Here is a 230,686-nt window from a genome sequence, read left to right as displayed (position 1 = left end):
TTTGCGCGACCAGGTACATCAAGGCCACGGCCAGGGTGCCGAATGCCGAGGTCAGGCGCACCGGGGTTTGCGCCAGGCGGTAGGAAACCACGTCGGCGAAGGTGTACTTGCCCAGGTTGCGCAGGCGTTCGGCGATCAGGAACAGGATGATCGGCCAGCCGGCCAGCACGCCCAGGGCATACAGCAGGCCGTCGTAGCCGTTCATGAACATCATCGCCGAGATGCCCAGGAAGGACGCGGCGCTGATCATGTCGCCGGCGATCGCCAAGCCGTTCTGCATGCCGGTCAGGCCACCGCCGGCGGTGTAGAAATCGCTGGCCGAGCGGGTGCGCAAGGCGGCCCAGCGGGTCACCAGCAAGGTGAAGCAGACGAACACCATGAACATCGAGATGGCAGTCCAGTTCATTGGGCGAACTCCTGCTTGACCTTGTCGTTGAGCGGGTCGATCACGCTGTTGGCGCGGTGCATGTAGATGCCGGTAAGGGCGAAGGACAACAGCACCATCAGCACCCCGACCAGCATGCCGACACTGGTCACGCCGCCGCTCAGCGACTGACCGAGGAGGCCGGGGGCGAACGCCACCAGCAGGACGAAGCCGTAGTAGGCAGCCAGCATGATCAGGGTCAGCGAGCCGTTGAGGCGGCGTTTGCGCTGGATCAGTTGCTGGAAATCGGGGTGATTGCTGATGCGCTCGATGTGCTCGGGGGTCATGGGAAGCGATCTCTTGGTGTTGTAATTGTTTTTGCTGAGGTCACGCGGTTAGTGCGGTGTTGCTGAGGGCCTCATCGCAGGGCAAGCCCGCTCCCACGCAATGGATTCGATTGCGACGAGGTACGTGGGCGCGGGCTGGCCCCGCTTTGAGGTCTACTGGATCTCACAGCTGGTCGAAATCGAGCACCACCTTGTCGCTGATCGGATAGGTCTGGCACGACAGCACATAGCCCGCCGCCACCTCGTAATCTTCCAGCGCATGGTTGCTGTCCATCTCCACCTCGCCCTCGATCACCCGGCACTTGCAGGTCGAGCAGACGCCGGCCTTGCACGAGTAGGGCAGCTCGGCGCCAATCGCGTTGCCGGCATCGAGGATGTTCTGGGTATTGCGCGGCAGGTCGAACGCCAGCGCGCGGCCATCGCTGATCACGGTGACCTGGCTGATCGCCGAATCGACCTGGCGCGCCGCCTCACGCGCTTCACGCCGCGCCTGGCTGCCGGCCGCGGCGAACAGCTCGAAATGGATACGCTCCTTGGCCATGCCATTGGCCTGCAGGCTGTCACGCACGGTTTCGGTCATCGCTTGCGGACCGCAGATGAATGCCGCATCCAGGCTCGCCACATCCATCCAGCGGGAGAACAGCTGGCCGCACTTGTCGGCGTCGATACGGCCGTTGTACAGGTCAACGTCTTGCTGCTCGCGGCTGAACACGAAGATCAGGTTGAGGCGATCCAGGTATTGGTTTTTCAGGTCTTCAAGCGTGTTGCGAAACAACGCAGCGGAGCTTGAGCGGTTGCCATACAGCAAGGTGAAGCGGCTGTGCGGCTCGCTGGCCAAGGTGCTGGCGATGATCGACAGGATTGGGGTAATGCCACTACCAGCGGCCACGCCCAGGTAATTGCCCTGGCGGCTCGGCTCCAGCGGCACGAAGAAGCTGCCGGCGGGGGGCATCACCTCCAATTGCTGGCCCGGTTTGAGCGCTTCGTTGGCAAACGAGGAAAAGCGCCCACCGGGTACCCGCTTGACTGCCACGCGCAACTCGCCATCGTGCACCGCGCTGCAGATCGAATACGAGCGGCGCACTTCTTCGTCATCCAGCTGGGTGCGCATCACCAGGTACTGGCCCTGGGTGAAGCGAAATGCCGCCTGCAGGTGCGCAGGCACGTCAAAGGCGATCGATACCGCGTCGCGTGTCTCGGTGCGCACGTCTTTGATGGTCAGGCTATGAAACTGGCTCATGGTGTTCTCCACGGCTCAAATGCATTTGAAATAGTCGAAGGGCTCCAGGCACTCGCGACAGCGGTACAGCGCTTTGCAGGCGGTGGAGCCAAATTGGCTGAGCAGCTCGGTATGGCTACTGCCACATTGCGGGCAGCACACCTGCGGCGCCTGGCCGAGCAGGCTGCGCTTGCTCTGGCTGCCCTCGGGCGGGGCGATGCCGTACCGCCGTAGCCGCTCGCGGCCCTGGTCGCTGATCCAGTCGCTGCTCCAGGCCGGGGTCAATCGCCGCTCCAGGTCCGGCTCGGCGAATCCGGCCTGCTCCAGCGCCTGGCGGATATCACCCTCGATCACTTCGGTTGCCGGGCAGCCGGAGTACGTCGGGGTCACCACCAGGTGCAGGTGGCCGGCGCGCCAGTCGAGGTCACGCACGATGCCCAGATCGACCACGCTGACCACCGGCACCTCCGGGTCCATCACCTGTTCCAGCACCGCCCAGGCCCGCGCCAGGTCATCGCCGCGTGCCGCGCGGGCGCCACGGTCGCTGGCGATCAGCTCACCAGGTTGCATCGGGATAGGCCCGTGGCAAGAACTGCATCTCGGCCAGCAGTAGGCCCAGGTGCTCGCTGTGCAGGCCTGTGCGACCACTCAGATAGAAGTGGTTGGCCGCGTTGGGCAGCGGCAGCTCGACCGAGGCGAAGATCGCGCTGACCTGCTTGAGCCAAGCCGCGCCGACCTGCGCAGGATCTGCGCCAATGCCCGCTTCGGCCAGGCGCAGCTCGGCTTCGCTGCCGGCCGCCAGTTCCACGGTGAAGCGCCACAGCAGCGGGATCGCGGCGAGCATGCGCCGGCGGCTTTCTTCGGTGCCGCCGCCCAAGCGCTGCACCCACTCGCCAGAGCGGCGCAGGTGATAGGTGACTTCCTTCAGGGCCTTGGCGGCAATGCCGGCGATGCGCGGGTCTTGCGATTGGCTCAGCTCTTGGAGCACGGCGAAATGCCAGGCGTCATAGAAGAACTGCTTGAGCATGGTCACGGCGAAATCGCCATTGGGTTGTTCGACCAGCAACAGGTTGCGATAGGCCCGCTCATCGCGGCGAAACGCCAGGGCGTCGGCGTCGAGGCCGTCGTCGCTCAGTTCGGCGGCGTATTCCAGCCAGTTGCGTGCCTGGCCGACCAAATCGAGGCCGACGTTCATCAGGGCCAGCTCTTCTTCCAGAGCCGGCGCATGGCCGCACCACTGGCACAGGCGCTGGCCCTGGATCAGGGCGCTGTCACCGAGCAGCAGCAGGTATTGGATGAGTGCTTGATTGTGCATGGCGGGCCTCACATGTGTCCGACTTCATCAGGCAGCTGGTAGAAGCTGGCATGGCGGTAAACCTTGTCGTCGGCAGGGGCGAACAGCGGGTCTTTGTCATCTGGCGAGGAGGCGGTGATCAGTGCCGAGGGCACGACCCACAGGCTCACCCCTTCGCTGCGGCGGGTGTACAGCTCACGGGCGTTCTCGATGGCCATGGCGGCATCGGCGGCATGCACGCTGCCCACATGTTTATGGTTCAGGCCGTGCTTGCTGCGCACGAATACTTCGTAGAGGGTCCAGACAGACATGTTCGATCTCCGCATCAATCGCCGCTTCAGGCGGCGTTCTTGTTCTGTTGCTTGCGTGCGTAGGCCACGGCGGCCTCGCGTACCCAGGCGCCGTCTTCGATGGCCTGGCGGCGGGTGGCGACGCGCTCCTGGTTGCAGGGGCCGTTGCCTTTGATCACTTCGTAGAATTCATCCCACTGGATCTCGCCGAAGTCGTAGTGGCCGCGCGCCTCGTTCCACTTGAGGTCTGGGTCGGGCGCGGTGCAGCCAAGCAGTTCGAGCTGGGGGATGGTCTGGTCGATGAAACGCTGGCGCAGCTCGTCGTTGGTCTGGCGCTTGATCTTCCAGGCCATTGATTGGGCGCTGTTGGGCGAGTGCTCGTCGCTGGGGCCGAACATCATCAGCGCCGGCCACCAGAGGCGATTGATCGCATCCTGGACCATGTCTTTTTGCGCCTGGGTGCCGTGGCGCATCATGGTCAGCAGCAACTCGTAGCCCTGGCGCTGGTGGAAGCTTTCTTCCTTGCAGATGCGGATCATCGCCCGCGAGTAGGGGCCATAGGAGGTGCGCTGCAGCACCACCTGATTGACGATCGCCGCGCCATCGACCAGCCAGCCGACCGCGCCCATGTCGGCCCAGCTCAAGGTCGGGTAGTTGAAGATGCTCGAATACTTGGCCTTGCCGCTGTGCAGCTTGGCGATTTCTTCGTCGCGGTCGGCGCCGAGGGTTTCCATGGCGCTGTACAGGTACAGGCCGTGGCCGGCTTCGTCCTGGATCTTGGCCATCAGTTGCAGCTTGCGCTTGAGGCTGGGGGCACGGGTGACCCAGTTGCCTTCAGGCAGCATGCCGACGATTTCCGAATGGGCGTGTTGCGAGATCTGCCGGATCAAGGTCTGGCGGTAGGCGTCGGGCATCCAGTTCTTGGCTTCGATCTTGATCTCGGCGTCGATTTTTTCCTGGAAGGCACGCTCCTCGGGGGACATCTCCTCGAGCGACTTGATGTGCTTTACACCGGTTTCCACTAGCTGTGCGTACATGTTCTGACTCCTGCCTCAGGGCTGGGTGGGGCATGAGTCATTTATAAGCGATACAAAACACAACATCAAACATATTTTGATGTATCGAATACTAATTGTGTATCGCTTTGAAATACTGGGGCCGCTTTGCGCCCCTTCGCGGCGGTTCGGCGCTCCGACAAGCCCGCTCCCACAGGGATAGCGCCGCTCTCGCGGTCGGCGCCGTACCTGTGGGAGCGGGCTTGTCGGAGCGCCGAACCGCCGCGAAGGGGCGCGAAGCGGCCCCAAAATCTTAAGTGAACAGCATGACGGCCATTGGCCGGGGCTGGGGGACTAGCGAAGACTCAGCTAGCCAGGCGTTTATCGTAAACGTGGCAAGCCTTACCTTCCGAACGCTTCAAGGTGCCGCAAGGCTTGAGCAATACCTGGGTGCTGATGCCAATGTAAGTCTTGATCTGCCGGCCCAATTCGCCAACCACCTGCTGGCGCTGCGCGTCATCCAGCGCCTGGCATTCGCCGCGCAACTCGACATGCACCTCAACGCTGTCGAGATTGCCATTGCGATACAGGTGAATCTCATAAAGCTCAGAAAGCTGTTTTATTTTCAGCACCTGCTCTTCAATCTGCGTGGGGAACACGTTAACCCCCCGAATGATCAGCATGTCGTCACTGCGCCCGGTGATCTTGCCAATCCGCCGCATCGGCCGCGCCGTGCCGGGCAGCAGGCGGGTGAGGTCGCGGGTGCGGTAGCGGATCATCGGCAGCGCCTCCTTGCTCAGCGAGGTGAACACCAACTCACCCAACTGACCATCGGGCAGCACTTGACCGGTTATCGGGTCAATGATTTCGGGGTAGAAGTGGTCCTCCCAGATGGTCGGGCCATCCTTGGTTTCGATGCACTCCATGGCAACCCCTGGGCCCATGATTTCCGACAGGCCATAGATATCCAGGGCATTGATCCCCAAGCGCTGCTCGATGGAGCGACGCAGTTCGTCGGTCCAAGGCTCGGCACCGAAGATCCCCAGGCGCAGCTTGAGCTGATGCGGGTCGATGCCCTGGCGCTCGATCTCGTCAGCCAGGTTGAGCATGTAGGAGGGTGTGACCATGATGATGTCAGGCTGAAAATCGCGGATCAGCTGCACTTGTTTTTCAGTCTGGCCACCGGACATGGGGATGACCGTGCAGCCCAGGCGCTCGGCGCCGTAGTGCGCGCCCAGGCCGCCGGTGAACAGCCCATAGCCATAGGAGACATGCACCTTGTCGCCCTTGCGCCCACCCGCGGCGCGGATCGAGCGGGCGACGACATTGGCCCAGGTGTCGATATCGGCCTGGGTATAGCCGACCACCGTCGGCTTGCCGGTAGTGCCGCTGGAGGCGTGCAGGCGCACCACTTCCTGCTGGGGCACGGCGAACATGCCGTACGGGTAGTTGTCGCGCAGGTCGTTCTTGCCGGTGAAGGGGAACTTGGCCAGGTCTTCCAGTGATTTCAGGTCATCAGGGTGCGCGCCAGACTCAGCAAAACGCTGACGGTACAGCGGCACATTGGCGTAGGCGTGGTTCAGGCTCCAGCGCAGGCGCTCCAGCTGATGCTGGCGCAGTTGATCGACACTGGCGGTTTCCATCGGGTCCAGCAAGGCGCGTTCGGCATCGTGGTACATGTTCATGGCTTCACTCGAATTGTTCTTGTACGTAGGCGCAGAGGCCTTGAGTGTCATGCGGGCAGCATACTGCCCGTAGCAGGTTCAGTCTCAGTCCGTTGGTCTGAGGCGCTCGATGATCAGGGCAATGCCCTGGCCGACGCCGATGCACATGGTGCACAGGGCGTAGCGCCCGTCGGTTTCTTCCAGCTCGTGCAGCGCCGTGGTGACCAGCCGCGCCCCGCTCATGCCCAGCGGGTGGCCGAGGGCAATGGCACCGCCATTGCGGTTGACCCGCGGGTCGTCGTCCGCCAGGCCCAGCTCACGCAGCACTGCCAGGCCTTGGGCGGCGAAGGCTTCGTTGAGCTCGATGACATCCATGTCGGCCAAGGCCAGGCCGGTCAGTTCCAGCACCTTGTGGGTCGCCGGCACCGGGCCAATGCCCATGATTCGCGGCTCGACCCCCGCCGCCGCCATGCCGACGATCCGGCCGCGCGCTTGCAAACCATGGCGGCGGGCGGCTGCGCTGCTGGCCAGCAACAGCGCACAGGCACCGTCGTTGACGCCCGACGCATTGCCAGCGGTAACGCTGCCACCCTCGCGGAACGGCGTGCCGAGCTTGGCCAGTTGCTCCAGGGTGGTGTCGGCACGCGGATGCTCGTCGTGCTCGACCAGCTTCGCCGGGCCTTTGCGCTGGGCAATTTCGACCGGCACGATCTCCTGCGCCAAACGGCCGCGGGCCTGGGCAGCAGCGGCTTTGTGCTGGCTGCGCAAGGCAAATGCATCTTGATCGGCGCGGGAAATAGCGAACTGGGCGGCAACGTTCTCGGCGGTCTCAGGCATCGAGTCGATGCCGTATTGGGCCTGCAACAGCTTATTGACGAAACGCCAGCCGATGGTGGTATCGAACAGCTCGGCGCCACGGCCGAACGCCTGCTCGGATTTGCCCATGACAAACGGCGCGCGCGACATCGATTCGACCCCGCCTGCCAGCATCAGCCCAGCCTCGCCACAGCGCAGGGCGCGGGCTGCGCTGCCGATGGCGTCCAGCCCTGAGCCACACAGGCGATTGAGGGTGGTGCCCGGTACCGCCTGCGGCAACCCGGTGAGCAGGGTGGCCATGCGGGCCACGTTGCGGTTGTCTTCCCCGGCCTGGTTGGCGCAGCCAAGGATCACGTCATCGATAGCGCTCCAGTCCAACTGCGGGTGACGCGCCATCAGCGCCTTGATCGGCACAGCTGCAAGATCATCGGCGCGTACCGTGCTGAGGGCACCGCCATAGCGGCCGATGGGCGTACGCACGGCGTCGATGATCAGCGCATCGTTGCGGGTCTGGTCAGTCATCTTTGCTCTCCTGCGCCAGCACCGTGCCGCGCACTTTGTAGGATTTACCGCGGAACAGGGCAATCAGCTCACCCCGCTGGTTTTCCAGCCTGACGTCATACAGGCCGGTGCGGCCTTTGCGGCTGAGTTCGCTGGCAGTGGCAGTGAGTACATCGTGCTCAACCGCCGGGGCCAGGTAATCGATGCTGCAGCCCTGGGCCACCGTGGCTTCGTCGTAACTGTTGCAGGCGAAGGCGAACGCCGAGTCGGCCAGGGCAAACAGGTAACCGCCATGGCAGGTGCCGTGCCCTTGGATCATGTCTGCCCGGACCTGCATGCTCAGGCGCGCACGGCCTGGGCCGCTGTCGAGCAGGCGAGCGCCCATGGCCTGGGTCGCTCGGTCGCGGGAGAACATCGCGTCGCTACAGGCGCGGGCCAGTTCATCGGGGGTGCGTTGGCTTTCAGTCATGCAGGTGGCCTCCTTGGGCATGCACGCGACGCAGCAGCAGGGAAGGGCGATAGCGGGTTTCGCCATAGCTGTTTTGCAGGTTCTGCAGCACGCGCAGGGTGTAGCCCAGGCCAATGTGCTCAGCCCAGGCCAGCGGGCCGCAGGGGTAGTTGACGCCAGCGCGCATGGCCAGATCGATATCAGCGGCTGATCCGACGCCTTGCAGCACGGCGTCCGCCGCCTCGTTGGCAAGGGTTGCCACGGTACGCAGCACCACCAGGCCTGGTAGGTCGGCAACCTCGCTCACGCTGAAACCTGCTTGGCGCAGCAGGGCAATCGCCTGGTCCTGCGCTTGGTCGGTGGTGTCCGCCGCCTTGCTGATGGCGATGCGCGCTGTGCTTGTGTAGTCCAGAGCAAGATCGACCAGCAGCAGGTTGCTCAGGCCATCTTCGCGTGCGCGCTGGCTGGCCAGGCGACCGTCGGATAGCGCCAAGGTCGCATCGCCCACGCGCAGCAGGCCATTGCCTGGACGTTCAGTGACACTGATGCCACTGGCTTTGAGCCGCTGCAGCAATGGCTGCATCACCCCCAGGCAACCTTCCACTACACAACGATCGACGCGCGCCGTGCTCTGAAGCTCAGCTGCCGGCGGGCGCTCGGCGCCTTCGCGGTAGTCGTAGAAACCCTGGCCGCTCTTGCGCCCCAAGCGGCCGGCATCGACCAGCTCTTTTTGCACCAGCGAAGGTTGGAAGCGGAAGTCGCCATAGAACGCATCGAACACCGAGCAGGTCACGGCATAGTTGACGTCGTGGCCGATCAAATCGGTCAGCTCGAATGGGCCCATGCGAAAACCGCCTGCATCGCGCAGCAGCGCATCGAGGGTGGCGCAGTCCGCCGCGCCTTCCTGGAGCAGACGCAGGCTTTCGGCGTAGAACGGCCGCGCGACCCGGTTGACGATAAAACCAGGGGTGGAACGGGTATGGACCGGCTGCTTGCCCCAGGCCTTGGCCAGTTGATACAGCCGGGCAGCCAATTGCGGATCAGTGGCAAGGCCGCTGACGACCTCGACCAGCGCCATGACCGGCGCGGGGTTGAAGAAGTGCATGCCAATTACCCGCTGCGGCCGGCGCAGCCCCGCCGCAAGGCTGGTGATCGACAGCGATGAGGTGTTGCTGGCGAGGATGCAATCGTCGGCGCACAGTGCTTCGAGTTGGCGCAGCAAGTCCTGCTTGACCTGCAAGTTCTCGACGATGGCCTCGATCACCAGCTGTGCATCGGCCAATGCTTCTATCGATTCGACCGGCTGCAGGCGAGCGCTGATCGCCTCGCGCTCGGCGGCGTCGAGCTTGCCTTTGTCGACCAGCTGCCCGAGCTGCCGATCGATACCTTGCAGCGCCTGGGCCGCCGCGCCGGGGCGGTTGTCGTAGAGCTGCACCGGGTGACCGGCCTGGGCCGCCACCTGAGCGATGCCGGCGCCCATGGCACCGGCGCCGATCACTGCAACCCGGGTATTAGTGTTGAACACACTCATGTCAGCACCCCTTGAATGCTGGCTGGCGTTTGTCCATGAACGCAGCGACGCCTTCGCGGTAGTCCTCGCTGCGCCCGGCCAGGCGTTGCAGGTCCCGCTCCAGCTCCAACTGCTGGTCGAAGCGGTTGTCGAAGCTGGCATTCAGGGCGCGCTTGATCAGGGCCAGGCCGTAGGTCGGCTGGGTTGCCAGGTGCCGTGCCAAGCTCAGGGCCTCGTCGCGCAGCGCAGCATCATCGACCACCCGGTTGATCAGCCCCCAGTGTTCGGCTTGCTCCGCGCTTAATCGCTCACCGAGCAGGGCCAACGCCTTGGCCCGGGCCATGCCGATCAGCCGCGGCAATTGCCAGGTGCCCCCAGAATCGGGCACCAGGCCGATCTTGCGGAAGGCTTGGATGAAGCTTGCCGAGCGCGCTGCCAGGACCAGATCGCAGGCCAGCGGGATATTCGCCCCGGCCCCCGCCGCCACGCCGTTGACTGCGCAGATCACCGGCATCGGTAGCTCGCGCAGGGTGCGGATCATCGGGTTGTAGAACTGCTCGATCGACTCGCCCAGGTCGGGCATCTGCGCGCCTGGTGCGACATTGCGATCCGACAGATCTTGGCCGGCGCAGAAACCGCGGCCTTCACCCGTCAACAGCAGCACTCGCACTTGCGGGGCCTGGCGCACCTGTTTGAGGGCCTCGCGCACTTCCTTGTGCATCTGGGTATTGAAGCTGTTCAGCTGGTCGGGCCGATTCAGCGAGAGGAGGGCGACACCGTCCTCGATGGAAAACAGGATGTGCTCGAAAGTCATTGCAGACTCGCTCCGTCAGTCGATGGGAAGGGGCCGATTACTGGCCCTGGAAATGGGCCGGGCGTTTTTCCTGGAAGGCGCGAATGCCTTCGGCGCGGTCGGCGGTGCCGGCCAGCAGGGTGAACGCGTGGCGCTCCAAGCGCAGGCCGGTGGCAAGGTCGGTGTCTGCGGCCTTGAGCAGCGCTTCCTTGGCCAAACGCACCGCCAGCGGCGCCTTGCGGGCAATCGCCGCGCCAATCTGCATGGCGCGCTCAACGGTCAGCTCGGGTTGGCTGACTTCACTGACCAGCCCGGCCTGCTGGGCGTGGCGGGCGCTGATCGGCTCGCCGGTCAGCACCATCTGCATCGCCAGCGGCTTGCCGACTGCGCGCAACAAACGTTGGGTGCCGCCGGCGCCGGGGATGATGCCCAGGTTGATTTCCGGCTGGCCGAAACGTGCATCTTCGCCAGCGATGACGATGTCGGCGCACATCACTAGCTCACAACCGCCACCCAGGGCGAAGCCGTTGACGGCGGCGATCAACGGCTTGGAGAAGGCAGCGATCCGCTGCCAATGGGCGACCCGCGGGTCATTGAGGATGCCGACCAGGTCGCGCTCGGCCATCTCGCGGATGTCGGCACCGGCGGCGAACGCTTTCCGGTTGCCGGTTATTACCACCACAGCGATCGCCGGGTCGCGGTCGGCGCTGTCCAGCTCGGCGGCGAGTTCCGCGAGCAGTTCGGTATTCAGCGCATTGAGCGCTTCGGGCCGTTGCAGGGTGATCAGACGGACGCCGTCCTCAGGCGCCTGCACAACGAGGTAGCGAGGCATGTTGGGTTCCTCAGGCTGCACGCACGGCCTTGAGGCCGGCATTTATTGGAATTGTCTGCAGGAGCAGGGGGCGCAGCGCGACGCCTGCTCAGGTGCGCCAAGTATATGCCTTATGCGATACATAACTGCAACATCATAATTTGTTTTCTGTGTCCCGTAGTAGGTAAGTGATTTTGACTAGGCTCAGTCTTTATCAGCCTAACGCCCGCAAAATAAGGGTTTTGCTGATCGACCCATCCAGCGCTTGAAAGCGATACAGGAAATTCGAGATTGACGATCAGTTTTATTGTGATACATGATCGGTACACATTTCGAATCATGTGGAGAGGTGTGACATGCCTTGCTATCGACTGGACGGCCTGACACCGGTAATCCATCCCACTGCCTACGTACACCCAAGCGCTGTGCTGATTGGCGACGTGATCATTGGTCCACACTGCTACGTAGGGCCATTGGCCTCACTGCGCGGCGACTTTGGCCGCATCGTGCTGGAGGAGGGCGCCAATCTGCAGGACACCTGCGTGATGCATGGCTTCCCTGGCGGCGATACGGTCATCGAGCGCAACGGGCATGTCGGCCACGGCGCGGTGCTGCACGGTTGCCGGGTAGGTGAGGACGCCCTGGTGGGCATGAACGCCGTGGTGATGGATGGCGCCTACATCGCGCCACGCTGCATCGTCGCCGCCACGGCGTTCGTCAAGGCAGGTTTCCAATGCCCTGAGCAAAGCCTGGTGGTCGGCTCACCGGCCCAGGCCAAACGCACGCTCAGCGACCAGGAAATCGCCTGGAAGCAACGGGGTACCGCCGAATATCAGCTGCTGGCCAAGCGCTGCATGGCCGCGCTGGTCGAGTGCCCGCCGCTGACCGAAGTCCAAGCGCTGCGACCGCGCATGGGTGACTCGGGCTTGCGGCCAAAAGCGGAGCAGGGGGCATGAACCAAGCGTTGCCACGTAATGGCCAGGCAGGGCGGCGTGCAGGTATAGTCGGGGTTCCATCCGCTTCCAGTTCTCCCATGAGCAGCCTTGCCCCCCTTAATACGCTGATCACCCGTTTCCAGGAACAGACGCCAATCCGCGCCAGTTCGCTGATCATCACCCTGTATGGCGACGCCATCGAGCCGCATGGCGGCACGGTGTGGCTGGGCAGCTTGATCAATCTGCTCGAGCCAATCGGCATCAATGAGCGGCTGATCCGTACCTCGATCTTCCGCTTGAGCAAAGAAGGGTGGTTGACCGCCGAAAAAGTCGGCCGACGCAGCTACTACAGCCTCACCGGCACTGGCCGGCGGCGTTTCGAAAAGGCCTTCAAGCGGGTCTACAGCCCAAGCCTGCCGGCCTGGGATGGCGCCTGGACACTGGTCTTGCTGTCGCAGCTGGAAGCCAGCAAGCGCAAGGCCGTTCGCGAAGAGCTGGAGTGGCAAGGTTATGGTGCGATCGCGCCGAACGTGCTGGGCTGCCCACGCGCCGACCGCAGTGATCTTGCCGCAACCTTGCGTGAGCTGGACGCCACCGACGACAGCATCGTCTTTGAAACCCACACCCAGGAAGTGCTGGCCTCTAAAGCCATGCGCGCCCAGGTTCGCGAAAGCTGGCGGATCGAGGAGCTGGGCGAGCATTACAGCGAGTTCATCCGCCTGTTCCGGCCGCTGTGGCAAGCCCTCAAGGAACAGCAAGCGCTTGACGCCCAGGACTGCTTCCTGGCGCGCACACTGCTGATCCATGAATATCGCCGGCTACTGCTGCGTGACCCACAACTGCCAGATGAGTTGCTGCCGGGCGATTGGGAGGGCAGGGCTGCCCGCCAGCTGTGCCGCAACCTGTATCGACTGGTGTGCGCCAAGGCCGAGGAGTGGCTGAACAGCGCCCTGGAGACCGCCGACGGGCCGTTGCCGGATGTCAACGAGAGCTTCTACAAGCGTTTCGGCGGCTTGGCCTGAAGCTCAGCGTACGTAGGTCGGCATCCCCCAAGCGCCGTATCTGAAGCCTCGGCAGCGGTTGTAACCGTTGCGGTACCACAGCTCGAACTGCGCACCGTTCCAAACCCAGAACGACAGCGTGGAGCAGTCATCCAGGGCGCGCTTCTTTTGCCAGGAACTGATCTGGGCCATGCGCCGTTCGAATTGTGTGGCTTCAGTGGTGACCAATTGCGCAGCGTAGGGCGGCTGATCCTGGACCACCCAGTAACCGTTGGCCGTGTTGAAGCTGTTGGCCCGGCATTGCGTGGCGACCAGCACACGCTGCTCATCGAGCCGCTCCACGGTCAGTGGCAGCGCACGGCTGGAGTCTTGTAGATCGGGGCACTGGCGAGGGCCGGTCAAGGTCTGGCGCAGGGCTTGGGGCAAGACCGGGAGTTGCGCTAAGGCCTGGTCTTCAGGGCGATTGTCAACCAAGGGCAGGCGCTCGATAGGCGGCGCTGCGCGCCTTGGCCCTGGTACCAGCTGCTCATCCTCAGCGCCGCGGCTGACCAGCGCGCCTGGCGTGCCGAGCCGTTCCTGAACTTCATCCATTTTCAGCAGCACTGCCGCAGCGCCGGCATCCGAGAGGGTGCGCACAGCCCCACGGGAGTCGACCACCTTGATCTGCGTGCTGCCAGGCAGCGCAGCGAGCAGGGCCAAGACCTGGTCGTGCTCGATATGAAAATCCGAAGCATCATCGCGCAGGGTACCCACGACCACCTCGTCGATCACCAGTTGTACCGGCGGGACAGGGGGCTCGCCACCGAGGTTGGCGAACATCAACGTGCCAGTGACAGCGGTGTTGGGGCCAGCCTCGCGTTGCAGGCCCAGGCTGATGCCATCGATGCCATCGCCCGGGGAGTAACCCATCGCGATGCACTGGCCAGACTTGTTGCAGGCGAGGTCCCAGTCCTTGTGGGAGAAGACCAGACCGTCATCGGGCACTGCGGCGCAGGCTAGCGTACTGAGCGCCCAAAAAGGCCAGCACAGCGATTGAAGCTTCATGGACGTCCTTGTAGAGAGCGTTTCAGTAGGGATGGGGTGCTTTTGAATATTATATAACTCAACTAAATGAATATTTAGTTGAGTTATCACTTAAACTTATAATATAGGGCAGGGCAGTACCTTATGGGAGAACGCCCACGGATTCAACTCTGGCCTGGGGAAATGCCTCGCGCAGGCTGGATTTAAGCCAATTGATGAACCACAGCGCATCCTCGTTTGGTGCCTGGGACGGCGTGAGAACCTGATAACTTTCCAGCGGCGCTGCCTGATCCAGGCAGCGTATCAGCGTACCTTGCTCAAGCTCGCGCTGAACCAGTACCTCGGTTGCCAGCGCGATGCCATGGCCACGTTCTGCGAGGTTGAGCACAATGTCATTGCTCATGTGCGAAGCATCGGACTTGACCCGCACACGCAGGCCATTGGCGGCGAACCAGCTGTTCCACCATGTGCCGTCATCGACGTGAATCAGCTTGTTTGGGGGCAAATCGGCAATCGTCAGCGGCCCTGGCAACTGCGCAAGAAAGCTGGGCGAGCAGACGGCAAACACTGCCGGGCGAATCAAGACCTCACGCACGCCCGATAGCTCGCCAGGCAAGCCATAGGCTATACCCAGGTCAGCTTGCCTGGCATCCACTGCAGTAAACGAGGCATTGGGCTCGATGGCGATCTTCAGGTCAGGTCGCAGCTTGCGCAGACTGTCGATCCGCGGGGTCAACCAGCGTGAAGCGAAGGCCGGTACGCACAGGATGCGCAGCCAACGCTGGTTGTCGTGCCTGGCCAGGCGGGCACTGGCGTCGGCAAGGATCTGCAGTGCCTGCGATACCGCTTGGTAATAGTGCGCACCTAGCAACGTCAGGGTGACGCCGCGCGGGCCGCGCTCAAGCAGACGCACACCCAGCCAGTCTTCCAGATTCTTCACATGGCGACCGATCGCAGGCTGAGTCACATGCAAAGCTTCTGACGCCGCTACATAACTGCCAAGCCGCGCCGCAGCCTCGAAAGCCCGGATTGCATTGAGTGGGGGAAGCCGGTCGATGGCCATGCGCGCCTCGGGGTATTAGTTTTTGTATTAGTGGCAGTCAATTTATTGTTCTTTTCCGCGCCGTTCAAGTTGCTGAGACTCACGGTGGGCGCGGGCTAGCCCCGTGAAGTGTCCCACGCACAGCAAAACTTGAGGAAAACCCCATGCGGGCAACACCAATAACAATCAAGCCGTCCACTGTATTTTCCATCCTTGCGCTAGCCCTGGCAGCCAGCACCGCTCAGGCTGCCGATAGTAAGAGCCCGTGCGGCGTACCCAATCTGCACACATGCCCGCAGCCGTTCGACAAAGTGCTGCCGGCAGCCAAGAACATGCTGACCTGGGATCAAGACACCCGAGTAGTGGGGTTCCGTAATACCTACCGCCTGTACGAAGGGGATGTATTTTCTACCCAGGGCGCCACCCCAAGTCCGTTACCAGCAGCGGATCATCTGCTCAGCAACGTTCAATACAGCCTGGAGGGCAAGCGCCAGGGACTTGCCGACTACCTGGAAAACCAGAGCGTAACCGGGCTGTTGGTGCTCAAAGACGGCAAAATTGCCTACGAATACTACGGCAAAGGCAACACTGCCCAGACCCTGTGGACTTCACGCTCAGTTGCCAAGTCGGTAGTCAGCGTGCTGGTGGGGGTTGCTATAAAAGCCGGCAAGATCAAGTCGGTAGACGACAAGATCACCGCGTATATCCCCGAACTCAAAGGCACCGAGTGGCAGGATGTAACCCTGCATCAGCTGATGCAACATACCTCAGGTGTGGTCTGGGATGAGAATTACGCATCGCCAGACTCTGATTTCTCCCACATGACCCAATGCGAGGCCAAGCCAGACCCTTACGATTGCGTGCTCAACCTGGTCAAATCGGTCAAGCGCAAGCCCGGGGTGAAGCCTGGCGAAGTCTGGTCATACAACACCGGCGGCGCCTGGCTGGTCGGCCGCGTGCTGGAGAACGCCACTGGCCAGACCATCGCCAAGTACCTGGAAAGCCAGATCTGGAGCCGCTATGGCATGCAGCAAGATGGCGTCTGGCACGCACTGGTACCGGGTAAGGTCGACATGGGTGGTCACGGCTTCAATGCCACGCTGCGTGACTGGGGGCGCTTCGGCCAGTTCGTGCTCAGCGGCGGCCAATTGCCGAACGGCGAAAAGTTGCTGCCCAACGATTGGCTTGCACGCTCGACGCACTGGACTACAGCCAAAGGCTCGGTAACCAAAGCCGCACCTAATGGTCAGTACGGCTACCAATGGTGGTACAACGCGCCGGCACCGGATGCAGATGCCGAACCGAAGAAGACCGCTACCAGCGAGCAAACATTCTGGGCGCTGGGCATCTACGGTCAGACGATCGCGATCAATCCGGTTGAGCATCTGGTGATGGTGCAATGGTCGACCTGGAAGAATGCCGAGACACCGAGCTCGTTGTATGACGAACAGGCGTTGTTCGTGAATGCAGTGAGTAAGGCGCTGGATCAGAAGCAGTAGATGGCTGCGGCGTGGCTTTGGATCTGGTGGGAACCAGGGCCGCGCCTTAATGCGAAACTACGCATAATGTATATTATGTTAAATCTAGTAATATCCTCACGCAGCCCACTCGCTGCAGCGCCGTTGCCTGTCTCGACACGTGACCGATTAACTGGACCGGCCACTTCGCGGGCGCTCCCGCGCCCACAGGCGCTCAACATCCTCACGATCTAGCAGTCGTTTTTCCTGAGCAATGCCCTGATATTCAGCATTAGCGCCTCAAGTGAAAAAGGCTTGGTCAGCACCGCAGTGCAAGGTTCAAGCTGGACGCTGTCGAGCACATTTGGCTGCGCATAGCCCGTCATGAACAAAATTGGCAATCCAGGCCTGGCTCTACGCCCCTCATCTGCCATTTGTCTACCGTCGATACCACCCGGCAGGCCTATGTCCGTCACGAGCAAGTCGATTTGAGTGTCTGAACAAAGTAACTGAAGGCCAGCGAGGCTGTCGGCGGCTTCGACAACCCGGTACCCACAGTTATCTAGCATTTCGCTCACAAACATGCGCACTGATGGCTCGTCATCGACGACCAACACTGTCTCACCTGATGCAGATAATGTCGTCTCATCCAGTGGCTCCATACGCTCCGGCGCCGTGATTCGGGCCGTTTGGCTAGGCAACTGAAGATAAACACGGGTGCCGTGATCCTCAACTGACTCGATCCTGACCTGGCCTCCTGATTGTTTGGCAAAGCCATAGATCATCGATAAGCCAAGACCAGTACCGGCCCCGACTGGTTTGGTGGTGAAGAACGGCTCGAATGCGCGGGAAAGCGTCTGGGCGCTCATGCCAATTCCGTCGTCAGCGACACAAATCGTCAAATAATTTCCGGGAGGCAGTTCAGGATCCAATTCTGGCCCTAGTACCAACTCTTGGTTGAACGTGGTAATGGCAATGCAGCCGCTGCTGGCTAATGCGTCGCGGGCGTTGATACACAGGTTCAACAGCGAGTTCTCTACTTGTGCCGGGTCGACCAGGCAAATACTCGATTTCGCGCTCAGTTCCACCTTCAATTTGATCGAGGGCCCTACTGTGCGGCTGATCAGCTCTTGCATATCGCTGATCAGGCTGTTCACGTCGATATGAAGAGGCATCAGCGTTTGGCGACGAGAGAATGCCAGGAGCCGATGCGTCAGCGATGCCGCTCTCTGGGCGGCGCCTTGGGCCACCCCAAGATAACGTTCAACATCGGCAATGCGCCGCTGCTTCAAACGGCGCTTGACCAGATCCAGGCTACCTGTGATCCCCGCCAATAGATTGTTGAAATCGTGAGCGATCCCTCCTGTCAGCTGGCCAACCGCTTCCATCTTTTGAGATTGTCGAAGCGCCGCTTGAACCGCTTCCCGCTCGGCCACAGCCTCCTCGATCCGTGCTTCCAAGGTGCGATTGAGTTCTACAAGCTGCGACTCGGCATTCTTGCGCGCAGTCACGTCAATGGACGAGCCGATCAGCCCAATGACCTCCCCCGCATCGTCGCAAAGTGGCGCTTTCATTGATAACCAGTAGGTCGCTGTACCGTCCGGCATATCGACCCGCTCTTCGATCTGCACCGCTTTGCCACCCTGCATCACGCGCTGATCGGTTTCCATGACCTGACGTGCCTGGGCTTTGTCCTCAAGAAACTCCAGATCGGTTTTGCCCAGGTAAAACTCTGGCGGTTTGCCGATCAGTTGCGTGGCGCCATGGTTCGCTACAAGTAGCCTGCCCTCCAGATCCTTGGCGTAGACAACACCGGGCACGGCGGCAGTGAATGTGCGCAGCAATGCCGACATCCTGTCACGCTCAGCCTCAGCTGAGCGACGGGACTCAATATTCATGAGAACCCCGGGAAACCTGATCGCCCTGCCCTGTTCATCGAGCTCCGCCCGGCCATTGGCTTCGATCCAACGGTAGCTACCGTCGTGCTGTCGAACGCGGTATTCACACCGGTAGGCACCGCCGCGACGCATGGCTTCCTGGATGTCGGTCGAGACGCGATCACGGTCGTTTGGATGAATAGACGAAAACGCCTCCTCGATAGGAATGCCGGCCATGCACTTGTGCGCAGGCAGTCCAAAGGATCTGGAAAAGCGCTCGTCAGCGGTCACACGGTTAGCCGGGATATCCCACACCCAGGTACCGACAATCGCGCCAGCATCGAGTGCCAACTGCAAACGCTCTGATGCATCCGTTGCAAAGGCATGGCCTTGATTGTGTGATGCCGGAACATCCATGCCATGCATAGGGCCAGGGGGTTGGCGCTCCATAACGTCCTCTTGTCGAAGCCTTGGGCCATTAGCCCATGGATAACATTGTCAACCTCGATGCCACCGTCGCCATTCTATCTACGCTGATACACAGCAAAAGCATACTGCCTTCAAAGAATCAGCGACGACTACCCTCGACGCGACTATGGCGTATTGTCTACCATCTGCAGCTTTAACGCTTCAGCGTGTTTCGCTAAGGATTTAGATGTCTGTTCATCAAGTGCCACCTGCCCTGCCCGCCAGAAGCACTGCTGCCAAGATGGAAGCGGCAATGGCTCTGGGGAGTTTTGCAATCGGCACCGGCGAGTTTGCCATCATGGGCCTGATGCCCGAAATTGCCCGGAACTTGCAGCTGAGTGAGCCTCAAGTTGGTCATGCGATCAGTGCCTATGCTCTGGGCGTAATGGTTGGGGCACCTGTGCTCGCGATACTGGGCGCCAAACTTCTGCGCAAACACATGCTGCTCCTGCTAATGGCGCTCTACGCTATCGGCAACCTTGCCACAGCCTTTGCGCCATCCTTCGGTGGGCTGGTCACGTTCCGTTTCATCAGTGGCCTGCCTCATGGCGCGTACTTCGGTATCGCCGCGGTGGTGGCCTCAAGCATAGTGCCGACCAACCAACGCGCTGGCGCCGTCGCCAGGGTAATGATGGGGTTGACCCTCGCCATGCTCCTAGGCAATCCAGTCGCCACGTTCCTTGGTCAATTATTCGGCTGGCGCTCGGCATTCGTGCTGGTTGGGGCCATCGCCGTTTGCACCGTTGCCCTGATCTGGCGCTTGGTACCTCAGCCTCAGGATGAAGTCCGGAGTGATCCGCGCAAGGAGCTTCAGGCGTTTCGTCTTCCGCAAGTCTGGATGGCACTTGCGATAGCGTCCATTGGCTTTGCGGGCATGTTCACCGTTTTCAGCTACTTGGCGCCAACGATGCTCGAGGTGACCAAAGTTTCTCCCGAGTGGATTCCATTCGGCCTGGCAGCATTCGGGATCGGCGGCATCATTGGCAACATCGCAGGCGGCAAGCTATTCGACCGATTCCAGTTTCGCGCGGTGGGATACGTCCTGGTGTGGTCGATCGCCGTGCTGCTGTTCTTTACCGTCGCAGCTAACTCGCTTTGGTCGATCCTTTTCGGGATTGGGCTGGTCGGTACGATGATCGCATTGGCCGCGCCGTTGCAGATTCGCCTGATGGACATTGCACACGAGGCTCCAAGCCTGGCTGCTGCGTCCAACCACGCTGCCTTCAACCTGGCCAATGCACTCGGCCCCTGGCTTGGCGGTATGGCGATCACGGCCGGTTTAGGGTGGACAAGTACTGGCTACATCGGTGCTGTTACCGCGTTGATAGGCCTTGGGATATTTCTGATGGCACGGCGCATGAAAGGTGGCTGAGCAAGCTAACGGTGAACTGCAGCGCTTGGCAAAGACCTGGTTTGCCAGCGCTCTGCCGGCAGGCATCACATCAAGCAATAAAACTCGCTAACCTCTGCAACCACCTCGCCCTTGGCATCGTACAACCGCGCTTCCGGCGTCAGTGCCATCGAGCGCGCCTCAAGAACATAGCGTTGGCCCGCCTGGAAATGCGGGTAGTTGACGGTCAGGTAGCATTGGCGAACCGTGGTGCCACCCATCAGGCTGATGCCTGCGCCACCGTTGACTTCGTAATCGAACCTGACCACCAGTTCATGACGACCCGGGGTCACTTGAAAAAACCGCCCATCGCGCAGGCGCTGTTTATCCAAGCGTTCGGCCATCAGCACTCTGTCGTTGGGAAATGGCGTCGAGAAATCGACCCAGGCCATCTGCGGATTGGCGACGGGCATCGGCGTCTGACAGCCAGCAACCAGCGTTATTGCTAGCCCTAGCAGCAACCTGTTCATGATAGATACCTCGATGGTTCGAGGTTTAAGAATAGCGCCGACAAGCCTGGCAGGCAGCCGTCAATACGATGGCAATGGCAATTGCCTGATCGAACTACCCGATCAAGTTCCCCTAGCTGGATCGACTGTCGCCGCCGCTTTGCAAGCACCGCCCTCAAGAAAAATTCGCAGGATGTTGTGCGCAGAATTCGCTTGAGATGCACGCCAGCCTTGTCCAAGGTGGCCAGCCTGATAGCCATTGCCTAAAGAAAGGCTACAGGGCGTGGACGCAGGCGCACGACGATGCTTGCGTTGGGGGGCGACAGTCTCTGCGGGCGACACCGATTGGGTGCGCTGCGCAACTGTCGCCGACTCCTCCCGAATAATAAGAGAGGACAAGGAAATGCATTCCAACAGTCTGAAGCAAAGCCTCAAACAACGGCATATCACCATGATCGCGCTGGGCGGGGTGATCGGCGCGGGGCTGTTCATGGGCTCGGGCAAACTGATTGCCTCGGCCGGGCCTGCCGCGATTCTGTCGTACTTCATCGGCGGCATAGTGGTCACCTTGGTGATGTTCATGCTGGGCGAGATGGCCTGTCGCAACCCAGATGCCGGCTCGTTCTCCACCTACGCCAACACCTACCTCGGTGAATGGGCAGGCTTTGCTGTCGGCTGGTTGTACTGGTTCAAGTCGATGTTGACCATCACCTTGGAAGCAGTGCTACTAGGCGCAATCCTGAATGATTTCCTGCCTGGGCTACCGATCTGGGCAGGCGCTTTCATCATGCTCGTGACACTGATGGCGAGTAACGCCTACTCGGTCAGATCCTTCGCCGAAGTGGAGTACTGGCTGGCGGCGATGAAGGTGGCCACAATTGTCATCTTCATGGCGCTGGGCATCTCGATCCTGCTTGGTCTGCACAGCGACATCCCCTCCCCTGGCTGGGTCAACCTGACTGCTCACGACGGCTTCATGCCCAATGGCCTGTCGCCAGTCATGGCAGGTGTGGTGGTGGTGATCTTCTCGCTGGGCGGCAGTGAAATCGCCGCCGTGGCGGCCGGTGAATCGGAAAATCCTCGCAAGAACGTCATTCGCGCGATCAAGAGCGTGATCCTGCGGGTGATGCTGTTCTATGTGGGCTCCGTGTCTATCCTGATCCTGTGCCTGCCATGGACCGACACCGCCAACCTGGCCTCACCGTATGTCTCGTTGTTCACCCTGGCTGGCTTCAGCGGTGCCGCGGTGGCGATGAAGATCGTGTTGTTCGTCTCGTTCATGTCGGTGATGAACTCGTTCATGTTCTCCAACTCGCGCATGCTGTTCTCGCTGAGCCAGCGTGGCCATGCGCCGAAGTTGTTCTCGCGCACTACCTCCAAAGGGGTGCCGCTGAACGCGTTGTTGCTCAGCTTGAGTATCTGCTTGTTGATCCTGACCGTTCACTTCGTCAGCGGTGGTGACCTGTTCATGACCCTGGCCAAAAGCAGCGGTACGTTCGTGATGATCGTGTGGATCTTCATCATCATTGCCCACTTGGCCATGCGCTGGAAAACCCGGCATGAGCCGGTGGACCCGAGCGCGTTCCGCGCGTGGTTCTTCCCGTACGCCAACATCGTTGCGCTGTTCGCCCTGTTGGCGGTGATCGTTACCCAGGCATTCGATCCGGGGTCGCGGTTCCAGTTCTGGTTCACCACGGTGACGTCGTTGATTGTGGTGGCGGCGTATTTCGTGATGCGTGGCCGGTTGGCGGGGAAATCGGTCGGCTATGCCGGGAGCTAATTGCTACGGCGTTGGGGGTGGCGGGTCTGGCCTCATCGTGGGGTAAGCCCGCTCCTACACACCCTGAGGCAGCGCCAGCGACGCTCGATCTGCCAAATCAGAGGGAAGGTGTGCCAGCTCCGCTCAAGCGGGCTGCACTCTGGCGGGCAGGACGTTATGGTGAGGCTCTGGAGACCATCGCATCTGCATCGGAGGCAGTCATGACCACCCTCTTTCGCATCACCGTATTGCTGCTGCTGGTCGGTATGCTGCTGGGCGATATCCTGCTAGCCAGTGTGGGGCTGGTCGGGGTGTGCAGTCTCGCGGTGTACACCAGTATCCAGCAGGACAAGCAGGCCGCTTGCCCTGCGGAGTCTGAGTTTCTTGCCTAGTCGCCACGCTTGAGCGCAGCTCAGAGGCGGAACCGCTTCATCATGCCGCTCAAGCCAATCGACAGGCTGGCCAATTCCTGGCTTGCCGCACTGATCTGATCCGCGCCCTCGGAGGTCTGCACCGCCAGATCGCGGATGTTGAGCAGGTTGCGGTCCACCTCGCGGGCAACTTGAGCCTGCTCTTCAGTGGCGCTGGCCACCACCAGGTTGCGCTCATGGATGGTGGTTGCGCCGTTGGTGATTTCATCCAGCGCTTGCCCGGCAAGCTCAGCCACCTGCAGGGTATGACCGACCTGCTGGCTGTTGCTGTGCATCGACTCGACGACCCGCGCCGTGCCCTCGCGAATGGCATTGACCATCTCCTCGATCTCCAACGTCGAGCTCTGGGTCCGTGCCGCCAGCGCCCTGACCTCATCGGCCACTACGGCAAAGCCCCGTCCGGCTTCACCCGCCCGCGCCGCCTCGATTGCCGCATTGAGCGCCAGCAGGTTGGTCTGCCCGGCAATCGCGCCAATCACATCGAGCACCTTGCCTACCTGCTGCGATAACAATGCCAGGGCCTCGATCTGCCGCGATGCCTCATGCACATTGTGGCTCATCTTGCTGATCGAATTGATTGCCTCGCCCACCCGCTCACGCCCGCGCCGTGCAGCGTCCTCCGACTGGCGGGAGATCTCAGAGGTGCTCACCGTGTTGCGCGCCACTTCTTCCACCGCAACGCTCATTTCGGTCACAGCGGTGGCGGCTTGCTGGATCTCGTCGCTCTGTCGATTGAGGTCGCCGGAGGTCTGCTGGGTAATCGCCGACATCTGTTCACTGGCTGCCGCCAGCTGATGCGAGGAATCGCCGATCAGCCACAGGGCATCCTTGAGACTAGCCTGCATCGCCGCCAGGGCATGCATCAGCTGGGTCGCCTCGTCACGGCCAGTGGCCTGTACGGCATGTGAGAGATCACCATCGGCGATATTCTGCGCGACGCGGATGGCTTCGCGCAGTGGGCTGACGATACTGCGGGTCAGCAGCCAGGCCAGGGCAATGGTCAGCACCAGCACCAAGCCAATGACGCTGAAGGTCAGGTACAGCGCCCGCTGGTAATCGGCGCGGGCCTGAGCGGTGTGCTGCTCGGCGGCTTCGCTGCTGAACCTGACCAGGCTGTCGTACAGCTCACCGATGCGGTTGGAGATGTCCTGCATGGCGCCGCTGAGCATGGTCTGCATCGACGCCAACTGGTTGCCATCGGACAAGTCCTTGTACTGGTCGAGCAGCACCCGGTACTGGTCGATCAGTTGCTGCATTTCGGCAAATGCCGGTTTGCCCGCTGCCGGCAACACTGCGCCGTAACCTTGGACGCCTTTGTCGAGCAGCCCCTTGAGCACTTCCAGGCGCGCCACGGTTGGCGCCAGCTGGGCAGGATCGCGGGCGATGGCCATACGCAGGGTGATGACCCGCAGGCCGAGCATGTGGCTGCGCACCTCGCCCAGGTAGCGAGTGCCGACGTTGGTCACCTGCTCGGTGTACACCACCGCTTCGCGCATGCTGGAGATCTTGTCGATGGAAAACAGCCCGAGCACCACCACCAGGGCGGCGATCAGGCTGAAGCTCAAGTAAGAGCGAGTGGCGATGTTGAAGTGGCGTAGTGACATGGCGACGCATCCGAGTGGCAGCAAAATGTACTACCCATTACGTTCGGAATTGATCGCGGAAGGTTTAGCGCTAACAGGCGATGTGTGCTCGATAATCGAACGGCTTCTGCCTCCCGCTAGCGTGGCGCCGCGCAAGCGGCGCCGAATCTACCCTTAGGCAAAACCAATACCCACTATCGACCAAAGCAATTTCAACTAAATACACCCCCTCCTTAACCTTGCGTCATTGACTCGCCACTCACCAATCCCGCGCAAAACAAGGAGCCACCTTCAATGACCATCACAGCCCGCCTGCTCTTCGCTACCTTGATCGCCATTGGCCTTAGTGTGCTAAGCGGCTGTGCCAATCATCCCGAACTGCGCCCCTACAGCGCCGAAGAAACCCGCCAGTTGCAGCTTGAAGCCCTGGCCCGTCAAGGCCTGACGCTGGAACAATATGAGCAGCGCAGAGCGTCGATCCTACGCGCCGGCCGCGCTGAAACGGTTGCCGAGACCGTACAGGCACGTCCCCCAATCAGTGGTTGATCGAATGGCAGTAGCGCGTAGAGTTGTACAAGAATATATTTTTGTACAATTATTCGGCGGGTGATGGCTTAATAGCGCCACCTGCTGCCCTCCCCTTTATGATTACCGACGCGCAGCATCCTCCCTCGGAGCCTCCTAGATGTTCATGCGCACCCGCATCCACCAGCAGCTTTTGCAAAAGTCTCAGGCACAGCAGACCGCGCTGGAAGGTGAGTTGGCCGCCCTGCGGGAATCGCTGGCGAGCCTTGAACGGGAGATCGACGGCTATAAGCTGCGGGCGCACAAGCAATCCAGCTACAGCACTGCAATCGATCGCTCGATGGCGGTGATCGAGTTTGACCTGGATGGCGTGGTGATCAACGCCAACGCAAATTTCCTCAAGGTGATGGGCTATCGCCTGGACCAGGTGCGCGGCAAGTATCATCAGATGTTCTGCTTGCCCAGTGAAACCCACAGTGCCGGCTATCAAGCGTTCTGGTCTGAGCTCAACCGCGGCGTATACAAAACAGGGCTGTTCCAGCGTGTCGACAGCCGCGGCGTCAGCATCTGGTTACAGGCCAGCTACAACCCGCTCTACGACGACCAAGGCAAACTCTATGGGGTGGTCAAGTTCGCCACCAACGTGACCCCCGATGTCGAGCAGCGCCAGGCCGAATCACACGCGGCGCTGCTGGCGTTCGAGACCTCCCGAGCGACCGATGAACATACCCAGCGCGGTGCTGCGGTGGTCCAACAGACCGTGACCGTGGTGCAGAGCATTGCCGACGAGCTTGAGCAGATGGCCAGCGGGGTCAGCGCCCTGAGCGCGCAATCCGAACAGATCGGCAGCATTGTCGATGCGATTGGCAGCATCGCCGAGCAGACCAACCTGCTGGCCCTCAACGCCGCCATCGAAGCCGCCCGTGCGGGCGAGCAAGGGCGGGGTTTTGCCGTGGTCGCTGACGAAGTGCGTAATCTTGCCCAACGTACCAGCAAGGCAACCGTGGCAATCAGTGAGGTGGTCGGGAAAAACCGCCAACTGGCGCAACAGGCGGTTGCCAGCATGCACTCCAGCACCCTGAAAACCGAGCAAGGCGTTGCCTTGGCGAACCAGGCAGGCGCGGTGATTGGCGACATCCATCAAGGCGCCCAGCAAGTGGTGCAGGTGATTGGCCAGTTTGCCCAGCGCCTGGAGCAGCGCAACAACGGCTGAGTGCTTGGCGCAGGTCAAGGCGCTTTGCGCAGCGCCGGCAAGCGTACCAGCGACCAGCCCGCTTGCGACTCAGCCAACGCCAACCGCACGCCATTCTGCGGTACCGTGTTCAACAAGGCCTGAGCCAAATCACCGACCATCCAGTTGGCGGTATTGGAGGCGATCACCCGGCCATCGGCGGAAATCAGCACCGCTTCGTGGTCCAGGCGCATCAGGCTGCGTACCAGCAAGCGCTCAAGGTTGTGCAACGACAAATCCAGCCCGGCAACGCCAATGAAGCGCCCCTCTACCACGATCGGCATGGTGAAGGTCAGCACATACATGTTGGTACCGTACAGATCCACGTACGGACCTTCCACCACGCTTTTGCCGGTATCGCGCGGGCGGCGGTACCAGGGCATTGCGGTGTAGTCGTAGAAGTTCTCCCGGCGACGGTCGAAGTTCGGCCGCAGTGGCAGGGTTTTGCCGCCATCAGCCAAGTACCACCATTCCAGGTGCATCTCGCGGTCGGCCAGGCAATTGGGCTCGACAATCACCCCGCCGCCACAGCCAAAGGCGCCGGTGGCCAGCAATTGCTGGTCGATGGCTGGACGCAAGGTGGCCAGGTCTTTGGCGAGCGGCTGGCGCCCTTCGGCCAGGACCCGTTGCCACAGCGCTCGGGTTTCTTCGACCAACAGGCGCACCTGGCTGAAGATGGTCCCCAGGGTGGTGTCGAGCTGCTCGGCACAGGCCGACAAGGGGTCGTTATCGCTCAGGGCAAACATGGCATTACCTCACGCAGGTTTCGGCTTTCTTGTTATAGGGCGATGGCACAGCGGTAAGGGGCGTCAGTGCTCCTCGGCCTGGGCCAGCAGCTCCAGGCGCAAGCTGATCAAGCGCTTGATACCGCGGCTGACATGGGCCTCGGCCAACGCTCCAGCCAACACCGCGTCACCTGCGACCAACGCCTGCAGAATCGCCTGGTGCTCGTGTTCGACCACGCTCACATCGCCGCCACCAGCGGCTTCCATCCACAGCAACTCCCCGACTTCCGATTGCAAGCGCATCTCGGCGTGGGTCAAACGCAACGACTGCGCAGCAGCCGCCACTTCGATATGAAAGCGCGCGTCGGCGCGGTGGCGGGCCAGGCGCGAGCCCGCCTGCCTGAGGGTTTCGATATGCTGGGCGATGCGCGCTTGCTGCTCGGGTGAACTGCGCTTGGCTGCCAGGCGCGCCGCAGTGCCCGAAATAGCAGTTTGCTCATCGCCCAGGTCGCGCAGATCGGGGCCACTCATCTCGCGCAGGCGCTGCATCAGCAACGCCTCGGGCAACTCGACCGGGGTGCAGACGAAACTGCCGCCATTGCGACCCCGGCGGGTCTCGATCAGGCCGCGCTGACGCAGCACCACCAAAGCCTCGCGCAGGGTCACTGTGGCAACCCCCAGCTGCAGGGCCAGCTCCGACTCGCTGGGCAGTTGCTGACCCTCGGCGAACAGTCCGAGCTCGATGGCTTCGACCAGCCGCCGCGCCACCTCATCGGTACGCCCTTCCTGGCGCAGCCGTATGAACGCGGTATTTCGAGCAGTATTCAGGGCAGTCATTGCCTCTCCCTAACAAGCATTGCAAGGCGTGGCGGGGGCCTCGGCGAAAAGGTTCAGTTTCGCATCTTATAGCGAACGGCCGCCCGTCCGATACCAATGAATTTCTCATTCTACCGGGCAAAAGGAGCTTTTCGAAGATATTGGCAAACTTCAAACATTAAGATATGGTTTCATAGGTTTAGAGATTCAGCGGGCCGCAACAGGGTTCTGCGCGACCTGCGTCAAGCGACTTCCACCAATAAGACCGACCAAGGAATACGCCATGCAAACCAAACTCCTGATCAACGGCCAGTTGGTCGAGGGCCAAGGCGAGCCCTACGCCGTATACAACCCGTCCCTGGGCGAAGTGCTGGTGCACATCCCAGAAGCCTGCACGGCCCAGGTCGATGCCGCCGTGCAAGCTGCCGACCAGGCCTTCGACAGTTGGTCGCAGACCCCGCCCAAGGAACGCGCGCAGCTGCTGCTCAAACTCGCCGATCGCATCGAAGCTGAAGCTGAGCACCTGGCCCGTCTGGAGTCGCAGAATTGCGGCAAGCCCTATCAGGCTGCGCTCAATGACGAGATTCCGGCGATTGCCGACGTATTCCGCTTCTTCGCTGGGGCCAGCCGCTGTCTGTCGGGCTCTGCAGGTGGCGAGTACCTGCCGGGGCACACCTCGATGATCCGCCGCGACCCGCTCGGCGTGGTCGCCTCGATCGCACCGTGGAACTACCCACTGATGATGGTCGCCTGGAAGCTCGCCCCTGCCCTGGCGGCTGGCAATTGCGTGGTCCTCAAACCATCCGAGCAGACCCCGCTGACCGCCCTGGCCCTGGCCGCGATCATGGCCGAGCTGTTCCCCGCTGGCGTCGTCAATGTCCTCTTTGGTCGCGGCGCCAACGTTGGTGAGCCACTGGTCAACCACCCCAAGGTGCGCCTGGTATCGCTGACCGGTTCGGTGGCCACCGGCTCGCGGATCATCTCCAGCACTGCCAGCAGCGTCAAACGCACGCACATGGAACTGGGCGGCAAGGCACCGGTCCTGATCTTCGACGATGCCGACATCGACGCCGCCGTCGAGGGTATTCGCGCCTTTGGCTTCTACAACGCCGGCCAAGACTGCACCGCCGCCTGCCGCCTGTATGTGCAGCAAGGCGTCTACGAGCAGTTCGTCAGCAAGCTTGGCGAGGCGGTTGGCAGCCTGCGCATGGGCCTGCAGGACGATCCTGAGACCGAATTGGGGCCGCTGATCACCCGTGAACACCTGGAACGCGTCGAAGGCTTTGTCGAACGCGCCAAGGCGCAGCCGCACATCCGTGTGATCACCGGCGGCAAGCGCGGCCCTGGGCCGGGTTTCTTCTTCGAGCCGACCGTGCTGGCCGATGCCCGCCAGGACGATGAGATCGTACAGCGCGAGGTGTTCGGGCCAGTGCTGAGCATCACCCCGTTCACTGATGAAGCCCAGGCCCTGGCCTATGCCAATGACTCCGACTACGGCCTGGCCTCCTCGGTCTGGACCCGCGACGTTGGCCGCGCCAACCGCCTCGCTGCGCGCCTGCAATACGGCTGCACCTGGGTCAATACGCACTTCATGCTGGTCAGCGAAATGCCCCATGGCGGCATGAAGCAGTCCGGCTACGGCAAGGACATGTCCATGTACGGCCTGGAAGACTACACCTGCGTGCGCCACGTCATGTTCAAGCACTGACCCCGGTATGCGCGGCGCACCTGATCGGGGCGGCGCGCACTACCGAGCAGCAGCATTACCCAAACAATCCTGATGGAAAACGCTACAAACGCGTCCTCGACATAAAACATATAAAACCATAGGCAATATGGCATGGGTTCTGCTATGCACCCTGCTCGAGCCTGAAACCAGCCGTCTTTGTTACTTCCCGGCACAACCGGGGTAACGGCTTACGAGGTGTGTCACCATGCTTATTACCGGCATCAAGAGCCGTCCGGTCTACGACCGGCTGCAACCCATGACAGGTGGCCTGCGCCATTTGATCGCGGGCCAGGGTAGCGGCGGTGCGGCCATGCTGCGCTTGATCGCAGACATGACCCCCGGCCAACGCCAGCACAGCACCGTGCTCTATTCCAGCGAGTCATTCTCTGGCCACGACCACTTGCAGGCCCTGCAAGCGGCGCAGGTTGCCGACCTGCAAGCGTTCCCCAGCAACCAGGCGCTGCTCGACGCCCTGCGTGCGCAGCTCGGCGTGGCGTGCATGGGCACTAGGCTGTATCTCAGCGGCTCGGAAAGCTTCATCGGCACCGCCATGCAAGCGGCCAACGCCGTCGACCTGAACCGCGACGAAGTGCTACGCGAACACAGCGGCACCTTGGTCCGCCGAGTCTGGTGCGCGCACTGCGACACCTACACCGAAAACGTAACGCAAAGGGTCTTCAGCTGCCCGGGCTGCCAGCTCGACCTGGTGGTGCGTGACCACTATTCCCGTCGCCTGGCCGCCTTCCAGGGCATCAAGGCCGATGGCGAAGTCCCAGGCGAACTTCCCGCAGCCGAGGAGCTCGACACATGAATACCCATAACGGCACGCTCAGCGTGCGGGTTGCCCGCATCGAGCAACTGACCCCTGAGATCAAGCGCTTCACCCTGGTCGACCCGGATGGCAAGCACTTGCCAGCGTTCTCCGGCGGCAGCCATGTGGTGGTGGTAATGGAAGACGGCGACAAGACCCACCGCAATGCCTACTCGCTGATGAGCTCGCCCTACGACTCCAGCGCCTACCAGATCGCCGTACGCCGGGTCAGCGACGGTCGTGGCGGTTCACGCTACCTGCATGAGCACGTCAGCGAAGGCGCGCTGCTGCAGATCCTGCAGCCGGCCAACCTGTTCCCCCTGGCCAAGCACGCTCGTCAGCACCTGTTCATCGCTGGCGGCGTGGGCATCACACCGGTGTATTCGCAACTCGAGGAGCTGCAGCTCAAGCAGTCGACCTTCGAGCTGCATCTGGCCGTGCGCGGCCCGCAGCACACCGCCCTGGGCCATGAACTGCAAGCGCGCTATGGCGATCGAGTGCACTTGTATGTGCAGGGCCAGGACACGCGCATGGACATCCGCACCATCCTCGCCGCTCGCCCGCTGGGCAGTCATGTCTACGTCTGTGGCCCGGACAGCATGATCGACGACACCCTCGACAGCGCCCACGCCCTGGGCTGGACCGACAGCCACATCCACTACGAGCGTTTCGTCGAGCAAGGCTCCAGCGGCCAGCCGTTCAGCGTCACCCTGGCGCGCCAGGGCGTCACCCTCGAAGTGCCGGCCGAGCAGTCGCTGCTCGAAGCCGCCGAGCAGGCCGGCTACAAGGTGCCCTACCTGTGCCGCGGCGGCGCCTGTGGCTACTGCGAGACCGAAGTCCTGCATGTCGATGGCGAGCTCGACCATCGCGACGACTGGCTCAGCGATGAAGACAAGCTGAGCAATCGCAAATTCATGCCTTGCGTATCCCGCGCCAATTGCAGCCGCCTGGTCGTAGACCTCTGAGACAGGAAAACAACAACATGACCGTATTCAAGCCTATCGAAACCTACGCCGACGTTGGCGCCGGCCACACCTACAGCAACAGCCGCGAAGCGATCCTGCGCTTGCCCTTCCCTTATCCGGAAGACCAGTACATGTACTCGATGAACGTCGAGCCGCATGTACCGTTTGGCAACGGCGCCCTGCGCGCGCAGTTCGACATCGACGAGCACTACATCTCCGAATGCCATCACCGCGCGCAGACCCTCGACAGCCAGCCAGGGGTGCACTACGCCGCCCTGCCGCACATGATGGAAGCCCAGTGGGACTTGCTCGAACTGTTGATGGAGTCGTATTCACGGGACTTCCCCGAGCACTTCAGCCTGGAGAAGAACGGCAGCCAGTGGCACTGGGTCAACCGCCCGCTGCAAATCGACGACACCTTCACCTTCGGCGACGCCAGCACCCTGCCGATGGAGCCGATGGAGTACATCACCCGCCAGGCCCAGGGCGAGTTCATCCTCCTCGAAGAACGTGACGACACCTTGGTGATGGGCGCCGGCATGGCCACCCAGCGCGCCGACTACTCGCTGCGCTTCAACCTGGGCATGAGCTTCATGGAGTTCCACGGCCCGGTGCCCAAGTTGCACGAGATGGGCATCTTGCAGCGCGCGCTGAAGTTCCTCCTGCGCCTGCGGCCAGGCCACCCGGTACGCCGGACCAACTGGTCGATCACGGTCAATCCGCGCCTGGAAACCTCCGCCGAAACCCTGCCGGACTGGGCGCCTGATCGCACCATCGTCACCCCAGAAAACGCCGGCGAGCTGGTCAACCTGCGGGTCGAACTGCAGCCGCTGCACCGCCTGCCGCGCAGCAACGCCGTGCTGTTCCCGGTGCGCACCTACCTGGTCAGCCTCGCGCAACTGGCCGAGTTTGCCCCGCAATGGGCCAAGCGCATGCACCGGGTGATCCGCGACCTCGACCAGGAGTTGGTGGATTACAAGGGCTTTACCCGCTACCGCGATGCCATGGTCAGCTGGCTGGCGCAATACGACGACGGCACCCCGGTCGACGAAAGCCAGCAATAAATGCAAACCCGCAGGCGCGCCGATGAGGGCGCGCCATTACCCCACGACGTGCTTCTAACAAGGGTTCACCCATGAAAACAATACGCAACGTCTTGCCCGAAAGCTGGAGCCTGGTGTTCTCTGCCGCCGGTTCCGCCTACGGGGTCGGTTTGCTTGGCCTGTGGGCCTTGCCGTTCCTGATCAGTGCAATCATTCATGACCTGCAGCTCAACGAGGCCCAGGCCGGGCTGCTGATGTCGGCAGAATTTGGCTTCACCATGCTCGCCTCATTGCTGGTCGCGCCGTTCATGGGCCGCGCACCACGGCGCACCCTGGCCTTGCTCGGCACCGTGCTGGCGATCGCCGCCAACCTGGTCAGTGCCAATGTCGACAGCCTCTATGGCCTGGCCGCAGTCCGCTGCGTCGCGGGTATCGGCGCCGGCCTGGCCCTGGCCTGTGGCAATGCGGCGGTGTCCAGCGCCAAGCACCCTGACCGGATCGCCGGGCACATGAACGTGCTTTCGGTGGTCCTGATGATCGTGGTGATGCTCGGCTACGCCAAGGTCATGGCCCTATACGGTCTGTCGGGCTTGTACTACGCCATGGCCGCGACCATGGCGGTGATGCTGTTGGCCATCCCGGCAATGGCCCAACGTGCGCCAGTGGCCGACGCTGCACCCGTGAGCCTTGGCAGCGGCAAGGGCGGCGGCAATATCCTGCTCAGCCTGCCGGCGATCTGCATGATGCTGGCGATGTTCGTGTTCCAGGCCCGCGACACCATGGGCTGGGCCTTCGTCGAACGGATCGGCACGATGGTCGGCTACAGCGGCGATGAGCTGGGCGTACTGTTGTCGTTCCAGTCGTTCGTCGGCCTGATCGGTCCGCTGATCGCGGCCATGGTCGGTAAACGCTTCGGCATGAGCACCCCGGTGATCCTGGCGATCCTGCTGACCGGCGCAACCAGCCTGAGCTACGTGCTTGGCGAGCACTCCAAGACCCTCTACACCGCAGGCGTGATGACCATCTGCGTGACCTATTTCTATGCCCTGAGCTACCTGACTGGCCTGGCCGCAGCGCTGGATCGCGAAGGTCGCGTGGTAGCCGCCGCCAGCAGCTTCCTGAGCCTGGGCCTGGCGGTAGGCCCGGCGATCTCCGGTGGGCTGATCTCCCTGGGCGGCTTCACCCTCGCGGCGTGGGGAATCGGCGTGACCGTGGTGTTGACCTTGCTGCTGGTGAGCGTACCGCTGGCCAGCATTCGCCGTGAGCCTGCGCCCTTGACCGCGGCGGTAGCACTTTAGGCGACACCCTGAGCGTAAGCGACCAACCCGGTCATTGGCTGAGGCAGCCACGCAAGGAGTACATCTGTACTCCTTGCTGGCTTTTGGCAGGGTTTGCATTGCTTACGCAGCGTCGGTAGCCTGACGCCCCCGGCAGATCGCCAGGATGGACAAGGACCGTTTTTCAGTGAATCGCATCAAACCCTGCTTGGCGCTGCTCGCCCTCGCCCCGTTGCTCGGTTGCACACCAAACGAAAAAGAGCTGCAGTTCGACGTCGAGTACGGCCGGTACCAAACCGTCCTGCGTGAGGCAGTCGGCCAGCAAGGCCAACTGAGCTGCAAGGTCAAGATCAAACAGAACCACACAGGCCCCAAATGGGTGCCCTCGGTGATTCTCGCCGCCGCCGAAGACGATGCTGAAGACGACACCTTGTTTCTCTCCAGCGATCCGGTCGCAGGCAGTGACCAGCGCCGCTTCCACCTGCGCACCTTCAACCGCGCCAAGCCAATCATCGACGCCGCGGTGCTGCGCGCCCCCAACAACGATGACGCCTTCGGCCTGCGCCTGAGCTGGCACCGCGATGGCGCGATTAGCTACCAGGTTGATAATGGCGATGGCTGGACTGCGGCGCAGAGGGTCGGTAAACCCGGCTTTTCGGTACGCCACGTCAGCGTGCATGCCAGCGGCCTGACCGGCACCGCCACTTGCCTGCTAACCGACAACGACGCAACGACCGACTGACCTTGGCCGGTTAAGGCCGCACGACCTGGGCCGCCTTGCCGGCAGTGCGGATGTGCGTGCCATACAAGGTCAGCCCGGTGAAGGCCAAGCCACCGACCAGGTTACCCAGCACGGTGGGGATCTCGTTCCACACCAGGTAATCCATGACCGAGAAGCCGCCGCCCATGATCATCGCCGACGGGAACAGGAACATGTTCACCACCGAATGCTCGAAACCCATGTAGAAGAACAGCATGATCGGCATCCACATGGCGATCACCTTGCCGCTCACTGAGGTGGAAATCATCGCCCCGACCACCCCCATCGACACCATCCAGTTGCACAGTACCCCGCGCAGGAAAATCGTCAGCCAGCCGGCAAGTCCGTATTGCTCATAGCCCAAGGTCCTCGCCTCGCCGATGCTGGCGATCTTTTCCCCCACGGCGCCTGGGGAGGCGTTGAAGCCATAGGTGAAGACAAAGGCCATCATCAACGCGACGGTCAAGGCGCCGGCAAAGTTGCCGACGAACACCAGCCCCCAGTTGCGCAGGATGCCCTGCACCGTGACTCCCGGGCGTTTATCCAGCAGCGCCAGGGGCGTGAGCATGAACACCCCGGTAAGCAGGTCGAAGCCCATCAGGTACAGCATCGAAAAGCCGACCGGGAACAGCACTGCGCCAAGCAGGGCCGAACCGGTCTGTACTGCGATGGTGACGGCGAACACCGCAGCCAGCGCCAGAATGGCGCCAGCCATGTAGCTGCGGATCAGGGTGTCGCGGGTCGACATGTGGATCTTCGAGGCGCCGGCATCGAGCATCTTGGTGACGAACTCGGCGGGTAGTAGATAGGACATTGCAGTTTCCCTCGGCACAAAGCGGTCAAGGACGCCCCATCACTGAGGCGCCAGAATGGCAGATCGATTACCAGGAGCGGTACGGCAAAAACTTGCCATTGAGGGTCAGCAGCACGCGGTCGCCCTTGGGGTCCTCGATTTTTTCGACATGCATCGAGAAGTCGATCGCGCTCATGATGCCGTCGCCGAACTTCTCCTGAATCACGTCTTTAAGGGTCGGGCCGTACACCCCGACCACTTCGTACAAGCGATAGATCAAAGGGTCCTGAGGGATGGCCTGGTCCCAGCCCTTGACCGGGTAAGCGGTCATTGCCGTGGCGACTTCGGCGTCCAGTTCGAGCACTTCACACAGATGCGCGGCCACCTCCTGGGGCGCGCTGTTCATGCCGTAGCAGACTGACGCCAACCACACCGGCGCCTTACCCACGGCAGCGCTGAGGTCATCCCAGCTAAAGCCTTTACGCGCTTTGGCGGCCATGATCAGGTGGTGCATTTCAACTTTGTTCATCATGTTTATCTCTCGGGTTAGCGGTTAGGACTAAACGCTCTATAGCGAGAGATGTGCCAATTGTGCTTAATCTATAGATCGTTGAATTTATTGATATTTTCCTCTACGTACCGAGACGCGGATTGACGATAGTTCGTTAATAACGAAATATCGGGACTCTACTGACGAAGTTTCGTTAAATCGAACCCACAGGAAAACGCCCATGCCCGCCCCTCTGGCGCCGCAGATTTGCGCCGATGCGCCCATTGCCATGTTGCTGGTCGATGCTGTCGAGGACCGCATCGTGCAAGCCAACCTCGCCGCGCTAGAGCTGCTGGCCTGCTCGGCGCAGGCGGCAGATGAGCTTGCGTTCAGCCAGTTCTTGCGCGGTGCCATTTCGCTATGGGTGAGCTTCAGCGATGAAGTCCTGACCCAAGGCCAGGCGTGGTCGGACGATTTGACCCTGGTCGACCTGCTGCACCGCCAACAAGCGGTCGAGATCACCGCCCGGGCCATGGATCAGCAGCGCATCCTGATGATGATCCAGCGTCGCGACCTGCTCGAGCAGCGCCGCAACCGCGCCGAGGCGCGCCGGCAACATCGCCTTGGCCATGTCGGCTGGGAACGCATCAGCCAGGTCTTCGAGCGCATCCAGCAACAGAACCGGCTGATCCTTGGCGCCGTCGGGGAAGGCATTTACGGCCTGGATACCCGCGGCCAGACCACCTTCATCAACCCTGCGGCCGAACGTATTCTGGGCTGGAGCGCTGCCGACATGATCGGCCAGGACGCCCACCAACTGTTCCATCACAGCCACAGCGACGGCCGGGTGTTTGCCGTCAACCAGTGCCCCATTCATGCCTCGTTCAGCGATGGCCAGGTGCATCGGGTCGACCACGAGGTGTTCTGGCACAAGAATGGCGAGCCGATCGCCGTCGAATACACCAGCACACCGATTTTCGAGATGGGCAGGCTGGTCGGCGCCGTGGTGCTGTTTCGCGATATTCGCCAGCGCCAGCGTACCGAGGCGCGACTGCGTGAAGCGCTCACTGAGGTCGAGCAATTGCAGCGCCGGCTGGAAATGGAAAACCAGTACCTGCAAGAAGAGATCAACGCCCAGGCCAACCACCACGAAATCGTTGGTAAGAGCCCGGCCGTGCGCCACCTGATCCAGCAGATCGAGCTGGTCGCCGCCACCGATGCCAACGTGCTGGTCAGCGGCGAATCCGGCACCGGCAAGGAGCTGATTGCCCGTGCCATCCATGCCAGCAGTCGCCGCGCTGACCGCCCACTGATCCGGGTCAACTGCGCGGCAATCCCTCGCGAACTGTTCGAAAGCGAGTTTTTCGGTCATCTCAAGGGCGCATTCACCGGCGCCGTGAGCAACCGCGTCGGCCGCTTCGAACTGGCCGACGGCGGTACGTTGTTCCTCGACGAGGTGGGTGAAATCCCCCTTGAGCTGCAGAGTAAGCTGCTACGCGTACTGCAGGATCGCCAGTTCGAGGCGGTTGGCGATAACCGCACCCGGGCGGTGGATGTGCGGGTGATCGCCGCGACCAACCGTGATCTGCGCGAAATGGTCGCCCAGGGCAGTTTCCGCGAAGACCTGTATTTTCGTCTGAATGTGTTTCCGATCCGCTCGGTGCCGCTGCGTGAGCGGCTTGAAGACATCCCCCTGCTCGCCAGCCACTTCCTCAAGCGGGCCAGTCAGGCCTTCAACAAACCCGATGTGCGCATGCCCCTGACGCAGGTCGAGGTGCTCAAGCAGTACCCCTGGCCGGGCAATATCCGCGAACTGCAAAACGTCATCGAACGCCAGACCATCGTCGCCCGCGAGGGGCGGGTCAGCTTCGACGAATTACTGGCAAGCAGCGGTCAAGCTCATCGCAGCCAGCCAACCCCAGCTACGGCCGATGCTGAACCGACTGCCGATCAAGAGTGGCAACGACAGATCCAGCTCAATGTCATCAGCGTCCTCAAACGCACGGCAGGCAAGATATCGGGCGCGCACGGGGCTGCGCAGCTGCTGGGGCTCAAGCCCACCACGCTGGCCTCGCGCCTGAAAAAGTGGGGGATCGATCCGCGCCAGTACAAGGGCCATTGAGCGTTTGTTGTCTGCACGCCCCTTAACGCGCTGCGACTCGTCGCGCGATAAGGCCAGAATGCACAACAACAATCGCCCATTCTACAGCCCCAACTCAGACAACCCCGGATGACCATCCGGCCGCCGCCCCAGCGGCCAGAGGTACTTGCGATCCGAGGGATGAATGGGCAGATCATTGATACACGCAAAGCGCACCGCCATCAGCCCATCGTCGGCAAACTCCCAGTTCTCGTTGCCGTAAGAGCGAAACCAGTTCCCCGAATCATCGTGCCATTCATAGGCATAACGCACGGCAATACGATTGGCGCTGAAGGCCCACAGTTCCTTGATCAGGCGGTAGTCGAGTTCTTTATTCCATTTACGGGTCAGAAACGCCTCGACCTCGTCTCGGCCATGAATGAACTCAGCGCGGTTGCGCCACTGGGTGTCGAGGGTATAGGCCGTGGCCACCTTCTTCGGATCACGGCTGTTCCAGCCATCCTCGGCCATTCGCACTTTTTCGATAGCCGATTCGCGGGTGAACGGCGGCAATGGCGGGCGGGTGCTGGTAGCGGATGTCATGGCGGTTCTCCTGAGTGTTTGAAGCACTCAACCAAATTAGCCCAACTTCACAGTCCCGTGCCGATTGACCGGATCTCGGCAGGATCGTGCAAACCTGCACGTCTGGCCCTGTGCTAGGTTTTCTGCAGGGTGCGCGCAGAGCCAGCTGCGCGGCGCGACCGATAAAAACTAAAGATCGATCAACCAACCGACTGATTACGGGTGAGCCATGCAGCTTCGAATCAACCAAAAGACCTACGAGGTCGATGCAGAAGCGGATACCCCCCTGCTCTGGGTGATCCGCGATGATCTGGGCATGACCGGCACCAAATACGGCTGCGGCCTGGCCCAATGCGGCGCCTGTTCGGTGCTGGTCGACGGTAATGTGGTGCGTGCCTGCGTCACCCCGGTGGCCGGGGTGGTTGGGCGCGAGATCACCACCATCGAGGCCATCGAAGCGGACGAGGTTGGCAAGCGGGTGGTCGCGACCTGGGTAGAAAAGCAAGTTGCCCAATGCGGCTACTGCCAGTCCGGGCAAGTCATGGCGGCCACCGCGCTGCTCAAGCACAACCCCAAGCCCAGCGATGAGCAAATTGCCGCGGCGATGGTCAACCTGTGCCGCTGCGGCACCTACAACGCGATCCACAGCGCCGTGCACGCCTTGGCCGAACAGCCTGCTCAACAGGAGAATGCCTGATGAACACGCCCGTCGATTACCCGGCCGACCTGTTGCAGTTGGATCAGCCGGTCAACCTCTCGCGGCGGCGCTTTCTGGCTGGCAGCGCAATCGGCGCGTTGGTGCTGGGCTTTGGCCTGCCGATTGGCGTCTCGCGGGTTCAGGCCGCGGCCGCTACAGCACCGGCCCAGGGTACCCAGGTACCGGCGTTCCTGGAGATTCGCCCGGACAACAGCATTCGCCTGCTCAGCCCGTTCATGGAGGGTGGCCAAGGCACCTTCACCGCCATGGCGCAGATCGTCGGCGAAGAGCTCGACGCCGATCCTGCGACCTTCCTGGTCGAGGCCGCGCCGCCTGGCGAGGCCTACGTGGTGATGGAGAACGGCATGCGCATCACCGGCGGCAGCATGTCGGTGCGCATGAGCTATCCCACCATGCGCCGCCTCGGCGCCTTGGCGCGGGCCATGCTGCTGCAGGCCGGCGCCGAGCGGCTGGGAGTGCCGGTCAGCGAGCTGAGCACCGAACCGGGCCGGGTGCTGCATGCAGCTTCAGGCCGGTCGCTGAGCTACGGCGAGCTGGCCAGCCAGGCGATGGACCTGCCAGTGCCCGACCCGGCCAGCATCCAACTGCGTGCCCCCAGCCAATTCCGCTGGATCGGCAAGCCGGTCAAGCGCGTCGACGCCTACGACAAATCCACCGGCAAGGCGCTGTACTGCATCGACCTGAAACTCGACGGCATGCTGCATGCCGCCGTGCAACACGCCCCGCGCCTGGGCATGAAGGTGGGCGAGCTGCGCAATGAAGCCCAGGTCAAGGCCATGCCAGGGGTGCATTCGATTCATCAACTCCCCGGCGCGGTGGCCGTGGTCGCCGAGCGCTGGTGGCATGCCAAGCGTGCGGTGGAGGCGATCCAGGTGCAGTGGCAGGAGCCGGCCGCCGACACCCCGGTGCGACCCATGCCGGCAGATTTTTCCACCGAGGGTTTCCGTGAACGACTAAGCAGCGCGACCAGCCCTGCGCGTGACGAAGAAGTACAAGGCGACTTCGCCAAAGCGTTGGACGGCGCCAAGACCAAGGTCGAGGCGACCTACCACAACCAGTTTCTCAACCACGCGCAACTGGAGCCGCCCTCCGCCTTGGCACGCTTCAACGCCGATGGCTCGCTGGAGGTCTGGCTGCCCAACCAGGCGCCAGACATGTTCCGCGCCGACATCGCCAAGCGTACCGGCCTGGATCCGGCGCAGATCACCCTGCACTCACCACTGCTGGGCGGCTTCTTTGGTCGGCACTTCCTCTACGACAGCGCCAACCCCTACCCGCAAGCCATCGCCCTGGCCAAGGCGGTCGGCCGGCCGATCAAGTTGATCTGGAGCCGCGAGGAAGAGTTTTTGCGCGATGTGCTGCGGCCCATGGCCGTGGTCAAGTTCCGCGCCGGGCTCGATGCCGATGGCCTGCCGGTAGCCATTGAGGCAGTCAGCGCCACCGAAGGGCCGACCGAGGCGATCGCTGGCAAGCAAGCCGAGAAGATCGACCCCACTGCCCTGGAAGGTTTGTCTGGTAAAGCCTACGCCATCGCCAACCGGCGCATCGCGCAGGTCTATGTCAAAGGCCCGGCGATGCTCGGTTACTGGCGTTCGGTGGGCAACTCGATGAACGACTTCTTCTACGAAGCCTTCCTCGATGAACTGGCCGATAAAGGCGGCCAGGATCCGTTCGAACTGCGCCGACGCCTGCTGCGCGACAACCAACGCTTGAGCACCCTGCTCGAAGCGGTGGGCGAGCTGTCGGGCGGCTGGAAGCGCGGCCCGTTCACGGCCGAGGATGGCAGCAAGCGCGCCCGCGGCGTGGCCATGGCCTCGCCGTTCGGCTCCGAGGCGGCAGTGATTGCCGAGGTGTCGATTGAAAACGGCCAGGTCCGGGTCCACGACATCTGGCAGGCGATCGACCCCGGCAGCATCGTCAACCCGGCGATTGTCGAGGCGCAGGTCAATGGTGCAGTGGCCCTGGGCCTGTCCCAGGTGCTGCTGGAGGAAGCGGTGTATGTCGACGGCAAGCCGCGCGCGCGCAACTACGACCTCTACCCAATCCTGCCTGCAGCGCGTATGGCGCGGGTGCATGTGCGCATTGTCGAAAGCGGCGAGAAGATGGGCGGGATCGGTGAGCCGCCTTTGCCTGCCGTAGCCCCGGCGGTGGCCAATGCGGTGGCGCGGCTGACGGGCCAGCGCATCCGTAGCATGCCGCTGTCGCGCTATACCTTCAGCTAGCTGGCCAGGACGACCTGCACATGACGCAAAAATCAACTGCAAGAACCCTAGGCTTGCTGGCCGTACCGTGCCTGATCGCGGCGGGCCTGCTGGCCTGGTCTGTCACCCGTGAGCCTGGCTCACCGTTCGATGCGCAAGCCAGCAGCCAGGCCACTGTGGATCAAGCCCTGATCCAACGCGGCGAATACGTGGCCAGGCTCAGCGACTGCGTGGCCTGTCACAGCCTGCCCGAAGGCGCACCCTTTGCCGGCGGGCTGAAGATGGCGACGCCGTTGGGGGCGATCTATGCCACCAACATCACCCCCGACGCCAGCCATGGCATTGGCGCTTACAGCCTGGCGGACTTCGACAGGGCGGTTCGGCACGGGGTCGCGCCTGGAGGGCGCCGGCTGTATCCGGCAATGCCCTACCCCTCCTACGCCAAGCTCAGTGACGATGATGTGCGTGCCCTGTATGCCTTCTTCATGAAAGGCGTGCGGGCAGCCGAGCAGCCCAATAAACCGGGGGAAATCCCCTGGCCACTCAACCTGCGCTGGCCAATTGCCCTGTGGAATGGCGTTTTCACCGATGCTGCCCCGTACGCGGCAAAAACCGAGCAAGACCCGCTGTGGAACCGTGGCGCCTACATCGTCCAAGGCCCCGGCCACTGCGGCAGTTGCCATACACCGCGCGGCCTGGCGTTCAACGAAAAGGCCCTGAGCGAGCATGGCAGCGCGTTCGTCGCCGGGGCCTTGCTCGATGGCTGGTACGCGCCCAGCCTGCGCAATGACCCCAATACCGGCCTGGGGCGCTGGAGCGAGGCGGACATCGTGCGCTTTCTCAAGACCGGTCGTAACCAGCATGCGGTGGTCTATGGCTCGATGACCGAGGCGTTCAACAACTCGACCCAGTTCATGAGCGACGATGATCTGGCGGCCATCGCCCGTTACCTGAAATCCTTGCCCGGCGATCCCCAGCGTGATGGGCAACCCTGGCAGTACCAGGCGGTGTCGGCGGCTACCCGCCTGCAAGCGCCGGGTGCACATACCTATGTCACCGTCTGCGCCTCCTGTCATGGCCTGGAGGGCCGTGGCCAGGCCGAGTGGATGCCGCCGCTTGCCGGTGCCACCTCAGCCCTGGCCAAGGAAACTGCCTCGGCCATCAACATCACCCTCAATGGCTCGCAACGGGTGGTCACTGCCGGGGTACCGGACGCTTACCGCATGCCGGCGTTTCGTGAGCAGTTGAGCGACCGCGAGATCGCCGATGTGCTGAGCTTCGTGCGCAGCACCTGGGGCAATCATGGCGGCGCTGTGCAGGCGCAAGAGGTAGCCAAGCTGCGCGAACACACCGGGCCTGCCAGTGCCAGCCCGATCATTTTGCAGATGCGCTGAACAGGAGGCGACGGGATGGAGAGCATTGACCTGATGGTCCTGCGTAGCGCCCGCGACTGGCTGGCTGCCGGCGAGCGGGTGTTGTTGGCTACGGTGGCGCGCACCTGGGGTTCCTCGCCACGGCCGGTAGGCTCGATGATGGTGCTGCGCGAGGACGGCCGGGTGGTCGGTAGCGTGTCGGGCGGCTGCATCGAAGATGATCTGATCCACCGCTACACCCGAGTTTATGGCGGCGCGGGTATTGCCCCAGGGTTGCCCCAGGTGGTGCGGTACGGGGTCAGCGCGGATGAGGCGCACCGTTTCGGGTTGCCGTGTGGCGGTACCCTGGAGCTGATCCTGGAGTTCAATCCTTGCCAGCAGTTGCTCGAGCAGCTGTTGGCTCGGCTCGATGCCGGCGAGCTGGCGCGGCGCACGCTGGATCTGTCCCGCGGTGAAGTGCGCCTTGAGCCTAGCGCCAGCCCGGATCAGTTCAGCTTTGATGGTCGGTACATGATCAGCACCCTTGGCCCCGGTTATCGCATGCTGTTGATCGGCGCCGGGGCATTGGCCGAGTACGTCGCCACCATGGCCCAGTTCAATGGCTTCAAAGTCAGCGTCTGCGACCCCCGGCCCGAGTACATGGGGGCCTGCAACGTTGCCGGGGTCGAGCAGTTGGTCGGCATGCCGGACGATGTGGTGCGGGCCTTCCGGCCTGATGTGCGCACCTGCATTCTGGCCTTGAGCCACGACCCCAAGCTCGACGACCTGGCCTTGCTCGAAGCACTGCATAGCCCGGCGTTCTACATTGGCGCCATAGGCTCGCGGCGCAACAGTCAGCAACGCCGCGAGCGCTTGATCGAGCACTTTGGTGAGACCCAAGCCTCGCTCAAGCGCCTGCACGGACCTATTGGCATCTACATCGGCAGCAAGACCCCGGCGGAGATTGCCGTGAGCGTCATGGCCGAGATTCTTGCGGTAAAGAACAACGTGGCGTTGCCCGGCGAAGTGTCGGTGACCCATGCCAAGCGAGCCAAGGAGCGGCAATTGCTTGCCGGCTGAAAGCGGCGTCGTACTTTTCGCGGGCAAGCCCGCTCCCACAGGGTCCTGGTTGGACCTGAAAAGTGCTGTCCTGCCAAGGAACCCGAGTACAGCAGCCTGGCACTGGATATCCACCTAACCCGGCAATAACCTGCTCCCAAAGGGCCCGGCTGGACCTGAAAAGTGTTGACCTGCCAAGAGACCTGAGTGCAGCAGCCTGTCCCTGAACACCCACTGACCCCGAGAACAGCCTGCTCCCACAGGGGCCCGGTTGAACCTAATAAAATGCTGACCTGCCAAGGGTCCTCAATACAGCAGCCTGCACCTGGATACCCACTGAACCCGAGAACAGCCGGCCCCCCAAAGGGGTCCGGTTGAACCTAATAAAATACTGACCTGCCAAGAGACCTGAGTGCAGCAGCCTGTACCTGAGCACCCACTGCCCCCGAGAACAACCGGAACCCTGTGGGAGCGGGCTTGCCCGCGAAGAGGCCGGAACTAAGCCCATCCTCTCAGGATCAATCGCCCATCTGAAAATTTCCTTTGCCAGGCCGCTCGCGTAGAGTTTGCCTACGCGAACCAGGCCCCCGCACCTGCAATGGACAAATACACCCCCCGCCAGTGGCTGCCTCACGAAAAACCCACCCTGCCCGGCTCTCCGTCGACGCCCCTGCACGCCCCAGGCACACGCCTGGCCTACGGCGCCGTCGGTTTGCTGGTGGCGATCACCGGCGGCCTGGGCAACGCGCTGGTCACCGCCAACCTGACCTTCCTGCAGGGCGCACTGGGCGCCACCACCGCCGAGATGGCCTGGCTACCGGCGGCATTCGTCATGACCAACGTGTCGATGAACCTGTTGCTGGTGAAGTTCCGCCAGCAGTTCGGCCTGCGCGCCTTCACCGAGGTGTTCCTGGTGCTCTACGCACTGGTGACCTTCGCCCACCTGTTCGTCAACGACCTCAACTCGGCGATTGCCGTGCGCGCCGCGCACGGTATGGTCGGGGCCGCGCTGAGCTCACTGGGCCTGTACTACATGATCCAGGCCTTCCCTGCGCAGTGGCGCTTGAAGGCCATGGTACTAGGCCTGGGCGCCTCGCAGTTGGCCGTACCGCTGGCCCGGGTGTTCTCCGAAGATTTACTGCAAATCGCCGAATGGCGCGGGTTGTACATGTTCGAGTTGGGCTTGGCATTGGCCGCATTGGGCTGCGTGTTGCTGCTCAAATTGCCCCCGGGTGACCGGTTCAAAACCTTCGAGCCGCTGGATTTTCTCACCTTCTCGCTGATGGCCAGCGGCACCGCCCTGCTCTGCGCCGCCCTGTCGTTGGGGCGTATCGACTGGTGGTTGGATGCGCCATGGATCGGCGTCGCCCTGGCAGCGGCGATCGGTTTGATCTGCGCGGGCCTGGCGATCGAGCACAACCGCAGCAACCCGCTGCTGATGACCCGCTGGCTAGGCAGCGCGGCAGTGATCCGCCTGGCCTTGTGCGTGATCCTGATCCGCATGGTCACCTCCGAGCAATCGACCGGCGCGGTGGGCTTTCTGCAAACCCTGAACCTGGGCAACGAACAACTGCGCAGCCTGTACTGGGTGATGTTGCTCGGCGCGGTCGCCGGGCTTGCCACCAGTGCCCTGACCATCAACCCCAAGCACCTGGTGATGCCGCTGTTCGTCTCGCTCGCGCTAATGGCCAGCGGGGCGTTCATGGACAGCAGCTCAAGCAACCTGACCCGACCTGCGCAGATGTACCTGAGCCAATTCATGCTGGCCTTCGGCAGCACGTTTTTTCTCGGCCCCTCGATGGCCTTGGGCATCAGCCATGTGCGCGCCAACCCACGCAACCTGGTCAGTTTTTCGGTGATGTTCGGCATCTGTAACAACCTCGGCGGCTTGATCGGCGCGGCCTTGCTGGGCACCTTCCAGACCGTGCGCGAGAAGTTTCATTCGAGCAACCTCGCCGAGCAGTTGAGCCGCCTTGAACCGCTGGTCAACGCCAGGGTGCAGAGCGGCGGCAGCGGCTATGCCGGGATCGTCGCCGCCCCCGGCCTGCGCAGCGAAGTCGGCACCCGCCTGTTGGCCAATGCCGCCACCCGCGAAGCCAATGTGCTGGCCTACAACGATGTGTTCATGTTGATCGGCACGATTGCCGTGCTGACCATGCTGTGGATCTTGCTACGCAGCCTCTGGGTCTGGTACACGACTCGCACAGCACGCCCTTCCGACACCACCAGCGGCGCTTGAACCTGATGACTCAAGAGACACCGACCACCTCTACCACCGCCATCGCCGAAACCCCGGAAGGCCTCACCCCGCCCAACGAACCGAGCAGCCCCGCACGTTCGCGGCGGGTGCGCGTGCTGTCCTCGATGACCTTTGCCGGCGTGGCCCTGGCCGGCATCCTGCTGGTGCTCTACGCCTGGCGCCTGCCACCCTTCAGCAGCGCCATCGAAAGCACCGAGAACGCGTTGGTGCGCGGCCAGGTGACGATCATCGGCCCGCAACTGGCCGGCTACGTCGTCGAAGTGCCAGTGCATGACTTCCAATTCGTCAAGGCCGGCGACCTGCTGGTGCGCCTGGACGACCGCATCTACAAACAGCGCCTGGCCCAATCGATTGCCCAACTGCAACAACAGCAAGCGGCGTTGGCCAATAACCTGCAACAGCGCAACAGCGCCCAGGCCACCATCGCCCAACGCCAGGCGGCGATCGCCGATGCCGCAGCGCAGGCCGACAAGAGCCAGGCCGACTTGCGCCGTAACCAGGCGCTGGTCAGCGACGGGTCGGTGTCGCGCCGCGAGCTGGACGTCAGCCGCGCCAGTCACGCCGCTGCCCAAGCGAGCCTGGCGCAAGCCAAGGCCGCCCTGGAGATCGCCCGCCAGGACCTGCAAACCGTGATCGTCAACCGCGCAGCGCTAGAGGCTTCGGTAGAGAACGCCAAGGCCGCCGTGGAGCTGGCGCGCATCGATCTGGACAACACCCGGGTAACCGCGCCGCGTGATGGCCAGCTGGGGCAGATCGGCACGCGTCTGGGGGCCTATGTCAATTCCGGGGCGCAGTTGATGGCGCTGGTGCCCGACGCGCGCTGGGTGATCGCCAACATGAAGGAAACGCAGATGGCCAAGGTGCGCATCGGCCAACCGGTGAGCTTTACCGTGGATGCCCTGGACCACCTGAAACTCTACGGCCACGTGCAGCAGATCTCGCCAGCCTCCGGCTCAGAGTTCGCCCTGTTGCAGGCTGACAATGCCACCGGCAACTTCGTCAAGATCGCCCAGCGGATCCCGGTGCGGATCACGGTCGACGCCGATCAGCCCGAGGCGCGGCGGCTGCGCCCGGGGATGTCGGTGGTGGTCAGCATCGATACCCGCGAGCACGCAGAACAGGCGCATCCCGCTCACGATTGAGCATTGCCCGCTGGCGCTACCGGCGTAGCGCCACGCACTGTGCGGCGGTCGATCAGGCGCACGCGCAACCAGCGGGTCAGTGGCAACTCGACCAGCCGATAGACCGCGATTGCCACCACGCAGCACAGGCCAATGCTCACCGGCACCATCACATAAGCCAGCACGCCCGGCGCATCGAATACATGGAACACCTTGTTGAACACCTTCAGTACGTACGGGTGAAACAGGTAGAGCGAGTAACTGGCGTCCCCGATCAGCACCAGCAGCTTGGGCAAGCTGGTTCGCGACAAGCCCAGCACCAGGCTGATGACGATGAGCGCAGCCGGTATCCCGCGCCCCACGCCGCGCCCGATGTCCTCGCCCAGGCTTGCCGACAACGGCATGTAGGCCAGGGCGAGCAAGCCAATCAATACCAGCGCGGCGCGCCCAGTCGAGCCGCCCGGCGCTGCACGCCAGGGCGCGGTGCGTGCATACAACGCATAGCAGCCCATGCCCAGGACGAACTCGAGCAGAATCTGCTGGGTATAGAACCTGGCCAACAGGCTCTCGAAGGTCAGCCATTGACCGAGCATGACCAGCCCCAGCAGCAAGCCCGAACAGATCAACAACCGATAACGATGACTGATCGCCATGGACAGGGCGAATACGGCGTAGAAGAACATCTCGAAGTTCAGCGTCCAGCCCAGGTACAGCAGCGGCTGCACGAACTCGCCCTTCTGGTAGGGAATGAACAGCAACGACTTGACCAGGCCGGTCAAGTCCGCTCGGGTATTGTCCAGCAGGCTGGGCAATACCAACGCCACGCAAAACACCCCGATCGTGCCCAACCAATACAACGGCACCACCCGAATCAGGCGCTTGGTAAAGAAATGGCTGCCTGACTGGGTGGTGACCATGGCCATGATGAAGCCACTGATGACAAAGAAGATATCTACGCCCCAATCGCCATTGCGAAACAGCGGCAGGTGGAAGAACACCACCGCCAGCGCGGCGATGGCGCGCAGCATTTGGATACTGTCCAGCTTGTCAGCCGGAGCCTGGGCAACGGAGGTCATGGCCACATCCTTTCAGTCAGCCTCGGGAGGCGGTAGCGCGACGTAGCCGGTTTACGACTCCAGCACCGGGCTTTTATTCGCGTGTCTGTTGGCAAGTGCGCGGCCAAGGTTCTGGCCGGTCATTTCCACGTAGCGGTAAGTGAACATCGACACCAGCACCACCATCGCCACTACCAGCAACGCCACCAGGTTGTTCAGCAGTGCACTGCCGGTATCCAGGTAACGCGTGCCGTCGATCATCGGCGCGATATCGATGCCGATCAGCTTCTTGATCAGCATGAACGCCGACACCACGCAAAACAGGATCGCCGCGTGGGTGAGGTAAATGGAGTAGGACAACTTGCCGAACAAGGCAAACCAGCGCCCGGTCAACACGCGTGATACTGCGCCACCGTCAAAGGCGTAGATCAGGATGATGCTGCCGAACAGCGGGCTGGCGACCAAGGCCTTGGCTTCAAAGTCGCTGACCACGAACAGCAAGGCGGCCGCCACGGCAATCACCTCCAGCAGCGACATCAGCCAGAAGCCGGGGCGTTCGAAGTGGGCAAGCTTGAGGTACAGGGTGTAGATCAGGCAGCCGGTGAAAAAGTAAGCCAAGCCGCGCAATGCCTCGATAGTGAACAAGCCATTACCCACATGCATCAGCCCCAGTGCTGCCACCACCAATGCCGCCCACACCCATTGGCGCAGGCCAGCGGCAATGCTCAAGAGCGAGGCGAAGATCATGTAGGTGTAGTACTCGATGCTGATGCTCCAGGACGGGTAGTTGAACGACAAGGGGTTGGTCCAATGGGTCCAGGACTGCAGCAACAGTGCATTGGGCAGAATTTCAGCAGGCGCATAGCGCTCGGTAAACGGCGCATTGTTGAACTCCATGCCCTGTTGAAAAGCAATATAACGACCGCCTTCCAAAACAATGAATACCGCCAGCATGAACAGGTGCAGGGGCAACAAGCGGAAGGTGCGCGAAATAAAGAACCGGCGAAAGTTGAACTGCGCGCTATTGCCGTAAGCGTGCGCCAGGACAAATCCACTGAGCACAAAGAAGAATGCCACGAACACTTCGGCATGGCGAAAGAACGCCAGCTCGGTAAAACTGCCACTGACCCGCAGGTGATAGCCGACCACCGACAGGGCAAACAGGCCGCGGAAGCTGTCCAGCGAATGGAAACGCCCTTGCGCGCTCATAGCCAAGCCCTTTCCTTGATTACCCCTTCTGGATCAGGTCTAACGAAGCCTTGAAAAAAACCGGCGCCAGGCTTTTGGCATCGCGGTTGATCACGTAAATTTCGTTAGACGATGTCACGTTAGCATCACGCTAATAAAGAGCAAGGACCGCTCATGCCAAGTTAATTTGACGCTTTAACGCGTCAAAAAAACGCGGCGTAAAAAACTGAAATCAAATCCAACAATTAAATATAAAAGCAGCCCTTCAGCGCTGGCGTAAAGCGCCTACCGTTTATCGCATGCAACACCGGCGTTACACCATTGAAGGTTAACCCGGCTATTGTTGTGCAGCAGATAATGGCCCAAGGCCATTTCACTAATGGGTAACCCATCCAGGCAAGGGCTCGTATGAAACGAACGCTGGCGGTTTTGATCTGCGCATTCAGCACCCTGGCCCAGGCGGCCCCCATGCGTTGGGGCGATATTCGCGATGGCAGCCTGTACCTGCAGCCGGCACGCGACGATAGCGTGCGGGTCAGCTGGGTGCCGGCCTGGCAGACCAACGCCAACGAAGAGCGGCTGTACCTGCTCGATGGCCAGGGGCGCTTGCGTGGCGAACGCTTCATTGCCGCCAGCGAAGGCCGTGGCCAGCAGGTCTGGGCGCTGCCGGCCAGCGCCGCCGCCTACCGCCTGGAGGTACCTGGCTACAGTTTTCGCAGCTATCGCGTCGAACACGATGACAACACCGTAGCGCTGTTCGCCCCGACCAAGGTGCACTTCAGCGCCGAAACGCCCAATGGCGTCGAGCTGTACTTCAAAGTCGCTGCCGGTGAGCGGGCGGTGCTGGCAGGCAAGTACTTCGGCGGGGTCAACAGCCTGCAGGCCGAGCGCCTGGGCGACCGCACCCAGGTCACCCTCAAGCTCAAGCCCTACAAGGACTATCCACGCTACGACCAGACCGCCTTGCCAGTCAGCGCCACCGAACAGGTCTGGCGCTTGCGCCTTCACGGCAGCGGCAAGGCAGCGTTCTGGCTGGACGGCACGGCCAACCTGTTCGCCCAACGTGCGCAACATTTGCAGCCACTGCGCCAAGATCCAGGACGTGCCGAACTGCAGCTGCACAAGGACATGCTTGGCCCCACCCCGCGCTTGGGCCTGGCCCTGCCCTACCTGTTACCACCGCCGGCCAGCCGGGGCGCCCTGGACACGCTCAAGCCACGCGCTGGCGGTTTCTATACCGCAGTGGACATCCTCGCCAACCGCCCGCACTACGAAGATGCCTTCAGACGCTTCTACCTGGAGCAAGCCGGCATCGACCTGAACATCACCCTGATGGTCGCCAGCCAGCGCCGTAACGACCTGCAAGCCAACAGCCAGAGCCTGGCCGGCCTGGACGCCTGGCTGGCGGCCACCGTAGCCTTGGGCGGCAAGGGCACCCACTACCTGTCGTTTGCCGACGAGCCCAACTACAACTACCCCGACTACGCCACCTACAAGCGCTACTTCGACGCCATGGACCGCCACGTACGCGCCTACCCGGGCGCGCGCGAGGCCGGGGTGCGGATCGCCATGCCAGCCAGCTCGCGCTTCGTCAACGGCCCGTTCACCGCACGCGGTGAGCAGCACCGCGGGATCGACTGGGCGCGGCGCATGCTCAAGGAGTCCGAGCCGCAGATCGACGCCCTGGCCTGGCACGAATGGATGGTGCGCGACCTGCTGGCCACCCGCGTCTACCGCGACAGCGTGCGGCGCGCCGCTGAAGTGGTCGGTATCAACGCCGAGGGCCGGCCACGCAAGGCGCTGCTGCTCGACCAGACCAACATTTCCCCAGGCCCCAGTGTCAGCCCCTACGAACAGGAAACCCACTTCGCCTCGTTATGGTGGGCCTCGGTGGCGATCAATTCGGCTCAGGATGGCCTGCTCGACATGCTCAACTGGTTCCAGGCGGCAGATGATCCCGACCACATGAAGGGCATGATTCGCCTGCCCGGCCCAGACCGCTTCGAATTGAAACCCGTCGGCCTTGCCCAGCAGTTCATCCAGGCGCACTGGCTCGATCAGGTGCAACGGATGGACAACAGCGCCTTCGAGGTAGATGTCCTGGCCATGGCCCGCGACCGCCAACGCAGCGTGCTCGGCGTGAACAAGGCTGAGCGTCAGCAACACGTGACCCTGCAAGGTGTCGGTCGCGCCTGTCCTTCACTGAGTCTGTTCGGCCCCGACAGCCGCAGCCGCCCGGCAGCGGTCGATTGCACAGGCGGACAGATTCACTTCCAAGTCCCTGCCCAGACCTTGTTCGCCTTGAGCTGGCGGGCGTCCTGAGCCTGATCCTGAGCAGTGCCTTGGGGCGCTGATTCAAGCGCTGCAGCGCACGGGTGCCGAGTGAACTGCGGGTGTGGGTATGAATGAGGCTAGGGTTAGCCACAAAACTACCCTGCACTGCGCGCAGCAACGCTTTGCCAACTGCGTCCCGATGCCGTCTTGCCACGATTGCGCCCCTCTAGCGCGTGGGTTTTAATCCCGACCCACCGGTCATTCCGGCATCTTTTCGCACTCCGCTATTCAAGGACGCACGACCATGTACAGGACGCTCGTACCGCTGGCGCTATTGGCCACCCTGGCCGGTTGCTCGGACACCAAGGACGCCACCGAAGCCAACTTCCGGCAAGCCGCCCAAGCCTACCTCGACACCCAGTACCCGCATTGTTTCGTGGTCAGCTCGTTCCCGACCAAAACCAAGGACTTCGACGTCAACGGCACCAACAAGGCCCTGCATGCCCTGGCCCAGGTGGGTGTGGTCAGCGAGAAAGAGATCTCTCGCACTGAAGTCCCCGAGCGCCTCTGGCAGCCAGCGCGTACCGACATCTACTACGCCTATGACCTGACTGACGAAGGTCGCAAGTACTACAAGGCCGATGGCCAGAAGCTGATGAATGGCAAGACCGTCGGGGGGCTGTGTTTTGGCAAGGCGCAAGTGACCGGGATCGATCAGTACACTGAACCGGGCGAGATGATGGGGCAGAAAATCTCGCGAGTGACCTACGCCTACACGATCACCGACCTGCCGCCGTGGACGGCCAATGATGGCGTCAAGGCCAACCTCTCTGGGTTGGACAAAGTGGTTGCCAGTGCCCAGGCACCCTTGAAGGAAACCCGCGCGATGGTGCTGACCAACAACGGCTGGGTGCATGAGCGATTGATTGCCAAGTGATGCCCAGGGCCGCTTGCGAACTTATCCGTTTGAGGTGGCGGCGCTACTGGCCCCTTCCGCCTTTACGGCGGCTTACTTTTCTCTTGGGAGAAGTAAGCAAAACCGCTCGCTCCTACATACGGCCCTGCGCTGCGCTACGGGTCCCTTCGCGCCGGCGCGAGGGGATCCCGCCACGGCGGGACTGATGGTGGAGCGAAGCGTTTTTTGAGCACAGGGCAACGCCCTCCCTCAGAGCCACCAGGCCAGCACCACCGGCAACCAGACAAACGACAACACCGTCGAACACATCACCAGGTTCGCCACCTGCTCCGGCGAGCGGTTGGCGCGCACCGCCAGCAGGTAGTTGAACACCGCCACCGGCATCGACGACTGCACCATCAGCACCGCCTTTTCCATGTGCTCAAGCCCCAGCAGCGCACCGACGCCCCAGCCCACTGCCCCACCCAGCACGATGCGCAGGCCGCCGAGCAGCATGCCGCTGCCGACGTGATGCAGGCGAATGCTGGCCAGCGACACCCCCAAGGTCAGCAGCATCAGCGGGATGGTCATGCCCCCCAGCAGATCTGCGGTATTGGCCAGCCAGCGCGGCAGCTCCAGGTTGAAGAAGATGATCGGCATCGCCCCGGCCAGGCTGATCACGATCGGGTTGCGCAGCATCGCCTTGACCGAGCTGGCGTTGCCGGAAAGCACAATACCCAGGGTGAACTGGAAGATCGACAAGGTCAGGAAGAACGCCACCGCCAGCGCCAGGCCGTGCTCGCCAAACGCATACAAGCTGACCGGCAAGCCCATGTTGCCGGTGTTGGGATACATGAACGCCGGTAGCAGCACCCGCCAGTCCCGCCCGCACAGACGGCTGACAATGACACCCGCCAGGGCCATGCCTGCCATGCACAGCACACAGGCCAGGGCCATGCTGGTGAAGGCGCTCTGGTCCAGTTTGGTCCGGCTGAGGGTCGACAATACCAAGGCTGGGGTACCGACGGTCATGACGATGCGGGCGATGAATTCGGTCGGGTAGTCGATACCGCTGCGGGCCCAGGCATAGCCGATGCCTGCGACGATGAACACCGGAGCCAGAACAGCGAACAGCGAAGCCAGCATGCAGCATGCCCTCCGTGGCGATCAGACTGATCGGCCGAAAAGTCAGCATTATGCCGCACCCTCGCCACCGCGGCGCAAGCCCGCCTCTACCCGAATACCTCAAACCCTGTAGGGGCTTGCCCGCGATAGCGATGAATCGGTCAACCCTTCAACCCGGGAACAAAAACGGATTGATACTGCTGCGGGCATACCCTTCGCGCTCAAGCTCAGCATCCAGGAGCAAGGATGCAAGGTCATCGGCGACCGGCTCCAGCCCCTGATCATGCTGGTAATAAAACACCTTCAGGTAACTTTCGCAGTCGCCACAGCTCTCGGCCTTCACCGCGCTGTCCTGGCGATCCAGCGACCAGTAGTCGAGCTTGCCCGTACTTTCACAGTTGCTGCACTTGGCCCGCACCATATGCCAGCGGCTTTCGCACAATCCACACTGCAGGTAACGCAGGCCGGCCCGCTTGCCGGTGAGGATCACGCTGGCCAGCGGCGCACTGCTGCACACCGGGCAATACTGGCGCTGCTCGCCGACAGCCGCCTGGGCGCTGGCCGGCAAGGCGGCGGCAAGCTGGCTGAAGTAGAGCATCAGCGCCGCCCAGAAGAACACCGCCTGGCCACTGCCAACCTGGTCGTAGCGACCGTGCAGCAAATGCTCTGCGCAGGTTTCACGCTGCTCGGCAGTCATGCTGGCAATGCTCCGCAATGCGGCCGCCACGGGCGCGCTGGCATCGGCCGTGAGGTGCTCCAGCAACTGCTTGAGCAGCGCCTGCCAATAGGCCGAACGCGGCAGGCTGCGCACATCCAGTGGCGCGCCCTCGCCTACCCGCCCTGCCAGGGTCTGCAGCTCTTCGTCGGGCACCGGCAGGTTGTCCAACAGCGCCTGCTGGGCCTGGGCAATGCGCGCGGCGAATGCCAGGTACGCAGCCTGATCATGGCCCTCGGCCAACTGGCGCAAACGCGCCGCACGCTGGCCGTAGTGGTTGCGCAGCTGCGGCAGCAACAAGGCGCTGATCTCGCCCACGCCGCCGCTGGCCTGCTCCACGGGGGTTAACTTGATGCTGCTCATTTCTTGTCACTCTTGGAAATCTGCTGGTACCAGCGGTCGTGGTGCGATTTGGCCCAGCTACGCGACACGTAACCGGTAACCATGCCGCGGATCGAACCCTTGACCCAGAACGCCAGGTAGGCGTGGCCAATAATCAGCAAGATCAGCGAGATCCCGGCCACGGCATGGGTGAACAGCGCGATGCGAATCAACGGGATGCTGAAATAGTCGGCAAACCACGGCCGCCAGATCACCACGCCACTGAGCATCAACAGGCTGATCAGGCCCATGATTCCCCAGAACAGAATCTTCTGCCCGGCGTTGTATTTACCGATCTGCAAGGGCTTGCTGTGATCGCCCGCCAGCACCGTCTTGACGTTACGAAACCAGATCGCGTCCTGGCGCTCGGGCAGGTTGTACTTCACAAAGCGCACGAACAGGAACATCAACACCACGAACACTACCACCCCCAGGAACGGGTGGAGGATGCGCGCCAGCTGTGGCGTGCCGAACACGCCGTTGAGCCAGTTCAGCGACGGGAAGAACCACGACAGCCCCGACAGCGCCACCATGAAGAAGCAGATGACCATGAACCAGTGGCTGGCGCGGTCGATGAAGCGGGTCCGCAGGATCAGTTTGTCCTTGTTCATCATGCGCTCTCCTTCTCATCTTCTTCGACTTCGTTAGGGCCAACGCCGATGTAGTGGAACACCGTACCGGCGAGGGTGGCGAAGAACGCTGCCGCAGCCACTGGCTTGAGCCAGCCTTTCCAGCCTTCGATGGCGCCGCTGATGCGCGGATCTGGGTTGAGCTTGTGGTACAGCTGCGGCTTGTCGGCGTGTTGCAACACATAGAACACATGGGTGCCGCCCACCGCTTGCGGGTCATAGATACCCGCGCCGGCAAAGCCGCGGCCGTGCAGCTCGGTAACGCGCTCCTCGGCCTGCACCAGCATGTCGGCCTTGCTGCCGAAGTTGATCGCACCGGTCGGGCAGGTCTTGACGCAGGCGGGCTCCTGGCCGACCGTCACCCGGTCGACGCACAGCGTGCATTTGTAGGCCTTGTTGTCCTTCTTGCTGATGCGCGGCACATCGAACGGGCAACCGGCCACGCAGTAACCGCAGCCAATACAGTGCTCGGACTGGAAATCGACGATGCCATTGGCGTACTGGATGATCGCGCCCGGTTGTGGGCAGGCTTTCAGGCAGCCAGGGTCGGCGCAGTGCATGCAGCCATCCTTGCGGATCAGCCACTCGAGTTTGCCCGCCTCGTTCTCGTGCTCATCAAAGCGCATCAAGGTCCAGGTATCGGCGGTGAGGTCGGCCGGGTTGTCGTAGACACCGACGTTATGGCCGACTTCATCGCGCAGGTCGTTCCATTCATTGCACGCGACCTGGCAGGCCTTGCAGCCGATGCAGATGCTCACATCGATCAGCTTGGCCACTTCGGCCTGGTGATCGCGCGCGCGCGGCGCCGGGGTGAACGCGTGGGTCGCCGAACGGCGGATGATGTCTTGGGATTGCAGGGACATGTCAGTCGCTCCGTCAGGCCTTTTCCACGTTCACCAGGAACGCCTTGTATTCCGGGGTGTTGGTGTTGGAATCACCGATGCCAGGGGTCAGGGTATTGGCCAGGAAGCCCTTGCGGGTCGCGCCTTCATAGCCCCAGTGGCACGGGATGCCGATGGTGTCGACCGGCTGCCCGTCGATTTGCAGGCGGCGGATCCGCTTGGTCACTACCGCCTTGGCCTTGATATAGCCCCGCTTGGTAGTGACCCGCACCAGGTCGCCTTGGACGATGCCCTTTTCCTTGGCCAGCAGTTCACCGATCTCGATGAACTGCTCGGGCTGGATGATCGCGTTGAGCTTGGAGTGCTTGGTCCAGTGACGGAACAGCTCGGTGATCGAGTAGGTGGTCGCCACGTAAGGGAATTCTTTACGGTCGCCCATGCGCGCCCGGTCACTGTCGTACAGCCGCGCCGTGGGGCTCTTGCTGACATTGGGGTGCAGCGGGTTTTGCGCCAGCGGGCTTTCGGTCGGCTCGTAGTGTTCCGGGAACGGCCCATCGTTCATGGCGCCGACCGAGAACAGCCGGCCCACGCCCTCGGGGAGCATGATGAACGGGTTGGTCTGGGTGCCCGGGGCGATGTTGACCGGGAAGTCGGGCACGTCGATGCCGCTCCAGCGACTGCCGTCCCAACCGATGACCTTGCGCTTGGCATCCCACGGCTTGCCCTGCGGGTCGGCCGAGGCACGGTTGTAGAGAATCCGCCGGTTCTGCGGCCAGGCCCACGCCCAGCCCGGGGTGCAGCCCAAACCGCTGTCGGCATTGTCGCGCCGGGCCATCTGGTTGCCAGCCTCGGTCCAGGAGCCGGCAAAGACCCAGTTGAAGCACATGGTGCTGCCGTCGTCGCGCAGCTGGCCGAAGTTGTCCAGTAACTGGCCCTTGCGCAAGATCAGGTTGCCCTTGTCGTCGCGCAGGTCGGCCAGGGCGTAGCCATTGGACTCCTTGGCCACTTCTTCCGGGTCAGGGTCGTAGGGATTCTTGTAGTCCCAGGCCATGTTCAGCACCTGCTCGGGGCACGCGCCGCCTTCAGTGCGGTACAGCTCGCGCAGCTTCATGAACAGGTGGCCGAGGATCTTGCCATCATGCCAGGCCTCGCCGGGTGGCGCGGCGCCTGCCCAGTGCCATTGCAGCCAGCGCCCGGAGTTGACGATCGAGCCATTCTCCTCGGCAAAGCAACTCGATGGCAGGCGGAACACTTCGGTCTGGATCTGCCCAGGATCGACATCGTTGGACTCACCGTGGTTCTGCCAGAAGCTCGAAGTCTCGGTGGCCAGCGGATCGATGATCACCAGGAACTTGAGCTTGGCCAGCGCCTGGGCAGCCTTGTTCTTGTCCGGGAAAGCGGCAATCGGGTTGAAGCCTTGGGCAATGTAGCCGTTGACCTTGCCCTCGTACATGCGGTTGGAGAAGTTCAGCACGTCATAGCTGTCGTCCCACTTGGGCAGCCAGTCAAAGCCCCAGTCGTTGTCGCGGGTAGCTTTGTCGCCGTACAGGCTCTTCATCAGGCTGATGAAGAACTTGGGCGTGTGCTGGTAGTAGTTGACCTGGTCGGGCAGCTGGGCACTGGGCGTGGTCTGCTTGAGGTATGTGGCAAGCGTGGTCTGCTCATCGGACGGCAGGTTCATGTAGCCCGGCAGGCGCTGCGAGAGCAGGCCCAGGTCGGTGTAGCCCTGGATGTTGGAGTGCCCGCGCAGGGCGTTGACGCCGCCGCCGGCCATGCCGATGTTGCCCAGCAGCAACTGGATCATCCCCGAACCGCGGATCATCTGCGCGCCGGTGGTGTGGTGGGTCCAGCCAAGGGCATAGAGGAAGGTCGCGGTCTTGTCCGGCGCGCTGGTGCTGGCCATGATCTCGCAGATTTCCAGGAAGTCGTCCATGGGCGTGCCGCAGATCTGGCTGACCACTTCTGGGGTGTAGCGGCTGACGTGTTGCTTGAGCAGGTTGAACACGCAGCGCGGGTGGCTCAGGCTCAGGTCGCGGCGGGCGTGGCCGTGCTCGTCCAATTCATAGGCCCAGGAGCTGCGGTCGTAGCGTTTGCTCTTGGCGTCGTAGCCGCTGAACAGGCCATCATCGAAGCTGTAGTCGCTGCGCACAATCAACGAGGCGTTGGTGTAGGCGCGCACGTATTCGTGCTGGATGCGGTCGTGGGTCAGCAGGTAGTTGACCATGCCCATCAGGAAGGTGATGTCGGAGCCGGCGCGTACGGGCGAGTAGATGTCCGCCACCGAGGCGCTGCGGTTGAACCGTGGGTCGACGACGATGACCTTGGCGCCGTTGCGAATCTTCGCCTCGATCACCCACTTGAAGCCCACCGGGTGCGCCTCGGCCGGATTGCCACCCATGATCAGCACCACGTTGGCGTTCTTGATGTCGACCCAGTTGTTGGTCATCGCGCCACGGCCGAAGGTCGGCGCCAGGGCGGAAACGGTCGGCGCGTGACACACCCGCGCCTGGCTATCGGTGCCGAGGATGCCCAGGGCACGGGTGAAGCGCTGGTCGAGCGAGCCGGTTTCGCTGCTGGCTGCCGAAGAGCAGAGCATGCCGGTCGACAGCCAACGGTTGACCGTGACGCCCTTGGCGTTCTTCTCGATGAAGTTGGCGTCGCGGTCATCCTTCATCAGCCGGGCGATGCGGTCGATGGCATAGTCCCAGCTGATCCGCTGCCATTTGTCCGAGCCTGGGGCGCGGTACTCGGGGTACAGCAGGCGTTGCTCGCTATGGATGTAGTCGACCAGGCCAGCGCCTTTTGGGCATAGCGAGCCGCGGCTTACGGGATGATCGGGGTCGCCTTCGATGTGGAAGATCCGCGCCTTGGCGTTTTTCGCGCCATCGCCCAGGCTGTACATCAGGATGCCGCAACCGACCGAGCAATAGGTGCAGTTGTTGCGGGTTTCCTTGGCGCGCAGCAGTTTGTACTGGCGAGATTGGCTGGCATTGGCCACTGCCGGGCCGAAGCCGAGCGAAACAGTGGTGGCTGCCGCCGCACCGGCGGTACAAAGTTTGAAGAACTGTCGTCTGCCAAGTGCCATGAATTTCTCCTCATGCAGGCCCGGGTTAATCACAGGCAAGTAGGCGCGGTGGCGTGGGCCACTCTGTTATGAAGTGTGAAAAAGTCCGTGGACGGAGTGTTAGGCCGACGCGGCGTTAGTTGTCGAAATCGGCGGTTTACTTTTCGCGGGCCGGATTGCTCCCACAAAGGTCGCGTAGCGTTCATTGACGCTACAACCCCAGTAGGCCGGGCTTTTCCGCGAAGAGGCCGGCTAATTTTCTACCCGCCCCATGCGTCAAATCAGCACGCGCCCGCCATTGTAATGACCCTACAACAAGTGAGCCAATTGACCCGTTCGATCATTTGATAAGTTTTATCGATCAACGGGCTGATTAGCTAAAATAAGTGCTGACTGTATTGATCTGGATCAAGAAATCGCTCAACCCTGTAACTAAGCGTGCAACTCAATACGACCAAAGTAGGTGGCGGAATAATTCTCACTTTCGCAGTAGATATTTAAAAGCATCGTCTTTAGTTAGACGTTTGGGGTAATGGTCTTGCACGCTCTTGGACTCTTGGGCTGCGAGCTTATCCATTGGATGTGGCGATGCCACTGGCACCTTCCGCCCTTACGGCGGGTTACTTTGTTTCAGGCGAAAAAAAAGTAACCAAAAAATTCTGCGCTCCACCATCCGGCCCTACGCTGCGCTTCGGGTTCCTGAAGGCGCGAAGTTAGTGGCGGCGCCTGGGCTGGCGTTATCTGGCGATAGTGACAAATGGGGTGGATTGTCGGACGTCATCGCGGGGCAAGCCCGCTCCCACGGGTACCGCCAGCCGTAAGTGCGGAGCGGTATCTGTGGCAGGTTTGGTGGATATTCCGGCCTCTTCGCGGGCTTGTCGGGGCGCCGAACCGCCGCGAAGAGGCCGGAACAAACAACACAAAAGAAAAATTCAGACCTTGGCTTTGGCTTTGGCTTTGACTTTGGCTTTGGCTTTGGCTTTGGCGAGAGCGTAGCGATTCACTGCTCTTGATCTTCGTACGCGCAAGTTCAGGCGCCGCAGATTCGCGACTTCAGGAGGCTGAGCAGAGGTGCCTGGAGGGCCAGGTGCGCCAGCACCCTTCGGCGCAGCCGAAGGCGCGAGATGTAGATTTGCGCAGCAAATCGTAGGCCGCGCGGGTCCGGAAGGCGCCGGCGCGAAGGGACCCGAAGCGCAGCGCAGGGCCGTATGTAGGAGCGAGCGGTTTTGCTTACTTTTCCCAAGAGAAAAGTAAGCCGCCGTAAGGGCGGAAAGGTGAATCAGCGTCGACCACAAAAATGGATATGCTCAAAAACCAAAACTACCGCCGCCGCAACGTCTCAGACGGCAACTCCCCAAACCGCTGCCGATAACTCTCCGAAAACCGCCCCAAATGCATAAACCCATAATCCATCGCCAACTCAGTCACACTGCGCACCGAGCAACTCGAATCACTCAAACACTCATGCACCCGCTCCAACTTACGCTGGCGCACATACTGCTTAGGGGTAGTCCCCAAATGCCGATCAAACAACACATAGAACGACCGCAAACTCATGCAAGCCTGCTCCGCCAACGCCTCAGCCGGCAACTCAAGCTTCAGGTTACGCTCGATGTAATCCAAGATCCGCTCCAGGCTAGCCCCCGGCGCCCCAAGGCTCTCACGGCGGATGTTGGTACTCATCAAAGTCAATAATTTGCTCGCCACGATCTGGCTGTAGTGCCCCTGCACCCGCGGTAACGAGTCACTGACCTCAGCCTCATGACACACCATCGCCAGCAAATTGACGAAGCCATCGAGCTCTTCCAACCGATAATGGTTGCGCAAGAACCGTACCCCACCACTGGGCCGATACCAACGCTGCTCATCGCAAATCGAATCGAGCAACCGCGTCGGCACCTTGAGAATGAATTTCTCGCAGTCTTGCGAGTACGTCAGGTCAACGGGATCATCCGGGTTGATCAGCAGCAGCTCGCCCGGCACCAGGTGATGCTCGCGCTGCGGCCCGCGCCACAGGCAGTTGCCGTTGAGCAGCACCTGCAGGTGGTAGATGGTTTCCAGCGCCGGTGAGGTAACCCGCACACTGCCGCCATAGCTGATCCGGCACAGGTCCAGCTCGGCGAATTTGCGATGGCTCAGACTGGCCTGGGGATGGGTGGAGCGCGACAGGCCGATGCAGTGCTGGCCGACATGTCGATTGACATAATCGGATACAGCATAAGGATCAGCATGATGGAACACGCTGCTGCGCTCGCTCAACAGGCGGCTTTCCATAGGCAAGGCACTCGGCTCGTTATTGTTCTGGTCGCCGCTTCCTACAGGCACATGGCCCGTGGTCGCGGTCGTTCACGGTCATTCTATAGGGCCGGTTGCAGGTGACAGCGGGCAAGTGACAACCGGTGGCTTGCTCACACACTAAGCAATATGGCGGGGGTTAGGCAATGCGACCTAGGCGAAGGGCGGGCGGATAGCGGACAGCATAGGGCATGTGATTGTCCGATTATCGAACGCTATTGCGCTGCAGCAGTACCGGCCTTTTCGCGGGGCAAGCCCGCTCCCACGAGTGCGGGCCTGTAGATAGATGTCGCTGTGTGTATATCTGACTTTGCGGGGTGTCCTGGCCTCTTCGCGGCCCGCGGCCCCAAGGGGCTGTGCTGGCACAGCAAAAAACCCACTGCAACATGGATCCCTGTGGGAGCGGGCTTGCCCGCGAAGAGGCCAGCCGAGCATACCCATCTATCAGTGCACAGCGCCCTCTGGCCGACCCGCCCAGCCCTGGCTGCGGGCGCGAAACTGCCTCGGCGCAATGGCGAACAACTCACGGAAGCGCCGGTAAAAATGCGGAAAACTGACAAAGCCGCTGGCCACCGCCACTTCAGTCAGCGACTTGCTCGTATGCTGCAACAGCTGCCGCGCATGGGTCAGGCGCAGCTCCAGATAATACCGGGGCGGCGTTGCCTGCACATGGCGGCGGAACAACCGCTCCAGGTGGCGCCGTGACAGCCCTGCATGCTGCGCAATCTCATCGATGCCGATAGGGTCTTCGATGTTGGCATGCATCAACTCCAGCGCCAATCGCACGCCACGCGGAAGCGTTGGGTCGATATCCGGCGCAGCAGCCGGCATATCACTCAACACCCGCGAACGGTCGCAAGCCAGCATTTGCTCCACCGCCCGGCGCAAGCCTTCGCCGCCACTGTGTTCGAGCAAGCCAAGCATCATGTCCAGCGCACTGCTGGCCCCCGCGCAGCTCATGCGCCGCCGATCCAGCACATGCGCCTGGCGGCTGACCCGCACCTGCGGGAACAGCTCGTTGAGCATCGCCCGACCATCGGGGTGAAACGCGCAGTCGTGGTCGTTGAGCAGGCCAGCCTCGGCCAGAAAGTACGCCCCGTTCCACAAACCGCCCAACAGCGCCCCATGCAGATCGGCCTGGCGCAGTTTGCCGCGCAGCAGGGAGCTGCTTTCCAAGCGAACCCGAAAACCACCACACACCAGCAGTACATCCAGACCCTGCCCTTCGAGATCGGCCAGGGCAGTATTGACTGGCAGGGCAATTCCCAGGTCGCTCATGACCTGGGCGCCCTCGCCCACCACCAGGATCTGGAACAGCGGCGTGGAGCTCATCAGGTTGGCGGTGACCAAGGTGTCCATGGCCGCTGTGAAGGCCATCATGGAAAAGTGCTCACGCAAGACAAACGCCACCCGCCGACATGGCAGGGCCAAGGCCGTGCGGCCAGCCGGATCGAGGTGGGCCAGGTTGCTGTTCTTCAATACGCTTTCGAAATGACTCATGGCTCAACTCCACCGCCAGCCTGTGCCCCGGCATTACCGGGGCGGATGGAAACGACCGTTAATTGCTCGCCTGGCTGGCGGCGCCGCGGGCGGCCGACAGCCATTGGTCGAACTGCTGGCGATGGGCTGCGACCCACTCCTTGGCGTGACGCTCGATGTCGGCGGGTTTCTTCTCGCCCTGCTGCATCTTCAAGTTCTGCGCACTCTCGTCAGCGGTAGTGAGCTGCATCTGCGAGAGGAACTTGGCAGCCGCCGGATTTTCCTCGGCGAAGTCTTTGTTGAGCACCGCTTCAACCTTGTCCACGGCAAAACCGAGGTTCTTGCCTTGGTACATGGTGTCGACCGCGTTGTTGCCATCGGGCAGATCGGTTTTCGGGACTTCCAGCCAGACCACGTCCTTGTCTTCCACCAACACCGTGGAGATCCACTGCGGCACCCAGGTGAAATAGAGGATCGGTTTGCCTTCCTTGTAGCGGGTGATGGTGTCGGCCATCAGGGCGAAGTAGGAGCCCTGGTCGACATGTACGGTTTTGTCCAGGTCATAGGCTTTGATGTGGTGGGAGATCACCAGCTCGCAGCCCCAGCCTGGGTTGCAGCCAGTCAGGTTGGCCTTGCCGTCGCCGTCAGTGTCGAACAGCTTGGCGATTTCGGGCTTGTTCAGGTCGGTGATGTACTTGATGTTGTGCGCTTGGGCGGTTTTCTTGTCGATCAGGTAACCCTGGAGCACGCCGGGCATGATGTCGCCGGCCTTGACCATCACCTGATCGCCACCGGCCTGCTGGTAGAACTTGTCGTGCAGCTTGTCCCACAGGTGCACGGTGAAATCGGCATCGCCGTTGGCCAGGGCGACCATCATCACCCCGTACTCGGTTTCTTTCGGCTCCTGGACCTTGTAGCCCAGCTCGCGCAGGCCTTGCATGGCGACTTCGCCACGGAAGCGCTCTTCGGCGATCGAGGGGAAGATCGGCGTCACCTTGACCCCCTCGCCCGGCCGCTCGGCCGAGGCGTTGGCGCACAGGGCGGTGGCGACCAGAGACAGCGCGCAGGCGCATTGCAGGATGCTGCGGGAGAACTTCGATTCGTACATCGTCGCGTACCTTTTTCTGCTTGTTATGTTCACGTGCGGCAGTTCGAATGTGTTTGTCTCAGGCGGTCTTGCGCCGCTCTGCGTGTCCTGCACCAAACAGGCGCAGGACCAGGCCCACTGGCCCTGTGTGGTACCAGCGCAGGCTCGGGTCGGCACTGCTGCGGGCGCCCATGGCCTGGGTCAGGCGGTCGAGGAAGATCGCCAGCAACACCAGGCCCATGCCCCCGACCGTGGCCAGGCCCATGTCCAGCCGGCCAATGCCGCGCAAGACCATCTGCCCCAAACCGCCGACCGAAATCATCGAGGCGATCACCACCATCGACAGCGACAGCATCAGGGTCTGGTTGAGGCCGGCCATGATGGTCGAGGTGGCCAGCGGCAGTTGTACCCGGGTCAGCATCTGCCGGGGCGTGCAGCCAAAGGCACGGGCGGCTTCGATCTTGTCTTCCGGCACCTGGCGAATCCCCAGGTTGGTCAGGCGTACCAAGGGCGGCAAGGCAAATACGATGGTGACCAACACCCCAGGCACGTTGCCGATGCCAAACAGCATCACCACCGGCACCAGGTAGACGAACGCCGGCAGCGTCTGCATCGCATCGAGCACCGGCCGCACCACCTGCTCCAGGCGATTGCTGCGCGCACAGAAGATGCCCAGCGGAATGCCGATCACGGCGCAGAAGAACACCGAGGTCAACACCAGCGCCAGGGTGGTCATCGACGCCGACCACACGCCGATCAGGCCAAGCAGGGTCAAGGTCACAAAACACAACAGGGCCATGCGCTTGCCCGCCAGCTGCCAACCCAGCAGGGACGAAAGCAGGATGCCGATGCTCGGCGGGATGCTCTGCAAGATCATCTCGATGCCATTGAGCACTTGGTCGATCGGCCAGCGAATGGCGCGGAACACATCGCGAAAGTTGTGCACCAGGAAGTTAAGGGTGGCTTGCACCCAGTCACCCAGCGGTATGGTGGCCGACTGGAACGGGTCGAGCAGACTGAATTCGGACATTAGGGCTTACCTCGGCAAGGGTCGCTGACGCTTAGTGGCGGCTCAGGGTCTGCAGCAGCTGGTTCTTCGACAAGGTGCCCTTGAGCGCTCCCTCGCGGTCGAGGACCGGCACCGGGTACGGCAGCGTGGCGGCGATATCCAGCACCTCGTGCAGCGGCGTGTCGGTGTATACCGGTTGCCGTTCGTGCAGGCTGTAGCGATCCGTGGCCGCGGCGCCGTCGGCAGCGGTATCGACCACACCCAGCAGTTGCCCGCACTCGTCTACCAGGTAGCCGAACGGCACCCCGGCCCTGAAGCGTGGCGCCTTGCCGTTGACCCGGCAGACCAGCTCTGGGTCGAACTCGGCGACATCGCCGGCTTTGAGCACGCGCGAGCTGTCAAAGCCCTTGAAGAAGGTGCGCACGTAGTCGTTGGCGGGCTGGTTGATCAGCTCTTGCGGGGTGCCGATCTGCACGACTTTGCCGCCTTCCATGATCGCGATGCGATGGCCGATGCGGATGGCTTCTTCGATGTCGTGGGAAATGAAGATGATGGTGCGTTGTTGCTCGGCCTGCAGGCGGATCAGCTCGCCTTGCATTTCACTGCGGATCAGCGGGTCGAGGGCGGAGAAGGCCTCGTCCATGAGCAAGATGGTCGGATCGTTGGCCAGTGCCCGGGCCAGGCCAACGCGTTGCTGCATGCCGCCGGACAGCTGGTGCGGGTAACTGTGCTCGTGCCCGGCCAAGCCGACCTGGCTGAGCGCTTCGCGAGCACGGCGAGTGCGCTCCTGCTCGGCGACCCCGGCGATTTCCAGGCCAAAGGCGGTGTTTTGCAGCACGCTCATGTGGGGCATCAAGGCAAAGGATTGGAACACCATGCCCATTTCCTTGCGGCGTACATCGAGCAGTTCCTTGTCGGATAGCCCGGTGATTTCCCGGCCGTTGAGGTGAATGCTGCCAGAGGTAGGCTCGATCAGGCGGTTGAACAGCCGCACCATGGTCGACTTACCGGAGCCGGAGAGGCCCATGATGACGAAGATCTCGCCACGCTTGACGGCAAAGCTTGCATCGAACACGCCGACCACATGGCCGGTCTTGCTGAAGATCTCATGCTTGTCGGCGCCTTTGCGCAACATCTGCATGGCCAGGTCCGGGTTGGGACCAAACACCTTGAAGATGTTGTTCACCGAGAGAATTTCATCGGCCTGCTTCATACGACCCTCTTTTATTATCTTTATAACCAAATTCACACTTCGCACTGGCACGCCGTGCAGGCGTTGAATGTCAGTACGAGGACGCTTGGCAGTCGTTCAAATCGGAACGTGGAGTCAACCCGGCACGCAGAAATTCCTGCTGTAAAATTATCGACATCGATCGCTTCAATGCCGCGCCGTTGAGTTAACGTTAGGCCTCGGCGAATAGCGGGTCCAACGACATTTGTAGGGCGCAAACCATTACCTGGGGTTATCAATATGGCCAGGGTGGTGATCGTGGTTTACCACCTCACTGCTTAATCGCTACAGTGGTCAGCCCGCCCCGCTGACAGCAAGGATCTGATCTGCCCTCATGGTCAAACACACCGAGCCCGATCAGACCCTGATCAAGATGCCGTCGCTACGCGCCGTGAAGGTGTTCGTCGCGGCCGCCAAGTATCAGAACTTCACCCGTGCCGCCGAAGCGTTGTGCGTGACCCAGGCCGCCGTGAGCCGGCAGATTCGCGAGCTGGAAGCGCACCTTGGCGCGCAGCTGTTCACCCGGGTAGGCCGCGCCGTTGAGCTGACCGTGGCCGGTTCGATCTTCTTCGATGCGGTGCAGTTATCGTTCGTCAATATTTCCCAGGCGGCCGAGCGCATTCGCAGCAACACCACCACCAAGCACGTGGTGACCCTGTGCTGCTCGCCGGCGTTCGCCAACCTCTGGCTTGCACCGCGCCTGCCACTGTTCTTCGAACAACATCCAGACATCGACATCAACCTGATCACCACCCAGAACTTCCTGTCGATGGAACCAGGGGTGCGTCCGGATATCTTCATCACCAAGCTGGGCAAGATCCACGACGGCTACCGCTGCCTGGCGCTCAACCATGATGTGGTCTACCCGATCTGCTCACCGCAGTACCTGGAACAACACCCTGAGCTGTGCACGCTGGACAACATCCGCGATGCCGCACTGCTCAACCTCAGCCCCTACGGCCGCTCGCAAGTGGCCGAGCATGTCGACTGGGACGTTTGGCTGGCCTTTCACAATATCGACCTCAAGCGCCGCGCCAGCCAGGCGCCGCACTACTTCAACGCCAACGACTACAACCTGCTGGTGCAGCTTGCGCAGAATCATCAAGGGGTGGCGCTGGGCTGGCATCATCTGGTTGCAACCCTGGTCGAGCGCGGCCTGTTGGTGCGGCCGGTGCCGCATGAGCTGGTGCTCAAGGATACCTTCCACTACCTGGCGTTCAACGAAGAGAAGGAGCATGACTCCAGTTGCCGGCGCTTGCGCGATTGGTTGTTGGGGCAGTACCAGCAGCCTGGGGAGCAACAAGCGGGTTAGTTGCCTCTGAGGCGCTGACTGACACAACCTGAAATCATCCGAATACGCCACTGGGCAATTTCCCCGACAAACCCACTACGGCTTCTGATAAAACGCCCCTCATGCCAACTCCCCTGCTCGATCATCTCAAACGCCGCTGGCTCAGCTGGCTGTGCGTGGCCCTGCTGTTGGTCGGCCTACCGACCGGCTGCGCCGTGCTGCAACACAAAGAGCGCGAACTGGTGTTTCGCATCGAACCCGGTAACGCTAGCTGGTTCCACGGCCTGCCGGCAGGCGTCCAGGAACTCCAATTGCGCCCGCGCAGCTTTGCCGACAATCAAAGCCTGCACGCTTGGTGGTGGCCGGCGCGGCGCGCCGATGCCCCCGCCATCCTCTACCTGCACGGAGTGCGCTGGAACCTCACCGGGCAGCTGTTTCGTATCGAACAACTGCATGCCATGGGCTATTCGGTATTAGCCGTGGATTACCGCGGCTTCGGCCAGAGCCGGGGCGATCTGCCGTCGGAGGCGACCGTCTACGAGGATGCGCGCATCGCTTGGGAGCGCTTCGCGCAACTGCAGCCAGACCGCGACAAGCGGCTGATCTTCGGCCACTCGCTGGGCGGCGCGGTGGCCGTTGAGCTGGCCGCAGAACTGGCGCGCCAGGCGCAGAGCGCCGGTGCTCCCTCCGCCGCTCGTGGTTTGATCCTGGAGTCGACCTTCACCTCCCTGGGCGATGTCGCCGCCGCAGTGGCTGACACCGCGCTGCCGGTGCGTTGGTTGCTGTCGCAGAAGTTCGACTCGATCGACAAGATCAAGGATGTCGGCATGCCGGTGTTGTTGGTGCATGGGCAAGATGACCGATTTGTCCCGCCGCGCTTTAGTGAGCAGTTGTATGAAGCGGCGCAGGAGCCCAAGAGCTTGTTGCTGGTGCCGGGGGCGAGCCATAACAACAGCATGCGTTTGGCTGGGCAGCGCTATCAGCAGGCGATTCGTGGACTGCTTTGATAGCGATTCGAGGGCCTTTGAGCTCTCACTGAACCGGCAAGAAATTCATCAGCAACAAGCTCTGCGCATAATTCAGGCCGATCCGCCGATAGCGCTCGTCGAGCATCTGTGCCAGCAGATCCAGGCGCGCGACGATCTTGCCGAACTCCACGGCAAAACTCAGGTTACTGCCCACCTCGGAAATCTCATTGGAAAACAGCAGCAACACGCCATTGGCATCCTGGCGTTGGCTGAGCATCCAGGTAGCTTTTTCGATGTTGCGGGCGGCGTTGTTGACGAACAGCGGGTCAATCGCATCGGTCATGTAGAACTCGGTGCGCCCGCCGTGGGCAGTGATGATCATGCTGCCAATGGCGTAGATGAAGGCACCCACCCGATCGCCCCGGAACTCGGGGCTCAAGGCATAGCTCAAGGCCGCCAGGTCACGCCGTTCGCCCAACTGCGCCAAGGGCTGGCGCTGCTCGATCGCCACTCGAATCTGCCGCTCGGCGGTAGCGGCATCGAGGTAGCCGGACTGTTTCCACTGGCTGGGATTGCGCAGGTAGAGCTTGTTCATCAGCAGGTACAAACTCTGCAGATTGTCGCGCATCGACAGCGTGGCCATGCGGTCGACGCTGGTCTGGAACAACTCGCTGGGCTTGCCGTCACCGAACTGGCTGACGATGTCGCGCCCCTGTTGCTGGGTGCACGCGCACAGGGCGATCAGGGCGCCTGCCAGCAGCAGGCGCGAGCAATGTCGGGAGACTGGGACAACCATTGGCACCGGGGTCTGAGATCAACGACGGGGCCGGGGATCGGCTCAGCCTGACCAGACATAGAGCGCGGAAAGTTGAAAAAGTGCAGTGAAGGCCACGCATCACATCGCGTGGCGCAACATCTCCAGCACCTGGGCATGCAACACCGGATCACCACAGGCCACCACACACCCGCCGTTCTGCGCCGAGCTACCGTCCCAGGCGGTAATCACCCCACCCGCCCCTTCGATGATCGGCATCAGTGCCTGCACGTCATACGGCTGCAGGCTGGCCTCGACGATCACATCGACAAAACCCGAGGCGAGCATGCAGTAGGCGTAGCAATCACCGCCATAGCGCATCAAGCGCGCCTGGCCAGCCACCGCTTCGAAGGCCGCCTTGCGCGCCGGGGTATCGAACATGTCCGGCGTGGTGCACATCAAGGTCGCCGAGGCCAGGTCGCTACAGGCGCGGGTCTTCAGTGCAGCGTTGCCCAGCCAAGCGCCTTCAGGGGTACCGACGAAGCGCTCGCCGGTAAACGGCTGGTTCATCACCCCCACGCGCGGGCGCTCACCGTCGTTCAAGGCTATCAGCGTGCCCCACAGCGGCAGGCCGGTAATGAACGCGCGGGTGCCGTCGATCGGGTCCAGGACCCAGGTCAAGGGGCTGCTGCCTACTGCCACGCCCTGCTCTTCGCCAAGAATGCCGTGCTCGGGATAGCGCGCCTGGATCAACGCACGCATGGCGTCTTCTGCCGCTTTGTCGGCCACGGTCACGGGGTCGTACAGGCGTCCGCCTTTGTCCTCGACGTCCAGGCTGGCTCGGAAATACGGCTGGATCGCCGCAGCGGCGGCATCGGCCAACTGTTCGGCAAAGGCGCGGAATTCGCCAATCTGTGCAGCGCTCAGGGACATGGGGCAGGCCTCTTGGAGTGATGAGGGGCGCATCATACCCGACGCTATGCGGCTCGGTCAGGTCCGATCACGGCACATCCTTCTCCAGCGAGCGCCACAACTCGATCATGGTCGGGTTGCTGTTGCCGGTTGCCTTGAACGACCAAATCTCCAGATCTGCGCACCACTGTGCGCCGCCCGCGTGCACCAGGCGGCCGGCGGCCAGTTCATCCTGCGCGGCCGATTCCGGCAGCCAGCAGATGCCATAGCCCTCGCGGGCCATCCGCGACAGGTGCATGGCCATGTCCGCTTCATGAAAGCGCTCCAGCGCCAAGGGCTGGGGCGCCGCGCGCAGGATCACGTCGACCACCCGGCCAAGAAACGAGGTCGCGGTGTAGCCCAGGTAAGGAATCGGTTGCGCGCTCGTGCCGGGCAGGGAGAACAGCGGCTGGCCATGCTCGTCGGGCGCTGACACTGGAATGAAGCGGTCGCTGCCCAGGCGCAGGCCGACGAACTTGTCCGGGTCGAGGAAGATCGGCACTTGCGGGTGGCTGTAGCCGATCATCAGGTCGCAGTTGCCTTCCGCCAGGGCAATCACCGCCTCTTGCACGTTGTCGGCCAACACCCGCGCGTTGAAGTATCCGTTACGGCGCTGGAAGGCGGCGAACCACTGTGGCACGAAGGTCATCGACAAGGTGTGCCCGGCGACCACCTGGATCGAACGCCCCGGCATGCGCTCGCCCCGGCGCAGTACCGAGCGCAACTGCATGAAGGTGGCCAACGCTTCGCCGCCCTCCTCGCAGAACGTCTGCCCAGCCTGGGTCAGCTGCACCGGGTAGGTGCCGCGGTCGACCAATTCGACGCCGACCCACTCTTCCAACGAGCGAATTCGCCTCGATAGGGCCGACTGCGTGATGCAACGGATTTCTGCGGCGCGGGAGAAGTTCTTGGTTTGCGCAACAGCGAGCAGATCGTCGATCCATTTGGTTTGCATGGGGCGCCTAAGCAAGGAGAGATTCTGGAATGTTAAGTCGACTGGCCAGCGTCTCGCGATACAGGCGGGTAGCGGTATATGAACGCAAGATGCGAACTAAGCCGAACAACCTCAATGTTAGCGGCCTGATCGGCGTGTATTGGCTCTAATCGAAAACTATGCGCTTTTCGCATCAAACTATGGCGCGATCTCATCAGCTCCCTCTGGTTGCCCTCTTAATCTGTTCGCGTCACCCAGCCGTGGTGACTGCCAACAACAAGAGAGGTCGCGATGAACCCTAAAAAACTTCCCCGTTACATCGCCGTGGCGATCGTCCTGGGCATCCTGGTCGGCTGGTGCTGTCACCATTACGCCGAGAGTGTCGAAGCCAGCCAACGCATCGCCGGTTACTTCAGCCTGGTGACCGACATTTTCCTGCGCATGATCAAGATGATCATCGCCCCGCTGGTATTCGCCACCCTGGTCGGCGGCATCGCCAGCCTGGGCAGCTCCGGCTCGGTCGGGCGCATCGGCCTGCGGGCGATGACCTGGTTCGTCTGCGCCTCGTTCGCCTCGTTGGCGCTGGGCATGTTGCTGGTCAACTGGTTCCAGCCCGGCGCCCACCTGGACTTGAGCGTCAGCCAGGCGGTGGGCAGCCAGGCGGCGGTCAACGCCGGCGACTTCAGCCTCAAGGCGTTCATCGGCCATGTGTTCCCGCGCAGCATCGCCGAAGCGATGGCCAACAACGAGATTTTGCAGATCGTGGTGTTCTCGTTGTTCTTCGGCCTGGCCCTGGCCTATGCCAAACGCCAGGGGCACAGCGCGATCGGCAACCTGGTCGATGAATTGGCCAAGGTCATGTTCCGCATCACCGACTACGTGATGCTGTGCGCACCACTGGGCGTGTTTGCCGCGCTCGCGGCAGCGGTCACCACCCAGGGCATCGGCTTGCTGCTCGACTACGGCAAGCTGATCGGCCAGTTCTACCTGGGCATCCTGCTGCTGTGGGCGCTGCTGTTCGCGGTGGGCTATCTGTTCCTCGGCCGTCCGGTGTTCACCCTGGGCAAGTTGATTCGCGAGCCGGTCCTGCTGGCCTTCTCGACCGCCAGCAGTGAGTCGGCCTACCCCAAGACCATCGATGCGCTGGAAAAATTTGGCGCGCCCAAGCGGGTTTCCAGTTTCGTCTTGCCGCTGGGTTACTCGTTCAACTTGGACGGCTCGATGATGTACCAGGCGTTCGCCATCCTGTTCATCGCCCAGGCCTACAACATCGATTTGAGCTTCACCCAGCAGTTGCTGATTTTGCTGACCCTGATGATCACCAGCAAAGGCATGGCCGGCGTTGCTCGCGCTTCGGTGGTGGTGGTCGCCGCTACCTTGCCGATGTTCAACCTGCCCGAAGCCGGGCTGCTGCTGATCCTGGCGATCGATCAGTTCCTCGACATGGCCCGCACGGCGACCAATGTGGTCGGCAACAGTATCGCCACGGCAGTGATCGCCAACCTGGAGGCGCGTCGTGGCGAGCCACAAGCGCCTGCTGAACAACCTACCCTCGCTGCCCACAACGCCTGAGCCAGATCATGAACCCCACTCCTTCCCATGAAGCTTCGCGCACGCTCGGTATCATCGGTGGCCTCGGCGCCCTGGCCGGTGCCGACCTGTTCTCCAAGCTGCTCAAAAGCCAGCCAGTGCTGGCTGATCAGGGGCGCTACCACTTGTTGTTCGAGCAACACCCCTTCAAGGACCTGGAGCTGCCGCTCGACGCACAGGCGCGCCTGACATCGCGCAAGTTGTATGTCTACCAGGCTTGCCAGCGCTTCACCGAGCGCGGCGCCGATGCCGTGCTGGTGCCGTGTTTCGCTAGCCAGAGTGTCCTGGAAGAATTGCAGGCGGAGCTGCAAACGCCGATTCTCGACCTGTTCGACGCCGTTGCCAGGCAGGTGGCCAGCCGCGTTGCGCCAGGGGCGCGGCTGGGCGTGCTGGCTTCGGACTATGTACGCGCCTGCGGCAGCTTCGAACGGCATTTTGCCGGGCAATACCCGCTGGTTTACCCCAGTGCGAGCAGTCAGGCGCGGTTGATGGAGATCGTCTACGGCCCCCAGGGCATCAAGCGCGGCTACCTGGATGGGAGGGTGCTGGAGCAACTGCAGCAGATCTGCGGTGAACTACAGGCCCAAGGCGCTCAACTGATGCTGCCGGGCATGACTGAACTGTCGCTGCTGGCCAATGACCTGCAGCGCCAAGGCGTGGCGCTGCTCGACGCCAACCAGGTATATGCCGACTTCGCCATCAGCGCTGCGCTCGGGCCACGCCCTGCGCCGTTCAAGCTCGGCATCGTCGGCGGTGTGGGGCCAGCGGCGACGGTGGACTTCATGGCCAAGCTGGTCAGCCAGACCCCCGCCGGGCGCGATCAGGAACATATCAAGCTGGTGGTAGAGCAAAACCCGCAGATTCCTGATCGCACTGCCAATCTCCTGCACGGCCAAAGCGATCCAACCGTGGCCCTGTACGCCACCTGCAAGCGCCTGGAGCGCGAGGGGGCCCAGGCGATCGCCATTCCGTGCAACACCGCCCATGCCTATGTCGAACGGATCCAGGAGCACTTGGCGGTTCCCATCGTCCATATGCTCGAAGAGACCCTGAAGTCGATCCGCGAGGCGTATGGCGACCAACTGCCCATCGGCCTGCTGGCGACTTCGGGTACGGTGCACAGCGGGGTCTATCACCAGGTGGCCGAACGCTTGGGGCTCACCTTGAAAACGCCGGACGAGACGGCTCAGGCCCAGCTGATGCGCGCGATTTACGCTGAGCATGGGGTCAAGGCGGGATTTACCCAGGGGCGTTGTGTCGACGATCTGCGGGCGGCGGCGGTCCAGTTGGTCCGCGAGGGCGCGCGAGTACTGATTCTTGGATGCACGGAGCTGCCGCTGATCCAGCGCGCGGGCGATCAGCTGGTCGAGGGAGTCAAGGTGCACTTCGTCGATCCCACGCAGGTGTTGGCCAAGCGCTGCGTTAGCCTCAGCCTTGCCAGGCAGAGCTGAGGGGCAGCCGTGTCCCCAGGCGGGCTGTTAACATGCACCTGCCGCCAGCACCGATCCAGCGCAGGCGAACCTTGCCCTCGATAAGGACACCGCCCATGGTTTGCAAGCCAATCGCCCTGGTACTCGCCGCCGGCCGCAGCCAACGCTTTGGCGCCGACAAGCGTCAACAGCGCTTGAGCAATGGCCTCACCTTGTTGCAATCGAGCCTGTTACTGCCTTGCGCGGTGTTCGAGGAAGTCTGGCTGGCCCTGCGCGAGGACGATCCGGTGCCGCTCGACCTGCCGAGCAAGGTCCGTATCGTTCAGTGCGCCAGCAGCCGGCTGGGTCTAGGTCATAGCATCGCCGCCAGCGTCCAGCGTATCAGCGCCGTTTCCAAGGGCCAGGCGCTGGCAGTGTTTCTCGCCGACATGCCGTTCATCCACGCCAGTACCCTGGATACCCTGCTCGCCAGCGCTGCTCCTGATCGAATCTGCCGCCCCGCCTACCAAGGCAAGACCGGCCATCCAGTCATATTCGGCCGCGACTTCTGGGCCGAGCTCAGCCAGCTTGCCGGCGACAGCGGCGCGCGTAGCGTGGTCCAGGCCAACAGCCACGCAGTGCACACGCTGACGGTCGATGACCCGGGGGTATTGATCGACATCGATCGCCCCAGCGACGTGCCGCCGGCGCAGAGCGTCTAGACTGAAAGTGGATTGGCGCGCCACTTGGCCCGCAAACCAACAACGGCATGAACGGGGGGCTGCCACACGAGGAGGTGTGCGATGAGCCAGTTCAAGCGCATGTTCGTCATGCTCGGCCCGCAGATGCGTTACTCACCCGCCTTGCAGCGGGCGGCGGCGCTGGCCGAATCCAGCGGTGCCTTGCTGGATGTCAACGTTTTCGTCGACGATGTCGACACCTTTGGCCTGATGAGCGATGGCAGCGAGCGCGAACGTCTGTTGACCCACAATCGTCTGTGGCTGGCGGACGTTGCCGAGCAGCTGCGTAATACCGGTCTGGATGTTTCCACCGAGCTGCTGCTGACCCGCGATCCCCTGGGCAGTGTGCTGGAACAAGTCGAACGCCTGGGCTGCGATCTGCTGGTCAAGGATGTGCAACACGAGCCGGTGCTCAAGCGGCTACTGGTAACCCCCTTGGACTGGCAACTGCTCAAGGACAGCCCGGTCGCCGTGCATCTGGTCAGCGAAATCCGCCTGCCGCTACCCCGGCAAATCGCTGCAGCAGTCGATCTCAATAGCCACGGCGCCGGTGAACACCTGGACGAGCAGGTCATCCACAGCGCGCGTGCGCTGGCCCTGCAATGCAATGCCGAGCTGCATTTGCTGCATGTGTGCGATGCGTCGAAAACCCATATCGCCGACTTTGGCGCAGGCACAGTGACCATGCCTGGCTTCGACGCCAGTGTGCGGGTCGCGCAACGGACCGCGTTCAATCGATTGGGTGATCATCATGAAGTCGCCCTGGAGCGGAGGCATTTCCTCGAGGGGCCGGCGATCAGGGCGATTGCCCAGTACATCAGTCATAGCCGGGTCGATGTGATCGTCATGGGCAGCCATCGGCACGACGCCATGCAGACCTTCCTGGGCGGTACCACCGCGCATGTGCTGGAACATCCACTGTGCAACGTGCTGGCGATCAAGGCAGTGCACTGAAGGCACTGGCGAACGTTCAGGCAGGGCGATTACCGCCCTGCCTGCCAGGTATCAGAAGCCTTTGCTGTAGAACAGCGAGTACGACTCGATGCCGTCGTTAGGCTGCTTGATGCCGGCGTTGGAGTAATGCATCGCGCGGATGCCAACCTTCTGCTCGCCCGGCAGCTTCAGGCCAAAGCCGATGCGGTCTTCGAAGTTGACCGCAGAGCCCAGGCGTTGGTCGCCAACGTCAGTCTTGGAGAACGCTGCCAGGCCAATGCCCGCCTCGATGTAGGGGGTGTAGGTGAAGCCGCTGAACTCGTAGACGAATACCGGGCTGAACGACAGCGAATGGGCGCCGCTGGCCTCACCGCCTTCCCAGTAGGTGTAGGCGGCATCCCAGTAGCCGGTCAGGTGGCCAGTGCTGCTTTGCAGCCATTGTTTGTCCCAATCCCAGGACAGGCCGATACGGTAGGTCATGTCACCTTGGCCGGTGGCGCCAACAGCGCCGGACACTTGTGCGGCGTGGGCCAGATTGGCGCCAGCGAACGCCAGGACGGCGGCCGCCAGCGTGGTGGCGAGACGGGTTTTCATCAATGACTCTCCTGATGGTCTTCACGGACATCGGGGGCTTGAGCCCCTCATTTTTCGCTTGTCTACCTGGGCATCCCGCCAAGTAACAAGGTGCAATACTTCTCGGATTATCGACTAGATGGTCAGGAAGTTGAAAGTGGATTGCCACTATTGGCTAATAGGCTAATCGTATTCCGATTCGGCGTGCTCACCGAGTAACCGCCGTTGCCGGGCAGTGGCTGCGGCGAGCACTTGAGGGTTGAACTGCCAGCTCAGGTACGGGGAAAACTTCTGCGCCACCATGCGCCGGCCATAGTGCACCTGGAGCATGTCGCGCACCTGTCCAGCACTGCTGTTGGCCGCGCCGCGGTGCCAGAGGTCACTGCGAAACACCAAGACAGTACCGGCCCGACACAGCAGCGCCTGGGCGCCCTGCCCTTGCCAGCTGTCCTCGCCCGGCTCTGGCGCTCGCCCCGCGCGATGACTGCCTGGCACTACCCAGGTTGGGCCGATGGCCAGGTCGATATCGCACAAATACAGCTGCGCCGTGATGATCTGCATGGGCAGGCTGAAATCGTGCTGGGCGTAAAGCCACGGCGGCAATTGCATCGGCAGGTGATCCAGATGCAATGGCAGGCCTGGATAGCCAGGATGACTGCGCCAAGCGGTCTGGCCGATGATGTGGCAATCGTCGCCCAAGGCCGCTTCGGCCAGGCCGATAAGCGCCGGTAGGTCGAGAAAACTCAGCCACAGCGGGCTGCGGTTGAAGACGCACTTGTAGTGTTCGAGCAGGCCTTGGTAGTCCCAATGCAGTGGCTGCAGGTCGTCGATCGCGCAGCGTATCAAGGCGATCTGCAGCGCATCGAGCACGTCACGGATGAGCACAAAACCGTCGTCGTGCAGCGCTTGCAGCTGCTCCTGCACACCCATCGGGTTACCCTCCGGCGCCAGGAGCACATCTGTACTCCTGGTTATGAATGGGCATTCAACGCCAGTTCAGATTGACCTTCGCCGGCGCCTTGCCGTCAATACTCACTTGCTGCTGGACGGTCTGCCCTTGAGCCTGGCCGATCACCCGGTAATGCCCCGGTGGCAGTTGCACGTAGATCATCGGGCCAACGTCCTGCAGGTTCAGCAGCGGCTGGCCCTGGCCACTTTGAATATCGACCGCCGCCCCAGTCTGGAACTTGCCTTCGGGGCCGGTCGACAGGGTGATGTGCAGGTTGTAGCCCTGGGTTTGGCGCAAGGCGTTGGCCTCGTCCTGGCCGATGCCACCTTGCAGATAGCGGATGCCGTTCTGCTCCTGCGGCTGCAGTTGCACAGCCTGCGTATCGATTGGCGCGTTGAGGTCTGCGCCAGCGGCCAGCGTCCAGGGTAGAGCCAGGCCCACCAGCAATGCCGCACACAGGCTGTAATGATGGTTGCGCATGGTGCACTCCTCCATCAACGGGATGCTTACCCTATGTTCGACGCTGCGCCGCGCCTGGCGTTGCGCCATGGCGCGACCATCGGTCAGGCAGCGCGGCGCTCTTCCAGCAACTTGATGAACATGCTCAAGCTGCGCGACACCGTCCCGCGGCGCCACACCAGCCAGGTTTTGAGATAGCGAAAGTCCTGCGACAACGGCCACACACTCACCGTGCTCACCCCTGGCATGCTGTCGAGCATGCTACGCGGCATCAGTGCCAGGCCCGCACCGGCGCTGACGCAGGCAAGCATGCCGTGGTAGGACTCCATCTCGTGGATCTTGCCGGGCACCGCCTGATCCTGTACGAACCAGTTCTCGAAGTGATGGCGGTAGGAGCAGTTGGCGCGAAAGGCGTAGATGCTCTCGCCATTGACCTCGCGCGCCCGGCTGATCGGTGCATGGTTGAGCGGCGCGATGACCACCATCTCCTCCTCGAACACCGCCATGCCTTCCAAGGTCGGGTGCAACACCGGGCCGTCGACGAATGCCGCGACCAGTCGGCCAGACAACACCCCCTCAAGCATGGTGCCCGAAGGTCCGGTAGAGAGGTCCAGATCGACCTTGGGATAGCGCTGGTTGTAGGCCGCCAGCAGCACCGGGATGCGAACCGCGGCGGTGCTTTCCAGCGAACCCAGGGCGAATGTGCCTTGCGGGTCTTCACCGGCGACGGTCAGTCGGGCTTCATGCACCAGGTCAAGAATGCGCCGGGTGTATTCAAGAAAATTCCAACCGGCCGGCGACAGGCGCAGCCGGCTTTTTTCGCGGATGAACAGCTCGACGCCCAGGTCCTCCTCAAGCTGCTTGATACGGGTGGTCAGGTTCGACGGCACCCGATGAATCTGCTGGGCGGCCGCGCTGATGCTGCCGTGCTCGGCCACGGCCTTGAAGATTTCCAGTTGCACCAAGTCCACTATCTTTCTCCAAACGTGAATGTTTCGCTCATTATTATTCAGTTTTCAATAATGATGCACACCACTAGTCTGGCGTCACTCACCAACAACAACGAGGCGCTCTGCCATGAGCCAGATCACTAGCCTGACCCACGCCATCTCCGTCGACCCGTACAGCGGCGAGCAGATCGGCCACTACCCATTCGACACCGACGCCGCACTGGACGCGGCGCTGCAACGTGCCAAGGTTGGCTTCAACCTGTGGCGCAAGGTGTCGCTGGGTCAGCGCAGCGAATACCTGATCGCTCTGGCAGATGCCCTGCAAGCCAACCACGAAGCCCTGGCGGTGATGATCAGCCGCGAAATCGGCAAGCCGATCAGCCAGGCCCGTGGCGAAGTGAGCAAGTGCGTTGGCCTGTGCCAGTGGTACGCCGAACACGGCCCAGCCATGCTCGCCCCGGAGCCGACGCAGATCGAAAAAGCGCGTATCGAGTACCGTCCACTGGGCCCGATCCTGGCGGTGATGCCGTGGAACTTCCCCATCTGGCAAGTCCTGCGCGGCGCCGTGCCTGCGCTGCTGGCCGGTAACACCTACGTACTCAAGCACGCACCCAATGTGATGGGCAGCGCCTACCTGCTGCTGCAGATCATCCAGCAGGCCGGCCTGCCAGATGGCAGCTTCGAGGTTATCAACGTCACCCCTGATGGTGTCACTCGCGCCATCAATGACCCGCGCATTGCTGCCGTGACCCTGACCGGCAGCGTGCGCGCCGGCATGGCCATCGGCGCCCAGGCCGGTGCTGCGTTGAAGAAATGCGTGCTGGAGCTGGGCGGTTCAGACCCGTTCATCGTGCTGGCCGACGCCGACCTCGATGCTGCCGTCAAAGCCGCGGTGATCGGCCGTTATCAGAACACCGGCCAGGTCTGCGCCGCGGCCAAGCGCCTGATCGTCGAAGACAGCATCGTTGATGAGTTCACCCGCAAATTCGTCGAGGCGACCCGCCAGCTGAAGGTCGGTAACCCGCTGCAGGACGACACCTACATCGGCCCGATGGCCCGTTATGACCTGCGCGACGAGTTGCACGGCCAGGTACAGGCGACCTTGGCTGAAGGCGCAACCCTGCTGCTCGGCGGCCAGAAAGCCGAGGGCGTCGCCAACCTCTACCCGCCGACCGTGCTCGCTGGCGTGACCTGCGAAATGACCGCGTTCAAGCAAGAGTTGTTTGGCCCAGTGGCGGCGATCATCGCAGCGCGCGATGCCGACCACGCGGTGGAACTGGCCAATGACAGCGAGTTTGGCTTGGCCGCGACCATTTATACCGCCGATGTTGCCTTGGCAGAACGGATGACTGCTGCACTGGATACCGGTGGCGTGTTCATCAACGGCTATTGCGCGTCCGATCCGCGGGTGGCGTTCGGTGGCGTCAAGAAAAGCGGGTTTGGCCGCGAGCTGTCGCACTTTGGCGTGCGTGAGTTCTGCAACGTGCAGACGGTTTGGTTGGATCGCAACTGATTGTTTTGCGTTGGCAGTTGGGGCCGCTTTGCGGCCCCAACCTGTTCAATCGCGCACCTGATCCTTGACCCAATCGAGCATTCCCCCAGGCACAATCAGTTCATGCCTGGCCCGCGAACAGGCGGTATACAATCCGGCCAACATCCGCGCCCGCTCGTTGCGGTTGTTGCCGGCGCCAGGCGCAACCATCAGCTCAGGCGACACCATCACCCGGGCGAACTCCATGTTCTTCACATCCCTTACCCGACCTAGAAACAGCTTGGGCGCCTTGTCCCAGCGGTAGCGGCTCTTGGCCTTGGCAAAGTGTTCCGGGCTATAGCCTTTGCGCAGCATGTTGGCCACCGCAGCGAAGGCCTTGTCGTCACCCTTGTCCTGCTCCAGCGCTTGCCAGCTGGCATAGCGAAACAGCATGTTGTGCCGTGGTCGGGTGCCATGGCGGTAGAGTTCGATACAGTCTTCGACGAACAGCTCGAACTCCTTGCGTGCGCCTTGGAGCAGCACGAACGGCACGCCCTGATGGGTAAGGCGCTGGAACCAGCCAAACAGCCCCCATTCATCGTCAACCAGCAACGCCGTAGGTTGCTCGGGCACCGTCACCGCATCGAAGAAACTCACCCGCGTGTAGTGCTCGGCGCTGCCGGTGAACGCCGCCTGGATAGCCGATGGGTGCGCCAGGATCAGCGGATTGAGCACGCCCTCCATCGCCGGCCCCGCTCGCAACGAGTGATCGATGCAGCGCTGGCGAATGAAGCTGCCGTGGTGCGGGCTCAGGCCATTGAGGTTCTGCAGGTCATCCCCTAGGGTGATGATCGCCTGGGGGCTGCGGTCGAGCACGGCAAGCATCGGCGCGGATAACTCATGGGCTTCGTCGACGATGACATGGCTGAATTGGACATCGATGACTTCGCGCGTCAGCGACAGCAGCTTGACCCGATGGTAGTCGCGCACCGGTAGCTGGATCTCCCGCGCCGAAGGGCGGATCAGTTGTTGCCAGTACAGGCGCGCCTTCTCCAGCAACACCTCCTGATCCAGCGGCGAGAATCCCGGCCCCATCCATGGCAGATGCTGCAAGCCAATAACCTCATCAGCGCTGCGGCAGAAGCTGCGCACGGCCTTGATGCACAAGGCAACCACCTCACGAGCAGCCAGCGGGCCGATATCGGGGATACCCAGCCACTGCACCACCTGCGACTCCTGTGGGCGCCAGGACAGTTTGCTGCGGTAGGCGTCGCGCAGGCGCCAGCCATTGCTGGTCAGGTCGCGATTGAGGATTTCGTCGGCCAACTGGCCGAACGTCAGCGCAGTGAACGCCGAAGCGTCCTTGACCCGCGCCTGCAAGGCGCGCAACTGGCCCTCGGTCATGGCCAGCAACAAGGTGCGCTGGGGGTCGAGCAAGCGCGCGAATTGATGGATCAGGAACGTCTTGCCAGTGCCGGCGAACCCTTGCACGGCTACCGATTCGTCGACACCGGAGAGAAATTCGCGCAGCAGGCGATTCTGCTGGTCGCTCAGACGCAGGTCGCTGGACAGCGACGGCAGGCTGACAGGGTGCAGCGGCGTTACCAACTGGCGGTAGCTATCGGCGAACAGGAAGTTCCAGCCGCCCTCACTGTCGCGCCAGTCGGCAGGATCGACTGGCGTCTCAGGGCTCAGCAGGCCAATGCCGTTTTCTCCGAGCATGCCCAGCCCCATGGCGAACGCCTCGGCGTCGAAACGCATGGCTACTTGCGCCTGGAACTGCTCGGGGGCGGCAGCATGCACTTCATCGGCGATGCGCAGCATTTCGGCAAAGCGCCGTTCTTGGGCCTCCACCGAGGGTTTTCCTTGCTGGCGCGGCAGGTTCTGAATGAACAGCACGCTGGCCGTTTCCGGCAGGCTGGCCTGGGGAAGAAATTCGCCGGCGCAGGCCTCGCTGGCGAGGCGTTCGGCTTGGTCGCTGGTCAGTGGCAGATAGAACATCGGAACCTCAGGGAAACTGCCGGGCACCATACCAATATTTACCGGGGCATGCAGGATTGTCTGCGCTGGCGCAGGCCTCAACCCCTTGCCCGGCGCAGCGTCTCACTCGGCAACTCGCCAAACAACTGGCGATAACTGTCGGAAAACCGCCCCAGATGCCAGAACGACCAACGCATCGCCACTTCAGCCACTGTCAACTCGCCCCCACGCAGCAGGTCTCGCCGTGCTCCGTTTAGCCTGCGCAAACGCAACCAATGAGCCGGTGGCAGGTTGGTGAAGGCTTTGAACGTCTGCTGCAACTGGCGCACCGAGACCCCGGCAACGTTGGCCAGCTCCACCAGGTTAAGCGTCTCGTCCGGGCAATCCGCCGCCCAGTCACTGACCCGCCGCATCACCGCCCGCGCCTCGCCACGCCGCTCCAGGGCATCGCCCTGCAGCCGTTGGCTGGCGTTGTCGAGGATGAACAGGCAGTCCTCCAGCAATTGCTCGGCCAGCGCCCTGCCCTCCAACGGCGAATCGGCTTGGCCCAGGCGCGTCAGGGTGGCGCTGAGCCAGCCGCCGAACAGCGCGTTCTGCACGCTGTCCAAGGGCACCATGAACAAGCCTTCCAAGCGATTGACATCCAGCCCATGGCGTTGCAAGAAGCCTTGATCGAACACCACCGCCACTTCCTGGTAGTTCTCTGGGGTGATCCAGATATTGCGGCTCTCTTCATTGAGCACGTAGAGGCTGTTATCGCTGCGATCAAAGCAAAACGTCAGCGACCCGCTGGGCGCGCGGAAGAACTGCTCGACCCGGGTATTGAGGCGTTCTTCGTAGACTTCCACGCCATCGAGCCCCAAACAGCGCAGCTGACCGTTGAAATGCCCGGGGGACATTTGCCGGTATTGCTGCTGCCAGCCCGGGGTGGCGCGCACCTGTTCTGTTACGTCGCTGGTGTTGAAAGCCTGGACCTGCAAGGCATGGGGCGTTGTCACGCGATGTCCTATATGCACTCTTTTGGTGCATTCATTGCCGAAGGAAGTGGATAGATCAACCCTGTGGGCTGCGACCAAGATAGCCCTCAGCGCATCAGCTGGGAAGATTCCTTGAAACGATGTGCCACCAAAACCCAACCAAGAGGTCTGTATGAACGCCCCTTTCGATCAGCTGTCCACGTGGCTGAAAGAACACCGCATCACTGAAGTCGAATGCGTGATCAGCGACCTGACCGGCATCGCCCGCGGCAAGATCGCGCCGACCGCCAAGTTCCTCCATGAGCGCGGCATGCGCCTGCCAGAGAGCGTGCTGCTGCAGACCGTCACCGGCGACTATGTCGACGACGACATCTACTACGACCTGCTTGACCCTGCCGACATCGACATGGTCTGCCGCCCCGACCCTAGTGCGGTGTACCAGATCCCGTGGGCGATCGAGCCGACCGCGATCGTGATCCACGACACCTTCGACAAACAAGGCAACCCGATCGAACTGTCGCCGCGCAACGTGCTGAAAAAGGTCCTCAAGCTGTACGCCGACAAAGGCTGGCAGCCTATCGTCGCGCCGGAGATGGAGTTCTACCTGACCAAGCGCTGCGAAGACCCGGACTTGCCCCTGCAAGTGCCACTGGGCCGTTCGGGGCGCGCCGAGAGCGGTCGGCAGTCGTTCTCCATCGATGCCGCCAACGAATTCGACCCACTGTTCGAAGACGTCTACGACTGGTGCGAAATCCAGGGGCTGGACCTGGACACGCTGATCCATGAAGACGGCCCGGCGCAGATGGAAATCAACTTCCGTCACGGCGACGCGCTCGACCTCGCCGACCAGATCACCGTGTTCAAGCGCACCATGCGTGAGGCGGCGCTCAAGCACAACGTCGCCGCGACCTTCATGGCCAAGCCGATTACCGACGAGCCGGGCAGCGCCATGCACCTGCACCAAAGCGTGGTCGACATTGCCACTGGCAAGCCAATCTTCGCCAACGACGATGGCAGCATGAGCGAGCTGTTCCTGCATCACATTGGCGGCCTGCAGAAGTACATCCCCAAAGTGCTGCCGATGTTCGCCCCCAACGTCAACTCGTTCCGCCGCTTCCTGCCCGATACCTCGGCGCCGGTGAACGTCGAGTGGGGCGAAGAAAACCGCACCGCCGGCTTGCGCGTGCCGACCTCGAGCCCCGAAGCGATGCGGGTCGAGAACCGCCTGCCGGGCGCCGATGCCAACCCGTACCTGGCCATCGCGGCGAGCCTGCTGTGTGGCTACCTGGGCATGGTCGAGAAGATCGAGCCGAGCGCAGCGGTCCAAGGCCGTGCCTACGAGCGGCGCAACCTGCGTCTGCCGATCACCATCGAAGACGCCCTGCAGCACATGGAAGACTGCGAAATTCTGCAGACCTACCTGGGCCGCCAGTTCGTCCAAGGCTATGTGGCGGTCAAGCGTGCCGAACACGAGAACTTCAAGCGCGTGATCAGCTCCTGGGAGCGTGAGTTCCTGATGCTCAGCGTCTGATCCGCAACACTCGCAACAGACCCAAGAAAAATACCAATGAGGTGTCGACATGCGTCATTTGCACTCTTTGCTTCCCGCAGCATTCGCCTTGCTGTTCGGCGCGGCCGCCCAGGCCCAACCAACGGTCAGCGTATACAACTGGACCGACTATATCGGTGACACCACCCTGGCGGACTTCCAGGCCAGCAGCGGGATCAAGGTGGTTTATGACGTGTTCGACTCCAACGAAACCCTGGAGGGCAAGTTGCTGGCCGGACGCACCGGCTACGACGTGGTAGTGCCCTCCAACCATTTCCTGGCGCGCCAGGCCAAGGCTGGCGCGTTCCTGCCGCTCGATCGCAGCAAGCTGCCGAACTTCAAGTACCTGGACCCTAAACTGCTCAAACAGCTTGAGCAGAACGACCCCGGCAACCAGTACGCGGTGCCCTACCTGTGGGGCACCAACGGCATCGGCTACAACGTCGACAAGGTCAAGGCAGCCCTGGGCATCGACAAGATCGACTCCTGGGCGGTGCTGTTCGAACCTGAGAACCTGAAAAAGCTGCAAAAGTGCGGCGTGGCGTTCATGGACTCGCCGGACGAACTGTTCCCGGCAATGCTCAACTACCTGGGCATGGACCCACGCAGCGAAAAGGAAGACGACTACAAGAAGGCCGAGGCCCAGTTGCTCAAGCTGCGCCCCTACATCACTTACTTCCACTCCTCCAAATATGTCTCGGACCTGGCCAACGGCGATATCTGCGTCGCCTTCGGTTACTCCGGCGATGTGTTCCAGGCCGCCAACCGCGCGGTGGAGGCCAACAACGGCGTGAAAATCGCCTATAGCATTCCCAAGGAAGGCAGCAACCTGTGGTTCGACCTGTTGGCAATTCCCAAGGATGCCAGCAACCCCGACCAGGCCCTGGCCTTCATCAACTACCTGCTCGACCCGCAGGTGATCGCCAAGGTCAGTGCCACGGTCGGCTATGCCAATGCCAACCTTGAGGCCAAGGCCCACATGGACCCCTCGCTGGTCAACAACCCCGAGATCTATCCTCCCCAGGAGGTGCTGGACAAGCTGTATGTCTCCAGCACCCCGAGCCCGAAGATCATGCGCGTCATGACCCGCTCCTGGAGCAAGATCAAATCCAATCGCTGAGCCGAGTACGCGCCATGTCCCTTGATACTCACCACACTGCCTCCTACTACGCTGCCAGCGCGCGGGCGACGACGCCCTACCCTGCACTCGAAGGCGCGCTCATTGCCGATGTCTGCGTGGTCGGGGGTGGTCTTACCGGGGTCAACACCGCCCTGGAGCTGGCCGAGCGCGGGCTTTCGGTGATCCTCCTGGAGGCCCGGCGGATTGGCTGGGGCGCCAGCGGGCGCAACGGCGGCCAGCTGATTCGCGGCATCGGCCATGACGTCAGTGGCTTTGCCCGCTACGTCGGCCAGGACGGCGTGCGCTACCTCAAGCACGCCGGGATCGATTCGGTCGAGTTGGTCCGCCAGCGCATCGCCCAATACGACATCCAGTGCGATTTGCACTGGGGCTTTTGCGAACTGGCCAACACCCCGGCGCAGTTCGCTGCCTTCAGCGATGAACAGCAAGAGCTGGCCAGCCTCGGCTACCGCCACGAAACGCGCCTGGTCAGTGCCGAGCGGATGCATGAAGTGGTCGCCAGCGAGCAGTACGCAGGTGGCCTGATCGACATGGGCTCAGGGCACCTGCACCCACTCGACCTGGTGCAAGGCGAAGCCCGCGCAGCCGCAGGCCTGGGCGTACAGATCTTCGAGCAGAGCCCTGTGCTGCGCATCGAGCACGGCAGCACGGTAACCCTGCACTGCGCCCGTGGCAGCGTGCGGGCCAAGAGTCTGGTACTGGGTTGCAACGCCCACCTGGACGAACTCGAACCACGCCTGAGCGGCAAGGTACTGCCCGCGGGCAGCTACGTTGTAGCCAGCGAACCGCTGCCAGAGCAGTTGGCCAAGACGCTGATCCCTCAGAACATGGCGATGTGCGACCAGAAAGTCGGCCTGGACTACTACCGCCTCACCGCCGACCGCCGCTTGTTGTTCGGCGGTGCCTGCCACTACTCCGGGCGCGATCCCAAGGACATTGGCGCCTACATGCTGCCCAAGGTCCTCAAGGTGTTCCCGCAACTGGCCGGTGTACGCATCGACTATCAGTGGGGCGGCATGATCGGCATCACTGCCAACCGCTTCCCGCAAGTCGGTCGGCTCAGCCAGTATCCCAACGTCTACTACGCCCAGGGCTATTCAGGGCACGGCCTGAATGTCACCCACTGGACCGCCAAGCTGTTGGCCGAAGCCATCGCGCTCGGTCATAGCCAGGGCTTGGATGTATTCAGCGCAGTCCCGCACCTGACCTTCCCGGGAGGCAAGGCCCTGCGCTCGCCGCTGCTGGCGCTGGGGATGATGTGGTACCGGCTGCGCGAGGTGCTGGGCTAGCCTGCGACGGGCAGCGCTTCAAAGAATGGCCTGCAGCCCCTTGTCAGCAATGACATTGAGCAGCTTTAACGCAGGCCCGGCTGGCCGTGTTTCGCCCTGCTCCCACTTGCGTACAGTGGACGCGCTGGTATGCAGATGCAGGGCGAAGACCGGCTGACTGAAATTGAGCGTTTCGCGCAAACGGCGGATATCCAGCGCGCTGAAATCGCGCACCGGCGCGGGGCAAATCGCCTCGAAGTCGCGCAGCGTAACCTTGCCCACCGCCCCTGCTTGATGCAGTGCAGTAAGGTCATCACGCAACGACTCAATAAGTTTGCTGCTCACAGCACACCTCCATCAGTACACCTGCCCTGAGGGCCTTCGCCAAGGCAGCAGCAGATAATTCGAGAAATACCCTGCCGGCAAATGTGAGTCGGCCTTAACCATACCCTTTACGGGTATAGTTTCCAATGATGGGCAGCAGTGATAAGTCGGCGGAATCAGGGCGCATTGTGGGAAATTTCAACGGCGCAGCCGTTGCCCTAACTGGTCCGGCGTTATGGGCAAATCGAACGGGCACAGGTACCCCACATTGCCCGTGACACTGCTCAGTCAGCCAGTGCACGCAAACAGTAGAAGATTGTCTTAGTTCGACCGGTCAGCTTTGCCGGGCGCGTTGGTGCTGACCACCTGCGGCCGAGGATCCTTGAGCAGTGAATACCCCCGTTCCAGCAAGGTCTGGCCGATAAACCGCGAGCCGACCTCGTTCAAATGGCCGTTATCCAGATACAGCAACTTGCCATCGATCAACGGACTGCACAGGCCATTGGGGCAAATCACTTGGTTGGGGTCGATGAAGCGCACCTGCGGATACTTGCCGCGAATCTGCGCCCAATACTGCGGTAGTGGCGTCTCAGCGGCTTCACACGGATGCTCAAGGCCAAACATCAGCCGCCGTATCGGGCAGGTCGCGGCTTTGTCGATCGGCTGGTTTCTGAGGATCACGATCACCTGCCCGCTGCTGGCCACCACCCGCGCCAGACTGGCCTCGATCGCCGGCCCAACCGATTCGTTGTTCGGCCAGTTACCCGCCAGTACCACGTAGGGATAACGCTTGGCCTCGATCAAGGCGTACACCCGTTGGTTTCGTTGAGCGCAATGATCGGCGTAGGCCCCTGGCATGCCGCCGTTGTAGCCCAGCACTGGCGCACAGGAGTCGAGGGTGTAGTCCATCAGGCTGATGCCGTCTGGGCGTGCCAGGATATCGACCATGCCGCTGAAATGGTTGGCCACCGAATCGCCGACCAGGATGCCGTCGATAGCCGCTTTCGCCGCACCAAGGCGGCAGGTGTCATCCGGCTCGGTGCGGTACAGCCCGCTGGGCACGTGACAGCCGCGGCGAATCTCTGCTGGCCGCTCCAGGGTCATCGCCTCCAGGGCCAGCACCTGCGGGCTGAAGCGCTGCGGGAAGCCGCTGAACTGCTGCGTGACCCCTGCCAACAGCGCCAAGCCCAGGGCCGGCACGGCGAAGCGGCGCGCGAACACCTGGGCGAAACCAAGCTTTACGCCACTGCGGCGCATGGGTTTTTCCACATAGCGCCAGGACAGCCAGGCCAACAGCAGCGCGCCGGCGACCACCCCACAGCCAAGGGCAAAGGTCATCGGCACCTCAAGGTAATTGAGGTAGGCAATCAGCGGCCAATGCCATAGATAAAGCGAATACGAGATCAGCCCGACGAACACCATCGGTCGGCAACCGAGAACCGGCGAAGGACCGCCGCTGACCCCGGCATGGATCAGCAATGCTGCCCCCAGGCACGGCCACAAGGCATTCAACCCTGGGAACGGCGCGCCCTCGCTAAGCAGCAATAGCGACGAGCCAATCAACAGGTAGCCAAGCAGCGAACACCCCAGCGATGTCATCCGGCCAACCCGCGGCGTATGTTGCAAGTGCCAAATACCCAACCAGCCGCCGAGCATCAGTTCGAAAAAGCGGGTTGGCAGCAAATAGTAAGACGCCGTAGCGAACACCCCAGTCGCATACTGCGAAACGCCTATCGCCAGCACCAGCCCGCCCCCCAGCACCCACAACAAATGCCGTGGCGCCACGCGATAGACCAACAGCACCAGCAATGGCCAGACCACATAGAACTGCTCTTCGATACCCAGCGACCAGGTATGCAGCAGCGGCGCTTCACCGGCGTCGGCGGCAAAGTAGTTGCCGTACTTGAGCCAGATGAAGATGTTCGACACCCCCAACAGGGCGAACAGGGCATTGGCGTTGAGCCGCATCAGGTCTACCGGTGACAGCAAGAAGGCGCCGAGCACCACGCACACCAACAGCACCGTTGCCAGCGCAGGCACGATGCGGTTGATCCGTCGCTGATAGAAGCTTTTGAGCGAGAAGCTACCTTGACGCACCTCCTGGAACACTTGCGAGGTGATCAGGTAGCCGGAGATGACAAAAAAGATGTCGACGCCGACGAAACCGCCCGGCAACAACGAGGTGTTCAGGTGATGCAGGAACACGGCAATCACCGCCACCGCGCGCAAACCGTCAATATCGGAGCGGTAACTTTCCTGACGCATGAGTGATCATCCTTCGAAAAAGGCGTCGAGGCAAAATGCCACCTTTGATATGTAGTACGACTGTCGCTCGCCGCCAAGGAGAAAAGTCAAAATGCCGACAATCGGCAGCGGCACACGCTGATCAGCGAAACACAGCCGCCATTTTTATGACTGCCCAGGCTAAAGCTGGCCAAGCGCCAAGCACCTGCTAGCGTTGTTCTGGCCGTCCCCTCAATGGATGCCCTACATCATGAAATCACTGCCCCGCGCCACCCTGCTGTGCGCCGCCCTGCTAGCCCTGGCGGCATGCTCGAGCAACCGTGTCGATCCTAGCCAGTACTCAGGGTTTCTCAACGATTACAGTCGCCTCCAGCCTGCCGAAAGCATTTCCGGCCAGCCGGTGATGCGCTGGATTGACCCCAACATCAAAGCCCGCGATTACAACCAGGTTTTCATCGAGCCGAGCCAGTTCTATCCCAAGCCGCAAGCGACATCGGTGATCTCGACGCAAACGCTGCAAGCCATCACCCGCTACTTCAACGACGCCATGCGCCGAGAACTGGGCAGCGTGATGACCTTGGCCAAGGCACCTGGGCCAGGGACTATCGTGGTGCGCCCGGCCATCACCGCGGTATCGACCCATACCGAGGGCCTGAAGCCTTATGAAGTGATCCCGATCGCGCTGGTCGCCGCGGCGGTGAACACGGCCGCTGGTGGGCGTGATCAGGCCGTGGATATCGCCGTGGAGGCGGCCTTCCTGGATGGGGCTAATCAGAAGGTGCTCGCGCAGGTGGTGCGCAAGGGCAGTGGCAAGGAGTTGGAGAACGACACCCAGCAATTGACCCTGGAAGACGTCAAGCCGGTGCTCGATGGCTGGGCGAGCGACATGCGCAAGAGCTTCGTTGCGCTCAAGCAGAAGGCCCGTTGAACAGCTGAGCGCCATTGCTCAGGGCGGTTATTGCAGGCCTTGGGGCTGCTATGCAGCCCCAAGGCCTGTGATCAGGCGATAAAGCTATAGAAGATCGCCGACAGGGTAATCAGCCCCACCAAGGTCACGAACACGTTCGACAACGTGCCCGAGTATTTGCGCAGCGACGGCACCCGGCGCACGGCATACATCGGCATGAGGAACAGCAAGCAGGCAATCACAGGCCCGCCCATGCTCTCGATCAGCCCCAGGATGCTCGGATTGAGCGTCGCCACGATCCAGCAAGCCAGCACCATGAACACGGCCGTGATCCGCTCCAGACGCTTGGCCGGCCAGGCCTTGCCCTGCCCGCGCAGGCTCTTGACGATCATCCCCTGGAAGCCCTCGCTGGCACCGATGTAGTGGCCCAGGAACGACTTGGTGATCGCCACCAGGGCAATTAGCGGCGCCACGAAGGCAATCACCGGCGTCTGGAAGTGGTTGGCCAGGTACGACAGCACGGAAATGTTCTGCTCCTTGGCCGCAGCCAGGTCGGCCGGGCTCAACGCCAGCACGCAACTGAAGCAGAAGAACATCACCGTCAGTACCATCATCAGGTGTGCAGTGGCCAGGGTACGGCCACTCTTGCGATCGGCAGCTGCGCCGTAACGGTGTTTCTGATCGACAGCGAACGCCGAGATGATCGGCGAGTGGTTGAACGAGAACACCATCACCGGAATCGCCAGCCACAGGGTCAAGAGCAGCTTCGATGCGCTGATACCCTCGTTGGCTTGGGCCAGAAAGGCACCGTTCCAGTTCGGGATCAAGCTCAGGGCGAGCAGCAACAGCGACGTCACGAACGGATACACCAGCACGCTCATGGCCTTGACGATGATCTGCTGACCGCAGCGCACCACGATCATCAACCCGCAGATCAACAACAGCGACAGCACTGCCCGCGGTGGCGCAGGGACGTGCAGCTGATGCTCAAGGAAGCTGGTCAAGGTGTTGGTCAGGGCGACGCTGTAGACCAGCAGGATCGGGAAGATGGCCAAAAAATACAACGCGGTGATCAGCTTGCCAGCACCGGTGCCGAAGTGCTCCTCGACCACTTCGGTGATGTCTTCGTTGCCGCCTTTGCGCCCTGACAGGACGAAGCGCGTCAGCGCCCGATGCGCATAGAAGGTCATCGGAAACGCCAGCAGCGCCAGGATCAGCAGCGGCCAGAAACCGCCCACTCCGGCGTTGATCGGCAGGAACAAGGTGCCCGCGCCGATCGCCGTGCCATACAGGCCCAAGGCCCAGGTGGTGTCGTGGCGGTTCCAGGTGGTCGAGCCGACGGCAGAAGCCGGGGCAGCCGAATCCGCACGAACAGTCGTGGTGCTTTGTACATCGGTCATCAGATATCGCCTTTGTAGTTGTTTTTGTTGCTGGTACAGCAGGTGTTGCAATAGAGGCGTTGCGCCGCGCTTGCTGTGCAAGCGGGCCTGGGCTGCGAGCCGTCAGAACAGGCAGCAAGGTTGACCCTTGAGCCTCAATCGCAGCGCAAGCACGCTTACACAGCAAACGCTGCGCAGATCAGCACTCGACGAAGGCGACGGCCAGGCCGCCGCGGGAGGTTTCCTTGTAGTTGGCGTGCATGTCGGCGCCGGTGTCACGCATGGTACGAATCACCCGGTCGAGGGAAATGAAGTGTTCGCCATCACCGCGCAAGGCCATCTGCACGGCATTGATCGCCTTGACTGCGGCAATCGCATTACGCTCGATGCAGGGCACCTGGACCAAGCCGCCAACCGGATCACAGGTCAGGCCAAGGTTATGTTCCAAGGCAATTTCAGCGGCATTTTCCAACTGCGGGGGGGTTGCCCCGAGCACTTCGGCAAGACCTGCCGCGGCCATCGAACAGGCCGAACCCACCTCACCCTGACAGCCCACTTCGGCTCCTGAGATGGAGGCGTTTTTCTTGCACAAGATACCCACCGCCGCAGCCGCCAGCAGGAAGGCGACGACATCGTCATCGCATGCGCCCGGGTTGAACTTCATGTAGTAATGCAGCACCGCCGGGATGATCCCCGCAGCACCGTTGGTTGGCGCGGTGACCATGCGCCCGCCGGCCGCGTTTTCTTCATTGACCGCCAGGGCGAACAGGTTGACCCACTCCATGGCGCTCAAGGTCGAGCCGATCACGTTGGGCTTGCCGATCTCTTGCAAGCTGCGATGCAAGCGCGCGGCGCGGCGCTTGACCTTGAGACCTCCCGGCAAGATGCCCTCATTACGCAAACCGTTGTCGACGCATTCGCGCATCGCCGCCCAAATCGACAGCAGGCCTTGGCGGGTTTCGCTTTCAGGCCGCCAGGCACACTCGTTGGCCATCATCAGTTGGCTGACACTCAGCCCATGCGCCTTGCACAGTGCAAGCAGTTCGGCGGCGCTGGAAAATTCATACGGCAGGCTGATCTGCTCGGCGCTGCTTTGCGGGGCATCGATTTCGTCTTGTTCGACGATGAAGCCGCCGCCCACTGAGTAGTAGGTCTGACTCAGCACCAGGCCCTGCTCGCCTTGTGCCTCAAGGGTCATGGCGTTGGGGTGATACGGCAGGTTTTCATCCAGCAGCAGCATGTCGCGAGCGTAGTTGAAGGCAATCGGCTGGCGGCCATCGAGCATCAGGCACTGCTCCTGCATCAACTGATCGATGCGTGGCTCGATACTGTGCGGATCGATCCGATCAGGCCACTGCCCCATCAGCCCCAGCAGGCAGGCACGGTCGGTGGCGTGCCCCACGCCAGTGGCAGACAGCGAGCCATACAGGCGCACCTCGACCCGTTGCACCTGGGCCAGCAGACCACGCTCACGCAAGGCCTGGGCGAAGGTCGCTGCCGCCCGCATGGGCCCCACGGTATGGGAGCTGGAGGGGCCGATGCCAATTTTGAAAAGGTCGAAAACACTGATAGCCATGCTAATGCCTGACCGTGGCGGCCTACTGCACCGGCCAACGGCTCTCTGGAAAAATTGAACGGTATTGCCAAGTTGGGCGATACTGCCGCTCTCAACTGATAATGACCAACGAAAGTTTCTAAGCAAGCCTTTAGCAGGACTAAACAATGAGGCGGCAACTTAATGGCCAGATGTATGTCTGGCTGCATGTGTTCGCGTGTGCCGCGCGGCACCTGTCGTTCACTCGCTGCGCCGAGGAGCTGCACATCACTCCTGGTGCGGTCAGCCAGCAAATGCGCCAGCTCGAAGAGCGCCTGGGCTACCGGCTGTTTCTGCGTCGGGCGCGCGGAGTGGAGCTGTCTGCCGAAGGCCAGCGCCTGGCACAAACGGTGGCCGAGGCCTATGGCAGCATCGAGGCGGAGTTACTGCGCCTGGATGCCGGCGAGATCCGCGGCACCTTGCGCCTGCGTTCGATCCCCTCGTTTCTTGCCAAATGGCTGACGCCGCGCTTGCCGCGTTTCCAGCAACGCTACCCGGACATCGAGTTGCGGCTTGTCGCTGAAGACAGCAACCAAGCGCTGCATCCGGATGATTTCGACCTGGCCATTGACCTCAACGACGGCAGCTATCCAGGCATGCTCTCCACGCCGCTACTGGATGAGCAGATCTTCCCGGTCTGCTCCCCGGCGCTGCTGCGCGGTCGCCCGCCGCTGCACGGGCCGACTGACCTGATGCACTATCCGTTGCTGCACGACATTACCGCCTGGCGCGGCAGCTCGGAGTATGCCGAATGGGAGTTCTATCTAGAGGGCATCGGCGCCGCTGGGCTGGATGTGAGGCGCGGGCACACCTTCAACCGCAACCACCTGACCATCGAGGCGGCGATTGCCGGGGTTGGCGTGGCCATCGCGCGGCGCACGCTGCTCAACGACGAATTGGAACGCGGGGCGTTGATCGTGCCGTTCGGGGTGCCGGTGGCCAATCATAAACGCTACGTGCTGCACTACCCACCAGGCGGGCTGAGCCAGCCGGGCGCGCGGGCGGTGCATGACTGGTTGGTTGAGGAGGCCCAGGGGTTCCGGGCACTCCATCCGTTGGCTTGATCAGGCGAATGCAGTACTCACTGCGCCGCCACAGTGCCCTTCTCGACCACCACCGGCGTGACGATCTGGCCCAGGTCGATATGGCGGAAATCCGGCTGCGCACCCAACCGAGCGTTGAACCGTACATTGAACGTGAATGGATCCTCAGTCGGTACATCCAGGGCGCGCCCATACACCTGCCCTACCCCCGCGCTGTCATAGCCCATCAAACGCAGCAAGGTCGGGAAGATGTTGTAGTGGCTCGAAGCGTTGCGGTTCTGCTCCAGGTGCGCCTGCCAGTCGAGGGTCTTGAGGCCCTTGCCTTGGATGATCACCAGTGGCACCAAACCTTCCTCAGGCACCGGATCACTGTCGCAATGGGTATTGAGCCCTGGGTTGCCGCGCTCGTGCAGGTCCTGGCCATGGTCGGAGGTGTAGATCACCACCGCCTGGCTCAAGTCGGCTTCGGCGAACAAGCGGCGGAAGAACTCGCCAACGCTCCACAGCACGCTGTTTTTATAGGAGTTGCGATACAGCACCCAATCCTCGCTACGTCCATCGAAGCCTTCACGCGTGCCTGAGTCGGCCACGTCGGCAAAGCGTCCACGCGGCAGCGCCGGCTGATACTTCATGAACTCATTCGGGTACTTGTCGTGCACCGGAAAGTGCGCACCCACCTTGTTGATGACGATCAACTGCGCCTGGCCATCGTTGAGCAATGCGCTGAGCTTGGCTACCGCTGCCATGTCACGCTGTAACACGGGCGTGTCATCAAACTGAATGAACTGGTCGATATCCTGCTTCTCAGTGGCGGTCATCAGGTTCTGCAGATTACCCGCAGTGCGCTGGCCGTCGATGTACACCGTGCGTAGCCCGGCTTGCTTGGCGTACTGCCAGATCGAAGGCAGGGTCGAATTGATCCGCAGGTAGTCCTCGCGGGTGCCGCCATAGCGCAACGTGATGTTGGTATCAGCACTACAATTGGCAATGGATGCGGCATAACCGTAATTGAAGATGTCTGCCTTGGGTTGCAACTGGGCCAGATGGCTGGTCACCCCGCCCGCCGCATTGACGTCCAGGTAGTTGCCGGAAATGCTTTCGTCGATCACCAGCACGATGTCTCGCGCCAGCGGTGCACCGCTGCGTGCCAGGCTTACGGGTTCGCGCGGGCCGACATTGTCGCTCAGCGTTTCATAAGTGAGCAGGCTCATGTAGGCCAGCGGCGTGTACATCACCGGCAGCCCGCGCGCACCTTCGCCAGCGCGCACGAACAGCACGCTGATCAGCAGCAGCAAGGCCAGTACTGGCGCGGCAATCGGCAACCACTGCGGCAGGCGCGGCGCCGGGCCTGGGCGCAGGCCGACACCCAGGAGCAGCAACAGCGATTTGGCCAACGCCAAGGTAATTGCGTAGTGGTATTGCTGCAGCGCTTCGCCGACAAAACCGCCGGCATACACCATAGAGACGAATGCGCTATAGGTCATGTACGAGTCAGTAATGCGGGTATAGGCGTCGAAGAACACCGCACTGACCGCCAGCGCCAGTGCCAGCGGCCAGCGCAGCCAGGCCGGTCGTATCCAGGCGGCCAGCAGCAAAGCCACTACCAATACTGCGAATACGCCCAGGAAAAGTACCAGCGGCAGGCCTAGGCCCAAGGCATCTATGCGCTCCAGGTAATAGGCATGAAAGGAGCCAAGATAGATAAGCACCAACAGCAACTTGATCCACCCGCGCATGATTTGGCCCCTCCATTCATGGAAATCTACCCAAACCGTAGCAGCCCTGAAACAAATCACAAGTCGCAAAAGTCAATTTTCCGACGATATCACAACGCCAGAATTTGGCGTCTTCACGCCCTCTCACCCGACCCTCTCTATTACTCAAACTTCCCAAATTTCGGGGGCTTAGACCGTTCATCGGCTTGTTGACCGGCCAATTGCCAGTAGCTTTGAGCGCTAAGCCTCGGATTGGCAAAGGGTTGGTGGCCAATGGCCCGTTCAGCTAGCGCGTGTAAATCTGACGAAACATGCCATTGCTTTGACGCAATTCCCCACAGCTGAGCTATACCGAACTCACACCCTGTTTCATCCACCTTACTTACCCCCCATCCATACGAGGCACCGCGCATGGACGTGAGCGTTTTTGGCACCGGTTATGTCGGTCTGGTTCAAGCAGCGGCTTTGGCGGATGTCGGCCATCGCGTGTTGTGCGTGGATTTGGACACCCACAAGATCAACCAACTGCGCCAAGGCGTGCCGCCGATCAGCGAGCCTGGCCTGTCGGAACTGCTCGAGGACAACATCAAGGAAGGCCGCCTGCTGTTCAGCACCCAGGCCAGCGACGCGGTCAGCCACGCCGAGCTGATCTTCATCGCCGTTGGCACGCCGCCCGACGAAGACGGCTCCGCCGACCTCAGCCATGTGCTCAACGTCACCCGCCAAATCACCGAACTGATGGACGCCGACCGGACCTTGATCGTCAAGTCCACCGTGCCGGTAGGCACCGCCGACCAGGTCTCGGCCCTGGCCCGCGCCGAACTGCAGCGTCTGGGTAAAGACCACTTGCAGGTGCGCGTGGTGTCCAACCCCGAGTTTCTCAAGGAAGGCAGCGCCCTGGCCGACTGCATGCGCCCCGACCGGATCATCGTCGGCACCCGCGACGCGCTTGCGCATGACCAACTGGCCGAGCTCTACGCGCCGTTCTGCCGCAACCATGAAAAGCTCATGTTCATGGATAACCGCAGCGCCGAGCTGACCAAGTACGCCGCCAACGCCATGCTCGCCACGCGCATCAGCTTCATGAACGAGCTGGCCAACCTCAGCGAGCACCTGGGCGCCGACATCGAAGCGGTGCGCAAGGGCATCGGCTCCGACCCGCGTATCGGCTACCACTTCATCTATCCCGGCTGTGGCTTTGGTGGCTCGTGCTTCCCCAAGGACATCAAGGCCCTGCTGCACACCGCAGAACACAGCGGGATGCCGCTGCGCCTGCTGCAAAGCGTGCACGACGTCAACGATCGGCAGCGGCAGATTCTGTTCGCCAAACTCCAGCAACGCCTGCAAGGCCAGCTGGCCGGCAAGTCTATTGCGCTCTGGGGGCTGGCGTTCAAACCTAACACCGACGACATGCGCGAAGCGCCGAGCCGCTATCTGATGGAAGCGCTGTGGGCCGAGGGTGCCACGGTGCGCGCTTACGACCCAGAAGCCATGGATGAATGCCGGCGCCTGTACGGCTACCGCGATGACCTGCAACTGTGCGCCACCCGCGACGACACCCTGCAGGACGCTGACGCCCTGGTGATCTGCACCGAGTGGAAGAACTTTCGCGTGGTCGACTTCGCCCTGCTCGCCAGCAAACTGCGTGAGCGGCTGATCATCGACGGGCGCAACCTGTACAACCCCGAGCACGTGGCAGCCCACGGCCTGCACTACAGTGGCATCGGTCTGCGTCAGGTCAACGCACAAGTGAGTGCGCCATGAAGGTGTTGGTAACCGGCGCGGCCGGCTTCATCGGTGCCCACACCTGCCTGCGGCTGCTGCGCGATGGCCATGAGGTGGTGGGCCTGGACAACTTCAACGACTACTACGATCCGGCGCTCAAACACGCTCGGCTGCGTTGGGTACGTGAGCAGGCCGACGACTTTGAGGTGCATCGCCTGGATCTGGTCGACCGCGACGGCGTCGCCCGGCTGTTTGCCATCGAACGCCCCGAGGTGGTCATCCATTTGGCTGCTCAAGCCGGGGTGCGCTACTCGCTGCAAAACCCTCAGGCTTATGTCGACAGCAACCTGGCAGGCTTTCTCAATATCCTCGAGGGTTGCCGCCGTCATCCGGTGCGCCACCTACTGTACGCCTCGTCCAGTTCGGTGTACGGCGCCAACCAGCGCACGCCTTATCGGGTCCAGGACGCGGTCGATCATCCGCTGTCGCTGTACGCGGCTACGAAAAAAGCCAACGAGGCGATGGCCCACAGCTACAGCCACCTGTTCGGCATTGCTTGTAGCGGCCTGCGCTTCTTTACCGTGTATGGCCCCTGGGGCCGCCCGGACATGTCGCCAATGCAGTTTGCCAAGGCGATCAGCGAAGGCCGGCCCATCCAGCTGTTCAACCACGGCCGCCACCAACGCGATTTCACCTACATCGACGACATCGTCGAGAGCCTGGTGCGGCTGATGCCCCACCCCCCGGCAGGCAATTCGGACTGGAACGCCCTGGAACCTGATCCGGCCAGCAGCCAAGCGCCGTGGCGGCTGTTCAACATCGGCGGGCAACGCCCGGTGGAACTGCTCGACTACCTGGCCGTGCTGGAGCGCCACCTGCAGCGCAACGCCGTGATCGAGCTGCTGCCACTGCAACCGGGCGACGTGCTGGCCACCTGCGCCGACGCCAGCGCCTTGGCTCAGGTGACCGGCTTTACCCCACGTATTTCCCTGGATGAAGGGCTCAGGCGGTTCGTCGCCTGGTTTCAAGAGTACTACTCGCACACCGCCTTGGAGGCCAACCGTGCTGGCGAGCAGTCCGATCAACGGAGGGCGGTATGACAGGACAACCTAAAAGCGCGCAACTACAGGCGCTATACCAGGATAAACGGATGGATCCGGCGCATCGGCAACGTATCGATGCGGCCATCCACATGCAAGGTCGCGGTTGGATCACCGGCCGGGTGGGCGGGCGCCCGTGGACCTTGTCACGCACCAACCGGGTGTTGTCCGGCATCGCGGCGGTGGTTCTGCTGCTGTTGCTGTCGCCGATGTTGCTGGTGCTGGCAATACTGATCAAGACCTCAAGCCCAGGCCCGGTATTTTTCGTGCAAAAACGCACCGGCTACCGCGGCCGCCTGTTCGGCATGTTCAAGTTCCGCACCATGGTCGCCAATGCCGAAGCGCTCAAGGACTCGGTGCGCCACCTGAACAAACACGGCGCCGACGCCATCGACTTCAAGATCGACAAGGATCCGCGCATCACCTCGGTGGGCAGTTGGCTGCGCCGCAGCAGCCTGGACGAGCTGCCCAACCTGATCAACGTGGTCACCGGCGACATGCGCCTGGTAGGCCCCCGCCCCACCTCTTTCAACGCCTACCGCTACAAGGACAACCACCTCGCGCGGCTGTCGATCTACCCCGGCATGACCGGCCTGTGGCAGATCTCCGGGCGCAGCAACATCGATTTTGACCAACGCGTAGAGCTCGACCTTAGCTACATCAACGAACAGAGCCTGATGCTGGATCTGAAGATCCTCTTCAAGACCCCGTTCAAAGTGTTCACTGGCCACGGAGCAAGTTGAGATGGACGGTTCCACTTCGAGAAGCCTGAGTATCGCCACCCCGAGCGAGACCAACCTGACCGCCACCGTTCTTGACCTGGAGCAGCGCACCTTGCTGCTGACCGCGGCCAACACCGGCAGCGGTACCAGTACCAGCGCGCTGGCGTTCGCCAGCCAACTGGCGCTAATGAGCGCCGGCGCCGTGCTGCTGATCGACAGCAGCAACAGCACCGGTGGCCTCAGTCAGCAACTGGGTCTGGGCAAGCTGCGCGGGTACACCGACCTGTTGTTCGACCAAGACACCCCGCCACTGGCCCAGGACTGCATCGTGCGCCTGTCCGATCAACTGTTCGACATCCTCCCCGGGGGCACCTGGAAGCGCGGGCGCGCCGCGCTCGATCCTGAGCGCCTGCGCGTGCTGCTGCACCAGCTCGGCGGCCAGTACCGCTTCGTGGTGATCGACGGCGAAGCGATCTATGCCAGCGCCGACAGCCTGGTGATCGGCACCCTGGTCGATGGCGTGATCCTGGTGGTGTGCGCCGAGGAGACCCGCAAGGAAGTCGCCCAGGCCGCCGCCCAGCGCCTGACCCAGGCCGGCGCGCGCCTGATCGGTAGCGTGTTCAACAAGCGCAAGTACTACATGCCCAAGTGGCTGTACAACAACCTCTAGGCCGGTACAGGAGAGACCCATGAGATACCCATCCATTGCCCTGTGCCTGCTGGTCCTGACCGGTTGCGCCAGCCAGGATAACCGCGAGATGCCGGTGCAGATCCTCACTGCTGCGCCCGAAGACAGCCAGGCCACCGAAGTGGCGCGGCGCGAGCAGGTGCTGCGCCCGCAAGACGTGCTGGAAGTGATCTTCCACATCAGCGGCACCAGTGCTGGCGCCTATCGCATCCAGTCGGGCGACAGCATCGACCTCAACTTCATGGCCGCCAGCGGCCTCAACGGCAGCCAGCTGGTGCAACCAGACGGCACCATTACCCTGCCCAGCACCAACTCGACGGTCAAGGTCGAAGGGATGACCCCGGGCGAAGCTGAAAACGCCATCCGCGAGGCCTACCGCAACAAGCGCGTGTTCCAGAACAACCGCGACCAGGTGACGTTGCGGGTGATCAGCCCGATGACCAATGAGGTCACCCTGAAGAACACCCTGACCCACCCTGGCACCGGCATGAGCCGCGACATCACGGTCGGTACCGACGGCCGCGCGACCTTCCCGGAAATTGGTTCGGTGCCGCTGCAAGGCATGACCGTCAACCAACTGCGCGACTACCTCAACGAGCGCTACGCCAGCCTGCCGGGCCGGATGACGGTCGACGTGCTGCTCAAGTCAACCGCTGCCAACGAGATCTATGTCCTGGGTGAAGTCGGCCAGCCGGGTGCCTTCCAGATCCGCCGGCCGGTATCGGTGCTCGAAGCACTGACCCTGGCCCGCGGCCCGACCCTCAAGGCCAAGCTCGGCTCGGTGGTGATCATGCGCCGTAACGGCAACACCGTGCATGCCTACAACTACGACGTCGACCAGGCCCTCTCCGGTGGCAGCCAGAAGATCGCCTACCTGCAGCCCGAAGACATGCTCTATGTGCCCAAGAGCAAGCTGGCCAGTGCCGGCGAGCTGTCCCGGCAATTGGCTGACGTCGTGCTGTTCCAGGGCTTCGGCTTCAGCTTCAGCTATCGCGTCGACAACAAAGACGACAACAACTGACCGGGGATCGAACCATGACGACGCAACCCAAAGAAAACTATGTGCATGAGTTCTTCCGCATCTTTTTCGCCAATAAGCAGTTGGCCAAGCGGGTGTTCCTGGTGTTTGCGGTGATCGCCCTGGTGCTGCCGTTCGTGCTCAAGCAGAGCTACGACATCACCGCTGAGGTCATCGTGCAGTCGAAGAAACTCTCACAGAGCGACACCAGTTCGGCGCTGACCCAGGAAGCCGACCGCTTCATTCCACCGACCCTGGCCGACATGGAAACCGAGAGCAACATCCTGCGCTCGCCGACCCTGATTCGCCAGACCATCGACCAGCTGCGCAAGGACGGCCAGTTCAAGACCGAGCCCGGCGTCTTGCAGCGTCATGTGTTCACGCCGCTGCGCGAGCAGGTGCTCAATCCGCTGAAAAGCCTGTTGGGCAGTGAGCCCGCAGTACAGCGCGACACCGAGCTGGACGCCCTCACCGACCAAGCGGTCAAGGCACTCACCGTCGAGACCCTGCCAGGTTCGAACGTCATCTCGGTGACCTACAGCGCCGATGATCCCAAGGTCGGCACCCTGTTCGTCAGCCAGTTGCTGGACAACTTCCTGAAAAACCGCCAGGACCTGCAGTCCAACGAGCTGCCACAAAGCTTCTACGAGCAGAAAAAACTCCACTACCAAGCCCGCCTGGGTGACCTGGAAGGGCAACGGATGGGCCTGCTGACTGCGATCAGCTCGTCTGACCCGAAAGAGGAGATCACTTTCCGCCTGAACGCGATCAACACCGAAGAGCAGGCGCTGAACGTGCAGCGCGACCGCCAGTTGCAGAACCAGAAATGGCTCGAATACCTGCAAACCCACCTGGCTGCCGCCAGCAAGGCAAGAATTGCCGACTACGCCTTCCCCTACACCTTCACCACCACCCTGGAGAACGTGGCGTTCGAAGACCGCGAGATCAAGCAACTGGGCGAGCAGCTGACCACCCAACTGGCGCGCTACAACGCCGACCGGACGGTGTTCCAACCGGGCTCCGAACCCATGCTGCTGGCACGTGAGCAGATCGCCCAGCTGCGCGGGCAGTTCCTCAAGATCGTCGAGAACCGCATCCGTGAGCGCCAACAGGATCTTTCCGTCACCCAGCAAGTGATCGACCAGAAGACCCAGCGCATCGCCGACTACAAGGCGCGCATCCTGCAACTGCGCGAAACCCAGAGCAAGACCCGCCAGCTGGACACCGAAATCGATGCCCTGCACAAGGCCTTCTCGACCTACGCCCAGCGTTATGAAGAAAGCCGTGGCCAGGGCCTGCTCGACGGTAGCCAGTCCAACGCCAGGATCCTCAGCGCACCTTACGAGCCAACCGCGGCGGCCTTCCCCAAACCTGGCCTGATCATTCCGTTCGGCTTGCTCTGCGGCTTGCTTCTGGCGATTGCCGTGGTCTACGTCAAGGAGTTCTTCGACCATCGCTTCAAACACCCTGCGCAAATCGGTCAAGAGCTGGGCCTGCCAGTACTGCTGGTAATCAACGACCACGCCCCGGCCCTGCCCAACCCGCACAAGACCTGGTCGCTGCCGCGGCTGGTGCACTGGGTGCGCAATTGAACGCCGCCGTGCCCGCCGCCGGCCGGCCGATCGTGCACCTGCTCAGCAGCGGCGGCTTCTATGGTGCTGAGCGCATGCTGCTGGACCACTGCCAGGCGACCTCGGGCGACCATCGCGTGGTGTTCCTCGATGCCCCGGCGGAGCTGGTTACCCGGTTCCGCGAGGCAGGGGTTCAGTGCCAGTCGTGCGACAGCCTGCCAGCGCTGCTGCGGCTGTTGCGCGAGCAACGGCCGTTGATCAATACGCACAACTTCAAAGGCCTGGTGTTCGGTTGGCTGGGTGCCAGCGTGTGGCGCTTGCCGCTGGTGATCACCCAGCACGGCTTTACCCCCAGCAGCCGCAAACAACGCCTGTATACCTGGCTGAGCCTGCAACTGTGCCGCATGCCCAACGTTGAGCGGGTGGTCTGCGTGGCCGAAAGCATCGCGCGTATTTTGCGCGATGCGGGGGTACCGGCGAGCCGCCTGCAGGTGATTCCCAATGGCCTGCCGCAAGCCGCTGCCCTGCCTGAACGGATACCGGCGAGCGGGACGTGGCTGGCCGGCTATGTGGGACGCTTGAGCCGCGAAAAAGGCCCGGACCTGTTCCTCGACGCCTTGATCCCGCTGTGCCAACGCCACCGGCAGGTGCGTGGGGTAATGCTCGGCGAAGGCCCTGAACGCGCTGAACTGCAAGCGCGCATCGATGCCGCCGGGCTCACCGAGCGCATCACCCTGCCAGGCTTTCAGCGCGATATGCGCAGCTGGATGGCCCGCCTGGATGCGCTAGTGATCAGCTCGCGCACCGAAGGCACGCCGATGATCCTGCTCGAAGCCATGCAGGATGGCGTCCCAGTGGTGGCCTTCGGCGTCGGCGGCATCCCTGACGTCATCGAACATGGGCGCAATGGCCTGTTGGCCCGGCCACTGGCCGTCGATGAGCTGGGCCAGCAGCTGCTGGCCCTGCTCGAAGACCCGGCGCAGGCTGGCGAGCTGGTCGCCCGCGCCCGCCAGACCCAACGTGAACGCTACCACCTTCCCACCCTGGCACAACGCTGGGCCCAGGTTTACCGGGGCGCGGCACAGGAGGTCGTCGCATGATCATTCCACTGTCGCTGGTCGGCCTGGTCGCCATGGTGTGCCTGGGCTTGCTGGCCAGCCCCTACCCCTACCTGGCGCCTGGCGCGGTGCTCGGCCTTGCCGGTGCGCTGGTCTTGTACCGGCCGCCGGCCTTGGGCTTGCTGGCGATCGTCACCCTGGTGCCGCTGGAAGGCTTGCTCAAAGATGGCCTGGTCTCCGGCGCCAAACTGGTGGGGATTGGCCTGGCCCTGATCCTCACCCTGCAACTGGCGGTCGGCCAGTTGCAGGGTGCGCGCCTGCGCAGCTCGCACTGGCGGCTGCTGGCGCTGTTCCTGACCTTCTATCTGCTGAGCCTGTGGACCAGCGACAACCTCAGCTTGTCGCTGAACCACCTGCGCGACCTGATCGTTGGCCTGGTGGTGTTCGTTCTCACCTTGCTCATCGGCCGCGACCTGAACCTGCCTTGGCTGGCCCGGGTAATTACCCTCAGCGTCTGCGTGATGTGCCTGTTCGGCCTGTTCTCGACCAAGTACCAGGAAGGCGGCCGCGCCACCGCCATGCTCGACGCCAACCTGTTCGCCATGATGATTACCGTGGCCATGCCGATGGGCTTGTGGCTGGCCCTGAAGAGCCGCCAGCTGCCGATCAAGCTGTTCTGGATAGGCTGCTGTCTGTTGCTGCTGGCCGGCATGACCAAGACCGACTCACGCTCAGGGCTGGTGGTGCTGCTGATCAGCTCGGGCATCCTGCTCTACAACTACCGTGAGCAGCTCAGCCACATTCGCCCGCGCCACCTGGGCTTCGCCATGCTGGGCATCGCCATCATCCTGCCGTTGGCCGCTGCGGTAGTGCCGGCCAGCTATGTCGATCGTATCGCGTCGCTGGCGATGCTCAAGTCCGGGGTCAATGCGCACAAGGACGAGTCACTCGGCCGGCGCGCCACCTACCTGGTGGTGGGCAAGCAGATGATCAGCGACAACCCGGTCCTCGGTGCCGGCCCAGGCACCTTCCCACTGCATTACGCCGACACCGGCTTCTCCAAGGCCTTTGCCCCGGTCAACAGCGTCGCCACCGACCTGTATCGCCGCGCGCACAACACCTACCTGGAAATCTTCAGCGAAATCGGCCTGCCGGCTGGGTTGCTGTTCGTTGGCATGATCGCCCTGGCCCTGCGCAACTTCTGGCGGGCGCGCGCGGCCTGGGCGGCGATCGGCGAGCACGACAAAGCCGACATGATGACCCACCTGACCATCAGCATGCTGGCCATTGCGCTGTTCCTGATGTTCCTCAGTTCACCGAGCCTCAAGTACCTGTGGCTGATGCTGGCGCTGTCCAGCGTGGTCTGGCGTGAAGCGGCCCAGGCCCGGGCATTGCAGGGGGCGGCATGAGCCTGATCAGCATCGTCATTCCCATGTTCAACGAGGCCCGGCATATTGCCCGGACCTTGCAGGCGGTGCAGCTGGCGGCGGCCAATGCCGGGCTCGACTGTGAAGTGCTGGTGGTCGACAACGGCTCCAGCGACGCCGGCCCTGCTATTGCCGCAAGCTTCGGTGCGCGGGTGCTGAGCTTGCCGAAAATGGCCATCGGCGCCCTGCGCAACTACGGCGCCCGCGCTAGCAACGGGCAATGGTTGGCGTTTCTCGACGCCGACATCGAGGTGCCCAGCGATTGGCTCAGCCGCTTGCTCGACCTGCAGCGCCGTGGCGAGGGCGATGTGTTCGCCCTGGATTGCGACACCCCACGCCAGGCGCCGTGGTTCGCCTACGCCTGGCAGCGCCGCACCTTGCGTGCCGGGCAAACCCTGCAAGACAGCAGCTGGCTGCCGACCCCCAACCTGTTGATGCAGCGCCAGTGGTTCGACCGGGTCGGCGGTTTTGACGAACGGCTGCGCACGGGCGAAGACAAAGACTTCACCTTGCGCCTGCATCAAGCTGGCGCGCGCCTGCGTGTGCTGCGCCAACCGGTGGTGCTGCACTGGGGCTTCGAAGGCAGTTGGGCGGAGTGGCTGGGCAAGGAGCTGTGGCGCCAGGGCAGCCACCTGCAACTGCTGCGAAGCAACGGCCTGAGCCTGCGCTTGCTGCGTTTCCCGCTACTGTCGCTGGCGATCTGGCTGTTCGATGCACTTGCCCTGGCGCTGCTAGTGGCCGGCAATGCTCGCGCAGCCTTGCTGCTAGCGCTGGTCGGCGCCCTGCCCGCCCTGGTCTTGAGCCTGCGCCAGAGCCTGAAACACCGCGATCCACTGTTTGTCCTGCAGCTATGGGGCCTGCACTGGGTGCGCCTGCACCTGGCCGGCGCGGCCTGTGTACTCAGCCTGTTCAACTGGAATGCAAGGAGGCCCGCACGTGGCTGAATCAATCTTCTGGCTCTGCCTGCTACTGCCCTTTTATGCCTGGCTCGGCTACCCGCTGCTGCTGACCCTGGTCGGGCCGTTATTCGCCCGCCATCGGCCAGGGCCGTTGCCCCGGCAACAGGTCAGTGTGGTGGTGGCCGCACACAACGAGGAGCGGCATATCGAAGACAAACTGCGCAACCTGCTCGCGCAGAACTGCCCAGCCGCCGACCTGCAGATCATCGTTGCCAGCGATGGCTCCAGCGATCGCACCGTGGCCCTGGCACGCAGCTTCGATGACCCACGAATTCACGTGCTGGACCTGCCACGCCAAGGCAAGAACAGCGTGCTCAACGCCGCCGTCGAACACTGCAGCGGCGATATCCTGGTGTTCACCGATGCCGATGTGCACTGGCTCGATGGCACCCTCAGCGCCCTGCTGGCACCGTTTGCCGACCCAGCCGTGGGCGCCAGCGTCGGCAACATGGTCATCCCCGTCGCCGGTAAAGGCCTGAGCCTGGGTGAAAGCCTGTATCGCCACTACGAAGCCTGGCTGCGCCGGGTGGAGAACCGCACCGGCTGCACGGTTTCGGCCGATGGCGCGCTGCAAGCGGTACGCCGCGAGTATTACCAACCGATCCCGCCACGGGTCAACGACGACTTCTACATCAATACCTGCGCACCGGTGGCCGGCAAGCGTGTGGTGTACGTCGACCAGGCCAAGGTGCTGGACATTGGCGTGGACCAAGCGCATCGGCAATTCAGCCGCCGCCAGCGGGTCACGGTCGGCGGCCTGATCAGCCTGGCCGCACGCCGCGAGCTGCTCAACCCACTGCGCCATGGCCTGTACGCCATCGCCCTGATCAGCCACAAGCTGATTCGCCGGCTGGCGCCGGTACTGCTGCTGCCGCTGTTGCTGGCCAACTTTTTCCTGCTCGACGAGCACGTTTTCTACCGTCTGACGCTGGTCGCCCAGTTGCTCTGCTACGCGATTGCCGTGGCGGGCCTGTTGGATGTGCGTCATCGCCTGCCCAAGCCGTTTCGCCTGGCCGCATTCGTCCTGGTGACCTTGGCGGGGATGAGCGTGGGCCTGTGGCAGTTCTTGCGCGGGCACAGCTACAACCAATGGAACCCCGACCAGACTCGATGAGTGCCTGACATGCCGATCAAGACCAGTATCAAGCGTGCCAGCGGTTGGCTCTACCTCAACTCTCCCAAGGGCCGCAGCCAGCTGCGCGGTGCCGGGGTGATACTCATGCTGCACCGGGTGCTGGCCGACGACGCCAGCGCCGCGCTGCCCCATCGCAATGAACTGTGCGTCGGCCCCAAGGCCTTCGAGGGCCTGCTGCGCTGGCTGCCGCGGCACTTTGACTGCGTCAGCCTGATGGACCTGCTCAAAGACCACCAAGGCACTCGCGGCAGCGGCCGGCCCAAGGTTGCCCTGACCTTCGACGACGGCTGGCGCGACAACGCCCTGAACGCCTTTCCCTTGCTGCGTAAACATCACATACCGGCGAGCATCTTCCTCTCCACCGATTTCATCGGCAGCCGCCAGCGTTTCTGGTGGGAAAGCGTCGGCGAAACCCTGTGGGGCAGCCATGGCGAAGAGCCGCGCCGGCAACTGATCGAGCGCTTGCGCAAGCTCGGGCGACCGCTGCCTGCGGCCTACTTCATGAACGACCGGCCCAAAGCGCGCAGCCACGCGCTGGCGCAGTATCTGCAAAGCCTCAAGAGCCTCAATCATCAGGCCTTGCAGTTGCTCACCGACGCCTGCCCGCCAGAGTCCCTGGCCCAGGCCATGGACTGGCAGCAGGTGCGCGAACTGGAAGACTCAGGCCTGGTGCGCTTCGGCCCCCATGGCGCCAGCCATGCGCTGCTGCCGTACCTGGACGACCGCCGTCTGGACGAAGAACTGCAGCGCAGTCACGCCGCCCTCAACCAAGGCTGCCAGCAACCGCTGCCGGTGTACTGCTACCCCAACGGCGACCACGACGAGCGGGTTCGTGCGCGGGTCGCCGCGCACCGCTACCCCTATGCCCTGAGCACCCGCGCCGGGATTTGCCAAGGCTATGACGACCCGTTGGCGTTGCCCCGTATCGGCGTCAGCCAACGCAATGCCAGCCGGCCTTCGCTGCTGGCTTGGCGCATCAGCCGCGGGAACCGCTCATGAACCGCAACAGCTACCTGCGCCATCTGCTGCTGAGCATGGGCACCAAACTTGCCATGATCGCCCTGCGCCTGGCGCGCAACGTGTTGCTGGCGCGCATCCTCGGCCCCAGCGAGCGCGGTTTGTTCGCCCTGCTCAGCACCCTGCCCGACCTGATCAGCGCCGCCACCAGCGGCGGGCTCAACAGTGCCGTCGGCTACCAGGCGGCCAAGCAACGCGATATGGGCCTGCTGCTGACCCAGGTGCTGATCTATGGCTGCCTGCTGGCCGGGTTGCTGACGCTGGTGTGTGTCGTGCTGGTGCGCGAGTTCGGTGCTGAGCTGGAGATCACCCTGCAGCTGGGCGTGCTCGCCTGGCTGTTGCTGCTGGCAGTGCCCATGACCGTGCTCAAGAGCGGCCTGCTGACCCTGCACAACGCCAGCGGCGGCGTCGGCGCCTTCAATGCCCTGCGCCTGAGCGAATCACTGGCGCCGCTGCTGCTGTTCGTCGGGCTGTACTGGATGTGGCAGGAGCACGCCCTGGAAGCGGCGCTGATCAGCTGGCTGGGCGGTATCGCCCTGGTGCTGGTACTGGGCCTGTGGTGGCTACGGCGGCAACACCCCCTGCACCTGCGCTGGGACCGCAGCGGCCAGCGCGAGCTCTTGAACTACAGCGCCAAAAGCCATCCGGACCTGTTGTTCCAGCAACTGATCCTGCGCTCGGACTACCTGTTCATCGGCGCGATTCTGGGCAGTACCGCGCTGGGACACTACGCCATGGCCAGCGCCGCCGCCGAACTGCTGCTGATCATCCCCGAAGCGGTCACCACGCCGCTGATGAAGCGCCTGCTGCAACAAGATGCCGGCATGGACAAGATCACCCCATTGGCCCTGCGCCTGACCGCTACGGTCATGCTCGGCGCCTGCCTGGGCATGGCGCTGATTGGCCAATGGCTGATCGTGACCCTGTTCGGCGCCGAGTACCAACCCGCCTACCCGGCCCTGCTGGCGCTGCTGCCAGGCCTGCTTGGGCTGTGCTACGCGAGCATCCTGCGCCTGGACCTGCTGGGCAAGAATCGCCCCGGCACGGTGTCTCTGATGATGGGCGCAGGCGCCGCGCTGAACCTGGTGCTCAACCTGATCCTGATTCCCACCTGGGGCATCGTCGGCGCCGCCATGGCCTCCTCGATCGCCTACCTCGCGGTGACCGTGGCCATGCTGGTGCTGTATTGCCGGCTCAGTGGCGTCGCGCTGGGGCAGACCTTGATCGTTCTACCCAGCGACTTCGCCCCGCTGCGCCAGATGCTGCAACGGAGGCCGGCATGAATCTCTCTTCTCTCACTCCACCTCCAAGCGCCAGGGCAGTAGGAGGTCGCCCTGAGCTGGAACGCGTCAACCGACGCATCTCGACCTGCCACAAACAGGAGGCACCATGCGTGCATTGAGCAAAATCCGGGAGCGCATCCAGCGCAAAGGATTGCGCAACACACTGCGAGCCGCGTTCAAGCGATTCGTCTTCTATCATTGGGAATTGCTGTGGATGGAGCGTGACCTGGTCAGCCCCGTCCCTCCCCACCGGCTTAAAGCGTACACGCCGCTGCGGGTGGAGCGGATCACGGTGAACAATGTCCAGGCCTTTGCCAAGCATTTCGGCGATCGCGTGGAAGTCATGCGCGAGCTGGCCGCCGAGGGCCACACCGGGCTGATGTTCCTTGACGATGACAACCACACCTGTGCGTTCATCTGGGGCAGCAGCCGGCACTACCACGACCGCCACTTCTACGGGTGCTGGTTCCCGGTGCAAGCGGGCGAATTCTTCGAGTTCGGTGGCGAGCTGATCCGCAAATACTGGGGCACGCGCTTGTCCCTGGATATCCAGTTGGAAATCTGGAAAGCCATGGCCGCGCAAGGCTGCACCAAGGTGGTGGATGTGTGCGAAAGCGACAACATCCCTGCGCTGAAGCTGCATTTGCGTACCGGCTACAAGGAGCAAGGACGAATCATGAACGTGTATTGCCTGTTTGGTCGCTGGAAGTTCTTCCGCGAAACCCGCTACACCGAGTCACGCCTTGAGCCACTGCGCAAACCTGAGCGGGAAACCGTCTCGGCCACGGCGTCGTGAAGCCATGGGCTTGCGCCTGAGCTGGTGCGCCTCGCTGCGCACCCCCGACTTCCCCGCTGCCGACTACGAGGCGCTGCGCCAGCGCCTGGCCGGCAGCACCCCTTTCAACCACCTGGGCTGGCTACGTGCCGCCGAGGCCGCCCTGCAACCTGGGCAATTGCTGCAAGTGCTGCTTGGCTACAAGAACGGCCAGCTCTGCCTGTGCCTGCCGCTGGTGCGCCAGCGCGAAGCATTCGGCCCCATCTCCTTGGCGGTGGTACGCCACCTGGGCTACCCACTGAGTGACCGCATCGCCCTGTTGATCGACCTGCCGGGCAATGCGGCTGGCAAGGTCCTGCGCGCCATTCGCAACCAGCTGCCACATGCCCTGCTGCAATTGAGCGAAGTGCCCGACGGCGCGGCCGGTGACAACTGGCTGCGGCGCTGGGCCAGCCGCAGCTCGACCTTCGAACGGCGCCTGACCTGCAGCGTGCCGGTGCATCGCATCAGCGACGCCGATCGCCAGGAAGTCAGCGGCGATCCGCGCTATAAACTGCGCCGCGCGCGCAAACGCATCGCCGCCTGTGGCGCGCAAGTGCGGCGCGTCATCGCCACTCAGGACAACATCGGCCAGCTGCTCGATGCCATCAGCGCTGTCGAAGCGGCCAGCTGGAAAGGTGACGATGAAGTCGGCATCTTCTCCGGCGAGCAGCGCCGCCAGTGGATGTACCAGGCCTTTACCGCCCTGGCGGGTGAAGGCCTGGTGTGCCTGGTCCTGCTGGAGCTCGACGGCCGCTGCATCAGTTACCGCCTGGGCCTGCTCGAACGGGGCCGGGTGTACGACTACAACCTGGCCTTCGAGCCTGCCTATCGCGACCTGGGCAGTGGCCGGGTGCTGCTCGAAGAGTTTATCCACTGGGGCCTGGACGACGGCTGGCAGTGGGTCGACGCCTCCCGCGTCAGCCTGGAAAACTCCAGCCACCAGCTGCACGAACGCCAGACCGAGCAGGTCGACCAGTGGCGCCTGAGCTGCTACAGCTGGCGCCTGGACGGCATCGCCCTGGGGCTGGCGCTGCGCTGCTGGCAGTGGCTCAAGCCGCGCCTGGGCAAGCGCGCCGCCAGCCCCCAGGTCGCGGCCACCCCCAATCCCCCACAGGAGAGTCCGAATGCCATCTCAGGTCATAGTCAACGCTGACGATTTCGGCCTCAGTGCCCATACCAACGCGGTGATCTTGCATGCCTTCCAGGCCGGCTTGATCAGTTCGGCGACGGCCATGGCCAACATGCCGGCGTTTGCCGCAGCCTGCGTCCTGGCCCAGCAGCCGGCGCTCAAAGGACGGATTGGCTTGCATTTCAACCTGACCTACGGCCGGCCGTTAAGCCAGGCCATCTTGGCCGAAGCGCGTTTTTGCGCGCCGCACGGCGAATTCGAGCTCAAGCTCAAGCGCCGCACCCTGCGCCTGACGCGGCGTGAGCGGCTGGCAGTCGAGCAGGAGCTCGAAGCCCAGTGGAACCGCTGCCTGGAACATGGGGTGATGCCCAGCCACCTGGACTCGCATCAGCATGTGCACAACATCTGGCCGATCGGCGAGATCGTCGCACGCTTCGCTCGCAAACAAGGGGTGCCAGTGCGCTTGGCGCGCAACCTGGGGCAGAACATCGGCCCCTTGAAGAAAACTTTCAAGGCGCTGCTCAATCGGCGCTTGCGCCAACTCAGCGGGGCGACGGCAGACTACGTGTGCACGCCGCTGGACTTGAAAGCGGGCCTGGCGCCCAAACAGGGCGTACTGGAAATCGTCGCCCATCCCAGCGCACTGGGCGGGCATGACTTTGGTGATGCCTACCTGGCCACCGGCGAGTCGCTCAAGAGCCTGATTGACCAGCGGCTGGCGGGGCTTCCTCGGGTTGGCTACACCTGCCTGGCTGCTCAGCCTTCGGCACTCGCTGCGCAGACTTGATAGGCGTCGAGCAGCGATCTCAGCGCGCCGGCCGCCGCTGCTCATGTTGCACCAGCCATGCCTGCAACGCCTGCGCAGGCATCGGCCGGGCCATCAGGTAGCCTTGGCCCTGATTGCATCCGGCATTGCGCAGAAAATCGTACTGCTCCTGGGTTTCGATGCCTTCGGCGGTGATCCGAAAGCCCAGCGCATGGCCCAGGTCGATGATCGCGCGGGCAACGGCGACGGCATCGTCGTCGCCAGGCAGGTCCTTGATGAAGGCGCGGTCGATCTTCAGGTGATCGATCGGCAGCGAGCGCAGATAGGCCAGCGACGAGTAGCCGGTCCCGAAGTCGTCCACCGCGGTGGCCACGCCCATGGCTTGCAGCTGGGCCAGCACCGCGCAGGCCTGCTGCTGGCTTTCCATCAGCAAGCTTTCGGTGATCTCCACCTCCAGCAGTTGCGCCGGCAAGTCGTAACGTGCCAGCGCCGTAGCGAGGCTGGTGACATAGTCGCTGCGCTCGATCTGCAAGGCCGCGACGTTGATCGCCAATGGCCCAGGCAAACAGTCTGCGGCGCGCCAGCTGGCCAACTGCGCGCAGGCCAGATCCAGCACCAACTCACCTAGCGGGATGATCAAACCGGTGCGTTCGGCCAACGGGATGAACTCGGCCGGCGACACCAGCCCATGCTCGGGGTCACGCCAGCGCAACAGCGCCTCGACCCCCTCCAGCTGACCACTGAACAAATCCACCTTGGGCTGGTACCACAGCTCGAATTCGTTGTCCTGCAGGGCCCGGCGCAGGTTGCGTTCCAACTCCAGCCGCTGCTGCAGGCGCGCGGTCATCTCGGGGTGATACGGGCGCCAGGCATTGCGGCCGCTCTCCTTGGCCACGTACATGGCGGTGTCGGCATGGCGCAGCAGGCTGTCGACACTCTCGCCATGCTGCGGACACCAGGCCAAACCGATGCTGCCGGTGACCAGCGCGGCATTGCCGTTGAGGTCGAACGGCCGTTGCAGGCAACGCAAGATTGCCCGTACCTGATGACTGACCTGGCCCTGGCTGCCTTGGAGCATGAACACGAACTCATCGCCGCCGAGTCGGCATACGCGGTCGGCGCTGTCGAGCTCTTGCAAAAAGCGCGCGGTGGCTTGTTGCAAAAGCAGATCGCCCATGGGGTGGCCGAGGCTGTCATTGACCTGCTTGAAGCCGTCGATATCCAGCATCAACACCGCCAGGCCATTGCCCTTGAGGATGGCAGCGGCCAACTGCTGCTGGAACAGCACGCGATTAGGCAGCCCAGTGATGGTGTCGTAGTGGGCCAGGCGCTCCAGCTGAGCCTGTGACTGGCGCAGTTCGCGGTTGCGCTGCTTGAGCAAACGGTGATTGCGATTGAGCTGGGCGACGAACACGCTGAACAGCCCGGTGCAACTCAAGGCGAACAAAAACAAGGGCGACGCGAACAAGCCCAGCACCGGCCAGCCGGCACGCGGGGCAGCCACCAGCTGCCAGCGACCACCTGGCACTTCCACCGTCTGGCTGAGCAGCGGGTCTTCGAACAGCCGTGCATCGCCCCAGATCAACCCGCCTTCGCCGCCTTGGCCATTGGCGCCACGCACGGCCACGTCGATCTCAAGCTCCGGCCCAAGCCCGGCGGCGGCCAGCAGCCGATCGATGTCGGCCACGGTCGAGACGTTGCCCCAATAGAACTTCACCCCGCGCTTGCCATTGATGAACACCGGGCGCCGATAAATCAGCGCCTGGCCGCCCTGATATAGCTTCACCGGCCCGGCAAGCACCGGCTGCATCTGCTCGCGCGCCGATTGCAACAGCGGGAACTGCTCCGGCAGACGCCGGTAGTCCAGGCCAATGATGGCCTGGTTGTCCTTGAGCGGATAGACATCGCTGATCACATCGTCCGGCGCCAGCGACACATGGCGCATGTACGGCACCGAAGCCAACGCTTCACGCGCCATGCCATGGAAGTGCTCGGCACTGATATGGCCATCGGCGGCAATCAGTTGGGCAATGCCCTCGGTTTCGCCAAAGGCTGCGCGCAGTTGCGCCTCCAAGGCGGCCCGTACCCCAGACAAATGTGCAGCAATGGTGGCGACCTGCTCGCTCTGCTCGCGTTGCACGTCCAGCCGGCCAAGCACCAGCGACAAGCTGATGCCAATCACGGCAAAACCCACTGGCAGCAGGCGGTTGGCGCTGCGACGCAGCGAGCCCGCGGCGGCTGGCGGGTCATCAGGGGAAGGGTGGACGGTTCTCATGGGCCCGCGATCGGAGGACGATTGATCCTGTATCGGCGCAGGCTGGCCAATGTTGAGCCAGACTGGTGTTTTTCTTGCGGCGGGTGCATGCTCGGACGCTGAAGCGTTTCACCTAGCCAAACCTGTGAGGTGCAGTAACCATGGACCGTTTGCTCGATTCGCTGTTTCCGACCGCCGAAGAGATCCCCGAAGCCTGGCGCCTCGGCCCGCCACTGGAACAGCGCGATTACCTCGTCAATGGCGAACTCAGGCAATGGCACGGGCCCTTGGCTACCGTGCGCAGTCCGGTCTGGCTCAAACAGGGCGATGAAGAGCACCAGGTGATTTTGGGCAGTGCACCGTTGCTTGACGCCGACACCGCCCTCACCGCCCTGGATGCTGCGGTTCAAGCCTATGACAAAGGCCGCGGCAGCTGGCCGAACATGCGCGTGGCCGAGCGCATCCAGCACGTCGAAGCGTTCCTGGCGCGCATGCGCGAACAGCGCAGCGCGGTGGTCAAGCTGCTGATGTGGGAGATTGGCAAGAACCTCAAGGATTCGGAGAAAGAGTTCGACCGCACCTGCGACTACATCGTCGACACCATCAACGCCCTCAAGGATCTGGACCGACGCTCCAGCCGCTTTGAACTCGAACAAGGCACCCTCGGCCAGATCCGCCGTGCGCCGCTAGGCGTGGCGCTGTGCATGGGCCCTTACAACTATCCGCTGAACGAGACCTTCACCACCCTGATCCCGGCGTTGATCATGGGCAATACCGTGGTGTTCAAGCCGGCCAAGTTCGGCGTGCTGCTGATCCGGCCACTGCTCGAAGCGTTCCGCGACAGCTTCCCGGCCGGGGTGATCAACGTCATCTATGGTCGCGGCCGGGAGACCGTCAGCGCCTTGATGGCCAGCGGCAAGATCGACGTGTTCGCCTTCATCGGCACCCACAAAGCCGCCAGCGACCTGAAAAAACTCCACCCACGCCCGCACCGCCTGCGCGCAGCGCTGGGCCTGGACGCCAAGAACCCCGGGATCGTGCTGCCCCAGGTGGACCTGGACAACGCCGTCGAGGAAGCAGTGACCGGCGCCCTGTCCTTCAATGGCCAGCGCTGCACCGCGCTGAAGATCCTGTTCGTGCACGAGGATGTGGTCGCGCCGTTCCTGGAGAAATTCCAACGCAAGCTGGCTGCGCTCAAGCCCGGCATGCCCTGGGCACCGGGGGTGGCGCTGACGCCACTGCCGGAGCAAGGCAAGGTCGACTACCTCAACGCCTTGGTGGAGGATGCCAAGGGCAAGGGCGCGCAGGTACTCAATGAGCATGAAGGCGGCGGCCACAGCCGGGGTTCGTTCTTCTATCCTGCCCTGCTCTACCCGGTTAGCGCCGATATGCGCGTGTATCACGAGGAGCAGTTTGGGCCGGTGGTGCCGGTGGTGCCCTACCGCGACCTTGAGACAGTGATCGAATATGTACTGGACTCCGACTACGGCCAGCAGTTGAGCCTGTTCGGCAATGATCCCCAGACCATCGGCACGCTGGTCGACACCTTTGCCAACCAGGTGGGGCGCATCAACATCAATGCGCAGTGCCAGCGTGGCCCGGATACCTACCCGTTCAACGGCCGCAAGAACAGCGCTGAAGGGACCTTGTCGGTACATGACGCCTTGCGGGTATTCTCGATCCGCACCTTGGTCGCGACCAAGTTCCAGGAGGCTAACAAACAATTGATCAGCGAGATCATTCGTAATCGACAATCGAGCTTCCTGACGACCGACTACATCTTCTAGCCAGACGGTTGCTTATGGGGAATTGGCATTTGCGTTAAGCGGCTAGCTGTATAAACATACAGCCTCGCTGTTTATATTGGCCTCATCGCGCGACACCGTCCGTGTAGCAGCGGGCTGGTCCCGCGAGAGGCCAGCATGACCCGCCCAATGCTCAAACCCCAAGGAGATAACAAGATGGCAGCCAAACCGATTCCCGAAGGGCAACACAGCATCACCCCCTACCTGGGCATCAAGGACGCCCACCTGGCCATCGAGTTCTACAAAAAGGCCTTCAACGCCCAAGAGATGTTTCGCCTCGACAGCCCAGACGGCCGGGTCGGCCACGCCGAGCTGAAAATCGGCGACTCGTCGCTGATGCTCGCCGAGCCCTGCGGCGAAAGCGGCGGCTTGACCGCCAGCCAATCGGTCAACGGCGTGGCTGTTGGCCTGCACTTGTATGTCGAGGACTGCGACCAGATCTACGCCCAGGCCATCGCTGCTGGCGCTACCCAGGTCAGCCCTTTGCAAGACCAGTTCTACGGCGACCGCAGTGGCACCGTGAAGGACCCGTTCGGCAACCTGTGGTTCGTCTCGACCCATAAGGAAGACCTCTCGGTTGAAGAAATTCGCGCCCGCGCCGCGAAGATGTTCGGCGCTAACTGAGCCTTGAGCACCAAGCCACAAGCTTCAAGTTGAAAGCGGCGCGGCTTTGCTTGAAGCTTGAGGCTTGTAGCTTGGAGCTGCTTCATGCGAATCATCGAAAAAAACGCCACCCTGGTGCGCAGCCTGACCCCAGCCGAGGAAGAACTGCTGGCCGGTTTTGCCAGCGCCAGCCTCAGCGGCCCCGCCGTGCTACAGGCCAACCAGATGCTGATGAAGGTGCGCAGCGCCAACCAGTGGCTGGCCTGTGATTGCCGCAAGGATGCCTTGCCGGTGCTCAACATCGCCCTCAATGGCGACACCGGTCGGCTGATCCTGCGCAACAACCCCGACACCCCCGAGCATGCCCCCGGCTGCCCGTTCACCAAGGATGAGCGCGAGGCCGACGAGCGCCGCAACGAGACCACCCCGCCACCGGCTTGGCTGGCGCCCGATACGCCGCTGCGGCTGATAGGCGATTTTCGCAAAACCGCAGAAGGCGGCGCGGCTGCAGAGCCTGGCGATCGGCGTGAGCAGCAACATCTGCTGTCGCTACTGCTGACCTGGATCGAGATCAGCGGCCTGAACGTCTATGCCACCCACCTGAAAAAAGACCTCACCGCCCAGTTCGCCGAACTGCGCAGCGTCGCCAGTCGCTACCCCTTGCTCGAACGGGTGCCGGCCAGCAACTACCTGGAAACCCGCCTGGACATGAAGCACATGATGATGCTCAAGTCCCGCCTGCGCGAAGCCACGGTATTTGCCAACCACCGCCGCCACGGCCTGTTGCTCGACTGCGTCGATCAGATCAAGGCACGCAAGCTGTTCAACGCCCGCAGCGAAGATGGCTTCGATTTCCAGGGGCATCACTTGTATTGGGGTGGCAGCCGCACCACTGGGCCACTGCTGGCCTTGGCCCTTTACTCACCGACCATGGCAGGCAGCCACTTCTATGAGTTGATCCATGTCGCCAGCGTGCCGGTATTGTCGCGCGCGCATCTGTTCCCGGTGTACCGCGATGAAGAGCGCGAACCGCTCAAGGCGCTGGTGTCGTTGATCGACTGGATGGCGAGCAAGGGGGTCAAGGTACTGATGCGCCGGCCGGTAATCGGTGGCCAGGTGATGGATGAACTGGTGCTGACCTCGGATCAGGACCGGGTGCTATCGGTTTCACTGCTCGAACAACCCGTCGGGCCGGAGCCTGAGACCGAGCACTTCAAGCGCTATGCCGACTTCAAGAGCCTGGAGACGTTTCGCAAGTATGTGGCAGGGTTCTTCATGCGCGAACGCTGAAGACAGTAGCGCTGCCAATCGCCGGACACGTCACTGGGACGTGTCCGGCGATTGAGCTGAACGATCAGAACGCCGCGCGGAAGATCGCCTCGATCTCAGCCTGGCTGGCCGGCCGCGGATTGGTCAGCCCACACGCATCCTTCAACGCGTTTTCAGCCAGGACCGGCACGTCCTGGACTTTGGCACCCAACTCCGCCAGCCCCGCGGGAATGCCGATCGCCGCAGCCAGATGCTCGATTGCGCTGATCGCCGCCCCCGCGCCCTGCTGCGCATCCAAGGCACACACCCGCACGCCCATGGCCTTGGCCACATCGCGCAGACGCGCCGCACTGACCTTGGCATTGAAGCGCTGCACGTGCGGTAGCAGCACCGCATTACAGACCCCATGCGGCAAGTCATAATAGCCGCCGAGCTGGTGGGCCATGGCATGGACGTAGCCGAGCGAGGCATTGTTGAACGCCATGCCGGCAAGGAACTGGGCATAGGCCATGTTCTCCCGCGCTTGCAGATCCTTGCCGTCCGCCACCGCCTGGCGCAGGTTGTCGCTGATCAGGCTGATGGCCTTGAGCGCGCAAGCGTCGGTAATCGGGGTTGCCGCTGTCGACACATACGCCTCGATGGCATGGGTCAGGGCGTCCATGCCCGTCGCGGCCGTCAGGCCCTTGGGCATAGCGGCCATCAAGGCTGGGTCGTTGACCGAGAGAATCGGCGTGACGTTACGGTCGACAATGGCCATTTTCACGTGGCGTGCTTGATCAGTGATGATGCAGAAGCGAGTCATCTCGCTGGCCGTACCGGCAGTGGTATTGATCGCAATCAGCGGCAACTGCGGCTTGCTTGAGCGGTCGACACCCTCGTAATCGCTGATATGCCCGCCATTGGTTGCGCACAGGGCAATGCCCTTGGCGCAGTCGTGGGGTGAGCCGCCACCGAGGGACACCACACAGTCACAGCGTTCACGCTGGAGCACCGCCAGGCCCGCTTCGACATTGGCGATGCTCGGGTTGGGCTGGGCGCCGTCGAACACCACCGAATCGATGTCACGCATTGCCAGCATCTCGGAGATACGCTGGGCCACGCCAGCCTTCGCCAGCCCTTCGTCGGTGACGATCAATGCCTTGCGCAGGCCATAGCCGGCAATGGCGGTCATCGCCTCCTCCAGGCAATCGATGCCCATGATGTTGACGGCGGGGATGAAGAATGTGCTGCTCATGGGCGGTTCCTCGGCAAACTGGGTCTGGCTTGAGGATCGACCTGAATGGCGCGAAGGGTGTTGATCCAGGGCAATGTGTTGTGAGTGACGCGCCCATCGCCGACTTGCCCAGCGATGGGCGCGGTACTTCTAGCCCAAAAACAGCTGATACGCCGGGTTATCCGTCTCATCCCAATAGCGATAGCCCATTTCATCCAACGCCACCGGCAGGCCCGCCAGTTCATCCCCAGGCACTTCCAGCGCGGCAAACACCCGGGCCTCGGCCGCACCATGGTTGCGGTAATGGAACAGGCTGATGTTCCAACGCTTGCCCAAGCGCTCCAAAAAGCCCAACAACGCCCCCGGCCGCTCCGGGAACTCAAAGCGCAACACCCGCTCATCCGCCCCAGGCGCGGCATGCCCACCGACGGTATGACGCACATGCAGCTTGGCCAATTCGTTGTCGGTCAGGTCGAGCACGCTGTAGCCCTGCTCACGCAGGCTGGCCAGCAGCTGTTCACGCGGGTCGTTCAGCGGATGCGTTTGCACCCCGACGAACAGCCGCGCTTCTTTTCCTGGGTAATAGCGGTAGTTGAACTCGGTGATCTGGCGCTTGCCCAGGGCCTGGCAGAATGCGCGGAAACTGCCTGGCTGCTCCGGGATGGTCACGGCGATGATCGCCTCGCGCTGCTCACCCAGCTCGGCCCGCTCGGCGACATGACGCAGGCGGTCAAAATTGACGTTGGCGCCCGAGTCAATCGCCACCAGGGTCTGCCCCTGCACGCCGTCACGGGCCACGTACTTCTTGATCCCGGCCACCGCCAACGCGCCAGAGGGCTCGGTGATAGAGCGGGTGTCGTCGTAGATGTCCTTGATCGCCGCGCAGAGCTCATCGCTGCTGACGGTGATCACTTCATCGACGAAATGTCGGCACAATTCGAAGCAATGGGCGCCGATCTGCGCCACCGCAACGCCATCGGCGAACGTGCCGACCTGCGCCAGGATCACCCGCTCACCGGCAGCCATGGCCGCTTGCAGGCAGTTGGAGTCCTGCGGCTCGACGCCGATCACCTTGACCTCGGGCCGCAGGTATTTGACGTAGGCGGCAATCCCGGCGATCAGGCCGCCGCCACCCACCGGCACGAAGATCGCATCCAGCGCCCCAGGCTGCTGGCGAAGAATCTCCATGGCCACGGTGCCTTGGCCTGCGATCACGTCTGGATCGTCGAACGGCGGCACGAACGTCGCGCCGTGCTCGTCGGCCAGGCGCAGGGCGTGGGCCAGCGCATGGGGAAAGCTTTCGCCATGCAGCACCACATTGCCACCGCGAGAACGCACGCCTTCGATCTTCAGCGTCGGCGTGGTGGTGGGCATGACGATGGTCGCACGCATCCCCAGGTGCGCCGCAGCCAGGGCGACCCCCTGGGCGTGGTTGCCCGCCGAGGCGGTGATCACCCCGCGCTCGCGCTGGGCAGTGGTCAGCCGTGATAGCCGGGTGTAGGCACCGCGGATCTTGAACGAGAAGGTTGGCTGCAGGTCTTCACGCTTGAGCAGCACCTGGTTAGCCAAGCTTGCCGACAAGGCGGGGGCGACTTGCAGTGGGGTCTCGATGGCCAGGTCGTACACGGGGGCGGCAAGAATCCGCCGCACCTGCTCCGAAAGCAATTGTTGCGGCGTGGTGGCGGTACGCGGGCTGACACTGAGGCTGGTCATCGATGACTCCTGGCTTTTTTTTGATTTGCCCAGGAGTCAGAGAGAAAAAACCCGCCTCCAGGGCGGGTTCGGTGCACGTACGCGCTAGCCCGCCAATCCGATAATGGCGGTAATAATAATGCTCAGGGCGCGACGTTGCGGGAAGGTATTCATGGGCGCTGACGTTAGCCTGCCTGGGTACGGCAAGTCAACATTTGACGTGCTGGGCCGAGAGCGGCACATCGAACACCTTGTCAAAGCCCCATTGGAACACGAAGGCATAGACGAAGAAGAACACGAACAAGGCCAGGTTGGTCAGCAATGCCTGCCACAGGCTGATGTCGAGCCAGAACGCCACCAGCGGCAGCAGGATCAACACCAGCCCACCCTCGAAGCCCAACGCATGCAGCACCCGGCGCAACAGGGTACGGGTACGCTGCTGCTGACGCGCCTCCCAGCGCTCGAAGGCCCAGTTGTAGCCCATGTTCCAACTCATGGCGATGCCCGACATCAGCACCGACAGCACCGTCGAATGGGCCATGCCTGCGTCGAACATCAACGACAGCGCCGGCGCTACGCAGGCCACGGCGATGACTTCATAGCAGATGGCCTGGACGATCTTGCGGGCCTTGCCTTGCATGGGGGCCTCCTGATGAGAAATGGACAGAAACGGTACGCCGCTCTGGGCGGATCTTCAACCTTTGCAGCATCCGCTGGCCGCTGCGCACGCAATTGGACAACCCCTGGTTCGCCTGCTTGTATCTAACTCCTACAAGCGCGACGCATTCGTACAACTTCGGACACGGAATCGGACGAGGAGCGAGACGATGCCCCATACCGTCATGATGGTTTTCGGTACCCGCCCAGAAGCGATCAAAATGGCTCCGCTAGCGCGCGTGCTGCGCGAATGGCCCGAGCTCGACCTGCATATCTGCTCCACCGGCCAGCACCGGGAAATGCTCGAACAAGTGCTGACTGCCTTCGGCCTGTCGGTCGATCAGGACCTGCAGGTGATGACCAAGAACCAGACCCTCAATGGCCTGGCCCGCGACCTGCTGGACAAGATCGACCAGGCCTACGCACAGGTAAACCCGGACATCGTGCTGGTCCACGGCGATACCACCACCAGTTTCATCGCCGCCCTCGCCGCCTTTCACCGGCGCATCCCCATCGGCCATGTCGAAGCCGGGCTGCGCACCGGTAACCTGCAGCAACCCTGGCCGGAAGAGGCCAACCGGCGCCTGACCGGGGTGCTCGCCGATCTGCATTTCACCCCTACCACCAAGTCCCGCGACAACCTGTTGGGCGAACATGTGCCCGCCGAACACATCGAAGTGACCGGCAATACCGTGATCGACGCGCTGCTGTGGATGCGCGCGCATCTGAACACCAGCGGCTGGCATCCGGCAGCCGATTCGCCGCTGGCAGTGCTGGGCGCTGATCAGCGTATGGTGCTGATCACCGGCCATCGTCGGGAAAACTTCGGCGCCGGTTTCGAGCGCATCTGCCTGGCGCTGGCCGAGTTGGCCTTGCGCTACCCAGACGTGCAGTTCGTCTACCCGGTGCACCTCAACCCCCAGGTGCAAAAAGCTGTCTACGGCGTGCTCTCGGGCCGCGACAACATCCATTTGGTCGCCCCCCAGGATTATCAGCACTTCGTCTGGCTGATGGACCGCGCCCAGGTGATCCTCACCGACTCTGGCGGGGTCCAGGAAGAAGCGCCGGCGCTGGGCAAGCCGGTGTTGGTCCTGCGCAAGGTCACTGAACGTCCGTCAGTGCTCGAAGGCGGTACGGTCAAGCTGGTCGGCACCCTCACCGAACGCATCGTCAGGGAAACCAGCCAACTGCTCGATGACCCCGAGGCGTATCGGCAAATGGCTCGGGTGTACACCCCGTTCGGCGACGGCCATGCCAGCGAGCGCATTGCCGAACGCCTGCAACGCTGGTTCGAGGAGCGCGAAAACGGACGAGACGACGCATGAGCCTGGCCTTTATCGATTTTCTGACCTATGTACTGTTCGGCCTGAAGATTCTCGCCATCATCCTCGCCAGCCTGATGTTCCTGCTCGGCCTGGATGACCTGTTCATCGACCTGTGCTACTGGGGCCGCAAGCTGGTGCGGCGCTTCCGGATCTATGACAAATACGAACCGGCCGATGAGAAACGCCTGTTCGAAGTGCCGGAAAAACCCCTGGCGATCATGGTGCCAGCCTGGAACGAGGTGGGCGTGGTCGGCGAGATGGCGCGCCTGGCCGCTTCGACCATCGACTACGAGAACTACCAGATCTTCGTCGGCACCTACCCCAACGATCCGCAGACCCAAGCCGATGTCGATGCGGTGTGCCTGCACTACCCCAACGTGCACAAAGTGGTCTGCGCCCGGCCAGGCCCGACCAGCAAGGCCGACTGCCTGAACAACATCATCGACGCCATCCTGCGGTTCCAGCAGGACGCACGCATCGAGTTCGCCGGGTTCATCCTGCATGACGCCGAAGACGTCATCTCGCCAATGGAACTGCGCCTGTTCAACTACCTGCTGCCCAACAAGGACATGATCCAGATCCCGGTGTATCCCTACGCGCCAGAATGGAAAGGCTTCACCGCTGGGCACTACGTGGATGAGTTCGCCGAAAACCACGGCAAGGATGTCATCGTCCGCGAAGCGTTGACCGGGCAAGTGCCCAGTGCCGGGGTCGGCACCTGCTTCAGCCGGCGGGCGATCAGCGCGCTGCTCGAGGACGGTGACGGCATCGCGTTCGATGTGCAGAGTCTGACCGAGGACTACGACATCGGTTTTCGCCTGAAACAAAAAGGCATGAAGTGCATCTTCGCCCGTTATTCCATCACCGACCCGGCGCTGACGCTCAAGCAGGACTGGCGGTTCGGCATGAGCCGGGCCTTCTCCCAGGTGATCTGCGTGCGCGAACACTTCCCGCGCGACTGGCAGCACGCCATTCGGCAAAAGTCGCGCTGGATCGTCGGCATCGTGTTCCAAGGCACCAGCAACCTGGGCTGGAGCCGCAAGGGCGCGCTCAATTACTTCCTTTGGCGTGACCGGCGCGGGCTGTTCGCCTACCTGCTGAGCTTTTTGGTCAACCTGTTGTTCCTGGTCCTGTTGGCGATGTGGCTGGTGACGGTGATCGCCCCTGAATCCTGGCGCTTCATGTCGATCCTGGGTGACAGTTGGCTGCTCTCCACCCTGCTCTGGCTCAACGGCTTGTTGCTGATCAATCGGCTGTTCCAGCGTGGTTGGTTCGTCACTCGCTACTACGGTATTGGCGAAGGGCTGCTGTCGGCGCCGCGGATGATGTGGAGCAACTTCGTCAATTTCTTCGCCAACCTGCGTGCCCTGCGCCAAGTGATGGAAATGGGTGATTCACGGCGAGTGGCCTGGGACAACCACCCACGAATTCCCGGCCCTCGCCTCACCAGCTCGCACGCCCCTGGGCCATCGTCTGGTTGAAAAAGGCTACATCAGCGAAGCGCAACTTGAGCAAGCCATCACCAGCCCAGTACGCCGCCGGTTGGGACGCGAACTGCTGTTGCGTGGATGGCTGACCAGCGAGCAACTGGTCGAAACCCTGGCTGAACAGCTGGAGCTGCCCTGGGCACCACTCAATCCGTTCAAGATCCCCCCAGCGCTGATCGGCAAACTCCCGCGCCGCCTGGCCGTTCACTATGGCGTGCTGCCTGTGGCGGAAGATGGCGACACGCTGGTGCTGGCCAGTGAAAGCCCGGTCAGCCAGGTGTCGCTGGGGGTCATCAGCCGCCAGCTCAAGCGCCCGGTGCGCAGCCGCTTGGCGCCCCAGGGGCGGGTGACGCTGGGCCTGCGTTATCACTATCCCAGCCCCTGGCAAAAACCCGAGACCCAACAGATGCTGGCCGTGCTGGAGCGTCATCAGGATGACGCCGAGCTGATCGAGAAGGTCAGCACCCACCAGGTCATGCTCGGTGCACTCCTGCAAGTGCGCGGTATGGTCCCGGCGACCTTGTTCAATCAGGCGCTGATCGATTTCGACCCCGACACCATGAGCCTGGGCGAGCACCTGATCGCCCGCGGCATCATCACCGAGCAGGTGCTGCAACAAGCCCTCGCCGAACAAGCCAGCGAACAGCAGGCTGCCTATGACCTGACGCGGGAGGTGGCATGAAGCCCGGTATTTCCCTGACGTTGACTACCTTGTTGCTGTGTTCCACCGCCCTGCCGGTTTTGGCAGCCCCGATGACTGACTTCCAGCGTTTCACTAGCTATCCCTTCATGGAGCGTGGCTATCGCGAGGCGCAGAAAGACAACTGGGCCGAGGTCGAGCGGCTGACTCGCCATGTGCTCGACCGGGTACCGAACAACGATGAGGCACGTGCCTTGCTGATGTCGGCACTGGCCCACCAGCGCCGCTATAAAGAAGCCCAGGCAATGGCCGAGCAGTTGCAGAACAGCCCCGAGCACGCCGACGCCCTGCTCGAACTGCGCTTGACCTGGATCGAGCAAGACCCGCCACCGGCCAGCCAGGTCGAGGGCTGGATCGCCAGCAGCGAAGGCAACACCCGTGTGCGCCTGTGGCAGGCCTACAGCATGAGCCTGGCCAAGTTCGGAGGCGCCGGGCGAGCCTTGGCGTGGCTCAACCAACTGCCAGCGCATGGCGACGGCATGGTCTTGCGCCTGACACGGGCCAACTTCGCCGAACAGTTGCGCAATTGGGGCGAGACCATCGAGCAACTGCAACCCTTGGCCGACAAGGGCCAGCTGTCAGCCGAGAACTGGCAGCGACTGGCCAACGCCTACGTGCAGCAAGTCGACGAAAACGGCCTGAACAAACTCCTGGCCAGCGCGCCATCGGCCGAGGTGGCCAACCAGACGCGCCTGGCCATGGCCAACCGGGCAATCGCCGTGGGCCATAATCAGCAGGCCGAGCGCTGGCTGCAAAGCCTGCCCAGTGAGCAGCTACAACACCCCGAGCAACGCCAGCAACTGTGGGAACTGGCGCGCCAGGGCGATAACGCGGCGCAGGTCCAGCAGCTGAGCAACCAGCTCGGCAAACCGTGCCTGGAAACGGTCGACTGGCTGTCGCGACACGATCCTGCGCTGGCCCGCGAGCAGCTCAAGGGTTGTACCCGCGACGACAACCCACGCGCCCATGCCGTGCTCAAGCAACGCCTGTATGGCGACCCGCCGCAACCACCGCAGCCGCGCACGGCCGCGCAGTGGGAGCAGCGTTACCGGCAAAGCGGCGACCTGGCGGCGCTCGAACAAGCCAGTTTCCTGCTAGTCGAGCAAGGCCAGGCCGAGCGCGCACGACACCTGCTCGTGCAGGCCTACGACCGTCGCCAGGGCCGCTTGACGCCGTCCCTGCTGCGGCGCCTGGGCAACCTTTACGCACGCAATGATGGCCCGCTGGACAGCCGCCGCATGCTGGCGCTGGTCCCCCGGGTCGACGCCGCCACCCGGGCGCAACTGCTCGCGCGCCTGGCCGAAGCCGGACAGTGCGATGCGGTGCGCGGGGTAATCCCGGGTAAACCAACCGAACCCGGCCAATACCGTGCCCTGGGCCGCTGCGCCATGCCCGAGCATCCCGGCGAAGCGGTGGTTTATTACCAGGCCGCAGAAGGCCTGGGCGACACTGCCAGCCGTCTGCCGCTGGCCTATGCGCTGCAGGCAGCGGGTGACTTCGAAGCAGCCCTGCCAATCTGGCGCAGCCTGCCCGCCGAAGCCTGGACCGACAACGCCCGCCTGACCGCCGCACAAGGCGCCTTGAATGCAGGCGACGCCCAAGCCGCCCAGCGCTATTGGCAGGTGGCAGCGCACAAAAGCGCCGATGATTGGGCCTTGGGCGCCGCCATCGCCCAGCGCCAGGGCGATTTCAACACAGCGCTCAACCGGCAACGCCAGGCGCTGGCGCACACCCCACGAGCCGATCATTACTACGCCGCCGCGGGCACCGCCCAAGCGGCCGGTGACAGTGCGCAAAGCACCGCCTGGCTGGCCGAAGCGGTGCGCCTGGCGCCTGACCAGCCGCGCTACCGCGCCGACTACGGCATGCGTTTGGCAAGCTCGGCGGACCCGCAACAGCGCCGCGCAGCGATCCCCTACCTTGAGCGTTCGACCCGCGATTTTCCCGAGGACTACCGCCTCGGCGAAACCCTGGCGCTGCGCTATGACGAAGTCGAAGACAGTGCCTCGGCCCGCCGCGAACTGCGCCGCGTCATCGATGTGGAGCAGCATGTGGTCGACGGCGACGACGAATACGGCAGCCTGGAAGCGCGCAAATACCGCCAGCGTCGTGCCCACGAAACCCTGTCGCGGCGCGACAGCATCACCCTGGCCAGCACCTGGTCGCCCGCCGGTACCTCGACCAACGACAACTTCGACACCGGCCGTAGCGAGCGCCGGGCGCGCTCGCAGAACGTGCAGCTGGCGATGTGGGACCATGCCCTGGGCGAACAGCCCAGCCGCAATGGCAGTACCCTGTCGGTGTATGGCCGGGTGCTGTTTGGCGGTCCGGGGCGCTCCGACTACGCGCAAAGCATGGGCACTGGCGTAGGCCTGCGCTGGAAACCGTTCGGCCAGGCCAACCTAAACCTCTACGCCGAGCTTTATCACCAGCGCCAGATCGACGACCAGCACTACAACGGCTTGAGCCTTGGCCAGTTGCTCAGCCCGAGCAAGGTCGGCGATAACTGGGGCGATCTGCGCGGGCACGCCGAGTCGAGCAACGACTTGCTGCTGCGCGCCACCGCCTCGGTGCTCGACCAGGGCGATTGGCGTAACGACTGGCGCATCGATGAAGATCAATGGAACGAGCGCTTCCTCTACCTCGACGCTGCCTGGTGGACTCGCGCCGGCGACCACGCCTGGCTGTCGCGCTATCAGCAAGGCCACGCCTGGAAACTGCCGGTCGACTCGCCGCAGACGATCATGCCCTATGGCTTTGTCGAGTTCGCCAGCCAAGACCCCAGCAACGACTGGCGCCAGGATCTGCGCAGCGGCGTCGGCCTGCGCTGGCAATGGTGGTTCGATGATGATCGCTACAACGCCTACCGCGGCTCGTTGAAAGTGCGCGCCGAGTACCAGCAGGCACTGGGCGGCAACCTCTATGAGCGGGCCAACGGCGTGCTCCTGGGTGTGGAGATGACCTTCTGATGCGCAAGCTCCTGGCAATTGGCATGCTGCTGTTGTGCCTACCGGCGCTGGCCGACCAGCGCCTGTTCTATCAACCGCTGAACCGCGATGCAGCGCTCACCCCGGCCCAGTGGCAACAGCTGTGGCGCGCCACCGTGGCCCAGGGCGGCAAGACCTTGATCGTGCAGTGGAGTGCTTATGGCGACAGCGATTTCGGTGGCGCTCAGGGCTGGTTGGCCAACAGCCTGCGCGAAGCCCACGCGCAAGGCCTGGAACTGGTGCTTGGGCTGTACATGGACCCCGGCTACTACCAACGCATCGAGCAATTGGACGCCCAGGGGCTGTCGGACTACTGGAAAGCGCAACTGGGCCGTTCCCTGACCCAGTTGCAACAGGTCCAGACCAAATGGGACGTGCAGCTGGCGGGCTGGTACCTGCCCATGGAGCTGGACGACCTGCACTTCGCTGATGCTGCCCGCCGCGAGGCGCTGCACAGCCAGTTGCAAGCATTCAACCGGCAACTGGACAAGCCGCTGCATATCAGCGCGTTCAGCGCCGGCAAGCTGTCGCCGCGGGTCACTGGTGTGTGGCTGGAACAGCTGAGCGGCATGGGCTTGACTGTCTGGTGGCAGGATGGCGCGGGCACTGGGCGCTTGCCGGCGCTGGTGCGCCAGGGCTATGAACAGGCGCTGCCCTGCCGGGTCGGCATTGTCCGGGAGGCGTTTCGCCAGACCAGCGCACCGGGGCAGCCGTTTCGCGCCGAGCCTGCGCCGCCGGCGCTGAGCGGTGGGTGCCACGCCCAAGCCGTGTTCGCCTTGCGTTATCGGCCTTGGGCGCAGGGTTTATTGCCGGTCAATTGAGTGGGTTTCACCGGCCTCATCGCGGGGCAAGCCCGCGACAATGAGTAGCGCTACACGTGGGAGCGGGCTTGCCCCGCGATGAGGCCAGTACAGCCAGCAAGGAGTCCCCGACTAAACCATGTTCAAAACCATCGAAGAGCACGTGCGCAAGCAGGTCGCCCCCGCCGCCCTGCGCGCGGAATTTCGCCAGCACGAATTCGAGCTGATGCGTCCGTTCTGCCAGTTGATCTTCTGCTGCAGCATTGGCATCTGGCTGATCTTCGACCTGATCGTCAGTTACCTGGGCGATCAAGGCTTCACCTGGCTATCTGGCCTGTTCATGGGTTTACTGGGCTGTATCACCGTGGTCCTGGGTTTCACCCGCAAAAGCCACCACTTCGATGTGCTCAACTTGCTGTTCATCGCCGTGATCACCCTAGGCATGCGCCTGGTGATCGAGGGCATCCCTATCGCCCTGCGCCCGGTATGGCTGGTGCTCGGCGTGTCGACGGTGCTCTACAGCGTCTCGGTGCTGCCGGTACGGCGTTGGTCGTTCTTCTGCGCCATGGCCATCTGCTGGGCGATGCTCAACCCCTTCTACGGCACCAATATCGACCTGGATGACCTGGAAGCCGCCATGCTGCTCAGTTATGCGGTGTTCCTCAGCGGCCTGGTGATCTACAGCTACCTGCGCATCCGCCAGGCCAAGCTACACAACTTCTACATGTCCAAGGTGCTGTTGGAGCAAGCTTATGTCGATGTGCTCACTGAAATACCCAACCGCCGCTCGTTCATGGCCAAGGCCGAACGCCAGTTGCAGCAAGCGCCGCCGGGGCAATTCCTGGCGATGATCGACATCGACAACTTCAAGAAGGTCAACGACCAATTTGGCCATGATAGTGGCGATGAAGTGCTCAAGCGTGTGGCTGGGCATATAAAGGCATCGATGGCAGGTTTCGAGTTCGCAAGGCTCGGCGGCGAGGAATTCGCGATCTTCTTCCAGGGCCTGGATCAGCAAGCTGCCGAGCGTCAGGTCGCAGCCTTGTGCAAGCGCGTGCGCGAAGACCTGGGGGCGCATCCAGTGACGATCAGCATCGGCCTGGCCCAGGTCAACGGCGGCGATAGCCTGAGCCTGGCGCTGGTACGTGCCGACCAGGCGTTGTATGAGGCCAAGCATACGGGCAAGGATCGGTTCGTGTTGTGGACTGCCCAGTTGGGGGGCGCCTGACACAGGTCCAGTACCTGCCGCTGCGTGGTCACCCCACGCCCGCAGCCCCTACACAAAACCTGTAGGAGCGGGCTTGCCTGCGAAGAGGCCGGAACAAACACACCCTCAACTGGCAGGCAAACGAATCTTGAACTGCGCCCCACCCAACACCGACTGCGCCACGGTAAGCGTGCCACCCTGCCCCTCGATCGCCCGCCGGCTGATCGCCAGCCCCAAGCCAAACCCGCCGGTATTGCGATCGCGGCTGCGATCGAGCCGATAGAATGGCTGGAAGATCCGCTCACGCTCCTCGACCGGAATGCCAATGCCGTCATCCTCAACCGTCAGCAAACAGGCCCCATCGGCTTCCAGCTTGAGCCGCAACAGCAGGCTCTCGTCGCAATAACGCATGGCATTGCGCACCAGATTCTGCACCGCGCGGGCGGTCAGGCGCGGATCGAGGACAAAGCGCGGCAGCTTGTCATCGGCGCGCACTTCCCACTGGATGCCGCGCCCATCGAGCTCTTCGGCAAAGCCGCCAAGCACACTGTCGACCAGCTCCAGCAACGACACCTCGACCCGCTCGCGGGCCTGCTCGGCATTCTGCAAGCGGCTGTAAGACAGTAACTCGAGCACCAGCTCATCCAGCTCGCGCACATGCCCGACCAGCTCCAGCAGGCGCTTGCGGCTGGCTGGCGGGACCTCGTCGAACAGCAGCACCAGGCCAAAATCCAGGCGGGTCAACGGCGTTCGCAGTTCATGCGACACCGCATTGAGCAGCTCGCGCTGCTGGTTGACGTGGCGCTCCAGGTCGCCGGCCATGGTGTCGAACACCCCGGCCAGTTCGCCGATGTTCGAGTGCGCCGAGATGTGTGTGCGCTCCGACATCTGCCCCTGGCCCAAGCGCCGGGCGGTCTCCTTGAGCCGCTCCAGGTCGCGCCAGTGCGGCCACACCCAGACCAGCAGGCAACCGAGCATGGCGGCGCCGATCAACACCGTCACGCCCCAGGACAACACATTGATATCGACCGGATCCGGCGGGCTGTGCAGGCTCACCAGCCAGTCCGGGTCGAGCGCTGCCAGGGCGGTCTGGTAATAGCCCCAGTCGCCGATGCGCACCACCTTCAAGCCATGCTCAAGACGTGCCCGCTCAGCCACCGTCAGCTCGGCTTCGTCCCACTTGAGCAGCTTGACTTGCAACGGCGTGAAGTGCGCCGCCAAGTCGCTTTCCACCGCTGGCCACTGCTCGCGCGGTGCCTGCTGGAACTGGCGCACGATCAGCGACTGCACGCCCTTGGCCTGGTCGAGGTTGTAGGCCATGAAGCGCTCATGGAAGGCACCGACGATAGCGTCGGGGATCAGCAGCAAGGCACCGGCATAGGCGACGATGATCACCAGGTACAGGCGCACCAGGATCTTCAGCATGATGCGCTCAGAACTCCCACTCGACGCGGCTGAACAAGTAGCCCTTGCCCCACACGGTCTTGATCTTGCGCGCTTCGCCGGCGTTGTCGTCGAACTTGCGCCGCAGTTTGGAGATGGCGACGTCCACCGAGCGGTCGGTGCCGTTGAACTCGATCCCGCGCAACTGCTGCAGGATGCGGTCGCGGCTGAGCACTTCACCGGCATTGCGCGCCAACACCACCAACAGGTTGTACTCGCCGCTGGACAATTCGACTTCCTCGCCACGCCAGGTCACGGTGCGTTCGGCCAGGTTGATCTGCAAACCGCCGACCAGGATCAGGTCACTCTCCAGGCGCGGCTCATTGATACTGCTGCGGCGCAGCAGGGTGCGCACCCTGGCCAGCAGCACCCGCGGCTCACAGGGTTTGGTCACGTAGTCGTCGGCGCCCATCTCCAGCCCCAGCACCTGATCGTAGCTATCGTCGCGGGCGGTCAGCATGAGGATTGGCAGGCCTTGGGATTCCTGGCGCAACAGGCGGCACACTTGCAGGCCGTCGAGCCCCGGCAGCATCAGGTCGAGCACCACCAGGTCAGGTTTGTCCCGGCGAAACGCTTCCAGCACGTGGTCGCCCCGGGCGATCACCCGGACATGAAAGTCGTTGCGTTGCAGGTAGCTGGCGATCAATTCAGACAACGCGCTGTCGTCTTCGACCAGGAGAATGTTCGGCATAAAGGGCGTAGTAGCGAAATGGTGAGAGGCAGGATATAGAATCCTACGCCTGGCCAGCGGCATTCCTTACACTTTTTCACACTCGTCCTACACTGCTTCACACCCACGCCGCGAGCGCCTGCTTTAGCATACGCCTGGTCATTTTCGGAAAACCCCGCATGTCTACTCACCGCCCTACCCGCCTGCGCCGTTTGGCGCCTTTGGTGCTGCTGAGCGTATTACTCGCTGGCTGCGACGATGCTGCCGAGCAGCAAGAACAAGCGCCCACGCCGCAGGTGCGGGTGGAAACGGTGCAGGTCCAGCCTCTGGCGATCAGCACCGAACTGAGCGGGCGCATCCTGGCGCCGCGCACGGCAGAGGTGCGCGCACGGGTCGCGGGGGTGGTGCTCAAGCGGGTGTACCGTGAAGGCAGCGATGTCAAACAGGGCCAGGTGTTGTTCCTGATCGACCCGGCGCCCTTCAAGGCCGATCACGACAGCGCCCGCGCCACCCTGGCCAAGGCCGAGGCCACCCGCTACCAGGCGCGCCTGCAAGCGCAACGCTACAGTCAACTGGTCGACGACAAGGCGGTCAGCCGCCAGGAATACGACAATGCTCGCGCTGCGTTGCTCCAGGCTGATGCCGAAGTCGCCGAGGCCAAGGCTGCCCTGGAGCGGGCGCGACTGAACCTGGGTTACGCCACGGTCACCGCGCCGATCTCTGGGCGCATCGGCCGCGCGCTGGTGACCGAAGGTGCGCTGGTCGGTCAGAACGAAACCACGCCGCTGGCCACCATCCAGCAATTGGACCCGATCCATGCCGATGTCAGCCAGTCGACCCGCGAGCTCAATGCCCTGCGCCGCGCCTTGCGCGCTGGTGAATTGAGCCAGGTCGGCGAAGGCCAGGCCAAGGCTACCTTGATTCAGGATGACGGCAGTGCCTACCCGCTGGCGGGCAAGTTGCTGTTCTCCGACATCAGCGTCGATCCGAGCACCAACCAGATCACCCTGCGCAGCGAGTTCCCCAACCCGGATCTCGACCTGCTGCCTGGCAGCTATGTGCGCGTGCGCCTGGAGCAGGCCGTGCAGCCCAAGGGCATCAGCGTGCCGCAGCGGGCGATCTTGCGTGACAGCGCGGGCGTGCCGAAGGTGCTGGTGGTCGACGCGCAAGCCCGTATCAGCGAACGGCAGATCGTCCTGGGCAGCGCGCAAGGCGATCGCTGGATCGTCAGCGAAGGCCTCGCCGCAGGTGAGCGGGTGGTGGTCGAAGGCCTGCAACACGTCAAGGCCGGCGACCAGGTGCAAGTTGAGTCATCACAGGACGCGCTTCCGATCGTCCAGCACAACGGCCAGTGAGGGCCTGATTCATGCCGCAGTTCTTTATCGACCGCCCAGTATTCGCCTGGGTGATCGCACTGTTCATCCTGCTGGCCGGCGCCCTGGCGATCCCGCAATTGCCGGTGGCCCAGTACCCTAACGTGGCGCCGCCGCAGGTGGAGATCTACGCCGTCTACCCCGGCGCCTCGGCCGCGACCATGGATGAGAGCGTGGTCAGCCTGATCGAGCAGGAGCTCAATGGCGCCGACAACCTGCTGTACTTCTCCTCGCAGAGCAGCCTGGGCAGCGCCACCATTACCGCGACCTTCGAGCCAGGCACCCACCCGGACCTGGCCCAGGTCGATGTGCAAAACCGCCTCAAGGTAGTCGAGTCGCGCCTGCCGCGGCCGGTGACCCAGCAGGGTTTGCAGGTGGAGAAGGTCTCCACCGGCTTCCTCTTGCTGGCCACCCTCACCTCCGAGGACGGCAGCCTGGATGAAACCGCGCTCAGCGACATCCTCGCGCGCAACGTGATGAACGAGATCCGCCGCCTCAAGGGCGTTGGCAAAGCCCAGCTGTATGGCTCGGAGCGGGCCATGCGGATCTGGATCGACCCACGCAAGCTGATCGGTTTCAACCTCACGCCCAACGATGTCGCCGAAGCGATTGCCGCACAGAACGCGCAAGTCGCCCCCGGCAGCATCGGCGACCTGCCCAGCCGCCCGACCCAGGAAATCACCGCCAACGTGGTGGTCAAGGGTCAGCTGAGCCTGCCTGAGGAATTCGCCGCCATCGTCCTGCGCGCCAACCCCGACGGCTCCAGCGTGACCATCGGGGATGTCGCCCGGGTCGAGATTGGCGCCCAGGAATACCAGTACGGCACACGTCTGAACGGCAAGCCGTCGACGGCCTTTGCCGTGCAGCTGTCGCCCGGTGCCAACGCCATGGAAACCGCGACCCTGGTGCGCGAGAAGATGGCCCAGCTGGCGCACTACTTCCCCGAAGGGGTCAAGTACGACATCCCGTATGACACCTCGCCGTTCGTCAAGGTGTCGATCCAGCAGGTGATCACTACCCTGTTCGAGGCGATGCTGCTGGTGTTCGCGGTGATGTTTTTGTTCCTGCAAAACCTGCGCTACACGCTGATCCCGACCCTGGTGGTACCGGTGGCGCTGATGGGCACCTTTGCCGTGATGCTGGCGCTGGGCTTCTCGGTCAACGTGCTGACCCTGTTCGGCATGGTTTTGGCGATCGGCATCCTGGTGGACGACGCCATCGTGGTGGTGGAAAACGTCGAACGGATCATGGCCGAAGAAGGCCTGCCACCCAAACAAGCCACGCGCAAGGCCATGGGCCAGATCAGCGGCGCTATCGTCGGGATTACCCTGGTACTGGTGGCGGTGTTCCTGCCGATGGCCTTCATGAAAGGTTCGGTGGGAGTGATCTACCAGCAGTTCTCGGTATCGATGGCAGTCTCGATCCTGTTCTCGGCGTTTCTTGCCCTGAGCCTGACCCCGGCGCTGTGCGCGACCTTGCTCAAGCCAGTGGCCAAGGGCGAGCACCATGAGCGCAAAGGCTTCTTTGGCTGGTTCAACCGGCGCTTCGAAGGCATGAGCAACGGCTATCAACGTTGGGTGGTACAGGCACTCAAGCGCAGTGGCCGCTACTTGCTGGTGTATGGCCTGCTGTTAGTGGCGTTGGGCTTTGGCTTCAGCCAGCTGCCGACCGCCTTCCTGCCCACCGAAGACCAGGGTTACACCATTACCGATATCCAACTGCCGCCTGGCGCCAGTCGCGCCCGTACCGAGCAGATCGCCGCCCAGATCGAAGCGCACAACGCCGAGGAGCCTGGAGTGGGCAACACCACGCTGATCCTGGGCTTCAGCTTCTCCGGCAGTGGCCAGAACGCAGCACTGGCCTTTACCACCCTCAAGGACTGGTCCGAGCGTGGTGCCGACGACAGCGCCCAGTCCATCGCCGACCGGGCGACCCTGGCCTTTAGTCAACTCAAGGATGCCATCGCCTACTCGGTGCTGCCGCCGCCGATCGACGGCCTGGGCGAGTCCACTGGCTTCGAGTTCCGCTTGCAAGACCGCGGCGGGCTTGGCCATGCGCGGTTGATGGCAGCGCGTGACGAGCTGATGGCCAACGCGCGCAAGAGCAAGGTGCTGGTCAACGTGCGCGAAGAGTCGCTGGCCGAGAGCCCGCAGGTGCAGCTGGAAATCGACCGACGCCAGGCCAACGCCCTGGGCGTGTCATTCGCCGACATTGGCGCTGTGCTGGACACCGCGGTGGGCTCCAACTACGTCAACGACTTCCCCAACCAAGGCCGCATGCAGCGGGTGGTGGTGCAGGCTGAAGGCGACCAGCGCAGCCAGGTCGAAGACCTGCTGAAGATCCACGTACGCAACACCAGCGGCAAGATGGTGCCGCTGGGAGCCTTCGTCCAGGCGAACTGGGTCAGTGGCCCGGTACAACTGACCCGCTACAACGGCTATCCGGCGGTGGCGATCTCCGGCGAGCCGGCGGCTGGCTACAGCTCCGGCGAGGCCATGGCTGAAATCCAGCGCCTGGTCGACCAACTGCCCGAAGGCACTGCCCTGGAATGGACCGGCTTGTCACTGCAAGAGCGTCTGTCCGGTAGCCAGGCGCCGTTGCTGATGGCGCTATCGCTGTTGGTGGTGTTCCTCTGCCTGGCGGCGCTGTACGAGAGCTGGTCGATCCCTACTGCCGTACTGCTGGTGGTGCCATTGGGGGTGCTCGGCGCGGTCCTGGCCGTGACCCTGCGCGGCATGCCCAACGACGTGTTCTTCAAGGTCGGCCTGATCACCCTGATCGGTCTATCGGCAAAGAACGCCATTCTGATCATCGAGTTCGCCAAGAGCCTGGTCGACCAGGGCCAAGACCCGGTGGACGCTGCCGTACACGCTGCACGTCTGCGCCTGCGGCCAATCGTGATGACCTCGCTGGCGTTCATTCTCGGCGTGGTGCCGCTGGCCATCGCCACCGGTGCCAGCTCCGCCAGCCAACAAGCGATTGGCACCGGGGTGATCGGCGGCATGCTCAGTGCGACCTTGGCGGTGGTGTTCGTGCCGGTATTCTTTGTGCTGGTGATGCGTTTGGCTGGGCGCGGCAAGGCCAAGCATACCGCGGCGGTCGTCAGCGAAGGCTGACTGGACAAGCCACCTGCGACATGGGAGGGTTTCTGGCTTAGCCGCCAGGAACTCTTTTTTATGTCCGCTGCCCTTCTCCCCTGCTCCATCCTCATTTTGGCCGGTGGTCGCGGCCAGCGCATGGGTGGCCGTGACAAAGGCCTGGTGTGCTGGCGCGGCGAGCCGCTGGTGGCGCATGTGCAGCGGGTGGTGCGCGATTTGAGCGATGACGTGGTGATTTCCTGCAACCGCAATCAGGAGGCCTATCGGGTTTTTGCCGATCAATTGGTGGGGGATGCCGAGGTGGACTATCCCGGGCCGTTGGCTGGAGTGATTGCCGGTGTCGAGGTGGCTCGGCATGAATGGGTTGTCGTGCTGGCCTGCGATGCGCCGCTGATTGATCAAGGGTTGATTGAGGACCTGCTGCGGCTGGCGGTTGAGCACGATAGCGCGGCCATGGTGCGTCAGGCTGGGTATTGGCAGCCGATGTTCAGCGTGCTGCCGCGGCGTTTGTTGCCGGTTTTGCAGCAGGCTTGGCAGGTGGGTGAGCGGAGTTTGCAGAAAGTTTTGTTGCTGGGTTCGGTGCAGGGATTGGAGTGTGCTGAGGGGGATCGGCGGTTGAGTAATTTCAATAGTCCGCGGTGGTTGGAAGAATAGGTTTTTGGGGTTCTGGGCTCTAGGATAGTGAGCTTATCCATTTGATGTGGCGGCGCTACTGGCCTCTTCGCGGGCAAGCCCGCTCCCACAGGTACCGCGCAGATTTATGACCTGCGTTGAACCAGCACTGACACCACGCAGATCCTGCGCACGCCACGAACCCTGTGGGAGCGGGCTTGCCCGCGAAGAGGCCGAATTATCCACCACTACTGCCCACAGGCTCGGAACTCAGAAGAACCCAGCCCCCTTCGAACAACCAAAAAAAGGGCCTGAAGCGAACCCCAGACCCTTACGGACAACCCAAGCGCAACAGTTTAAACCGTCATCCCCGCAAACCTCATGGCCAACCGCGTAGCCAACGCAACCGCACCCAGCGCCATGACGCTAGCCGCCCAGATCGCCAGCAACCACAACAGACGCTTGCTCCACCCGGGCCCCTTGGTAGTAGATGGATTCATGATCAGTGAAACTCCTCGCCAACTTTGACTTTGCCTCGGAACACGTAATACGACCAAGCCGAGTACCCCAGGATGAACGGAATGATGAACAGCGCCCCCACCAGCGCAAAGCCCAGGCTCTGCGGCGGTGCCGCGGCTTCCCAGATGGTCAGGCTAGGCGGCAGCACGTAAGGCCAGATGCTGATCAGCAAACCGGTGTAGCCCAGGAAGATCAGCACCAGCGACCAAATGAACGGCCCGGCATGCGGCTCGCCGCGCAGCGAACGCAAGATCGCCCAGGTCGCCACCAGCACCAGCGCCGGCACCGGCAGGAAGAACCAGAAGTTCGGCAGGCTGAACCAGCGCTCGAAGATCGCCGGGTGCGTCAGGGGCGTCCAGACGCTCACCACCAGCATCGACAGTACGGTCGCCACGGTGATCGGCCCGGTCGCGCGCATGATTCGCGCCTGCAAGTCGCCTTCGGTCTTGAGGATCAGCCAGGTCGCCCCCAGCAACGCGTAGGCGATGACCACGCCGAAACCACAGAACACGTTGAACGGCGTCAGCCAGCTCATGACGCCATCGGTAGCCACGCCATCGACGATCTGGTGGCCCTCGATGAACGCGCCAAGAATCACCCCCTGGAAAAACGCGGCCATGAACGAGCCAGACATGAACGCTCGGTCCCAGAACGGCTTGTGCGCATCATCGGCCTTGAACCGGAACTCGAACGACACTCCACGCCAGACCAGCCCTACCAGTAAACCCAGGGCCGGCAGGTACAGCGCGCTGAGCAAGATCGCATAGACCTTGGGGAATGCAGCCATCAGCCCTGCCCCACCCAGTACCAGCCAGGTTTCGTTGCCGTCCCACACCGGAGCGACGGTGTTGACCATGGTGTCGCGATGATCGCGGTCGGGGATGAACGGAAAGAGGATGCCAATGCCCAAGTCAAAGCCATCGGTGATCACATACATCATCACGCCGAAGCCGATGATCAGAAACCAGATCAGCGCAAGATCGATACCCATGAAAGACGCTCCCGTCAGTGGTTCTTAGGGGTGGTGGAATACAGCGACTCATCGACCGCCGACAGCGGCCGCGCCGGTCGCTGGTTGGCCGTGATTTCAGCCTCCAGCTCATGGTGCTCATGCTCCTGCGGGCCTTTGCCAACCAGGCGCAGCATGTACACGATGCCGGTGCCGAAAATGCCCAGGTACATCACCACCAGCACCACCAGGCCAACCGACAGGGTCATGGCCGAGTGGTTGGACACCGCATCCTTGGTGCGCATCAGCCCATACACCACCCACGGCTGACGCCCGATCTCGGTGACGTACCAGCCTGCGAGCAGCGCCACCAGCCCGGATGGCCCCATCCACAGCGCGAAACGCGCCAGCGCCTTGGACTCATACAACCGGTGCCGCCAGCGCAACCAGGCGCCGCACAAGCCAAGCACGACCATCAGCACGCCTAAGCCCACCATGACTCGGAACGACCAGAACACGATGGTTGCGTTGGGCCGGTCCTCAGGCGGGAAGTCCTTCAGTGCCGGGATGTGACCGTTCAAACTGTGAGTCAGGATCAGGCTGGCAAGATTGGGGATCTCGATCTTGTAGTGGGTGGTTTCCGCCTGCATGTCGGGGATGCCGAACAAAATCAGCGGCACGCCTTCACCCGGGGTATTGCTCCAGTGGCCTTCCATCGCCGCCACTTTCGCCGGCTGGTGCTTGAGCGTGTTGAGGCCATGCATGTCGCCGATCACCACCTGCAAGGGCGCGGTGAACAGCAGCATCCACATGGCCATGGAGAACATCCGCTTGACCGCTGGCGTGCGCGTACCGCGCAGCATGTGCCAGGCAGCCGAGGCGCCGACGAACAGTGCGGTCGACAGCATCGCTGCGGTGACCATGTGCGCCAGGCGGTAAGGGAACGACGGATTGAAAATGATCGCCAACCAGTCCACCGGCACCACGATGCCATTGATCACCTCATGCCCCTGGGGCGTCTGCATCCAGCTGTTGGACGCCAGGATCCAGGTCGCCGAGATCATCGTGCCGACGGCGACCATGGCCGTGGCGAAGAAGTGCAGCCCGCGCCCGACCTTGTTCCAGCCGAACAGCATGACGCCCAGGAAACCGGCCTCGAGGAAGAATGCCGTGAGCACCTCATAGGTCAGCAGCGGTCCGGTGATACTGCCGGCGAACTGCGAGTAGAAACTCCAGTTGGTGCCGAACTGATAGGCCATGACCAGCCCCGAAACCACGCCCATGGCGAAGTTGACGGCGAAGATCTTCGACCAGAAGTGGTACAGGTCAAGGTAGGCGTTGTCTTTCTTCCACAGCCACAGGCCCTCGAGGACCGCGAGGAACGAGGCCAGGCCGATGGTGATGGCCGGGAAGATGATGTGGAAGGTCACGGTGAAGCCAAACTGAATACGTGCCAGCTCCAAGGCTGTCAGGCTGAACATGGTTATGCCTCATTACTTAGGGAAAGGCGCTCGAGCAGCGTGCGCGGCCGGGCCTGGGCTTGCAGGCGGGCCCTGGCGGCGTCTTGCCAGCGAACCAGCGGCACCGTGGCCGGGGCCAGCAGGCTGGTGAAGCCGCACTGCAGCAACATCGAGAACTGATCGGGCAGCAACGGCCCGGCGGCACGCAAATCGCCAGCGAAGGCGTGCCGGTCGCGCAACAGGCGCGCAAGGGTAAAGCCGCGACCGTCGCGCGACTTGGCAAAGTCGATGACGATCACTTCGAGCTGGGCCAGTAGCGCCAGCACGCCAGCGGGATCCTGCTCGCCGCTGATCCGCACACCTTGGGCAGGCGCGCCGAATTGGCTGAGGTATTCGTCCCATTGCTCAAGGCGAATCACGCAGCGTTCGGCCAACACCAAGGGGGCGTCTTGTTGTTGATACAGCCACGGGTCTGTAACCGGCAGGCCGTTACGATCAATGAGCGTCACGCAACACCTCCTTGAACACATCGATGCCGACGCGGCGGTAGGTATCCAGGAAGCGCTCGCCCTCGACCCGTTCGCGCAGGTAGATCGCGACAATCGCCTCGACTACTTCTGGCAGCGCCTCATAGCTCACCGAGCGGCCAAGGATGGTGCCCACCGCGGCATCCTCTGCCGCGCTGCCGCCGAGGGTGATCTGGTAGTTTTCATGCCCGGCCTTGTCCAGGCCGAGAATGCCGATGTGGGCGACATGGTGGTGGGCACAGGCGTTGATGCAGCCGGACACGTTGAGCTTGAGCTCGCCAATCTCACGCTGCTGGGCCTCATCGAAACGCTGCGCGATGCGCTGGGCCACCGGCACCGAACGGGCCGTGGCCAAGCTGCAGTAGTCCATGCCTGGGCAAGCGATCGAGTCGGAGATCAGGTTGACGTTGGCCGTAGCCAGGCCGGCGCCGCGCAGGGCTTGCCAGACCTGGTAAAGCTCACTGAGGCGCACATGCGGCAAGACCAGGTTCTGCTCATGGGACACGCGGATCTCATTGAGCGAATGGGCTTCGGCCAAGTCGGCGATCAGCAGCATCTCTTGGGCACTGACATCGCCCGGAATACCGCCCTGGGGCTTGAGCGAGATGACCGCGCTGATATACCCGCGTTTCTTGTGCGGATGGGTGTTGTTGCGCACCCAAAAGGCAAACTCGGCATCGGCTGTGCGCGCATCGAGGTAGTCCTCACAGATGCCGGGCAGCTCCGCGAAGGCGGGCTTGACGAAGCGCTCGTGTATCGCCTGGACGATGCCCGGTTCCAGGTGCTGATGGTCCGCGGGAAGGCTGGCGAACTCCGCCTCGATCAAATCGATGAACTTGGCTGGCTTGAGCTCGCGAACCAGGATCTTGATCCGCGCCTTGTACAGGTTGTCGCGCCGCCCGAGGCTGTTGTAGACCCGCAGGATCGCCTCGACATAGCGCAGCAAGTCGCGCTCGGCCAGCCAGTCGCGCACCAGCGTGCCGACAATAGGCGTGCGCCCCAGCCCTCCACCTGCGTAGATCTGAAAGCCCACCTGGCCCTGGTCGTTGCGCGTGGCGAGGATGCCGATGTCGTGAAAGCGCACCGCTGCGCGGTCGATCGGGCTGCCGGTAATGGCGATCTTGAACTTGCGCGGCAGGTAGGTGAACTCAGGGTGGTCGGTGGACCACTGGCGGAGGATTTCAGCGTGCACCCGCGGGTCTATCACTTCATCCTGGGCAGCGCCGGCGAAGTGGTCGGTGGTGACGTTGCGGATGCAGTTGCCGCTGGTCTGGATGCAATGCAGGTCAGCATCGGCCAGCACCGAGAGGATTTCTGGGGTATCGGACAGGTGCGGCCAGTTGAACTGAATGTTCTGCCGCGTGGTGAGGTGGCCATAGCCCTTGTCGTAGGTGCTGGCGACATAGGCCAGCTGGCGCAATTGAATCGCGCTCAAGGTGCCATAGGGGATGGCCACCCGCAGCATGTAGCCATGCAACTGCAGGTACAGGCCGTTCATCAGCCGATAGACCTTGAACGCTTCTTCGTCGAGCTCGCCACTCAGGCGCCGGGCCACTTGCTGCTCGAACTCGCGGGCACGGGCCTTGAGGTAGTCGCGCTCGAACGGGTCGTAGCGATAGACCCCAGCGTGCTCGACCGGTGCCGCGATCACCGGGCGCGGCTGGGCAGCGCTCGCGGGTGGGCTGAGGCGGGCCGCCTGTTTACCCAGATCGGTGCGCACCGATGGCCCACGAGCACGCAAGCGTTCGCGCAACTCGATCGGCTCGACAACGCCGTCCACTCGCCGTGCAGCGCAGGGCAGCGGGCCGACCACCAGGTTCGCGTCCACCGCTCGTTGCGCCGCAGCCTGGGCGGCAGGGAGTTGCTGCGGGGCAAAGGCACTGGCCTGTGCAAGGGTCTCGACCCACTGGTGCTCCGCGTCCAGCCAGACCACTGCGCCATCGTCGAGACGATTGGCGCAGATCAGTTGGCAGTCATTCATCAAACATCTCCATGACTGGCAGCCTAGAAGCGCTTATCGTTGCAACCCTGCTGCGCCTCTCCGGTGCCTGACAATAAAATCCATAAACAGTCCGTTTGTATGGATTTACTATGTAACCGTATGCCATGTTATGCTTGAGCGTATGGATTGACAACCTGAGGAATTCGCATGCCTCTCGCTGACGAGACGAAAGAATCAGCTCAAGCCCGCTGGATAAGGCCCTTCAAACCTAAGGGCGGGCCAAGATACATACAGATCGCCGAAATGATCGCAGAATCCATACAATCGGGTTCTTTGCAGTCTGGCGACCAGGTTCCGCCGCAACGCACCCTGGCCGCGCAACTGGGCGTCGACCTGACCACGGTGACCCGCGCCTATGCCGAAGCGCGCAATCGCGGCTTGATCGCCTCGTACAGCGGGCGCGGATCGTTCGTCACCGGGGTCAGCGAGCCGGGCGCTGAGGTGCGCATCGACCTGACCATGAACATTCCCCCGCAACCGGCCAACGGCGCGATGGCGGAGCTGGTTGGCAAGGGCCTGGACGATGTGCTGCGGCGCAACCGCATCGAGGCGTTGTCGACCTACCAGGACGAGCCCACCACCCGCTCCGCGCTGCAAGCGGCGCAAGGCTGGTTGAAACCAGCCCTGGGCGATCTCGATACCCGCGCGCTGAGCGTGTGCTCGGGCTCGCAGGCGGCGATTTTCGCCATCTTGGCGTCCTGCGCGAAGCCCGGTGATACGCTGCTCTGCGACCCCTTGACCTACCCTGGGCTGCTATTGGCAGCGCGCCAGCTGGGCCTGCGCGTGCTGGCGGTCGAGGGCGATGCCGACGGCATGCGCCCGGACGCACTGGAGCGCGCCCAGCAGCAAAGTGGCGCGCGTCTTGTGTACCTGAACCCAACCTTCAACAACCCCACCGCGCACACCATGCCCATCGGCCGCCGACAGCAGATCGCAGCCACCGTGCTGCGCCTGGACCTGACGCTGATCGAAGACGACCCCTATCGCTACCTGCTCGACGACGCCCCGGCGGCCATCGCCACGCTGACCGGCGGCGCCAACACCTTCTACCTGGCATCGCTGTCCAAATGCCTGTGGCCAAGCCTGCGCACCTCGTTCGTCCTGCCACCACGGGGCGATACCGGCGAGCGCCTGCAAAGCGGGCTGCGTGCTGCGAGCATGGGTTGTTCGGCGCTGCTGCTGGGGTTGGTCGAGCACTGGATTCGCAGCGGCACCGCCAAGCAGCTGGTGCAGGAGATTCAGCGCGAAGCGCGCGCCCGGCAGCAGCTGGCGGGCAGCTTGCTCACGGCGCCGGTGCAGACTCACCCCACCGGTATTCACCTGTGGCTGGCGCTGCCCGCGCACTGGAACCAAAACCTGTTCACCCATGCCTTGGATGAGCTTGGGGTCAACGTCGCCAGTGCCGATTCGTTCAGCGTTGCCCCGCAGACCCAGGATGCGGTGCGCGTATCGCTCGGCGGCCCGGCCGATCAGGCCAGCCTGGGCAGCGCCTTGCGCAAGATCGACGCGTTGCTCAAGGAAGATCGGCGGCGCAGCTCGCGCGCGTTCGTCTGACTAATAGCAATAAGCCACCCCTGCGGCCTCTGGTCGCAGGGGTGGCCCTCTTGGCAAATTCTCCACAAGGCTTAGAATCGCGCCTCCTTTTCGCCCGTCGATCCGTCGACTGATTACTGCCCCGGCCTTCGCCCGCAGCTACCCGGTTACGAAAAGGCACCCAGCCAGATGCCAGTCAGTTAAGACTCGAGTCGGTTTGTTTTGGGCCCGCCTTGCGGTCCTTCGCGGGCAAGCCCGCTCCCACAGAGATAGCGTTTGCCTGGAAGGTGGCGCGGTACCTGTGGGAGCGGGCTTGCCCGCGAAGGACGGCAAGGCGGGCCCAGGCTTGTAACTCACTGGTATTGCGCACCACCCTGCTTTTTCCAACCTTGAGGTACGTATGTCTCCGCGTTTGCTGGCCCAGGCGCTAGCACCCCTGCTCGGGCTCTTCATCATTGCCCTGGGCAATGGTTTCATGTCTTCCCTGACCACCCTGCAACTGGGCACCGCTGGCGAATCGGCGACCATGATCGGCGTGGTGTCCTCGGCCTACTTCATCGGCCTGACCCTGGGCGCGATCTTCAACGATCGGCTGATCCTGCGCATTGGCCACATCCGCGCCTACACCAGCTTCGCCTCGCTGATCGCCGCGACCATTCTGTTGCAAGGGCTGTTCTACGACACCACCTGGTGGATGGTGCTGCGCCTGATCAACGGCTGGGCTGCGGTCGGGGTGTTCCTGGTGATCGAAAGCTGGCTACTGCTGGCGGGCGACGCGAAGATCCGCGGACGCCTGCTGGCGCTGTACATGATCGCCTTCTATGGCGCTGGCGTGCTGGCCCAAGCCACCCTGGGCGACGTCACCGGCTGGGGCCCGACCGTGCCGTACATGGTCGCCGGTATGCTCGCAACGCTGTCAGTGCTGCCGATCGTGATCCTGCCACGGGTGTCGCCGCTGATGGATCAGGTCGAACCGCTCAAGCCACGTCAGCTGCTGGGCATCGCCCCGACCGGGCTGGTCGGCTGCTTCGGTTCGGGCGTGGCGATCGCCGGGATCTACGCGCTGCTGCCGCTGTACCTGCAACGCATCGGCCTGGATGTCGGTGAGGTTGGCAACATGATGGCCTGGGTGATTCTCGGCGCCATGCTGCTGCAGTATCCGGTGGGGCGCTGGTCGGACCGCAAGGATCGCCAGGATGTGCTGATCTCGCTGGCCGCGCTGTGCACCGTGCTGTCGGTGTTGATCGTGCTGTTGCCGGCCAATTCGGTGCTGCTGCCGGCCATGTTGTTCCTGCTTGGCGGTGGCGTGTTCGCCCTGTATCCGGTGGCGGTCAGCAGCGCTGCCGACCGGGCCCCGGCCGATGCGCTGGTGCCGATGATCCAAGGCTTGCTGCTGATCAACTCGCTGGGCTCGGCAATGGCTCCGCTGGCGATCTCGCCGGTGATGACTTCCTATGGTGAAGTGGGGCTGTTCTGGGCCTTTGCAGTGATCAACCTGGCGATGGTCAGCTTCTTCCTCTGGCGGCGCGGCAAACGCCCGGCACCGGAGCATCCGGCACCTTTCGCGCCGACTGCAACCTTCTCGCCTACCGGTGCTGAGCTGCGCGCTACCGAAGAGCTGATGCATGCGGTGCAGGAGCATCCTTCGATGGCCGAGATACAGACCCCGACACCGGCGCCTGAGCGCGTTTGATCGTTCCCAGCTGGTTTTTGGCTGGGTCAGTCCTGGCCTCTTCGCGGGCAAGCCCGCTCCCACAGGCGGTGAGCCTGTGGGAGCGGGCTTGCCCGCGAAGAGGCCGGCACTGACAGCACAAAACGCCGAAACAGATAACCCCGACCGCCCGTCGCCTGCCGGGCACCCTGCCCCACCCTGCGCAGCCGAAACCATGAAGATCATCCTTACAGGAGACTCACCATGGTCAGCATTCGCCCTCTCCCACTGCTGCTTGCCCTGTGCTTAGGGCTGGCCTCCACCGCCGGCTTCGCCGCCAGCGACCCTTACAGCAGCACGCCCAGCGCCGATCACTCTTCAGGCGATCACCCCAAAGGTGAAACCGCAGGTGATGGCAGCAGCGTCAACAGCCCAGGTGGCAAAGACAACGACAGCAGCGATACCGGCGCCGACACCGATGCCGCTGATGGCACCACTGGCGGCTCGAACAACACCGGCGAGGCCACCGGCACTGGCGCAGGCAGCTCTGGCGGGACCAGTGAAGACAGCGACAGCCGCTGAGCCTGGCTTGGCTTAACTGCTCTGTTTCGACCTAGCGCATAAGGCTTGGCCATGACCATCGGCACCTAAATGGTCGGCGGTAAAGACCTCATCGCCGGACAAGTCACAGCGTCAGCGCGCCGCTGCGACTTGTCCGGCGATAGAACCCTCAGCGCCAGTACTGCGGATCATCAACCAGCCGCTCATGGGCTTTGAACATCACCGGCAACTGCTCCTTGAGCAGGTCCAGCCAGGTGCGCACCTTGGCATCCAGATAATGGCGCGACGGATAGATCGCATAAATCTCCCGCTGGCGTAGCCGGTGCGGTGCCAACACCCGGCACAAGCGCCCTTCTTCGATCGACTTGCTCGCCGAATAATATGGAATCAGCCCGATGCCCATGCCCAGCTCAGTGGCCTGCAGCATCGCATCGGCCACATTGGTCAGGAAGGTGTCTTGGGGCAGGATGACGTAATTGTCCGGGGTCTGCTCGAACGCCCAGTCTTCCTCGAACAACGGATCGCCCATGCGCAAGCACACATGTTCATGCAGGTCTTGCGGGCGCTGCGGTACGCCATGGCGCGCCAGGTAGTCGGGCGAGGCACACAGAATGCTGTAGATGCTGCCCAACGGGATGGCGATCAGTTGCGAGTCTGGCAACCCACGGCCAACGGTGAGCACCACGTCATGACCTTCGTCCAGCGGATCAGGGTTGCGCTGGGACAGGGTCATCTCCATCACCACTTCCGGACACGCCGCCTTGTAGGCCGCCACCAGCGGCATCATCAACATGCCCAAGCCGTGGGTGGAGTGAAAGCGCAGCCGGCCACGCGGCGTGAGGTGGGCGCCGCGGGCCTCATCCATGGCCTCTTCGGTGAGCAGCATGATCTGCCGCGAGCGCTGCAGAAAACGCTCGCCCGCCTCGCTCATGCGCAAGCGGCGGGTGGTGCGGTGCAACAAGCGGGTTTGCAGCTGGTTCTCAAGCTCGGCGACGATGCGCGAGACCTGCGCCGCAGAAATATCCAACGCATTGGCAGCGGCAGCGAAACTGCCGCACTCCACCACGCGGGCAAAGGTTCGCATGGCATGCAGCATGTCCATGAAGGTCCGCTCCTTTCAGTCTTATTCGTACGTCCCAGGCAGGAATCTATCACGGGATAGCCCCTTTATTGTGTATCACCAACGAATACATCATTGGTAAAACATCACAAGGAGCCCGTCATGAAAGCCTCGATCGCCCTTTTTGCCCTGTTCGCATCCTTTGCCTCGCTTGGCGCCTACGCTGACCAAGCCTCCAATCAACCCGTGGCTGCCAGTGCTCAGAACTACGAATACGGCATGCCGCTGGATGTGGCCAAGGTCATCTCGATCACCCCGGCCAGCAACATCGCCGATTGTCAGGTGGGCACTGCGCACATGGTCTATGTCGACCATCAAGGCCAGCGTCGTGAGGTCAATTACCGGGAAATGGGCAACTGCTCGCAGATGTAACTGGCTTGCCGCCAATGCTTGTTCATCCCAGCACCTGGGTAATCCACTCAACCTGCTTGGAAAACTCCCGTGCTTTGTCCTGCGGGACCGCCTGGGCATGTTCGAAGTGCGCCAAGGTCTGCTGGCGCTGACGTAGCACCCGCCGCCACTTGGCCAGAAACGCCTCACTGCGCGCTTGCAGCAGACGCGGCCCGAAGAACAGCTGCTCAGCACTGTAGGCACTGCCCGCGCCGGGCACGGCCACGATGATCTCGTAATCGAAGCGATTTTCTCGCAGCAACTCTTCCTGCTCGATCTGGTAACCGTTTTCCATTAGCCAGGTGCGCAGCTCGCGCTCGCCGCCATTGGGCTGGAAAATCAGCCGCTCCGCGCCGCTGAGGTAATGCTTGCCACGCTGAAGAATCTCGCACATGGTCTCGCCCCCCATGCCGCAGATGCTCACCGTATTGATCCGATCAGCAGGCTCGATGGCTGCCAGGCCATCGGCCAGGCGCACGCTGACCTGCTGTTCAAGGCCATGCTTGCGCACCTTGCGTTGCGCTGAATGAAACGGCGTCAGCGCCACCTCGCCGGCCACCGCATGCTCGATGCGCCCGCGCAGCATCAGCGCTACCGGCAGGTAACCGTGGTCCGAGCCGATATCGGCCAGCCGCGCGCCGGCGGGCACATGCGCCGCCACACGCTCCAGGCGCATCGACAATGTCTGTTCGTTCAAGCCTTGATCCTTCTGCACGACCGACGCAGCGCGCTCGGCCAAATGGCCGCGATTCTGCCGGTCAATGCCGCGTATTTCAATTTCCCTGGCTGAGTGGACATGCCCGGGCGGCTCGACCGACCGGTTTCGCTCAAGTAGGCTTGCGCCTTTCCTTCCGTTGCAAGGCAAGCATTCCCATGGCAAACGCAGATATCACTTACATTCCAGATCCGGATCCAGAGTCGATCTCCTCGGACGTTACCGGTTTCGGCAACCTGCTGGTGAGCACCCAGATCCCCACCCGTGCCGACGGCAGCCTGGAATTGGGCGGCATCGTCGAGCAGAGCGAATGCACCCTGCAAGCGCTCAAGGTCGCCCTGGAACGTGCCGGCAGCTCGATCGATCGGGTACTGCACCTGACCATCTACCTCACCGACATGGCTGATCGCCCGGCGTTCAACGAGGTCTACCAGCGTTTCTTCAGCAAGCCGTGGCCGGTGCGCGCGGCAGTGGGCGTCGCTTCGCTGGCAGTGCAAGGCATGCGCGTGGAAGTCACTGCGATGGCGGCCAAGGGCTGATTGGTTTGTCGCCAGTGCCGGCGCTATCGCGGGGCAAGCCCGCTCCCACGGTGCGTAGCCTTTTTTTGCGGGTTTGCCCCCGATAGCGCCGGTACCGGCAACCAGGATATTGATAGCTACACAGCAGGAAGCCCCATGCCTCGCCACCTCTACCTCTTGCTCCCGAGCCTCGGCCTTTGCTCCCTGGCTCACGCAGCGTCGCCCACTGCCTTCACCCTGCTCGAACCGATGGTGGTCACCGGCACCTACGCCCCCAACCCCAGCTTCGACCTGCCCTACTCCATCGACACCGTGGAGCGCGGGCAGATTGCCGACGGCCAACTCGGGGTGAATCTGTCCGAAGCGCTTAACCGCGTCCCCGGCCTGGTGGTGCAGAACCGCCAGAACTACGCCCAGGACCTGCAGATTTCTTCCCGCGGCTACGGCGCACGTTCTGCCTTCGGCATCCGCGGGATCAAGCTGCTCAGCGACGGCATCCCGGCCAGCACACCCGATGGCCAGGGCCAGGCGGCGTCGCTCAACCTCGACGTCGCCGAGCGCATCGAAGTACTGCGCGGCCCGGCCTCGGCGATCTACGGCAGTAACGCCGGCGGGGTGATCCAGATGTTCTCCCGCGACGGCGCCGGGCCGCCCAAGGTTGGCCTCGAAAGCACCGTCGGCAGCGACGGTTTCAACAAGAATCACTTGTACGGCGAAGGCGGCAACGACCAGGCCGGGTTCGTCCTCGACGCCTCGCGCCTGGACACCGACGGCTACCGCGACCACAGCGCCGCGCGCCGTGACCAGACCTTTGCCAAGGTGCATGTGCGCCCCGATGACGACAGCCGCCTGGCGCTGATCTTCAGCAGCCTGGAACAAAATGGCACCCAGGATCCACTTGGGCAGACCTGGGAGGCCTACAAGCACGATCCGCGTTCGGTAATGCCGCCTGCCGAGCAATACAACACTCGAAAAAGCATTCACCACCAGCAGGTTGGAATGAACTATGAGCGTTACTTTGGTGATGCCACCTTGCAGCTCAATTTATATACAGGCCGGCGCAGCGTAATTCAGTATTTGTCGATTCCAAAAACCATCGTGTCCAACCGAGACCGCGGCGGCGGCGTGGTCGACTTCGACCGCGAGTTCCACGGCGCCACCCTGCGCTGGATCCAGCCCGTCGATGTCGCCCTCGGCGCCCTGACCCTGACCGCCGGGGCCGACTACGACCGTAGTCGCGACGACCGCCGTGGCTACCAGAATTTCAGCGGCGACACCTTGGGCGTCAAAGGCGAACTGCGCCGCGATGAACAGGACACCGCCACCAGCCTCGACCCATACCTGCAAGCCCATTGGGAGTTGGAGCGCTGGACTGTCGACGCTGGCGTGCGCCATAGCAGCATGGAGATGGAGGTCAATGACCATTTCCTCAGCAACGGCGACGCCAGCGGTTCGAAGAAATACCAACGCACCACCCCGACCTTGTCGGTGATGTATGCCTTTACCCCCGATCTGCACGGCTACATCAGTGCAGGCAAAGCGTTCGAAACGCCTACCCAGGCGGAAATGGCCTATGCGCCAGGCTCGGTGGAAGGCTTTAACTTCGGCCTGAAGCCGTCCACCAGCACCCAGTACGAGCTGGGCCTCAAGGCTCGACCTGACGAACGTACCCGCATCAATGTCGCGGTGTTCGAGATCCACACCCGTGACGAGATCGTGGTGCTTGCTTCCGAGGGTGGCCGCACCAGTTATCACAATGCCGGCAAAACCCTGCGCCGCGGCCTGGAGCTGGGCATCCAGCGTGAACTGAGCGAGCAATGGCAGGCCAACCTTGCCTACACCCTGCTCGACGCCACCTATGACGAAGCGTTCAGCCAGGGCAGCAACTCCATCGACAAAGGTAACCACCTACCGGGCGTGCCACGCAGCAGCGTATTCGGCGAGCTGGTATGGAAACCGCGTGCCGGTATCAGCATGGGGCTTGAGGGGCAGTACCGCAGCAAGGTCTATGTCGAGGACACCAATGACCAGCACGCGGCCCCCAGTTATGCGGTGTTCAACTGGCGGACCCGCCTTGAGCAACAGTACGGGCCGTGGACCTTCCATCAACTGGTGCGCCTGGACAACCTGCTCGATCGTCAGTACGTCGGCTCGGTGATCGTTGGCGACGGCAATGGCCGCTATTACGAAGCCGCGCCGGGGCGCTCGTGGTATGCCGGGGCTGGGTTGGAGTATCAGTTCTAAGCGCTTGTGCTCTGGGTCTAGGCCGACCCAGAGCTGCTCCATCGCTCCCTAGCTCATCCACCCGCTGGGCTGATCCAGCTCATGCCATCAGCCCCACTCATCCCACTCCCCTCCCTTCGCCTTAAGCCCTCCGCGGCGCAATCACAGAAAGTTCCTACGCAGTTTTCGGAAGCTTGCAGGGCTACCGTGAAGCCGTTCCTCGCTAGTGTTCGGCAACTCTTTGCCCGGATGCGCACAAGCCTCTGGCTCGCCTCAAACCCAGTCTGATGACAGCACGAGTGCTTGGAGCATTTCAGACGCTGACAAGGAATTCATATGAGCATTAGCCAGCACATCGCCCACGCCATCGCCGAGTCGGCGATGCCCCCCGACCAGTGCCTGGCCTGCGAACGCCAAGGCCTGCCGATCCTGCCCCTGCGCCGGGCACTAGTGCCCGACACCCGTCCCGCCTACAACGCGCCCGTGGTTGACGGCAAACCCGTGGAAACCCGCCTGGGCCTGCGAACCTTGCGCATGGGCTACCTGTATGTGCTGCTCGACCGCAAGGTCTGGCAGGCCTTCGAGGTCACCGAACACGCTCACTTGCGCCGCTTCAACCCGCTCGAACCCCCACCGGCTCCGCCACGGCCGCTGCCCAAACGGTGCGTGGGCAAAGACCACGACATCCCGTCTGCCTTCCTCACCCTCGACAGCAAGACCTACAGCAGCGCCTGGATTGCCTTCTCCAGCGATGCCTGGCCGCCGAGCGTGCTCAATGCCTACCGCGATGGCAAGGCCCCGCCCGAGCGCTTTCAGGTGCTGGACCTGGCCCAGGTGCGCAATGCCCCTGGCGAACTGGGCCTGGCGATGACCCCGGACGCCCTCAAAGTCGATCGCCAGGTCTTCGAATACGCCGAACAACTGCCCGGCGACTTCGACAGCGTGCATGGCTTTCACAGCCGCTTCCTGCGCCAGACTGCGCTGCGCGGCTATGTGCTCAACGCCATCGCCAAGCACCAGTTGGAGCACGGTGTGCTCGCCCTGGACCTCGATGACACGGTTGGCATGGTGCAGGAGTTCAACCATGCGCGGCTGAACTGGATCACCACCCGGCAGCGATGGCGTGAAGAGCCGCTGCGGGCTTATCAACTGCAAACCTCGCAACTGCTGTTGAGCATCCGCGCCATGCACCGGCAGTGGGCCGAGCAACAGACGCCAGCGTTCGACGCGCAGACCGGCGATGGCCCACCGCTGTTCGTCGACCCTGCGGTGGAGCGCCAGCGAATAGTTGATTACACGGCGCAGAACAGCGACGAGCGGCTCGAGCAGCGCTATCACGAACCGATGCGCGCCGCCTTCCAAGCCGAGTACGACCGCCAGGAGGCGCAGTACCAACATTACATTGACCTCAATGCCAGGTTCTACGCGTCGCTGTGCGCCAGCCCGACGTTCAAGCGCATCGAGCAATACGACTATGACGGCAATGATCGCGAGTCTGGCATTGCCTACTGCAAGACCATGGCGCTGTGCCTGGCTGGCGGCATCAGCGAAGCGCCAACCGCCACCCCCGAGGCGCAGCCGGCTGCGGGCAGCAGCGCAGCGCTCTGGCTGAAGTGGCTGCAAGACCCGCACAGCCCGCCCTATCGCGCCTTGCTCCTGCGTGATCAGTCGTTGCTGGCGGCCTTGCTGCCAAGCTTCTCCATCACCGATCCCACCGAGTGGAACGACAGCGACAAGCTCTATGCGGCGCTGAGCAAGGTCATTGCCAGCGAGGATGCCGGCTTGCGCCTGCGCACTTCGCTGCAACAAGCGATCAGCGACGCGCAAGGCGCACTCAACGCGGCCAGCCAACGCCTGCACCCGCTGGCAGGCCCCGGGGTTCAGCGTGCGGTGATGCGCCTGAACTGTGCCAGCCAGTGGCTGTACAACGGCGTACAGCTGGTCGAGTTGCAGGTGCAGATGAAGCTCAGCGAGTACTACGCCCTGCAAAGTGCCCACTTGCGGCAGATGCAGCGCACCGCCAATGCCGCGATGGCCCAGGCCCGCGAGCGCATGCACGTGAGCCTTGAGGAGCTGCAGCAGCAGTCGCAGTCCAGCCTGCGCAAGGTTCGGCCGATCATCCAGAACGGGCTGCTGAGCCTGGCGGTACTCGATCCGAAGCTGGCGCACAGCGTGATTGTCGTCAGCGTCTGGGTCCAAGGAACGGCAGAGCAAGTGCGCGACACGCTGGTCAATGGCACACGCGCCAGCCTTGAGGAATTGAACCGGGCAGCGCAGGTGACGATGCTCGATCTGTCCGTCGCCGTAGGCACCCTGGAGCCGAATGCGCGCCAGGCGCTGCAAGGCCTGCGGGTGACCTCGCGACAAGCGGCGCAGTTGCTTGGCACCAGTTTCACAGGGCTGCGCGGGGTCGCGGGAAGCTGGGAGTTGCTGCTGGCCATGGGCGGGCTGTACCTGCTCAGTGACAGCCTGGAAAAGAACATGCAAAAGGCCGAGGCCGAAATTGGCGATAAGTCCATGGAAGCCTGGCTGGCATTGCAGGGCTCCAGCTTGGCGATACTCGGAGGGAGCGTTGAAACGGTCGGGTTGATTGTCCGGCAGAGCGCTTTGCAGGTTCAGAAAAGCGCGGCGTTGGCGGCGGCCGGGGCGTCAGGTGCAAGCTCGGGGGTAGCGGTGGGCCATTCATTGGTTAGAGTGGGCGCGATGATAAGTGCGGTGACGGGCGTTTTGGATGCAGCTCAAACGAGTCTGGCAGTTAAACGCACTTTTGCTAAAGGGGACACCCGTGCATGGCTCTCGTATTCACTAGCAAGCGGAGCATCCGCTATCGGCGTGAGCCTTTCCATTTTTGCCATATTCCATCCAGTGCTTTATGGCCCATTGGGCATCGCCATCATTCTTTCGATTAGCGCGTACAATTTGACAAAATGGGCAGAGCAACTTGAATCAACACCCTTAGAGCGTTGGGCCAAACGATGTTATTTCGGTAAAGCCAACGAGACTCCCGTCATTCACTGGAATAGACCCGAGCATGCCGACATCGCTTTTGCTGAACTCAATGCGGCCACGCTAGGACTCCTCACTCACCTGGAGTTCAAAACCCTAAGAGCAGATCCAACAATAAGTTCGAAAATTGGAGGATTGGCAAGTTTAGCTACACAGCGGCATATCAAATTCAGAATCATTTTACCTGGCTTTGACGAGACTAGGTCCGCCTATCACTGGACGCTCACTGTGCATCGCCACGGAGACGGCCTCTCGCCCGACTACACGGGGGGAGAAACTATTATCAGTGGTAAACTTCATCCTTTACCGCACCCTACGACTGCCTTGAGACAGGCTTCGCTGCAAGCCTCCCAACTTCCAAAATTCCCTGATTACAAAAAAGACAGCATCGTGGTGAATAAAATGAGACACCAAGCCGGCACTGCAAAAAGCGGGTATTTCTATCATGAAGACCTCAGCGGCAGCATCGAACTTAACCCCGATCTCGGCAAGCACAACATCTTAGCTGCAACCCTGTCCGTGATCTATTGGCCCGACCGTGCAATTTCTGACGCATACGCAGAAATAGTTTTAGAGCAAAAAAACTCATGAACAGCCCAAAAAAATACCACCCTCGTCGCCCTCTAGGATGGAAGTACGACCTACCTAGACCCAATGAAACTCCAACTTTGCGCATTGATACAGATGCTTTAAAGCTCTCACCCAACCATGTCAACCTCGTCTATCTCGAGCTACCCAGATCAACATTGAGAATGAGAGGTATAGGGATTATTGGCGGTAGCTTCATGCTTCTCTACCTCACAGCCACATTGTTATTCATCGCTTATATTCTCCTTATGGACACATTCGAACCAGGCTTCGCTCTCATATTTATTGGAGGCGGCGCCATCCTTTACTGGCCAATTATCCCCACCATACGAATGGACATTCAACTCCCCCGCGACGAACCCATCCGCTTCAACCGGCTACGGCGCAAAGTCTATTTCTACCAATACCACTTTGACCGACTCCACCTATTCAGCCGCCAACGCTGGGGTGTACGCCCGGTTGTCTACGACTGGGATGACCTGGTCGCCGAAGCCTGCAGCGTATACGCACCGATGGGTAATGGCGGTCTAATCGAAAACGTCGTGATTTCGGTGATCAAGCCCGGCACCGAAGAGGTAATCGACCGCCTGTTCTTCACCCACGATATCGAGCAAGGAAAGCAGTACTGGGCACTGGCCCAGTTGTTCATGCAACAAGGCCCCCAGGCCCTGCCCGAGTTCGTCCACCCACCCCGAGACTGGAACGATGATTCGCAGTTAAGCCCTATTCGGTGCATTGCCCCTAAAGTTCATTGGCCAGAAGAGATAGACCTCGAATCACGCAGCGCGCCGTGCGCTGGGTGAATCACACATATAGTCCACACCATTCTTAGGAAGGACGTCGAGTGAAAAACCACGCACCAACCCTGTCGCGCCGTGCACCTGGCTGGAAATATGATTTAAGCAAACCTAACGACAAGCCAGAGCAGTGCTCCCGGTCAGGGAGTTTGAAAACACCCCCAAACCATATCTGCCACACCTACTTCGAACTACCAAGGTCAACATTAAGACACCGGGGCGTAGGTATTTTCGGAGGAGGAATTTCCGTAGCCGTTATCAGCATCATAGCGTTGACTTTAACCTATATGACAATAACAGCCTGGCGAGAGGTTGGCCTCACTCTCATTTTGGTTGGATTATTTTTCGTAATCACAACGTTTTGGGCTGTCATCCCCACCATACGCATGGATATTGAACTCCCCCGCGACGAACCTATCCGCTTCAACCGGCTACGCCGCAAAGTCTATTTCTACCAATACCACTTTGACCGATTCCACCTATTCAGCCGCCAACGCTGGGGTATCCGCCCAGTTGTCTACGACTGGGATGACCTGATCGCCGAAGCCTGCAGCGTATACGCACCGATGGGCAATGGCGGTCTAATCGAAAACGTCGTGATTTCGGTGATCAAGCCCGGCACTGAAGAGGTAATCGACCGCCTGTTCTTCACCCACGATATCGAGCTAGGAAAGCAGTACTGGGCACTTGCTCAGTTGTTCATGCAACAAGGCCCCCAGGCCATGCCCGAGTTCGCCCACCCACCCCGAGACTGGAACGATGATTCACAATTAAGCCCGATTCACTGCATCGCCCCAAAGGTTCAATGGCCGACAGCGATCGATATTGAGTCGCGCACAGCGCCAGCCGCTGAACACAGCCGGTAGCCATTGCAGCGACAGACCTTTCCCACAACAGGGCCGGTCACAGTGCCCCACCGGGCAGCCCAAGGGTGCCGCCAAGCCATTTCACCGCTACAATGCGCGCCTAAACCGTGACAGCCCGAAAATATAACGACATGTCCCTGCCAAAGAATCACCTGGAACTGCTCAGCCCTGCCCGCGACGTGGCAATTGCCCGCGAGGCCATCCTGCACGGCGCTGATGCCATCTACATCGGCGGCCCTAGCTTCGGCGCGCGCCACAATGCCTGCAACGAAGTCGGCGAGATCGCCGAGCTGGTGGAGTTCGCCCGGCGTTACCATGCGCGGGTGTTCACTACCATCAACACCATCCTTCACGACAACGAACTGGAACCTGCGCGCAAGCTGATCCATCAGCTGTACGACGCCGGGGTCGATGCGTTGATCGTCCAGGATCTGGGGGTGATGGAGCTGGATATCCCGCCGATCGAGCTGCACGCCAGCACCCAGACCGACATCCGCACCCTGGCGCGGGCCAAGTTTCTCGACCAGGCCGGTTTCTCCCAGCTGGTTCTGGCCCGTGAGCTGAACCTGCAAGAAATCCGCACCATCGCCAGCGAAACCGATGCAGCCATTGAGTTCTTCATCCATGGCGCCCTGTGCGTGGCCTTCTCCGGCCAGTGCAACATCTCCCACGCCCAGACCGGGCGCAGCGCCAACCGTGGCGATTGCTCGCAAGCCTGCCGCCTGCCCTACACCCTCAAGGATGATCAGGGCCGGGTAGTGGCGTTCGAGAAGCACCTGCTGTCGATGAAGGACAACAACCAGACCGCCAACCTGCGCGACCTGGTCGACGCGGGCGTGCGCTCGTTCAAGATCGAGGGCCGCTACAAGGACATGGCCTACGTCAAGAACATCACCGCTCACTACCGCAAGGAGCTCGATGCGATCCTGGAAGACCGCCCGGCCCTGGCCCGCGCCTCCAGCGGCCGCACCGAGCACTTCTTCCTGCCCGATCCGGACAAGACCTTCCACCGCGGCAGCACCGACTATTTCGTCAGCGAACGCAAAATCGATATCGGTGCCTTCGACTCGCCTACCTTCACCGGCCTGCACGTGGGCGTGGTGGAAAAGGTCGGCAAGCGCGACCTGCAAGTGGTCACTGAAGTGCCGCTGAGCAATGGCGATGGCCTCAATGTGCTGGTCAAGCGCGAAGTGGTGGGCTTCCGGGCCAACATCGCCGAGCCCAAGGGCGAGTTCGAGGAAGATGGCCAGAAGCGTTACCGCTACCGCGTCGAGCCCAACGAGATGCCTGACGGCATGCACCGCCTGCGCCCGAATCACCCGCTGTCGCGCAACCTCGATCACAACTGGCAACTGGCGCTGCAGCGCACCTCCGCTGAGCGCCGCGTGGGCGTGGCGTGGAAAGCACAGCTGCGCCAAGCGCGCCTGGAGCTGAACGCGACCAGTGAGGAAGGCGTCAGCGTCAGCGTTGCCCTGGATGGCCCGTTTGGCGAGGCCAACAAGCCGCAGCAGGCACTAGAGCAATTGCATGACCTGCTCGGCCAGCTGGGTACCACCCAGTACCACGCCACTGCCATCGAGCTGGATGCGCCGCAGGCGTTCTTCATCCCCAACTCGCAGCTCAAGGCCCTGCGCCGCGAGGCGATCGAGGCGCTAACCGCAGCACGGGTCAAGGCTCACCCTCGTGGCGGGCGTAAAGCCGAGACCACTCCGCCGCCGGTGTATCCGGAGTCGCACTTGTCGTTCTTGGCCAACGTCTACAACCAGAAGGCCCGCGACTTCTACCATCGCCATGGCGTGCAATTGATCGACGCGGCGTACGAGGCCCACGAGGAACACGGCGAAGTTCCGGTGATGATCACCAAGCACTGCCTGCGCTTCTCCTTCAACTTGTGCCCCAAGCAGGCCAAGGGCGTGACTGGCGTGCGTACCAAGGTGGCACCGATGCAGCTGATTCAGGGCGATGAAGTGCTGACCCTGAAGTTCGACTGCAAGCCCTGCGAGATGCATGTGGTAGGCAAGATGAAGTCGCACATCATCGATCTGCCGACCCCAGGCAGTGGTGTGGCGCAGGTGGTTGGGCATATCAGCCCGGAAGACCTGCTCAAGACCATCGTGCGCGCGCCGCACTGATTGCTGCGCTGTCAGCGCGGACCTCATCGCGAGGCGAGCCCCCGCACCACCAAGCACAACCCAAGCCTGCACAAGCAGCCGCACAGGCCCCTGGACACATCGTCCAGGGGCCTGTGCGGCTGCATTGAGCCCATTTTGTCTCATTTGATATTTGCTATGTGACCGGACGCGGAATTTTGGTACGACGGTACACCAAATACCACTGTAAATGATAATTGCTACCAGATATGATCCGAGCCTTCTCCCACCCCCAAGGATCGTATCGTCCATGCGTCGTGCGTTCGTTTCACTCTGCCTTCTCAACGCAGTCTCCCCAGCGGTCCTGGCAGAATCGTCAGCCGCCCAGCCGGTTGAGCTGCAAGCGGTCAATATCGATGCGGCCAGCGAGCGCGAACGTGCCGATGGACCAGTGGTTGGCTACCGGGCCACGCGCTCGGCGAGTGCGACGCGCACCGACACCGCGCTGCATGAGACGCCGCAGTCGATCAGCGTGGTGCCCCGCGATGTCCTTGAAGACACCGCAGCCACCCGCTTGCAGGATGCCCTGGATTACGCCGGCGGCGTCGGCCGGGCGAACAATTTCGGCGGCCAGGGCCTGACCACCGTGACCGTGCGCGGTTTCACCACCGGTGAGTACTACCGCAACGGCTTCCCGATCAACCGTGGCTACCCGAACGCGCCCGATGCCAATACCGTCGAACGGCTGGAGGTGATCCGTGGTCCGGCCACCAGCCTGTACGGCCGTGGCGACCCTGGCGGCACCTTCAACGTGGTCAGCAAGCAACCATTGGCCGAACCCAGGGTGACCCTGGGCAGCCAGGTCGATGACCATGGCATGCAGCGCGCCACCCTCGATGCCAGCGGGCCACTGAGCGAGGACGGCCGCCTGGCCTACCGGCTCAACATGCTTGGCGAGGGCGGTGAAAGTTTTCGTGATGATGTCGACAGCGAGCGCTATGACGTCGCACCGGTGCTGAGCTGGCAGGTCAGCGATAGCACCAAGATCGTCTTCGAGGGCGATTTCATGCGCAACAACCACCCGCTCGACCGCGGGCTGACCCGCTATCCGACCCAGCGCGGCAGCGCCTCGCGTGATACCAACATCTGGGAGACAGGCAGCGACAACCTGCTGCACAACGACAACAACATGGCCCAGCTGCGCTTCGAGCATCTGCTCAACGACAACTGGACCCTGGCCGGCGGCATGCAGTGGCTGGACGGCACCCTCGAAGGCAATGCCGTCGAAGCCAATGCCTTGCAGGCCGACGGGCGCACCCTGGGGCGCAACTTCAACTACCGCAAACTGCAATGGAGTGACCGCGACTACCAGCTCAACCTCACCGGCCATTTCGACACCGCAGGTTTTGCCCACACCCTGCTGACTGGCATCGAGTACGAGGATTACCACTACCAGTCGATCATCCAACGCTCGGCCGCAGGTGCCGGTGCCTACCCGATCGACCTGTTCGACCCGGTATTGGGCCAGCCCCGCCCGGCACTGAGCCGCACCACCACCCATGATCAGGAACACCTCAAGACCTGGGCGGCGTTCATCCAGGACCAAGTAGCGCTAACCGAGCGCCTGAAGCTGTTGGCCGGGGTGCGTCTGGAGCGTTTCGAGCACGACTACGACAACTACCTGCCCAACACCCAGGGCTGGCAAGCGGCAGACAACGCAGTGACGCCGCGTTTTGGCGTGATCTATGACCTGACCGACAGCCTTGCCGTGTACGCCAACACCGCACGCTCGTTCAAGCCCAACAGCGGTGCCAGCCGCCAGGGTAATGGTTTCGACCCGGAGAAAGGCAAGTCGTATGAGTTGGGCGTCAAGTGGCAGGCCCTGGACCAACAACTGAGCATCGATGCGGCGGTGTACCACATCGTCAAACAGAACGTGCTGGCCAACGACCCGCAGGACGATGCCTACAAGATTGCCGCAGGCGAAGTGCGCAGCCGTGGCCTGGACATCAATGTCGCCGGCAACCTCACCCCTGAGTGGCGGGTGATTGGCGGTTATGCCTATGTCGATGCCGAGGTCACCAAGGACACCAGCCTGTCCACCGGCACCCGCCTGGCCAACATTCCGCGCAACAGCTTCAGCCTGCTCAATACCTATGAGTTCCAGGATGGTCTGGCCAAAGGCCTGGGCTTGGGCGTGGGGGTCAAATACGTCGATGATCGCGCCGGCCAGACCCAGGCGCAGACTTACACCATGGAGCAGTACAGCGTGGTCGACCTGTTGAGCTTCTACCAGCTCAATGAGCATGTGCGGCTGAACCTGGATGTGAAGAACCTGTTCAACAAGGGCTATGACGAAGGCGCGTTCAACACCTACGTCTACCCGGGTGCGCCGCGCACGGTGCAGGCGGGGATTGCCTATACCTTTTGAAAGTGGGGCCGCAAAGCGGCCCTTCGCGGGAGCAGGCCCTCAAGTTCGCCCTGTTTCAACACAACCAAACACCCGCCGCACCAGGCTGGCCAGGGCCTGCTCGCCCATGAACGCCTGGTCAAGGCACTGCTCGGCACAGCGCAAATGCGCCAACAAACGTTCGCGGGTCGCGGTCTCGCCGCACACGGCGACCAGGGTCGATTTACCCGCATCCTTGCCCTGATCCTTGCCTGTGCCAGGGTCGTGATCGCGCAGGTCGTCATACAGCTGAAACGCCTGCCCCAGCTCACCAGCAAAATGCAGCAAGGCCTCACGCACCGCTTGCGGTGAGTCAGCGATCTCACACGCCATCTGCATGATCGCCGCAAACAGCACCCCGGTCTTCAGCCGGTTGGTCTCGGCGATCTGCTGCGCGCTACGTGGCTGGCTGCCTTCGCGCAGGTCCTGCAACTGGCCTTTGACCAAGCCTTGCGCACCAATCGCTTCGGCGAGGATCGACACCAGGCGAGTACGCGTCGCCGCCGGCAGGGTTTCGATCCCTGCGACCAGGCCGAACGCGCGCGAGAGCAAGGCGATGGCGGCAAGGATCGCCACGTCTTCGCCAAAAGCCAGGTGCAGCGTAGGCCGACCTCGTCTGAGCGCCGCGTCGTCCATGCACGGCAGGTCATCCAGTACCAACGATGCGGCATGCACCATTTCCACCGCACAGCCCAGTTCCAACGCCGCGTGTGGGCATGCCCCCAGGCCCTCGGCGCTGAGCAGGAGCATCAGCGGTCGCAAGCGCTTGCCCGGGGCCAAGGTGCTTTCGCGCATGGCGGCAGCCAGCAGGTCACGTTCCTGGCCTGCCGGCAGCAGCTCATCCAGCCGGGCCTGCAGCGCACGCTGCAAGGCGGCGATATGCTCAGTGAGGCCGGTATCGGCGGCCGGGAGCGGTGGTGCGATGGTCGTCATCCTTGCCTCTTCTGCTCAGCGCGGCACCAGGGCCGCAGGTGAAATGGAACGACTGCCAGCAGTCGTGGCCTGACGCTATAGCGTTTTTTGAGCTTAGCTGTACAAAGCGACTAACGTTGTACAACTTAACGTTAAGCAATGACCCCGCTTGCCCTTCAATGATTCCCAGGCACCGGAGCCGGCATGAAGAAAAGCTTCCTCAGTCAACGCAAGGACGACCACCTGGACATCGTGCTGGCGCCTGACCCAGCGCAGTTACGCCAGGATCCAGGCTTCTCGGCGATCCGCTTCGAGCACTGCGCCCTGCCTGAACTGGCCCTGGACGAAATCGACCTGAGCAGCTCGCTGCTGGGCATCGCCCTGCGCGCGCCATTGCTGATCAGCTCGATGACCGGCGGTGCCGAGCGCGCCCGCTTCATCAATCAGCATCTGGCCGAGGCCGCGCAAGCACTGGGCATCGCCATGGGCGTCGGCTCGCAAAGGGTCAGTTTGCGTACCGGGCATGACCAAGGGCTGACCGGCGAGCTGCGCCGCTTGGCGCCGGATATCCCGTTGCTGGCCAACCTGGGCGCCGCCCAGTTGAGTGAGGCAGATGGCCTGGACCTGGCGCGCCGGGCCGTCGACAGCCTGCAAGCGGACGCGCTGATCATCCACCTCAATCCGTTACAGGAGGCGGTGCAGCCAGAGGGTGATCGCGACTGGCGCGGGGTGCTGGCACGGATCGCGGCGCTGACTGGCGAGTTGCCGGTGCCGGTGATCGTCAAGGAGGTCGGCGCCGGAATCTCGCCGACGGTGGCCCGCGCGCTGGTCGAAGCCGGCGTGCGCATGATCGATGTGGCCGGCGCCGGCGGCACCAGTTGGGCTGCGGTCGAGGCGCGCCGGGCGCAAACCGACGCCGATCGCGCCGTGGCGATGGCCTTCGCCGATTGGGGCATTCCCACGGCGCAGTGCCTGTTGGCTGTACGCCGAGCCTTGCCAAATGTGCCGCTGATCGCCTCTGGGGGCATTCGTGATGGCATCGATGCGGCCAAGGCGATACGCCTGGGCGCCGACCTGGTCGGTCAGGCCGCCGGGGTGTTGATGGCTGCCACCCAGTCCAGCGACGCGGTGGTGGAGCATTTCGATATTGTCCTGCGCCAGTTGCGCATTGCCTGTTTCTGTACCGGATCGCGCAATCTGCTCGAGCTGCGTCGGGCGCGGCTGCTGGGCAACCAGCTGGACCTGCCATGAGCCATTTCGCGGTGGTAGCGCCGCCCTACCCTAGCCATTTCAAAGCGCTGCAAGCGCTGGCCGGGACGTTGCTGCAGCGCGGCCACCAGGTGACGTTTTTTCATCAGTGCGACAGCCAGCGCTGGCTCGACGATGCGCGCATCGCCTTTTGCCCGGTAGGCCTGGACCAGCGGCCTGCCGGTAGCCTCGATCAGGCGCTCCAGCTGGCCGCCAACCCCAGCAACCCCTGGCGTCTTCGCCGGCTGATCCGCCAGTTGGCAGAAACCAGCGCCCTGCTCTGCGCGCAGCTACCGGCGGCGCTGCAGCAGCAGCGCATTGACGCGGTGCTCAGTGACCAGATGGAGCCGGCCGGCGCCTTGGTCGCCGAGGCGCTGCACTTGCCCATGGTATCGATTGCCTGCGCCTTGCCCATCAATCGTGAAGAGGGGGTGCCATTGCCGGTCATGCCGTTCAAGTACGCCCACGACCCACGCAGCCAACGGCTGTATCAGGGCAGCACCGATGTGCATGACTGGCTGATGCGGCCATTGACCCAAGTGCTGGAAACTGCTGCACAGCGCCTCGGCCTGCCCCCGCGCGGGGGCCTGCAAGATTACCTCTCGCCCTTGGCGCAGATCAGCCAGACCCTGGCAGGCTTCGACTTTCCGCGCCAAGCCTTGCCCGGGCATTTTCATGCCGTCGGCCCATTGCGCAACAGCGAACCACAGGCGCCTGGCGCTTGGCCGCTCGATCCGCGCAAACCCGTGGTGTTTGCCAGCTTGGGCACCTTGCAAGGCCACCGCTTCGGCCTGTTCGCGCGCATTGCCCGAGCCTGTCGCCTACTCGATGTGCAACTGCTGATCGCCCATTGTGGCGGGCTCGATGTACCGCAACAGGCGCGCCTGCTGCAAATGGGCGCGGCGGTGGTCACTGATTTTGCCCCACAGCAGTGGGCGGTGCGCCGCGCCGACGTGGTGATCAGTCATGGCGGGCTGAACACCGTGATGGATGCGCTGGGCGCGGGGACGCCGCTGCTGGTATTACCGATTGCCTTCGATCAACCTGGGGTGGCGGCGCGCGTGGTGTATCACCACTTGGGCCTGGCGCTGTCACGGCGGGCCGGGGTCAGCGCGATTGCCGCAGCCTTGGCGCATCTGCTGGAGCAGCCGATGCTCGGCCTGGCGCCGCTGCAAGCCGAGCTGGCCCAGGCCGGCGGCGTTGGCTTGGCTGCCGATATCATCGAGACGGCCGTGCGTACCGGGCAGCCTGTGCTGGCGCAGGCACTTTTATGAGCCATGACCTGATCCTGGCTGGCGGCGGCCTGGCCAATGGCCTGATTGCCTGGCGCCTGCGTCAGATGCGACCCGAGCTGGATGTCGTGTGTCTGGAACAGCAAGACAGCCTTGGCGGCAACCATACCTGGTCGTTTCACCAGCACGACCTCGACCACCAGCAACAGCAGTGGTTGCAGCCGCTCGTGGTCAAGCGCTGGCCGGCCTATCACGTGCACTTTCCACAGCTGTCCCGCAGGCTGCAAAGCGGCTATGCGAGCATCACCAGCGAACGCTTTGCCCAGATCATCACGCCAGTGCTCGGGCCGGCCCTGCGTACCGGCTGCCAGATCCAGGCGCTGGGGCCCAGCCATGTGCGCCTGGACACTGGCGAGCAGTTGCAGGCGCGGATTGTCATCGACGGTCGCGGCGCGCAGCCCAGCAGCCAACGAATCCTGGCCCGGCAGGCGTTTCTCGGCCAGGTGCTGCGCCTACGCCAGCCACATGGCCTGCTGGCACCGATAGTGATGGATGCGCGCGTGGCCCAGGGCGCCGGCTATCGATTCGTCTATGTCCTGCCGTTCACTGCCGACACCCTGTTGGTTGAAGACACTCACTACGTCGAGCGTGACCCGCCCGCGCCCGAGCTGCTACGGGCCAACATTGCCGATTACCTGCAGGCACACGGCTGGGCAGTAGCGCAAGTGCTGCGTGAAGAACAGGGCGTGTTGCCGATTACCCTGGCCGGCGACTTCCCCCGCTGGTGGGCCGAACAAGGCGATCAACCGCTGTCGGGCCTGCGTGCCGGGTTGTTTCATTGCACCACCGGTTATTCGCTGCCCGAAGCGGTGCGCCTGGCCGACTGGTTAGCGACCCAACCGCTCGATGATGCCGCCCAGCTGTCGCACAACCTCAAGCACTACCTGAGTGATCGCTGGCATGACCAAGGCTTCTACCGCCTGCTCAATCGCATGCTGTTCCTGGCCGGTCGGCCAGAACGGCGCTGGCAGGTGCTGCAGCGTTTCTATCAGCTTCCAGAGGCGCTGATCGCCCGTTTCTATGCTGGACAAAGCACCTGGCGCGACCGCCTGCGGCTGCTCTCGGGCAAGCCGCCGGTGCCTGTCGGGCAAGCCCTGCGCGCGGCACTGCGCCACTCCCCCCGGCACTACGAGGAGCCACAATGAGCCAAGCGAAAACAGCACTGGTTATCGGCGCAGGCCTGGGCGGCCTGGCCCTGGCCATTCGCCTGCAAGCCGCCGGGGTTAATACGACGCTGCTGGAAAAGCGTGACCAACCCGGTGGCCGCGCCTACGTCTACCGCGACCAGGGTTTCACTTTCGATGCCGGGCCCACGGTGATCACCGACCCCACGGCGATCCAGGCGCTGTTCACCCTGGCCGGCAAGCCGATGGCCGATTATGTCGAGCTACTGCCAGTCAGCCCGTTCTATCGGCTGTGCTGGGAGGATGGCACCTACTTTGACTATGGCAACGACCAGGATGAACTGGAGCGCCAGATCCATGCCTTGGATGCCGCTGACGTGGCTGGCTACCGGCGCTTTCTGGCCTACTCCAAGGCGGTGCTCGATGAGGGCTATGTCAAGCTCGGGGCGGTGCCGTTCCTGTCATTTCGCGACATGCTTCAGGCCGGCCCACAGCTGGCGCGGTTGCAGGCTTGGCGCAGCGTCTATGCCATGGTGGCACGCTTCGTGGGTAACGACAGGCTGCGTCAAGCCTTGTCATTCCATGCCCTGCTGGTGGGCGGCAACCCGTTCGCTACCTCTTCGATCTACAGCCTGATCCATGCCCTGGAGCGGCAGTGGGGGGTATGGTTTGCACGCGGTGGCACCGGCGCCCTGGTGCAGGGGCTGGTGAAACTGTTCCAAGACCTGGGCGGAACCTTGGAGTTGAATGCCGACGTCGCCGCTTTCGACGTCCAGGCTGGCCGCCTGAGCGGTGCCCGCAGCCACGATGGCCGGTACTGGCAGGCTGATGCCGTGGCCTCCAATGCCGATGTGGTGCACACCTACGCCGAACTGCTCGGCGCGCATCCGCGTGGTCAGCAGGAGGGCCGACGGCTCAAGGGCAAACGCTTTAGCAACTCGCTGTTTGTCGTGCACTTTGGCCTGAACTGTCCGCAGCCACAACTGCGCCATCACACCGTGTGCTTCGGGCCGCGCTATCAGGCGCTGATCGATGAAATTTTCAGCGGGCCGGGGCTGGCCGAGGACTTTTCGCTCTACCTGCATAGCCCCTGCGCCACCGACCCCAGCCTGGCGCCGCCGGGTTGCTCCAGTCACTATGTGCTGGCACCGGTGCCACACCTGGACAACGCGCCGGTCGACTGGGAGCGGGAGGGCCCGCGCTACCGTGATCGGATCCTGGCCTATCTGCAGCGCTACTACATGCCGGGGCTGCGCGAGTCACTGGTGACCTGCCGCACCTTCAGCCCGCTGGATTTTCGTGACCAGCTCAATGCGCACGTGGGCTCGGCGTTTTCCCTGGAGCCGATCCTCACCCAGAGTGCCTGGTTCCGCCCGCATAATCGCGATGCGCAGTTGAGCAACTTGTATCTGGTGGGTGCCGGCACCCACCCTGGCGCGGGCGTGCCTGGGGTGATTGCCTCGGCCAAGGCCACCGCTGGGCTGATGCTGGAGGATCTGCACCGATGAGCCACGACCCCTTACTCGCCCACGCCGAACGCAGTATCGCCGTCGGCTCAAAGAGTTTCGCCGCCGCCGCGCGCTTGTTCGACGCCAACACCCGCCGCAGTGCGATGCTGCTATACGCCTGGTGTCGGCACTGCGACGATGTCATCGACGGCCAACAGGCCGGCCACGAGGCCAGCGTGCAAGCTCCAGCGCTGGCCCTGCAATGCCTGCTGGAGCTGCAAGTGCAGACCGACGCCGCCTGTCGCGGTGCCCCGATCGAGCAGCCGGCATTCGCCGCCTTGCGTGAAGTTGCCAGGCAACATGGCATCCCGCGCCAGGAGGCATTCGACCTGCTGGCCGGCTTCGCCCAGGACGTTGCCGGCGAGCATTACCGCAGCCTGGACGAGACATTGGGCTACTGCTACCACGTAGCCGGGGTGGTGGGCCTGATGATGGCGCGGGTGATGGGCGTGCGTGACCCGGCAGTGCTAGACCGCGCCTGCGACCTGGGCCTGGCCATGCAGTTGACCAACATCGCCCGCGACATTGTCGCCGATGCCCAGGTCGGGCGCTGCTACCTGCCTGAGCAATGGCTGGAGGAGCTCGCCATCCCCCGTGACAGGCTGACCGATAAGCGCTATCGCCGCAGGTTGGCGCAACTGGCGCAACGCCTGGTCGATCACGCCGAGCCTTACTACCTCAGTGCCCAAGCCGGGTTACCGGCGCTGCCCTGGCGCTCGGCGTGGGCGGTGGCGACGGCGGCGCTGGTGTATCGGCAGATCGGGCTAAAGGTGCGCAAGGCAGGCGCCGATGCCTGGGATGGCCGGCTGTCGACTTCGAAATGGGAGAAACTGTGCGCTGTCGCTGGCGGCCTGTGGCGCGCCCTCAGTTGCCGCCTGCGTCGTTACCCAGTACGCGACCCTGGGCTGTGGGCGCGGCCTCACTCGACGCCCGCAGCGGCCCGCCATGACGCGCCCGCAACTGTGCCCGCAGACGGTCGATAGGCGGCGCGTAGAGAAAACCAAACGATACGCAGCCTTGCCTGCCCTGCACCGCATGGTGCATCAGGTGCGCCTGGTACAAGCGCTTGAGGTAGCCCCGGCGTGGCACCAGGCGCAGCGGCCAGCGGTGATGCACCAGGCCATCGTGGGCGATGAAGTACAAGGCGCCATAGGCCGTCATGCCAGCGCCGATCCATTGCAGCGGATACCAGCCGAGGTTGCCCAGGGCGATCAGCACGATGGCCAGGCTGGCGAACACCAGCGCGTACAGATCGTTCTTTTCGAACCAGCCTTGGCGTGGCTCATGGTGCGAGCGATGCCAGGCCCAACCGAAGCCATGCATGATGTACTTGTGGGCGAGGTAGGCCACCGCTTCCATGGCGGTGAGGGTCAGCAGGAAGATCAGCAGGCTGGTGAACATGGCGGGTACTTCCATAAAAGTCGTTTGCACAGTCTGGCTGCTTTCTATGGAGTCTGCAGGTGATGTCTTGTTCCTTTGCTGTATCAGTTCGGGCCTCATCGCGGGGCAAGCCCGCTCCCACGTGAGCAAAGCCGAACACCGACTGGCGTGGGAGCGGGCTTGCCCCGCGATGAGGCCGGCAAGGCCACCTCACTGTTGCTGGTACTGGCTCAGGTACTTGTCCACCGTCGCTTTGTCACCACTGCCTTCGACCTGCCACAGGCGCCGCTCGATACCCTGGGCCAGCAAATGCCCCACCGCCGCCTCGATCGCCGAGAGCACACACAGTTGGGCCGGCTCGTTGGTGGTGTAACCGACCTCGGCTTCGAGCAGCTTCTTGAACTCGATGAACTTGAACACCCCGGCGCTGCGGCCGACCGAGTAGATGGTCTTGCTGGTCATGACGTTGGCCAGTACCTGGCCGGTGCGCACGTCGACCGCGCGCAGGTTGACCGTGACCTGGTCGACCCGGTACTCACGGGAGATGTCGATGCCCAGGTAACGCGCCCCCTCGCCGCCGCTGCGCACGTTGGTGTCGTAGGCGATGATGCCGCCTTCGAGCATCAGGTTGGCGGCCTGCAGCGGTGGCAGTTCGCTCTGGATGTTGGGCGCAACGTCTGGCTTTTTCTGCGAGGCGCGGATGATCTTGCGCTCGGTCAACAGGTTTTGCAGGCCTTCGCGCTCCAGCACCACGAACCAGCCACTGGCGCTCAGGGCGTCCATCAGCATGCTGGCCGCGCCCTGGGTGACGCTGGTGGAGAAAGAGCTGGCCGGGGTCGGTTTGTATTGCCCGGTCTGGTCGCGAAAGCCATAGACCACCGCCATCAGCCGGCCCTTGGGCCGGGGCATGTTGATCAGGTCGTAGTAGGTCGAGGCGCGCGGGGTCAGGGTGGGCGAATCGGTGTCCTGTTCGGCGGGCATCGGTTCGCGCAGGCCGCAGCCTTGCAAGGTGGCGAGGATCAGCAGTGTGCTCAGCAGACGTTTCATGGTCGTTCTCCCCTAAATGCTAGTCCCGTCCCTCTCAGGGGTTCAGGCCGCTGACCTCAATGATCGAAACTTCACCGGTCGCCCGATCGGTGACCTTGATGCTCAAGGCCCCGGAATCGTCGATGACGTCGATGAGGAAGGTGTCGGTGGACATACTGCCGGTGTTGCCGTTGCTGATGTTGTCGAGCAACTGCGAGAGCATCCGCGACTCCAGTTGGTTGGTGAACCGCTCCAGGGCCGAGGTGCCGGCGAACGAGGTGCGATCCTTGAGGTCCGGGTCGTCATAGTCGTTCTGCGCCTGGGCGTTGTTGAGCAGCCAGGTGCCATTCAACGGGTTGCCACCGAACGCTGGGTTGACCGGGGTGTAGACCAGCTCGGTGGCCTGCGCCTGGCTGGCCAGGACACCTGCCAGCAGGCTGGCGGCGAGGCCACGTAGAAGCTGCTGTGGAATGTGCTTGCTCATAGCTCGTCCCTCTCCAGATCGGTGGTGTCCTGCAGCAGGCGTTGCAACTTGCGTTGGATGATCTGCTGCTTGACCAGGTCGGCGGCCGCGACGGCCTCGTCGGTAAGTTGGGTGGTGTTCGGGGGCAGGAAGCGCCGGTACAGCACGTCGCTTTCAAACTCCACGGTCACCAGGCTGCCCCAGCGGGCGTCCGGGCGTTCGCGCACCACCAGGTTGAAGTCCAGGCGGCTGGTGGCGCGCAGGCGCTCGGTGAAGGCGTTGTAGAAGTCGTGGCCGATGTGCGAGATGGTGTTGTCGACGATAAAGCCCATCATCTCGTCCTCGGGGCCGGCATTGGCCGCGCCGTGGTTGAGCAGCAGGCACAAGGCCAGGACGAACGTTCTGCGGTTCATGGCGCATCTCCCTGGGCGCTGGGCCGACGCTCGCCGTTGCCACCTTCGGCAAAGGCCTGCTCGGCAACGAACTGCCAATCGCTGTAGTGTTCAAGGCCCTCGAAGGCCGACCATTGGGCATCGAAGCCGCTGCGTTTGAGCGGGGCGGCATCGGCGCGGCTGTGCACACCGGTGATGCGCCCGTCGATCGAGCGCAGCAGGCCCCATTCCTCGCCGACGGCAATCGGGTCGGGATACAACCTGCGGATATGCCGCTTGGCCGTGGGGAAGCGGTTGTCTTCGAGCAAGTCGTTGAGATCTTGCGGGTACTGGGCCAGGCCCGGGGATGCGCGGTAGTAGCTGCGCAGGGCCTGGGCGTACTGGCCGCCAACCCAGAGCAATTGCCGCTCACGCTCACGCAGGGCGCTGGTCGACCACAGGGTGCCGGTAGCGGCCAGGGCCATGCTGCTGATGGCGATCAGCAGCAGCACGCCCAGGTAGGTGAAGCCGGCGCAGGCCTTACCACTCTGCATAGAGGCTGCCATCACGCGCCCTCCCGGTTGCACCGCTCTTGATGTCCGCCACGCCGCCGGGCACGCCCTCTGGTGGTGGCACCAACTGCCAGGCATCGCTGCGCTCGGTGATCGGATCGACTGGGGTGTTGCGCAGGTAGCGCTGCTCGACCAGTTGCTCGAGCGATTCGGGGTAGCGGCCGGTGTCGCCGTAGTAGTGGTCGAGCGATTCGCGCAACACCGCCAGGCTCTGGCGCAAGGTGGCCTCGCGCGAGGCATCCAGGCTGTTGAAGTAGCGCGGCATGGCGATGGTCATCAGGGTGGCGATGATCGCCATCACTACCAGCAACTCGATCAGGGTGAAGCCTTGGCTGCGTTTCATGGCCGTCACCATTGCCCGTAGGGGATGCTGTTGAGGCCCTTGCCGCGGGCCTTGGAATACACGTCGAAGACGTCTTCGCCATCGCGTGGGTTGTCGGCGCTGCTGTCGTAGGCGCGCAGGCCCCAGCCACCCTGGTCGTCGTCCTTGACCGCCAACAGCGGGTCATGTGGGATGCGCCGCAGGAAATAGAACTTGGCGCCCTTGCCGCTGCGCACATCGCGCACGCCATCGACCAGCACTTGCAGGTTGGGCGGATAGCCGCTGGCATTGAGGCGCTTTTCGATGTAACCGGCGTCGAACGCACGCTTGTAGGCATCGATGGCATCGCGAATCTGGTACAGCGCTTCGCGCAGCTGCTGCTCCTTGCCGCGCCGTACCACGGTCTCGGTCAGTGGTGCGGCCATGGCGGCGAGCATGCCGAGCAGGGCCAGGGTCAGCACCACCTCGATCAGGCTGAAGCCGCGGGCTTGGCGTTTCATGGCTGGACAGCCCGGTTGGCCGGGACCACGGCCATCTGGCCATTGACCAAGGGCGCCTCGGCGGGCGCATCGCCCGGTGCATCGCTAGGCAAGGCGCTGGCCGGTAGCGGCTGGGCCAATTGCCGCACTTGCAGGCTCGACTCGGTGCCGGTGGCGAACTCCATGTCCGAGGGGCTCTGGTACGGCAGGTTACGCACGATCCGTGGGGTGATCGCCAAGACCAGCTCGGACTTGGTCATGTCGTCCTTGTTGCTGCCAAACAGCCGGCCCAGGCCGGGGATATCGCCAAGCCCGGGGATCTTGTTGCCGCTGGCGTTGTGGTCGTTACGCACCAGGCCGGCCAGTACCTGGGTTTCGCCGTCGTGCAGGCGCAGGCTGGTCTGCGCGTTGCGGGTGTCGACCTGGACCGGAATGGTGCCTTGGCGGGTGGCCTCAAGCGGCGTGGCATTGCTCACTTCCAGCGCCACTTTGATTGCCACTTCGTTGTTCAGGTGCACGGTGGGCTGCACTTCGAGCTTCAAGCCGACGTCCAGGTAGGTGATGCTCTCGGTGATCACTGGGCCTTGGGTCGACGGCACCGAAGTGGCGCTGATGATCGGCACCCGCTGGCCAATGTGAATGCGCGCCTGCTCACGGTTACTGACGCGAATCACAGGGCTGGCCAGGGTGTTGATGTCTTTGTCCTGGGCGTTGATCTTGGCTTGCGGCGCCGGGGCGATGCTGATGCGGCTGGAGTTGATCCCGCGCAGCTGGTCGAGCACGCTAACCGATTTGCCTTCACTGGTGAGCAGTCCGAAGGTGTTCGGCCATTGCAGGCCCAAGTCGAGGATCCGCGAGCGGGCCACTTCCATCACTTCGACTTCCAGCACCACTTCAGGGTTGGACTGATCCTGCGATTGCAGCAGTTTCTCGGCCATGCGCACGGCGTCGGGCGTGTCGCGCATGGTCAGGGTATTGAGGCGCTCGTCAACGAACACGTCGCGCGTCTTGAGCATGGTCTTGACCATGTTCATCGCGGTGTTGGCATCGATGCTGGTCAGGTAGAAGGTGCGCATGACCAGTTCCTGGTAGTCCTTGGTCTTTTGCGGCGAGTCGGGGTAGATCAGCAGGGTGTTGTCGTTGACGATCTTCTGGTGCAGCTGGTTCTGCTCCAGCAGCAGGGCCACGGCGTCCTCGATGCGCACATCGCGCACGAAGATAGTGGCTTTCATTTCCGGACGCAGGTCTTTGTCGAAGATGAAGTTGATCCCGGCGACCTGGGCCAGGACCTCGAAGATGGTCTTCAGGTTAGCGTCACGAAACTCCAGGGTCACCGGCCGTTCCAGCTTGCTGCGCAGTTGCGGGAACGGCTGCGCAGTGCGCGCCTGGACGTTCTCGATGTCGCTGCGCAGCATGATGCCCTTCTGGTTTTGCGGATCCAGGCGCAGCACGTCACGCACGATACGCTCGGCGCCGAACAGGTCGCCCTGGCGCAGCGAGGCCTGGCCCAGGGCGATGCGGTCTTCGAGGGTGCGCATCAGCTCGATCTGGCGAATGCCTTCCTGGGCGCGGCGGTTGTTCGGCTCGAAGGTCAGCACCCGGCCGTAGCCCATGCGGGCGCCGGCAAAGTCATGGCGGCTGCGGTCACTGTCGGCCTGGGTCAGCAAGGCCTCGACCGCCGCCTGGCGGCCATGGGCCAGGGCGATGTTCAGCTCGGTGTCGCGCGGGTCTTCGCGCAGGGCATCTTCCAGGCGAGCGATGCCGGCCTCGTACTGGCCCTCCTTGAACAGCGCATCGCTGTCTTTGCGCACCGCGCTGGAGCCGCACCCGGCCATCGCCACGCACAGCGCCAGGAGCAGGAATGGAGCAGGCTTGCACAACTTCGAAGGCTTCATGGTGCGCTCCCGACAGACAGGGTCTGTGGCTGGTGCAGTGGCAGGTAGACCAGGCTCAGCTCGGTGGCCGAGACGTGATCGAGGCGGTAGGTGTCGTCAATCACGTCGCCTTGGCGCACGACGTAGAGCTTTTCGCCGCTCTGCAGAAAGATCTGCAAGTCGTCGCGATCGCCGATGCGACCGATGAACTGGAACGGCAGCATGGGCGCCATGGGGGCGGCGGCAGCGACCGGGGTGGGCAGCGCCGGTTGCTCGGTGACCGTGGCCAGGGTTTGCGCTGCGCTCCAGCGCTGTACCGGGAACAGATCGCGTGATGGCTTGCCCGCGGCCTTATCGCCGGGCACGCTCGCCGTCACGCGCCGGTCCGTTGCCCGCTCGGCAACGGGGGCGCGGGCTTGCCCGGCCAGGGTTTCAACGCTGTCTTGGGTCTGGCCAAACCAGCGCCCAGGCGCCCAGGCCAATGCCGCGCTCAGGCCAAGAAAGCCAATCCATATCGCCGTGCGCTTGCTGTTCATGACGACCTCGACAGGTAAAGGGTCATGCGCAGGCGACCATTGAGTTCGCTGTCACCGATGCGCTTGCGCTGCAGCTCCAGGTCTTCGAGCACCAGGGTCGGCAGTTGCCCGAGCAGGGCCTGGAGGAAGCCGCGAATCTGTGGGTAGCTGCCGCGCACCGGCAGGACGATCTGGTAGCGCGCCAGCTGCGTCTTGGGGTCGACGCCCAGGGCGTATTCACCGCGCGCCAGGCTGATGCGCTCGGCACTGGCCAGGCGGTACAGGCGCTCGATCAGCTCGCTGGCCTGCGGTTGGCCTGGCAGTTGCTGGCGCAGGGTGTCCAGCGCCTGCTGTTCAGGCTTGACGGCAATTTTCAGCTCGCCGCGCTGCAAACGCTGGACCTGCACGCTGGCGTCGGCTTCGTTGGCGCGCAGTTCGCGCACCGCTTGCCACTGCGGCAGTACGCTGGCCACGCCGAACACCAGGGCAACGCCACTGACCAGCAGCGCGCCGAGGCCAGCGCGACCGAGGCGGCGCGCCTGTTCATGCAGGATCAGGCTAGGGACGCGCATGGCCGATCTCCCAGGTGGCGGTAAGGTTGAAGCGCACCGGGTGCTCAGGCTGGCCGGCGACCACTTCGTGGTTGAGCAGCGACACATCGCGCAGCTCGGCGCTGCGTTCCAGGCGCTGGTGGTACTGCAGCATCGCTTCCAGGTCGCGCGCTTCGGCGGCGATGCGCACCTGGCCCTTGCGCGCGTCCGGGGTGATGGTCAGGAGCGCGACGTCTTCCTGCGGCATCGCTTCGAGCATCGCGAACAGTTGCTCCCACGGCCGTTGCAGCTGCTGCGAGACGTTGCGCATCTGCGCCAGTTGCTCGGCCTGTTCGCGGCTGGCGGCGCTGCTCAGCGGCGCGGCGGTAGCGGGTCGGCGGCCAAGCTTGAGCTCAAGGTTGTGCACCCGCGCCTCCAGGTCGACTTGCTCGCTCTGCAACTGCTGCTGCACCAGCAACAGCAGCGCCAGCACTGCGCTGCCCAAGGCCAGCAGCGACCAGGCCAACGCGCTGCTGCGCCTGGGTTGGAATTCCAGATCGAGGCGGCGCATCTCAGGCCACCGCCCGCCACATGGCGCACAGCGGGTCGCTGTCGCCTGCGCTCTGGCACAGCTGCACGGCGGCCAGCTGGGGTACATCGCTGCGCCCTGGGGCATGCAGGTAGATGCGTGGCAGATGCTCGCCGTACAGCTCGCAGGTGCGTTCGATCAGCGCTTGCAGGGCCTGGTCAGTGTCGGCGCAACCCTGGGCCAGGACTTGCTGCCAGGCGCCGCCAGCGGCCAGCAACAGCACACTGCGCCGGGGTTCGGCGAGGACGAACAGGAAGTCGCCCTGCTCCAGCTGGGCGCTGCAATGGTTGTAGGCGGCCATCAGGTAGGGTTGAACCGAGCGCAGGCCCAGCCGGCGCTCCTTGGCCAAGGCTTGCAGCCCTTGCATCAGTGCTTGCGGCAGCGCCGTGGCGATCCGCGCAGCGCCGGCAGCTTCGGGCGAGAGGACGATGCGCCAGTCATCCAGCGACTGCCCGTAGAGGTTCTCGAAGCACGCCCGGGCGTAGGCATCGAGTTCGCGGGGGTGGCCGATGGCATCGCTCCAGGGCACCAGGCAGAAGCGGCTGTAGCGCGCCGACAGCAGTACCCGCAGCTGCGCGCCGGGCAGCGCGTGCTCGCTGAGCAGCGCGTCCAGCGCTTGCAAGGCAGGTGCCCAGGCCGGTTGCGTGGCATCGCAGGTAAAGCCGCAGCTGCCCAGCCATTGATGTTGGTTGGCGTGCCAGCGACCCAGGCCGACACCCTCAGCGCCGAGTACGGCGCAATAGCGATCAGGCGATAAATGTGACACGGTTGATCTCCTCAAGCGTGGTACGGCCCTCGCGGACCAGGTCCAGGGCGGATGCGCGCAGCAGGCGCAGGCCGCGTTGGCAAGCCAATGCCTTGATCTGCGCCAGCGGGCGGCGCTCGACGATCATCTGGCGCAGGTCGTCATCCAGATGCAGCAACTCGGCAATCGCGTTGCGGCCGCGATAGCCACTGCCGCGGCACTGGCCGCAGCCTTGGGCGCGAACGAAGTGCCACCCGCTGACCGCCTCGCGGCTAAGCCCGGAGACCGCCAGCAGCTCATCGTCCGGCTCGCAAGCCACTGCGCAGTGCGGGCAGGCCAGGCGAATCAGACGCTGGGCGAGCACAGCGTTGAGCGCGGAGACGAAGCTGTAGGGGTCGACCTGCATCTGGCTGAAGCGGCCGATCACATCGAACACGTTGTTGGCGTGGATGGTGGTGAACACCAGGTGCCCGGTGAGCGCCGACTGCACGGCGATCTGGGCGGTGTCGGGGTCGCGGATCTCGCCGACCAGGATCTTGTCCGGGTCATGGCGCAGGATCGAACGCAGGCCGCGGGCGAAGGTCAGGCCTTTTTTCTCGTTGACTGGAATCTGCAACACCCCCGGCAACTGGTACTCGACCGGGTCTTCGATGGTGATGATCTTGTCTACGCCATGGTTGATCTCGCTGATCATCGCGTAGAGGGTGGTGGTCTTGCCGCTGCCGGTGGGGCCGGTGACCAGGATCATCCCGTAGGGCTCGCTGGCCAGTCGGCGCAGCGCACGCAGGGTCTGCTCCTGAAAGCCCAGGGCTTGCAGCTGCACACCACTGACCTTGTCCGACAGGTCTTGTTTGTCGAGCACCCGCAGCACCGCGTCCTCACCGAAGATGCTGGGCATGATCGAGACGCGGAAGTCGATCTGCCGCTCGCCCACCGCCACCTTGAAGCGGCCGTCCTGGGGTACGCGTTTTTCACCGATGTCCAGTTCGGCCATGACCTTGATGCGCGAGATCACCTGCTCGGCAAAGGCGCTGCCGCTGGCTTTACCGGCGCCGTTGAGCACGCCGTCGATGCGGTACTTGATGGTCAGGCCCTGGCCGGTCATGCCCAGGTGGATGTCGCTGGCATGTTGCTTGAGGGCATCGTAGAGGGTCGAGTTGACCAGCTTGACCACCCGGCTCTGGTCTTCGCTGATGCTGGTCAGCGACAGCCGTTGCAGCGGGTCGGCCTCGCTGCCGGGGTCGCCGTCCGGGTCCATGGCGTCGACGGCGTGGAAGCTTTCCTCGTGGCGGGCCAGGAACGCTGCCAGGTCGGCAGCGTGAGCCAGGTACAACGCTGCGCCTTGCAGGTTATCGTCGATCCAGGCCAGGCGGGCATGATCGAAGGGGTCGGCGAACACGCCGATCAGTTCGCCTGCCTGTTGGACCAGTACGAACTCGTGCTTCAGGCACTGGGCCAGGCTGACCCGCTCGAACACCGGGGTGCAGGCGAACAGGCTGGGGCTGTCCAGAAGCGGGTAATGTAGGGTGTGGGCCAGGCGCTGGGTGAAGGTGGCCGGGGCATCGTTGCACAGCCGTTGCAGGCAGTTCAGCAGGCGTTCTTCACCGGCTGCCAGGCGGGCCTGGGCGAGCAGTTCACGGGGGAAGCTGACGATCTGCAGCGCCGGATCTGGATGCTCGGGTGGGCTCTGCTCAAGTACATCGGACATGGCCTGCGACTCCGCTCAGGGGCGCGTCGCAGGTTGGCTCGGTGGGGACCGGGGTGGCCGCGGGCGCCGCTATTCCCCGGTGAGCAGTTGGTCGTCGTCAGGTCCAGGAGGTCGTGCGCCATGACGGCGGCGGTCGGCCAGTACCCAGCTTCCATCGAACAACTGCATGGGGAACGTATCGTTCCTGTTCTGGCGTCGTTCGACGAAACCTTCGGCCGGGTTGTCGCTTGCCCTGCGCTGGCGCTCTACCCCGGTCAGGTCGGCGACTGCGCGGGCCAGTTCCACCAAGGGGAACGGCTTGAACAGGACATGGGTGACGCCAAGTTCGGCGGCCCGCTCACGGACCTCGGCGGTCGGGTGGGCGGTGATCAGCACGAAATGGCACTGCCTGTTCCTGCGCACGGTCTCCAGAACCTGAAACCCCTCCATGTCGGGCAAGCGGTAATCCAGCACGATCACATCGGGTTTGAGCTTCTCAGCCTGCTCAATACCGCTGAAACCGTCGTGGGCAACATCAACTTCCAGGCCTTGCGCTTGCAGATACGCCTGCAAGTTCAGCGCGAGGGTCTGCTCGTCATCGACTACCAATACTCTGTTCACCAAGGTCGACTCCCAAGAACTACCCGGTTTCCCGGTCTGCGAAGTGCGGCCTTGTAGAGGCTTGAGCAGGCTTCGTGCCAGGCATGAAAGGTCATGTTGCACCACTGTAAGTCTTTGATTTTGCTAAGCCATCCAGATACCCAAGAAAACACCCGAGCACCCAGTTCCCCATAACCGGGGAGCTTGATGGCACTTTGCCCAGAGATATGTCCCCACACTTGGGGAAATCTATGCCAGAGCGTATCAGTCTGCGCGCTCGACGTGGGCCGATTCACGCAAACGTTGGCGTACCGTTTGCCGCGCCTGGGCGCTGAGCTGTTCGGCGAGCGCGAGCCTGGCCATCTGCAGGCCCTGTTCTGGTATGACAGAAGTGTTATCACTTTGGTTCTGCGCTCCTTGCAGTCTTTCTCGATTGGCCTGGTAGAAAGCGTGGACGTCAGCCTCGGACGGCGCCGCTACCGCGCTCAGCTGCGCGTAGACGCGCTGGGCAGCCATTTCGTGACGAGTGTAGTCGGCAAACTCTGCCCGATTAAAGCCCGCCTCGCCCAGCCGCCGCTCGAACACCACAGGGCTGCCGAAGGCCTGTTCCAGTTGGCCGATGTGCGCCGAAACCTGTTCATCGCTGACGACGATGCCGCGCCGCTGCGCCTCCTGCCAGAGCAGCTCTTTGTCGATCAGCTCATCCAGGGCCTGGTCGCGCAGGCGCTTGTACAGGTTGGGGTTGCGGATACTGCTCAGCGCCCGCCCCTGGGCCTGCAGGTACTCGCTGAAATAGCGCTCCAGGCGCATGACGCTGATCTCAACGCCATTGACCCGCGCGGCGGCAAGGTCGGCCCAGCTGATCGGGGTGATCCCCAATAACAGGCACAGCAAGACGATACGCATGGCAACCTCCGTTCAAGGGGTGTCCGGCAGCGGCCGGTACGGCGCAACTTCGGCAAAGCGCGGCCCAGGCAGGGCCACCGCCACCACATGAGCCCCGGCCATGCCCTGGCGCCGGCCCGGGCCGAAGCTCAAGGCCGGGGTCAGGCCGGTGTCGATGTCATGCAGGCCTTCCAGGGCGCGCACCAGTTGTTCGCGGCTGGCATCGCGGCCAATCTGCTTGAGCGCCTCGCTGAGCAGGCGCAAGGCGCACAGGGTGTTGACCTGCAGTGAGGCCTGGCGCGCATCCAGGCCCTGGCGCTGATGCAGGCCTGCCAGCCGGGCGCGACCCTGCTCGGTCCAATCGCCGGGGACGAATGGATAGGCCAGGAACACCCGCTGCGACCACTGCGGCGCAAGGTTGGGCAAGCTCCCGGCGACCTGGCTGGCGGCAGCGAACAACAGCGGCGCTCGTCCAGCGGCGTTGAGCGCCTGGGTCAGTTGGCCAAAGGCGTGCGCGTGGCCGAGGAACACCACCCCCTGGGCGTCCGGGGCCTGCCCGGTGAACGCCTGCACGGCGGGCACACTCCAACCGGCCTGCTGCAGCCGCTGGCGCAACTGTTCGGCCAACGTGGCCTGTTCGGCATCGGCGTAGACCACTCGCAGTCCATCGGCAGGCAAGCCCAAGCCGTCGCGAGCATGCACAGCCAGGCTCAGCAACTGTTCCAGCAGCCCCGGCATCGGGTCGAAGATCTGCGGGCTGGGGCCGCTGCGTGGAGTACTGCCGATCAACGGCACGCCACGCCGTTCAAGGGCTGCGGCCAGACGCTCATCGAGCATCGGCGCCAGCGGCGAAACCACTGCGAATACACCCTCCTGGTCCAGCAAGCGGTCCAAGGCGCGGCTGGCGCTGCCCAGGTCTGCACCCGGATCCAGCACCACCAGTTGCAAACGCCGGCCATTGATCCCGCCTTGCTGGTTGAGCTGCTCCAGCCCGTCGTTAAGCACGGCCCGCACCACCCTGCCCGCCTCGGCCAAGGGCCCGGAGCCAGGCAACAAGGTGCCCAGGCGCAATACGCTGTCCTCCACGCCCGGATCACGCTCCTCGCCCAGGCGCTTGAGATAAGCGGTGAGATTGCGTTGATCGGCCTGGCTCAAGACAAAGCGCGGCATCGCCGGATCGAGCCGGTTGCCAGCCGGATCGATGCCCTGCTGCACCGCCCGGGCCAGGCCTGACGCGTCGTAGGCCGGGTAACTGCGGCCATTGGCCTGGCGCTCACCGGCGCCGACGCTCAGGCGCTGCCAATCCAGGCTTGGCGGACGCACACCGCCTTCGGCGCGGCCCTTGCCATCGTTACCATGACAACTGGCACAGGGCAGCACGCTGGCCGGCACGCTCATGTCACTGACACCGACCCGGGCGACCACCTGGGCGTCGCCACTGGCAAGGCCCTCACGGTACAGGCGCTTGCCGGCCTGTTCCTGAGCGGTCAAGTCCAGGGCCAGGGCTGTGGTGCACAGCGACAGCCCCAGCCACAGTGCCAGCAGCCGGCCCACGGTGCTCACCGGCCGGCCAGTGGTTGAGTGAGCAACTGCATGCGCTGGGCGATGGCCGCAGGTGGCGCGTCGGGGCGGATCTTGCTCCAGCGTTTGCTCGCCACATCGCCAGCGATCAATTGCGTTGAGTGCTGCTCTGGGCTGGGCAAGAACTGCCCAAGGCGCCCCAGCACCAAGTCGACATTGGCCTTGTCACCGGTCAGGAACAGCCAGTTAGGGCCATCCACGCCTTGTTTTTCGGCAAACGCCTTGAGCACTGCCGGGGTATCGTTGAGCGGATCACTGCTGACCGAGATGAAGGTCACCTGGCTGGCCAGTTCGCTGCCCATGGCCTCGCGTACTTCACGCAACTTGCGGGTAATCAGCGGGCAGGCGTCGTTGCAGTGGGTGAAGATCACATTGAGCATCACCACCTTGTCCTTGAGCACATCGCTGTAGAAGCGCAGCTCGCGGCCGTTCTGGTCCTTGAGCACGGTATCGGTGAACCAGGCTTGGGCATCGCGGGTGCCGCCACCGCTGCTGATCGTCGGCGGTGCCGGTTGCGGCGCGGGGGCCGTCGGCGCATGGCCCTCGTGGGCCAAGGCAACGCTGCTGAGGATCCACAGGCAGCCGGTCAGGGTCAGCCAGTCGAGACCGCGCATGCCGCTTCGGCGGCTGGTAAGACTGCTCATGGTTGTGCCTCCTGGGCGGCAGGGTCTGGGGTTGCGGCGATCGCAGTGCTCTTGGCGTGCACACGGCGGGCGCTGAGGCGGTTGAGCTCGGCGACCAGCACGGCCGGATCGGTGAAGCCGTAGTAGCGGGTCCAGTGGCCGCTGCGACCATCACCGACGATGATCATCGGTGGGTGCTGGGTCAGGTCGGCGCTGAAGCTGCCCAGGCCCTTCAAGGTTTGCGTGATGGCATAGGGTGAGCCGGTCAGCCAACTCCAGCCCGGCCCCTGCTGAAACGCCTTGGCGTAGCTGGCCAGGCGCTTGGCATCGTCGCGCTGCGGGTCGACGCTGATCGACACCAGCTGGATCTCCTCACCAACCCGCCCGCCCATCTGCGCCTGGACCTTGGACATGATCGACGACACCACCGGGCACACCGTGGTGCAGCTGGTGTAGATAAAGCCCATGACCACCAGGTGATCGCCAACCAGGTCCTTTTCCAGGCGTACCGGCATGCCGTCCTGGTCCTGCAGGGCGACATCGGCAAAGCTGACGCTGGCCTTTTCCTGGTGCGCCGCTGGCGGTTGCGGGGCATGCCCACTGTGATCATGACCGGCATGCGCCCAGGTCAGGTTACTGGCGAGCAGCAGGCTCAGGGCGAGCAGTTTGCTTGGGCAGTTCATCGCACACTCCTGGGTTCCCCTTGGGAAGCGGTAGACGCTGCGGCCGGCAGGACACGCAGGCTGGTGTAGTTCTCTTCGGCAAACGTGCGGCCCAGTGATGGCGACTGCACGTGCAGGTACCAGGCACCGGCTTCGGCCAACTCCAGCGAGGCTTGGTAGACCCCCTCACCCACCTCGGTCAGGGGCAAGCTGCGCGGCAGCGACGACGGCGCCAGGAAGTAGCGCAGGCTCAAATCGCGCAGGCCCAGGCGTGGCTGGCCGTCGTCACCGAGGATACGCACGCGGGCAACGAAGGGGCTGTTTTGCAAGGCCGGCTGATCATTGCCGATGAACACGGCGTGAGCGCCCTTGCGCTTGGCCGCCTCAGGCGCCACGGCGATATCGGTGCTGAAGCAGTGGATGATTTGCGGCTGGTTGAGCAGAAAGGCCACGTCGAACTTGCCCGCCGCCGGCATCTTCACGGTCGAGCCATACACACCTGGGGCCAGCTCGCGCAGGCTGCGGTCGATGACGATCGCCGCCCGCGCCTGATGACCGCGGTTGTTGTAGCCGGACATCGGCGCGTTCATCCCCTCGGCGTAGAAGTAGGTGGTGTTGTCCACCGGGTTGACCACGAACACCGAGTTGTTGTCGCGGGCCACCGACAGGCCTTGGGCCAAGGGCAAGTCACCGGCCTGGCGCGGCGCGGCGGGGCCGGCCTCGAAGCCTTGGACGATGGGCTGGCGGCCCTCGCCCAGGCTACCCAGGTTGATCATGCTGACCTTCGGCGATGACAGCCCACGCACGTAGGCATACCCCTTGGTAAAGGTCAGCTGGTACGGTTCGGCCGCCACCGCAATGCGGTGGATCAGCGTGTCGGTACTGGCATCGATCACCAAGGCCTGGCTTTCCAGGGTGTTGAGCACGATGCCGTAGCGGCCATCGTTGCTAAAGCGCATCGGCCCCAGCCCCTGCTCTGCCTTGACCGTGTGGCGCAGCTGATGACTGCGTGCGTCGATGACGCGCACCGTCCCCTCCTCGCCATCGGCCACATAGACCGCCTGGGACAGCGGCGAATAGGCCACCGACAACGGGTGCGGGCCAACGTCGAGGGTTTTCACCAGGCGCATCTCGGCAGCATCGATGATGCTCAGCGTGCCGCCATCGCGATTGGTGACGAAGGCATAGCGCGAATCACTGCTGAAGGCGATCTCATGATGCCCGGAGCCGGTGGCGAACGACTTGAGCATGCTACGGCTGTGCACATCGATCACGGTTACCCCGCCCTTGGCCGGATCATCACTGTTGTTGCCTACCCAGAGCAGCCGCTGGTCGGGCTGCAGGGCAACCCGCAACGGCTGGGCGCCGGCCTCCAGGGTCGCCACGCGGCGGAAGGTTTCGGTGTCGATCACCGCCACCTGGCCACGCTCGGGCATGGACACGAACACCTGCTTGTCATCGCCCGTGGCCGCCCAATCCATCGGCCGGCCTGGCAGGTCGATACGCGCCAAGGTGCTGGTGACCCCGCCCACCGACACGGTGGGGTCGATCACTGTCAAGCTGGGGTCCTTGTTCAGCACCAACAGAAAGTAGCTGTTCAGGTCCAGCAATGGCCGGGCACCGATGCTGCTCTTGAGAAACAGCGCCACGCGCGCCTTGCAGCTGCTGTCGCGGTCACCTGCCGGGGCCGACTGGGCCGGGTCCAACCAGGCCCCCGGTGACATCCCCGACAACGGTTGGCCACTGCTCTGGTCGCTGACCTTGAAGCGCACGTTGGCAAAGCTGCCTTCACGCAGCTGGCCACCGTCCATGGCCTTGGCTTCGAACTCCACGGTCACCCCGTCGCGGCTGAGCCGGTGCAGGGCCTGCGGGTCGGCAGCCTCCTGCAACAGCTCGCGCGGGTCGCACCAGAGCTTCTCGTAGGCCACCCCCATGCCGATCAGCGCCACTCCCAGCAGTACCCCCAAGTAAGCAGGGCGAGTCTTTTTGTTCATGCTCGCGCTCCCCTTCTGTCATTGCGCCGGGGCGGTTGCCGGTGGCGCTTCGTTGGTCACCCGCAGGATCCCCCACAGCCCCGAGGCATTGCCGTAGGCGGCGTAGTCGCGGAACAGATAGTCACCTGGGATGGCGTTGGCACCGCCGGCGCTTGGCAGCATGAAGCTGAAGTGCGCGGCCGGCAGCACGCTTTCCTGGGCGCCGATGTAGATCGACATCGGGTTGTAGCCAAAGCGCACCGAGCCAATGCCCGGCAGGCTCATGGGGTAGCCGTCGAGGTCGTTCTTCTCGGCCTGGTAGGCGTGCAGTGGCCACAGGTGCCCGTCCAGTTGGTAGGTGATACCGCGGCTCCCCCCACTGGGCATCAGCACGTGGCTGCGTGCCGGTTGCCCAGGCTTGGCCCAGAGCACTGGGGTTTGTGGATCGCCACCGACCAGGGCATTGCTGTAGGCCATGTGCGCGTTGGGCACATCGGCGAAGCCAAAGCCATCGGCATGCCCGAACGGTGCGTCCGGCGCCAGGCCGAAGCGCAGCCACAGCGGCTCGGTCTTGTAGTTCATGGCCATGTTGCCGTTGTCTTTCGGGTCACCCGGCACGCCGTTGCCTTCGGTGGCGATGCCCTCAACCGGCCGACCATCGGCCCAGCGCATGTTCAGCGAACGCTGCCAGACAGTGACGAAGTCGCGGTAGTCGGGCTGGCCACTGACCTTGACCGTGGCCTGGGCGCGGCTGGCGTTGTCCTCAGTCCAGGTCGCACTCTGCGGCAGGATGCTCATGCCACCGACCAGACCCTTCTGCGGCTGCTTGATCACATCCGAAGGGGTCAGGTTGAGGCCGCCGAACTCGATCGCGGTGGTGTTGATGTTGTCCACCGTACGGCCCAGTTGCAGCACAGGCTTGCCTTCGCGCTCCAGGTGCCCGGCGTAGTACTGATACACCTTGCTCGGGTAGGCGCCGCTGCTACCCGCGCGCGGGGGTACGGTCTGGATCGGGTTGAGGCCCACGTTGGCACCATCGGACTTGGTGATGTCATAGCTCAGCAGCTGGGCATGCAGGCCAACGTGGCTGGAAGGTCGCATCAGGTTGTTGTTGAAGGCGGTGGAGCCTTCGCTACCGTTGCGATCACGCTTGACCACGTTCTGCATCACTGCGGTGCTGGGCAGGTCCGGCATCATCAGCGGCAGGCGGTTTTCCAGGGTGATGCTGATGCAGTCGCCCGCGTTGGCGCGCAGCACCAGCGGCTCTACCGGCACCCCGGCCTTGAGCTTGCCGGTGCTGGTGTCCAGGTCGGCCTTGCGCACATACAGCACCGCAGTCGGGTCATGCAGCGGTGCGCTGTGACCGCCGATGGTGAAGGTGGCACCGTCCTCCTCGTCGGTTACCGTCACTTGCGGGATGCTGGTCTTGCGGCTGTTGAACACCAGGGTGCCGCCATTGGCCTTGAGTGGACCGCCGACATGCTGGCCGATACCCGCCGGGTCGGCGATGCTCACGCCATGACGGTTGTCGAGGATGTCGTTGGCCAGCGCTGCGACGATCTCATAGTTGCGTTTGACCGTCGGTTTGCTGCCCACGCCATTAGTGTTGGCGGTAGTCCTCGGGCAGATGCCGTCGAACGCCACGGTGTTGCGCATGGCTACCGGCTGCGGGTTATTCGGCAACGGGAACAGGTCGGCGCGCTGCGCGGTGTAGTTGCGCATGAGGCCCCAGATGCCGTTCCAGTAGCCCTCCAGGGCCGCGTCGAGCGAGTACAGGTAATCCCCGTTGGTGGCTGCGGAGCTGGAGATCATCGACACCGGCGCCATGAAGCCGAGCTGCTCGGAGATACCGATCATCTGCGAAGCCTTCCAGCCCGAGTTGGAGCTGTTGCCGAAGCCCGAACCGTTTTGCAGCCATTTGACCCCGTGCAAGGTGACGTTGTGCTCCTCTTCATGACCGCCGGCGTGCATGCGCAGGCGCACGTTGTCGCCCGAGTAGGTACGCAGCAGCGGGGTGAACGGGTCGCCTGGCTCGCTGCCCTTGTTGATGTGCGGCGGGAACAGCGTGGTGCCGCCGGTTGGGCCGAGCGCCGAGGTGATCGCCGAGGGCGCCAGGTTCATCGCCGGGATGGCGCGGTCGGTACGGGTCTGCAAGGCATAGCTCAGGTCTCCCGCCAGGCCATCGGCCTGCATGCCGCGCTTGCCATCCGGGCCGACCTTGTTCGGGTCGAATACGCGCAGGGCCAGCGGCTCGTTGCGGTAGTTGACGACGAACATGCCAGGGTCATCCACCGAGATCGCTTGCGGGCACGGCCGGCTTGGGCAACCTGGGCTCAGGCCGCCGCGCGACTCGACCACCGACTCGAGCAGGTTGGAGGCTGCTTGGCGCACCGGTGGGTTGATGGCGTAGCGGAAGCTGTCGCTGGTGGCCGGATACGCCTGGCCATTGGGCACGCCATCGGGGCCGGCGCCAACATACACGCCGGCTTCATAGGCATGTTGGAAGTCGCTGTACTCAAGGAAGAACTCGCGATAGCTGTCGTTACGCCCGTCGCCGTCGTGATCGCCGGTCTGGATCACCGCTTGCCACGAGGTCGGCCCACCGTCCTGGCGAATCGCCGGGTTGTAGAGCTTCTCGCCGGTCTCGGCGTGGTACCAGGTCGAGCCGGCAGGTTCGGCCAGCACAGTGGCATACAGGCCCAGTTGCTGATGGGTCGATGGGCCAAGGTGGTCGTGGGTGAAGATGGTGCCCAGGCCACGATCGACGTTATGCACGTTGATCAACGGGTCGGCGAACCAACGCTGCATGGCGGTGCGCGCACCGAGCCAGTCTGCCCTGCCGAAGCGGCCGAAGTACGGGTGCTGCTTGGCTTTCGGGCAAGCGGCGCTGCCATCACGGGCATCGCCTTCGCTGCAACCATTGAAGCTGCGGATGGCCTGGATGCGCTCGACCACACTGCCGGGCGAGAGAATGCCGTCTTCGTAGTTCCAGCCGTTGGCCGAGCCGTCGGCGGCGGTCAGGTCCCACTTGGGCAGGTGGATGTGCTGGCCGATCACGTCGGTTGGGGTGCGCACCTGGTAGTCGTCCATCTCATAGAACGACGGGATCAGGTTGGTGTGGGTGTACATGGTGCAGTCGAAGGTGTTCATGCGCATCACCAGTGGCTCTGGTGGGCGCTGCTTGGTAATCACCGGCCAGGCGTCTTCCCACAGGGCCAGGATGCGCGCCTGCGGGAAGTGGTAGCCGACCTTGTTGTATACCGCGTCGAACTGGATGTTGGCGCCTTTGTAGATCCGCGGACGGTCGGCGGTGAAGGTGGAGGCACCGCGGAAGTTCAAGCCAGTCAGGCTCTCGCCGCTGAAGAACTCACCCGCGCCGGAAGCTTGCGTCAGGCGCTTGCCCCGGTCATCCATGCACGGTTCATAGAACGGTGCCCCAGCAGTGGGCAAGGCGCCGTTGGTGCGGAAGTTGCGCGCCACCGGCTGGCTGCCTGGGATCAACGCGTAGCTGGCGTGCTCGGCCTTGGCGTGGAACTGCATGGCGGCCTGCTCGACGTCGGTGCCCTCCTCGGGCATGTAGATCGGCTTGGCTTTGTGCACCACCTTGGAGAAGTCCAGCTTGGTGGTGGTCGACACCGCTTCGCCGCCAGCGGAAATGCCATCCAGCGCGTGCCGGCCCAGGCCCCCATCCCAGCCATCGACCTGACCCGCATCAAGGTTGGCCCACAGGGCGTTACCGCTGTTCTTGAGCTGTTGCGCCAGGACAGGGTCGAGCATGTCCAGTGGTGGCGTCGGTGGACGTTGGCCGACGCTGCTTTCCATGCCGCCGATCCAGAACGGATAGCCAGGGTTTTTCAGGCTGCCGTCGGCGTTGCGGTTGCTTTCGCTACGATCGACCAGGGCCAGCGAGCCGATGGCCCGCGGGGCGCCGTCATCATTGCCATGATGGCCATGGTCGTCGTCGCCCTCTTCCTCGTCCTCTTCCTCCTCTTCATGTTCGGCGACCAGCTGTTCAGCCAGCTTGGGCACCACTACCACCTTGCCGGGCATCGGCGCCATCGCTTTACCAGGCAGCGGCACGATGGCCGGAATCGGCGTACCAGCAATGATCTCGCCATCCGGCAAAGCCCGGGCGCCCGCTGCTGGCTTGCCACTGCGCAGGGCAAACGGCGTGCTGTGGTAGCCGTCCTGCGCCTCGCCGCTGACTTCCAGGCGGGTGCCCTCTTCGAACACATCGTGTACCCGCCACATGGCCCACATGCCTTGGGCAAAGTGCGGGTAGAAGTGGCAGTGGTAGATTGCATCGCCCGCTACCCGGTTGCGGTTGCCCGAACCGCCGTTGGCGATTTCGTAGGTGTAGCCGATGCCTGGGCCAATGCCCTGGGCATCGATGTAGTCGGAGTTATCGTCGTTGGGGTTGAACAGCCACTGATGGCCATGCAGGTGGAAGATGTGCTGTTCATGGCCGTTGTGGGTGTTGCGGAACTTGGTGAAGTCACCGATATAGCTGTGGTGCACGTTGGCCGGCTCCGACGGGTACAGGGCCATGCTGGCCTTGACCCCAACGGCATTGGCCGGCGGTGTTTCACCTGGGCGAATGTGCTCCAGGCCAACGTTGGCCGGGACATCGACCAAGGTGCCGATATCGCCCACGGTGTGGGCACTGAGGAAGAACTCCTCGTAGGCGCAGGACAGGCAGTCATGCATCGGGCCAACGCCCAGGCGGTTGGCCACCACCTCAGCGCCCAAGCCGCCTGAGCCATAGTTGATCATGAACGAGTCACGCGTAGGTTCCAGCACATGGCCCATGATCGGGTCGGCCCAATAGCCTGGGAATGCCTGGGTGCCGGCCACTTCGTCGGCGAACTGCGAGCCGAAGTCGCGGAACGCTTGCAGCCGGTTAGGCAGTGCCGGGTTACGTTTGTTGATGCTTTCCAATGGATAGGTCGAGCGCGGGAAGCTGCCGTCAGGGTTGGGGCCCATGACGATGGCGTCGGTCTCGCTGCTGAGGATCTCGCTGCCGTCGATCATGGCGATGATCGGTTTGCCAGCCTTGCCCTCGCTGATCCAGGGTTCCACTTGCGGGTAACGTGCTTCGTAGTCGACCACCGGTTGACCGGTGGGTGCACGGCCAGTGCTGGCCAGGCGCATCTCCTCTTCGGTCAGGGTGTTGCGGTAGGTACGGCCGCCTTTAGGCACTACCACCACTTGGCCGAACAGGCCATTGGCGACGTTGCCAGCACCACCCTGGCCGCCAAACGTAGCGCCCTGGCTGGTGGCGGCGAAGGCGCCTTCGCGCTCGGCGTACAGGGTATAGCTGCGGGTGCCACCGGGGGCGACCAGGAAATTGCCATTGCGCCCGGTGTTGGCGGCAATATCGCTGATACCGTTGACTGCCTGCATGCCATTGACTTGGAAGCCCACGTGACGGTCGGTGACTTGCTCGTCGGCGATGAAATGCTCACCGCCCTCGTTTTCCACTTCACCGGCTTCGTTCTCGTTCTCTTCCTCGCCCTCGACTTCGTTGTCGTCGTGGTCGATGCCGTGCTTATTGGGGTTGGCCTGGTAGGCCAGCAAGTTGGTCAGGTTGACCGTCAGGCAGTCACCGGCGGCGACGCGCAATACGATCGGACGTGGGCGTTTGTCTGGACGCAGGGTGACCTTGCCAGGCACGGCCGCGCCGCCCTTGGTCAGCGGGATATGGTTTTCGTCGACCACATCCTGGCGCAGGGCGAACATCATGCCGTTGGCGTTCTGCGCGCCGAGGCGGTTGAACATCAGGGGCTGGTCCAGGGCCACTACGTTGGCGACCAGGTTGCGCTGGCATTGCACCGCCGCTTCGCTGGTCGCTTGCCAGCCGAACAGGGCTAGCACGAGTGATGTCAGGACTGAGCCTTTGAGCGGGGTCATCATGCTGCACCTCCGGGGGACACAGGGACTCTGCGAGGAGGTGGAGCAAGGTGTATGCCATAAAAATTATTGTTATTTTTCAGTTGGTTGGGGTTTGAAGTGCAACGGATTGGGGAGGATTCCCCAGTAGGTTTCCCCGAATTGGGGGTTTGGGTTTGGGTTTGGGTTTGGGTTTGGGTTTGGGTTTGGGTTTGGGTTTGGGTTTTTAGAAATTTGGGCATATCCAATGGCGAGGGCGACGCTGAGTCACCTTTCCGCCCTTACGGCGGGTCACTTTTGGTCGTGACCAAAAGTAACCAAAAGCCGTGCGCTCCACCATCAGTCCCGCCCGTGGCGGGATCCCCTCGCGCCGGTGCCTTCCGGGCCCGCGCGGCCTACGATTTGCTACGCAAATCTACATCTCGCGCCTTCGGCTACGCCGAAGGGTGCTGCGCACCTGGCCCTCCAGACACCTCTGCTCGGCCTCCTGAAGTCGCGAAGTTAGTGGCGGCGCCTGGGCTGGCTTTATCTGACGATAGGGCCAGGTGTGGTGGATATACCGGCCTCTTCGCAGGCACACCGCCAGCTGGAAGAACCGCGCGGTACCTGTGGGAGCGGGCTTGCCCGCGAAGAGGCCAGAACAAACAACACAAAAGCAGAACTCAATGCTTGGCTTCGGCTTCTGCGACAGCGCAGCGACGAAGCCTGGTTAACTCAGCCATACCAGCTTTACTTGAAGAAAAACAAAACCCGTCACAGAGGGAAGTGCCCCATGAAGATTGTGGTCACCAGCATTCTTGTCGACGATCAAGCCAAGGCATTGGCGTTCTACCACTACGTACTGGGCTTCGAGCCCAAGCACGACATCCCCATGGGCCGCCACCGCTGGCTCACCCTTACCTCCCCCAATGACCCCAACGGCGTCGAGCTGTTGCTCGAACCCGACGCCCATCCCGCCGCCAAGGCGTACAAGACCGCCATCAAGCAAGACGGCATCCCCGCCACCTCGTTCGGCGTACGCGATATCCACGCCGAGTACACCCGCTTGTGCAAGGCCGGGGTCGAGTTCACCCAGCCACCCACCGACCTGGGCCCGGTCATCGTCGCGGTGTTCGACGATACCTGTGGCAACCTGATCCAGATCGCCCAGCGCCATTAATCAGCCATCCCCCCCCCGCAGTACCGGCAATTTCCCAGCGCGGATGCCGGTACTGACACCTACCCAGCCTTCCGCTACAGTCTCAAGACCCCCAGCGCATCCAGAACAAGGAAAACACCATGCGCTATGAGTTCAACGAAGTGCTCAACGACCTGGTCGATTACTTCCTGCTCGGTGACATCCAGCTGCTAGCACGCTTCAAGCAGGAAAACGACTTGCCTGATGACCTGGCCTACGAGTTCACCCACAACGACAGCGGCGATCAGGCAGTCCTTGAAGGGGTGGTCCTGCCCCTGGCCGGCATCGAGAACCTGCCCTACACGATCATTTTCAGTGTCGATGAAGACAACCCGGCCCTGCTCGAAGCGGGCAGCCGCTTGCAACATCGGCGCGGTGGCTATGTACTGCGGGTAGAAAACCGTGCAGTGATGCTGTTCACCTGGAGAATCCTCCAGCACTTCACCAACAAGACCTTGGGCGACCTGCTGGCGCGCTACCAGATGCCGAATCGGCCGATCATCGAGCTGGAAAACGGCTGGTACAACGTTGAGGTGCTCGCTGGTGCGGTCAAGCGCGACGGGCTCTACGAGCCGACCTTCGAGTTCCTGTTGAAAAAGTCCTGGAGCCGCGGCGACGCCTCCGGGGTCGATACCAGCTATGCCTTTACCCTGCGCGGGGATTTCGCTTGAGCGACTGGCCCTACCGACGGCATCGCCAAGTAATACCAGGCAGTACCGTCGATAGCGCCCAGAGAGCTATCAAGTGATATCGCGATCCTTGGTTTCCGGCAGGAACAAGATCCCCAGAATCGCCGTCATCACTGCAATCACGATCGGGTACCACAACCCGTAATAGATGTCGCCGGTGGCTGCGACCATGGCAAATGCCACCGTTGGCAGGAAGCCACCAAACCAGCCATTACCGATGTGGTATGGCAGCGACATCGAGGTGTAGCGGATACGCGTCGGGAACAGCTCCACCAGCCAGGCGGCGATCGGCCCGTAGACCATGGTCACGTAGATCACCAGGATGGTCAGCAGCAACAGCACCATCGGGTAATGGATCTTGGCCGGGTCGGCCTTCTCCGGATACCCCGCCTCTTTCAGCGCGCCACCGAGGGTGGCGGTGAAGGCATCGTTCTGCGCCTTGAAGTCTGCCGCCGCCATCGTCCGGCCATCGAAGCTTGGGATCACCCGCTCGCCGATGCGGATCTGGGCCACGCTGCCAGGCTCGGCACGTTGGTTCTCATAGGGAATCGCGCGCTTGGCCAGCAGGCTCTTGGCGATGTCGCAGGAGCTGGTGAATTTGGCCTTGCCGACCGGGTCGAACTGGAACGAGCACTGGTCAGGGTCGGCGACCACCACCACAGGGTTCTGCTCCTGGGCTACGAACACGTCCGGGTTGCCGTATTCGGTCAGGGCTTTGAAGATCGGGAAGTAGGTCAGCGCAGCGATGATACAGCCGGCCATGATGATCTTCTTGCGCCCGATCCGATCCGACAGGCTGCCAAAGATGACGAAGAACGGCGTACCGATCAGCAGTGAACCGGCAATCAGCAAGTTGGCCGCCTGCGGGTCGATCTTGAGCGTCTGCAAGAGGAAGAACAGCGCGTAGAATTGGCCGGTGTACCACACCACCGCTTGGCCGGCGGTGCCGCCAAGCAGCGACATGATCACCACCTTGAGGTTGTCCCAGCGGGCGAAGGATTCAGTCAGCGGTGCCTTGGATGACTTGCCCTCGGCCTTCATCTTGAGAAACACCGGCGATTCGTTGAGCTGCAAGCGGATATACACCGAGATCGCCAGCAGCAGGATCGACAGCAGGAACGGGATGCGCCAGCCCCACGCTTCGAAGGCCTCGGTGCCAAGCACGGTGCGGCACGCGAGAATCACCAGCAGCGACAGGAACAGGCCCAGCGTGGCGGTGGTCTGGATCCACGAGGTGAAGAAACCGCGCTTGCCCTTGGGCGCATGCTCGGCCACATAAGTCGCCGCGCCACCGTACTCACCGCCCAGCGCCAGCCCTTGCAGCAGACGCAAGGTTATCAGGATGACCGGCGCCGCCACGCCAATGCTCGCGTAGCTGGGCAACACGCCGACGATCGCGGTGGACAGGCCCATGATGACGATGGTGATCAGGAAGGTGTGCTTGCGCCCGATCATATCCCCCAGCCGACCGAACACGATGGCGCCGAACGGGCGCACGGCAAAGCCTGCGGCAAAGGCCAGCAAGGCGAAGATGAATGAGGTGGTTTCGTTGACACCGGCGAAGAAGTGCTTGGCAATGATCGCGGCCAGTGAGCCGTACAGGTAGAAATCGTACCATTCGAACACTGTGCCTAGGGATGAGGCGAAGATGACCTTGCGCTCCTCCCGGGTGATGCCGCGTTGGGGCGCGCTGCCCGTCGATGTGCTGTCGATAACCGCCATGGGTTGCCTCCGTCTTGTTCTTGAAGGCCTGAGTACCTCAAAGATCAACACCGCACCCTGGCCCTTGGGCTTGTTTGGCTCACGGTTGCGCGAAGCACGACGAGACGAACCGCCTCGGATCGCAGCAAGGTAAGCTCAAGCATAATCGGCTTTGCGCGGATATCCACCCGCCAGGCCGCGCCCTTCACCAGCTACAGCGCAGGCGGCGGATGAATCACGGCATGCTCAGGCCAGAAACTGCCTGACGGCGCTCAACACCACGTCTTCATGTTCGCGATGAGGCACATGCCCACAGCCGGGCAGCATCTGCATCACACTCGGTCCGCCGGCCATGGCGATGAAGCGGCGCGGATGGGCGTCGGAGCCGAACTCGTCCAGATCGCCGTGCAAACTGAGCAGTGGGCAGCGCACCTGGGCCAGCACTGCATCCAGATTCCAGCCGGCGAAAGCGTCGGACAACCAGTTGTCTACCCACGCGCGTAACACCCAGCGGGCCTTGTCACCGTGGTACTTGCTCAGCCGTTCGATCTGCCCAGGCTCGGCGAACTGGCGATCGGCGGCGCGAATCCCGGCAAGGGTGCGGGCCTCGACAAAGGCCTGGGCCGATTCGGTAATCAGCCCCTGGCAGTGCTCGGCAAAGCGTGCCGCGCAACTGATCGCCATGCCGCCACCGACGCTGTGGCCAAAGACGATGAACGCATCGATGCCCAGCTGGCTGCGCAGCGCGGTAAATTCCTGCTCGGCTTGCGCTTCGACAAAGCCTAGGCGCAGCTGGCCAGGGTGGCCATCGGAGCGGCCAAAGCCGAGCCGGTCATAGGCGATCACTCGATGCCCGGTAGCGCGCGCCAAGCGCTCGGGAAACTCGCGCCATAGCGCCACGCAGCCGAGCGAATCATGCAACAAGATGATCGGCACGCCCTGCTCGCCCTGGGGCGTCCAGTCCTGGGCGAACAACCGCCCCTGCGCAGTTGCGATCCAGTGCTGCCTGACCTGCAGCTGCATCATGGCTTGTCCTGCACCGGCCCTTTGAGCTCGACCTGGTTGCCGTCGGGATCGAAGCAGTACAGCGACAGCCCCTCCCCCTGGGCGCCGTAGCGCTTCTCGGCCGGTTCGACAATTACCCCAGCGGCTTTGAGGTAGTCGCTCAGCGCTTGCTCATCGAACGGCTCGATGCGCAGGCAGAAGTGATGCAGGTTGCGCCCCTGATCTGCGGCAGCGCGACCTCCCGGCAGCCCCAACGGGCCGTCGATGCGCACCAGGTCGATCATCGCGCTACCGGCGGCCAGGTGGACCATACCCAGGTCTTCGCGAATCCGACTGACCTGACAGCCGAGCAGGTCACGATAAAAGCCGATGCTGCGCTCAAGATCGCTAACCCGCAGGACTAGATGGTCTATCTGTTCGATGGTGAAAGGCCGCATGCCGCATCTCCCTATGGCGACGTGGAAACAAGTGCACCAACATAGCCCATCACAGCCTGCGGCAACAGACCCGTGTTACTCGTTGACCAGCCGCTGCACCGCCCCCTGCTCATGCCGGGCCAGTACTCGCAAGATCTGGTCGACCAGGGCGCGCTCAGGCGCCTCCAGGTGTAGATGATGCCCACCCGGATGCCAGGAGACCTTGGCCTGGCGCGGCAGAGCCGCCTCACGGCGGGCGAAACCGTCACCGGCAAACGCGCCCTGACGACCCAGCATCAGGTACAGCGGGCAGCTGACCTGCGCCAGCAGTGCGCAGGCTTCACCTTCGGTCAGCGGCATGGGTTCGGGCAATACCAGGCGCGGATCATGGCGCCAGCAGTAACCATCGCCGACCTGCAACAGGTCACGCAGCGCCAGTAGCCGCGCAGCGTCCTCCGACAAATTGCCATCGAGGCGACTACGGCGCTGCTGCAATGCCGCGTCAAGGCTGTCGAACTGGCTGCCATCCGGCTCGCTGAAGCCCTGCAAGCGACTGCGTCGCACCAAGCGCTTGAGTCGGTAGGCCTTGGCCAGATGCTGCACGCGATCATCCTCGGCCACGGTAAACGGCGCGCCCATGCCATCGAGCAGGATCATGCTGGCAATGCCACTGGTCATTGCCGCAAGCAGGGTGGCGATGCCACTGCCCATGCCATGGGCGATCAGATGAAACTGGCTTAGGCCGAGGCTGTCGACCACTGCCAGCATGTCTTCGGCATGCTCCCACAGGTAGTAGCCACTGTCGTGACGGCGGTGATCGGAGCGGCCATGACCGACCAGGTCGGGTGCCACTACGAAGCAGCCATCGAGCAACGGCGCCAGGCGTTCGAATGAGGCGGCATTATCCAGCCAACCGTGCAGGGCCAACACCGGGATACCGTCCTCCGGTCCCCAGGTACGCACGGCGATCTCGATGCCGTCGAGGTCTAGCAGGTGATCCTTGGGCCTCATGGGCACTCTCCATGACTGCGCCCGACGCCCACGCGCCAGGCCGGCAGCCTACCATCGCCTAGTGCGCCGCCAGCTGCTGGCCCGTCACCGACGGCGACATGCGCGACACCGACCCCGAGCGCTAGCTATGTACCGCAAGGCGTGGCAGCGATTACGGCTTGATGGGGCTCCACTTTTCAGGAGCACCCGCATGACCAGCACCCCCGCCTACCACCACGCGCAAATCGTGCGCACGCTGCCCGCGTGGAGCAAACAATTACACCCAAGCCACACCCGCAAGATGATCCAGAGCCTGCGCAACGACTACATCGACGAGCACGGCGTGCCCTATCCGTGGTTTGCCGGCGCTCGTCCTGATTGGCAGGATGGCGTACGCAGGGCTATAGCCAAGCGCAATGAAAGCCGCAAAGCTCTGCAACAGGCACTGGCACCGCTCAAAGGCATTAGCGAATTCTGCGCCCCCTTGCTTGAGCAACGGTTGGCCCTCGACATTCCAGTCGATCAAGCCCAGTACAGCTTTCAGCCCTTTGAAGACATCGGCGACAGCTGGGTATCTCCCATCGACGTTGAATACCCAGTGGCAACCGAGCGAGAGACCAACGTCAGCGCCACCCGCCCTAAGGGCTCACCACAGCTGCGCAGTTTGCTCGAGGCGGCGCTGCACAATTTCACCGGTATTTCCCAGGCAGGCCCCTACAGCACCCTGCAATACAGCGCCACAGACACTCGAACACTGCCCACACTGACAGTGGAGCGGTTCATCCAGCATTGCCGAACGCTGGACCTGGGTGCACATTATCAAGCGCATCTGGACGCCATCCATGGCGGCGTTGCCGGTGAGACGCTTGAGGCACTGATGTCAGAGGCGAACCGAGATGAACTGCGAGTCAGGGCTCGGATCGCCTCGTTGCAAGGGCTGCTATCGGCCCACGGCCTGGATGCCCTGCATCAGCTGAGCAACAATCTGCCGACGCCGCGTTACAACCAATCCGCCCTGCACTGCTGGCGACTAAGTTTGTTTGATATCGGCCTGCACGAAGTCCTGCTGATCGGCCCAGACCAACCCGACCAGATCAACCCGCTGATCCTCTATATCCCAGGCGATGATCAGGAACCGCTGCGCGAGTACCCGTCACTGCGCGAAGCTATGGCTCGTTTCAAAGCACAGCTGCTCAGAACTACGTTTCGCCGCCAGATCAATGCCCTTGCCCCCGGCCCACTCCAGCCTGCGCTGGCCAAAAAACTGCAACACGCGCTGTTCGAACGCCGCGAACTCAATGGCAGCGAGGTCCTGCATCCGCGTAGCGCCCCAAAAATTGTCCTGAGTATCACGCGCTTACCCATTCAGCCATGGACTACGCTGCACAAACTGCATGTACTGCGGCTCAAAGGCGATGCGGCATGCATCGCTGTGCCGACCGCAGCAGTGGACGCCCAAGCGCAACTGGAACGCCTGAAACATTGGTATGAGGTCGGCCTGAACGTACTGAACGTCGCCGCCATGTTCGTCCCGGGGCTGAATACTGTGATGTTGGCAGTCGGCGCCAGCCAGATCCTGCAAAGCGTCTTCCACGGCCTCCACGCCTGGGAAGCAGGCGAAACAGCCGAGGCTTTGGCGCAACTGGAATCGATCATGGTCAATCTTGCAGTCGTCGGTACCCTTGCTGGCGGGGCTGCAGTGATCAAGGCTTCCGGATTCGTCGATATCATGAAAAGGGTATGGATCGAGGGCGAGGAGCGACTGTGGTCAGCCAACCTCACTGGCTACCGCAGCCGTGTCGAGCTGCCCGCTTCGCTTGAGCCCAACGAGCAAGGCCAATATCTGCTTGATGGCAAGTACTACATCCGCTTGGACGGTGAACTCTATGAGCAGGTCAAAGCTGCCGATAACAGCTGGCGGCTGAAGCATCCCGAGGACGCACACGCCTACAGCCCGCAGCTGAACCACAACCAGCAAGGTGCCTGGCGCGTAGAGCATGAGCAGCCCATGGACTGGGACACTACGCGCCTGCTGCGTCGCCTTGGCCCACCCAGCGCAGACTTGTCTGATCAGCAACTACTCAGCGCAATGCGAAGCACGGGCCTTGACGAGGATGTCTTGCGTTACACCCATATGCGCGCAAAACCCGCACCGGCGCTGCTTGTAGACGCGCTCACCCGGCTCAGGCTTGACCACGAAGTAGACGACATCATTGTCCGCGTGGGTGACGGCCGCTCGCTCGCCGCCTACAAGAATTACGCGGTCCCGGCGCTGCTGGAACTGCCAAACTGGCCGCAGGACCACGCGATCCGCGTCTTTAATGGTCCTGAGTTATGGGGAAGCTCTACCCTGTATGGCCAAGGCAGTGTGGAAATCCAGCTGAATCGAACGAACTTGGAACAAGGCGAACTGGCCACGGCAGTGTTGAGTCAAATGGACGAACAAACTGCCAGCGCCCTGTTACCGAATACTTCCCAGGAACTACGCGCGCAAAACCTTCAGAAAAAGCTCGCTGATCACCTCAGTGGCCAGCACACAGCCATGTTCCAGAGCCTGTATCTGGGGCATCGCCCAGCGCTCAGTGAAGCCGCGCAGACACTGGGTCGCCAGTTCACCAGCCTGCCAGACCCTGCCCTTGAGGAAATCGTCGAGCACGCCACCCCACTTGAGCGCAAGCAGCTGGCTGGTCGTCGTGTGCCCTTGCGCATTGGCGAGGAAGCGCGGCGGCTGCAATCACGGGTGCGCCTGGACCGAGCCTTGATCGGCCTGCACCGTCCAACGCTGGCAAACGCCGACACACGCCTGTTGGAGGAAGCGCTCTTGGTTGAGCGACCGGATCTGGCCAATGCCACGCCAGCGCAGCTGTTTGCGCTACTGGCTAATGACCGCCCGCTGGCTGCCCGACTGCTTGGCCAGCAAGCGATCAGACCGGGCTTTCGTTCGCCCTTGCGCCTAAGCGATGGACGCGTGGGCTATCCCCTGAGCGGCAGACAAGGCACTAGCGCACGGCGTCTACGCGATTTGTACCCCGCACTAGACTCCCGCCAGCGCCAAACAATGCTCCAGCGGCTCACCCAGCGCGGCGATCTGGCCACGCAACTCAACGTCCTAGAGGAAGAATGGCGCAACCTTGATAGCAGCCTGAGTGCCTGGTCGCAGGCAGTCGGGGATGTGCGACGGGCAAGTCGCGAGGTGTTCAGTGATGCTGTGCGCAGCGCTTGGCGGCGGGAAACCGGCGCCACGTTGGAGGTGACATCCATTGAGCTGGAGACCTTGCCCCCACTGCCGGCGCGCATGGAGCACATTACTGCCATCACCGTGCGTGATGCGGGGGTGCGTCATATGGCCGAAGCGTTTCTGCAGAGCTTCCCCAATCTTGAGCGCTTGCGCGTCATCCAGAACCCTGAACTAGACAGTACAACCCTGTTTCAGGCGTTGCGCCGCAGCACGCGCCTGCGTGAGCTGGACCTGCGCAATAATCAGATGGCGACATTACCGGCAAATGCGCTGCCAACGCTGACGCAACTGCGGCAGTTACGCAGCCTGAGCCTGCGTCACAATGACTTGCGGTTGAGCGCGGAACAGTTGCGAGCGCTGACTCAGCTGCCCGTGGAATTGCTGGACCTAAACCGCAATGCCATCGAGCTCGATGCCAGCACAGCCCCCTACTTCCAGGACATGGTGCACCTGCGCCGTCTGGAACTCGCCGGCAATCCGCTGCGAATCGCCCCTGATGTACGTTACCTGGCGCGCCTGGAACATCTGAATCTGAGCAGAACCCAGTTGACCAGCTGGCCCGAAGGGCTGACCACCTTGATGAGTCAACGTAACTATCAACTGCGCCATCTTGACCTGAGTGACAACGCCATCCCCTTGGTACCTGACCTTGAGACTGTGCTTGCCACACCGTATGCGCAGGGCCTACGCGATGAGCGCGCCGGTCTGCGTTGGCACTTCAATTACAACAGGTTGCAGGAAGGTCAAGCCCTGCGGCTGCGTGAATCCAGCATCAGCGTTATCGAACACTCAGTGTCCGAATCAGAAAGCGAGGGTGGCTGGCTGGAGGCGGGTTCGGCGCAACAACGAGCGCGCGCTGAAGCGTTCATGATCAGCCTTGAGAATGAGCCGGTGGTCGATGTTCTGGATCGCCTGACACTTTCCGCCGAAGCCCTGCATCACCCGCAAGGCCTTTATCGTCGGGTGTGGGCGCTGCTGGGGCGTGTGACCGAAGATGACCAGTTGCGCCAACGCATCGTAGAGGTTGCGCGCGAGTACCCGGCAACCTGCGGCGACGCTGGGACCGATGCGTTCAGTGCGCTGGAACTGGAAGTTTTGGCCTTCGACGAAACCGAGTATGCCGATCTTGCGCCGCAATACAGCTTCAACTTCTACCGCAGGCTGTTCCGCCGCGCTCAGGTCAACGCTATAGCCGACAATATCGCCGTGCGCAGAGCGCTACGCCGGGCGGCCCTCGTGGACAACCTGCCAGAACTGCCAGAACTCGCCCCAGAAGACGCTATCAGCGACGAAGACCTGCGCAACTCGCTGGTTGACGACATCGAGATTCGGTTGGCCTTACGCCAGGCCCTGGCGCCCGAAGCCTTGCTGGACTTCCCTGAGCCAAGCCAGGGCATGCTCTATCGGCAGACGGCAATGATCACCAGCACCATCGAATACAACGTCGAGCAACGGGTTTACGAGCTCGATAGTGTGCCCGCCAACCGACATGAGTGGATGGTCCGCCACCCGACCTGGCAACTGTTTCTTCAGCGTGAATACGGCGACCAGCTAAGCGCCCTAACCGAAGCCTGGCTGCACGGCTCCAACTACCTTTCTGGCGTGTATGAGCTGACAGACGGGCCGCTCACCCCTGAGGTAACCCTGGCGCTGACCGCCGCGGTAGGGCACAGCCCTATTGAGGACGGCCAGTTGCGTCAGGCTGAGCTTGAGGGGCAAGCGCTGATCGATGCCTGGGCGTCGTTCAAGCAAGCGAAGGAGCGCGCTGAGCACGCACTCCAGCTGCGCCTGACCGCCGCCCTGGATCGTAACAACCGAGGGCCCAACAGCTAATCTGACATCCCACTACTGGCCGCGCAGGTCTTCGAAGAACACCTGCCGGCCATCAACCTGGCTGGAGGCACGCGGCAACTTGGCGGTCTCGCCAGAAGCCGCCTCCACATGCCAGTAGCAGTGCCTGACTGCGCGGGTCACCGCCACGTAGGCCAGGCGCTGCACTTCTTCTTTCTGCGCGGTATCGAACGGCTGGGCGTCGCCAGCGCGGCCAAGATCGGCCAGACGATAGACCTGGTTCTTGTACGGCGAGCTGGTCAGGTACTGGCAGTCGCCGAGCATGAACACCGCATCGGCCTGCAAGCCCTTGGCGCTGTGGTAGGTCAGTTGGCGCAGGCGGCGCTGCTCGGCTGGCAAGCTAGAATCAGCTTTAACTACAGCCTGAATATGCTCTGAAATCAGTAACTTATCGCTACTTTTTCGAAACAATATCATCACCGATTCGCCGCGCTCGTAGTGCTCGATCACGGTCTGTCCAAAGGCCGCCTCATCACGATCGAAAATCCGCACCGGTGACAACGGCAGCGCTGCCGCCACGCCGCTGGCTCGGGCCTTCTTGCCGGCAATCGCCTGCGCGCCTTTGACCAGATGCTCAGCGGCATCGATAACCTGCTGCTGGCTGCGGTAGTTCTCCACCAGCATCACCCGGGTATTGGCCGGTGACGGGAAGGTCTTGGTGAACTCCATGAAAAACTTCGGCGAGCTGCCGCGCCAGCCATAGATCGACTGCCAGTCATCGCCCACGCACAGCAACGATGAATGCTGGGCGCTACGCCCCACATGCATCGCCGGGCCGCGCCGGCGAATCTCGGCGAGGCTGGCGCGCAGCCAGCTGACGATCTGCGGCGAGACGTCCTGGAACTCATCGATCATCAAATGCGCCAGCGGGCGCAGCAATGGATCGGGCAGCAGTTGCAGGTTCTCTGGGTTGTTCTCGCCAAACAGGGCAAACATCCGGTTGTAGGTCATGACCGGAGGCGACTGGGCCAGCAGGTGCGCTTCCAGGGCTCGCCAGTACAGCGCCAAGGCCTCGAAGAATTGCCCATCGCTGTCACCGGGCGGGAAGCTCATGGCGGTAACCGCGCCGCCCACTTCCAGGCCGAGGTTTTCGATGAAGCTCGCAGCCGCTACGAAAGCATCCAGCAAGGGCGCCGGCGCCAGCTCGCCCTTGACCTTGTATTCAAAGCCAGGCCCGGCTACAGCGTCGCCCGCCAAGGAGACTGCCAGGCGCTTAGCCGATGCATAATTATCAAGCCATATCAGTGGCTTATCGCAGAAAGCTTGAAACAAGGTGCGTTTTACCGCCCACTCTGCGCGCACCGCAAGCTTGGCCCCCGGGCGCTGATACTGAGCACTTTCATTAGGGTCGAAGCCCAGCACCACCCACCCATCCTGGCCTTGCAAACGCCCATGCACATGGAAGCTGTAGCCTCGAATCTGCACGGTTTCGCGGCATGGCTCGATGCCCTTGATCGGCCAGGCACCGGCAGCGAACCACAGATCCTCGATCACGTCGCACAGCTCTTCGTCGCGCTGAGCGGCCAATTGGGTCACCTGCACGCGCTTTTGCACGTCGGGGTGGTCCGGGTCCAGCGGCTTGAGCTGCAAGGCCTCGCGGCGCAAGGCGCCTATCAGCTCGGCGAAACGCGGGCTGTCGCGCAACAGGTCGCGATAACACAGGTTGAGCTGCTGGCGCTGGGCATCGTTCAAGCGCAGGTCGAACGGGTTGCTGTCGGCGGCGTCCTCACTGCCAGCGGGCATCTCGTTGCCCAGGGTTTCGAAGGCGCGTAGTTGGCCAAAGCCAGGCAGGCTGCGAACCAGCGGCAGGATCCGCGAATGGAAGGTACGCACCAGCTCGCGAGCGCTGACCGCTGGCAAGTCGAGCTGCCAAAGCGCGAACACCTGTTGCAAGCGCTTGATGAAGTCTTTGCGCGACTCACGCGTGAAGGTCACCACGGTCATGGCGTCGAGCTCATAGCCCAGGTAATGGCGCAGCAACAGGATGCGCAGTACCAGCGAGGTCGACTTGCCCGCGCCCGCCCCGGCCACCACACAGGTTGACGGCGTATCGCTGAAAATCAGCTTCCACTGCGCAGCGCTAGGCTGGGCCTCGGCCGGGAGGCGCTGGGCCACATCAGCCTTGAAGCGCTTTTTCAGCTCGGCGCTCAGCGGCAGGCGCCAGTCATCGAACAGTTTGTCGTCCTGGCCGGGTACCCCAGGGTTTTCGGGGCGAGTATCGCGGATCACCAGAACCTGGCGCCCGGCCTCATAGCCCTCGGCCCGGCCACGCTCGTAACCCTCGCGCAGGCCATCGGTATGGCCGCTGCGCTGGCCAGTGGCGTGGCCGAGGAACCAGGAGTCGCGGTGCTGCGCTTGCAGACGACTCAGGCCACGGCCCAACAGGCGTGCCGCCAGACGCCGAAACCAAGGCAGTTGGGCAGGCGGAGACAGGTCCGCTGGGACAGGGGGCTGCTCGTGTGGCACGGTCACTCCGTTGAAAATCCAATCAGCTGTGCATGTTCGCCGTATCCGCCACAAATCACCAGCGAATGCTTGAAGATCAGTGAATTAGGCGATGAAACGCATAAAACACCGCACCTTTAAATATCTATAATTACGATCATATTTAGCCGATATTTACGCTTATTTTCGATCATTCAATCGCGCATCATGGCCCCATTCCACCGACTCAAGGAGCACGATCATGCTGCAACTGCGACCCTTCGATACCCTCGGCCATGCCAACCACGGCTGGCTCGACGCCCACCATCACTTCTCGTTCGCCGAATACTACGATCCGGCCCGGATGCACTGGGGCAACCTGCGGGTGTGGAACGACGACCTGATCGCCGCCGGCAGTGGCTTCCCGCCACATCCGCACCGCGACATGGAAATCATCACCTATGTGCGTGAAGGCGCCATCACCCATGAAGACAGCCTGGGTAACAAAGGCCGTACCGAGGCCGGTGACGTCCAGGTGATGAGTGCCGGTAGCGGCATCGTGCACAGCGAGTACAACCTGGAGCAGGTCGATACGCGGATCTTCCAGATCTGGATCATTCCACAGCGGGTCGGCGATGCGCCGTCCTGGGGTACCCGGCCATTCCCTAAAGGCCAGCGCGGCGAAGGCTTCGTGACCCTGGCCAGCGGTCGCGAGGGCGATGAGCAGCAACTGCGCATCCGCACCGATGCGCGCCTGGTGGCGGCTACCTTGCAAGCTGGGGAAAGCGCAGAGTACCGCTTCGACCAGGGCCGCCGTGGCTACCTGGTGCCGGCCAAGGGCGCGGTCGAGGTCAATGGGGTACGGGTCAATGCCCGGGATGGCCTGGCGATCGAGCAGGAAGCGCTGTTGACCGTCACGGCGATCGAGGACAGCGAGATCGTCCTGGTCGATGTAGCCTGATCACGATGCCCTTTAACACCTCATCGCGGGGCAAGCCCGCTCCCACACGATCCGCGTTGTTCGCCGATTGTGTAGGCGCGGGCTTGCCCCGCGATGAGGCCCTGGAGGCCGCTTACCTCAATTGGCCAAACGCCGAAACACCATCCCCGATACCCCGCACAACCCCGCACACACCAGCATGACCGTGGTGACATCCGCCACCGACGTCTCCGCCCTTCCGTCCACCCCCGCCAACACCCCCAGCATCAACCCCGCCAGGCTCACCGACATGGCCATGGTCAACTGCCCCGACATCGACGAAAGCGAGGTGGCAGCAGCCGAGCGCTCCCCCGGCACGTCCTGATAGCTTGCCGCCCCCAGGGTGGAAAACTGCAACGAGCGCACCAGCCCTGCGACGAACAACACCAGCGCCATCAACCAGATCGCCGTATCCCGGTCGAACCAGGCGCACAGGGCAATCCCAGCGCCACTGAGCACGGCATTGCAGCTGAGCACCTGGCGATAGCCGTAACGGCGCACCAGCGGCACTGCCAGTAGCTTCATCAACAAGGCGCCGACGCCGCCGCTGACCACCAGCCAGCCCGCAGCCATCGGGCTCATGCCCAGGCAGTTTTGCAACAACAGCACCAGCAGGAAGGGTTGCGCCGCCGAACCGAGGCGAAACAGCCCGCCGCCGGCCTGGGTCACGCCAAAGCTGCGCAGGCGCAGCAGCGACAGGTCAACCAGCGGATTGGGATGGCGCCGCGCATGCAGCAGGTAACCCAAGGCGCAAGCCACGCCGCCGCCGATCAAGGCCAAGGCCCACATCCGTGGCAGTTGGCCCAGCCCGAGCGACTCCAGGCCCAATACCAGCATGGCCAGTGCGCCGCCACTGAGCAGCAAGCCGCGCCCATCCAGCGGTGGCACCGCGCGCGGGGGAAAGTCAGGAACGTGCTTGAGGATCAGCAGGCATCCCAGCAGGCAGATCGGCAAGTTGATCAAGAAAATCCAGTGCCACGACAGCGCCGTCACCAACAAACCGCCCAGCAACGGCCCCAGCAGCGGCCCCACCAAGGCAGGCAAGGCCAGCCAGGACATGGCCTGGAGCAATTGCTCGCGGCTCGACCAGCGCAGAATGATCACCTGCCCCACCGGCGTCATCAGCGCCCCCGCCGCGCCCTGCAACATGCGTCCCAGGCACAGCTGCCAGAGCGACTCGGCCAAGGCGCACGCCAGTGATGCAGCGGTGAACAGCCCCATTGCCAGCAACATCACCTGACGCGGGCGAAAGCGCTCGGCGGCCCAGCCGCTGAGCGGCACGCACAGGGCCAAGGCCAGCATGTACAGCGACACCACCAGGTTCATGCGCAGGCCCGGCTCGCCAAAATCCGCCGCCATGCTCGGCAGCGCGGTCATCACCGCGGTGCTGTCGAGCAATTCCATGAACAGTGCGGCGCCGATGATCACCGGCACCTTGGGGCTTTGCAGATGGCCGACCAGGGCGGCCGGCTGTGCCGTCAAAACAGCCCCGAGACAGGTGGCCGGGTGCCTTTGAGTTGCCAGGCGCCCACCACCGCCGCCTTCCAGTGACGCGGGTTGTGGTTGGCCACGGTGCGGGCATTGCGCCAGTGTCGATCGAAGTTGTGCTGGCGGCCAGTGGTCGAGGCGCCGCCGACGTCGAACAGCGTTTCGGCGGCTTTGAGGGCCAACTCCGCCACCAGGTATTGGGCTTGCGCCACGTCCAGGGCGGCCTGCTCGACTGCGGCTTCGTCAAGCTGTGCGGTCCAGGCCCGGTCGATGCTCGCTGCTGCCTTGAGCACCAGCGCCTCGGCGCCAAAGGCGCGCGCCGCGATATCGCCTACCGACAGCTCGACGTAAGGGTCATCGACCGAGCGGCTGGCGCTGCTGTGCTTGATCGGCCGGGCGTGCTCGCGGGCAAACTGACTGGCATCGTTCAAGGCATTGCGGGCGATCCCGGCCAGCACGGTGCCGAGAAACAGCTGCAAGAACGGCGTGACGATGGTGCGCTGGCCGTCTTGCACCGTGCGCGTGCGGATATCACTGGCCTCGACCCGCACGTTGTGCAAATGGGTGGTGCCGCTGGCGGTCAGGCGTTGGCCCATGGCGTCGAAATCGTCGACCAGCTCCAGGCCTTCACGGTCACGCGGCAGGATGAACGACACCGGTTGTTCGTCCTCATCCAAGGCCACCGCGCTGACATAGTCGGCGAACAGCGCCCCGGTGCTGTAGAACTTGCTGCCGTTGGCGCGGAAATGGTCGCCCTCGCGCACCAGGCGTGCGGCGATGGCGCCATTGGCGCCGCCCAGTTCCCAACCGGCATTGCCAATCACCGCGCCCTCAAGGTAGCGGGCGAACCAACGCTCACGCTCCTGTTCGGCGCCTTCGGCGGTTGCGGCCAACAGCCCCTCGACGAAGGCAAAGCCAGGGCGCAGGGCTTGGGCAACGTTGGAGTCGACCGAGGCCACCTGCAGCAACAGCTCAATCACATCGCTGACACTGCCGCCCGGGCCGCCGTATTGCTGGGGAATGCGCACGGTGTACAGCCCAGCGGCGGCGAGCTGGGCGATGGCCGCATGCGGCAGGCTGCGCTCGCGTTCGCGCAGGGCAGCGCCAGCGGCGATCTCCGGCAGCAAGACTGCGATACGCGCTTTGAGTGCGGCGACAGTGGCAACGGGCGCCTGGGCAGGGAAACGTTGAAAGGTGGTCATGGGGCAGTCCTTAGATGGCAATTTTCCACAGTCGTGATTCATCGAACAGGTCGAAGGCTTCGTGTTCCAGGTCCAGCGGCGGCACTACCAGTTCGGCGCCGGCGCCCGGCAGGCGCGGTACCGAGCCGAGCAGGCGGCGGGTGTATTCATGTTCAGGGCGCTCGAACAGCTGCTCGACGGGCGCCTGCTCGACCACCTGGCCATGGCGCATCACCAGCACGTCGTCGCTGACATGGCGGATCACCCCCAGGTCATGGGAGATGAACAGGTAGGCCAGGCCCAACTCGTCCTGCAGGTCAGCCAGCAAGTCGAGCACCTGGGCCTGCACCGAGACATCCAGCGCCGAGACCGGCTCGTCGCAGATGATCAGGCGGGGTTCGCTGGCAATCGCCCGGGCGATCGCCACCCGCTGGCGCTGGCCGCCCGACAGTTGCAATGGCCGGCGCTGGGCAAGCTCTGCTGGCAGGCGCACCTGGTTAAGCAGCAAGGCTATGCGCGCCGGTCGCGCGGCAGTATCGATACCCGCCACTTGCAGGGCATCGTCGAGGATCTGCGCCACGCTCCAGCGTGGGTCGAACGAGCCGAGCGGGTCTTGGTAGATCACGCTGATCTGGCGCCGCAGCGGCCGTCGGCTGGCTTCGCTGACCGCCTCGCCCGGCAAGTTCCAGGGCTGGCCGCGGTACAGCACCTGGCCCTCGTCGGGGCTCAGCAGGCCCAGGGCGATACGCGCGACGGTGGTCTTGCCAGAGCCGGATTCACCGACGATGCCCAGGGTGCGCCCGGCGCGCAGGGTGAAATCAACCCCCTGCACCACTTGCCGCACCAGGCCATCGGGGCCGGCATAGCGCTTGCCCAGGCCGCGCCCTTGCAACAATACATCGCCATGCCCGCGGGCAACGGCGGGGCGGGTTACGCCCGCTGGCTGTGGCGACAGCCGCGTACCGCGCGGGTGCTCGGCCGGCACTGCCGCGAGCAAGGCCTGGGTGTAGGCATGCCGGGGCTGGCGCAAGACCTGCTGCATCGGCCCCTGCTCCACCACCTCGCCGTGGCGCAGCACCAGCACCTCGTCGGCCAGCTGGGCGACCACCGCCAGGTCATGGCTGATGATCAACAGCGATGCGCCACGCGCCTTGATCTGCTGGAACACTTCAAGGATTTGCGCCTGCACCGTGGCGTCCAGGGCCGTGGTCGGCTCATCGGCGATCACCAGCGCAGGGTCAAGGGCCAGCGCGCTGGCGATTAGCGCGCGTTGGCGCAGGCCGCCAGACAGCTGCCCCGGGCGCTGACGGGCGCGCAGGGCAACGTCCGGCACGCCGACCCGCTCCAGCAGCTCCAGCACCCGCGCATTGCGCTGCTGGCGGTCGCCGTAGCGATGGGTCTGCAGCACTTCGAGGATCTCCTTGCCGACCGGGCGCAAGGGGTCGAGCGAAACCAACGCATCCTGCAGCACGAAACCGATGTCCTTGCCGCGCACCTGGCGCCATTGGCGTTCGCTCAAATCGAGCAGGTCATGGCCGGCAAAACTCAGCTGGCGCGCGGTCACTTCACTGTTGGGCCCGGTCAGCCCGACCAGGCTACGCGCGCTGACGCTCTTGCCCGAGCCCGATTCACCGACCAGCGCCACGCAGCGCCCCGGGGCCAGGGTGAAGCTCACGTCGCGGACCACGCTGTTGCCGGCGAAGGACACCGTCAGGCCCTCGACGATCAGGGTCTTGTCAGTCATGGCAGGCGGCCCTCCAGGCGTTGTTGGATATAGCGGCCGGTCACCGTGGTGGCCAAGGTGGTCAGCACGATGAACAGCCCTGGGAAGAAGGTCAGCCACCAGGCGTTGGCGATGAAGTCGCGGCCCATCGACAGCATGGTGCCCCACTCCGGTGCCGGTGGCCGGGCGCCAAGGCCGAGAAAACTCAAGGCCGAAGCCCAGACGATGGCCTGGCCGACGCCCATGGTCAGGGTCACGATCAGCGGCCGCATGGCGTTGGGCAGGAGCTGGCGCACAATGATCCGCGAGGTCGGATGGCCGAGCGCCCGCGCCGCTTCGATGTAGCCGGCATTGCGCACCGCCAGCACCTGGCCGCGGACCATCCGCGCATAGCCCGGGGCGCCGCCCAGGCCGGTGGCGACGATCAGCGGGCCGATGCCGCTGCCGAACACCGCCACGAACAGCAGCGCCAGCACCAGGCTGGGAAAGGCGAACAGCACTTCCAGCAACCAGCCGACCCCACGGTCGAGCTTGGCCCCGCCCAGCCCCCCAAGCAGCCCCAGGCTGATGGCGATGGCCATCGACAAGGCCGTGGCCGCCACACCGATCAGCAGGCTCTGGCGGGCACCGTGGATGACCCGGGCGAAGATATCGCGACCGGACTGATCGGTGCCCAGCCAGTGCGCCCAGCTCGGCGGCTGGAACGCTTCGCGGGGCACGATGGCCAGTGGGTCGATATGGGTGAACAGCTGCGGCGCCAGGGCCGCCAGCAGCAACCCGGCGAGAAACACCAGGGCCAGGCTCGCACCCAGCGGCGGCAGGTGCAGCCGCCGTTGCCGGCGCAGCGGGGCCTGCGCCCGCTCAAGGATCAGTTCGCTCATGGCTTGGCCTCCTGTTGACGGGGATCGATCCACTGGTAGAGCAAGTCGACCAGAATGTTGGCCAGCACGTAGCCGGCAGCCACCACCAGGCTGATGCCGATCACCAGTGGCAGGTCCTGCACTTGCACCGCTTGATACAGCTGACGGCCGACGCCTTTGCGCGAGAAGATCACCTCGCACACCACCGCGCCGCTGATCAGCGCGCCAATCGCCCAGCCGGACAACGACACCCCCGGCAGCAGCGCATGGCGCAGGGCATGCCGAAAGCGCACGGCCAGGTCGCTCAAGCCGCGGCTGCGGGCGGTGAGGATGAACGGCTGGTCCAGGGTCAGTTCGAGCGATTCGCGGGTTACCTGGGCAATGAAGCCGGCCAGCGGGATGGCCAGGGAAAACGCCGGCAGCACCAGGCTCGCCAAGCTGTCGCTGCCCGCCGGCGGGAACCAGCGCAGGCCAAAGGCGAACACCGCCAGCAGCACCACGCCGAGCCAGAAGTGCGGTAATGCCGCGCTCAGGGTTTCGGCCATCGACGCCAGGCCACCGACCAGCCTGCCGCGCCCGGCGGTCACCACCGTCAGCAGCAACACCAGCAACCAGGCCAGCAGCAGCGCCGCCACGGTCAGCTCAAGGGTTGCCCCGCCCTGCTCGGCCAACACCTGGGTCACCGGCTGGTGTTGCGAGTAGGACACGCCCAGGTCGCCCTGTAGCAGGCGGCCGAGGTAGAACACGTACTGCACCGCCAGCGGCTGGTCCAAGCCGTATTCCTTGCGCGTGGCTTCGATCGTCTCCGGGCTTGGGTTGGCGCTGGGACCGCCGAGGATCGCCAACACCGGATCGCCCGGCATCAAGCGCAGGGCGAAGAAGGTCAAGCTGGCCACGGCCCACAGCACCAGCACGCCACCGGCCAGGCGGATGACGGCGCGTCGGCCCAGGGCGGCCAGGCGTTCGCGGCGTGGGTCGGTCACTGCCAGGGAAGTTGCGCTGCTCATTTGCTCACCCATGCGTCATACAGATAAGTCACCGCCAACGACGGCTCCAGGCGCACGCCGTGGGCGGTCTTGTAGATGCCCAGGCGCGTGCTTTGCGGGTAGGTGTTCAGTTGCAGGTACTGCGCGGCCGCCTGCTGTTGCGCCCGGTGATAGAGGGCCCGGCGCTGCTCGGGGTCCTGGGTGGCCAGGGCGCTTTCGAGCAAGGCATCGAAGCCGGGGTCGGCATAGCCCGAGGAGTTCTGGTGGTAGCCACCGACGCCCGCAGGCTGGACGAACGCCGAGCTGAAGATGATCCGCAGCACATCGGGGGTATTGGTATTCCAGTAGCCGGTGCGGATGTCGTAGTCCCAGGCCGCCTGGCGCGCGGTGACCTGGGCGTCGCTCATCTGGTCCAGCACCAGCTCCAGGCCGACCTGGCGGGTGGTGGCCTGGACCTGCTCCCACAAGGTCAGCTCCGAGGGCGGTGTGCGCGCGCCGATCAGCACGGTGGCGCTCAGGCGCTTGCCATCCTTGGTGCGGTAGCCGTCGGCGTCGCGCCCGGTCCAGCCAGCTTCATCGAGCAACTTCGCCGCACGGGCCGGCTGGTAATTCTGGCTGTCTTCGAAATCGCCGCTGTAGAACGGCGTGGCCACGCTCAGTGGCCCGGCAGCACGCGGAAACTCGCCAAAGTAGACACTCTTGAGCGCGCCCTCGACATCAGCGCTGCGCACGAACGCCTCGCGCACCCGGATATCGTCGAACGGCGCACGGCGCATGTTGAAGGTGCCGTTGGTGGGGTTGCCAGGGCGCTGGGCGACGATCAACTCAACGTCTGGGTTGCGCCGCGCGGCTTCGTGGGATTCCGGCGGCAGGGTTTCGATCACATCCACCTCGCCCGCCTGCAGCGAGGCAAAACGCACCGAAGGCTCCTGGATGAACTTCCAGACGATCCGCTCCAGATACGCTGGGCCTTGATGCTTGGCGGTAGGCGGCGCCCAGTTGTAGTCCGGGTTACGGACCAGCTCGACCTGGTTCTGCCGGTCCCAACGGGCCACCTTGAACGGGCCGCTGCCCACGGGGCTTTCGCAGTTCTGGTCACGGCTGCGCTTGAGCGCGGTGGGTGACTGGATACCCAGAAAGCCCTGGGCCAAGACTTCGAGGAACGCCGCATAGGGCGTGGCCAGGCGCACCACGGCGGTGTAGTCGTCGATCACATCGGTGCCACGGTACTGGCGGATATAGCCGCCGGCCGTGCTCGATTGGGTCTTGGGATCGGCCATATGGTCGAGGTTGGCCTTGACCGCCTCGGCGTTGAATGGCGTGCCGTCGGTGAAGCGCACGTCGCGGCGCAGGTGGAAGGTGTAGCGCAAGCCGTCGGCGGACACCTCCCAGCGGGTCGCCAGCCACGGGCCGATACGCCCGTCGCTGTCCATCGACACCAACGAGTCGAGGTACTGCTGGGCGACGAACACCTGGGGCATGTCGCCGGCAACGTGCGGGTCGAGGCAGGTCGGCTCGCGGTCGGTTGCGTAGACCAAGGTGCCGCCATGCACCGGCTGGTCGCTGTGGACCGTACGCTGCTCGGCGCGCTCGCAGCCGACCAGGGCCAAGGCGGCACATAGCGGGATCAGGGGAAGGATTGGATGATTCAAGGTCGCTCCTGCGCAAGGCCCAAGGATGGTCAATGGGCTATTGCAGGAGTTGTGCCGGGTTCAAGGGCCTGATTTTATTGGGGTTGGCGACGTTTTCAGTGAATGAGGGCGGGCAAAGTGTAGGGCTGCTGTTGGCCTGCCAACAGTTGCCGCCTCATCGCCAATCGACGCCACTTAAAAATCGATCGAGCCTGAGAACTTCACCAACCGCGGATCGCCCTGGGTCAGGTAACCACCATTGGCCGAGGCCCAGTAATTCTTGTCGGTGAGGTTCTCCACATTGACCCGCAAGGTGATGTCCTTGCGCTGCACGCTAAAGCGATAGCGCGCGCCGACATCGAAGCGGTTCCAGGTCGGCAGGCTGAGCGTGTTGCCAGGGTCGGCATACTGCCCGCCAGTGCGCAGCATGCGCGCATTCAGCGCCAGCCCCTCAAGCCCCGGCACATCCCAGTCGACGCTGGCGTTGAGCTGGAAGGTCGGCACCCCGACGGCGTGGTTGCCGTCATTGCTGCCATCCAAGGTGTTTTTCAACTCGGTGTCCATGCGCGTGCCGCCGGCCATCAGCCGCAAGCCGGCAATCGGTTCGCCGAACACGCTCAGCTCCACGCCCTTGTTGATCTGCTCACCATCCTGGACGAACACGTTGCCCTGGACAAAGCCATCAGTGGGCCGCTCGATGCGATAAACCGCGAGGTTGGCGCCAAAGCGCTGATAGTCGAACTTGACCCCGGCTTCGACCTGCTTGGTCTCGGCGGGCGCAAATACCTCGCCGGCATTGATCACCTGCCCTGAAGCCGTTGCGCCCTGGGCCAGGCCTTCGATGCGGTTGGCGTACAGCGAGATCGACGGATTGAGCTTGTAGACGATGCCATACACGGGCGTGGTGACCGCTTCATCGTAGAAGGCATTGCGCCCAGCATCCGCGCCCTCGCCGTCATAGGCATAGCCCTCGACCCGCAGTTGCTGGCGGCGCACCCCTGCGGTCAGCAGCAGGGTGTCGTCGAACAGGCCCACGGTATCGGAGATGGCGATACTGCGGTTGCGGGTTTTGCCGGTCACGCCCGGGTCGTCCAGCTTGCCGCCGACGAAGGTCGGCGTGGTCGGTTTGGGTAGCGGGTCGGTGTGGTAGATGTTGGTGTCTTGCGAGTTATAGAAGACGAAGGCGTTCTCCTGTTGGGTCCAGATACTTGCCGCGCCGATATTCAGCTGATGGCTCAGCGGCCCGGTCTGGAAGCGGCCGTTGATGCCGGCCATGAGGGTCGTGTTGTCCTCGTTATGGGGGATCTTGGAGCCACCGATAGTCGCCGCGCCGCTGCTGTCGGTAAGGATCGGCGTACCGTAGAAGCCATTCTCGTGGGTGTGCTTGGCACCACCGGCCAGGTAGCCGCTCCAGTTGTCGTTGAAATCATAGTCGCCGCGGACCATGCCGAAGGTGTCCTCGGTTTCGGTCCAGGCCCACTCCTGGCCGTAGTTGTGATCGGCGTCGGGGGCGCGTGGAATATCCGTCAGGCCGCCGCCCAGGCGCACCGAGTTGCGCATGTGGTTGACCCGCTGTTTCTGATAGCCGAAGTCGGTCGAGAGCTTGAAGTTGTCGCCACGGTAATCCAGGCCGATCATGAACAGCTTGCTGCGCTGGTCCTGATCATCCACCGCGGTTTCACCCTCGCGCTGAGACAGGTTCAGGCGCACGCCCAAGCGGTTGTCCGCGCCAAATCGCTGACCGAGGTCCAAGTGCTCGCCCAGGCGCCCATCGCTGCTGATGTCCTGGGTGTAGCGACGCGTTGGCGTGTCGCCGGCGCGCTTGGGTTGCAGGTTGACGTTGCCGCCCAAGCCGGTGCCGGTGGGGCTGGCGCCATTGAGAAAGGCGTTGGGGCCTTTGAACACCTCGACGCGCTCGACGGCATCAGGCGAGATCATCTGCCGCGGCAGCACGCCGTACAGCCCGTTGAAGGCGACGTCATCGCCATTGAGCGGCAGGCCGCGAATGACGAAGACCTGCGATTGGTTGCCGAAGCCGAACGACTGGCGCACCGAGGGATCGTTGAGCAGCACGTCGCCGATGTCTTCGGCCTGTTGATCCTCGATCAGCTGCGCGGTGTAGCTGGTCATGGTAAAGGGCACGTCCATCATGTCCTGGTTGCCCAGGATGCCCATCTGCCCACCGCGCGCCACTTGGCCGCCGGCAAATGCCTCGGGCAATTGGCTGGGTGATGGCTTGGCTGCCTCGGCGTTGACCGCGGTGGCATCGAGTTCGATAGGGCCGTCGGCCGCCTGGGCGTTGACGGCGAGGGAACAGCACAGGGCCAGCAAGGTCGGACGAACAGGGCAAGGTCGCGCCATGGAAAGCTCCGCAAGCGGTAGAGGGACGCCTTCCTGGCAGATGAGAAATGGAGAACAACTGAGTATTGTTTCTAGACGAGGTTACGAATTATTACCAAATCATCGCACTTTCGACGCGACCAGCGGTCTACTGCCTCTTTTGCCGCTTCTATGTCATAGCCGGCCGTTTATTCGAACTGCACGGCAGAGGGCCAAAAGCCCCGTGCTTGTGTAGGATGAGCAGCGCAAACCAAGGCGCTGCCAGATAGGGAGATATACATGCGCGTCCTGCCATCCGTTGCCTGCATTGCCATGCTGTCGATGGGCCTGCTCGCCGCCACCAGCGCCCAGGCCTTCACTGGCGAAGAAGGGCAACTGATCGAGTCGATCAACGCTTACCGCAGCCAGGCCCAGCGCTGCGGCGATGCAGGCTCGCTGGAGCTGCCACCGCTCAGTAGCGATACTCGCCTGGCGCTGTCGCCAGAGGGCACCCGCGACTTGCAACAGGCGATGACCCGCGCGGCCTACCCGATGGTCAACGTCCAGGCCATCAGCCTGTCCGGCCCGCGCGATGCGAAAGCGGCGATGCACGCCATCTCCGAAAGCTTCTGCCAGGTGGTACTCGATCCGCAGTTCGTCGACATCGGCGTCAGCCAGGAAGGCCGCGACTGGCGTATCGTGCTCGCCCGCCCCTTGCTCAGTGGGCGGCTGGGTGATTGGCAGGCCGAGGGGCAGAAACTGCTGCAAGAGATCAACGCCGCGCGCAAGCTGCCGCGCCAATGCGCTGGCCAGCCGTTCGCCGCAGCGCCGGCGCTGGCCTGGAACACGACCTTGGCTGGCGTTGCCGCCAACCATACCCGAGCCATGGCCAACCAGAACTTCTTCGACCATATCGACCGCGATGGCCGCACCCCAGGCGATCGCGCCGAGCTGGCCGGCTACCTGTACCGGCAGATTGGCGAGAACATTGCCGCCGGGCGTGACACCCCGCGCAAGGTGGTCGATGGCTGGCTGGCCAGCCCTGGGCATTGCGCGACGCTGATGAACCCTGATTTCACCGAGTTGGGCGCCGCTTACGCGGTCGACCCCAAGAGCGATGCGGGCATCTACTGGACTGGGTTGTTCGGCGCGCCGCAGTAACGCTATCGCGGGGCACGGATCAGGCCCCTGAATACCTCGCGTGGGAGCGGGCTTGCCCCGCGATAGCGTCAAACGCCCTTACGCAAAGCCATTGCGGTACACCCAAAGCGCCGCCGCACGCACTTGCCCAGATACCCCGCATCGCCCAAGCCCACCTCATCGGCAATCTGCGCCAGGCCGTGGCTTGAGTTGAGCAAGCGCCAGCGTACTTGCTGCAGGCGCATCTCCAGCCACCAGGCCTTGGCGCTCATGCCATGGCTGGCGAGAAACTGTCGATCCAGCTGGCGCCGGCTGATACCCAACTGCGCCGCCAGTTGCTCGACGGTCATCGACGCGCTCAGGTGGTGACGCATCAATGCCGCCGCACGCTGCACCTGCCCTGCCCCAACTTCCAACGAACGCAAGGCATGGCGACTGTCACGGGTTTCATCGACCAGCATATCGGCCAGCCCCTTGAGCGCCCGCGCTCGGCCGCAGTTGCGCGACAACAGCTCCACCGCCAGGTCGATCGCGGCACTGCCGCCGGCGCAGGAAATGCGCGCCCCATCGAAGCAATACAACTGCCCGGTCAGTAGCTGTAAATGCGGAAAGGACGCCCGAAACTCGGCTTCGTGGCGCCAGTGCACCACCACCTTGTGCCCTTCCAACAGGCCGCAGGCAGCCAGCAGAAACGCGGCGTTGTCGACACACACCAGCTTCACCCCTGCCCTGGCGGCGCGTTTGAGCAGCGCCCGGTAGTCAGGTGCCAAGGCAGCAGTGGCCGCGGCATTGCGCCCGCCGAACAGCACCAGATAGTCGTAGCCGGCAAAGTCCAGCGCCTGCGGCGTGACTTCCACTTGCACCACCGCCCCGCTGCTGGAGGGCACCGGCTCATTGCTCAGGCCCAGCAGCGTCCAACTGCAATAGCGCTGCTGGCTGTAATCCTCGTCATCGGCGCTGAAGCGCAGCTTGTCGAGGAACGCGCCAAACGCCAGCAAGGCGAATTCCGGCAGCGGCAGGATCAGCAAGCGGATATCAGGCGTCATGCAGCAGTCCAGAAATAACCCTCAGATGTCCAGATCATACCCTGGGTTTAGCCGTATTTGGCCTAGACTGGCGCCCTCTGACACTGCAAGGCATACCCCCATGGCACTGGATACCTGGCTTATCTACCTGCTCGCCAGCATTGGCCTGTCACTGACCCCTGGTCCGAACAGCCTGCTGGCGCTGACCCACGGCGCGTTGTATGGCGCACGGCGCACACTGTTGACCATCGTCGGCGGGGTGGTCGGCTTCAGCGCGCTGATCGCCCTGACCATGTTCGGCCTGAGCGCGCTGCTGCAAACCTCGGGCTCGGTGCTGCAGGTGCTCAAGTGGGTGGGTGGGGCTTATCTGGTGTGGCTCGGCATCCAGCTGTGGCGCAGCCCGGCGATGCGCCTGGAGTTGACCGAGGGGGCTACGCGCTTGAGCAATGCGGGAATGATGCGCCAGGGTTTTCTGTCGGCCATGGCCAACCCCAAGGTGCTGCTGTTCTATGGGGCTTTCTTGCCCCAGTTCATCGATCCGCAACGTGGTTTGCTGGTGCAGTTCGTGGTCATGGCGGCGACTTTTGCCAGTGTCGAATTTGTTGTCGAATACCTGTTGGCGCGCCTTGCGTTTCGGGTTCGGCCTTGGCTGGCCAAGGGCGGAACGGGGTTTAACCGCTGCTGTGGCAGCCTGTTTGCGTTGATCGGGATCGCCTTGCCACTCGGCCGATGAGCCAGGCTGCCCTTGATCCTCACGCGTTCCGTGTGGGAGCGGGCTTGCCCGCGAAGGGGCGTGAAGCGCCCCCCTAAGAAGCACGCCGCGAAATCAACAGGAAAACCACCAGCGCCAGCAGCGGCAACCCCGCGCCCACCAACGCCACGCCATGCCAGCCAAACTGCGTGTACAACGGGCTGGCCACGGCCGACCCCAGCGCCCCGCCGAGGAAGATACTGGTCATATACAACGCATTGAGCCGCCCCCGGCTAGCCGGATCCAGCGCATACACTTCACGCTGGCCGATCACCATGTTCATCTGCACGGCAAAATCCAGCAGCACCCCGGTCAAGCCCAAGCCAATCACGCTCAAGCCCGGTGCACTCAAGCCCAGCAACAACGCCAGCGGCGCCAGCAACAGGGCCAACAGTGAAGCGCGCCGAGCATGCCCGGCATCGGCCAGGCGACCCGCGATGGGCGCGGCAATCGCCCCCACCGCCCCGACCAGGGCAAACAGCGCGATCTGGCTTTGGCTCAAGCCATGCTGGCCCGCCAGCGCCATCGGCACAGCGGTCCAGTACAAGCTGAACGCAGCAAACATCAACGCCTGGTACAGCGAGCGTTGGCGCAACAGCGGATAGCGACGCAGCAGGCTGACCAGCGAAGCCATCAGCCCGGCATAGCTGGCCTGGTGATCCGGCAGCCGCCGCGGCAGGGTCAGGGCCAGCAACAGGATGATCGCCAACATCACCCCTGCCGCGCCGATAAACACCGCACGCCAGCCAAAGTGATCGGCCACAAGGCTCGACAGCGGTCGCGCCAGCAGAATGCCCAGCAGCAAGCCGCCCATGATGTTGCCCACCACCCGCCCGCGCTGCTGCTCAGGTGCCAGGTGCGCGGCCAGCGGGATAAGCATCTGCACCGCCACCGAGCTGAAGCCGATCAGCAAGGCATAGCCAAGGAACAACACCCCTTGGCCATGGCCGCTGCTCCCGGCCAACAGCAGACTGATGCAGGCCAGTACCGCTGTGGCGATCATCAAGCGGCGGTTTTCCACTAGGTCGGCCAGCGGCACCAGTAACAAAAGGCCCAAGGCGTAACCGAGTTGGGTCAGCGAGACGATCAGGCTGGCCCGCTCGCCAGACAGGCCCAAGTCTGGCGCGATCAAGCCGACGATGGGTTGGGCATAGTAGATGTTGGCGACGATCGCGCCGCAGCAGAACGCCAGCAGGGTCACCAGGGCCCGGCTCAGGCCCGCGGCAGACGACTGGCTAACAGCGATGGATGGGTTCATTGCAGGTGCCTCGGCAAATGACGGGATATGCCGCGCACCTTACCCAGGCGCGAGGAGCGGGAGAATCCAGCGCCTGCGCAACGCGCTTTTGCGCCAGGCGCAACGCTGGGGTTTCAACGGCTGAGCAGTGCCTGGCAGAAATCGACGAAGACCTGGACCCGCCGCGAGCCGCGATGGTTGGGCAGGTACAGCGCGTTGATGGCGCTGCTGGCAGTCCCCGGGCTGATCTGCCAGTCGGCGAACAGCCGCTGCAAGCGCCCGGCCTGGACATCTTCGCGCACCAGCCAATCGGCCAGCAGGGCAATCCCGCTGCCGGCCAGCGCAGCTTCACGCAGCAGGTCGGCATTGGCGCTGCGCAGGGGTCCGCTGACGTCCAGCTCCAGCGCTTGTTCGCCCTGGCGCAGCCGCCACGGCCGGCCGGACTGACCATAGCGAAAACGCAGGCAGGCCTGCTCGAGTAACTGCTGCGGATGCACCAAGGGAGCGCTAGCGCAAAGATAGGCGGGGCTGGCGACCAACCAGCGCTCAAAGCATCCCAGGCGCTTGCAGACCAATTCGTCGTTCGGCGCAGCTTCGCCCAAGCGGATCGACACGTCGTAGCGACCATCGAGCAGATCATCGAAGCGGTCACTCAAGTCGATGTCCAGCTCCAACCCCGGGTGCGCGGCCAAGAATCGTCCCAGGTGCGGAGCAATCACCCGTCGACCGAACTCCACCGGTAAACACAGGCGCAGTACGCCGACCGGCTCCTCGCCGCGATCGGCGACACTGGCATCGGCCTCGGCCAAGGCTTGAACGATCTCCCGCGAGCGCTGGTAGTAACCGACGCCGGCCTCGGTCAAGCTGACCTGACGGGTCGAGCGGTTGAGCAAGGTGGCCCCCAGCTCGCTCTCCAGCGCATCGACCAGGCGCGTTACCGAGGAGGTGGCAACGCCCAGCTTGCGCGCGGCGGCGGAAAACCCGCGAGCCTCGACCGTGGCCATGAACGTCTTGATCGCCAGCAACTTGTCCATCGGCTGTTTCTGTCCGCCAAATCCTGGAACCTTCCTACAATCAGAGTTCGGAATCAACTCAGCGCGAGCCACCCATGCCAGACAATCTGTTTGCTGCCCTGCCCCTGCCTGACGTGCATGCCGCCGAGCAGTTCGACGAGCTGTTGACCCGTCCAGGCTTGCGCATTGAACGCATCGTTTCCATTGGCCAGGCCAGCCCGGCGGGATTCTGGTACGACCAGGCTGAGGGTGAATGGCTGGTCGTGCTCAGTGGCAGCGCCGGATTGCGCCTGGAGCATGAGGCCCAGGTGCGGGTGTTGCGCGTTGGGGATTATCTGGATATCCCCGCTCATTGCCGGCATCGGGTGGAGTGGACCGAGGCTGGAGTGATTACCGTGTGGCTGGCGGTGTTCTATTGCGCTTGATCAACTGGGTGGATTTAGACGCCATCGCGGGGCAAGCCCGCACGTTGAGTACGATTTGCTGTTGCGAGTGCACCCTACGACCAACGTCGCAATTGCGAAATTTTCACAAGTGAAAAAACACGCCGTTTAGTGACAAATTCACCCCCTGTTCTATGCTTTTCGGTGCATCTTAGCTTGCAAACGCCTGCGACAATCAGCCTCACATCGAAATGTACTAACTTGTTAATTAGCTTGCTAAGGGCTTAAACTGCGCACATTCCACCTGCGAGATCCCTGGCATGAACGAAACACCGCGCGCCTCTGGCGCCTCGACATTCATCATGGTCGGCTTGGGCGTTGTCATCGCCCTGCTCGGCTTGCTCCTGGCTGCTGGCGGCGTCAAGCTGGCTGGCCTGGGCGGTTCCTGGTACTTCCTGATCGGCGGCCTGGCCATGGCCATCGCCGGTATCCTCATCGCCCGGCGCAAAACCGCTGGCGCCTGGCTGTTCGCTGCGTTCCTGGTAGGCACTGCCATCTGGGCCGTGGCCGATACCGGCCTGGTGTTCTGGCCGCTGTTCTCGCGCCTGTTCATGTTCGCCGCCATCGGCATGGTGGTCGCCCTGGTCTACCCGATGCTGGCGCGCGCCAATGGTCGCAGCGCCGGTCGTGGCGCTTATGGTCTGGCAGCGGTCATGGCCGTTGGCCTGGTGATCGCTGCGGGCAACATGTTCGTCGCCCACCCAAGCGTGGCACCTACCGGCAACGGCCCGGGCATGACCCCGGTCGAGCCGGAAAAAGCCCAGAAAGATTGGGCTCACTACGGCAACACCGAAGGTGGCAGCCGCTTCGCTGCGCTCGATCAGATCAACCGCGACAACGTCGACAAGCTGCAAGTGGCCTGGACCTATCACACCGGTGACGTGGCCATCAGCGACGGTAACGGCGCCGAGGACCAGCTGACGCCGCTGCAGGTTGGCAACAAGGTGTTCATCTGCACCCCGCACAACAACCTGATCGCCCTCGATGCCGACACCGGTAAAGAGCTGTGGAAGAACGCCATCAATGCCCAGTCCAAGGTCTGGCAGCGTTGCCGTGGCATGGCCTACTTCGACGCTAGCGCGCCGCTGGCGCAGCCGACCCAACCGAACAGCTCGCCTATCACCGTGGCCAGCGTGGCGCCTGGCGCCAACTGCCAGCGTCGACTGCTGACCAATACCATCGACGGCCGCTTGATCGCCGTCGATGCCGACACCGGCGAGTTCTGCCAGGGCTTTGGCAACAATGGCCAGGTCAACCTGATGGCCGGCCTGGGCGATGTTCCGGATTCGTACTACCAGCTGTCCTCCGCGCCGCTGATGGCCGGCACCACCGTGGTGGTTGGCGGGCGCGTCGCCGACAACGTCCAAACCGACATGCCAGGCGGCGTGATCCGTGGCTTCGACGTGATCACCGGGCAAATGCGCTGGGCCTTCGACCCGGGCAACCCTGAAGATCGCAACGCGCCAGCCGACGGCAGCAGCTATGTACGCAGCACGCCCAACAGCTGGGCGCCGATGTCCTACGATCCGGCGATGAACACCGTGTTCCTGCCAATGGGCTCCTCGTCCACCGACATCTATGGTGTCGAGCGCAGCAAGCTGGACCACACCTACGGCGCCTCGGTGCTGGCCCTGGACGCCACCACCGGTAACCAGAAGTGGGTCTACCAGACCGTGCACAACGATCTGTGGGACTTCGACCTGCCCATGCAGCCAAGCCTGATCGACTTCACCAAGGACGACGGCAAGACCGTCCCTGCGGTCGTCATCGGTACCAAGGCCGGGCAGATCTACGTGCTCGACCGCGCCACCGGCCAACCGCTGACCCAGGTCGACGAAGTACCGGTCAAGCCGAGCAACATCCCTAACGAGCCGTATTCGCCTACCCAGCCAAAATCGGTCGGCATGCCGCAGATCGGCGCGCAGACCCTGACCGAGTCGGACATGTGGGGCGCTACCCCGTATGACCAGCTGCTGTGCCGTATCGACTTCAAGAAGATGCGCTACGACGGTCTGTACACAGCGCCCGGCACTGACCTCTCGCTGAGCTTCCCAGGCTCGCTCGGTGGCATGAACTGGGGCAGCATTTCCACCGACCCGGTGCATGGCTTCATCTTCGTCAACGACATGCGCCTGGGCCTGTGGATTCAGATGATTCCGTCGCAGAACAAAGGTGCGGCTGCCGGCGGTGGTGAAGCACTGAACACCGGCATGGGCGCTGTACCTCTGAAAGGCACGCCGTATGCGGTGAACAAGAACCGCTTCCTGTCGGTTGCCGGTATTCCGTGCCAGGCCCCGCCCTTCGGCACCCTGACCGCCATCGACATGAAGACCCGCCAGGTAGCCTGGCAGGTTCCGGTCGGCACCGTGGAAGACACCGGCCCGCTCGGCATCCGCATGCACCTGCCGATCAAGATCGGCCTGCCAACCCTGGGCGGCACCCTGTCCACCCAAGGCGGCCTGGTGTTCATCGCCGGCACCCAGGACTTCTACCTGCGCGCCTACAACAGCGCCAATGGTGAAGAAGTCTGGAAAGCCCGTCTGCCAGTCGGCAGCCAGGGCGGCCCGATGACCTATGTTTCGCCGAAAACTGGCAAGCAGTACGTGGTGATCACTGCCGGCGGCGCCCGTCAGTCGACCGACCGTGGCGACTACGTGATTTCTTACGCCCTGCCATAAACCACCGTTGACTTCATCGCGGGGCAAGCCCGCTCCCACGCCAACGACTCAACCCGGCGTGGGAGCGGGCTTGCCCCGCGATGAGCCCCCGCAATTCCCCAGGAAAGCTCGCAATGTTCTGTGCTTTGCCCTTCACCCCTACCCGCATCACCGCCGGCCTGCTGCTGGCCCTGGCCAGCACCTGCGCCATGGCCGAAGCCGATTTGCTCAACCGCAGCACCCTGACCGGCGACTGGGGCGGCTTGCGTCACCAGCTTGAGGACGACGGCGTCAAGTTCACCGGCGACTACAGCGGTGAGACCGCCTATAACGCCCACGGTGGCCTGCACCGCTCGGCGCGCTACTCGCAGAACCTCAAGCTCGGCGTGCAGTTCGACCTGAGCAAGCTGTACGGTCTGGATAACGCTGGCAAGGTCCAGCTGACCATCAACGACCGTCGCGGTAACAGCGCCTCCGAGGAGCTGGTCGGCAACCGTCTGCCCATCCAGGAAAACTTCGGTGGCCTGTACACCCGCCTGACTGAGCTCAGCTACGAGCGCAACTTCACCCCCGCGCTCAACGTCAAGCTCGGCTACATGGCCATGGGCAACGACCTCGGCGGCCTGGACACAGGCATCCTGTGCAACTTCATGAACGCCGGTTTCTGCGGTCACCCACTGAACATGTCCGGTGGCAGTGGCTGGACCAACTACCCCAACGCGCATTTGGGCGCCCGGGTCAAATACGACTTCTCCTCGTCCTGGCAACTGCGCGTGGCGGCGTTCAACGTCGACCCCGAGAGCAACGGCAACTCCAGCCGCGCCTGGCACCTGGGGCCCAAGCACACTACCGGTACCGTGGTGCCGGTGGAGCTGGTGTACAAGCTGCAGGGCGAACTGCCGGGTGAGTACAAGCTGGGCTACTACTACGACAGCTCCAACGTCAAACGCATTGGCAGCGACAAGGAAGTGGCCGGTCGTGGCGGTCATTACCTACTGATCGACCAGGCCGTGTGGAACGATCAAAGCCTGCCGGGGCGCAGCCTGCATGCCTTTGGCCAGTACTCGGCGTCGAGCAAGGCCGCTTCGCCATTCACCAAATGGTATGGCGCAGGCGTAGTGCTGTACAAACCGTTCGAAGGGCGCCCGCGCGATACCGTGGCCTTGGGCTATGGCCGCGCCGTGCCTAACCCGCGCAGCCGCGATGTGCTCGAAGACGCAGCGCTGCAGAGTGGCCAGGACTTCCCCGACATCGACAGCGCCGAGCAGTTGATCGAGCTGAGCTACGGCTACCAGGCCACGCCTTGGTTGAACCTGCGTCCGGATGTGCAGTACATCATCGAGCCGGGGGCCTTCTCCGGGACCAACATCGATAATGCCCTGGTGGTTGGATTGCAGGTCAAGGCAACCTTCTGATCATCTGCCCGCATCGCGGGACAAGCCCGCTCCTGCACGTGTCTTGCAGGAGCGGGCGTGTACTGCGATGAGGCCACCCCATCAATGCGCCTGGAGGTAGTCCACCAGGCGCCGCAACATCCCATCGCACCCCGCCAACTGCTCGACACTGACAAACTCGTCGGGCTTGTGCCCCTGCTCCATGCTGCCCGGCCCGCACACCACAGTGGGGATGCCGGCCTGATCGAACAGCCCACCTTCAGTCCCGAAGGCCACGGTGCCGAACTCAGTCGAGCCACTGAGCAGCGCAACCCACTGCGCCGCCTCGCTCTGAGCAGGCGTGGCCAAGCCCGGATAGCCGCTCAACGGTTGCAGGCGAATGTCGCTAGCCGGATTGACCGCACGCATGCGCGGTAGCAGCTGCGCTTGGGCATAGCGCTGCAACTGGTCGGCCACAGCCTGCGCCTCGAAGCCCGGCAAGGCGCGCACCTCGAAGTCGAACTCGCACTCTTCAGGCACGATGTTCAGCGCCCTGCCGCCCTTGATCAGGCCAGTCTGCACCGTGGAGAACGGCGGATCGAAGCGCGCGTCCTGGTCTTGCGCCAGAACCTCGCCAATCTCGCCCAGCTTGCCGATCAAGCGTGCGGCATACTCGATCGCATTGACTCCATACGGCGCATAAGCCGAATGACAGGCCGCGCCCTGCACCTGGCAGCGCATGGCCAACTTGCCCTTGTGGCCGAGCACCGGCTTGAGCTCGGTGGGCTCGCCAATCAGGCACAAGCGTGGTTTGTGCGCCCGCTGCTGGAGTGCTGCGAGCATCGAACGCACGCCCAGGCAACCGACTTCTTCGTCATAGGAGAAGGCCAGGTGCACGGGGGTTTGCAACGGCTGGGCGAGAAACGCTGGCACTGCGGCCAGGACCGAGGCAATGAACCCTTTCATGTCGGCCGCGCCGCGACCGTACAGGCGCCCGTCACGTTCGCTCAGGCAAAACGGCTCGACCGTCCAGGCCTGGCCATCCACGGGCACCACGTCGGTATGCCCGGAGAGCACCACGCCGCCCTTATCCAAGGGGCCAATGGTCGCGAACAGATTGGCCTTGGTGCCTTCACTGTTGTGAAACAGCTCGCTGTCCACCCCCAGGCCGGCGAGGTAGTCGCGGATAAAACCGATCAACTCAAGGTTCGAATCACGACTGACCGTGGCAAATCCGATCAGCCGCGCCAGCAGGTCGCGGCTGCTTGGCTCATTCATCACCCGGTACTCCGTAGCTCGGTGCGCTGGTCGGGTTCAGCGCGCGGGTCACGTAGTCCTGCATCTGTGGGCGGTAGGCTTGCCAAAGGCCATCGAGCTGAGCGATCGGGTCTTGATCCGCCCAGTCGACCCGCAGGTCCACCAGCGGCCAGGTCAGCTCACCGGCAATCTTCAGCGCCGCCGAATGAATCGGCCCGGCCTCGCCCCCTGCGGCCACTGCCGCATGCATCGCTGCCAGCAGGCGATCAGCCAGATGCCCGCTGGCCTGTTCGAAGGCGGCGACCATCGCCTCGATCACCTGGATCGACGACAACAGGTTGCCGGCTGCGGCGCATTGCTCACCCGCTACTGCGTTGTGCACACCCAAGGCCTGTTTGCCGGTAAACAGCGCAACCTGGCCGTGGCTGTCGATCACCGTCACCTGGCGGTACTCGCTCCAGCCGTTGGTACTGAGCACCCGGTCCAGTGCCGCTGCCGCAGGGTCACCCTGCTCCAGGGCGTCGAGAATCTGCGGACCAAGCGCCGGCAAGGTGATGTTCTGAGTCGCCACCGCACCAACGCCTGCGCGCACCCACGGGCAACGGGCACCCACGGCAATGCTCGAAGAACTGATGGCAATGCCGACTTGGCCGGTTTCCTGGCAGCGGCCAATGATGGAAAAGGTCATGGTGCAGCTCCTGTCGTGTATTGGCTAATCCAGCGCAAGGCAACTTCCGCTCGATGTTGTACGCATTCTGAACAGAAGCCCAAGAGCCACGAAACGACCTTTTTCCTTGGCCTTGAAAAGGAAAAAACTAAGTCTGTAAACGCGCGCCTCAAACCCTATTCACATAACCCCAAAACAGCGCTGCAGCCCTTATTCATCAAGGCCTTCGCCAAACTATAGGCAAGCACTAGCTAAATAATATTTTCGCGATCCAAGGCACATCCCTAGTCTGGCTCCAGGCAAAGGCGGTTCACCCACCGACCTGATTAAAACCGCCTTCCAAGAAGGGCTCAGAGATGAACTTGAACACTATTGAAATCGATACCCTCGTGGTCGGCGCCGGCCAGGCCGGGGTTGCCATGAGTGAACACCTGAGCAAGCTCGGCGTGCCGCACCTGGTGCTGGAGCGCAACCGCATCGCCGAGGCCTGGCGCAGCGGCCGCTGGGATTCGCTGGTGGCCAACGGCCCGGTCTGGCACGACCGCTTCCCAGGGCTGGAATTCGACCTCGATGCCGACGCCTTCGCCGGCAAGGAGCAGGTCGCCGACTACTTCGAGCGCTATGTGCGCAAGTACAACCTGCCGGTACGCACCGGGGTCGAAGTGAAAAAGGTGGTGCGCAACGCCGACCGTCCTGGTTTCACCATCGAGACCAACCACGGCACCATTCTCGCCAACCGCGTGGTCGCCGCCACCGGTCCGTTCCAGCGCCCGGTCATCCCAGCCATCGCGCCGCAGGACGAGCGTCTGCACCAGATCCACTCGGCCGCCTACTTCAACCCCGAGCAGTTGCCTGAAGGCGCGGTGCTGGTGGTGGGCGCGGGTTCCTCTGGGGTGCAGATCGCTGAGGAGCTGATGCGCGCAGGCCGTCAGGTATACCTGTCGGTAGGCGCCCATGACCGCCCGCCGCGCAGCTATCGCAACCGCGACTTCTGCTGGTGGCTGGGCGTGCTCGGCGAATGGGATGCGGAAATCCCCAAGCCCGGCCGCGAGCACGTGACCATCGCCGTCAGCGGCGCACGTGGCGGCCTCACCGTGGACTTTCGCGCCCTCGCCCACCAAGGCATGACCCTGGTCGGCCTGACCCAGTCGTTCGCCAACGGTGTGGCGCGCTTTCAGGACAACCTGGCCGAGAACATCCAGCGCGGCGACGACAACTACCTGGCCCTGCTCGATGCCGCCGATGCCTATGTCGAGCGCAATGGCCTGGACCTACCGGAAGAACCCCAAGCGCGCCAACGCCTGGCCGACCCGCAGTGCATCAGTGCACCGATTCTCGAACTCGACCTGGCCCAGGCTGGCGTCACCAGCATCATCTGGGCAACCGGTTACGGGGTTGACTTCAGCTGGCTGCAGGTCGACACCTTCGACAGCCACGGCAAGCCGCTACACCAACGCGGCGTCTCGAAAGAGCCTGGCGTGTACTTCCTCGGCCTGCCGTGGTTGTCGCGGCGTGGCTCGTCGTTCATCTGGGGCGTGTGGCACGACGCCAAGCACGTCGCCGGCCATATCGCCACCCAACGCACCTACCTGGCTTACCGCGATCGCGAACAACGCGATGCCGATGAGCAAGGCCAAGCCTCGGTCACTACCCTCAGCACCCTCGGAGCCCACTGATGCCTACTCATACTCGCGTTCGCATGTTCAACACCAAGGCCACCTACCCTAATCAGTCGCTGGATAACGACCTTTGCCAGGCGGTGCGCGCCGGCAACACGGTGTATGTCCGCGGCCAGGTGGGGACCGACTTCGAAGGGCGTCTAGTGGGTTTGGGCGATCCGCGTGCTCAGGCAGAGCAGGCGATGAAGAACGTCAAGCAGCTGCTTGAGGAAGCTGGCTCGGACATGTCGCATATCGTCAAGACCACTACCTACATCACCGATCCGCGTTTTCGCGAGCCGGTTTATCAGGAAGTTGGCAAGTGGCTCAAAGGGGTATTCCCGATTTCTACCGGGCTGGTGGTGGCGGGGTTGGCTCAGGCGGAGTGGTTGATGGAGATTGACGTGATTGCGGTGGTACCGGATCAAGTGTGATGAGCTGAGAGTGCTATCGCGGGGCAAGCCCGCTCCCACGTGTGCATACAATCATCTCTGAAGTGGGATGAGGCGAGATCGCTATCGCGGGGCAAGCCCGCTCCCACGTGCCACAGCTGATTGTGCGCAGATGTGGGAGCGGGCTTGCCCCGCGATGGTGTTCACATCTTGGCCAACTCTTCGCGGCAAAACTCGACGAACAACTGCGCAGGCTTGGTCCACTGCACCCGCTTCAACCGCGCCGCCGCCAACCCCGACAGGGTCACCGGCTCGGCGATATCCACGGTCACCAGCCGCTGGCCGTCATAGGTGCACTGGGAATGCGGCCGGGTCACCAGCAGGGAAAAACCAAAGCCCTGCCCCACCATCCCCCGCACCATCTCGATCGACGGCGAACTGAAGACGATGTTCGGCGTCAGCCCCAGCTCGTTGAACAGACTGACGAAGTAGGTCCGGCTCGGCGCCACATCCAGCAGGATCATCGGCTCTGGGCACAGGTCACGCAGCGACACCTGGGCTTGCCCGGCAAAGCGGTGTTTTTCCGGCAACAGCACATAAGGTTTCTGCGGCGGCATCAAGGGTTCGGCTTCGATGGTGCCGTCCAGATCGTGATCGTAGAGAAACGCCAAATCGAAGGTGCCAGCGGTCAAACCCTGGATCAGGTCCTGCTGCTCACCATCGCGCAGGCGGATATCCACGCCCGGGTAACGCTGGCGAAAACCTGCGATCAGCCGCGGCAGGTACAGCGGCGCCACTGTTTCAAAGCATCCGATGTCGATCTGCCCGGCCACGGTGTCGTTGTCGGCCAGGGCATTCTGCTCGAACTCATGGGCCATCTGCAGCAGTGACTTGGTCTTGGCGTAGAAGCGTTTGCCGCTGGGGGTCAGTGAGACGCCCTGGGCATGGTGGCGGATGAACAACTGCACGCCGAAGCTTTCTTCCAGGCTCTTGATGGCCGTGGATATCGACGGCTGGGCGATGTACAGCTGGCGTGAGGCCTCGGCCACGCTGCCCGCCTCCACCGTGGTGACGAAATACTTGAGTTGTCGCAAGGTATAGGAAGCCACAGGCACCTCTCTGGCGCCGTGGACGGCGCGCTCGAATCATTCCTGTCACCTTACCTTAGCGCTTGCTCAGCGGGCGTGCGGGTGGGAAAGGATTTACCTATGACCTGACGATAGTTTTGTGGGGCTTGGGCCGGGCTCATCGCGGGGCAAGCCCGCTCCCACGCAGCTCGCGATAAGGCGTCAATAACTGAAATCATGCCCCAACTGCCCCTGCATCCACTCCAGGAACCGCCGCACCCGGGGCAGTTCGGCATTGCCGCGCGGAAACACCAGGTGATGGGCACTGACGGGGCTTGCCAGGGCCTGGTCGAACACCGGCAGCAGACGCCCTTGGGCCACGTAATCCTCTGACAACAATGAGCTTTCCAAGGCCAAACCATAACCGTGGCTGGCCGCCTCCAGGCTCATGTAAGAGCGGTCGAAACTCAAGGCGTACGGCGTCTGCGGCAACGACAGGCCCTGCTGGGCAAACCACTGTGGCCATTGCACCAATGCCGCTTCGGAGAGAATCAGGT

General features: G+C 63.1%; 188 protein-coding genes and 3 pseudogenes (2 of these 191 cut by a window edge). 89 read left to right on the top strand and 102 right to left on the bottom strand.

From position 1 onward, the window contains the following. The 13 genes and pseudogenes from HU737_RS09590 to paaF all read right to left on the bottom strand — a co-directional run. Positions 1-412 (bottom strand): annotated as a pseudogene (locus HU737_RS09590) (cation acetate symporter); its annotated part reaches 1,157 nt to the left of the window's first position; the annotation flags it as partial. Further along, complete coding sequence (locus HU737_RS09585; protein ID WP_186554477.1) at positions 403-711, bottom strand: DUF485 domain-containing protein; 309 nt, start codon at positions 709-711, stop codon at positions 403-405. The gene HU737_RS09585 and the pseudogene HU737_RS09590, both read right to left, overlap by 10 nt. 163 nt (positions 712-874) lie before the next feature. Continuing rightward, positions 875-1,951: a 1,2-phenylacetyl-CoA epoxidase subunit PaaE gene (gene paaE, locus HU737_RS09580; protein WP_186554478.1), complete on the bottom strand. Its 1,077-nt coding sequence runs from the start codon at positions 1,949-1,951 to the stop codon at positions 875-877. A 15-nt stretch (positions 1,952-1,966) separates the two neighbouring features. Then, the gene (gene paaD, locus HU737_RS09575) at positions 1,967-2,500 is read right to left on the bottom strand and encodes a 1,2-phenylacetyl-CoA epoxidase subunit PaaD (RefSeq protein WP_186554479.1); all 534 of its coding nucleotides are present in this window, start codon (positions 2,498-2,500) and stop codon (positions 1,967-1,969) included. Continuing rightward, positions 2,487-3,245 carry a 1,2-phenylacetyl-CoA epoxidase subunit PaaC gene (gene paaC, locus HU737_RS09570; RefSeq protein ID WP_186554480.1) on the bottom strand — a complete coding sequence of 253 codons (759 nt, stop codon included), beginning with the start codon at positions 3,243-3,245 and terminating at the stop codon, positions 2,487-2,489. Before paaC ends, paaD begins: the two co-directional genes overlap by 14 nt. An 8-nt stretch (positions 3,246-3,253) precedes the next feature. Beyond that, a complete protein-coding gene (paaB, locus tag HU737_RS09565; RefSeq protein WP_186554481.1) occupies positions 3,254-3,535 on the bottom strand; it encodes a 1,2-phenylacetyl-CoA epoxidase subunit PaaB in 282 nt (93 codons plus the stop codon). Positions 3,536-3,561: 26 nt separating this feature from the next. Then, the gene (paaA, locus tag HU737_RS09560; protein ID WP_186554482.1) at positions 3,562-4,551 is read right to left on the bottom strand and encodes a 1,2-phenylacetyl-CoA epoxidase subunit PaaA; all 990 of its coding nucleotides are present in this window, start codon (positions 4,549-4,551) and stop codon (positions 3,562-3,564) included. A gap of 323 nt (positions 4,552-4,874) precedes the next feature. Further along, complete coding sequence (paaK, locus tag HU737_RS09555) at positions 4,875-6,194, bottom strand: phenylacetate--CoA ligase PaaK (RefSeq protein ID WP_186554483.1); 1,320 nt, start codon at positions 6,192-6,194, stop codon at positions 4,875-4,877. A gap of 84 nt (positions 6,195-6,278) precedes the next feature. Beyond that, positions 6,279-7,511, bottom strand: a complete 1,233-nt coding sequence (gene pcaF / locus HU737_RS09550) for a 3-oxoadipyl-CoA thiolase (RefSeq protein ID WP_186554484.1) — start codon at positions 7,509-7,511, stop codon at positions 6,279-6,281. Beyond that, entirely contained in the window at positions 7,504-7,959 is a 456-nt protein-coding gene (paaI, locus tag HU737_RS09545) for a hydroxyphenylacetyl-CoA thioesterase PaaI (RefSeq protein ID WP_186554485.1), read from the bottom strand. The genes pcaF and paaI overlap by 8 nt, the downstream gene beginning before the upstream one ends. Beyond that, positions 7,952-9,469, bottom strand: a complete 1,518-nt coding sequence (gene paaH, locus HU737_RS09540) for a 3-hydroxyacyl-CoA dehydrogenase PaaH (RefSeq protein ID WP_186554486.1) — start codon at positions 9,467-9,469, stop codon at positions 7,952-7,954. The genes paaI and paaH overlap by 8 nt, the downstream gene beginning before the upstream one ends. 1 nt (position 9,470) lies before the next feature. Continuing rightward, the gene (paaG, locus tag HU737_RS09535) at positions 9,471-10,262 is read right to left on the bottom strand and encodes a 2-(1,2-epoxy-1,2-dihydrophenyl)acetyl-CoA isomerase PaaG (protein WP_186554487.1); all 792 of its coding nucleotides are present in this window, start codon (positions 10,260-10,262) and stop codon (positions 9,471-9,473) included. Between the two features lie 37 nt (positions 10,263-10,299). Continuing rightward, positions 10,300-11,073 carry a 2,3-dehydroadipyl-CoA hydratase PaaF gene (gene paaF / locus HU737_RS09530; RefSeq protein ID WP_186554488.1) on the bottom strand — a complete coding sequence of 258 codons (774 nt, stop codon included), beginning with the start codon at positions 11,071-11,073 and terminating at the stop codon, positions 10,300-10,302. A gap of 335 nt (positions 11,074-11,408) precedes the next feature. On the opposite strand from paaF, the gene paaY reads away from it, so the two are divergent. Beyond that, positions 11,409-12,008 (top strand): phenylacetic acid degradation protein PaaY, encoded by a 600-nt coding sequence (paaY, locus tag HU737_RS09525; protein ID WP_186554489.1) that lies wholly within the window; start codon positions 11,409-11,411, stop codon positions 12,006-12,008. Positions 12,009-12,085: 77 nt separating this feature from the next. Further along, positions 12,086-13,009 (top strand): phenylacetic acid degradation operon negative regulatory protein PaaX, encoded by a 924-nt coding sequence (gene paaX / locus HU737_RS09520; RefSeq protein WP_186554490.1) that lies wholly within the window; start codon positions 12,086-12,088, stop codon positions 13,007-13,009. A 3-nt stretch (positions 13,010-13,012) separates the two neighbouring features. On the opposite strand, the gene HU737_RS09515 is transcribed toward paaX, so the two are convergent. Together HU737_RS09515 and HU737_RS09510 are read right to left on the bottom strand one after the other, a co-directional pair. Next, positions 13,013-14,032, bottom strand: coding sequence for a DUF1176 domain-containing protein (locus HU737_RS09515; protein WP_186554491.1), 1,020 nt, complete (start codon positions 14,030-14,032; stop codon positions 13,013-13,015). A gap of 121 nt (positions 14,033-14,153) precedes the next feature. Further along, a complete protein-coding gene (locus HU737_RS09510) occupies positions 14,154-15,074 on the bottom strand; it encodes a LysR substrate-binding domain-containing protein (RefSeq protein ID WP_186554492.1) in 921 nt (306 codons plus the stop codon). Positions 15,075-15,217: 143 nt separating this feature from the next. On the opposite strand from HU737_RS09510, the gene HU737_RS09505 reads away from it, so the two are divergent. Further along, the gene (locus HU737_RS09505; RefSeq protein ID WP_186554493.1) at positions 15,218-16,552 is read left to right on the top strand and encodes a serine hydrolase domain-containing protein; all 1,335 of its coding nucleotides are present in this window, start codon (positions 15,218-15,220) and stop codon (positions 16,550-16,552) included. Positions 16,553-16,761: 209 nt separating this feature from the next. Here the strand turns inward: HU737_RS09505 and HU737_RS09500 are convergent, their stop codons facing one another. Then, a complete protein-coding gene (locus HU737_RS09500) occupies positions 16,762-18,813 on the bottom strand; it encodes a hybrid sensor histidine kinase/response regulator (protein ID WP_225915687.1) in 2,052 nt (683 codons plus the stop codon). A gap of 229 nt (positions 18,814-19,042) precedes the next feature. Here HU737_RS09500 and HU737_RS09495 point away from each other — a divergent pair, with 229 nt between their 5' ends. Continuing rightward, a complete protein-coding gene (locus HU737_RS09495) occupies positions 19,043-20,227 on the top strand; it encodes an MFS transporter (RefSeq protein WP_186554495.1) in 1,185 nt (394 codons plus the stop codon). A 65-nt stretch (positions 20,228-20,292) separates the two neighbouring features. Here the strand turns inward: HU737_RS09495 and HU737_RS09490 are convergent, their stop codons facing one another. Then, positions 20,293-20,715, bottom strand: a complete 423-nt coding sequence (locus HU737_RS09490; RefSeq protein WP_186554496.1) for a PA0061/PA0062 family lipoprotein — start codon at positions 20,713-20,715, stop codon at positions 20,293-20,295. A gap of 382 nt (positions 20,716-21,097) precedes the next feature. Here HU737_RS09490 and HU737_RS09485 point away from each other — a divergent pair, with 382 nt between their 5' ends. Both HU737_RS09485 and HU737_RS09480 read left to right on the top strand, forming a co-directional pair. Next, complete coding sequence (locus HU737_RS09485; protein WP_186554497.1) at positions 21,098-22,474, top strand: amino acid permease; 1,377 nt, start codon at positions 21,098-21,100, stop codon at positions 22,472-22,474. Between the two features lie 200 nt (positions 22,475-22,674). Next, entirely contained in the window at positions 22,675-22,845 is a 171-nt protein-coding gene (locus tag HU737_RS09480; RefSeq protein ID WP_186554498.1) for a hypothetical protein, read from the top strand. Positions 22,846-22,865: 20 nt separating this feature from the next. Here HU737_RS09480 and HU737_RS09475 read toward each other — a convergent pair whose 3' ends face one another. Continuing rightward, positions 22,866-24,488 (bottom strand): methyl-accepting chemotaxis protein, encoded by a 1,623-nt coding sequence (locus tag HU737_RS09475; RefSeq protein ID WP_186554499.1) that lies wholly within the window; start codon positions 24,486-24,488, stop codon positions 22,866-22,868. A gap of 273 nt (positions 24,489-24,761) precedes the next feature. Here HU737_RS09475 and HU737_RS09470 point away from each other — a divergent pair, with 273 nt between their 5' ends. The 3 genes and pseudogenes from HU737_RS09470 (at position 24,762) to HU737_RS26555 (ending at position 26,205) form a co-directional block, all read left to right on the top strand. Then, positions 24,762-25,013, top strand: a complete 252-nt coding sequence (locus tag HU737_RS09470; protein WP_186554500.1) for a hypothetical protein — start codon at positions 24,762-24,764, stop codon at positions 25,011-25,013. 139 nt (positions 25,014-25,152) lie between these two features. After that, a pseudogene (locus tag HU737_RS26560) lies at positions 25,153-25,653 on the top strand (PAS domain S-box protein); the annotation flags it as partial. Beyond that, positions 25,636-26,205: a methyl-accepting chemotaxis protein gene (locus tag HU737_RS26555; RefSeq protein ID WP_405129166.1), complete on the top strand. Its 570-nt coding sequence runs from the start codon at positions 25,636-25,638 to the stop codon at positions 26,203-26,205. The pseudogene HU737_RS26560 and the gene HU737_RS26555, both read left to right, overlap by 18 nt. Positions 26,206-26,219: 14 nt before the next feature. On the opposite strand, the gene HU737_RS09460 is transcribed toward HU737_RS26555, so the two are convergent. Then, positions 26,220-26,969, bottom strand: coding sequence for a PDC sensor domain-containing protein (locus tag HU737_RS09460; RefSeq protein WP_186554502.1), 750 nt, complete (start codon positions 26,967-26,969; stop codon positions 26,220-26,222). Positions 26,970-27,032: 63 nt separating this feature from the next. After that, positions 27,033-27,785, bottom strand: a complete 753-nt coding sequence (locus tag HU737_RS09455) for a FadR/GntR family transcriptional regulator (RefSeq protein WP_186554503.1) — start codon at positions 27,783-27,785, stop codon at positions 27,033-27,035. 262 nt (positions 27,786-28,047) lie between these two features. On the opposite strand from HU737_RS09455, the gene HU737_RS09450 reads away from it, so the two are divergent. The 6 genes from HU737_RS09450 (at position 28,048) to HU737_RS09425 (ending at position 34,331) form a co-directional block, all read left to right on the top strand. Continuing rightward, positions 28,048-29,472, top strand: a complete 1,425-nt coding sequence (locus HU737_RS09450) for a gamma-aminobutyraldehyde dehydrogenase (RefSeq protein ID WP_186554504.1) — start codon at positions 28,048-28,050, stop codon at positions 29,470-29,472. A 226-nt stretch (positions 29,473-29,698) separates the two neighbouring features. Beyond that, on the top strand, positions 29,699-30,304 hold the full coding sequence (locus HU737_RS09445) for a dimethylamine monooxygenase subunit DmmA family protein (RefSeq protein WP_186554505.1): 606 nt from the start codon (positions 29,699-29,701) through the stop codon (positions 30,302-30,304). Further along, positions 30,301-31,269 (top strand): PDR/VanB family oxidoreductase, encoded by a 969-nt coding sequence (locus HU737_RS09440; RefSeq protein WP_186554506.1) that lies wholly within the window; start codon positions 30,301-30,303, stop codon positions 31,267-31,269. Before HU737_RS09445 ends, HU737_RS09440 begins: the two co-directional genes overlap by 4 nt. Before the next feature lie 17 nt (positions 31,270-31,286). Further along, positions 31,287-32,333 carry a heme-dependent oxidative N-demethylase family protein gene (locus HU737_RS09435; RefSeq protein WP_186554507.1) on the top strand — a complete coding sequence of 349 codons (1,047 nt, stop codon included), beginning with the start codon at positions 31,287-31,289 and terminating at the stop codon, positions 32,331-32,333. A gap of 71 nt (positions 32,334-32,404) precedes the next feature. Further along, positions 32,405-33,610: an MFS transporter gene (locus HU737_RS09430; RefSeq protein WP_186554508.1), complete on the top strand. Its 1,206-nt coding sequence runs from the start codon at positions 32,405-32,407 to the stop codon at positions 33,608-33,610. A 166-nt stretch (positions 33,611-33,776) separates the two neighbouring features. Beyond that, positions 33,777-34,331 (top strand): hypothetical protein, encoded by a 555-nt coding sequence (locus tag HU737_RS09425; RefSeq protein ID WP_186554509.1) that lies wholly within the window; start codon positions 33,777-33,779, stop codon positions 34,329-34,331. 10 nt (positions 34,332-34,341) lie between these two features. Here the strand turns inward: HU737_RS09425 and HU737_RS09420 are convergent, their stop codons facing one another. Then, positions 34,342-35,163, bottom strand: a complete 822-nt coding sequence (locus HU737_RS09420) for a formate/nitrite transporter family protein (RefSeq protein WP_186554510.1) — start codon at positions 35,161-35,163, stop codon at positions 34,342-34,344. A 67-nt stretch (positions 35,164-35,230) separates the two neighbouring features. Then, a complete protein-coding gene (gene cynS / locus HU737_RS09415) occupies positions 35,231-35,671 on the bottom strand; it encodes a cyanase (RefSeq protein ID WP_186554610.1) in 441 nt (146 codons plus the stop codon). A 202-nt stretch (positions 35,672-35,873) separates the two neighbouring features. Here cynS and HU737_RS09410 point away from each other — a divergent pair, with 202 nt between their 5' ends. Beyond that, positions 35,874-37,754 (top strand): sigma-54 interaction domain-containing protein, encoded by a 1,881-nt coding sequence (locus HU737_RS09410; protein ID WP_186554511.1) that lies wholly within the window; start codon positions 35,874-35,876, stop codon positions 37,752-37,754. Between the two features lie 81 nt (positions 37,755-37,835). On the opposite strand, the gene HU737_RS09405 is transcribed toward HU737_RS09410, so the two are convergent. Next, the gene (locus HU737_RS09405; protein WP_186554512.1) at positions 37,836-38,315 is read right to left on the bottom strand and encodes a nuclear transport factor 2 family protein; all 480 of its coding nucleotides are present in this window, start codon (positions 38,313-38,315) and stop codon (positions 37,836-37,838) included. A 208-nt stretch (positions 38,316-38,523) separates the two neighbouring features. Here HU737_RS09405 and HU737_RS09400 point away from each other — a divergent pair, with 208 nt between their 5' ends. From HU737_RS09400 to HU737_RS09375, 6 genes are all read left to right on the top strand, one after another. Next, positions 38,524-38,991, top strand: coding sequence for a (2Fe-2S)-binding protein (locus HU737_RS09400; RefSeq protein ID WP_186554513.1), 468 nt, complete (start codon positions 38,524-38,526; stop codon positions 38,989-38,991). Continuing rightward, positions 38,991-41,234 (top strand): xanthine dehydrogenase family protein molybdopterin-binding subunit, encoded by a 2,244-nt coding sequence (locus HU737_RS09395; protein WP_186554514.1) that lies wholly within the window; start codon positions 38,991-38,993, stop codon positions 41,232-41,234. Before HU737_RS09400 ends, HU737_RS09395 begins: the two co-directional genes overlap by 1 nt. 20 nt (positions 41,235-41,254) lie before the next feature. Next, the gene (locus HU737_RS09390; protein WP_186554515.1) at positions 41,255-42,607 is read left to right on the top strand and encodes a c-type cytochrome; all 1,353 of its coding nucleotides are present in this window, start codon (positions 41,255-41,257) and stop codon (positions 42,605-42,607) included. A 15-nt stretch (positions 42,608-42,622) separates the two neighbouring features. Beyond that, positions 42,623-43,645 (top strand): XdhC family protein, encoded by a 1,023-nt coding sequence (locus HU737_RS09385; protein WP_186554516.1) that lies wholly within the window; start codon positions 42,623-42,625, stop codon positions 43,643-43,645. A gap of 577 nt (positions 43,646-44,222) precedes the next feature. Further along, complete coding sequence (locus HU737_RS09380; RefSeq protein ID WP_186554517.1) at positions 44,223-45,863, top strand: MFS transporter; 1,641 nt, start codon at positions 44,223-44,225, stop codon at positions 45,861-45,863. Between the two features lie 5 nt (positions 45,864-45,868). After that, entirely contained in the window at positions 45,869-47,026 is a 1,158-nt protein-coding gene (locus tag HU737_RS09375) for an HlyD family secretion protein (RefSeq protein WP_186554518.1), read from the top strand. On the opposite strand, the gene HU737_RS09370 is transcribed toward HU737_RS09375, so the two are convergent. Both HU737_RS09370 and HU737_RS09365 read right to left on the bottom strand, forming a co-directional pair. After that, complete coding sequence (locus HU737_RS09370) at positions 47,017-48,081, bottom strand: acyltransferase family protein (RefSeq protein WP_186554519.1); 1,065 nt, start codon at positions 48,079-48,081, stop codon at positions 47,017-47,019. The two genes, HU737_RS09375 and HU737_RS09370, sit on opposite strands and share 10 nt — an antisense overlap. 51 nt (positions 48,082-48,132) lie before the next feature. Continuing rightward, the gene (locus HU737_RS09365) at positions 48,133-49,269 is read right to left on the bottom strand and encodes an acyltransferase family protein (protein WP_186554520.1); all 1,137 of its coding nucleotides are present in this window, start codon (positions 49,267-49,269) and stop codon (positions 48,133-48,135) included. Between the two features lie 387 nt (positions 49,270-49,656). Between HU737_RS09365 and HU737_RS09360 the strand changes: the two genes are divergently transcribed. Further along, a complete protein-coding gene (locus HU737_RS09360) occupies positions 49,657-51,570 on the top strand; it encodes a hypothetical protein (RefSeq protein WP_186554521.1) in 1,914 nt (637 codons plus the stop codon). Positions 51,571-51,826: 256 nt separating this feature from the next. Next, positions 51,827-52,459, top strand: coding sequence for an SEN1982 family lipoprotein (locus HU737_RS09355; protein WP_186554522.1), 633 nt, complete (start codon positions 51,827-51,829; stop codon positions 52,457-52,459). Between the two features lie 228 nt (positions 52,460-52,687). Here HU737_RS09355 and HU737_RS09350 read toward each other — a convergent pair whose 3' ends face one another. The 10 genes from HU737_RS09350 to proV form a co-directional block, all read right to left on the bottom strand. Further along, complete coding sequence (locus tag HU737_RS09350; protein ID WP_186554523.1) at positions 52,688-53,563, bottom strand: AEC family transporter; 876 nt, start codon at positions 53,561-53,563, stop codon at positions 52,688-52,690. A gap of 148 nt (positions 53,564-53,711) precedes the next feature. After that, positions 53,712-54,620 (bottom strand): formate dehydrogenase accessory protein FdhE, encoded by a 909-nt coding sequence (fdhE, locus tag HU737_RS09345; protein WP_186554524.1) that lies wholly within the window; start codon positions 54,618-54,620, stop codon positions 53,712-53,714. Next, on the bottom strand, positions 54,617-55,249 hold the full coding sequence (locus tag HU737_RS09340) for a formate dehydrogenase subunit gamma (RefSeq protein WP_186554611.1): 633 nt from the start codon (positions 55,247-55,249) through the stop codon (positions 54,617-54,619). The genes fdhE and HU737_RS09340 overlap by 4 nt, the downstream gene beginning before the upstream one ends. Next, complete coding sequence (gene fdxH, locus HU737_RS09335; protein WP_186554525.1) at positions 55,249-56,130, bottom strand: formate dehydrogenase subunit beta; 882 nt, start codon at positions 56,128-56,130, stop codon at positions 55,249-55,251. The genes HU737_RS09340 and fdxH overlap by 1 nt, the downstream gene beginning before the upstream one ends. Positions 56,131-56,143: 13 nt before the next feature. Next, positions 56,144-59,194 (bottom strand): formate dehydrogenase-N subunit alpha, encoded by a 3,051-nt coding sequence (gene fdnG, locus HU737_RS09330; protein WP_186554526.1) that lies wholly within the window; start codon positions 59,192-59,194, stop codon positions 56,144-56,146. 1,299 nt (positions 59,195-60,493) lie between these two features. Then, positions 60,494-61,447, bottom strand: coding sequence for a helix-turn-helix transcriptional regulator (locus tag HU737_RS09325; protein ID WP_186554527.1), 954 nt, complete (start codon positions 61,445-61,447; stop codon positions 60,494-60,496). Positions 61,448-61,912: 465 nt separating this feature from the next. Continuing rightward, positions 61,913-62,968 (bottom strand): GlxA family transcriptional regulator, encoded by a 1,056-nt coding sequence (locus HU737_RS09320; protein WP_186554528.1) that lies wholly within the window; start codon positions 62,966-62,968, stop codon positions 61,913-61,915. 58 nt (positions 62,969-63,026) lie between these two features. Continuing rightward, the gene (proX, locus tag HU737_RS09315) at positions 63,027-64,055 is read right to left on the bottom strand and encodes a glycine betaine/L-proline ABC transporter substrate-binding protein ProX (RefSeq protein ID WP_186554529.1); all 1,029 of its coding nucleotides are present in this window, start codon (positions 64,053-64,055) and stop codon (positions 63,027-63,029) included. 58 nt (positions 64,056-64,113) lie between these two features. Beyond that, entirely contained in the window at positions 64,114-65,064 is a 951-nt protein-coding gene (gene proW, locus HU737_RS09310) for a glycine betaine/L-proline ABC transporter permease ProW (RefSeq protein WP_186554530.1), read from the bottom strand. A gap of 31 nt (positions 65,065-65,095) precedes the next feature. Continuing rightward, positions 65,096-66,256, bottom strand: coding sequence for a glycine betaine/L-proline ABC transporter ATP-binding protein ProV (gene proV, locus HU737_RS09305; RefSeq protein ID WP_186554531.1), 1,161 nt, complete (start codon positions 66,254-66,256; stop codon positions 65,096-65,098). A 352-nt stretch (positions 66,257-66,608) separates the two neighbouring features. On the opposite strand from proV, the gene HU737_RS09300 reads away from it, so the two are divergent. Then, positions 66,609-67,586, top strand: coding sequence for a LysR substrate-binding domain-containing protein (locus tag HU737_RS09300; protein ID WP_186554532.1), 978 nt, complete (start codon positions 66,609-66,611; stop codon positions 67,584-67,586). Positions 67,587-67,687: 101 nt separating this feature from the next. Further along, positions 67,688-68,572: an alpha/beta hydrolase gene (locus HU737_RS09295; RefSeq protein ID WP_186554533.1), complete on the top strand. Its 885-nt coding sequence runs from the start codon at positions 67,688-67,690 to the stop codon at positions 68,570-68,572. 25 nt (positions 68,573-68,597) lie between these two features. Here the strand turns inward: HU737_RS09295 and HU737_RS09290 are convergent, their stop codons facing one another. The 3 genes from HU737_RS09290 to HU737_RS09280 all read right to left on the bottom strand — a co-directional run bounded on the left by HU737_RS09290 (position 68,598) and on the right by HU737_RS09280 (position 71,193). Continuing rightward, the gene (locus tag HU737_RS09290) at positions 68,598-69,329 is read right to left on the bottom strand and encodes a hypothetical protein (RefSeq protein ID WP_186554534.1); all 732 of its coding nucleotides are present in this window, start codon (positions 69,327-69,329) and stop codon (positions 68,598-68,600) included. Between the two features lie 99 nt (positions 69,330-69,428). After that, positions 69,429-70,220: a histidinol-phosphatase gene (gene hisN, locus HU737_RS09285; protein WP_186554535.1), complete on the bottom strand. Its 792-nt coding sequence runs from the start codon at positions 70,218-70,220 to the stop codon at positions 69,429-69,431. 67 nt (positions 70,221-70,287) lie between these two features. Next, entirely contained in the window at positions 70,288-71,193 is a 906-nt protein-coding gene (locus HU737_RS09280) for a LysR substrate-binding domain-containing protein (RefSeq protein ID WP_186554536.1), read from the bottom strand. Positions 71,194-71,463: 270 nt separating this feature from the next. Here HU737_RS09280 and HU737_RS09275 point away from each other — a divergent pair, with 270 nt between their 5' ends. The 4 genes from HU737_RS09275 to HU737_RS09260 all read left to right on the top strand — a co-directional run bounded on the left by HU737_RS09275 (position 71,464) and on the right by HU737_RS09260 (position 75,865). After that, positions 71,464-72,744: a dicarboxylate/amino acid:cation symporter gene (locus HU737_RS09275; protein ID WP_186554537.1), complete on the top strand. Its 1,281-nt coding sequence runs from the start codon at positions 71,464-71,466 to the stop codon at positions 72,742-72,744. Positions 72,745-72,752: 8 nt separating this feature from the next. Next, positions 72,753-74,213, top strand: a complete 1,461-nt coding sequence (cuyB, locus tag HU737_RS09270; protein ID WP_186554538.1) for a cysteate racemase — start codon at positions 72,753-72,755, stop codon at positions 74,211-74,213. Between the two features lie 95 nt (positions 74,214-74,308). Next, positions 74,309-74,893 carry a nucleotidyltransferase family protein gene (locus tag HU737_RS09265; RefSeq protein WP_186554539.1) on the top strand — a complete coding sequence of 195 codons (585 nt, stop codon included), beginning with the start codon at positions 74,309-74,311 and terminating at the stop codon, positions 74,891-74,893. A gap of 81 nt (positions 74,894-74,974) precedes the next feature. Beyond that, on the top strand, positions 74,975-75,865 hold the full coding sequence (locus HU737_RS09260) for a universal stress protein (RefSeq protein WP_186554540.1): 891 nt from the start codon (positions 74,975-74,977) through the stop codon (positions 75,863-75,865). 51 nt (positions 75,866-75,916) lie between these two features. Here the strand turns inward: HU737_RS09260 and HU737_RS09255 are convergent, their stop codons facing one another. The 4 genes from HU737_RS09255 to ptrR all read right to left on the bottom strand — a co-directional run bounded on the left by HU737_RS09255 (position 75,917) and on the right by ptrR (position 78,796). Further along, on the bottom strand, positions 75,917-76,438 hold the full coding sequence (locus tag HU737_RS09255) for an acyloxyacyl hydrolase (protein WP_186554541.1): 522 nt from the start codon (positions 76,436-76,438) through the stop codon (positions 75,917-75,919). 162 nt (positions 76,439-76,600) lie between these two features. Further along, positions 76,601-77,347, bottom strand: coding sequence for a phytanoyl-CoA dioxygenase family protein (locus HU737_RS09250; protein ID WP_186554612.1), 747 nt, complete (start codon positions 77,345-77,347; stop codon positions 76,601-76,603). Between the two features lie 55 nt (positions 77,348-77,402). Then, a complete protein-coding gene (locus HU737_RS09245; RefSeq protein ID WP_186554542.1) occupies positions 77,403-77,846 on the bottom strand; it encodes a carboxypeptidase regulatory-like domain-containing protein in 444 nt (147 codons plus the stop codon). Between the two features lie 83 nt (positions 77,847-77,929). Continuing rightward, positions 77,930-78,796, bottom strand: a complete 867-nt coding sequence (ptrR, locus tag HU737_RS09240; RefSeq protein WP_186554543.1) for a putrescine utilization regulator PtrR — start codon at positions 78,794-78,796, stop codon at positions 77,930-77,932. 106 nt (positions 78,797-78,902) lie between these two features. Between ptrR and HU737_RS09235 the strand changes: the two genes are divergently transcribed. Then, on the top strand, positions 78,903-80,288 hold the full coding sequence (locus tag HU737_RS09235) for an aldehyde dehydrogenase family protein (RefSeq protein WP_186554544.1): 1,386 nt from the start codon (positions 78,903-78,905) through the stop codon (positions 80,286-80,288). Between the two features lie 45 nt (positions 80,289-80,333). Here HU737_RS09235 and HU737_RS09230 read toward each other — a convergent pair whose 3' ends face one another. Then, complete coding sequence (locus HU737_RS09230) at positions 80,334-82,247, bottom strand: DEAD/DEAH box helicase (protein WP_186554545.1); 1,914 nt, start codon at positions 82,245-82,247, stop codon at positions 80,334-80,336. Between the two features lie 77 nt (positions 82,248-82,324). Then, the gene (locus HU737_RS09225) at positions 82,325-83,224 is read right to left on the bottom strand and encodes a helix-turn-helix domain-containing protein (protein WP_186554546.1); all 900 of its coding nucleotides are present in this window, start codon (positions 83,222-83,224) and stop codon (positions 82,325-82,327) included. Positions 83,225-83,375: 151 nt separating this feature from the next. Between HU737_RS09225 and HU737_RS09220 the strand changes: the two genes are divergently transcribed. The 3 genes from HU737_RS09220 to HU737_RS09210 are packed head-to-tail and all read left to right on the top strand — an operon-like array spanning position 83,376 to position 87,182. After that, entirely contained in the window at positions 83,376-84,734 is a 1,359-nt protein-coding gene (locus HU737_RS09220) for a glutamine synthetase family protein (protein ID WP_186554547.1), read from the top strand. Between the two features lie 49 nt (positions 84,735-84,783). Beyond that, positions 84,784-85,872 carry a polyamine ABC transporter substrate-binding protein gene (locus HU737_RS09215; RefSeq protein ID WP_186554548.1) on the top strand — a complete coding sequence of 363 codons (1,089 nt, stop codon included), beginning with the start codon at positions 84,784-84,786 and terminating at the stop codon, positions 85,870-85,872. Positions 85,873-85,886: 14 nt separating this feature from the next. Further along, the gene (locus HU737_RS09210) at positions 85,887-87,182 is read left to right on the top strand and encodes an NAD(P)/FAD-dependent oxidoreductase (RefSeq protein WP_186554549.1); all 1,296 of its coding nucleotides are present in this window, start codon (positions 85,887-85,889) and stop codon (positions 87,180-87,182) included. 18 nt (positions 87,183-87,200) lie between these two features. Here HU737_RS09210 and HU737_RS09205 read toward each other — a convergent pair whose 3' ends face one another. Together HU737_RS09205 and HU737_RS09200 are read right to left on the bottom strand one after the other, a co-directional pair. Further along, positions 87,201-87,506, bottom strand: a complete 306-nt coding sequence (locus HU737_RS09205; protein WP_186554550.1) for a helix-turn-helix domain-containing protein — start codon at positions 87,504-87,506, stop codon at positions 87,201-87,203. Between the two features lie 300 nt (positions 87,507-87,806). After that, the gene (locus HU737_RS09200; protein ID WP_186554551.1) at positions 87,807-89,750 is read right to left on the bottom strand and encodes an acyltransferase family protein; all 1,944 of its coding nucleotides are present in this window, start codon (positions 89,748-89,750) and stop codon (positions 87,807-87,809) included. Positions 89,751-89,979: 229 nt separating this feature from the next. On the opposite strand from HU737_RS09200, the gene HU737_RS09195 reads away from it, so the two are divergent. Next, entirely contained in the window at positions 89,980-90,657 is a 678-nt protein-coding gene (locus HU737_RS09195; RefSeq protein ID WP_186554552.1) for a DUF3313 domain-containing protein, read from the top strand. Between the two features lie 71 nt (positions 90,658-90,728). Here HU737_RS09195 and HU737_RS09190 read toward each other — a convergent pair whose 3' ends face one another. Together HU737_RS09190 and HU737_RS09185 are read right to left on the bottom strand one after the other, a co-directional pair. Further along, on the bottom strand, positions 90,729-92,036 hold the full coding sequence (locus HU737_RS09190; protein ID WP_186554553.1) for a serine/threonine transporter: 1,308 nt from the start codon (positions 92,034-92,036) through the stop codon (positions 90,729-90,731). Between the two features lie 178 nt (positions 92,037-92,214). Continuing rightward, complete coding sequence (locus HU737_RS09185) at positions 92,215-93,591, bottom strand: L-serine ammonia-lyase (RefSeq protein WP_186554554.1); 1,377 nt, start codon at positions 93,589-93,591, stop codon at positions 92,215-92,217. Positions 93,592-93,737: 146 nt separating this feature from the next. Here HU737_RS09185 and HU737_RS09180 point away from each other — a divergent pair, with 146 nt between their 5' ends. After that, the gene (locus HU737_RS09180; protein ID WP_186554555.1) at positions 93,738-94,673 is read left to right on the top strand and encodes a LysR substrate-binding domain-containing protein; all 936 of its coding nucleotides are present in this window, start codon (positions 93,738-93,740) and stop codon (positions 94,671-94,673) included. Positions 94,674-94,690: 17 nt separating this feature from the next. Here HU737_RS09180 and HU737_RS09175 read toward each other — a convergent pair whose 3' ends face one another. Then, positions 94,691-96,388 carry a sulfatase-like hydrolase/transferase gene (locus HU737_RS09175; protein WP_186554556.1) on the bottom strand — a complete coding sequence of 566 codons (1,698 nt, stop codon included), beginning with the start codon at positions 96,386-96,388 and terminating at the stop codon, positions 94,691-94,693. 390 nt (positions 96,389-96,778) lie between these two features. On the opposite strand from HU737_RS09175, the gene HU737_RS09170 reads away from it, so the two are divergent. The 15 genes from HU737_RS09170 (at position 96,779) to HU737_RS09100 (ending at position 112,803) form a co-directional block, all read left to right on the top strand. Then, positions 96,779-98,131, top strand: coding sequence for a UDP-glucose dehydrogenase family protein (locus HU737_RS09170; protein ID WP_186554557.1), 1,353 nt, complete (start codon positions 96,779-96,781; stop codon positions 98,129-98,131). Next, positions 98,128-99,192, top strand: coding sequence for an NAD-dependent epimerase (locus HU737_RS09165; RefSeq protein WP_186554558.1), 1,065 nt, complete (start codon positions 98,128-98,130; stop codon positions 99,190-99,192). The genes HU737_RS09170 and HU737_RS09165 overlap by 4 nt, the downstream gene beginning before the upstream one ends. Further along, the gene (locus HU737_RS09160; protein ID WP_186554559.1) at positions 99,189-99,935 is read left to right on the top strand and encodes a sugar transferase; all 747 of its coding nucleotides are present in this window, start codon (positions 99,189-99,191) and stop codon (positions 99,933-99,935) included. The genes HU737_RS09165 and HU737_RS09160 overlap by 4 nt, the downstream gene beginning before the upstream one ends. A gap of 1 nt (position 99,936) precedes the next feature. Then, positions 99,937-100,584: a CpsD/CapB family tyrosine-protein kinase gene (locus HU737_RS09155; RefSeq protein ID WP_186554560.1), complete on the top strand. Its 648-nt coding sequence runs from the start codon at positions 99,937-99,939 to the stop codon at positions 100,582-100,584. 19 nt (positions 100,585-100,603) lie between these two features. Further along, complete coding sequence (locus HU737_RS09150; RefSeq protein ID WP_186554561.1) at positions 100,604-101,623, top strand: polysaccharide biosynthesis/export family protein; 1,020 nt, start codon at positions 100,604-100,606, stop codon at positions 101,621-101,623. A gap of 14 nt (positions 101,624-101,637) precedes the next feature. Next, positions 101,638-103,212, top strand: a complete 1,575-nt coding sequence (locus HU737_RS09145; RefSeq protein ID WP_186554562.1) for a GumC family protein — start codon at positions 101,638-101,640, stop codon at positions 103,210-103,212. Beyond that, complete coding sequence (locus HU737_RS09140) at positions 103,209-104,291, top strand: glycosyltransferase family 4 protein (protein ID WP_437182213.1); 1,083 nt, start codon at positions 103,209-103,211, stop codon at positions 104,289-104,291. The genes HU737_RS09145 and HU737_RS09140 overlap by 4 nt, the downstream gene beginning before the upstream one ends. Then, positions 104,288-105,658 carry an O-antigen ligase family protein gene (locus HU737_RS09135; protein WP_186554563.1) on the top strand — a complete coding sequence of 457 codons (1,371 nt, stop codon included), beginning with the start codon at positions 104,288-104,290 and terminating at the stop codon, positions 105,656-105,658. The genes HU737_RS09140 and HU737_RS09135 overlap by 4 nt, the downstream gene beginning before the upstream one ends. Beyond that, positions 105,655-106,620, top strand: a complete 966-nt coding sequence (locus tag HU737_RS09130) for a glycosyltransferase family 2 protein (RefSeq protein WP_186554564.1) — start codon at positions 105,655-105,657, stop codon at positions 106,618-106,620. The genes HU737_RS09135 and HU737_RS09130 overlap by 4 nt, the downstream gene beginning before the upstream one ends. Further along, positions 106,613-107,749: a glycosyltransferase family 2 protein gene (locus tag HU737_RS09125; protein ID WP_186554565.1), complete on the top strand. Its 1,137-nt coding sequence runs from the start codon at positions 106,613-106,615 to the stop codon at positions 107,747-107,749. Before HU737_RS09130 ends, HU737_RS09125 begins: the two co-directional genes overlap by 8 nt. Before the next feature lie 9 nt (positions 107,750-107,758). Then, positions 107,759-108,769 carry a polysaccharide deacetylase family protein gene (locus HU737_RS09120; RefSeq protein WP_186554566.1) on the top strand — a complete coding sequence of 337 codons (1,011 nt, stop codon included), beginning with the start codon at positions 107,759-107,761 and terminating at the stop codon, positions 108,767-108,769. Continuing rightward, entirely contained in the window at positions 108,766-110,070 is a 1,305-nt protein-coding gene (locus tag HU737_RS09115; protein WP_186554567.1) for a lipopolysaccharide biosynthesis protein, read from the top strand. Before HU737_RS09120 ends, HU737_RS09115 begins: the two co-directional genes overlap by 4 nt. Before the next feature lie 106 nt (positions 110,071-110,176). Further along, positions 110,177-110,866, top strand: coding sequence for a GNAT family N-acetyltransferase (locus tag HU737_RS09110; RefSeq protein WP_186554568.1), 690 nt, complete (start codon positions 110,177-110,179; stop codon positions 110,864-110,866). A 4-nt stretch (positions 110,867-110,870) separates the two neighbouring features. After that, positions 110,871-112,040, top strand: coding sequence for a GNAT family N-acetyltransferase (locus tag HU737_RS09105; RefSeq protein ID WP_186554569.1), 1,170 nt, complete (start codon positions 110,871-110,873; stop codon positions 112,038-112,040). Continuing rightward, positions 112,012-112,803 (top strand): ChbG/HpnK family deacetylase, encoded by a 792-nt coding sequence (locus HU737_RS09100; protein WP_186554570.1) that lies wholly within the window; start codon positions 112,012-112,014, stop codon positions 112,801-112,803. Before HU737_RS09105 ends, HU737_RS09100 begins: the two co-directional genes overlap by 29 nt. Positions 112,804-112,822: 19 nt before the next feature. Here HU737_RS09100 and HU737_RS09095 read toward each other — a convergent pair whose 3' ends face one another. Next, positions 112,823-115,057, bottom strand: a complete 2,235-nt coding sequence (locus HU737_RS09095) for a putative bifunctional diguanylate cyclase/phosphodiesterase (RefSeq protein ID WP_186554571.1) — start codon at positions 115,055-115,057, stop codon at positions 112,823-112,825. 140 nt (positions 115,058-115,197) lie between these two features. On the opposite strand from HU737_RS09095, the gene HU737_RS09090 reads away from it, so the two are divergent. From HU737_RS09090 to HU737_RS09080, 3 genes are all read left to right on the top strand, one after another. After that, positions 115,198-116,823, top strand: a complete 1,626-nt coding sequence (locus HU737_RS09090) for an NADP-dependent glyceraldehyde-3-phosphate dehydrogenase (protein WP_186554572.1) — start codon at positions 115,198-115,200, stop codon at positions 116,821-116,823. 174 nt (positions 116,824-116,997) lie between these two features. Continuing rightward, positions 116,998-117,465, top strand: a complete 468-nt coding sequence (locus HU737_RS09085; protein WP_186554573.1) for a VOC family protein — start codon at positions 116,998-117,000, stop codon at positions 117,463-117,465. Between the two features lie 84 nt (positions 117,466-117,549). Next, positions 117,550-118,734 (top strand): DUF8534 domain-containing protein, encoded by a 1,185-nt coding sequence (locus HU737_RS09080; protein WP_186554574.1) that lies wholly within the window; start codon positions 117,550-117,552, stop codon positions 118,732-118,734. A 64-nt stretch (positions 118,735-118,798) separates the two neighbouring features. On the opposite strand, the gene yiaY is transcribed toward HU737_RS09080, so the two are convergent. The 3 genes from yiaY to HU737_RS09065 form a co-directional block, all read right to left on the bottom strand. After that, complete coding sequence (gene yiaY / locus HU737_RS09075) at positions 118,799-119,947, bottom strand: L-threonine dehydrogenase (protein WP_186554575.1); 1,149 nt, start codon at positions 119,945-119,947, stop codon at positions 118,799-118,801. 129 nt (positions 119,948-120,076) lie between these two features. After that, positions 120,077-121,639, bottom strand: coding sequence for a threonine ammonia-lyase, biosynthetic (gene ilvA, locus HU737_RS09070; RefSeq protein WP_186554576.1), 1,563 nt, complete (start codon positions 121,637-121,639; stop codon positions 120,077-120,079). 187 nt (positions 121,640-121,826) lie between these two features. Continuing rightward, on the bottom strand, positions 121,827-122,258 hold the full coding sequence (locus HU737_RS09065; protein WP_186554577.1) for a PACE efflux transporter: 432 nt from the start codon (positions 122,256-122,258) through the stop codon (positions 121,827-121,829). A 187-nt stretch (positions 122,259-122,445) separates the two neighbouring features. On the opposite strand from HU737_RS09065, the gene wecB reads away from it, so the two are divergent. The 5 genes and pseudogenes from wecB (at position 122,446) to HU737_RS09040 (ending at position 130,802) form a co-directional block, all read left to right on the top strand. Further along, positions 122,446-123,600: a non-hydrolyzing UDP-N-acetylglucosamine 2-epimerase gene (wecB, locus tag HU737_RS09060; protein ID WP_186554578.1), complete on the top strand. Its 1,155-nt coding sequence runs from the start codon at positions 122,446-122,448 to the stop codon at positions 123,598-123,600. Continuing rightward, positions 123,597-125,769: pseudogene (gene nfrB, locus HU737_RS09055) on the top strand (cyclic di-3',5'-guanylate-activated glycosyltransferase NfrB). Before wecB ends, nfrB begins: the two are co-directional and overlap by 4 nt. After that, on the top strand, positions 125,766-128,756 hold the full coding sequence (locus HU737_RS09050; protein ID WP_186554579.1) for a phage receptor: 2,991 nt from the start codon (positions 125,766-125,768) through the stop codon (positions 128,754-128,756). The pseudogene nfrB and the gene HU737_RS09050 overlap by 4 nt, the downstream one beginning before the upstream one ends. Further along, on the top strand, positions 128,756-129,595 hold the full coding sequence (locus HU737_RS09045; RefSeq protein WP_186554580.1) for a DUF4434 family protein: 840 nt from the start codon (positions 128,756-128,758) through the stop codon (positions 129,593-129,595). The genes HU737_RS09050 and HU737_RS09045 overlap by 1 nt, the downstream gene beginning before the upstream one ends. A 118-nt stretch (positions 129,596-129,713) precedes the next feature. Beyond that, positions 129,714-130,802: a GGDEF domain-containing protein gene (locus HU737_RS09040; RefSeq protein WP_186554581.1), complete on the top strand. Its 1,089-nt coding sequence runs from the start codon at positions 129,714-129,716 to the stop codon at positions 130,800-130,802. Between the two features lie 105 nt (positions 130,803-130,907). On the opposite strand, the gene HU737_RS09035 is transcribed toward HU737_RS09040, so the two are convergent. Together HU737_RS09035 and HU737_RS09030 are read right to left on the bottom strand one after the other, a co-directional pair. Next, positions 130,908-132,206 (bottom strand): ATP-binding protein, encoded by a 1,299-nt coding sequence (locus tag HU737_RS09035; protein ID WP_186554582.1) that lies wholly within the window; start codon positions 132,204-132,206, stop codon positions 130,908-130,910. Positions 132,207-132,213: 7 nt separating this feature from the next. Beyond that, positions 132,214-132,915: a response regulator gene (locus tag HU737_RS09030; protein ID WP_186554583.1), complete on the bottom strand. Its 702-nt coding sequence runs from the start codon at positions 132,913-132,915 to the stop codon at positions 132,214-132,216. 158 nt (positions 132,916-133,073) lie between these two features. On the opposite strand from HU737_RS09030, the gene HU737_RS09025 reads away from it, so the two are divergent. From HU737_RS09025 to mobA, 3 genes are read left to right on the top strand one after another with little or no spacing between them, the layout of a single operon-like run. After that, a complete protein-coding gene (locus HU737_RS09025; protein WP_186554584.1) occupies positions 133,074-134,249 on the top strand; it encodes an efflux RND transporter periplasmic adaptor subunit in 1,176 nt (391 codons plus the stop codon). Between the two features lie 11 nt (positions 134,250-134,260). Continuing rightward, positions 134,261-137,383 (top strand): multidrug efflux RND transporter permease subunit, encoded by a 3,123-nt coding sequence (locus HU737_RS09020; protein ID WP_186554585.1) that lies wholly within the window; start codon positions 134,261-134,263, stop codon positions 137,381-137,383. A 60-nt stretch (positions 137,384-137,443) separates the two neighbouring features. Next, positions 137,444-138,019, top strand: a complete 576-nt coding sequence (gene mobA, locus HU737_RS09015) for a molybdenum cofactor guanylyltransferase MobA (RefSeq protein ID WP_186554586.1) — start codon at positions 137,444-137,446, stop codon at positions 138,017-138,019. Between the two features lie 314 nt (positions 138,020-138,333). On the opposite strand, the gene HU737_RS09010 is transcribed toward mobA, so the two are convergent. Genes HU737_RS09010 through HU737_RS08990 form a run of 5 tightly spaced genes read right to left on the bottom strand, consistent with a single transcriptional unit; the run spans position 138,334 to position 143,413 of the window. Beyond that, on the bottom strand, positions 138,334-138,477 hold the full coding sequence (locus HU737_RS09010) for a DUF2474 domain-containing protein (RefSeq protein WP_186554587.1): 144 nt from the start codon (positions 138,475-138,477) through the stop codon (positions 138,334-138,336). 2 nt (positions 138,478-138,479) lie between these two features. Beyond that, the gene (gene cydB / locus HU737_RS09005) at positions 138,480-139,487 is read right to left on the bottom strand and encodes a cytochrome d ubiquinol oxidase subunit II (RefSeq protein ID WP_186554588.1); all 1,008 of its coding nucleotides are present in this window, start codon (positions 139,485-139,487) and stop codon (positions 138,480-138,482) included. A 14-nt stretch (positions 139,488-139,501) separates the two neighbouring features. After that, on the bottom strand, positions 139,502-140,926 hold the full coding sequence (locus HU737_RS09000; protein WP_186554589.1) for a cytochrome ubiquinol oxidase subunit I: 1,425 nt from the start codon (positions 140,924-140,926) through the stop codon (positions 139,502-139,504). A 2-nt stretch (positions 140,927-140,928) separates the two neighbouring features. Further along, the gene (locus tag HU737_RS08995; RefSeq protein ID WP_367616017.1) at positions 140,929-141,414 is read right to left on the bottom strand and encodes a DUF934 domain-containing protein; all 486 of its coding nucleotides are present in this window, start codon (positions 141,412-141,414) and stop codon (positions 140,929-140,931) included. Next, the gene (locus HU737_RS08990; protein WP_186554591.1) at positions 141,401-143,413 is read right to left on the bottom strand and encodes a DUF2849 domain-containing protein; all 2,013 of its coding nucleotides are present in this window, start codon (positions 143,411-143,413) and stop codon (positions 141,401-141,403) included. Before HU737_RS08990 ends, HU737_RS08995 begins: the two co-directional genes overlap by 14 nt. Positions 143,414-143,581: 168 nt before the next feature. On the opposite strand from HU737_RS08990, the gene HU737_RS08985 reads away from it, so the two are divergent. The 3 genes from HU737_RS08985 to HU737_RS08975 all read left to right on the top strand — a co-directional run bounded on the left by HU737_RS08985 (position 143,582) and on the right by HU737_RS08975 (position 147,200). Next, positions 143,582-144,988, top strand: a complete 1,407-nt coding sequence (locus tag HU737_RS08985; protein ID WP_186554592.1) for an aminotransferase-like domain-containing protein — start codon at positions 143,582-143,584, stop codon at positions 144,986-144,988. 379 nt (positions 144,989-145,367) lie between these two features. Beyond that, complete coding sequence (locus HU737_RS08980) at positions 145,368-146,660, top strand: MFS transporter (protein WP_186554593.1); 1,293 nt, start codon at positions 145,368-145,370, stop codon at positions 146,658-146,660. Between the two features lie 222 nt (positions 146,661-146,882). Beyond that, positions 146,883-147,200, top strand: coding sequence for a hypothetical protein (locus HU737_RS08975; RefSeq protein WP_186554594.1), 318 nt, complete (start codon positions 146,883-146,885; stop codon positions 147,198-147,200). 148 nt (positions 147,201-147,348) lie between these two features. Here HU737_RS08975 and HU737_RS08970 read toward each other — a convergent pair whose 3' ends face one another. Beyond that, a complete protein-coding gene (locus HU737_RS08970) occupies positions 147,349-148,281 on the bottom strand; it encodes a LysR family transcriptional regulator (protein WP_186554595.1) in 933 nt (310 codons plus the stop codon). A gap of 120 nt (positions 148,282-148,401) precedes the next feature. Between HU737_RS08970 and HU737_RS08965 the strand changes: the two genes are divergently transcribed. Then, on the top strand, positions 148,402-148,671 hold the full coding sequence (locus tag HU737_RS08965; protein ID WP_186554596.1) for a DUF2790 domain-containing protein: 270 nt from the start codon (positions 148,402-148,404) through the stop codon (positions 148,669-148,671). Between the two features lie 22 nt (positions 148,672-148,693). Here the strand turns inward: HU737_RS08965 and HU737_RS08960 are convergent, their stop codons facing one another. Then, on the bottom strand, positions 148,694-149,386 hold the full coding sequence (locus HU737_RS08960) for a tRNA (adenine(22)-N(1))-methyltransferase (protein WP_186554597.1): 693 nt from the start codon (positions 149,384-149,386) through the stop codon (positions 148,694-148,696). 176 nt (positions 149,387-149,562) lie between these two features. On the opposite strand from HU737_RS08960, the gene HU737_RS08955 reads away from it, so the two are divergent. The 7 genes from HU737_RS08955 to HU737_RS08925 all read left to right on the top strand — a co-directional run bounded on the left by HU737_RS08955 (position 149,563) and on the right by HU737_RS08925 (position 161,923). Then, a complete protein-coding gene (locus tag HU737_RS08955) occupies positions 149,563-149,943 on the top strand; it encodes a RidA family protein (RefSeq protein WP_186554598.1) in 381 nt (126 codons plus the stop codon). A 135-nt stretch (positions 149,944-150,078) separates the two neighbouring features. Beyond that, complete coding sequence (locus tag HU737_RS08950) at positions 150,079-152,166, top strand: TonB-dependent receptor family protein (protein ID WP_186554599.1); 2,088 nt, start codon at positions 150,079-150,081, stop codon at positions 152,164-152,166. Between the two features lie 315 nt (positions 152,167-152,481). Next, a complete protein-coding gene (locus tag HU737_RS08945; protein ID WP_217838526.1) occupies positions 152,482-155,742 on the top strand; it encodes a T6SS effector BTH_I2691 family protein in 3,261 nt (1,086 codons plus the stop codon). Further along, on the top strand, positions 155,739-156,542 hold the full coding sequence (locus tag HU737_RS26410; protein WP_367616016.1) for a DUF6708 domain-containing protein: 804 nt from the start codon (positions 155,739-155,741) through the stop codon (positions 156,540-156,542). Before HU737_RS08945 ends, HU737_RS26410 begins: the two co-directional genes overlap by 4 nt. Positions 156,543-156,583: 41 nt before the next feature. Continuing rightward, the gene (locus tag HU737_RS26165) at positions 156,584-157,402 is read left to right on the top strand and encodes a DUF6708 domain-containing protein (RefSeq protein WP_225915597.1); all 819 of its coding nucleotides are present in this window, start codon (positions 156,584-156,586) and stop codon (positions 157,400-157,402) included. Between the two features lie 131 nt (positions 157,403-157,533). Continuing rightward, positions 157,534-159,534 (top strand): peptidase U32 family protein, encoded by a 2,001-nt coding sequence (locus HU737_RS08930; RefSeq protein WP_186553245.1) that lies wholly within the window; start codon positions 157,534-157,536, stop codon positions 159,532-159,534. 268 nt (positions 159,535-159,802) lie between these two features. Continuing rightward, positions 159,803-161,923 (top strand): TonB-dependent siderophore receptor, encoded by a 2,121-nt coding sequence (locus HU737_RS08925; protein WP_186553246.1) that lies wholly within the window; start codon positions 159,803-159,805, stop codon positions 161,921-161,923. A gap of 39 nt (positions 161,924-161,962) precedes the next feature. Here the strand turns inward: HU737_RS08925 and HU737_RS08920 are convergent, their stop codons facing one another. Beyond that, entirely contained in the window at positions 161,963-162,874 is a 912-nt protein-coding gene (locus tag HU737_RS08920) for a polyprenyl synthetase family protein (RefSeq protein WP_186553247.1), read from the bottom strand. Between the two features lie 183 nt (positions 162,875-163,057). On the opposite strand from HU737_RS08920, the gene fni reads away from it, so the two are divergent. The 5 genes from fni to HU737_RS08895 are packed head-to-tail and all read left to right on the top strand — an operon-like array spanning position 163,058 to position 169,008. Then, entirely contained in the window at positions 163,058-164,104 is a 1,047-nt protein-coding gene (gene fni, locus HU737_RS08915; protein WP_186553248.1) for a type 2 isopentenyl-diphosphate Delta-isomerase, read from the top strand. Continuing rightward, positions 164,101-165,375, top strand: coding sequence for a glycosyltransferase (locus tag HU737_RS08910; RefSeq protein WP_186553249.1), 1,275 nt, complete (start codon positions 164,101-164,103; stop codon positions 165,373-165,375). Before fni ends, HU737_RS08910 begins: the two co-directional genes overlap by 4 nt. Beyond that, positions 165,372-166,538 (top strand): lycopene beta-cyclase CrtY, encoded by a 1,167-nt coding sequence (gene crtY / locus HU737_RS08905; RefSeq protein WP_186553250.1) that lies wholly within the window; start codon positions 165,372-165,374, stop codon positions 166,536-166,538. Before HU737_RS08910 ends, crtY begins: the two co-directional genes overlap by 4 nt. Next, positions 166,535-168,025 carry a phytoene desaturase gene (locus HU737_RS08900; protein ID WP_186553251.1) on the top strand — a complete coding sequence of 497 codons (1,491 nt, stop codon included), beginning with the start codon at positions 166,535-166,537 and terminating at the stop codon, positions 168,023-168,025. The genes crtY and HU737_RS08900 overlap by 4 nt, the downstream gene beginning before the upstream one ends. Next, positions 168,022-169,008, top strand: coding sequence for a phytoene/squalene synthase family protein (locus tag HU737_RS08895; RefSeq protein WP_186553252.1), 987 nt, complete (start codon positions 168,022-168,024; stop codon positions 169,006-169,008). The genes HU737_RS08900 and HU737_RS08895 overlap by 4 nt, the downstream gene beginning before the upstream one ends. On the opposite strand, the gene HU737_RS08890 is transcribed toward HU737_RS08895, so the two are convergent. The 20 genes from HU737_RS08890 to mnxG all read right to left on the bottom strand — a co-directional run bounded on the left by HU737_RS08890 (position 168,890) and on the right by mnxG (position 190,815). Then, positions 168,890-169,426, bottom strand: coding sequence for a sterol desaturase family protein (locus tag HU737_RS08890; protein ID WP_186553253.1), 537 nt, complete (start codon positions 169,424-169,426; stop codon positions 168,890-168,892). The two genes, HU737_RS08895 and HU737_RS08890, sit on opposite strands and share 119 nt — an antisense overlap. Positions 169,427-169,615: 189 nt before the next feature. Continuing rightward, a complete protein-coding gene (locus HU737_RS08885) occupies positions 169,616-170,452 on the bottom strand; it encodes a CsgG/HfaB family protein (RefSeq protein ID WP_186553254.1) in 837 nt (278 codons plus the stop codon). A 34-nt stretch (positions 170,453-170,486) separates the two neighbouring features. After that, positions 170,487-170,915, bottom strand: coding sequence for a curli assembly protein CsgF (locus HU737_RS08880; RefSeq protein ID WP_186553255.1), 429 nt, complete (start codon positions 170,913-170,915; stop codon positions 170,487-170,489). Beyond that, complete coding sequence (csgE, locus tag HU737_RS08875; RefSeq protein WP_186553256.1) at positions 170,912-171,307, bottom strand: curli production assembly/transport protein CsgE; 396 nt, start codon at positions 171,305-171,307, stop codon at positions 170,912-170,914. Before csgE ends, HU737_RS08880 begins: the two co-directional genes overlap by 4 nt. Beyond that, positions 171,304-171,831 (bottom strand): type II secretion system protein, encoded by a 528-nt coding sequence (locus HU737_RS08870; RefSeq protein WP_186553257.1) that lies wholly within the window; start codon positions 171,829-171,831, stop codon positions 171,304-171,306. Before HU737_RS08870 ends, csgE begins: the two co-directional genes overlap by 4 nt. After that, positions 171,806-172,180, bottom strand: coding sequence for a type II secretion system protein (locus HU737_RS08865; RefSeq protein WP_186553258.1), 375 nt, complete (start codon positions 172,178-172,180; stop codon positions 171,806-171,808). The genes HU737_RS08870 and HU737_RS08865 overlap by 26 nt, the downstream gene beginning before the upstream one ends. A gap of 5 nt (positions 172,181-172,185) precedes the next feature. Further along, complete coding sequence (locus HU737_RS08860) at positions 172,186-172,659, bottom strand: type II secretion system protein (protein WP_186553259.1); 474 nt, start codon at positions 172,657-172,659, stop codon at positions 172,186-172,188. Next, entirely contained in the window at positions 172,656-174,533 is a 1,878-nt protein-coding gene (locus HU737_RS08855) for a secretin GspD/PilQ domain-containing protein (protein ID WP_186553260.1), read from the bottom strand. The genes HU737_RS08860 and HU737_RS08855 overlap by 4 nt, the downstream gene beginning before the upstream one ends. Further along, positions 174,530-175,048, bottom strand: coding sequence for a hypothetical protein (locus HU737_RS08850; protein ID WP_186553261.1), 519 nt, complete (start codon positions 175,046-175,048; stop codon positions 174,530-174,532). The genes HU737_RS08855 and HU737_RS08850 overlap by 4 nt, the downstream gene beginning before the upstream one ends. Beyond that, positions 175,045-175,599, bottom strand: a complete 555-nt coding sequence (locus HU737_RS08845; RefSeq protein WP_186553262.1) for a GspMb/PilO family protein — start codon at positions 175,597-175,599, stop codon at positions 175,045-175,047. Before HU737_RS08845 ends, HU737_RS08850 begins: the two co-directional genes overlap by 4 nt. Beyond that, complete coding sequence (locus HU737_RS08840) at positions 175,586-176,128, bottom strand: pilus assembly protein (protein WP_186553263.1); 543 nt, start codon at positions 176,126-176,128, stop codon at positions 175,586-175,588. Before HU737_RS08840 ends, HU737_RS08845 begins: the two co-directional genes overlap by 14 nt. 1 nt (position 176,129) lies before the next feature. Next, positions 176,130-176,912, bottom strand: a complete 783-nt coding sequence (locus HU737_RS08835) for a hypothetical protein (RefSeq protein ID WP_186553264.1) — start codon at positions 176,910-176,912, stop codon at positions 176,130-176,132. Beyond that, positions 176,893-178,599 (bottom strand): GspE/PulE family protein, encoded by a 1,707-nt coding sequence (locus HU737_RS08830; protein ID WP_186553265.1) that lies wholly within the window; start codon positions 178,597-178,599, stop codon positions 176,893-176,895. Before HU737_RS08830 ends, HU737_RS08835 begins: the two co-directional genes overlap by 20 nt. Positions 178,600-178,668: 69 nt before the next feature. Further along, a complete protein-coding gene (locus HU737_RS08825) occupies positions 178,669-179,202 on the bottom strand; it encodes a response regulator (protein WP_186553266.1) in 534 nt (177 codons plus the stop codon). 240 nt (positions 179,203-179,442) lie between these two features. Beyond that, entirely contained in the window at positions 179,443-180,084 is a 642-nt protein-coding gene (locus HU737_RS08820) for a SurA N-terminal domain-containing protein (protein WP_186553267.1), read from the bottom strand. Between the two features lie 12 nt (positions 180,085-180,096). Then, positions 180,097-181,617 (bottom strand): cytochrome c/ABC transporter substrate-binding protein, encoded by a 1,521-nt coding sequence (locus HU737_RS08815; protein ID WP_186553268.1) that lies wholly within the window; start codon positions 181,615-181,617, stop codon positions 180,097-180,099. Between the two features lie 5 nt (positions 181,618-181,622). Beyond that, a complete protein-coding gene (locus HU737_RS08810) occupies positions 181,623-182,288 on the bottom strand; it encodes an SCO family protein (RefSeq protein WP_186553269.1) in 666 nt (221 codons plus the stop codon). Next, positions 182,285-182,950, bottom strand: a complete 666-nt coding sequence (locus HU737_RS08805) for an SCO family protein (protein ID WP_186553270.1) — start codon at positions 182,948-182,950, stop codon at positions 182,285-182,287. Before HU737_RS08805 ends, HU737_RS08810 begins: the two co-directional genes overlap by 4 nt. After that, positions 182,947-184,923, bottom strand: coding sequence for a cytochrome D1 domain-containing protein (locus HU737_RS08800; RefSeq protein ID WP_186553271.1), 1,977 nt, complete (start codon positions 184,921-184,923; stop codon positions 182,947-182,949). The genes HU737_RS08805 and HU737_RS08800 overlap by 4 nt, the downstream gene beginning before the upstream one ends. Positions 184,924-184,941: 18 nt before the next feature. Continuing rightward, on the bottom strand, positions 184,942-190,815 hold the full coding sequence (gene mnxG / locus HU737_RS08795) for a manganese-oxidizing multicopper oxidase MnxG (RefSeq protein WP_186553272.1): 5,874 nt from the start codon (positions 190,813-190,815) through the stop codon (positions 184,942-184,944). A gap of 748 nt (positions 190,816-191,563) precedes the next feature. On the opposite strand from mnxG, the gene HU737_RS08790 reads away from it, so the two are divergent. Further along, positions 191,564-191,950, top strand: a complete 387-nt coding sequence (locus HU737_RS08790; protein WP_186553273.1) for a VOC family protein — start codon at positions 191,564-191,566, stop codon at positions 191,948-191,950. Positions 191,951-192,069: 119 nt separating this feature from the next. Further along, positions 192,070-192,639: a hypothetical protein gene (locus tag HU737_RS08785; protein ID WP_186553274.1), complete on the top strand. Its 570-nt coding sequence runs from the start codon at positions 192,070-192,072 to the stop codon at positions 192,637-192,639. 69 nt (positions 192,640-192,708) lie between these two features. Here the strand turns inward: HU737_RS08785 and HU737_RS08780 are convergent, their stop codons facing one another. The 4 genes from HU737_RS08780 to HU737_RS08765 form a co-directional block, all read right to left on the bottom strand. Then, positions 192,709-194,379 (bottom strand): MFS transporter, encoded by a 1,671-nt coding sequence (locus HU737_RS08780; protein ID WP_186553275.1) that lies wholly within the window; start codon positions 194,377-194,379, stop codon positions 192,709-192,711. A 225-nt stretch (positions 194,380-194,604) separates the two neighbouring features. Beyond that, entirely contained in the window at positions 194,605-195,384 is a 780-nt protein-coding gene (locus tag HU737_RS08775; RefSeq protein ID WP_186553276.1) for an alpha/beta fold hydrolase, read from the bottom strand. After that, complete coding sequence (locus HU737_RS08770; protein WP_186553277.1) at positions 195,381-195,800, bottom strand: VOC family protein; 420 nt, start codon at positions 195,798-195,800, stop codon at positions 195,381-195,383. The genes HU737_RS08775 and HU737_RS08770 overlap by 4 nt, the downstream gene beginning before the upstream one ends. 75 nt (positions 195,801-195,875) lie before the next feature. Next, positions 195,876-196,790 (bottom strand): alpha/beta fold hydrolase, encoded by a 915-nt coding sequence (locus HU737_RS08765; RefSeq protein WP_186553278.1) that lies wholly within the window; start codon positions 196,788-196,790, stop codon positions 195,876-195,878. 190 nt (positions 196,791-196,980) lie between these two features. Between HU737_RS08765 and HU737_RS08760 the strand changes: the two genes are divergently transcribed. Next, positions 196,981-201,840, top strand: coding sequence for a dermonecrotic toxin domain-containing protein (locus HU737_RS08760; protein ID WP_186553279.1), 4,860 nt, complete (start codon positions 196,981-196,983; stop codon positions 201,838-201,840). 12 nt (positions 201,841-201,852) lie between these two features. Here the strand turns inward: HU737_RS08760 and HU737_RS08755 are convergent, their stop codons facing one another. Further along, entirely contained in the window at positions 201,853-204,324 is a 2,472-nt protein-coding gene (locus HU737_RS08755; RefSeq protein WP_186553280.1) for a UvrD-helicase domain-containing protein, read from the bottom strand. A gap of 220 nt (positions 204,325-204,544) precedes the next feature. Here HU737_RS08755 and HU737_RS08750 point away from each other — a divergent pair, with 220 nt between their 5' ends. Beyond that, positions 204,545-205,243 carry a pirin family protein gene (locus HU737_RS08750; protein ID WP_186553281.1) on the top strand — a complete coding sequence of 233 codons (699 nt, stop codon included), beginning with the start codon at positions 204,545-204,547 and terminating at the stop codon, positions 205,241-205,243. Positions 205,244-205,360: 117 nt separating this feature from the next. Here the strand turns inward: HU737_RS08750 and HU737_RS08745 are convergent, their stop codons facing one another. The 7 genes from HU737_RS08745 to HU737_RS08715 form a co-directional block, all read right to left on the bottom strand. After that, a complete protein-coding gene (locus tag HU737_RS08745) occupies positions 205,361-206,743 on the bottom strand; it encodes an MFS transporter (protein WP_186553282.1) in 1,383 nt (460 codons plus the stop codon). Next, positions 206,740-207,951 (bottom strand): acyl-CoA dehydrogenase family protein, encoded by a 1,212-nt coding sequence (locus HU737_RS08740; protein ID WP_186553283.1) that lies wholly within the window; start codon positions 207,949-207,951, stop codon positions 206,740-206,742. The genes HU737_RS08745 and HU737_RS08740 overlap by 4 nt, the downstream gene beginning before the upstream one ends. A 10-nt stretch (positions 207,952-207,961) precedes the next feature. Continuing rightward, complete coding sequence (locus tag HU737_RS08735; RefSeq protein WP_186553284.1) at positions 207,962-209,674, bottom strand: dipeptide ABC transporter ATP-binding protein; 1,713 nt, start codon at positions 209,672-209,674, stop codon at positions 207,962-207,964. Next, complete coding sequence (locus tag HU737_RS08730) at positions 209,671-210,534, bottom strand: ABC transporter permease (protein ID WP_186553285.1); 864 nt, start codon at positions 210,532-210,534, stop codon at positions 209,671-209,673. The genes HU737_RS08735 and HU737_RS08730 overlap by 4 nt, the downstream gene beginning before the upstream one ends. Then, a complete protein-coding gene (locus HU737_RS08725) occupies positions 210,531-211,520 on the bottom strand; it encodes an ABC transporter permease (RefSeq protein WP_225915596.1) in 990 nt (329 codons plus the stop codon). The genes HU737_RS08730 and HU737_RS08725 overlap by 4 nt, the downstream gene beginning before the upstream one ends. Further along, a complete protein-coding gene (locus HU737_RS08720) occupies positions 211,517-213,109 on the bottom strand; it encodes an ABC transporter substrate-binding protein (RefSeq protein WP_225915679.1) in 1,593 nt (530 codons plus the stop codon). The genes HU737_RS08725 and HU737_RS08720 overlap by 4 nt, the downstream gene beginning before the upstream one ends. Positions 213,110-213,325: 216 nt before the next feature. Further along, the gene (locus tag HU737_RS08715; protein ID WP_186553288.1) at positions 213,326-215,491 is read right to left on the bottom strand and encodes a TonB-dependent receptor; all 2,166 of its coding nucleotides are present in this window, start codon (positions 215,489-215,491) and stop codon (positions 213,326-213,328) included. A 258-nt stretch (positions 215,492-215,749) separates the two neighbouring features. Between HU737_RS08715 and HU737_RS08710 the strand changes: the two genes are divergently transcribed. Beyond that, positions 215,750-216,610, top strand: a complete 861-nt coding sequence (locus tag HU737_RS08710) for a CAP domain-containing protein (protein WP_186553289.1) — start codon at positions 215,750-215,752, stop codon at positions 216,608-216,610. Between the two features lie 68 nt (positions 216,611-216,678). Here HU737_RS08710 and HU737_RS08705 read toward each other — a convergent pair whose 3' ends face one another. Then, positions 216,679-217,635 carry a GlxA family transcriptional regulator gene (locus HU737_RS08705; protein WP_186553290.1) on the bottom strand — a complete coding sequence of 319 codons (957 nt, stop codon included), beginning with the start codon at positions 217,633-217,635 and terminating at the stop codon, positions 216,679-216,681. Positions 217,636-217,735: 100 nt separating this feature from the next. Between HU737_RS08705 and HU737_RS08700 the strand changes: the two genes are divergently transcribed. After that, positions 217,736-218,347 (top strand): LysE family translocator, encoded by a 612-nt coding sequence (locus tag HU737_RS08700; RefSeq protein ID WP_186553291.1) that lies wholly within the window; start codon positions 217,736-217,738, stop codon positions 218,345-218,347. A 73-nt stretch (positions 218,348-218,420) separates the two neighbouring features. Here the strand turns inward: HU737_RS08700 and HU737_RS08695 are convergent, their stop codons facing one another. Together HU737_RS08695 and HU737_RS08690 are read right to left on the bottom strand one after the other, a co-directional pair. Then, complete coding sequence (locus HU737_RS08695; protein ID WP_186553292.1) at positions 218,421-219,623, bottom strand: MFS transporter; 1,203 nt, start codon at positions 219,621-219,623, stop codon at positions 218,421-218,423. Positions 219,624-219,736: 113 nt separating this feature from the next. After that, complete coding sequence (locus tag HU737_RS08690) at positions 219,737-220,636, bottom strand: LysR family transcriptional regulator (protein WP_186553293.1); 900 nt, start codon at positions 220,634-220,636, stop codon at positions 219,737-219,739. A 74-nt stretch (positions 220,637-220,710) separates the two neighbouring features. Between HU737_RS08690 and HU737_RS08685 the strand changes: the two genes are divergently transcribed. The 3 genes from HU737_RS08685 (at position 220,711) to HU737_RS08675 (ending at position 225,130) form a co-directional block, all read left to right on the top strand. Continuing rightward, the gene (locus HU737_RS08685) at positions 220,711-221,040 is read left to right on the top strand and encodes a cupin domain-containing protein (RefSeq protein WP_186553294.1); all 330 of its coding nucleotides are present in this window, start codon (positions 220,711-220,713) and stop codon (positions 221,038-221,040) included. Positions 221,041-221,318: 278 nt separating this feature from the next. Next, positions 221,319-223,736, top strand: coding sequence for a glucose/quinate/shikimate family membrane-bound PQQ-dependent dehydrogenase (locus HU737_RS08680; RefSeq protein WP_186553295.1), 2,418 nt, complete (start codon positions 221,319-221,321; stop codon positions 223,734-223,736). A gap of 113 nt (positions 223,737-223,849) precedes the next feature. Next, on the top strand, positions 223,850-225,130 hold the full coding sequence (locus tag HU737_RS08675) for a carbohydrate porin (RefSeq protein ID WP_186553296.1): 1,281 nt from the start codon (positions 223,850-223,852) through the stop codon (positions 225,128-225,130). Between the two features lie 81 nt (positions 225,131-225,211). Here the strand turns inward: HU737_RS08675 and argE are convergent, their stop codons facing one another. Together argE and HU737_RS08665 are read right to left on the bottom strand one after the other, a co-directional pair. Then, positions 225,212-226,366, bottom strand: coding sequence for an acetylornithine deacetylase (gene argE / locus HU737_RS08670; RefSeq protein WP_186553297.1), 1,155 nt, complete (start codon positions 226,364-226,366; stop codon positions 225,212-225,214). Further along, positions 226,359-227,033: a DUF1028 domain-containing protein gene (locus HU737_RS08665; protein ID WP_186553298.1), complete on the bottom strand. Its 675-nt coding sequence runs from the start codon at positions 227,031-227,033 to the stop codon at positions 226,359-226,361. The genes argE and HU737_RS08665 overlap by 8 nt, the downstream gene beginning before the upstream one ends. 335 nt (positions 227,034-227,368) lie before the next feature. Here HU737_RS08665 and HU737_RS08660 point away from each other — a divergent pair, with 335 nt between their 5' ends. Both HU737_RS08660 and HU737_RS08655 read left to right on the top strand, forming a co-directional pair. After that, positions 227,369-228,688, top strand: a complete 1,320-nt coding sequence (locus HU737_RS08660) for a flavin-containing monooxygenase (RefSeq protein ID WP_186553299.1) — start codon at positions 227,369-227,371, stop codon at positions 228,686-228,688. Further along, on the top strand, positions 228,688-229,104 hold the full coding sequence (locus HU737_RS08655) for a RidA family protein (protein ID WP_186553300.1): 417 nt from the start codon (positions 228,688-228,690) through the stop codon (positions 229,102-229,104). Before HU737_RS08660 ends, HU737_RS08655 begins: the two co-directional genes overlap by 1 nt. Positions 229,105-229,265: 161 nt before the next feature. On the opposite strand, the gene HU737_RS08650 is transcribed toward HU737_RS08655, so the two are convergent. Both HU737_RS08650 and HU737_RS08645 read right to left on the bottom strand, forming a co-directional pair. Then, positions 229,266-230,171, bottom strand: coding sequence for a LysR family transcriptional regulator (locus HU737_RS08650; protein ID WP_186553301.1), 906 nt, complete (start codon positions 230,169-230,171; stop codon positions 229,266-229,268). Positions 230,172-230,351: 180 nt separating this feature from the next. After that, positions 230,352-230,686, bottom strand: partial view of a LysR substrate-binding domain-containing protein gene (locus HU737_RS08645; RefSeq protein ID WP_186553302.1) — the final stretch only. 586 nt of this gene lie beyond the right edge of the window; the window shows 335 of its 921 coding nt (coding positions 587-921); its start codon lies beyond the right edge, outside the window; it ends in the stop codon at positions 230,352-230,354.

The sequence above is a fragment of the Pseudomonas urmiensis genome (genome assembly GCF_014268815.2).
In the GTDB taxonomy this organism is placed as follows: domain Bacteria; phylum Pseudomonadota; class Gammaproteobacteria; order Pseudomonadales; family Pseudomonadaceae; genus Aquipseudomonas; species Aquipseudomonas urmiensis.
The sequence above is the reverse complement of the archived record's forward strand: the minus strand, read 5'-3'. Positions and strand labels throughout refer to the sequence as shown.

Excerpts from the sequence above, each read along its gene's own strand:
- HU737_RS09585 (WP_186554477.1), bottom strand. The coding sequence starts at position 711 with ATGACCCCCGAGCACATCGAGCGCATCAGCAATCACCCCGATTTCCAG.
- paaE (WP_186554478.1), bottom strand. The coding sequence starts at position 1,951 with ATGAGCCAGTTTCATAGCCTGACCATCAAAGACGTGCGCACCGAGACA.
- paaD (WP_186554479.1), bottom strand. The coding sequence starts at position 2,500 with ATGCAACCTGGTGAGCTGATCGCCAGCGACCGTGGCGCCCGCGCGGCA.
- paaC (WP_186554480.1), bottom strand. The coding sequence starts at position 3,245 with ATGCACAATCAAGCACTCATCCAATACCTGCTGCTGCTCGGTGACAGC.
- paaB (WP_186554481.1), bottom strand. The coding sequence starts at position 3,535 with ATGTCTGTCTGGACCCTCTACGAAGTATTCGTGCGCAGCAAGCACGGC.
- paaA (WP_186554482.1), bottom strand. The coding sequence starts at position 4,551 with ATGTACGCACAGCTAGTGGAAACCGGTGTAAAGCACATCAAGTCGCTC.
- paaK (WP_186554483.1), bottom strand. The coding sequence starts at position 6,194 with ATGAACATGTACCACGATGCCGAACGCGCCTTGCTGGACCCGATGGAA.
- pcaF (WP_186554484.1), bottom strand. The coding sequence starts at position 7,511 with ATGACTGACCAGACCCGCAACGATGCGCTGATCATCGACGCCGTGCGT.
- paaI (WP_186554485.1), bottom strand. The coding sequence starts at position 7,959 with ATGACTGAAAGCCAACGCACCCCCGATGAACTGGCCCGCGCCTGTAGC.
- paaH (WP_186554486.1), bottom strand. The coding sequence starts at position 9,469 with ATGAGTGTGTTCAACACTAATACCCGGGTTGCAGTGATCGGCGCCGGT.
- paaG (WP_186554487.1), bottom strand. The coding sequence starts at position 10,262 with ATGACTTTCGAGCACATCCTGTTTTCCATCGAGGACGGTGTCGCCCTC.
- paaF (WP_186554488.1), bottom strand. The coding sequence starts at position 11,073 with ATGCCTCGCTACCTCGTTGTGCAGGCGCCTGAGGACGGCGTCCGTCTG.
- paaY (WP_186554489.1), top strand. The coding sequence starts at position 11,409 with ATGCCTTGCTATCGACTGGACGGCCTGACACCGGTAATCCATCCCACT.
- paaX (WP_186554490.1), top strand. The coding sequence starts at position 12,086 with ATGAGCAGCCTTGCCCCCCTTAATACGCTGATCACCCGTTTCCAGGAA.
- HU737_RS09515 (WP_186554491.1), bottom strand. The coding sequence starts at position 14,032 with ATGAAGCTTCAATCGCTGTGCTGGCCTTTTTGGGCGCTCAGTACGCTA.
- HU737_RS09510 (WP_186554492.1), bottom strand. The coding sequence starts at position 15,074 with ATGGCCATCGACCGGCTTCCCCCACTCAATGCAATCCGGGCTTTCGAG.
- HU737_RS09505 (WP_186554493.1), top strand. The coding sequence starts at position 15,218 with ATGCGGGCAACACCAATAACAATCAAGCCGTCCACTGTATTTTCCATC.
- HU737_RS09500 (WP_225915687.1), bottom strand. The coding sequence starts at position 18,813 with ATGCATGGCATGGATGTTCCGGCATCACACAATCAAGGCCATGCCTTT.
- HU737_RS09495 (WP_186554495.1), top strand. The coding sequence starts at position 19,043 with ATGTCTGTTCATCAAGTGCCACCTGCCCTGCCCGCCAGAAGCACTGCT.
- HU737_RS09490 (WP_186554496.1), bottom strand. The coding sequence starts at position 20,715 with ATGAACAGGTTGCTGCTAGGGCTAGCAATAACGCTGGTTGCTGGCTGT.
- HU737_RS09485 (WP_186554497.1), top strand. The coding sequence starts at position 21,098 with ATGCATTCCAACAGTCTGAAGCAAAGCCTCAAACAACGGCATATCACC.
- HU737_RS09480 (WP_186554498.1), top strand. The coding sequence starts at position 22,675 with ATGACCACCCTCTTTCGCATCACCGTATTGCTGCTGCTGGTCGGTATG.
- HU737_RS09475 (WP_186554499.1), bottom strand. The coding sequence starts at position 24,488 with ATGTCACTACGCCACTTCAACATCGCCACTCGCTCTTACTTGAGCTTC.
- HU737_RS09470 (WP_186554500.1), top strand. The coding sequence starts at position 24,762 with ATGACCATCACAGCCCGCCTGCTCTTCGCTACCTTGATCGCCATTGGC.
- HU737_RS09460 (WP_186554502.1), bottom strand. The coding sequence starts at position 26,969 with ATGTTTGCCCTGAGCGATAACGACCCCTTGTCGGCCTGTGCCGAGCAG.
- HU737_RS09455 (WP_186554503.1), bottom strand. The coding sequence starts at position 27,785 with ATGACTGCCCTGAATACTGCTCGAAATACCGCGTTCATACGGCTGCGC.
- HU737_RS09450 (WP_186554504.1), top strand. The coding sequence starts at position 28,048 with ATGCAAACCAAACTCCTGATCAACGGCCAGTTGGTCGAGGGCCAAGGC.
- HU737_RS09445 (WP_186554505.1), top strand. The coding sequence starts at position 29,699 with ATGCTTATTACCGGCATCAAGAGCCGTCCGGTCTACGACCGGCTGCAA.
- HU737_RS09440 (WP_186554506.1), top strand. The coding sequence starts at position 30,301 with ATGAATACCCATAACGGCACGCTCAGCGTGCGGGTTGCCCGCATCGAG.
- HU737_RS09435 (WP_186554507.1), top strand. The coding sequence starts at position 31,287 with ATGACCGTATTCAAGCCTATCGAAACCTACGCCGACGTTGGCGCCGGC.
- HU737_RS09430 (WP_186554508.1), top strand. The coding sequence starts at position 32,405 with ATGAAAACAATACGCAACGTCTTGCCCGAAAGCTGGAGCCTGGTGTTC.
- HU737_RS09420 (WP_186554510.1), bottom strand. The coding sequence starts at position 35,163 with ATGTCCTATCTACTACCCGCCGAGTTCGTCACCAAGATGCTCGATGCC.
- cynS (WP_186554610.1), bottom strand. The coding sequence starts at position 35,671 with ATGAACAAAGTTGAAATGCACCACCTGATCATGGCCGCCAAAGCGCGT.
- HU737_RS09410 (WP_186554511.1), top strand. The coding sequence starts at position 35,874 with ATGCCCGCCCCTCTGGCGCCGCAGATTTGCGCCGATGCGCCCATTGCC.
- HU737_RS09405 (WP_186554512.1), bottom strand. The coding sequence starts at position 38,315 with ATGACATCCGCTACCAGCACCCGCCCGCCATTGCCGCCGTTCACCCGC.
- HU737_RS09400 (WP_186554513.1), top strand. The coding sequence starts at position 38,524 with ATGCAGCTTCGAATCAACCAAAAGACCTACGAGGTCGATGCAGAAGCG.
- HU737_RS09395 (WP_186554514.1), top strand. The coding sequence starts at position 38,991 with ATGAACACGCCCGTCGATTACCCGGCCGACCTGTTGCAGTTGGATCAG.
- HU737_RS09390 (WP_186554515.1), top strand. The coding sequence starts at position 41,255 with ATGACGCAAAAATCAACTGCAAGAACCCTAGGCTTGCTGGCCGTACCG.
- HU737_RS09385 (WP_186554516.1), top strand. The coding sequence starts at position 42,623 with ATGGAGAGCATTGACCTGATGGTCCTGCGTAGCGCCCGCGACTGGCTG.
- HU737_RS09380 (WP_186554517.1), top strand. The coding sequence starts at position 44,223 with ATGGACAAATACACCCCCCGCCAGTGGCTGCCTCACGAAAAACCCACC.
- HU737_RS09375 (WP_186554518.1), top strand. The coding sequence starts at position 45,869 with ATGACTCAAGAGACACCGACCACCTCTACCACCGCCATCGCCGAAACC.
- HU737_RS09370 (WP_186554519.1), bottom strand. The coding sequence starts at position 48,081 with ATGACCTCCGTTGCCCAGGCTCCGGCTGACAAGCTGGACAGTATCCAA.
- HU737_RS09365 (WP_186554520.1), bottom strand. The coding sequence starts at position 49,269 with ATGAGCGCGCAAGGGCGTTTCCATTCGCTGGACAGCTTCCGCGGCCTG.
- HU737_RS09360 (WP_186554521.1), top strand. The coding sequence starts at position 49,657 with ATGAAACGAACGCTGGCGGTTTTGATCTGCGCATTCAGCACCCTGGCC.
- HU737_RS09355 (WP_186554522.1), top strand. The coding sequence starts at position 51,827 with ATGTACAGGACGCTCGTACCGCTGGCGCTATTGGCCACCCTGGCCGGT.
- HU737_RS09350 (WP_186554523.1), bottom strand. The coding sequence starts at position 53,563 with ATGCTGGCTTCGCTGTTCGCTGTTCTGGCTCCGGTGTTCATCGTCGCA.
- fdhE (WP_186554524.1), bottom strand. The coding sequence starts at position 54,620 with ATGAGCAGCATCAAGTTAACCCCCGTGGAGCAGGCCAGCGGCGGCGTG.
- HU737_RS09340 (WP_186554611.1), bottom strand. The coding sequence starts at position 55,249 with ATGAACAAGGACAAACTGATCCTGCGGACCCGCTTCATCGACCGCGCC.
- fdxH (WP_186554525.1), bottom strand. The coding sequence starts at position 56,130 with ATGTCCCTGCAATCCCAAGACATCATCCGCCGTTCGGCGACCCACGCG.
- fdnG (WP_186554526.1), bottom strand. The coding sequence starts at position 59,194 with ATGGCACTTGGCAGACGACAGTTCTTCAAACTTTGTACCGCCGGTGCG.
- HU737_RS09325 (WP_186554527.1), bottom strand. The coding sequence starts at position 61,447 with ATGGAAAGCCGCCTGTTGAGCGAGCGCAGCAGCGTGTTCCATCATGCT.
- HU737_RS09320 (WP_186554528.1), bottom strand. The coding sequence starts at position 62,968 with ATGAGTCATTTCGAAAGCGTATTGAAGAACAGCAACCTGGCCCACCTC.
- proX (WP_186554529.1), bottom strand. The coding sequence starts at position 64,055 with ATGTACGAATCGAAGTTCTCCCGCAGCATCCTGCAATGCGCCTGCGCG.
- proW (WP_186554530.1), bottom strand. The coding sequence starts at position 65,064 with ATGTCCGAATTCAGTCTGCTCGACCCGTTCCAGTCGGCCACCATACCG.
- proV (WP_186554531.1), bottom strand. The coding sequence starts at position 66,256 with ATGAAGCAGGCCGATGAAATTCTCTCGGTGAACAACATCTTCAAGGTG.
- HU737_RS09300 (WP_186554532.1), top strand. The coding sequence starts at position 66,609 with ATGGTCAAACACACCGAGCCCGATCAGACCCTGATCAAGATGCCGTCG.
- HU737_RS09295 (WP_186554533.1), top strand. The coding sequence starts at position 67,688 with ATGCCAACTCCCCTGCTCGATCATCTCAAACGCCGCTGGCTCAGCTGG.
- HU737_RS09290 (WP_186554534.1), bottom strand. The coding sequence starts at position 69,329 with ATGGTTGTCCCAGTCTCCCGACATTGCTCGCGCCTGCTGCTGGCAGGC.
- hisN (WP_186554535.1), bottom strand. The coding sequence starts at position 70,220 with ATGTCCCTGAGCGCTGCACAGATTGGCGAATTCCGCGCCTTTGCCGAA.
- HU737_RS09280 (WP_186554536.1), bottom strand. The coding sequence starts at position 71,193 with ATGCAAACCAAATGGATCGACGATCTGCTCGCTGTTGCGCAAACCAAG.
- HU737_RS09275 (WP_186554537.1), top strand. The coding sequence starts at position 71,464 with ATGAACCCTAAAAAACTTCCCCGTTACATCGCCGTGGCGATCGTCCTG.
- cuyB (WP_186554538.1), top strand. The coding sequence starts at position 72,753 with ATGAACCCCACTCCTTCCCATGAAGCTTCGCGCACGCTCGGTATCATC.
- HU737_RS09265 (WP_186554539.1), top strand. The coding sequence starts at position 74,309 with ATGGTTTGCAAGCCAATCGCCCTGGTACTCGCCGCCGGCCGCAGCCAA.
- HU737_RS09260 (WP_186554540.1), top strand. The coding sequence starts at position 74,975 with ATGAGCCAGTTCAAGCGCATGTTCGTCATGCTCGGCCCGCAGATGCGT.
- HU737_RS09255 (WP_186554541.1), bottom strand. The coding sequence starts at position 76,438 with ATGAAAACCCGTCTCGCCACCACGCTGGCGGCCGCCGTCCTGGCGTTC.
- HU737_RS09250 (WP_186554612.1), bottom strand. The coding sequence starts at position 77,347 with ATGGGTGTGCAGGAGCAGCTGCAAGCGCTGCACGACGACGGTTTTGTG.
- HU737_RS09245 (WP_186554542.1), bottom strand. The coding sequence starts at position 77,846 with ATGCGCAACCATCATTACAGCCTGTGTGCGGCATTGCTGGTGGGCCTG.
- HU737_RS09235 (WP_186554544.1), top strand. The coding sequence starts at position 78,903 with ATGAGCCAGATCACTAGCCTGACCCACGCCATCTCCGTCGACCCGTAC.
- HU737_RS09230 (WP_186554545.1), bottom strand. The coding sequence starts at position 82,247 with ATGTTCTATCTGCCACTGACCAGCGACCAAGCCGAACGCCTCGCCAGC.
- HU737_RS09220 (WP_186554547.1), top strand. The coding sequence starts at position 83,376 with ATGAACGCCCCTTTCGATCAGCTGTCCACGTGGCTGAAAGAACACCGC.
- HU737_RS09215 (WP_186554548.1), top strand. The coding sequence starts at position 84,784 with ATGCGTCATTTGCACTCTTTGCTTCCCGCAGCATTCGCCTTGCTGTTC.
- HU737_RS09210 (WP_186554549.1), top strand. The coding sequence starts at position 85,887 with ATGTCCCTTGATACTCACCACACTGCCTCCTACTACGCTGCCAGCGCG.
- HU737_RS09200 (WP_186554551.1), bottom strand. The coding sequence starts at position 89,750 with ATGCGTCAGGAAAGTTACCGCTCCGATATTGACGGTTTGCGCGCGGTG.
- HU737_RS09195 (WP_186554552.1), top strand. The coding sequence starts at position 89,980 with ATGAAATCACTGCCCCGCGCCACCCTGCTGTGCGCCGCCCTGCTAGCC.
- HU737_RS09190 (WP_186554553.1), bottom strand. The coding sequence starts at position 92,036 with ATGACCGATGTACAAAGCACCACGACTGTTCGTGCGGATTCGGCTGCC.
- HU737_RS09185 (WP_186554554.1), bottom strand. The coding sequence starts at position 93,591 with ATGGCTATCAGTGTTTTCGACCTTTTCAAAATTGGCATCGGCCCCTCC.
- HU737_RS09180 (WP_186554555.1), top strand. The coding sequence starts at position 93,738 with ATGAGGCGGCAACTTAATGGCCAGATGTATGTCTGGCTGCATGTGTTC.
- HU737_RS09175 (WP_186554556.1), bottom strand. The coding sequence starts at position 96,388 with ATGCGCGGGTGGATCAAGTTGCTGTTGGTGCTTATCTATCTTGGCTCC.
- HU737_RS09170 (WP_186554557.1), top strand. The coding sequence starts at position 96,779 with ATGGACGTGAGCGTTTTTGGCACCGGTTATGTCGGTCTGGTTCAAGCA.
- HU737_RS09165 (WP_186554558.1), top strand. The coding sequence starts at position 98,128 with ATGAAGGTGTTGGTAACCGGCGCGGCCGGCTTCATCGGTGCCCACACC.
- HU737_RS09160 (WP_186554559.1), top strand. The coding sequence starts at position 99,189 with ATGACAGGACAACCTAAAAGCGCGCAACTACAGGCGCTATACCAGGAT.
- HU737_RS09155 (WP_186554560.1), top strand. The coding sequence starts at position 99,937 with ATGGACGGTTCCACTTCGAGAAGCCTGAGTATCGCCACCCCGAGCGAG.
- HU737_RS09150 (WP_186554561.1), top strand. The coding sequence starts at position 100,604 with ATGAGATACCCATCCATTGCCCTGTGCCTGCTGGTCCTGACCGGTTGC.
- HU737_RS09145 (WP_186554562.1), top strand. The coding sequence starts at position 101,638 with ATGACGACGCAACCCAAAGAAAACTATGTGCATGAGTTCTTCCGCATC.
- HU737_RS09135 (WP_186554563.1), top strand. The coding sequence starts at position 104,288 with ATGATCATTCCACTGTCGCTGGTCGGCCTGGTCGCCATGGTGTGCCTG.
- HU737_RS09130 (WP_186554564.1), top strand. The coding sequence starts at position 105,655 with ATGAGCCTGATCAGCATCGTCATTCCCATGTTCAACGAGGCCCGGCAT.
- HU737_RS09120 (WP_186554566.1), top strand. The coding sequence starts at position 107,759 with ATGCCGATCAAGACCAGTATCAAGCGTGCCAGCGGTTGGCTCTACCTC.
- HU737_RS09115 (WP_186554567.1), top strand. The coding sequence starts at position 108,766 with ATGAACCGCAACAGCTACCTGCGCCATCTGCTGCTGAGCATGGGCACC.
- HU737_RS09110 (WP_186554568.1), top strand. The coding sequence starts at position 110,177 with ATGCGTGCATTGAGCAAAATCCGGGAGCGCATCCAGCGCAAAGGATTG.
- HU737_RS09105 (WP_186554569.1), top strand. The coding sequence starts at position 110,871 with ATGGGCTTGCGCCTGAGCTGGTGCGCCTCGCTGCGCACCCCCGACTTC.
- HU737_RS09100 (WP_186554570.1), top strand. The coding sequence starts at position 112,012 with ATGCCATCTCAGGTCATAGTCAACGCTGACGATTTCGGCCTCAGTGCC.
- HU737_RS09095 (WP_186554571.1), bottom strand. The coding sequence starts at position 115,057 with ATGAGAACCGTCCACCCTTCCCCTGATGACCCGCCAGCCGCCGCGGGC.
- HU737_RS09090 (WP_186554572.1), top strand. The coding sequence starts at position 115,198 with ATGGACCGTTTGCTCGATTCGCTGTTTCCGACCGCCGAAGAGATCCCC.
- HU737_RS09085 (WP_186554573.1), top strand. The coding sequence starts at position 116,998 with ATGGCAGCCAAACCGATTCCCGAAGGGCAACACAGCATCACCCCCTAC.
- HU737_RS09080 (WP_186554574.1), top strand. The coding sequence starts at position 117,550 with ATGCGAATCATCGAAAAAAACGCCACCCTGGTGCGCAGCCTGACCCCA.
- yiaY (WP_186554575.1), bottom strand. The coding sequence starts at position 119,947 with ATGAGCAGCACATTCTTCATCCCCGCCGTCAACATCATGGGCATCGAT.
- ilvA (WP_186554576.1), bottom strand. The coding sequence starts at position 121,639 with ATGACCAGCCTCAGTGTCAGCCCGCGTACCGCCACCACGCCGCAACAA.
- HU737_RS09065 (WP_186554577.1), bottom strand. The coding sequence starts at position 122,258 with ATGCAAGGCAAGGCCCGCAAGATCGTCCAGGCCATCTGCTATGAAGTC.
- wecB (WP_186554578.1), top strand. The coding sequence starts at position 122,446 with ATGCCCCATACCGTCATGATGGTTTTCGGTACCCGCCCAGAAGCGATC.
- HU737_RS09050 (WP_186554579.1), top strand. The coding sequence starts at position 125,766 with ATGAAGCCCGGTATTTCCCTGACGTTGACTACCTTGTTGCTGTGTTCC.
- HU737_RS09045 (WP_186554580.1), top strand. The coding sequence starts at position 128,756 with ATGCGCAAGCTCCTGGCAATTGGCATGCTGCTGTTGTGCCTACCGGCG.
- HU737_RS09040 (WP_186554581.1), top strand. The coding sequence starts at position 129,714 with ATGTTCAAAACCATCGAAGAGCACGTGCGCAAGCAGGTCGCCCCCGCC.
- HU737_RS09035 (WP_186554582.1), bottom strand. The coding sequence starts at position 132,206 with ATGCTGAAGATCCTGGTGCGCCTGTACCTGGTGATCATCGTCGCCTAT.
- HU737_RS09030 (WP_186554583.1), bottom strand. The coding sequence starts at position 132,915 with ATGCCGAACATTCTCCTGGTCGAAGACGACAGCGCGTTGTCTGAATTG.
- HU737_RS09025 (WP_186554584.1), top strand. The coding sequence starts at position 133,074 with ATGTCTACTCACCGCCCTACCCGCCTGCGCCGTTTGGCGCCTTTGGTG.
- HU737_RS09020 (WP_186554585.1), top strand. The coding sequence starts at position 134,261 with ATGCCGCAGTTCTTTATCGACCGCCCAGTATTCGCCTGGGTGATCGCA.
- mobA (WP_186554586.1), top strand. The coding sequence starts at position 137,444 with ATGTCCGCTGCCCTTCTCCCCTGCTCCATCCTCATTTTGGCCGGTGGT.
- HU737_RS09010 (WP_186554587.1), bottom strand. The coding sequence starts at position 138,477 with ATGAATCCATCTACTACCAAGGGGCCCGGGTGGAGCAAGCGTCTGTTG.
- cydB (WP_186554588.1), bottom strand. The coding sequence starts at position 139,487 with ATGGGTATCGATCTTGCGCTGATCTGGTTTCTGATCATCGGCTTCGGC.
- HU737_RS09000 (WP_186554589.1), bottom strand. The coding sequence starts at position 140,926 with ATGTTCAGCCTGACAGCCTTGGAGCTGGCACGTATTCAGTTTGGCTTC.
- HU737_RS08990 (WP_186554591.1), bottom strand. The coding sequence starts at position 143,413 with ATGAATGACTGCCAACTGATCTGCGCCAATCGTCTCGACGATGGCGCA.
- HU737_RS08985 (WP_186554592.1), top strand. The coding sequence starts at position 143,582 with ATGCCTCTCGCTGACGAGACGAAAGAATCAGCTCAAGCCCGCTGGATA.
- HU737_RS08980 (WP_186554593.1), top strand. The coding sequence starts at position 145,368 with ATGTCTCCGCGTTTGCTGGCCCAGGCGCTAGCACCCCTGCTCGGGCTC.
- HU737_RS08975 (WP_186554594.1), top strand. The coding sequence starts at position 146,883 with ATGGTCAGCATTCGCCCTCTCCCACTGCTGCTTGCCCTGTGCTTAGGG.
- HU737_RS08970 (WP_186554595.1), bottom strand. The coding sequence starts at position 148,281 with ATGGACATGCTGCATGCCATGCGAACCTTTGCCCGCGTGGTGGAGTGC.
- HU737_RS08965 (WP_186554596.1), top strand. The coding sequence starts at position 148,402 with ATGAAAGCCTCGATCGCCCTTTTTGCCCTGTTCGCATCCTTTGCCTCG.
- HU737_RS08955 (WP_186554598.1), top strand. The coding sequence starts at position 149,563 with ATGGCAAACGCAGATATCACTTACATTCCAGATCCGGATCCAGAGTCG.
- HU737_RS08950 (WP_186554599.1), top strand. The coding sequence starts at position 150,079 with ATGCCTCGCCACCTCTACCTCTTGCTCCCGAGCCTCGGCCTTTGCTCC.
- HU737_RS08945 (WP_217838526.1), top strand. The coding sequence starts at position 152,482 with ATGAGCATTAGCCAGCACATCGCCCACGCCATCGCCGAGTCGGCGATG.
- HU737_RS26410 (WP_367616016.1), top strand. The coding sequence starts at position 155,739 with ATGAACAGCCCAAAAAAATACCACCCTCGTCGCCCTCTAGGATGGAAG.
- HU737_RS08930 (WP_186553245.1), top strand. The coding sequence starts at position 157,534 with ATGTCCCTGCCAAAGAATCACCTGGAACTGCTCAGCCCTGCCCGCGAC.
- HU737_RS08925 (WP_186553246.1), top strand. The coding sequence starts at position 159,803 with ATGCGTCGTGCGTTCGTTTCACTCTGCCTTCTCAACGCAGTCTCCCCA.
- HU737_RS08920 (WP_186553247.1), bottom strand. The coding sequence starts at position 162,874 with ATGACGACCATCGCACCACCGCTCCCGGCCGCCGATACCGGCCTCACT.
- fni (WP_186553248.1), top strand. The coding sequence starts at position 163,058 with ATGAAGAAAAGCTTCCTCAGTCAACGCAAGGACGACCACCTGGACATC.
- HU737_RS08910 (WP_186553249.1), top strand. The coding sequence starts at position 164,101 with ATGAGCCATTTCGCGGTGGTAGCGCCGCCCTACCCTAGCCATTTCAAA.
- crtY (WP_186553250.1), top strand. The coding sequence starts at position 165,372 with ATGAGCCATGACCTGATCCTGGCTGGCGGCGGCCTGGCCAATGGCCTG.
- HU737_RS08900 (WP_186553251.1), top strand. The coding sequence starts at position 166,535 with ATGAGCCAAGCGAAAACAGCACTGGTTATCGGCGCAGGCCTGGGCGGC.
- HU737_RS08895 (WP_186553252.1), top strand. The coding sequence starts at position 168,022 with ATGAGCCACGACCCCTTACTCGCCCACGCCGAACGCAGTATCGCCGTC.
- HU737_RS08890 (WP_186553253.1), bottom strand. The coding sequence starts at position 169,426 with ATGTTCACCAGCCTGCTGATCTTCCTGCTGACCCTCACCGCCATGGAA.
- HU737_RS08885 (WP_186553254.1), bottom strand. The coding sequence starts at position 170,452 with ATGAAACGTCTGCTGAGCACACTGCTGATCCTCGCCACCTTGCAAGGC.
- HU737_RS08880 (WP_186553255.1), bottom strand. The coding sequence starts at position 170,915 with ATGAGCAAGCACATTCCACAGCAGCTTCTACGTGGCCTCGCCGCCAGC.
- csgE (WP_186553256.1), bottom strand. The coding sequence starts at position 171,307 with ATGAACCGCAGAACGTTCGTCCTGGCCTTGTGCCTGCTGCTCAACCAC.
- HU737_RS08870 (WP_186553257.1), bottom strand. The coding sequence starts at position 171,831 with ATGGCAGCCTCTATGCAGAGTGGTAAGGCCTGCGCCGGCTTCACCTAC.
- HU737_RS08865 (WP_186553258.1), bottom strand. The coding sequence starts at position 172,180 with ATGAAACGCAGCCAAGGCTTCACCCTGATCGAGTTGCTGGTAGTGATG.
- HU737_RS08860 (WP_186553259.1), bottom strand. The coding sequence starts at position 172,659 with ATGAAACGCCAAGCCCGCGGCTTCAGCCTGATCGAGGTGGTGCTGACC.
- HU737_RS08855 (WP_186553260.1), bottom strand. The coding sequence starts at position 174,533 with ATGAAGCCTTCGAAGTTGTGCAAGCCTGCTCCATTCCTGCTCCTGGCG.
- HU737_RS08850 (WP_186553261.1), bottom strand. The coding sequence starts at position 175,048 with ATGAACAGCAAGCGCACGGCGATATGGATTGGCTTTCTTGGCCTGAGC.
- HU737_RS08845 (WP_186553262.1), bottom strand. The coding sequence starts at position 175,599 with ATGCGCGTCCCTAGCCTGATCCTGCATGAACAGGCGCGCCGCCTCGGT.
- HU737_RS08840 (WP_186553263.1), bottom strand. The coding sequence starts at position 176,128 with ATGCGCCGCCTCGATCTGGAATTCCAACCCAGGCGCAGCAGCGCGTTG.
- HU737_RS08830 (WP_186553265.1), bottom strand. The coding sequence starts at position 178,599 with ATGTCCGATGTACTTGAGCAGAGCCCACCCGAGCATCCAGATCCGGCG.
- HU737_RS08820 (WP_186553267.1), bottom strand. The coding sequence starts at position 180,084 with ATGCGTATCGTCTTGCTGTGCCTGTTATTGGGGATCACCCCGATCAGC.
- HU737_RS08810 (WP_186553269.1), bottom strand. The coding sequence starts at position 182,288 with ATGAGCAGTCTTACCAGCCGCCGAAGCGGCATGCGCGGTCTCGACTGG.
- HU737_RS08805 (WP_186553270.1), bottom strand. The coding sequence starts at position 182,950 with ATGAACTGCCCAAGCAAACTGCTCGCCCTGAGCCTGCTGCTCGCCAGT.
- HU737_RS08800 (WP_186553271.1), bottom strand. The coding sequence starts at position 184,923 with ATGAACAAAAAGACTCGCCCTGCTTACTTGGGGGTACTGCTGGGAGTG.
- mnxG (WP_186553272.1), bottom strand. The coding sequence starts at position 190,815 with ATGATGACCCCGCTCAAAGGCTCAGTCCTGACATCACTCGTGCTAGCC.
- HU737_RS08790 (WP_186553273.1), top strand. The coding sequence starts at position 191,564 with ATGAAGATTGTGGTCACCAGCATTCTTGTCGACGATCAAGCCAAGGCA.
- HU737_RS08785 (WP_186553274.1), top strand. The coding sequence starts at position 192,070 with ATGCGCTATGAGTTCAACGAAGTGCTCAACGACCTGGTCGATTACTTC.
- HU737_RS08780 (WP_186553275.1), bottom strand. The coding sequence starts at position 194,379 with ATGGCGGTTATCGACAGCACATCGACGGGCAGCGCGCCCCAACGCGGC.
- HU737_RS08775 (WP_186553276.1), bottom strand. The coding sequence starts at position 195,384 with ATGATGCAGCTGCAGGTCAGGCAGCACTGGATCGCAACTGCGCAGGGG.
- HU737_RS08770 (WP_186553277.1), bottom strand. The coding sequence starts at position 195,800 with ATGCGGCCTTTCACCATCGAACAGATAGACCATCTAGTCCTGCGGGTT.
- HU737_RS08765 (WP_186553278.1), bottom strand. The coding sequence starts at position 196,790 with ATGAGGCCCAAGGATCACCTGCTAGACCTCGACGGCATCGAGATCGCC.
- HU737_RS08760 (WP_186553279.1), top strand. The coding sequence starts at position 196,981 with ATGACCAGCACCCCCGCCTACCACCACGCGCAAATCGTGCGCACGCTG.
- HU737_RS08750 (WP_186553281.1), top strand. The coding sequence starts at position 204,545 with ATGCTGCAACTGCGACCCTTCGATACCCTCGGCCATGCCAACCACGGC.
- HU737_RS08740 (WP_186553283.1), bottom strand. The coding sequence starts at position 207,951 with ATGACCACCTTTCAACGTTTCCCTGCCCAGGCGCCCGTTGCCACTGTC.
- HU737_RS08735 (WP_186553284.1), bottom strand. The coding sequence starts at position 209,674 with ATGACTGACAAGACCCTGATCGTCGAGGGCCTGACGGTGTCCTTCGCC.
- HU737_RS08730 (WP_186553285.1), bottom strand. The coding sequence starts at position 210,534 with ATGAGCGAACTGATCCTTGAGCGGGCGCAGGCCCCGCTGCGCCGGCAA.
- HU737_RS08725 (WP_225915596.1), bottom strand. The coding sequence starts at position 211,520 with ATGAGCAGCGCAACTTCCCTGGCAGTGACCGACCCACGCCGCGAACGC.
- HU737_RS08715 (WP_186553288.1), bottom strand. The coding sequence starts at position 215,491 with ATGGCGCGACCTTGCCCTGTTCGTCCGACCTTGCTGGCCCTGTGCTGT.
- HU737_RS08710 (WP_186553289.1), top strand. The coding sequence starts at position 215,750 with ATGCGCGTCCTGCCATCCGTTGCCTGCATTGCCATGCTGTCGATGGGC.
- HU737_RS08705 (WP_186553290.1), bottom strand. The coding sequence starts at position 217,635 with ATGACGCCTGATATCCGCTTGCTGATCCTGCCGCTGCCGGAATTCGCC.
- HU737_RS08700 (WP_186553291.1), top strand. The coding sequence starts at position 217,736 with ATGGCACTGGATACCTGGCTTATCTACCTGCTCGCCAGCATTGGCCTG.
- HU737_RS08695 (WP_186553292.1), bottom strand. The coding sequence starts at position 219,623 with ATGAACCCATCCATCGCTGTTAGCCAGTCGTCTGCCGCGGGCCTGAGC.
- HU737_RS08690 (WP_186553293.1), bottom strand. The coding sequence starts at position 220,636 with ATGGACAAGTTGCTGGCGATCAAGACGTTCATGGCCACGGTCGAGGCT.
- HU737_RS08685 (WP_186553294.1), top strand. The coding sequence starts at position 220,711 with ATGCCAGACAATCTGTTTGCTGCCCTGCCCCTGCCTGACGTGCATGCC.
- HU737_RS08680 (WP_186553295.1), top strand. The coding sequence starts at position 221,319 with ATGAACGAAACACCGCGCGCCTCTGGCGCCTCGACATTCATCATGGTC.
- HU737_RS08675 (WP_186553296.1), top strand. The coding sequence starts at position 223,850 with ATGTTCTGTGCTTTGCCCTTCACCCCTACCCGCATCACCGCCGGCCTG.
- argE (WP_186553297.1), bottom strand. The coding sequence starts at position 226,366 with ATGAATGAGCCAAGCAGCCGCGACCTGCTGGCGCGGCTGATCGGATTT.
- HU737_RS08665 (WP_186553298.1), bottom strand. The coding sequence starts at position 227,033 with ATGACCTTTTCCATCATTGGCCGCTGCCAGGAAACCGGCCAAGTCGGC.
- HU737_RS08660 (WP_186553299.1), top strand. The coding sequence starts at position 227,369 with ATGAACTTGAACACTATTGAAATCGATACCCTCGTGGTCGGCGCCGGC.
- HU737_RS08655 (WP_186553300.1), top strand. The coding sequence starts at position 228,688 with ATGCCTACTCATACTCGCGTTCGCATGTTCAACACCAAGGCCACCTAC.